Source organism: Pseudomonas sp. 43mfcvi1.1, assembly GCF_900115935.1.
GTDB classification, from domain to species: domain Bacteria; phylum Pseudomonadota; class Gammaproteobacteria; order Pseudomonadales; family Pseudomonadaceae; genus Aquipseudomonas; species Aquipseudomonas bijieensis.
Genome location: NZ_UETT01000009.1, coordinates 57,672 through 279,511, shown reverse-complemented (window position 1 = coordinate 279,511; position 221,840 = coordinate 57,672). Strand labels below are relative to the sequence as shown.

Below are 221,840 nucleotides of genomic sequence, written 5' to 3'. Positions count from 1 at the left end.
TGGAGCGCCTGCGTTCCTACTACCTGGACCGTGGCTACATCAACATGGACATCGCTTCGACCCAGGTGTCCATCACCCCGGACAAGAAGCACGTCTACATCACCGTCAACGTCAACGAAGGCGAGAAATACACCGTTCGTGACGTCAAACTCAGCGGTGACCTGAAGGTCCCCGAAGACCAGGTCAAGTCGCTGTTGCTGGTGCAGAAGGGCCAGGTGTTCTCGCGCAAGCTGATGACCACCACGTCCGAGCTGATCACCCGCCGCCTGGGCAACGAGGGCTACACCTTCGCCAACGTCAACGGCGTGCCACAGCCCCACGATGAAGACCATACCGTCGACATCACCTTCGCCGTGGACCCGGGCAAGCGTGCCTACGTCAACCGCATCAACTTCCGTGGCAACACCAAGTCCGAGGACGAAGTGCTGCGCCGTGAAATGCGCCAGATGGAAGGTGGCTGGGCTTCGACCTACCTGATCGACCAGTCCAAGACCCGCCTCGAGCGCCTGGGCTTCTTCAAGGAAGTCAACGTCGAGACCCCGGCCGTACCGGGCGTCGATGACCAGGTCGATGTGAACTACAGCGTCGAAGAGCAGGCTTCCGGCTCGATCAGCGCCAGTGTCGGCTTCTCGCAAAGTGCCGGCCTGATCCTCGGTGGCTCGATCACCCAGAACAATTTTCTCGGCACCGGCAACTACGCCAGCCTGGGCTTGACCCGCTCCTCCTACCAAAGCAAGTACAACATCGGTTTTACCGACCCCTACTTCACGCCGGACGGAGTGAGCCTGGGCTACAACGTGTTCTACAACGCCACCGACTACAACGAATACTACGATGACGACTATTCGTACTATTCCATCAATAGCTACGGCGCCGGCACCACCCTCGGCTATCCGATCAATGAAACCTCACGGCTGAATTTCGGCTTGACGGTGCAACATGACAGCATCGAACCAGGCACCTACAGCGCCGATGAGATCTACGACTTCATCGAGCGTGAAGGCAAGGACTTCACCAACTTCAAGGCCAACCTCGGCTGGTCGGAGTCGACACTGAACAAAGGCGTGCTGGCCACCCGCGGACATTCGCAAAACCTGAACCTGATGGTGACCGTGCCCGGTAGCGACCTGAGCTTCTACAAGATCGACTACACCGGGCAGGCCTTCCTGCCGGTCAGCGACGCTACTTCGCTGCGCTTGCACACCAAACTCGGCTACGGCAACAGCTACGGCTCGACAGACGGCCTGCCGTTCTATGAAAACTACACCGCCGGTGGCGAAGGCTCGGTGCGCGGCTTTGAGAGCGGCACCCTCGGCCCGCGCAACACTCCGGCCACCGGCACCTATGCCAGCGCCGGCCAAGCGTACTACTCCGACCGGGACACCGAGTCGCTGGGCGGCAACATACTCATCACCGGCGGCGTGGAATACCTGTTCCCGCTGCCTTTTATCAAAGACAACAAATCCCTGCGCACCTCAGTGTTCTGGGACGTCGGCAGCGTCTACTCCGACAAGTGCTACCTGAGCACCACCCAGGGATGCGACGGGCTCGACCTCAGCCAGATGGCCAGTTCGGTAGGCGTCGGGGTGACCTGGTATAGCCCGCTGGGTCCATTGAGTGCCAACGTGGCCTTTCCGGTCCGAACCCCGGATAACGCCGATACGCAGGTGTTTCAATTTTCCTTGGGGCAGACATTCTGACCATGCTGGTCGGAACTGGTCGAAGGCCGTGGACCTGCTATCTTGAATACCAACCTGAGTAGTTGCGATCCCATGCGTATCCAGGTTTGAGCAATGGAGTGATTAAGTTGGAAGCAATGGAACTGCCCGCTATTGATGAATGGAGCACATCATCTCTACGTGGCGAGTGTGATGTGATCATTGTCAATTACAACGCTGGTGAGCTTTTGGTGGCGTGTGTAGGGTCGGTGTTTACCGCCGGCGCTTCCCGGGTGATCGTGGTGGATAACGACTCTCACGACGATAGCCTGATGCTGTTGGAACGAACCCACGCTGCCGGCGACTCGCTTCAAATCGTACGCAACACCGCCAACCTCGGCTTCGCCGTGGCGTGCAACCAAGGTGCCCGCCTGTCCACGGCCGCCAATTTATTTTTCTTGAACCCGGACAGCGTGCTGGCCGTCGATGCCATGGACCGCTTGCTGCTGGCGCTACGCAGTTCACCAGAGATCGGCATGGTCGGAGGGTTCCTGTGCAATCCGGACGGTAGCGAGCAAGCCGGGGGACGCCGGGTGTTTCCGACGCCCAGACGCGCCTTCATGCGGGCTTTCGGACTTTCACGGCTCTCAGTATTTTTTCCATCGGTGTTTTCCGACTTTTTACTGCACAAGGAACCGCTCCCCAGCGCCCCCATTGTCGTTGAAGCCATCTCCGGGGCTTGCACGCTGGTCAAGCGCGAAGCGATCGAGAGCGTCGGGTTGTGGGACGAAGACTATTTCCTTCATTGCGAGGACCTGGACTGGTGCATGCGCTTCCATCAGGCCGGCTGGAGCGTTCTGTTCGTGCCGGATGCCCAGGTGACGCATGTATTCGGTGGCTGCAGCCGTCATCGTCCCTATTTCGTCGAATGGCACAAACACTTGGGGATCCTGCGTTTCTATCGCAAGTTTTTCCGCCGCAAATACCCTGCGGCCCTATGGGTCAGCGTGGTGATCGCGGTCTGGTTTCGGTTCAGTCTGATGATCCTTCGCCACGCGACTACCCGGCTTAAAAATGCATGGAACCCCTGATAAGAGGCCTCAGTTGCGAATAGGAATATTGGGCGGCTCCAGCCTCCTGGGCGAGCGCGCCCTGCCATTGCTGGCACAAACCGGTCACCCAACGAGTGCTTTCACTCGAAGTCTGCCGCCCAAGGTGTCCTGCCCCGATGTGACGTGGAGAAACGCTGACAACTGGCACGGACTGACGCTGGATACCTTCCTGTCATTTGCCCCCATCTGGGTATTACCCGATTATCTGGAGCGCCTTGCCAGCGCCCACGTCAAACGCGTTGTCGCGCTGTCCTCCACAAGCCGCTTTGCCAAACAAGCATCGCCCGACGCTCGGGAAAGGGCGTTGGCGCAACGCTTGGTACGCGCAGAAGAACAGCTCGAGCAGTGGGCGATCGAACGGCAAATCGAATGGGTGATCCTGCGACCGACCATGATCTATGGCTTTGGCCGCGACAAGAACATCTCGCAAATTGCCCGTTTCATCCAACGCTTCGGTTTTTTTCCGCTCATCGACGGCGCAACCGGACTGCGCCAGCCGGTGCATGCTGACGACGTGATCCAGGCGTGCCTGTCGGCCCTGAGTACGCCTGGCCTGCCCAGTGGCGGCTATAACCTCTCGGGAGGGGAAGTGTTGCCTTATCACACCATGGTGAGACGAATATTCCAGGCCCTGGGATGCCCCGAACGAACACTGCCCCTCCCCGCCAAGGCGTTAACCCAGGTCGTTTCGATCATGCGCTGCCTGCCACGCTACCGACATCTTTCTGGCGCGTTGGTGGCGCGCATGAACCAGGACCTGGTATTCGACCATTCCGACGCCAGTGACCGGCTTGGCTTTGCGCCCAGGGCGTTTCACCTGATGGGCGAAGACTTGCCCGGGCGCTGAAATAGCCTCAGGCGAATTTTGGGTCTACTGAAGATTGAGTGTGGGAGCTTGCTCGCGATAGCGGTGGTTCAGTTTGCGGTGATGTTGCCTGTGCCGACGTCATCGCGAGCAAGCTCGCTCCCACTCATGTCGACTGTGCGACCTAGCCCTTCTCCTGCGTCTCGATACCAGGCTCGGCGCGATGAACATGGGCTTGCCAAGCCCCCCATTTGCTTTCGAAGTACGCCTGGTTCTTGTCCCAGAGGGCCTGGTACTCACCGCTGGCGATCAGCTTCCTGAACGATGCCTGCCCGTAATGATGGATAAACGCATCTTCGGCGCAGACCGTCCGGTAACCGGCCGCCTGCACGCGACGGCTGTAGTCGTCGTCTTCGAACATCCCGATACCGAATGCTTCATCCAGATACCCCACCTCTTCGAGGATCCCACGGCGGAAGGCGACGCAAAACATGGCGAGCATCGAGATATCGAACGACCGTCCCTTGTGGGCTTCGGTGTAGCGGTCTGCAAAATCTTGCATCTGTTGAATGTCGGTGTAGGAAACTTCGACTTTCGCTTCATTTCCTACCGCATTCGTGACCGGTCCGACCAAGCCGACACTCGGGTCCCTCAAATGCCTGACCAGCGGCTCCAGCCAGCCGTCAGGCACTACCGTGTCGTTATTGAGCAACAGCAGGATGTCACCGTCGGCTTCTCGCAAGCCCTGATTATTGGCCGCAGCGAAGCCTCGGTTGTCCGGGTTGAGAATGACCTTCGCGGTCGGTACCTCTTGGCGCAGGCGCTCAAGATAATCACCCGTACCATCCTGCGAACCATTGTCGACGACAATGAGCTGGTAATTGGGCCAGGCGGTATTGCGCAGAATGCTGTTTACACATTGAACGGTCAGATTGAGATTGTTGTACGTCACAAGCACGATGGAGACTTTTTCGTACAGCCCGACGATCGCCAGTTGCATGCTATTGAATCGATCTTTCCAGTCATTGGCCCGGGCCAGTTCTACGCGTCGTTTGTACAGGGCCAGGTCGCTCTCGGCCAAGGCATGCTCGATCTGTTCGATGAACTCATCGACCCCGGTTGCGAAGTACAGCAAGTCTTTATAGATGCTCATCTCCGTCAGTGGGGTAGAGATCACCGGCTTGCCTGCACTGATGTACTCGTAGAACTTCACCGGATCGACCGCATGAGTCACGTTGTAGAGCCTGAAGGGAATCAGGCAGGCATCGAAATGCTCCAGGTAAAGCGGCATTTGCGAATAAGGCTTCCTGCCCAGCAACTGCACATTGGGCTTGTGCTCAAGGCCCGCCAGATCGTCGACGAAAATATCCCCCACCAGGATGAAGTTCCACTCCGGCCGCCTGTCCGCCAGCGCTGCCAGTAACGGATAGTCGAGCCATTGCGCCAGGGCGCCGTAGTAACCAATCACCGGGCCGACAAGCCCGCTGAGCACATCATTGGTGAAACAGTGCTGCCGGAAAAAGGCGAAATCCACTGCGTTTCGGACCAGTACACAGCGCGGGTTGTGGGCGCTCCACTTCTGGTAAAGCAACGCGGCGGAAACGGTTACCAGATCCGCCTGGGCAATCAGGCTCTGTTCCTCGCTCAGCAGTTGCTCACCGATGTTCGGAAAACCATCCCAGTCATCCATGCAGTCATACTGAATGCGCCAGCCATGCATGGCTCGCAGGCTGCGGGCCACGGGGCTCCAATAGGCGATATGTACCACCGAGAGGGCGGTTCTTATCTGCATATCGGCGACCAGCGCAGTCATGGCGAGCAGCAAAGCCTGATGGTTCTCGGGCGTCACTGTTTTTTCGTAATACGCCTCTTGCACATCACGTTGCAGCGCCACTTCAAAAATGTTGGGCGCCACCGACGTCAATCGATAGGGCTGTCCCTGCTCCGGCACACTGGAGGGGACGATGTAAAACACCCGATAACCATTGCTCGCGAACTGGCTCATCAACTGCTGCGGTCGCTGGAATCGTGCAGCCCACTCAATGTTGGCAAAGCAGAGGATATCCAGGTGCCCTTTGGTGGTGAAGTCCGGTTCCACCTCAGGGTTCGGCAACGGCTCCGGTGCGGTCGGGTAGACGATCGCAGCGGCTGTCTCGGGAAATTCCTGCGTTGCGCTAAAACCATAACGCATCCACCGAAAAAGCGAGCGCAAGGGTCGGGTAAAACGCCACGAACGGGTATTTTGCAGGAAGTCGACTTTTGCCAAGGCGATATCGCGCTCATGGATGGCTGCGTCTCTTTGAGCCAGGGCGGCGTCGCGGTCGATCAAGGTGCTGTCGAGCTTAAGCACGTGGGTATCCATGCAGTGGGGTGCGGTCGCCCGGCGGCCACATGGAACTCTGGGAGCCCGGTCGGTAGAACGTTGCCGTCAGGCTGCGGCGGGAAGAATGGCAGCCGCTCACCACCGGGGTGACGGCATGCCAGGAATGATCCGAGCGCACCAGGATCGCCGAGTTGCCCACCAGGGGCTCGATCTCGGCCGCCACGGCGTTGGGGTCATTGCTGTGCAGGATATTCAGGCACCCGCCGTCATTGCGGTCCCAGGACTCATTGAAATACAGGATATGGGTGACCAGTTTATCGGGCAGGTCCGGATGGGCCCCCAGGCTGGCGCCGGGACCGTAATGAAAGACGTTGACCTCCATCGGTACGGCCCGCAGGTCGATCCCGGTCAGCTCCGACATGGCCTCTCGATAGCCCGCCGAGCCAAGATCCCGGGCCAGCCGCAACCACGCCTCGCTCAGTTCTTCAGGGAAAGCGATGGTGTTGGAGCCCATGCCCACCAGGGCACGGGCCTCATAGTCATAGTTCTTCTCACCGCCATAACCACTCACCGTCTTGAAGTGGTCATGAGGAAAGGAGGCCGCCAACGCGGCGGCGTCCTCGACCGAATACAGGCTGCCGATTTCAGCCCATGAGAACGGGTGAGCCCTTAGAGCCGCTGGCGTGAGACGAGAGAGATCTAGCATTGTCTGTTCTTGTTCGCTGTCAGGTTTCTGATACCACGGGCAATGGAGCGCAGTGGTGCGGTCATTCGGAAGGAATTGGAGTTCTGCAACTCAAGCATCCTGGCGTCACTGAGCGCCAGTTGCTGACTGAGCTGAACGATCTGTTGCTGCTGGGCAAGCGCTTGTACTGCCGGGTCGTGCAGCGGCTCGATGAGCTCAGGCTCGGGCACGACAGGGCTTGCCGGACATTCAGCCGGCAAGGGGTCGCGGCCCTCGGCGGCGGCTTCGAGCAGGTTGGGCAGATGCTGTAGAAAGGCCCCCAACACCGGCTGGGCAGACGTTTTACCCTGGCGAATGATCGCCGCGACCCGATCCCAATGCTCGACCAACCGATCCGCCGCCGCACGCGCCGCGGGCGATGGGTGGGTCTTGCCGACACGGGCGATAAACCATTGCGGATCGACCGTGGCCACGTCCGGCAACGCGTGGAGTGAGTCGAACTGCGCCAGTGCCGTGTACTTGCCCGTCGTCAGATCCGCCGAGCAAAACACCGGGACACCAAACGCCAGGGCGGTGATTGCCAGGTGGTAGCTGTGGCCGATCACCGCTTGGGCCTGGCTGATAATTTCCGCCATCAGCAACGGTTCCGGCCAGAACGACAAGGTGATGGCCTGGGGCAGGCGCGCCGCAATGGCCGACGGATCGTCCCCCAGGACGGGGCCAATCGGCACCACCAAAAACTGATAGCCCTGGAACGCCTCGGCGTGGTCTTCGAACAGTTTTACAAAGGACTCCACCACGTGAATGGCATGGATCACGATGTAGGGCCCGATCAACCCGGCGCGCTCGCGCAGGCGAATGAACTCGGCGCAGGGCTGCTGCTCGTCGATCAGGTGGGGCAAGCCAAATGCGGTATCGGGCAACACTTCGATCTCGGCCTGTTGGGTGAGCGCGCCGAGAGTATCGCGTGACAGTGCATCGCGTACTCCCACGTACTGGCTTTGCTCAAGAGCCATCGTCAATAACGGCCTGGCCCAGTCGGGGATACTGTTGCAATGCATCCCGGGGGCATTCCACATGACCGGGACCCCGTGCTGCTGCGCGATGAGCGCAGGGGTCAGCCAATAACCGGTAGGGTGATGGATACTGGCGGTCGTCGGACCATAGCCGTGGGCAACGACTTTATCGAAGCGGATCAGGAAGCCACCGCCGATCAAAACACCATCCAGGCTGGACGCCACATGAGGCAGCTCGGTCAGCGACGTCACCGCATAGGGCCATTGCGGTGTTTTTTTGGCGTGATAGGAAAATCGATGCAGGTTGACTGAACCCAAGCGCCGGGCCAACTCCGCCTCGGCAATGAGCGGAAACAGCAGATCGCCGTAGTTTTCTACGTCAAAGGTACCGAATATAGCGACCTGCCAAATGCGCTCGTCCAACTGTTCCGTCAAAACCTTCTCTCCTTGGGTCCCACAGGCCTTGGCAAGCGACTCGGCTGGACGAGGGTCGATCCTCTGCAACCCCAGGTCGACCATGCCCAGGAAACGCTTGTGGTTCGGCAGCATGTCGAACGCCAATGGCGCGACCTGCTTCTCGATCAGTTGTGAGGTGTCTTCCGTCGCACCGTGCAACAGTTTGAGCGTGACATGATAGCGGCCCTCGGCGAGGTTGGCCGGGAAGCGCACTGTAATCGCCGTACGCCGCCAACCGTTTTCGACGGGCCCCGGTTGCAGTGCGAAGTTACCGCCACCAATCACCAGCAGCCTGGCTTCCTGAATGGTGAAGCTGATGTTGGGTTGAGTGATCGACTCATGCAGCATGGCCTCGACGCGAATCTCGATGTCGTCGCCATACAGGTAACTGGAGCAAAGCTGCTGGGTGTTGGTAAAGCAGGCGGCACTGATATGCCCCTCTTCGGTCCCAAAGGCCATCCCCTCCTGCTCGCCCATGAATGGCTTGCGCGTTACCGGCATGACCCCGCCACTGGCCCAGCGACGTTGCTCGTCACGCATGTCGAGCAAGTGCAGTTCGGCCATTTCGTCGGGTGAGCCACTGGCAACGACCCGGCCCGCGCGCAGGTAGATGACCCGGTGGCAAAAGCGCTTGACCATGCTCATGTCATGGGAGACGAACAGCAGCGTCGTGCCCTTGGCCGCCAGTTCCTCCAGCCGATTCAGGCATTTGAACTGAAAGGATGCATCGCCGACGGAGAGGGCCTCGTCGACGATCAGGATCTCGGGCTCGACACAGACCGAAACGGCGAAGGCCAGCCGTACCAGCATGCCGCTGGAATAGATTTTGGTGGGCTGATCGATAAAATCGCCGATATTGGCAAAGGCGACGATGTCATCGAAGCGAGCGTCGATTTCCAAGCGACTCAAGCCCAGCACCGCCGCATTCACATAGACGTTTTCTCGGCCGGTGAATTCCGGATTGAAACCTGACCCCAGCTCCAGCAACGCTGCAATCCGGCCATGCCCCTGGACGCTGCCCCGGGTCGGCATCAACGTTCCGCAGATCAGCTGCAACAGGGTGGATTTGCCACTGCCATTACGGCCGATGATACCGACGGTCTCCCCCCTTGCGATGGTCAGGGAAACATCGTCCAGGGCCCAGAACTCGCGATAGAAACGCTTCCTGCCGCGCACCAGCATCTGCAACAGGCGGTCCTTGGGCGCATCATAAATCTGATAACACTTGCTCAGGTTTTCGGCGCTGATGGCCACTTCAAACGACATCGGTAAAACCCTTCCATGAATCGCGGCCATTATTGCGGCGTTACTGGATCAGTCCTTCGTTGGGCACTGCGGATGAGTTAAGCACAGATGGGATAAAAAACTGCGAATGAATCTACACTTGGCCTACCCTCATGAGGATGCCACTCAAGAAGCATCCGATATTGTCTTAAGGATCAAGCACCGATGCAGTCGTTCAGCATGTCCCCTGTCGCCATGATCAAGAGTGTCCTGGTCAATCGAATCTTGATCTACGTGTTGATCCGCAGGGAAGTCATCGGTCGCTATAAAGGCTCCATGCTCGGCATTTTATGGTCGTTCTTCACCCCGGCCTTCATGCTGGTGGTCTACACGTTCGTGTTCAGTGTCGTCTTCAAGGCCCGCTGGTCTGGCGGCGGTGAGTCCAAGAGCGAATTCGCCCTGGTGCTGTTCGCTGGCCTGCTGGTATTCAACCTGTTTTCCGAATGCATCAACCGTGCGCCTGGCCTGGTGCTGGCTAACACCAACTACGTCAAGAAGATTGTATTCCCATTGGAAACCCTGCCCCTGGTGTCCCTCGGCGCAGCGCTGTTCCACATGGCTGTCAGCCTCCTGGCCTGGCTGGTCTTCTACATCGTCCTGTTCGGTACCCCACCGGTCACCGCTCTTCTGCTGCCACTGGTGCTGTTACCGTTGGTGTTGCTGACGCTGGGTATTTCCTGGTTTCTCGCCTCGATAAGTGTGTACCTGCGCGATATCGGCCAGTTCATCGGCATTATCATCACCGCGATGCTGTTCCTTTCTCCGATTTTCTATCCCCTCTCGACGCTTCCACAGAGCTATCAGGCCGTCTTGCAGGCAAACCCGCTGACGCTGCCGGTGGAAATGGTTCGCGATGTAATGTTCTGGGGCAGGCCGCCGCAATGGGAGCACCTGGCGGTTTACTCGGCAATCGCCGTGCTGATTGCCTGTTGCGGGTTTGCCTGGTTCCAGAGGACACGCAAGGGCTTCGCCGACGTCATATGACGTTTGTCGCGTGGCACCCCGTCCAGCAACCGCTATGCTGATTCATTGCACGGCTGGAGGCCTGGCTGGTGATTGAAGCCAGTCATCGATCCTGAAAGACCGAGTGTGCGTTGCCGTATTGACCAAAGGACCAGAAAACCGCATGGACCAGATCAACCGTCTTGTTGATTGCATTGACCAACTGAATCGCTCAACACAATCCAGATCCATTGAGGCCTTACAGCTGGTCAAGGAAATCGAGAATCGAGATCGGCTTATCAAACAATTGAACCTGGGTTCACAAGCGCTTCGCACTCGCCTGTCACTTCAAGAAGGCAAGGCCGGGCGGCTGCGCGAGCAACTGCGGTTGGCCGAACAGCGCCTGAAAGACGCCGAGACATTGCTCCAGACAAAAGAAAGCGAGGCGGTCGCGCTTTCCGATTGGGCGGTGGATTTGCGCGCCCAACTGGCGGCGAAGCAGGCTGAGCTGTTCAAGCTTTCGGACTGGGGCAACGCCATTGAACGCGCACCGCTGCGTTATTCGATACGCAAGCAGCTGTATAAGTTGTCGCGCCGGGTCTACGCCTGGCTGCCCCTCTCCGCACACCGTAAAAGCAAACTGGCGAGTCGGCTTCGAAGCTGGTTGAAACCCGGCAAGGCAACGCCAGGCGAATCAGCGGCACCCGCTGGCCTCATCCCGCTGCAACCTCTGCCACCGCCCGTAAACCTTGCCGTGCCGTCTAGTCACGGGCGGCCCATGATCCTGATGTTCGGCGTGATTGACTGGCACTTCCGCATCCAGCGCCCACAGAACCTGGCCAAGGAGTTGGCCCGGGCCGGACAAACGACCTTTTATGTCTCGAACCACTTTATCGACGATGATGCCCCCGGTTTCGAAGCAGAGCTTTTGGAAGGCTCCAAACGGCTGTTCCAGATCCGTTTCAAGGTACGTGGCGCACCGGCCATTTATCATGCCCCGCCGTCAGCGGCCGCGATCCGCCAGTTGTGCCAAGGGCTGGCCATGCTCCTGCAATCGGCGAACGTCGGTGCCGTGGATTGCATCGTCCAGCACGCCTATTGGTTCCCGTTGGCGAGGCGTGTCCCCAACGCCACGCTAGTCTATGACTGCATGGACCATCACGAAGGCTTCGGCAACGTTGCCCAGGAAATGCTCGACCTTGAGATCGCCCTGATGCGCAGGGCGGATCTGTTGGTGGCCACCTCCGACTGGATCGAACGGCACGGCAAGCGGGAAAACCGCAACGTAGAGGTGATCCGCAACGCCTGCGAGTTCAGTTTCTTCAGCCAACGTCCCGACAAGGTCTACCGGGATCCTTCCAACAGAAAGATCATCGGCTACTACGGCGTCATTGCCGAATGGTTCGATCTGGACCTGGTCAAGCGTGTCGCCCAGTCCTTCCCGCAGCACCTGATCCTGTTGATCGGCAGCGATACCGTCCAGGCGAAAAAATACTTCAAGGCCTGCCCGAATGTGGTCCTGGAAGGCGAAGTCCCCTATGCCTCCCTGCCCTACTACCTCCACGCCATGGACGTTTGCCTCCTTCCGTTCAAGGTCATGCCGCTGACCCTCGCCACCAATCCGGTCAAGGTCTATGAATACCTGAGCGCGGGAAAACCGGTGGTGTCGGTGAAACTGCCGGAATTGAGCCAGTTCGGCGAACTGGTCTGGGCGATTGAACAGCCGACTGAGTTCATCTCGACCCTGCGCGATGTATTGGAGGCACTCCCAGAGGCCAGCGCCACGCTAAAGGCGCGGCAATCGTTCGCCCGGAGCCAGACCTGGCGGCATCGGGCCGCCAGCCTGCGCGAGGCCATCGCGACGTTACCTCTGCCTAAAGTCAGCGTCGTGGTGTTGACCTATAACAACCTCGAACTGACCAAGGCCTGCCTCGATAGCCTGTTGACCCAAAGCCAATACCCGAACCTTGAAATCATCGTCGTCGATAACCATTCCAGCGACCAGACCCCGGCCTACCTCACCGCCTGGGCCAAGGGACATCCAGACCGGATCGTCATCCTCAACCCGGACAACAAGGGCTTCGCCGCCGGCAACAACCTGGGCCTCGCAGCGGCCAGTGGCGACTATCTGGTTATCCTGAACAACGACACGGTCGTCACCGCCGGCTGGATCAAAGGCCTGATCCGCCACCTGCAGGACAACACGGAAATCGGCATCATCGGCCCGATCACCAACAACATCGGCAATGAGGCCAAAGTCAGCACCCGCTATGACCGGCTAGAAGACATGCCCGCCGAAGCCGCACAAATGACCCGCGCCCGCATGGGCGATTGGTTCGAAATCAACACCCTGGCGTTTTTCTGCGTGATGTTGCCGCGCTCGACCTACGAGCAAGTCGGTGGCCTGTGCGAAGAGTACGGCCTGGGGTTCTTCGAGGACGACGATTACTGCCGCCGCGTGCAGCGTCGTGGCATGCGCGCAGCCTGCGCCGAAGATGTTTTCGTCCACCACCATCTGTCCGCCTCGTTCAATACTTTGGGTGCCAGGAAAAAACAGGCACTTTTCGAAAAGAACCGGGCGATCTACGAGAGCAAATGGGGTTCCTGGGTCCCGCACACGTACCGAGACGTATAAGCACCCCCTTTGCATGGCACTGAGGTGCTGAACAGCCGAGACGATATTTTGCCCAGATACAGCCTGAAATACGCAGTGGTGTTGGTGGTTTTACTGGCGAGTGCGGTGGTCGGCGTGTACGGTTTTTCGACGCTCGAACTGGCGTCCATGAACAGCGCCACCCGGACGATACTGCTGTCAGTGGCAGGCATGGCCGCCCTCACCGTCTTCACTGGCAAACCACCGATCATCCTTTGCCTGGGTTTACTGGCATGCCTGTCCGTTGCCTGCGCCCAGATCTGGCCGGTCATTGTCGTCGCGCTGTTCGCGCTGTCTTGCATCGTGCTCGGCAGGTGGATGCTCAGGCAAGAAGCCTCGATCGACTGGAGCGTCCACCTGCTGGTGGGAGCGGGCACGTTCGGCACGCTGACAGGCCTGGCGGCCTACTTGCCGATCAACTACCCCTGGCTGTATGGCGCGCTGCTGTTAACGCCGCTCATATTGGGCCACCGGCATGTCACGTCGATAGGGGGTGAACTGCTGAGGCAGATCCAGGCCAGTCGTTCAGTGCAAACACCCCTCCAGACGGGTCTCGACGTACTGATCTGCAGCTTCGCCTGCCTTTACGTGCTGGTCGCCTTCATGCCGGAGGTCGGGCATGACGCGTTGGCCATGCACCTTTTCGTCCCGTCACACCTGGCTCAGCGGCATCAATGGTCGTTCGACGCAGGCACTTATGTATGGGCGGTCATGCCCATGCTGGCCGACTGGATCTATAGCATTGTCTATATGCTGGCCGGCGAAACGGCCTCGCGCCTGAGCAACAGCGCATTCACTTTGCTGCTGGCTTGGCAAATCCGCAACATGACCCTCTGGGCCGGCGGCTCTGCCACCAGCGCCCGCTGGGCAAGCCTGATCTTTCTGTCGACACCCCTCGCCTTCGCTGAGAGCAGCAGCCTGCATATAGAGTCGGCCTGGACCGCCTTCATGATGGCCGGGACGCTCGCGATCCTGAAAGTCTCAAGCTTCACGCCCGATCCCAGGGAGCGCTTGTCGCAACTGCTCCTGGCCGGCCTCCTGCTGGGTTTCGCCCTGGCGACCAAAGCCGTGACCCTGAGCGTCCTGCCGGTCCTGCTGGTGATCCTCTTGCTGCACTGCAAGGCCTGGGCCGTCCAAGGGATCGTCAAGACGCTCCTGCTGGGCAGTGTCGGCCTGATACTGGCGGGCGCGACCCCTTACCTCTCAGCCGGGTACTTGACCGGCAACCCCGTGTTCCCGTTTTTCAATGCCATTTTCCATTCGCCGCTCTGGCCGAACATCAACTTCGAACCACCGGCCACTTTCGGTACCGGTGTGACCTGGGACACCCTCTATCGAATGGTCTTCAAGTCGCCTCAGTTCATCGAGGGGCGAGTTGGCGCGGCAGGCTTTCAATGGCTGCTGCTACCCACCGCTGCCGTCGCCGTGCTGTTGAGCGGCAACAAAAAAGCCTTGTGCATTCTCCTGGTCGGCGCCGGCGCGATGTTCATGACGTTCCAGTCAACCGCCTACCTGCGTTATGTATTCCCCTCCTTCGCGCTGTTCTCAGTCATCCTGGCCCTGCCCTTTTCCGACGCGAAGATTTTCCCGCGCAGCCTCGCCATCCTGGCCGGTGCCATGTTGATCCTGACCAATACCCGTTTCATCCAGGCCGCGACTTATTATGGCGAAATCAACCCATCCGCACTGTTGAGCAAGACCGGTCGGGATGCCTATCTATTGGAACGGCTGCCCATCCGAAACATGGTCGACACTGTCAACGCCTTGAATACCGGGCATCAGCCCGTGGCGGTCTTTGCGTCACCCTTGATGGCGGGTTTGCATGGCGATGCCCTTTACGCGTCGTGGTACAACCTGAAGTGGAAAAACGAATTCGATGCGGCGGCCTCGCCATCGGAGCTTGCCCAACGCTTGCGCCAGCGCCAGGTGAACTGGCTGGTGATCGACCTCAAGTCTCTTCCCCAGGCGCGCCTGGACCTGCTGCTCAATGTGTCCACGTCGTATGCCAGGCTGGGTGACGTGGAACTGCGCAAGCTCAATGACACACACTACGAACACCTGCTCAATCCAGAGCTGTCCAGCCTCGAGGGCTGGAGCCTGACATCACCCTCGACCTATGACCCGTCGCGCAAGATCCTGACCGTCAACGTCCAGACACCGGCGATACAGCGTGTCGAAGTGACGCCAGGGCTGACGTACATCAACAGCGTGTCCGCCCGCTGCGCAACGACAGCCACTGCCGGAAGAATCCAGGCCAATTGGATGGATGAGCAAGGCAACTTCATTACCACCAGCATCGAGACGTTTGACTGCACCACGCAATGGGAGACCCATGAAATGAACGTGGTTGCCCCTGCGAACGCGACGTCCGTGATCATTTATGCGTCCGGCCATACCGACACTCCCCTGGAGTTCAAGTCCCTTTCATTCAGGCAATAGTGGGCGATATCGATGAACTCAAAAACAGCGCTTTTCACGGACGAACAACGCGTCGCCGTCGTCATCCCCAGCTATCGGGTCACCGCTCATATAGTGGACGTCATAGAGGCCATAGGGCCGGAGGTCTGGCGCATCTATGTCATTGACGACGCCTGTCCGGACGGCTCGGGCGGGCATGTCCTGACGTCCTGTAACGACCCCCGGGTCAAAGTATTGCCCCATGACGTCAACAAAGGCGTCGGCGGCGCGGTCATGACCGGCTATCGAGCAGCCCTCGCCGAGGGGGCGAGCATCATCGTCAAAGTCGACGGGGACGGTCAGATGGACCCAACCCTGATCCCGCTGTTCATCGAACCGATCCTGGCGGGAGAAGCCGACTACACCAAGGGCAATCGGTTTTTCGATCTGGAGGAAGTCCAATCGATGCCGCGTATTCGCCTGTTCGGCAACGCTGTGCTGTCGCTGATGGCCAAACTGTCGACGGGTTACTGGGACCTGTTCGATCCCACCAACGGCTACACGGCGATTCACCGTGACGTCGCCCGGCTGCTGCCCCTGGACAAAGTCAGCCAACGCTACTTTTTCGAGACCGACATTCTGTTTCGCCTGAACACCGTGCGTGCCGTGGTGGTGGATATTCCGATGGAAGCCCGATACGGCGACGAAGTCAGTCATCTCAAGATCTCGAAAATCGTGGGTGAATTCCTGTTCAAACACTTGCGAAACTTCACCAAGCGCGTGCTCTACAACTATTATCTGCGCGACATGTCCCTGGCTTCGATCGAACTGCCGATCGGGATTCTCATGTTCTTGTTCGGCATCCTCTTCGGCAGTTACCACTGGTTCGAATCGGCGCAAAATGGCATCGCGACACCAGCCGGAACCGTGATGCTCAGCGCGCTGCCCATGCTCATGGGCTTGCAGTTGATCATGGCGTTCCTCGGTTATGACATCGCCTCCGTACCCAGCCGACCACGGCAATCCAGGCGTGGTAAAGCAACGTCATTGCGGGAAGAAAACTCATTAAAGCGCTGAGAGATTTTTTATCGGACCCCTCGCTCAAGACGTTGGACGTCGATGGCAGCGAACGCCTCGAGCTTCACGGCAAAGTGCTTGAGCGCAAGCGAATGCTTCGAGAAGTCTTCGTGGAGTTCCACCACACGTTTCATCGCCTGGCAGACCGCTACTTCAAGGTCGAGGGTCTTGAGGTGGAGTTGGGGGCGGGCATCGCGCCCATGCGTAATTCGTACCCTGAAGTACTGGCTACGGACATTGTCGCTACCGAGCGACTGGACATGGCGCTCAATGCCGAGGCAATGAGCCTGGACGATCACTCGGTCCGGGCCTTTTATGGCCAGAACTGTTTTCACCACTTTCCTCATCCCGATCGGTTCTTCACAGAGCTGGAAAGAACACTCAAGAGCGGCGGCGGCGCCATTCTGATCGAGCCCTTCCACGGCCCTTTTGCCGCCTTTCTCTATAAGCGCCTGTTCAAGTCCGAAGGCTTCGACATGCACTTCCCGTCTTGGGAAACCCCGTCGACCGGGCCCATGAACGGTGCCAACCAGGCCCTCAGCTACATCATCTTCGTTCGCGACAGGCAGGCGTTCGAGCGCAAGCACCCAGGCTTGGAAATCGTTCACCAGGAGATCTGCGGCAATTATCTGCGCTACCTGATTTCCGGCGGCTTGAACTTTCGCCAGTTGTTGCCTGACGCGCTGATTCCTGTGCTCAAGGTCGTTGAAAAGCTGCTGTATCCGTTGAAACGAGTCTTGGCGCTGCATCACATCGTGGTCATCAGGAGGAAGCCTTGACCTTTATCAGGTACGGCGCCATCCAGCTCATGGCCTATGGGTTGGACATGGGGACTTTTTTGCTGTTGATGGCGCTGTTCAAGGATCAACCCGTCCTGGCCAACATCGCCGGCAAAGGCGTCGCGGGTGTGTTCGCGTTCTTCTTGCATCGGCACTTCACATTTCAATCGAGCCACGCCAGCAGCAAGGCTCAAGCGGTGCGCTACTTCTCATTGCTTGCAATCAATATTCCTCTCGCTTCGGCGCTGTTCAGCGTGGGGCTGTATTTCGTCAACAGCCCTGCCGCGGTGAAGTTTGTCTGCGATGTGGCCTGCGTGGTGCTGACTTACTGGATCAGCAAACTGTTCGTGTTTCATGCCGATACGCGCCCGCCTGTTTCCGCTGACCGCACCGAAGGCGCATGACGATGAAGCTACTGATTACCGGGGCGACAGGCTATATCGGACAACGTTTGTCAGCCCTCGCGGCGGCAAGCGGACACGAGGTCATTTGCGCCACGCGCCAACCGTGCCCGGCCCCCTACACCTGGCTTCCTTACGACCTGCGAGGCCCGGCCCCCGAGTGCCCGGCCGGCACTCAGGCGCTGATCCATCTGGCTGCCGATACCTCGACAGGTGTTCACTCCGACGCAGACGGCGAAGTCCAGGCGGCCCAGGCGCTGATCCGTTGCGCCAAACAAGGCTCGGCCAGGTTTGTCTTCATCTCCAGCCAAACCGCCGAAGCCACGGCCCCTGGCGTTTACGGCCGGACAAAATGGCGTATCGAGCAAGAAGTACTGGCCGCCGGGGGCATCGTGATCCGTCCCGGCCAAGTGTATGGCGGCCCCGAACGCGGGCTCTTTGGTGTGCTATCAAGGCTGGTTCGCCGAAGCCCGTTTGTGCCGATCCTCATGCCGGCGCCTTGCGTACAACCCATTCATGTCGACGACCTCGCGGCTTCGATACTAGCGGTCCTGGCGCGCGACGACATCCGCGCCGAGATCCTCAACCTGGGCGCCGTGCAGCCGATTGCCTTTGACCGCTTCCTGATGTCGATTGCGACGCACCGGGTGCGTGCCGCTCGCCTGCCAGTCCCTCTGCCGGTGGCCTTGCTCAGGCTACTGCGCCTGTCACTCGGGCAATCCTTGGGCGCGAAACTGGGGCTGGAACGGATTTTTTCCCTCATCCACCTGCCGCCCATGGACAGCGAGCGTTCCCTGCGAAAACTCGGCATCCAATTGCGCCCCCTTGCCCAGGGCATGCATCGCTCCGGCCATGGGCAACGCCGAAAACTTCTGCAAGAAGCCGCGATCCTCTTGAACTACCTGCTCAAACGCCCGCCGCAAAGAAGCCTGGTCAGTCGCTACGCCCGGGCATTGGAGCGTGCGGGTAAAACCCATCCCATCCTCCATTCACGCTTGATGATGCGCTGGCCGATACTCCTGACACTCCTGGACGATGCGGGTGTCCTGCTCCAGCCCGAGGGCCGGGAACTGTCCTGGCGCCTTCATGTTGCACTCGGTATCGCCGAAGCCAGCACCCAGGGCGCGCAGGTATTTCTCGGTGCCCAGCAACCGCGCAGCCTTGTCGCCACGCTGGTTGCGCTGGGACTCACCTCGGTCAAGGCGCTGGCGGGGAAGACAGCGGCGCTGTTAGGCCGCCCCTTTGCCCGCCGGCTGTTGCTTGGAAGTGAAGCCCACCGTGAAACCTGAATTTGATGTGATCATTGTCGGCAGTGGCCCGGCCGGGACTTCGGCGGCCTATCCGCTGGTCAAGGCGGGCCTGAAAGTCCTCATGGTCGATGCCCAGGCCAATACAGGCTCGGCGACGCCGCCGACGCGTCCATTTCTCAGCGCCAGGGCAAACGACGAGCACCAGTGGAAATGGATGATCGGTGAAAACTTCCACGCCCTGAACCAACTGGATGCGGTATCGCCCAAGCTGAAGACGCCGACCCATGCCCATGTCTTCGAGGGGTTCAGCGCCCGCAATCGCATCGAGACCGACAACTTTATCGGCATAGGCTCTCTGGCAACCGGCGGCCTCTCCAATGCCTGGGGTTGCGGCGTAGCGACGCTGGGCGCCAGTGACTTTGCCGGGCTGCCCATCGATTATTCCGAAATGCTGGCGTCCTACGAAACGGTCGCTCGCCGGATCGGTATCAGTGGCGGGATCGACGACGACCTTTCCAGCTATTTCGGCCTCGACGAGTGGTCGCAACCGCCCTTGCCACTGGACACACTGCATCAACGCTTGCTCGATCAGTACACCCGGCGCCGCCCGGGGTTTCCCGACCTGGGGTTTCGCCTTGGCCGCTCCAGGGTCGCCGTCTTGAGCCAGCCCCTGGACGAGCGCAAGGCCTGCGATCTGTCCGGGAACTGCTTGTGGGGCTGTCAGAACCAGGCGTTGTATAGCGCGTCGCAAGAGTTGCAGAAACTCAAGCAATACCCAGGGTTCCAGCACGTCCAGGACTTTTTGGTGGACGATCTGCAGCAACAGGACGGTGCCTGGGCGATTACCGATCATCGCTGCGCCCGACGCTTGCGTGCCAGGCGCCTGCTACTGGCGGCGGGCACCCTGGCCTCCACCAGGCTCGCCCTCAACTGCCTGAACCACCGGGCCCCGGTGCCGCTGCTGTCATCGCCGACGGCAGCCTTCCTGTTATGGCTGCCGAAAATGCTCGGGACTCCAAGGGTGCCGACATTTGGCCTTGGCCAGCTATCGTTCGCCCTGGCGTTGTCGTCCAACGCAACGGCTTTCGGTTCGACGTTCAGCACCACAGGCTTGCCGATGACCGAGTTCGTCAGCCGGATCCCCGTGGGCAAACGCTACAGCATCGAACTGCTGAAAAACCTGCTCAGCGCTTGTCTCGTGGGAAATATCTTCCTTCCCGGGCACCTGTCCAACAACACAGCGGTCTTGCGCCCCGACGGATCGTTGCGCATCAGCGGCCACGTGCATCCCGAGCTTCCCGACCTCATGAAGGCTGCCGAGGCAAAGCTGCGCCGGATCTATTGGAAAATGGGCGCGCTGCTGATGCCCATGAGCTTCACCGTCGGCAGGCCGGGGGCGGATATCCATTACGCGGCCACCCTGCCCATGCACTCGACGCCCAGGATCGGCCAGACCGACCGCCTTGGCGAAGTCGCCGGCCTTTGCGGCGTGCATATTGTCGACGGTGCCTGCCTGCCCAGCCTTACCGAAAAATCCCATACGCTGACCCTCATGGCCAACGCGGACCGGATAGCACGCTCACTCGTCACAATGATAGGAAATCACAAGGCATGACCCGCAAGGTACTCTGCATCGTCGGTACGCGTCCGGAGGCCATCAAGATGGCGCCCGTGATCAAGGCACTCCAGGCCGAGGAACATATCGTTTGTCGGGTGCTCTCCACCGCCCAGCACCGAGGCCTGCTGGACCAGGTGCTTGAGGGTTTCGCAATCACCGCCGACCTGGACCTGGACATCATGCGCCCCCACCAGTCCTTGACAGCGCTGACCTCACGCTTGCTGGTTGAACTCGAGGGTGTGCTGCAAGCCGAGCAACCGGATGTCGTACTGGCTCAAGGCGACACGACCACGGTCATGAGTGCTGCTCTGGCGTGTTTCTACCTGCAGATTCCCTTTGGCCATGTCGAAGCGGGCCTGCGTACCGGGGACCTCTGCAATCCGTTCCCCGAAGAAGCCAACCGGGTGATCGCCGGCAAACTGACCCGCTGGCATTTCGCGCCCACCCAGCACGCCGTGGACAACCTGCTGCGCGAAGGTGTCGCCGCCAGCGATATCACCCTGACCGGCAATACCGTGATCGATGCCTTGCTGATGACTGCCGCACAAGATTCTGCCTTGGGCATCCAGCTGGCCCCTGGCAAACGCCTGGTGCTGGTGACCTCCCATCGCCGGGAAAACTTCGGCGAACCGTTCCAGAATATCTGCCAGGCACTCAAGCGCTTGGCCGAGTGCAACCCGGACATCCAGATCCTCTATCCCGTCCATCCCAATCCGAACGTCAAGGATGTCGCGCACCAGTTGCTCGGCCTGACCCCGAACATCATCCTTTGTGCGCCGCTGGATTACGCACCGTTCATTACGGCAATGAAGCGCTCGTACCTGATCATCAGTGACTCCGGGGGCGTACAGGAAGAAGCCCCGGCCCTGGGCAAACCGGTGCTGGTACTGCGGGAGGAAACCGAACGCCCGGAGGCGGTCGACCTCGGCGTGGTCAAGCTGGTCGGCGCCAACCCAGACACCATTGTCGAACAGGCACAGCGTCTGCTCGATGACCCGCGGGCTTATCAGGACATGGCACGGGGGGTTTCCCCCTATGGCGACGGCAAGGCCGCAGCGCGCATCGTCGACGTTTTACGGCAGTACCTCCAGCCATGCGCATGATCTACCTGTCCCCGGTGCCATGGGCCAGCTTCAGCCAGCGCCCTCATCACTTCGTCAACTGGTATCACAACCAGACCGGGGCGCCGGTACTCTGGATCGATCCGTACCCGACGCGCTTACCGACGCTGAACGATTTCAGGCGCAATCCGCCTGTTGCCGACCCGCAAAGCGTCAGCGTTCCCCCCTGGTTGCAGGTCTGTAAACCCAGGAGCCTACCCATCGAGCCCATTCCAGGCTCGGCAATGCTCCTCAAGCGGCTGTGGCACAACCTGTTCAAAGAGGCCGCGGCATTTTCCGCCGACGGCCCGTGCATGATGTGCATCGGCAAACCTTCCGAACTGGCCTTGCAGTTGCTGGCGCTGGTCCCGGCAAGCCATGCCGTCTACGATGCCATGGACGATTTCCCGGCGTTTTATCAGGGCCTGTCACGCGCCTCCATGGAACGTCGACAGGCGCAGCTCATTCGCCGGGTCTCCTCAGTACTGGCGTCCTCCAGCGCCCTTCGCGACAGACTGCTGGGCATGACCGACCAGGTAGAACTGGCCCTCAATGCCTGTGACATGCACGGACTGGCGCCGGTCGAGAACCTGGACCTGGGTGCCAAACAACAGGTGCTGGGTTATGTCGGCACGCTGGGACGCTGGTTCGATTGGGACCTGGTCGTCGCACTGGCGCAGGCCAATCCCGGAAACCGGATCCGGCTGATCGGCCCCCTCTTCACACCGCCGCCTTGCGTATTGCCTGCCAATATCGAGCTGCTCCCCGAGCGCTCCCACGCCAGTGCAGTCGAGGCCATGGCAACGTTTTCGGTGGGTTTGATCCCGTTCAAGCTCAACCGCCTGACCGCCTCGGTGGACCCGATCAAGTACTACGAGTACCGCGCCTTAGGCCTTCCCGTGATTTCCACCCGCTTCGGTGAAATGGCCCTGCGCGACCAGGAACCGGGCGTCTGGATCGTGGATGAAGGCGCCGATTTGCGCAAAACCGCCGTTGAAGCGCTCGCCAGTCGAAGTGATTGCGCGACCGTGCATCGATTTCGTGAGACGCACCTTTGGGCGCAGCGTTTTTCTGCGTTAAATCTCAAAAACATCAAGTAACGGCCGATACCCAGGATAAGACCCCGCGACTGGGGCGCAGGACAGAACGGTAGGTCAGTCATGACAGAGATTTATTTGCTGATAGCGCACGGCACGGACCAGGGCGAAGCCTACGTTCTGGGCTGGTTCGATGACCGGAGCAAAGCCAGGGAAGTGGCCGAGCAAAAAGAATGGGAGGCGTACCGCGCCAGCCTGAAGGCGAAGCACCCATGGTCGAGCCACAAACCGCTGGCACCGGACCAGACGGACTATCGCCGCTACTGGATCAAGACCATTTCAAAATTCGAGCATGTGCCGGTGCCAAGGTCCTTTGCGGTTCATTGATCACCACGAATGAATATTCAACGAAACGAGCGTTATCGGTAGCGGTCTAGACGATTAAGCCCATCCGATGAGAGCGTTCTTATGTTGAAATTCCTTGGCGGTACCGTAGGTATCATTTTCCTGATTGGCCTGATCGTGGTGATCGCGCTGTTCAAGTTCATTTTCTGAGCGCGGCAGCGGCGATCGTTGGCTTGGTGATCCATATTTTCAGGCGTGAAAAAGCCCAATCTTTGCAGATTGGGCTACGTCGTTGTAGCCAACTGGTTTGCTTGATTCATGATGACATCCATTCAGGGATGTCCCGCATGGCGTGTAAAACGCGCCATACGTCAATGTGTTCATTGCACTCTACGTAGAACACCAAATAGGGATAACGTTTCAGCGGCCAGCAGAGTAATCCGGGGAGATCCAGCTCATGGGCGTACCTGAACATACCCGATGCCGGATGGCGGCTGATATGCGTATAGGCGTTTTCCAAGGCGTCGATGAAATTGAGTGCCGCCTGCTCGGCCTGCTCACCTAGGTAATAGTTGATGGCGTCCTCTACATCCTGGCTGGCAAGAGCTCGCGGAATGACGGGTTTCGCCTTCATCCTCACCCCTTGCGCACCTTGGCCCTTAGGGATTCGAAGTAGTCGCCATTCACAGGAACAGTGGGAGCAGACTCCGCCCCGGCCAGTACCAGGCTACGCAGCTGCTGCCGATCCTGATCCTTGCGAATCAGCTCCCGCACATATTCGCTACTGGTGCTGTAGCCTCTCTGGCTAACCTGATCATCTATGAAAGATTTGAGAGCGTCCGGCAGGGAGATGTTCATGGTACTCATGACTTTGCCTGTTTTTTGACAAAATTTGCCAAAGTATACACCCTTGGGCCAGCCTCGCCAGGGGTCGAAGTCGTGGTAAAACGTGTAGTCCTTGGCCAACCATCAAACGTTCAGGTCGCAATGACATGACAGACATAGACACGGCTATTGCTGACTGGGAACCACTGCAGCTTGAATGGCATCAAGGCTTCGCGTTCATGGAAGGTATTCTGCTGGGCGACGGGCAAGTGCCTGATGTGTACATCATGCTCAACCCCGAAGGCGTACGACCCGGCGAGTTAGCTCAAGCTGCCAGCGCTGGGCATTATCCTCCCTCGCCCTTGCTGGCCGGCCAGCCGGTGTGGCGGCATCGACGCAATCCGTGGATCTTGCGCGATGCGCTGCGCGACTACTACCTGCTTCCGGCCTACCGGGAGCGCCACGGCTACTACGCGCTTCAGGCCCTGCCGTTTCGATTCGACAAAGGCCTGGAAAGCCTCGGCCACCAGTACTGGCGCGACGCAATCGGCGCCTATTGGTTCGGCGAGTACGCGATCACCCAAATTTCCGAAGCACGACCTGACAGCCTGGCCCTGTTGGCAGCGTCGCCAACCTCGGTGACTTCAGCCTCCGCCCTGTTCTGTGATGGGGTGAATATCTTTTTGCAGGGGCAATTGCTCGCCAGCGCCACGGCGCGGGTGCGTTATTGCAATCACCCGTCCTATCGAGTGATCGACGATCAGGTCTACAAGGGCTCCAAGCCCCTGCACCAGAAGGACGGCACGCCGCTGCCGGTCGCAAACCCGGACGACTTCCAGATGCTCGCCCAACGCTGGGGAACCGATGGGCAGTCGATCATCGTGCAAGCGCAGCAAGGCTCGAGCATTTCCTACGAGTACTTCTACTGCATCGACAATGCCGACCTGGCAACCTTCACCGTGCTGAACGAACGCTACGCCAAGGACAAGCAACGGGCCTATTACCTGACTGGCAAGACCATCCGCTACGTGGGCGATTTCCAGCTACTCAAGTGCTGGCAGCCAGCGTTCGACGCGTGCGGTCGCGTGGTCAGTGGCAGCGAGTATGAGGATGATTATTTTGCCGTGGACGACACGTTCGTCTACGCCGCCGGGACCCGCTTGCGCGACGCCCATGGCCCGAGTTTTCGCCACTTGGGGTTCGACTATTACCGTGATCAACAGCACATCTACCGGCGCCAGAAACGCCTCGATGTCGACGTAGAAAGCTTCGTGGTGACCCAGCTCTATCACAATGACCAGAATTACTCGCCCGTGCTGGCAGGTGACAAGCACGGCCCACTGGGCTCTGGCGGGATCATCGATGCGGCCATGCAAGAGGCGTGGGCTCCTTTCTTCGAAGCCCATCCGCAGTTGGAAGGTTATTGGTGGCATCGCTTGCAGGTACAGCCTGAAGCCACGCAAACGCAAACGCAGCCGCGACAGGCCATCGGTCTCGGTTTCGAACTAGGCGACCAGGTGTATTTCCATGGACGCGTGATCAATGGACTGGACGCAGCGAGTTTCAAATTGCTCGACACGCACCTGTGCGGCGATGCCCAAGGCTTGTATCTGATCCCGTTTCATAACGCGCAAACGGAAGTGCCCGAACGGTTTTCCCAGGAACCCGCAGAGCACTTCCGCTCACTCGGTTCGCCCTACCTGACGGACGGTAAAACGGTGTTCTGTCATCGGGTTTTCTATCATCCCCCCGAACCGATTCGTAAGGCACACGCGGCTACTTTTGAGTCCTGTGGGCATGGTTGGGCCAAGGACCGGGACGCGGTGTTTTACTACGGCGCAGCGAAAAAACGGCTACACCCTTCCGATACTCGCATTCTCGGCACCTATGCCGTCAGCCCCACCTTGATCCTCTCGGAAGGCAAGCCGCTGGACGTGGCATTCGATCCTGATGAAGTCCGCGTGACGCATCCCGATTTCCTGCAACTGGGCACGCGCAAGTTGTTCTGCCACCGACGGCCATTGAGCGCCAAGCGGATCGATCTGAGCACGTTGGAATTCCTGACGGACCGCTATGCCCGAGACAAGCATCGAATCTACCACTACGACGGTTATGCAACCCTGACCGAAGTTGATGAAGCGCATTATCGGGAATCGCTTGAAACCGCGTCACAGCCATAATCCCCCGCCGTGTCCTGTATGAATCGCTGTCCTTAGAAGTTGCAGCTGTATTGATACTCGAAGGGGAAGAACACTGTATCGACCACCAATGAGAACGGTGCGTCGATAAGCAAAAAAGGGATCAGCTTTCCTTTGGACGTGCCCACCAGCCACCAGTCAAAGCGCAGGCCGATGTAGGGGCATCGGTGCTTGTCGTAATCCATCCGCATGGCGGTGGCCATGCAGCCGCTTAAGCTGGTGATCAAAATCAGCAGAATCAGTTTTTGTAGCACGTAATGTCCTTATTACTTCTTTGCGAAGAGCGGCCCGGAGCATGACGGGCAGCGGATCAGCAATCTGGCAATGTCACCGCAGATCAACTGGAATGCCAGTGAGCCCTTTCAGCGGACAAACAGTCCTTTCCCGCAAGCGCTGGTTTGGCTTGAGAATGATGGCGTTCAAAGACAGGGTAGTTTTGCGCAGGCACAAAAAAGCCGATCTATCTGATCGGCTTAACTGCCTGATTTTACTCAGTGAATATGGTCGGGACGGAGTGATTCGAACACTCGACCCCTAGCACCCCATGCTGGGGACGGTAGCGACCCAAGCATTTGTTTTACAAGGATAACAGCCCTTTTCGAGGGTGACAAAACATCCGCTTTTTTGTGCTTATGCAAACGGTAAACCGTGGCCTCCAGGGGAGGTTTTGCGCAAACTCGAGGGCGCATCGTAGGTGGACACCACCAAGGCAACTGGCTAGCATCACCAAAAAAAGGAGTTGCACAATGTCTTGGCATCACCCACAACAGCTGAGATCAAGAAGCTTCACTTGTGGCCACTGTGATCACAAGGTCGGTAGCGTCGTCGGCTTTCTTTCAAATCAGAATCAGTTCATTTACATCTGCCCTCATTGTGAAAGTCCTAATTACTGGGGTAACGGAATGAGTCAGATACCCGGTACTTCACCTGGGCAGCCAGTCGCACACCTTCCGGACGATATAAATGGTTTGTACGAAGAAGCTAGAAAGTGTGCCGGTGCCGGCTCATTCACAGGTTCCGTACTTCTATGCCGCAAGCTACTGATGAACATAGGTGTGCAGGAAGGAGCAGAAGAGGGGAAGTCGTTCGTTCATTACATCGATTACTTGGCGGGAAAAGGTTTCATCCCGCCGAATGGCCGAGCGTGGGTCGATCACATACGTCAGAAAGGCAACGAGGCCACGCATGAGATTGCGCTCATGACAAGTGTCGACGCATCGGAGCTGATCACATTCACCGAAATGCTTTTAAAATTTATCTATGAGTTCCCCGCAGCAATCGCACCACGTAGCGAGTAGATGCCAGTCAAACAACCCCCTGTCGCATGCTGGAGAGCGAGGTGCAGGAACTGACCACCCAGTTACGCAAAGCGCGCCAGGACATTTTTGGCTTGGTGGAAATGCACGGGGCCGCGGCCAAGGAGTGTGCCAGGCTTCGGGCCGAACTGGAGAAAGCGAAATGGGCGTGGAATTCTGAGCACCTTCGATATGTCGAACTGATGAACAAGTCGAATGGTGAGCGCGTGGCGAATACCACGCTTATCGCCGAGCTGCACCGTCGGCTCAAGGCTTATGAAGGGGATAGACTTCCCAAGGACATAATCCCGAGCCCCCAGCCAAGGTGACTAGAGGAACAGGCGTCATGTGCGGGCGACTCTCCCAGTACACCGGCACCCAAGACTTTGTGGCTGCGCTGAGAATTGCGCGAGGTTATTGAACAGAAAATAGGCCCTTTCGGGCCCGTTCTCAAATAATACTCAGAAGATACTCTAATTCCTTACGGTACTTTGTTTGCGATTGGTTCACCTGCAGGCGACTCCCGTTAACAGTATGGAACTGACCAACCTTTAGCTTTGGAATTGGGATTCCTTCAGCCCCACTGATACGGCCAGCAGACATAAAGTCATCTGTAATTGCAAACGCGTCCGCCGGATCATCGACATCAAAAAGGTCCGGATACTTGGCAGCAACTTGATAGGCTTTTTCGACATACATTTGGGAAGCTCTATCTTTGACACCTTTCTTCGGGCTTCGGGCTCCGACCATTGTCATTACGATGGCCGCCACTCTTGGTGGCTTCATTCCGCCGGCTCGTTCAGCCCATACGTTATAGTCACTGTTAGGGTTGGCGAGCATGTCCAACGTGATATCCAGCGACTCAATAGAGTGCTCATCAACCCGAACCGGGATTATTAAAGCATCGGCCGCGCACCAAGCCAAATGAGTGCCGCCTCCGTAAAAAGGGCTGCAATCCATGAGAATTTTTTCACATTTTTTCTCTTTAGCTTCTGCTTCTAAAATAGTTTTTAAGCTAAAAAGAATATTGTGGACAGCTTTTTGATTGCTTGCCGCCATTGCTTGTTGGAGCTGCTGATACAGGGCAGAGGGGAATGCGAAAAGCTGACCATCCCCAGGAACAAAGAACCCTGGCTTGCCACCCTTGAAATGGTCGTTATAGGTGCTTACTCGATAAGAAATATCGTCGGGAACATCCCCAAATGCCGGACCAAGGACTTTTGGACGAAGTGCGTCACCTATAGTAATTTCGGGTTTCGCCCCCCTCATCAGCGACTCTGTGAAATTTCGCTGCGGACAAAGGTCGGCCATTAACGTTGAATGATGTCGAGTGAACATCCAGGCCAAGTTAAAAGAGAGGGTCGATTTCCCAATCCCTCCCCGAAGATTTGAAACCGCATAGGATTTTCTCTTAAACGACGTGGTGGCTGTGTAGCTCTCCTGCACCGAACGATCATGATTGTCAATGATTCTGGAAAGCCCTGTGCTCATGGTCCTGCTCCTCGTCTGTGTTGAGTGCAGGCTATACAAAAAAGTGCAGGTCGTCAAAAAATATGCAGGACGATAGATTTTGAGCAGGCCAACCGAAAAAGTGCAGGCCGAATAAAAGATGCTCGACGCATCCGCCAAGCCAATAAAACTCGGACCCGCGCCGGGCTTCTTACTGTACGTAATCCGTCCCGACCTAATCAGGCCTATCGCTGATTCAATCCCCTGACATACGCCTGGCATGCCTTCAGAGCGATCAACCCCCGGTCTCCGGCGTCGGTGATGGCGATAATTCGTTGAGCATGCGCTGGGTCAAGTTGGGCTCGACGGCCTCCATGAACCACGCCGACAGCGCCGGGGGTGGTAGGCACTCCGTTGCAACTGGCTGGATCCTCGGTAAGGAGGACTGACAGCCGGAGATCAGAAGTGGAAAGGCGATCGCGCAGGCGATCTTGATTACGTTGGGCATCGGTAAGTGCTCGGTGGTGGGTTTGGTCATCTGCGGCGAGCTGCTGCTCCAGGGCCAGACGCTTGCCCTGCTCTGCCTGAACTTGGTCTGCGGCAGCGCTGCCGATCTTGGCTAAGTCCGATAGGTGCGCATTGGCCTGCTCGGCCAGCCGGCTGCCGTATCGCCAGTCCTGGACCTTCCACGTAGCGCTCATGGTCAGGATCAGTGCCACAGTAATACCGGTGATCAGCAGCTTCAGCGATGCGGGACTCATGGCACATCCTTGAAGAAGACGTGATTGCCCAGGCGCAGGGTCTGGGTGGCATCCTTGGCCCAGTTCGGGGCCTTGGGCATGGTCGTGGCGTAGTAGTGAGTCGCGCCGTTGGTGATGTCAGGCTCCTGGCCGGAGATCACCAGGTCGGCCGCCCGCTGCGCCTGGGCGAACTGCTTCGGCGGGATCGACTTGGCGCCGCTCAGGTAGGGATAGTTCGGGTCGTTCTTGTTCCAGCAGCTGAACTGGTACGGCTTCAGGCAAACGCCGGCATAGTCCTCACCCCACCACGAGCGGTCCTTGCCGTCGAACACACGATTGCGAATGGTCCAGGCCACGGCGATCTGTCCGGCCAGCCCTTCACCGCGGGCTTCACCCCACAGCGTGCGGGCAAGGATGTCGCGGTCCTTCTCGGTTGCGGTCATAACTTTTCTCCAGGCAAAAAAATCCCGCTCGATGGCGGGTTGCGATGGTCGGCTCGTGTCAGATGGTTTCGGATCTGAGGAGCATCGGTGACGCGATGATTTGAGGAATTGGCGGCTCGGCCGGCCAGACCGGCGACTCGAACCACCCAGGCTGCGTCGTCACCTTGCCTAGGGCGTACTTGTAAACCTTCCAGGCTTTCAGCGGTGCGGCCAGGGCGGCCTGCTCTGCCTCCTCCTCAGGAGTCGCCTCGCCAATCTCGATGCCGTAGCCCAGGGTGTCGATGCGGTCCTGAATGCGGGAGATTTGCGTGGCGGCACGAGCATTTCGCTCGGCGAGCTCGGACTTCATCGTGGCCAACTGAGCAGCAAGGATTGCAGCAGCTTTCATTTCCTTAGTGATCAGCCTGGTCCAATCGATGACGCCATCGGTGATCGGAGTGGCTGGATCAGGTTGAGGCGGAACGTAGTCCGCCTGTTCTGGCCCAGGGAAAACCACCACGCCGTCGGGCACATTCAGCAGTGGCGATGGAAAGGCCTGCGCCTGGCTGTAGTTGCTGGGGTTGGGAAACAGCAGCGTGAGGGTCAGCTCACCGTTCACCCGTTCGATGTTGCCGGGCAACCACTGGGAATGAATCGCATCGTAGGGCAGGGTATCGCCCTCCCCAATCAGCGAAAGGTCGAACCGCACGGAGTTCAGCGTCAGAACGTCGCCCGACTTAACCGCAATCAGGGTGTCATCACGGCGTTGAGGGCTGAGAATAATTTTCATGCAAACCACCTCCCTACCGCTATGGCAGAAATGTAAGTTGAGGTTCCGCTCGCCCTGGTGAAGTAATCCCAGCCTCGCAGCGAACAACCGGAAGTTGAAGCAGCAGCACTCACCCCGCCCCAGCTGGCAGCACTACCCCACTTGAAGGCTCCGCATGTAACGACCGGTGCCGCGATAAAAGCCATGGGAAACACCCAGGAGCGCGATCCCTGGAAGACTGGACCATACGCGTCGCTGATGCTCTGGTCGGTCACAGTGATAGACAGCGTGCAAATCATCGTCCCGTCGGCGAACTTCACATAGGAGCCGTTTGGATTGCTCCCCGCCTCAATGACGGCCCCCGTCGGCACGCCGCCCACCTGAGAGACCGGGCCGAGGAGGTTCCCTGTGTCGTAGACCTTTCGCCATGGCGCCCAAGTGCTGATATCGGTTTTCAGCCGAAAGCCCAAGGCGGCTTGCGCCCCCCACCCCATGACTAGCTGAGATTCAACGTTGCTCGATCTGCGCAGATGGAAGCCCATCGGATAGGAGCCCAACAGCGGCTGGTTATGCCCCGGCGGGGCTGCGAGGGTCGAAGTAAACATCTGGTTGGCTGTGAAGAACGAGTCCATGCTGGTTGCGCCATCGTAACCTGAGCCGGTTGAACCGAGCCCAAAGTCCGCCACCTTCAGCAATCGGCCGGCCGTGGTGTCATATGCAGTGGTCGTCTTGACCAGGCCCAACGCAGCTTGGGCTTCCCCCTGAGTAGTGCCACCGGTGCCGCCCTTTGTGATCGGCAAAACTTCGTAGTTGCCTGTCGTGCCCAGTGCGGCCAGCTTGGCGCCGTAGGTGTTGACTATGGCCCGCAGTGCATCAGCCGAATCCTTCACGTAGCCCTGCATTGGCGCCAGCGCGTAGCTGCCACCAGATGCAGTCGGGCCGATGTACGGGGGGTCGATGGAAATCGCGGTGTTGCTCGCCACGTTGGTGACTTCATACCATCGTCCATCTGGCCCACGAAAGCCGAAACGGTCTTGAACACAGATCCCGTAAGTAACCCAGGCTGGATTGTTGGTCCAGGCCTCTTTCATGGTGCCGTCCCACACACCGGTATAGGTCCTGGTGAACGAGTCGTAGTTGCTTGGCACAGGCCATCTGCGCGCTTTGCACTTCGTAGTGACGGCCGGGATGTTGGTGAACTGCTCGGCGTCGAACTCGATGTACAGCAGCGCGGTGTTCGGGTAGCGCAGCTTTGCGTCGATCACCTCAGTGAAGCCGGCGATCAGCATCGTGTCGGCGATCTTGTTGCTGTTCTGGTTCGGCGTGATGCGGCGGACGCGGATCTGCCAGCCGGTGGTTGCCTCGGGCAGATCGACGCGCTTGGAGCGCTCGTAACGGGTGGTAGTCTTCCCATCCACGGCATCTGTCAGCACCTGCTGATACGCGCCACCGTCGGTAGCCACGTCGATGGCGTACTCTATCCGGTAGCCGCCAATGTTGCCTTGGTCGTCCTGGCGCTGGAGCGCGGGCCAGGCGAAGCGCAGACGCACGGCAGACAGCTGAATGTTCGTGACGGACCGGACCCAGGCTGCATCGCTGCGCAACTCAATATTCAGCGAGGTCTCGTTCTCTACCGACGGAATGCCTGGGATGTAGGTCTGGTCGACCGACCCGGAGCGCCACTCCCACTTCACGTTAGGGAAGTTGACGTTTCCGCTGGCGTCGTTGATTGGCGTGTTGTCGAGAAAGATGTTCGCTGCAGTTGGAGCCTCCTCAAACTCGCCCTCGCCCACGGCGATCAGCAGCTTGGCAATGTTCGTGGAGCGCAGGTTGTCGCTGGCCTCGGTCGGGGACTTAGGCTTTTTGTCTTCGCCCTTCGCGCCGTGAATATCGATCTTGCGTGCTGCGCCCATGCTTTCCTCCAGGCGAAAAAAAACCGCCTCGTGGGCGGTCTGCTTGCTGCGATCTCGTTACTGTTTGTCTTCGGCGTAGATCGAGGCTGAAATGATCATCCCACCCCACCGGCGCTCGCCGATGCAGATCGGGACGGGGTTGCCGCTGGCCGTGGTGTTCTTGGCGCTGCCGAAGGCGTAGGACGGGGCGTTCTCCGGTCCGGCGCTCTGCTTCAGGCCGGAGGCCTGGGGGCTGAGCATCTGGATGACGCCGCCGGCGATCAGCCCAATACCCGCAGGGGTTAAATATGGTGCAGTGACTGGAAATACATAGGAAATCGCCAGCAGAACCACGCCCACCACGGTTTGCAGTACGCCACCACGCTTACTCCCCTCGACCACCGGGACGATTCGAATCTCGCGAGTGCCGCCAAGTTCGAACTCTGCTTCACCTACGTTCCTGCGATTGCGGAACACCGCGAAGCGCATGCCCAGGGAAGCAAGCCGTTTGATTTCCTTCTCGAAGCCATCGATCGTGCAATTCAATGCCTTGAACACTTCACGAGCCGTCCCTGAATCAATCTGTCGCGGGTGGTTTCTCCCAAATTTTCGGGCGAGAGAGCCTGAAAGCTTGACCGTAGTCATGCCTCTGGCAAACGAAGCAGCAGCCATGATTTTCTCCAACCATAAAAAAACCGCCTTTCGGCGGTTTCGTATTTATCGACATTTCTGAAGCGAGTCTCGAAGCCCGCCCCGCCCCAGCTGAGACCACGCCACACGCTGGTATAGCTTTGCGACGCTGCCAGACTTGGCCTGGCTAATATCCAGCACATCGTCCGTTTGCTGTGCGAAACCGCTAACGAGTCGGTACCCGGTCGCCGTTTCGCTCATGCTCGCATTCGAGTTGTGTTCCTGCCATTCAGGAAATACACAAAGAGCAAAGGCTTTCGGCGTTTTGGCAGACGCAACAGTTACTGCCGGAGCAGAGGACATCAGATCGGATGGCGATGAGCACCCCGCCAGCAAAGCAACAGCTACCGCGCCTACGAACAATCTCATGGGGTCACTCCTGTGGAAGATGGCCACAAGATATCAGAAATGAAAAAGCCCAGCGGAGGGGCTGGGCTTTTGGGGTGATTGCTACTGACGAGCGTAACAGCTCATGCTAGCAGGGCAATAAATCTTTGCCACCATGAAACTGGCTGCTTGTGGGAGCCTAGCCCTCGCTCCTCGACTGAATCGTTATACGCCGGCACACGCAACGCCTCTATAGACGGAGCGTCGGTCTCCCTTATCCTCCAAATTTCCTCTTCCAGATCTTCAAACGATAGTCTTTTGCTCCTACGTTCAAGCTCTGTATACCGCTTGGACAGCTCAGAGCAAATCAGTCGCTTCGCGCCTGGTGACCATACAATATCCAATGCCGTGACAACCGCTGTAATCAGAGCTGCCACGCCCGCCAACTTAGGGCTGCCGGTCATAAACCCCGCAAAAGAAGAACTACCGGCCACTACATACGTAAGCTTGAATAGCCCGTCTATTTTACCGAAAAGACGAGCCTCCAATTGGAAGTACCTTGAGGCATAACGAATGTCTCCAACTGCCTCAAAATGAGATCGTTCATCAAGCCTATCCATATATCTCAGCTCTTTTGTTGCGCCGGTGGTGCACTCGGTGGAGTTGCCGGTGCCTGCGGCGCTGGCGGAGTGCGAACAGGTGGTACGTGGCTTTTGAATAGGTCTTCCTTCGACATAGCGAGCCCCCCGTGCTTTATAGTTAGGCAGAATCTACCACCGTGCGTATGGAACTGCCCAGCTCTACAATTTGCCCTACTGCAAAGCATGAATGAGCTGTCTGGGCATCCAGCATGGACGAAAGCTCAGTAACTGGATTGGATCCCATCGTAGTAGCGTTGTGCCTCCCCTCAGCCACGGCAGGAATCAACATGGCGCTCTACACACAAGAAACCGAGAAGTACCTCAAGAAAACGTCAACGACCATTCTGAGCGGAGTCAATTGGGACACCGTCCATCCAATCGGCAGCATCGTTCCAGTATCCGGAATCTATCGGTGCGAGGGCTGCGGCGATGAAATCACTTCCAACAAAGGCACGGAGTTTCCACCTCAGAATACGCACCAGCACCCAGGGTCGGCAAAGACCATCGGATGGCGCCTGATCGTCGAGACCCAAACAAAAGGCTGAAGGATTCCCCTAGTCCTTTGCCTGCAAGCCCAAGGACTGGGATTGCGCCAATTTCGGCGTGTTTATGACCTGGAGGTCAATGTGAGTGATGAATTTCAACCAAGAGAGCCCTTCTCTATAGATTGGCCTCGTCAGTACAACGTCGGTCCGTCCGATGAGCATCTACATGCAATGGGGCAGTTCATCGCAAACTATTCAGCAGTTGAGTGGCAGCTATCTGAACTTTTTGCATTTTTTATGAAGATGTCGGTTGCTGAAGCCCAAAGACTTGTTGTGGAAACCAATATTTCCATGGCGGGTATGATCAGGTACGTGCACGGTCAGGTTTCCGATGCGGGAGCGGTCGACAAGCAAGCATCAGATGACCTGCTCGCGACACTGAAGTCCTTCGATACGGTGGCGAAACTGAGACATAAAATAGTGCATTGGCAATGGGGCTTAAACGAAGGGGAAACGGCATCGTTAACGGACCTTATAAAACCGCGAAACAAAAATCCCTCCAACACATCGCTCAAACTCAAAGACCTTAGAGAGCAGTGCCATAAGCTGATGAGAATCCTCCAAGCCATCGCATTGAACGGAGCGATTATCAAAGGTCAGATGACACGGAAGCAGATTCTCGAAATCCGCAAAGATACATCTCCTGAAAAGCTCTTTCGACCGTAGCTCTTGATATTGGCCAGTCTCCAGTCTCTTCCAAAATAGCTAATCCGGCTTCCACCATCTTTTCAGAGACTGGGATGTCATCAGCGCCCAGCATCTTCCGGCGCCCGAGCAGAAAAAGTTCGTTCATGAACACCTCTGCGCTTGGTTGCATCATGTTTTTTGTGCCTGAGGATTAGGCGCGTTCGGTCCAGCCAAGGCCCGCCGAAGACGATAATTTCGCTCGGCCTGCCGTACAGGTGATGCAGCAGGAAAGGCCCTGGGCCGAAGGTCGCAGCATCTTCGCCAGGAAGCGACGGATCACCACCGAGGAAAATCCCGGCGTGGTTCGGGTGAACCGTCCGGCCCACCTCCATCACGATCATGTCGCCGCGCTGTGGCTGATCCACCCGGTAGAACCCGGCGGCCTCGTAGTTCGCCTCGTACAGGCTGGTGTTGTCCTTGTTTTCCCACCAGCCGTCGGCGCGCTTGAAGGCTTCGAACTCAAGCCCCCACTCGCGCTTGTACCAGTCGGCGCAGACCTGCCAGCAGTCCCAGGCGCCGTGGACGAACGGGCGCTTCAACAACGGCGTCTCGCCCGTGGGCACCACCGTCCGCAGGTCGCCCTCCGGCCAGCTCAGGATGTGCCAGGGCATGGTCGTGGCTTCGCACATCGCCAGGTCGCGCGGCGACGGCCGGCTGGTGGCGTCCGGGTGCGAATGAACGATGCCGATGATCTCGCCCAGGTCTTCAGCCGCGGCGTATTCCTCCGGATCGATGCTGAACTCCTCGTTCGGCTCAGTCGCGATGTTCTTGCATGGGAAGTACTGCTGCTTCCGGCCAAGGACCAGCAGCAGCCCGCAGCACTCTTTCGGGTACGGCACCAGGCAGATGCTCGACGAGCTGATGCTCTGGCATGAGATCGAGGAAGTCAGCGAGGCGGTGCAACTGCTGGTGCTGAATGGACGCGCCGAGGATCTGCCGCCGGCGCCGCTGAAGGTCAAAGGTCCGTCCGATATCATCCGTCACTACTTCCGGCAGGGAATGCGTGACCGACTGGCAGCGCTCACCGCCGAACTGGGCGAGACGAAGGATCGGACGACCATCTGGCGATTGATCGCACATGCCCACGCACTGGGCACCGAGAAGTCCGCACCGCTATTCACAATTAAGCGCCACTTTATTGAGATATCCGAAAACGTGGCGCGCAAATTACGGCAAGCAGGATTCGCCGAATCGCTTCAGATGAACGCCCAAGACGACAGCGAAAATTAGATAGCGTCATCCAAAAAGCCAAAGTAATCCTGATCACCGCAAGAGATTTTTCATTATGCCGCCCCCGATCTGAGCTTCGAAATCGTATACCAGGTTTCATCCTCATGCCCAACTTTAGTAAGCTGGAATTTCTGGACTCCAGCATTCCCACTTACGCGTACGTATGTGATTACAACATTTACTTTATCGCTCCATCCATCAGCAACTGAAAACGTTGTATATGCATCATCATAAAGCGGCTCCGCCTTCAGGCTAAAGCTAAACTCATCTGACGAGATACTTATCGTCACATCCTCGCAATAGGCACCCTTATTGATTACCTTGAACTGAAAATGAAAATCACCCTCTTCATCATGCGTCCCCGGTATAGCTTGCAGAACTAGCAATGGGTCAAGTGAGCGCTCGTGGTTATCTAAGGTTATTTTCTGAGACTCAACCATCTTCGTCTGTTGTTCTACGGAAGCCCTGAGTTCCTCTGCTTGCAGCCTCAATGCATCAGTACTTAATTTCAGCTCTCTGCCTTGTTGCAAGAAGCCAAGAACCAACCATAGAAATGCAACGGGCCCAAAGGCTCCTGCGAGAAAGTCTCCCAGCTCATTAAGCTTGAGGCATAAGAAATCATCGAATTTGTAAGCGACAATGATGGCAATAATCACCAGGTACAAAGTGGTGACCAATGCCCCCCAAAACTCTAGCTTCTTTGCCAAACCAATCTCCTTAATCCGGCTCCATGCCGGTCACCCGTAATACCCCAACCCAAACCAAATTGCCACCACCGGTCACGGAGGGCGGCGCCTGACCGGAAATCAACTATGACCCCTTCCCACCAGATACTGGTCGGCGACTGCATCGACATGATGCGGACCTTGCCAGATCAGTCAGCGCAGTGCTGCGTAACCAGCCCGCCCTACTTTGGGCTGAGGGACTACGGCATGCCCGACCAGATCGGCCTGGAGGAAACGCCTGCCGAATTCGTTTCTCGCCTGGTGCAGGTTTTTCGGGAAGTGCGCCGGGTACTGCGTGACGATGGCACTCTCTGGGTAAACATGGGTGATACGTATGCTTCAATCGCCGGCGGATATGCGCCGGGCGGATCAGCAGGCAAGCACGATATGGCCTCCCAATCCACCCGTGGAGCCGTCCTGCGCGGTAAACGGCGCTCGCCGCCGACGGGCTTGAATCAGAAGGACCTCATGGGAATCCCGTGGCGACTGGCCTTTGCTCTGCAGGATGACGGCTGGTATCTGCGCCAAGACATCATCTGGCATAAGCCGAATCCGATGCCGGAGTCCACCAGGGATCGCTGCACTAAATCCCATGAGTACCTGTTTCTGTTGAGTAAGTGCCCCCGTTACTTCTACGACCAGGACGCGATAAGGGAGCCGGTAGCCCTGAGCTCGGTTGTCAGACTGGCTCAGGATCTCGAGCAACAACACGGCAGCGACCGCGTACCTGGTAAGGCAAACGGCCCCATGAAAGCAGTGCGGAGTCAGCGAGATAGTTTCAAGCGTGAGGGTTCAAAGCGGGAGCAGGCGATACCAGGCCATGCACTTGGAACGCATCGCCCGAACCGCGAAGAAAGCGCATATCCCCTCGATACCCGGAACAAGCGCAGCGTGTGGACGGTGCCAACCCAAGGATTCAAGGGGGCGCACTTCGCTACGTTTCCTCCCGAGCTGATCCGGCCTTGCATTCTGGCCGGCGCGCCGCGCGGCGGGATAGTGCTTGATCCATTCGGCGGGGCCGGCACCACGGCGGTGGTCGCCATGCAGGAAGGTCGCAAGTCAATTCTTTGCGAGCTGAACCCGGAGTACGCAGCCATGGCGGAACGCCGGATAGCGGCGGCCTGGCTCGACGGAGCGGCGCAGATGGACGTGTTTCACGACTCTGCGCCGGCGGCCTGATGTGCTGCTATGCCTCGACTGCTTCGAGACGGAATTTTTGAAGGTCCCTGATTTGATGGAACCAATAAAAAACCGCTTCAGCTTTTTCTTTGGTCTCGAACAGTTCAGCTCCCTCGGGCTTGTAAGAAGCGTACCGAAGACCCTCGTGATCCGGCGCTGAGCCATAAAACACAGCGCCTTCTTTGTCGGTCATTTTCACTATCCAAGCCATTGCCTATCCCCTTGATCCGGCCCCATGCCGGGCCATCAACCAATAGCCCACAAACTCGAATCACGCCAACCGGCAGGTGCCCATGAAACTCGATGCAAACGTTGAGGCCCTGGTGGCCTCCGGCGCGCTTTTTGTCGCCAACCATTCTGGCGGAAAGGATTCCCAGGCCCAATTAATCAAGCTACTGGAGGTGATCCCGCCCAGCCAGATGATCGTTGCCCACGCCTGCCTGGGTGAGATGGAATGGCCGGGCGCAATGGAGCTGGCTCGGGATCAGGCTGTAGCAGCCGGCCTGCCGTTCATCTTAGCCAGGGCCAACAAGACGTTGCTGGAGATGGTCGAACGCCGATTCGAGAGTCGCCCCGAGGTTCCGAGCTGGCCCTCGGCGAGCACACGCCAGTGCACCAGCGACCTTAAGCGCGGGCCAATCCAGCGTGAAGTACGACGATACGCCAAAGCCAACGGCTTCAAGGTCATCGTCAACTGCTTGGGCCTGCGTGCGGCAGAGTCGCCTGGCCGTGCGAAGCGCAAGACCTTTAGCCTGATGACGATAAGCAACTCTGTGAACACCTGGTATGAATGGCTGCCAGTGCATGACCTGAGCACCAAGGAAGTGTTCGGCGTCATCGCTGACGCTGGCCAGGAGCCGCACTATGCATACGCCGAGGGTAACGACCGCCTCAGCTGCATCTTCTGCCTATTCGGCAGTAGGGGTGATCTGCGCAACGGGCGTCGGCATCACCCAGGGCTGTTGACTCAGTATGCTGCCCTGGAGAAGCACACCGGCTATACGATGCACATGAGCCGCATCCCTCTGGTCGAGCTTTCGGCCTAATACCCCCCTTATTCTTTAGTCACGACAGCCGGAAAAGCGGGTCTCCATTACGCTTTCATATCCCGGACCCTTAGCCATTCTTTTTTAATTATTCTTTGAGCAACCGCTACAACAGCGTTCCCTAGATCTGCACTAGGCTTACGCTCCGAGCAAGCTACAACATATGCGTTCATTGCTGAGACAAGTTCTTCTGTCTCTTTCTCGGCTGGATTCGTATATAGCTGAACCTTCGCATAGTGCAACTTCGCCGTCGATAAACTCTGTGCAAACTCAGAATAAAGCATGTCATAACGATCTTGTGATCGGTGAATTTCTTCTTGCGTCTCGGGCACTGCAAACGGTCTATTGTGGAGCTTGTTTGATGAGGCGGAAAGAGCATCGCCTGTAGCGATAAATGAAGCCACCGCATCCCTTAAGCTATTTATCCAGTCCTGCCTGCTTCGTGCTACAGCTTCAGCTTTTGAGTGCGCTATACGGCTGCGCTCCTGCGCATCGGCTAGTTCCTTTTGCGCCTTAATTGTTTTACGAAAAGAGTACGCCGTATATATGGTAGTAATTAAGACCACTGCAATCGTTGCCAGGGAAGTTCCGACGGCAGTCCAAACGGCCGTCCAGTCTGTTCCAGTATCCAGCTCTATTCTAGGAACTCTGTTAAGTGTCATAACCAGATTCTCTATGCTCACTAGCGGCCTCATCTAACTAGAAGAATTTGGAGCAATAAAACACAAACCAACCTGAAATTGCCACTCCACCGCCCGGGCATGCCCCGGCATAGGACATAGCCATGCCCGCAGAAAAGATAACCCTGGGCCAGCGGCGCCAGGAACGACTCACTGCCGCCAACGAGTTCTTGCAGGTCATAGCCGGCTGCGGCCTGCACTTTTTCCGCAACAAAGGCTCGGGCCATGACGCCTACCTATCGATGAATGCCCGCGGGAGAGTCGTCTGGCTTCACGACGACTACACAGGCGCGCGCATCAACGTCGGCAAAGAAGGTGCATGGGACGGCTTTTCACACGGCGGCACGCTGAAGAGCCTGGTCGGGTCTCTCGGCAGGTTTGTCCTCCATGGCTCCACGAAGTGCGAGCATTGTCGCTGCACCTGTATCAGAAAGCCGGAAAGGACGGGCAGACTATCGCCGGCCATGCAAGCGAGAGCATGACCAGAAACTACCAAAAGGATCACGCGGATATCGTGTGGTCGGAGGCAATCCCCGACCTAAATATCAGCGAAATCACAGGTTAGTTTTGCGCGAGTTTTGCGCGAGTTTTGCGCGAGTTTTGCGCGGGTTTTGCGCAGGCACAAAAAAGCCGATTCATATGATCGGCTTAACTGTCTGATTTTACTCAGTAAATATGGTCGGGACGGAGTGATTCGAACACTCGACCCCTAGCACCCCATGCTAGTGCGCTACCGGACTGCGCTACGCCCCGACTAGGCGTGAATCTTGTTCCGCTTCTCAGCGGAACGCTCAGGAATATATCGCAAGCTTTTGAAAACTGGAAGATTTAAAAGCAGAAATTTATTTCTTGAGCACCACCAGTACATCTTCGAGCTCGGCGATCATCTGGCGGATCATCTGTTTGTACTGGGTCGTGTCGTCCTTGGCCTCATCACCGGAGAGGCGCAAGCGCGCGCCGCCGATGGTGAACCCCTGGTCATAGAGCAGCGCGCGGATCTGCCGGATCATCAGCACGTCTTGGCGCTGATAATACCGGCGGTTTCCGCGGCGCTTGACCGGGTTGAGTTGAGGAAACTCCTGCTCCCAATAGCGCAGCACGTGCGGTTTTACCGCACACAGCTCGCTGACTTCACCAATGGTGAAGTAGCGTTTGCCCGGGATGACGGGTAGTTCGTCGTTATGACTTGGTTCCAGCATAAGCCTCAACTCGGGCCTTCAACTTCTGCCCTGGACGAAAGGTGACCACACGGCGAGCCGTGATCGGGATTTCTTCTCCCGTTTTCGGATTGCGGCCAGGCCGCTGGCGTTTGTCCCGAAGGTCGAAATTGCCGAAACCGGACAATTTGACCTGCTCGTTGTCTTCCAGAGCGTGCCTGATCTCTTCGAAAAACAGTTCGACCAATTCTTTGGCCTCCCGTTTATTCAGGCCCAACTCCTCATACAGACGTTCCGCCATCTCAGCTTTCGTCAGAGCCCCCATACGTCACTTCCTTAACGTGGCGTTCAACCTGGTTTCGAGCGAGGTGAGGATGTTCTGCGTTGCGGTATTCACCTCATCGTCATTAAGAGTGCGCGATGGATGCTGCCAGGTCAAGCCGACTGCAAGGCTTTTTCTATGCGGATCAATGCCTTTACCCTGATACACGTCAAATAGCCTGAGGTCCGTGAGCCATTCGCCTGCATTTTCACGGATTACGTCCAGTACGGCGCTGGAGGCAACGTCGCGATCAGCCAGCAACGCCAGGTCACGCCGCACTTCAGGAAAGCGCGATAACTCCTGGAATTTCGGCATTTTCCCCTGCGCCACCTCGGCCAGGACCAGCTCGAAGACGAATACCGGACGATCAAGCCCCAGGTTTTTCGACAGCTCAGGGTGAATCGCCCCCACATAGCCGACTTCGCGCCCGTCTCGCTCGATACGTGCGGTCTGCCCCGGGTGCAGCGCCGGATGCTTGCCCGGTACGAACGTGAACGCGTCGAGTGCGCCGGCGAAGCCCAGCACCGCTTCGACGTCAGCCTTGACGTCGAAGAAATCGACGACATCGCGACCTTGCGCCCAGCCTTCCGGCAAACGACTACCGCAAACGACACCGGCCAGCATCGGCTCTTGTTTCAAACCTTCCAACTGACCAACGAAGCGCAGGCCGCTTTCGAACAGACGCACGCGATCCTGCTGGCGGTTCAGGTTGTGCTGGAGCGACTTGACCAGGCCCGGCCACAGGGACGAGCGCATGGCCGCCATGTCGTTGGAGATCGGGTTGGCCAGCAACAGCGGCTCGACACCGGGGTTGAACAGTTCGAACTGGCGCGGATCGATGAAGCTGTAAGTAATCGCTTCCTGATACCCACGGGCCACCAGCAGGCGGCGCAGCTCCGGCAGGTTGCTACGGGCCTCAGCCTTGGCCTGTGGGGCCAGGCGCGCTTGCGGGTAGCGGACCGGCAGGCGGTTGTAGCCGTACAGGCGAGCCAGTTCTTCGATCAGGTCGACTTCCAGGCTGATATCGAAGCGATGGCTTGGTACGTCGACACGCCACTGCCCTGCCCCATCAGCGCTGATGTTCAGGCCGAGAGCACTGAGCAGGCGCTCGACTTCGGCGGCGTCCATTTCCATGCCCAGCATCTGGGAAATGCGCTGGGCACGCAGGGTGATCGGTGCAATCTTGGGCAGGTGCTGTTCGCTGACGGTCTCGATGATGGGACCGGCTTCACCGCCAGTGATTTCCAGCAGCAGGCCGGTGGCGCGCTCCATGGCTTCACGGGCCAGCTGCCAGTCCACGCCACGCTCGTAGCGGTGCGAGGCGTCGGTGTGCAGGCCATAGGAACGCGCCTTGCCAGCGACGGCGATCTGGTCGAAGAATGCACTTTCCAGGAATACATCGCGAGTCGTGGCGGATACGCCACTGTGCTCACCGCCCATTACGCCAGCAATCGCCAAGGCGCGGACGTGGTCGGCAATCACCAGGGTGTCGCTGCGCAGGGTCACTTCCTGACCGTCGAGCAGGACCAGCTTCTCGCCTTCTTCGGCCATGCGTACGCGGATGCCGCCGTTGATTTCGGCGAGATCGAACGCATGCAGCGGTTGACCCAGCTCCAGCATCACATAGTTGGTGATGTCGACAGCAGCGTCGATGCTGCGCACGTCGGCGCGACGCAGGCGCTCGACCATCCACAGCGGCGTCGGCTTGGACAGGTCGACGTTACGGATCACACGACCCAGGTAACGCGGGCACGCCGCTGGCGCCAGTACTTCAACCGAACGCACTTCATCGTGCACAGCCGGCACACTCGCCACCACAGGACGCGTCACCGGAGCGGCATACAACGCGCCAACTTCACGGGCCAGGCCAGCCAGGGACAGGCAATCGCCGCGGTTCGGGGTCAGGTCGACCTCGATGCTCGCATCGTCCAGGCCCAGGTATTCACGAATGTCCTGGCCCACCGGCGCGTCAGCCGGAAGTTCCATGAGACCATCGTTGCCTTCACCAATCTGCAGTTCAGCCTGGGAGCACAACATGCCATTGGACTCGACGCCACGCAGCTTGGCTTTCTTGATCTTGAAGTCGCCCGGCAGTTCGGCGCCGATCATGGCGAATGGGATCTTCAGGCCCGGGCGCACATTGGGCGCACCGCAGACGACCTGGAAGGTTTCCGCGCCATTGCTGACCTGGCAAACCCGCAGTTTGTCAGCGTCCGGGTGCTGCTCTGTGCCCAGCACCTCGCCCACGACCACACCGCTGAACTCACCGGCGGCGGGGGTCACGCTATCGACCTCGAGGCCGGCCATCGACAGGCGAGCAACCAGCTCGTCCCGGCTTACCTGCGGGCTTACCCAGCCGCGCAGCCATTGTTCACTGAATTTCATCCTGCTCTCCTAATAGATTCGTTACCGGCTGCGGCCTAGCGAAATTGCGCAAGGAATCGCAAGTCGTTGTCGAAGAACAGGCGCAAGTCATTCACACCGTAACGCAGCATGGCCAGGCGCTCGACGCCCATGCCGAAAGCAAAGCCCGAGAACTCTTCCGGATCGATCCCGGACATGCGCAGCACGTTCGGGTGAACCATGCCGCAGCCCATGACTTCCAGCCAGCCCGTCTGTTTGCAGACGCGGCAGCCTTTACCGCTGCACATCACGCATTCCATGTCGACTTCAGCCGATGGCTCGGTGAACGGGAAGTACGAAGGGCGGAACCGCACCGCCAGTTCTTTTTCGAAGAACACCCGCAGGAACTCTTCGATAGTGCCTTTCAGGTCGGCGAAATTGATGTCGCGATCGACCAGCAGGCCTTCGACCTGGTGGAACATCGGCGAGTGGGTGATATCGGAGTCGCTGCGGTACACACGGCCTGGGCAGACGATGCGGATCGGCGGCTGCTGCGATTCCATGGTGCGGACCTGTACCGGCGAGGTATGGGTGCGCAACAGCATGTTCGCATTGAAATAGAAGGTGTCATGCATCGACCGGGCCGGGTGATGGCCTGGGATGTTGAGCGCTTCGAAGTTGTGGTAGTCGTCTTCGACCTCAGGGCCTTCGGCAATGCCGTAGCCGATGTGGGTGAAGAACTGCTCGATGCGCTCCAGGGTCCGGGTCACCGGATGCAGGCCACCGGAAGTCTGGCCACGGCCAGGCAGGGTCACGTCGATGGACTCGGCGGCGAGCTTGGCAGCCAGGTCCGCCTCCTCGAACAACGCCTTGCGCGCATTGAGGACCTCTGTGACACGCTCCTTGGCAACGTTGATCAGCGCACCGACCTGCGGACGCTCTTCGGCCGGCAGGTTCCCCAGGGTCTTCATCACCTGGGTCAACTCGCCCTTCTTGCCAAGGTACAGAACCCGGATTTGCTCCAGGGCATTGATATCTTCAGCGCTTTGCACAGCCTCTAGTGCTTGAGCGACCAGCGCGTCCAGGTTTTCCATGTACAGACTCCAGATACGAAATAGGGGAAGAGCTTTAAGGCTCTTCCCCTATTTATGACGTTTGACACCAAGGCCCACAGATGCGGACCCCGGTGACTGCCGGGGGTACTTAAGCCAAGGTGGCTTTAGCTTTCTCGACAATCGCAGCAAACGCCGCTTTTTCGTTCACTGCCAGATCAGCCAGAACCTTACGGTCGATCTCGATGGACGCTTTTTTCAGGCCAGCGATGAAACGGCTGTAGGACAGACCGTTAACACGAGCACCAGCATTGATACGAGCGATCCACAGAGCGCGGAACTGACGTTTTTTCTGACGACGGTCACGGTAGGCGTATTGGCCTGCCTTGATTACCGCTTGCTTGGCAACACGGAATACGCGGGAACGCGCGCCGTAGTAGCCTTTAGCAAGTTTCAGAATTTTTTTGTGACGCTTACGGGCAATGACGCCACGCTTTACACGAGCCATGAGTTACTTCCTCTATTCTTGATCCAAAAATTAACGAAGGCGCAGCATGCGCTCGACTTTTGCCACGTCAGACGGATGCAGCAAGCTGCTACCGCGCAGTTGACGCTTACGCTTGGTCGACATTTTGGTCAGGATGTGGCTCTTGAAAGCGTGCTTGTGCTTGATACCGTTAGCAGTTTTCAGAAACCGCTTAGCAGCACCACTTTTGGTCTTCATCTTTGGCATGTTCGGATACTCCGCATTCAGTTGATAAACATAATCGCAAGGCCTGCCGTGCCCTGGTGATTACTTCTTCTTTTTCGGGGCGATGACCATGATCAGCTGGCGTCCTTCCATCTTAGGATGCTGTTCGACCGAACCGTACTCGAGCAGGTCTTGTTCAACCCGCTTGAGGAGTTCCATCCCCAGCTCCTGGTGGGCCATCTCACGGCCGCGGAATCGCAAGGATACCTTGGCCCTGTCCCCGTCACTCAGGAAACGTACCAGGTTGCGCAGTTTTACCTGGTAATCCCCTTCCTCCGTCCCTGGACGAAACTTGATTTCTTTTACCTGAATCTGCTTCTGGTTTTTCTTCGCCGCGGCAATCTGCTTCTTCTTTTCGAAGATAGACTTGCCGTAGTCCATCACCCGGCAAACCGGCGGGACTGCGTCTGCGGAAATTTCTACCAGATCAAGCTTGGCTTCTTCAGCAATACGAAGCGCTTCATCAATCGAGACGATGCCAATCTGCTCGCCGTCAGCGCCAATTAACCGAACCTCGCGTGCCGAGATATTCTCGTTGATCGGGGCTTTCGGTGCAGCTCGTTTATCTTGTCTCATTTCACGCTTAATAATAATTACTCCAAATCTGGGCGACCACGCCGGGAAACCGCTTGCGCGAGAAACTCAGCGAATTCGGCGACGGGCATCGAGCCCAGGTCAGCACCTTCACGAGTACGCACAGCGACAGTCTGCATCTCGACCTCCCGATCTCCAATAACCAAGAGAAAGGGAACCTTGAGCAAAGTATGCTCGCGGATTTTAAAGCCGATCTTTTCATTTCTCAAGTCGGACTTGGCACGAAATCCGCTTTGGTTGAGAGTTTTTTCGACCTCGGCGGCAAAATCTGCCTGTTTATCAGTGATATTCATGATCACTGCCTGGGTCGGCGCCAACCACGCGGGGAACGCGCCCTCGTAGTGTTCGATCAGAATCCCGACGAAGCGCTCGAACGAACCGAGGATCGCGCGGTGAAGCATGACCGGGTGCTTGCGGCTGTTGTCTTCGGACACGTATTCGGCGCCCAGACGGATCGGCAGGTTAAAATCGAGCTGCAGGGTACCACACTGCCACACGCGACCAAGGCAATCTTTCAGCGAGAACTCGATCTTGGGGCCGTAGAAAGCCCCCTCACCCGGTTGCAGGTCATACGCAAGGCCCGCGCTATCGAGGGCGGCGGCCAGGGCCGCTTCGGCGCGATCCCACAATTCGTCGGAGCCAACGCGTTTTTCCGGACGAGTGGACAGCTTCATCTCGACTTCGGTGAAGCCGAAGTCCCGGTAGACGTCCATGGTCAGCTTGATGAAGGCGGCGGATTCGGCCTGCATCTGCTCTTCAGTACAGAAGATGTGCGCATCGTCCTGGGTGAACGCACGCACGCGCATGATGCCGTGCAGCGCACCGGACGGCTCGTTACGGTGGCAGGCACCGAACTCGGCCAGGCGCATCGGCAGCTCGCGGTAGCTCTTCAAGCCCTGGTTGAACACCTGCACGTGGCATGGGCAGTTCATCGGCTTGATGGCGTAGTCGCGGTTTTCCGACTGGGTGGTGAACATGTTGTCGGCGTAGTTGGCCCAGTGCCCGGATTTCTCCCACAGGCTACGGTCAACCACTTGCGGCGTCTTGATCTCCAGGTAGCCGTTTTCACGCTGGACCTGGCGCATGTACTGCTCGAGCACCTGGTACATCGTCCAGCCGTTCGGGTGCCAGAACACCATGCCTGGGGACTCTTCCTGGGTATGGAACAGGCCCAGGCGCTTGCCGATCTTGCGGTGATCGCGCTTCTCGGCTTCTTCAATACGCTGGATGTAAGCCGCCAGTTGCTTCTTGTCCGCCCAGGCGGTGCCATAGACGCGCTGCAACTGTTCGTTCTTCGCATCGCCACGCCAGTAGGCGCCGGACAGCTTGGTCAGCTTGAAGGATTTCAGGAAACGCGTATTCGGCACGTGCGGGCCACGGCACATGTCGACGTATTCTTCGTGGTAGTACAGGCCCATGGCCTGCTCGTCCGGCATGTCCTCCACCAGACGCAGCTTGTAATCCTCGCCACGGGCCTTGAACACTTCGATGACTTCGGCGCGCGGGGTGACTTTCTTGATGACGTCGTAATCTTTCTCGATCAGCTGCTGCATGCGCTGTTCGATGGCGGCCATGTCGTCCGGCGTGAAAGGCCGCTCGAAGGCGATGTCGTAATAGAAACCTTCGTCGATGACTGGCCCGATGACCATCTTCGCGCTCGGGTACAGCTGCTTGACCGCATGGCCGACCAGGTGCGCGCAAGAGTGGCGAATGATCTCCAGCCCCTCTTCATCCTTTGGCGTGATGATTTGCAGCGTGGCGTCGCTGTCGATGACGTCACTGGCGTCGACCAGCTTGCCGTTGACCTTGCCGGCCAGGGTGGCCTTGGCCAGGCCCGCGCCGATGGATGCGGCGACCTCGGCTACGGAAACCGGGTGGTCGAATGAACGTTGACTGCCGTCGGGAAGAGTAATAGTTGGCATGGCGCCTCCTCTCCTAGTGGTGACCCCTACCAAAGGTCACGTGGGTTGGGATGAGCCAGTACAAGATCCAGTCCAGGCCATTCAATGACGAACGCCTGCCTTACAGCGGCAGGAGCCTTGCGGCCAACCGGGAAAACCGAACCAGAGTGACTGGGATTCAAATCAGGGTTATTTCGAACATTTGCCACTGGGACGAGTCGTCCACAGCCTGGAAATACCCGAGCCCGGCATGCTAGCACAGATGAACGGTCATCGCCGTGCTGGAATTGAAACAGGCGTAAATCCGGGTTTTTATGCCAGAGTGCTGAACTGAACCGAGCGCAACGCCTCAGATATCAAGACATCGACCCGAAAGGAGCATCTTCGCATGCGTCTCAATACATTGTTTGCAGTAGTCGCCCCCCTTGCCCTGCTGCTTCCACTGACCGCCCATGCCGACTGGCCCAAAGGCGAGCGCGAAAAATACATGGCCCAATGCACCGAGGCCGCAACACCCCAGATCGGCGCGGCTGCAGCCAAGGCTCATTGCGCCTGTGGCGCCGACGCGATCAAGTCCTACCCGGCCTCGGACATCCAGGCCTTGATGGATAACAAGGCCGCACCGGAACTGCAGCAAAAGGCCCTGGGGCAGATCGCAAAATGCAAGGCCGATAACAAGGCGAAAAAATGAGGAAGCAGCCTTCCTGAACAGGCCCGGCAGGGTTGAAAAACCCTGATTCAAGGCTTTTTCGAACGATTTATTCAGGTTTTACAGCTTTTTTTATCGTCTTTACTTTCGGCTGAAAGCCTTTAAAACCGGGCCTTTCAGCGGGTATAGGCGGTAAAGTAAACACGACTGATTGGCAAACAGCGCGTCCGGGGGGCTCCCAAATCGAACATTTCGACTATGATACCCGGGTGTGCCCAGTTGGCCTGAGCAGCACAGTACACTGAAAATATATGTTTCTTGGAGATACACCATGTCTAATCGCCAAACCGGCACCGTTAAATGGTTCAACGATGAAAAAGGCTTCGGCTTCATCACTCCTCAAGGTGGCGGTGACGACCTGTTCGTACACTTCAAAGCTATCGAAAGCGACGGTTTCAAAAGCCTGAAAGAAGGCCAGACCGTTTCCTTCGTGGCTGAGAAAGGCCAAAAGGGTATGCAAGCTGCACAGGTTCGCCCAGAGTAATTTCTCGGCGCACTAAAAAAACCCCGTCCATGTGACGGGGTTTTTTATGGGCGATTGAAAGCCGCCAATCAGCCGCAGTTCACCCGGTTGACCACCAGGTTGGCGTCGGTATTGAGGTTCAGGCGATCGGAGCGGTACTCAAGCGTGACCATGTCGTTGGGCTTGAGAATACGCGCGTTCTGCGCGCCGGCGCGGGCACGGGCCTGCTCCAGCAATTGCGGCGAGGCCTGCTTGCCAATGGCGAACTCGGCAGCCTTTGCTTCGCAGCGGCTGTGACCGGTCTCGGCCGCCACGGGATCGGGGGTCGACTCAGAGGTGCTGCTGCAACCACTCAAAACCACGGCGGTCAGCAAAGTACTCAATGACGCGAGCTTCCAAGGCATGAAGCCTCCTTTTTTCAATAAATAAACAGAGAGCGTGCGACAGCCCAAACGGTACTTGGTTTCAAGACCATGGCCATCAGCCTCCCCTCATCCGGAAAACCGGCAGTTTGCCTGACCCCAGTCGCCCTGGTCAGACATGAATCGTGACTGAATATGAACAACGTTCAGTAAACGTCAATGTAATCGAAGGGTGGGTTTGGCCAGTTGTCTTTCAGTGCGTTATAGATCTGCATAACCCAGACCTCGTCGCTGGCAGCGACCCGTCCGACATAGCCGGAACCTTTGGCCCACGTCTCAAGCCGAAACAGCAAGCCATCGATGTCGACGCCCCCCACAACGCCCGAAGACAGATAAGCGATCCCCCCCTTGGTCACGCGCAATTGGGTGTGCTCGTCATCACTGGCAGAAGCCAGCAACTGACGAACCGACTCAAGGGTCAACCCGTCAGGCGCGTTCAAATCGATCTGCACGGCAGGGCTCCTTCAGAAGTCAAAAAACAAGTGTCGCACAGCCCTCACCCGATGCCTAAGTCGCAGTGCCAAACCCGCTGCAAAAATGGTTAACTCAGCCTACAGACCTCCCAACTCGCGAGCCCCACCATGAGCACCGTCAGCATCGAAGTCACCATCAATGCCAAATGGTCAGAGGGACACAGCTCCTACAGCCCCAGTACCGCGGAAGAGCTGGCAATTATTGGTATCGACCTGTTGGTCAAGGAGCTGGGAACGGCGGCCGCGCAGAAATTCATCCAGCAGGCGTTCGAGCGATACCCGAACATTACCGAAACGGTTGAGTGAAGCTCGGGCACCCGCAGGCCATGGCCTGCGGGCCCGCCGCGAGACAGGTTACTTGAGGCGCGCCAGGCGCTCGGTCAGCAGATCGAAGAAGCCCTGGGCATCACCGTTCTCCACCCAGAAGGCATTCTTGGGCGCCTTCAAGCCGTCGTACCAGTCGACGATGGTCTGCCCGAAAGTCGGGCCTTCACGACTGTCCACCACGAGGTTGACCGAACGGCCGGTAAACAATTGCGGCTTGAGCAGGTAGGCAATCACCGTCGCGTCGTGCACCGGCCCACCGGTCATGCCGTAGTGCTCCATGTCGCCCTTGACGTACTCGTTGAGGATGTCGCCCACCAGTTTGCTGGCGTTGTTGTTCACTGCGGCGATCTGCTTCAGGCGCGCTTCGCTAGTGAGGACCTTGTGGGTCACGTCCAGGGGCAGATAGGTCAGCTTCAAGCCGCTTTTCGCGACGATCTCGGCCGCCTGTGGGTCGGCGAACAGATTGAATTCAGCCACCGGCGTGATATTGCCGCCGTTGAAGTGCGCGCCGCCCATGATCACCACTTCCTTGATGCCCTGGACAATGTCCGGCTCCTGGACCAGCGCCAAGGCCAGGTTGGTCTGCGGGCCGAGCATGGCAATGGTGATGCTGTGGGGCTTGGCGGCCTTGAGCGTGTCGATCAGGTAGTTGACGGCATTGCCCTCGGCCAGGCCTTTCTTCGGCTCGTGGACGGTGACACCCGACAGGCCTTCCTTGCCATGGATGTTTTCCGCGTAGATCGGCGTGCGCATCAGCGGTTTCGGCGCCCCGGCATACACCGGCACGTCTTCGCGCCCCGCCCACTCTCGCGCCAGGCGAGCATTGCGGGAGGTCTTGTCCAGGCGAACATTGCCGGCGACGGTGGTCAGCGCGCGGATATGGAGCTCTTCAGGGGACGCCAGGGCGAACAGCAGCGCTACCACGTCATCGGCCCCCGGGTCGGTGTCGATGATCAGGTCGATCTTTTCCGCCGCCTGGGCGCTTGTAGCGGTGATCAATGACAAAAGCAGCAGACTCCGGAACAGTTGATGCATTTTCTGAGCATAGCGGTGCATGGCGCACTCCTTGTGCAGGGTTGACAGGTTAGAACGTGACTCCAGCGATCAGCACGATGTTGCAGTATGGAGAACACTCGCCTGTGCGAATGATCGCCCGAGCTTGTCGGCTGATGACCTTGAACTGTTCATGACTGACCAGCTCCCGCTCGCCCAACGCGCCTTCGGCATGCAGCGCTTCCAGGGTCGTCAAGGCCGACGGTTGCTTATCGATGATTTCCTCGGCCAGGACATGGCTTTCTACCTGCATTTCGCTGAGCACCACTTTCAAGGTGCTGACAAAATCCGGGATGCCATGGGTCAGGGCCAGGTCGATCAATTCGACCTGGGGCGGTACCGGTAGCCCGGCATCACCGATGACCACTTTGTCGCCATGGCCGAGGGAGGCGATCAGTCGCGACAGTGCCACATTCAACAACGGCGTCTTTTTCATGATTTGAAGGCCTGTACTTCCAGCAACGTGGGGATTGAAGGCTGCGCGCCGGCGCGGGTGACCGACAGCGCCGCGGCGACCTGGCCGAAACGAATCGCATCGACCTCGCTTTTGCCACTGGCCAAGGCTGCCGCGAAGCCGCCGACAAAAGTGTCGCCGGCCGCCGTGGTGTCCACCGCCTTGACCCGCGGGGCCGGGAAGTGTTCGAAACTTGTGCCGTTGGCGAACATCAGACCCTGGGCGCCCAGCGTCACGATCACCTTGCCAGCCCCGGCGGCGATCAGATGCGCTGCGGCGGCTTCGGCGGTTTCCAGGGAATCCACCGCAAGTCCGCTCAAGACTGCGGCTTCGCTTTCATTGGGAATCAGGTAATCGACGCAGGCGTACCAATCGACCGGCAATGTGTGGGAGGCCGGCGCCGGGTTGAGGATGACGATCTTGCCCAGCTCACGACCGCGCTTGAGGGCATGGCCAACGGTGGCATCCGGCACTTCGAGCTGGCAGATGATGACATCGGCGCTTTGCAGTACTTCGTCGACACCGCCCAGGACTTCAGGGGTGAGCGCACCGTTGGCACCGGCGACGATAACGATCGCGTTCTGGCTGTTGTCGTCGACGATGATCAGCGCCACGCCGCTGGCACCCTCCTCCACACTGACCGCCTGGCAGTCGATACCCTCGGCCAACAGCCCGCCACGCAATTGCTCGCCGTAGGCATCGCTGCCCACACAACCGACCATCGACACCTTCGCGCCCAAGCGCGCGGCGGCCACCGCCTGGTTGGCGCCCTTGCCGCCCGGGATGGTGGAGAACGACTCGCCAATCAGTGTTTCACCACCGCGCGGCAGACGCGGCGCCCGGGTCACCAGGTCCATGTTCAGGCTGCCTATTACCACTACTTTTGCTGGCATACATCACTACTCATCAATTCGGTTCAGCGGTATTGGGCGAATGTGCCGGACAGCGGCGCAGTCGACTCTCGCAAGACAATACTCGGCGTCACGATCCGCTGGTCGGTGGCAAGGCCTGGCGTCGCAATTCGTCGCAGCAGCACTTCGGCCGCCATCTCGCCAAGTTGCAGGATCGACTGCCCTACCGTGGTCAACGCCGGGTAGACATATCGGCTCATCTGAATGTCATCGAAACCGATGACCGACAGCTCGCTGGGCACGCGCACGTTGCGTTCAGCGGCGGCGCGCAGCACACCGATCCCGATCATGTCGTTGGCCGCAAAAATCGCGCTCGGCGGCTGCTGCTCCAGCAGTTGCGCGGCGGCTCGGTAGCCGCCGGTACTGGTGAAATCGCTCTCGAGCATACGCTCGACGGGCAGTTCGATTCCGGCCTCTTTCAGCGCCCGGCAGTAACCGGCCAGGCGCATTTGCGCCACGCTGGTATCGGCCGGGCCACCGATGAAGGCGATGTCGCGGTGCCCCAGCTCCAACAAGTGCCGGGTCGCCAGGTAAGCGCCGTATTCATGGTCGATGCGCACCAGGTCGGCGTCGACGCCATCGAGCCCGCGGTCGACAATCACCATGGGCGTGCGCACGTTGGCCAGGCCCTCGGCCAGGCCAACATCGCCGCCGGCGGACGCGAAGATCAACCCGTCGATGCGCTTTTCCAGCAGCACCCGCAGGTAGCTGCGTTGCTTGTCCGCGTTATCGTCGGAGTTACACAGGATCACGCAATAGCCGTTGCGCTCACAGTAATCCTCGATACCCCGGGCCAACTCGGCAAAGTATGGGTTGAGGGCGTTGGGCACCAACAGGCCGATGGTCGCCGTGGTCTTGGCCTTGAGCGACCGGGCCACGGCGCTGGGCACGTAGTCCAGGCGCTCGATGGCCGCCTCGACCTTGAGCCGCACCTCTTCGCTGACCGGCCGCGTCTTGTTCACCACGTGGGACACGGTGGTGTAGGAAATCCCCGCGAGCGCTGCTACATCCTTGATCGTCGCCATGGTTCAGCCCCGCCGACTGGCGCGCTGGCTGCGATAGGTATCGAGCACGACCGCCACCACGATCACCGCGCCGGTAATGATGCGCTTGGTCGGTTCAGTGGCGCCGATCTGCGCCAGCCCCGCCGCCAGCACGGAGATGATCAGCACGCCAAAGAAGGTGCTGATGACCGAACCACGCCCACCCATCAGGCTGGTGCCGCCGATGACCACCGCAGCGATCACTTGCAGCTCCAGCCCTGAGCCGGCGTTCGGGTCAGCGGCCTCCAGGCGGGAAATCTGGAACAGCGCCGCCACACCGGCCAGCAAGCCCATCAGGCTGAACACCAGGATCTTGTAGGGCTTTGGATTGATACCGGCCAGACGCACGGCCTCTTCATTGGTGCCGATGCCGATCAGGTAGCGACCGAACACCGTCCGGGTCAGCACCGCCTGGGCAATGAAGATCACCAGCAAGGCGATGATGAACGAAGGTGAAATGCCAAAGGCGATGGGGTTGGACAGCCAGGCGAACGAGTCGCCGATGTAGGCGGTACGCGAGCCAGTCATCTGGTACGCCAGGCCCCGAGCCATCTCCAGCACGCCGAGAGAGACGATGAACGATGGAATCCGCCACGCCACGGTAATCGAACCGGTGACTGTCCCCGCCAGTGCCGCCACGGCCATGCCGAGCAACGCCGATGGCCAGACGCTCCAGCCCCAGCCGAGCACGGCCACGCTGACCGTCGATGCCGCCAGCGCCAGCACCGAGCCCACCGACAGATCGATGCCGCCGATGATCAGGATGAAGGTCATGCCGACCGCCAACACCATCAGGTCCGGAATCTGGTTGGCCAAGGTGCTGAAGGTGTCATAGGACAAAAAATGGCTGCTCAGGGCCGAGAACAGCGCGACCATGGCCAGCAGCGCGCCAGCCAGGCCCAGGTACGTCCCCAGGCCATAGAAATTGCCACTCGATTTGCCGACGGCAGATGCGGTTTTCATGAAAGATCCCTAGGCGCTGCTTCGTTGAGCAACGCATCACGTTTCTGGTAGCCGGCGAATGCGGCGGCAAGCAAGTCATCCTGGGTCCAGCTGTCGCGCTCGAAGGTGTCGATCAGGCGCCCGGCGGACAACACGCCGATCCGGTCACAGATCAACATCAGCTCGCGCAGGTCGCTGGACACCACGACCAACGCCTTGCCCTGGCGAGTCAACTCGCCGAGCAACGCATAAATGTCGAATTTGGCGCCGACGTCGATGCCCCGGGTCGGCTCGTCGAACAGCATGACCGCGCAGTCGCGCTCGAGCCAGCGACCGATCACGACTTTCTGCTGGTTGCCGCCCGACAGCTCGGACACCAACTGGGTCGGGCTGGAACTGCGGATGCGCATGGCATTGACCTGCCGCAGCGCCAAGGCCAGTTCGGCGCTGCCATTGACCAGGCCGGCGCTGGAAATCTCCGGCATGTTGCCCAGGGCAATGTTGGCGGCGATGGATTGGGTCAACAGCAGGCCTTCCCCCTTGCGGTCTTCGGTGATCAGCGCAATGCCATGGGCCACCGCATCGGACGGGGAGCGAATGCTCACCACCTGGGCCGGCGAGCCCAGCGCCACCGTGCCGCTGTCGGCGGTATCGGCACCGAAGATCAGCCGCAACAGTTCGGTCCGCCCTGCCCCGATCAGGCCGGAGATGCCGAAGATCTCGCCACTGCGCACTTCGAAGGACACGTCGCGGACTTTGTCGGCACGGGTCAGGCCTTTGACGGTCAGCGCTGGCGCGCCGATCTGGCGCGGGCCAAGGTCGATATGCTCACCCAGCTCCCGGCCAACCATCAGGGTCACCAGTTGCTCGCTGTCGTAGTTGGCCATCGGCTCGACGCAGACCAGGTTGCCATCACGCAATACAGCAATGCGCTGGGCGACCCGCGCCAGTTCTTCGAGGCGATGGGAAATGTAGATGATCGACACGCCGCGAGCCTGCAAGCGAGTGATCTGTTCGAAGAGCATCTCGACTTCCCGGGCCGTCAACATGGCGGTCGGCTCATCGAGAATCAGCACATGGCAATCGCCGATCAGATTGCGGGCGATCTCGACCATCTGCTGATGGCCGATCCCCAGCTCGCCGACCAACGTGTCGGGATCGATTGCATCGAGCCCGACCTGGGCCATGGCCTCGATGGCCGCCTTGCGCAATTGCTTGCGGCTGATCCAGCCACCGACGCTGGGCAAGTTGTCGAGAAACAGGTTCTCGGCCACGGAAAGGGTCGGCAACAGGTTGAGTTCCTGCATCACCATGCGCACGCCCAGCTCTTCAGCCTGGGTACGGCTGCCGGGACGATAATCCTGACCTTGAAATTGCATGTGTCCGGTCGTCGGCGTCACCAGCCCGCCGATGATCTTGGACAAGGTGCTTTTACCGGCACCATTTTCGCCGGTCAGTGCCAGCACTTCACCACGCATCAACGTCAGGTCGATGCCAGTCAGTACCGGTTGGGCATAGGTCTTGCCGATGCCGCTGACAGAAAGGACAGCGTTCGGGTCGCTAACGGACATAACAAAACTCTCCATGCGCTCGCCCGGATGGGCGAGCACCGTTGTGTCGCCAGGATAACTACTTGGTCACCAGCTCGACCGGAGTTTCGATAACGCCGTTGGTACCGCTGTCGACTTTTTCACCCTTGAGGATCTTCAGCGCCGTCTCGATACCGAACACAGCCTGCTTGGCGGCGAACTGGTCGGCAGTCGCCAGGACACGACCGTCCTTGAGCATTGGCTTGATGGCATTGATGTTGTCGTAACCGACCACTTGCACCTTGCCCGCCTTGCCCGCCGCGCGCACGGCCGATACCGCGCCGACCGCCATGCTGTCGTTACCAGCCAGCAGTGCCTTGATGTTCGGGTATTCGCTGAGCATCGACGCGGCAACCTGGTTGCCTTTGTTGATTTCCCAGTCGCCGGATTGCAGGGAGACGACCTTGATCTGCGCCGCCTCCATCGCATCCTTGAAGCCCGCGGTACGCGCCTGGGCGTTGGTAGTGGTGGACACACCTTCGATGATGCCGACCTCGTCACCGGCCTTGAGCTCCTTGGCCAGGTACTCACCGACCAGACGTGCGCCCTTGCGGTTGTCCGGGCCTACGAACGGCACGTTGATGTTCTTGCTCTTGACCACGGCCGGATCGAGCTGGTTATCGATGTTGATCACCGTGATGCCTGCGTCGACGGCTTTCTTGATCACCGGCACCATGGCCTTGGAGTCCGCAGGCGCGATGATCAGGGCATCGACCTTGGACACGATCATTTGCTCGACGATACGGATCTGGTTGGCGGTGTCGGTTTCGTCCTTGATCCCATTGGAGATCAGGTCGAAATCGGCGGAGTGTTCCTTCTGATAAGCCTTGGCGCCGTCTTCCATGGTCAGGAAGAATTCGTTGGCCAGGGACTTCATGACCAGGGCGACCTTGGGTTTTTCAGCGGTCTGGGCGAATGCCGAGGAGAGAGGCAGAGCAGCGGATGCGGCCGCGAGCATGGCAACAGCGAGAAGGCGTCCAGCGAATGGCAACTTCATGGGTTCACTCCGATCTTATGATTATTGTGAGCAAATCAATGCACGGAACGCCGCGCAAACGTTTGCGTGAAGTGAACTATGGTAAGGCTTCGTGGATTTGTCAACGCTGCGGTTGCATCCGCAATGGCGAAGCGTCAGGCCGTCGTATTGACCATTGCTCCCGAACTGCCGCCCTTCGCCAGCTCCGTGACCAGGCGACCGGTGACCTCCAACAATGCGCCACTGGTGTCGGCAATCTGCCCTTGAACCGCCATGACCGCCGCGGTCTTGTCTTCCGGTTTCGGATAATTCCGTGTCTGCGCAGCGGCCAATTGCTGTTGCTGCTCCCTGAGCTGCTCCTGAAGCTCTTGCATCCGCTTGAGCAATATCTGAACGGCAATGCTCTGGGTACTGCCGCTCTCCTGCGTCTGATCGGTTGCCTCAGCGCCCGCCCCCATGTCCACGCGGACCTTGCCCGACGCGCGCGTTGTACCAAGGGCCTCATCGGCAGCCTCGGTCTCGGCCTCGCTCAGGGCCTTCAGGGTAGCAGCGGATTGGCCACCGATAGTCACGGCCGCCGCATTGGGAAAGCCGACAGAAAACGCCATATCAAAACTCCATAAGATGAGATTCCTACGAAAGACATCGCCCGCCAAAGCACTTTCTTTAGCGCCCACGCAAATCTGTCACAAGCCAGAGCGTTTGGCCCAGCTGTTTACGCCAGCCAATAAAAAATTTCCTCCTCTTACACCAAAACGAAAAAAGCGCTGTCAGACGATCTTCTTGAATTTTAAGCAGTTGCGTAAATACCTACAGTTAAATACTGTATGCACGTACAGCTTAATAAGGATAATCCTGTGGTCACGCCCTCCGCTGCAACTACCCCCTTAGATTCCTATACGCGACTCGGCCTGCGGGTCTCGAAAATCATCAATTCCCCCACCGCGCAAAAAGCCAAGGCCGCGCTGATCTTCCGGCTTCCCGACGAGCCGGTGGATGAATGGGAGCGCCTCCTGGAAGAAATCGACGAGAACGACAACGTGACCCTCGCCTATCGCGACGACGGTGGCGTGCAGGTTTTCTGGGTCGTGCCGAAGGAAGATTGAGCCTGATGAGTGTTCGCTGTTTAGCTTTTTTGCTTGTGTTCATCACCATGGGCGCCCAGGCCGGTGCGCCGCGCACCTTCAACGAAGCCAAGAAGGTCGCCTGGAAACTCTACGCGCCGCAATCCACCGAGTTCTACTGTGGCTGCAAATACACCGGCAATCGCGTGAACCTGGCCGCCTGCGGTTACGTGCCGCGCAAGAACGCCAGCCGCGCCGCCCGCATCGAGTGGGAACATATTGTCCCGGCGTGGCAGATCGGCCATCAGCGCCAATGCTGGCAACAAGGCGGGCGTAAAAACTGCACCCGTTACGACCCGGTCTATCAACGGGCCGAGGCCGACCTGCACAACCTGGTGCCGAGCATCGGGGAAGTGAATGGCGATCGCAGCAATTTCAGTTTCGGCTGGTTGCCGGTGCAGAAGGGGCAATACGGTTCATGCCTGACCCAGGTGGATTTCAAGGCCAAGAAGGTCATGCCCCGCCCTTCTATCCGGGGAATGATCGCCCGGACCTATTTCTACATGAGCAAGCAATATGGCCTGCGCCTCTCGAAACAGGATCGGCGCCTGTACGAAGCCTGGGACAAGACCTACCCGGTCGAAAGCTGGGAGCGTCAGCGCAACCAGAGCGTGGCGTGCGTCATGGGCCGTGGAAACGAATTCGTGGGACCAGTGGACATGAAGGCCTGCGGTTGACCTCGCATTCGTGAACAGCACAAACCGACTGTGGGAGCGAGCTTGCTCGCGATAGCGGAGTGACAGACAACAGTTTGTCGACTGATACACCGCTATCGCGAGCAGGCTCGCTCCCACAGGTTTTGTTCTGTCCGGTTATTGAGTGGCCGGATAATCCACTACCAACGTCTCGATGTTGCGCTTTTTCGCCCGGACCAGGGCGGCAGTCACTTGCTCCTGCTTGGCTTCGGCCTCGGCCTTGGAGCTGAAAGGACCGACCAGGACCCGCTCCTTGCCGCCCTCGCGCACTACGTTCGACATGAAGCTGTGTTCGATGAGCCAACCGGTCAGGTCGCTGACTGCCTGAGGCGTCTCGCCACGAACCTCGACGGCCCACTGCGGCGCGGCAGCGGCGGCCGATGCAGAGGTCGCGGCGGGTTTCGGCTTCGCTGCTTCGATGTCACGCCCTTCACCGCACCCTGCCAGCACCAACACCGCGATTACCCAAGCCAATTTGCGCACAACGTTTCCCCCGGAAGACATGAGGCACGGATTTTAGCACCCGTGCCCATCAAGATCGCCGCAAACAGTGCTCAAAACACGAGAATCCTGCCCGGCGTCTCTGTATAGTCGCACCCTGGGAATTAATGCTGCATCTGCACGTCAGAAAGAGGCACCCACATTGTGACACTTAGCACTAATCTATAAGCAGTACCGACATCTGCACTGTCTGAATCAGGTGCCCTATAAAGCAATCAAGGAGAACACCATGCTGATACTCACCCGCAAAGTCGGTGAAAGCATAAACATTGGTGACGACATTACGATCACCATTCTGGGCGTTAGCGGCCAACAAGTCCGGATCGGCATCAACGCCCCGAAAAACGTTGCGGTGCATCGCGAAGAGATTTATCAGCGCATTCAGGCCGGCCTCACCGCCCCCGACAAGCCGCAAACCCCCTGAACATTGCAGCAGTCCGCAGCCAGCCCGTTTGCATCGTCGCAATGGCTGGCTAAAGATTCCGATCGACCGCGCCTTACCCTCGCCTCCTTTCATCCCGCCCGTGAATCGATACTAATGGCATGGCTCTTGGCATGACTGTCAGACGTTTCGTTTTAATGATGACGAAGCGGGCGTTCGCGGTCCGTCAGCCCAGGCTCACGCCGCGCGCGATTCCAGTGGCGGCAACCACCATCAAGATCAGCAGCAAGGCTTCGATATGGCTGATCCGTGCCAACCGACCGGCTTTCGAAGAGTCAATCGCCGCCCCTTTGCCCCGTGCCATCCGCCATTTGATCAGGGCGATCATCGGCGCGATCTCAAGCAACAGGATCAGCAGGAGCAAGGTCATCTTCAGGTGGAACAGCGGCTGGTGCAGGTAATAATCCGTACCTTTTTCGTACCCACCGAACGCCCGCATCCCACCGGTCACCAACAATACCAGCGCCGACACACCCCATACGTTATCCGCAATCAACACATTGCGAACCGCATCCACACCGCCCGCCAGGCGTCGCAGCGCCGTGCCGCGCGTCAGCACTGCCCAGAGCCCGAGGGCGAACGCCAGAAGATGAATGGCCGCCAAAGACCAATGAGTCAACATGGAAGAGCCCTGTCAGAGAACGTCGAATCGACCTGACAGTACTAGCTCATAAAACCATGATTGCCAGGGTAGGCATGCAAAAAACTGTGGGGGCGAGCCTGCTCGCGATAGCGGTGTATCCGTTTGCAATGATGCTGAATGTACCGCCGTCATCGCGAGCAAGCACGGCTCCCACAGGGATTGGCGGCGGGCAAAAAATTGGAAACTGCAACAGATCCAATGTGGGAGCGAGCTTGCTCGCGATGGCGGTGTATCAGTCGACAAAAATGTTGCCTGACACTCCGCTATCGCGAGCAGGCTCGCTCCCACAGTGGTATTGCGTAAGACTTCAGTCCGCCAATCGCCAGGTCGTCCCGCCCTTGCCATCTTCCAGCACCACGCCCATGGCGGTGAGCTGGTCGCGGATGCGGTCGGATTCGGCCCAGTCCTTGTTGGCCCGGGCGGTCAGGCGCGCCTGGATCAATGCCTCGACCTCGACGGCGTCCACGCGACCTTCGGCACCAGCCTGCAGGAAATCATCGGCTTCGAGTTGCAACACACCCAGCACGCTGGCCAGTTCTTTCAGGCGTGCCGCCAGACCGGCCGCTGCATTGAGATCGCTCTCACGCAGGCGGTTGATCTCACGCACCATCTCGAACAGCACCGCGCAGGCTTCCGGCGTGCCGAAGTCGTCGTTCATCACCTCGGTAAAGCGTGCAACGAACGCTTCGCCGCCGGCCGCCGGCACATTCGGCATACCCTTCAACGCGTGGTAGAAACGCTCCAGGGCGCCCTTGGCGTCCTTGAGGTTGTCTTCCGAGTAGTTGATGGCGCTGCGATAGTGGCTCGACACCAGCAGGTAACGAATGACTTCCGGGTGGTACTTTTCCAGCACGTCACGGATGGTGAAGAAGTTGTTCAAGGACTTGGACATCTTCTCGCCGTTGATCCGGATCATGCCGCAATGCATCCACGCGTTGGCGTAGGTCTTGCCGGTGGCCGCTTCGCTTTGGGCGATTTCGTTTTCGTGGTGCGGGAATTCCAGGTCGCTGCCGCCGCCATGAATGTCGAAAGTCTCACCCAGGCAGCAGGTGGACATCACCGAGCATTCGATGTGCCAGCCCGGACGCCCGGCGCCCCACGGCGACTCCCAGCTCGGCTCACCCGGCTTGGCAGCCTTCCACAGCACGAAGTCCAGCGGATCCTGTTTCGATTCGTCGACTTCGATGCGCGCACCGATGCGCAGGTCTTCGATCTTCTTGCGCGACAGCTTGCCGTAGCCCATGAACTTGGCGACGCGGTAGTACACGTCGCCATTGCCCGGTGCGTAGGCATAGCCCTTGTCGATCAAGGTCTGGATCATGCTCAGCATGCCAGGAATGTGATCAGTTGCCCGTGGTTCCAGATCCGGCTTGAGGATATTGAGGCGCGCCTCATCCTCGTGCATGGCCTTGATCATGCGCTCGGTCAACGCATCGTAAGGCTCGCCGTTTTCGCGAGCACGGTTGATGATCTTGTCTTCGATGTCGGTGATGTTGCGCACGTAGGTCAGGTCATAACCGCTGAAACGCAACCAGCGGGTCACCAGGTCGAAAGCGACCATGCTGCGACCATGGCCAATGTGGCAGTAGTCGTACACGGTCATGCCGCAGACGTACATGCGGACCTTGTTGCCATCCAGCGGCTTGAAGACTTCTTTGCTCTTGGTGAGCGTGTTGTAGATCGTAAGCACAGGGTTTCCCTTAAGACTTGATCACTGACCCCAGGAATCGCGCAAGGTCACGGTACGGTTGAATACCGGAGCACCGGGTTTCGAGTCCTTGATATCCGCGCAGAAGTAACCTTCGCGCTCGAACTGGAAACGGTCTTCCGGCTGTGCGTTGCCCAACGAAGGTTCGGCACGACAACCAGTGAGTACTTGCAGGGAGTCAGGGTTGATGTTGTCCAGGAAGCTGGCGCTGTCTTCGGCCTTCTCCGGGTTTGGCGAACGGAACAGGCGATCGTACAGGCGCACTTCGCACTCGACGCTGGCAGCGGCCGGCACCCAGTGGATCACGCCCTTGACCTTGCGACCTTCCGGGTTCTTGCCCAGGGTGTCGGGGTCGTACGAGCAGCGCAGCTCGACGATGTTGCCGTCGGCATCCTTGATCGCTTCGTCGGCGCGGATCACGTAGCTGCCGCGCAGGCGCACTTCGCCGGCCGGCTCCAGGCGCTTGTAGCCTTTTGGCGGCTCTTCCATGAAGTCTTCACGGTCGATGTAGATCTCCCGGGCGAACGGCAGGACGCGCACGCCCATGTCTTCTTTCGGGTGACGCGCCAGCTCGAGGTTCTCGATCTGGCCTTCCGGGTAATTGGTGATGACCACTTTCAGCGGACGCAGTACGCACATGGCGCGCGGGGCGCTGTGGTCCAGGTCGTCACGGATGCTGAATTCCAGCATGCCGAAGTCCACCACGCCGTCGGAACGGTTGGTGCCGACCATTTCGCAGAAGTTGCGGATCGATTTTGGCGTGTAGCCCCGACGACGGAAGCCCGACAGCGTCGACATGCGCGGGTCGTCCCAGCCGTTGACGTGCTTCTCGTCCACCAGTTGCTTGAGCTTGCGCTTGCTGGTGATGGTGTAGTTCAGGTTCAGGCGGCTGAATTCGTACTGGCGCGGATGGGCCGGCACCGGCAGGTGCTCGAGGAACCATTCGTACAACGGCCGGTGGCTTTCGAACTCCAGGGTGCAGATCGAGTGGGTGATGCCTTCGATAGCGTCCGACTGACCATGGGTGAAGTCATAGTTGGGGTAGATGCACCACTTGTCACCGGTCTGGTGGTGATGGGCATGACGGATGCGGTACATGATCGGGTCGCGCAGGTTCATGTTCGGCGAGGCCATGTCGATCTTGGCGCGCAGCACCCGTGCACCGTCCGGGAACTCACCGGCGCGCATGCGGGCGAACAGGTCCAGGTTCTCTTCCACGCTGCGGTCACGGAACGGGCTGTTCTTGCCCGGCTCGGTCAGGCTGCCGCGGTATTCCTTGGCCTGCTCGGGGGTCAGGTCGCACACGTAGGCGTTGCCGGCCTTGATCAGTTCCACCGCCCAATCGTGCAGTTGGTCGAAATATTGCGAGGCATAGCGCACCTCACCGGACCATTCGAAACCCAGCCACTTGACGTCGCTTTCGATCGCGTCGATGTATTCCTGGTCTTCCTTGGCCGGGTTGGTGTCGTCGAAACGCAAGTGCGTGACGCCGCCGAACTCCTGGGCCAGGCCGAAATTCACGCAAATCGACTTGGCGTGGCCGATGTGCAGGTAGCCGTTGGGCTCCGGAGGGAAGCGAGTGACGATCTGTGTGTGCTTACCCGAGTCCAGGTCCGCCTGGATGATCGGGCGCAGGAAGTTGACCGGCACGGCCGGGCCGGTCTTGGAATTCGAGGTAGGGTCGACAGTGGGCTTGCTCATAGGATCCTTGAACGTACAAGTGCGCGGCCGGGTGCGGCCTGATAAATCAAAGCCCGTATCATAGCCGATGCTGTCAAGCACCTGACAGGCCAGGTCGGTAAACGATTGAATTTAATCGACGACCAGATGAAAAACAGCCTCGAAATTCGTGCCTGGCACGCTAAACTGCCCAACCTGGCCGATTGCAGCCAGACCGGTTGCGGGCAGTGAAGCCCCGAAACCCACGAATTCCTTGAAAGAGTAGCGATCATGACCCAAGTCAAACTGACCACCAACCACGGCGACATCGTCCTGCAACTGAACGCCGAAAAGGCACCGCTGACCGTTGCCAACTTCGTTGAGTACGTCAAGGCCGGCCACTACGAAAACACCGTTTTCCACCGTGTCATCGGCAACTTCATGATCCAGGGCGGCGGTTTCGAACCTGGCATGAAGGAAAAGAAAGACAAGCGCCCAAGCATTCAGAACGAAGCCGACAACGGCCTGCCGAACAAAAAGTACAGCGTTGCCATGGCCCGTACCATGGAGCCGCATTCGGCCTCCGCGCAGTTCTTCATCAACGTGGCCGACAACAGCTTCCTGAACCACAGCGCCAAGACCGTACAAGGTTGGGGCTATGCGGTGTTCGGTGAAGTGATCGAAGGCACCGACGTGGTCGACAAGATCAAGGGCGTCGCCACCACGTCCAAGGCCGGCCACCAGGACGTCCCGGCAGAAGACGTGATCATCGAGAAAGCCGAGATCATTGAGTGATACTGCTGATTTCAGATTTGCATCTGGAAGAGGAGCGCCCGGACATCACCCGGGCGTTTCTGGATCTACTCGCCACACGCGCCCGCTCGGCGCAAGCGTTGTACATCCTGGGCGACTTTTTCGAAGCCTGGATCGGCGACGATGCCATGACGCCGTTCCAGCGTTCCATCTGCCAGGCCCTGCGCGAATTGAGCGACAGCGGCACGGCCATCTTCCTGATGCACGGCAATCGCGACTTCATGCTGGGGCAGGCCTTTTGCAAAGCGGCCGGCTGCACCCTGCTCAAGGACCCGAGTGTCGTGCAGTTCAACGGCGAGCCGGTGCTGCTGATGCACGGCGACAGCCTCTGCACCCGCGACGAAGGCTACATGAAGCTGCGGCGCTGGCTGCGCAATCCGGTCACGCTGTTCATCCTGCGTCACCTGCCGCTGGGCAGTCGCCAGAAACTGGCGCGCAAACTGCGTAGCGAAAGCCGCACGCAGACACGCATGAAAGCCAATGACATCGTCGACGTCACGCCCGAAGAGATCCCGCGGATCATGCAGCAATACGGCGTGAGAACCTTGATCCACGGCCACACCCATCGCCCCGCCATCCACAAGCTGCAACTGGGCGAACACGCCGCCCGGCGCATCGTGCTGGGAGATTGGGACAAGCAAGGCTGGGCGTTGCAGGTGGATGAACAAGGGTTTGCGTTGGCGCCGTTTGGTTTTGGTAATGCGCAGTTGGCGTTGCCAGGCAACTGAAGCGCGCAGATGTCCCCTGTGGGAGTAGGCCTGTGGGAGCAAAGCTTGCTCGCGATGAACGATGACACGGTCTTGCAGTTGAACCGTGTCGCCCGCATCGCGGGCAAGCCTTGCTCCCACAGCCCCGCTCCCACATTGGATTGCATTTCACTTCTGAATCAATGCCCCGCCGACGCAGGCCCCGCCTTCGCCACGAACGGCGGCTTGGCCAGCCACACCAGCAAGATCAACCCCATGAACCCCCATCCCAGCAACGTGAAGTAATCCACGGTGGAGAGCATGTATGCCTGGCTGGTGAGGATCTGGTCGAGCTGGGCATAGGCCGGGGCACTCGCGCCGCCGAGCTGGTTGAGTGCTTCACGGGTGGCCGGCTCGTAGGTGCTGATGTGTTCGCTCAGGTAGGCATGGTGCTGGTCGGCCCGGCGGATCCAGATCCAGGTGGTCAGGGACGCGGCGAAGCTGCCGCCCAGGGTCCGCAGGAACGTCGCCAGCCCGGCGCCGTCGGCAATCTGGTGCGGTGGCAGGTCCGACATCAGGATGCTCAGGGTCGGCATGAAGAACAGCGCCACACCGATGCCCATGAACAACTGCACCATCGCGATGTGCTGGAAATCCACTTCATTGGTAAACCCGGCGCGCATGAAGCAGCTCAGGCCGATGGCCAGGAACGCCAACCCGGCCAACACACGCAGGTCGAACCGGTGGGCGTACTTGCCGACGAAGGGCGACATCAGCACCGGCAGGATACCGATGGGCGCCACTGCCAGCCCGGCCCAGGTCGCGGTGTAGCCCATCTGGGTCTGCAACCACTGCGGCAGGATCAGGTTGATGCCGAAGAACCCGGCGTAGCCCCCCACCAGCACAATGGTGCCGATGCGAAAGTTGCGATAGGCGAACAGCCGCAGATTGACCACCGGATGGCGGTCGGTCATTTCCCAGATCACGAACACCGCCAGGGCAATGAGCGAAATCAGTGCTCCGATGATGATGAAGTTCGATTCGAACCAGTCCAGGTCGTTGCCTTTGTCGAGGATCACCTGGAGCGCGCCGACCCCGATGATCAGCGTGATCAGCCCTACGTAGTCCATCGGTTGATGGCTGGTGACCACCGGCCGCGCCTTGAGCTGTTGTTGCACCACCATCGCCGCGAAGACCCCGATGGGCACGTTGATGAAAAAGATCCACGGCCAGCTGTAGCTGTCGGTGATCCAACCACCGAGGATCGGCCCGGCAATCGGCGCCACCACCGTGACCATCGCCAGCAAGGCCAGGGCCATGCCGCGCCTGGCCGGCGGGTACACCGCGATCAGCAAGGTCTGGGTCATCGGGTACAACGGCCCGGCGACCAGCCCCTGGAGTACGCGAAAACCAATCAGTTCTGGCATCGAAGTGGAAATGCCACACAAGAACGAAGCGAGCACGAACAGCATCGTCGCCCACAAAAACAGCTTCACCTCGCCAAACCGTCGGCTCAACCAGCCAGTGAGCGGCAAGGCGATGGCGTTGCTCACCGCGAACGAGGTAATGACCCAGGTGCCCTGCTCCGAACTGACGCCCAGGTTGCCGGAAATGGTCGGCAAGGCGACGTTGGCAATGGTGGTGTCGAGCACTTGCATGAACGTCGCCAGCGACAGCCCGATGGTGCTGAGCAACAGGCTGGGCGGCGTGAAAGACGCGTTATTGCTCATTGCGAAATCCTATGAAGCGACGGTGGTGAATCGCGGGCAAGCCTTGCTCCCACAGGTTCCAGGACTACCTGAACCATTGAACAAAACACAAAACCTGTGGGAGCCGAGCTTGCTCGCGATGGGGCCCTTACAGCCAATATCTTTGTTGCCTGCCATGCCGCTATCGCGAGCAAGCTCGGCTCCCACAGGGTGATCAGCGCTGGGCAGTCTTGCTCGCAACCGCGCTGTTTTCGTGAATCAACCGCGAGATCATCGCGTCGGCATCGGCCAGTTGCCGGTCATAGACCTGGGTGCTGAACGAGGCTTTCTGCGGTGGCTGCTGGGCCAGTACCGGGCCGCTCTGGTCGCGCAGATTGACGCTGACCAGGGTCGACAGGCCGATCCGCAGCGGATGCTCGGCCAGCTCCTGGGCATTGACATGAATGCGCACCGGCACCCGCTGGACGATCTTGATCCAGTTACCCGTGGCGTTCTGTGCCGGCAGCAAGGCAAACGCGCTGCCGGTGCCGGCGCCGAGGCTGTCGATGGTGCCGCTGTACTTCACATCGCTGCCGTACAGGTCGGCCTCGATGTCCACCGGCTGGCCGATGCGCATGTCGCGCAGTTGGGTTTCCTTGAAGTTGGCATCGATCCACAGCTGATCCAGCGGGATCACCGCCATCAACGCCGTGCCTGGCTGCACCCGTTGGCCCAGTTGCACGGTGCGTTTGGCGACATAACCGGTGACAGGTGCAATCAAGGTGCTGCGGGCGTTGGCCAGGAAGGCCTGGCGCAATTGCGCGGCGGCGGATTGCACGTCGGGATGGGACGACACCACGGTATCGTCCACCAGGGCGCTGGTGGTCTTGAGTTGTTGCCGGGCATTGGCCAAGGCGTTCTGCGCCGAGGTCAAGTCATCCCGGGCGTGAGACAGTTCTTCCTGGGAAATCGCCCCGCCGGCCGCCAGGTTCTTGCGTCGACTGTAGTTTTCCTGGGCCTTCTGCACTTCGGCCTCTTGCGCATTGACCTGCGCCCGCATGCCATCGACGTTGCTGTACAAGCCACGCACCTGGCGCACGGTCCGGGCCAGGTTGGCCTGGGCACTTTGCAGCCCGACTTCGGCATCGTTCGGGTCGAACTGCACCAGCACCTGGCCTTCACGCACCAGGTCGCCGTCGTCGGCACCGATGCTCACCACGGTGCCGGTGACTTGCGGTGTGATTTCCACTACGTTGCCGTTCACATAGGCATCGTCGGTGCTTTCGCTCCAGCGACCATACAGTTCGTGCCAGGCCCAGACACCCAGGCCCGAGAGAATGACCAGCAGCGTCAGCGTCACCAGCATGACCTTGCGCTTGCGTGGGTTGCTGTCTTGCGCATGTTCGGATTGAGTCGTTTCGGCAGTAGCCATGACAAGTACCTCGAATCAGTTATTCGGCGTAGCAGAGGCCGGGGTGGCCGCCGCCAGGGTCTGGGCCTCGAAACCACCGCCCAGGGCCTGCATCAGTTGAATCGACAAATCGATCTGCTCGGCATTCAGGTTCGCCAGTTGGCGCTGGGCCTGGAGCAATTGCTGCTCGATGCTCAGCACGTCCAGGTAATTACCGATACCCGAGCCGTAGCGCTGGACCACCGTGTCGTAGGAGCTCTGGGCGATATCGGTGGCATGCTGCTGGGCGCCGATCTGGCGGGCGATGTCACGCAACTGGTTGATGGTGTCGCTGACATCGCCAAGGGCCGTGACCAGGCTTTTGTTGTATTGCGCCACCGCCAGGTCGTAATCGGCGTCCCGGGCATCCAGGTCCGCTCGCAAGCGGCCGCCATCGAAGATCGGCAACGACACCGTCGGCGCCACATTGAAGAAGCGGCTGGCCGAGCCGAACATCGCATCGCCCAGCAGCGAGCGTGTCCCGGCCGCCGCACTCAGGTTGAGATTGGGATAGAAGTTGGTCTTGCCGGCCTCGATGTCCTTGCTCGCCGCCTCGACCCGCCAACGCGCCGCGACCAAGTCCGGACGCCGCCCCAGCAACTCGGCAGGCAGATTCGACGGCAAGGCGACCGCGCTGGCTTGCAGCACATTGGGCCGGGCGATTTCATTGCCGCGGTCCGGGCCCTTGCCGAGCAAGACCGCCAGGGCGATCTTGGCGCTTTGCAGGCGTTTCTCCGCATCGATCCGGGAGGCATCGGCGCTGGCTTCCAGGCTTTCGGTCTGCTGGAACTGATATTCGCTGTCGATCCCGGCAGTGAGGCGACGCTTGCTCAGGTCGAGCATCTGTCGGGTGCGCTTGAGGTCCTCGGTGGCCAGGTCATAAATGATGTGGGCCTGGCCCAGGTCGCTGTAGGCCCGGGCCACGTCGGCGGCCAAGGTCAGTTGCGCGGCCTGGCGATCGATCTCGGCGGCGCGGGCCTGGCCCAGGGCGGCTTCCCAGGCAGCACGCTGGCCGCCCCAGAGGTCGAAGGTGTAATTGAAATCCACACCCAGCGTGCGCAGGGTGCTATACGCCTCACCCAGCCCTTGCGGGTCCTGGTCACGGGACAGGCGCGAACGGCTGACGCCGCCGCTGGCATCCAGGGTCGGCATGCGCGCCGCGTTGGCGGCATAGGCGGCAGCACTGGCCTGATGCACTCGGGCGCTGGCGATCTGCATGTCCGGGCTATCGCGCAAGGCTTCCCGGATCAGGCCATCGAGTTGCGGGTCGCCAAGGCTTTTCCACCAATCGCTTTTCGGCCACGCGGCCGGTGACAGCGTGACACCGTTCAGGGATTGCCCGGCCTTGAGGCTCTGGGCCTCGAGGCTGACGCCTTCGGTCTTCAAGCCGCTGTAGCTGGCACAACCGGCCAGGCTCATGGCCAAGACCACCAGGCTTAATCGGGTACGCAAGGTTTTACGCTTCATTTTTCCCCCAGTCGCGACACGGTAATGGGGTCACCGGCGGCGAGCAGAATTTTCTTGAGGATCTGTTCGAGGGTTTGCAACTCCTCGGGGCTGATGGCGCTGGCCAACTGGTTCATGGCCTCGGCACCGATAAACGGCAGGCGATCGGCGAGGGCCTGGCCGGCTTCAGTCAGCACCAGGCGCACTTGCCGGCGATCCTGGGCGGAACGTTCGCGGGCCAGGAAACCTTTCTGCTCCAGGCGATCGAGCATCCGCGTCATCGAGCCGCTGTCCAGGGACAGGTAGCGACACAGCTCGGCCGGTGTCTCGATGCCGTACTGGGCCATGATGATCAATACCTTGAACTGCGCGGCGGTGATGCCGACAGGTTCCATGTGGGTATCGATGATTCGGTCCTTGAGCAACGCGGTGCGGCCGAGCAGCATGCCGAGATGGCAATTGTGGAAGTTGTCTGGGGTGAAGTGCTTCATCTGACCACCGTTTGCTGCCTAGGCAGTGAATGTATGTCGAGATATTACTGCTTAGGCAGCGAATGTCAATCAAATAGTTAGGTTGCTATGCACTAACAGACAAACGCAGATAAAAATGTGGGAGCGAGCCTGCTCGCGAATAGCGGTGTGTCAGTCAACGAAGATGCTGAATGTCACTGCGCTATCGCGAGCAGGCTCGCTCCCACATTGGACATGGAGGATTCAGGGAGGGTTTAGAAATCGCGCTTGTAGAAGATGTCCAGCGAGCTGGCCACGCCGCTGGCGGCTTCGAGGTAGACCTTCTTGCTGAGCTTGTAGCGCAGGGCGATGGTGTTGGCCGGTTCGAACACGCCGACGCCGTAGCGCAGGCTGAGCTTTTCCGACAGGTTGCCGCTGGCGACCACGCTGGTGGCATTGCCGCTGCCCTGGGTGTCGAGCTGGAAATCATCGATGCCCAGGTTGTTGGCCAGGCTGCTGGTCACCCCCGAACTGCCCATCAAGCCCAGGCCCAGCGCCGCCTGGGCGAGCATGTTGTTGTCCTCGCCGGTGGTGCTCAGCGGTCGGCCCAGCACCAGGTAGGACAACGCCTGCTCCTGACTCATGGCCGGCTCCGAGAAGATTTGCGTGGTCGGTTGCTCGGCACTGCCGCTCAAGCGGATGCCGGCGATCACGTCGTCGGTCTGGCGGATCGCTTCGATGTCCAGGTAGGGCTGGTCGATGGGGCCGGCGAACAGCAGTCGCGCCCGGCGCACCGTCAATCGTTGCCCGTAGGCGCGATAGCGACCGTCGTTGAGCCAGAGCTCGCCGCGGGTATCCATGTTGTCGCCGATGTGAACCTGGCCTTGCACATTGGCCGTCAGGCCGAACCCCGAGAACGCGAGTTTGTCCTGGCCGACGATCACATCAATGTCCATCGCCATGGCCAGCGGCGCCTTGCCCTCCTCGGTCTGGTGGCCGACGATCACGGTGTCATCGGAAACCTTGACGGTGGACGGCGGCAGTTCACGGATGGTGATCTCACCTTTGGGCACCAGCACCTTGCCGGCAATGGAAAGCTGCTCGCCGTGCATCGTGATATTGAGGTCCGGCGCCACGTCGAGCACCGCATAGGGCTCGACGGTGACCGGCAGTTGCGAGCCCCTGAGGGCCAGGTTCATGGTCAGGGCGTCGCCCCAACCGACAGTGCCACTCAAGCGGCCCTGCCCGCTCTTGCCACTTTTCCAGTCGCCGTCGAGCCGTATCGTTTCGCCGGCAATCATCGCCCGCACCTGCAAGGCCTCAAGGCTGACCGGCAGTTCCGGGCCAGACACCTCGCCGTCGCTGAGCAGCAGGTTGCCGTTGACCTGGGGCGCGAGCAAACCACCGGCCAGGGTCCCGCTGCCGCTCAGATGCCCGGTGAGGGTTTCCACCATCGGCACGAACGGCCGGGCCACCGACAGGTCCAGGCCGCTCAGGCGGAACGAACCGCTCAGGGGCTTGCTGGCCGGTAGCGGGTTGATCTGCGCCTGGAGCATCAGTTCGCCGAGCCTGGTGCCGACAAAATTCAGGTCGGTGTCGATGCGCCTGGGGGTCAGGCGACTGTTGAGCGTCAGGGTCTGGTATGGAAAGTCCAGCCATTGCTCCTTGTCGCGGATCCTTAAAGTACCGCCGCTGGCGTCCACCAGGATCCGGCCATTCGGGCCGCTGGCCGGCAAGTCCAGTTGCAGGTCCGCGTTGAGCCGGCCCTGCCAGGCAAAATCCTTGGGCATCCACTGGGCCAGGCTTTCGATGGGGAATTGCTTGAGGTGATAACGCAGCTTCGGTTCCGGCATCAGCCGCTGATCTTCACCGCACAGGCTGGCCTCGCCAGAACGCCAGCAATGAGCACCGACGTTGAGGGTGCCATCGGCCAGGCGCTCCAGTTTCGCCGGGGCTTGCAGGCGCCAGGCTTGACCGCCAGCCTCCACGTCGCCGCTGGCCAGGCGTCCGCGCCAATTGCCCTGGTCGAGCGTGCCATCGAGCGCCAGGGTGGTGTCGAGCTGTGGCCCTTGCAGGTCCAGGTTGAGCTTTTGTTGCTTGATGTCGCCCTGCCCGCTGACGGTCAGCACGCCCAGCGAAGTCTCGCCGACGCGGATGCCGCTGGCCTTGAGATCGAGCTTGCCGCGCTGGGCGCTGTCGAGCGTCGCATCGAGGTTCAGGCTTTGCAGGCGATTGTCCTGCAACGCCAGTTGCGTGCCTTGCAGGCCGAGCTTGCCTTGGGGCGCCTTGAGCGTGCCGGCCACATCGACACGGCCGACGACTTGGCCGCGCAATTGCGGCCACAGTTGGGCCAGGCGCGAGAGTTTGATATCGATCTGGCCAGTGAGTTTTTCTTGCAGGCTGCCGGTGCCGTTGATGCGGTTGTCCCCCAGGCGGATGTCCAGGGCGCTGAGGTTCCACTGCTCGCCGGCGCCGCTGGCCTTGGCCTGGAACAGCGCCGGTTGGCCACGCAACTTGCCCTTGAGATCCAGGTCCGCATCGAGCTCGAGATGGTCGTTCTTCATCGCCCCTTTGCTGCGCAACGGCCCGGCCAGGGTCCCAGGCAATTCGCCCAGCCAGTACGCCGGGTTGATGGCCGACAGTTGCAGCGCCGTGTCCCAGGCAATGCCATCGGCAAATTGCAGGCTCAGGTGCCCTTCGGCCTTGCCCTGCCCCGCCGCGAGCTTGAGTTGCGGCAAATGGATTTGCCTCAGATCGCCGCTGAACGGGCTGTCCAGGCTGAAGGCCCCGGCAGGGCCGTCCAGTGCGGCCTGGAAGTTGCCCAGGTATTTGCCATCGGTGTAGGAGACTTCGCCGTCGAAGCTGCGCAATGTCACCTGCGGCTCGTCGATCAGCGGATAGAGGCGATGCCAGGGGAAATCCAGCCAGGCGACTTTCGCCTCGGCGCGCAGGCCTTCGCGCCAGTCCAATTGCCCGCTGAGTTTCAGGCTTCGCTGATCGCCGGCATCAAGATCCAGGCCGGCGATCTGTGCGCCATTGGCGTCCACGCTGCCTTGCAGCAACAACGCCACCGGCCCTTTCTCGGCGGGCAATGTCGCCTTGCCGAGCAGTCGATAGCCATTTTTCAGGTCGCCTTCGCCGGTCAATTCCAGTTGGTTGAGCAACAAAGTGTCTGGCAGATCGGCACTCGCCCTGAAGCCGTCGGCGGTGATACGCACCTTGGCCGGCAGGTTGTCCGCCAGCGGTTGCAGTTCACCGGTCAACTGGCCTTGCAGGTAACCGCTGCTGCCGGCCTTGAGGTTGAGGGTCTTGAGCAGGTTGCCGTCGACTTTCAGGTCCAGGGCCCAGGGCGTGGCGCCCGGCGCTGGCAAGGTCAACCGGCCCTCGGCGCTCAACGGCCAGTCGCCGCCCGGCTTCAGCAAGCCGGACAGTTTCAGGCTCAACTCGTCGCGCTGCAATTGCACCGAATCGATCTGCAGGCCCTCGGCGGTCCAATGGGCAACCAATTGCAGGCCCTTGAGCTGCTCGCTGCCGTTGAACGACAGGCTGCCGACCTGCACATCGCCAAGTTCGATAGCGAACGGCAAGTCCAGGTCCGGCAAGCTGATCGGGCCGCTGCTCGGTTCATCGGCAGAGGCTGGCAATTGCAAGGCGACCTGGTCAGCCTTGAGCTGTTCGATGCAGAGGGTCATGCGTGCCAGGCACAGCGGCGACCAGGCGAATATCAGCCGATCCACCTCCACGCGACTGGCGTCCTGCTGCCACAACAGGTGATCGGCGCTCCACTGCCCGCCCAGGCGGCCCTGGAAATTCTCCACGCTCAGCCCCGGCACGAGGCCGAGGGCCCAACGGCTGCCGAATGCCGTGCCCAACACAACGCTCAAGGCCAGCACCAGTGCCAGCAACACCCCGGCAACCGCCAGCAGCGTTATTTTCACACCACGCTTCACAGCTCAGGCCCCATGGAAAAGTGCAATCGGATACCGCCGTCGTCGTCCATCGCATGGGCCAGGTCGAGGCGGATCGGGCCCACCGGCGATACCCAGCGCACGCCAACACCCACGCCGGTCTTGAGGCTCGGCAGTTCAAGGCTGTTAAACGAGTTGCCCTGGTCGACGAACGTCGCCAGCCGCCATTTTTCCGCGATTGAATACTGGTATTCGAGGCTACCAGCGACCATGTAGCGACCGCCAATACGGTCGCCCTCGGAGTTTTCCGGCGACAGGCTCTGGTAGTCATAACCGCGCACGCTCTGGTCGCCACCGGCGAAAAAGCGCAGGGACGGCGGGATGGATCTGTAGCCATTGGTGGCGCTGCCGCCGATCTGCGCCCGAGCCAGCAGCCGATGCTTGTCGAACACTGTGGTCAGGCCCTTGACCATGGCGGTGCCATATAAAAGGTTGTTGTCCGAACCAAGGCCCTCCTTGGCGACCTTGGTGTCGAACTGCAAGCGGTAACCGTTGTGCGGATCGATGCGGTTGTCGCTGCGCAGGTAGGAATAGCTCACGCCCGGCATCAGCAGCGTGCTCAGGCCCGCATCGTCACCGAGGCGGTACTCCTCGCGCTGCCATTTGAGCGACACCACCCGCTGCCAGCCACTGGGCAACTTGCTGTGCCATTCCGGGCCCACGGTCAGCAGTTTGCTGAGGCTGTCGGTGCCGGCCAGTTCTTCATATTGATAACCGCCGGCGTAGCGCATCTTGTCGGTCAGCGGCGGGTCCAGCGGCACGTCGTACCACAGGCCGACGTTCTGCCGGGGCGCCGACACTTCCGCTTCCCAGCCATAGCTATGGCCCTGGGGGTTGACCCAGTGGCGCGTCCAGTTGGCTTTCGCCCGCGGGCCGACGTCGGTGGAAAAACCCAGGCCCAGGCCCATGGTCCGCGGCTTGCGCGTGTCGAGCTTGACCGCCACCGGGATCACGTTATCGGTGGCGGCGGTGGGCGCGGCATCCACGCGCACGCCTTCGAAATAGCCGCTCGATTGCAGGGCCTGGTTGAGCTCTGCGATGAGTTCGGAGTCGTACGCCGTGCCGGCCTTGAACGGCACCATGCGCTGTAGCAGCTCTTCGTCGAATGGCGTGTCGCCCTCGAAGCGCACCGGGCCCAAGGCATAGCGCGGGCCGCTGTCGTAGACCAGTTCAATGTCGGCGATGCCTGCCTGGGGGTCCACCAAGAGTTTCTGCCGGGTAAAGCGTCCGCTGAAAAAACCATAGCGCGAGGCCTGGTTCTGGATCACTCGCTTGGCATCTTCATAGCGACCATGGTTGAGCACCGCGCCAGGCTTGAGGGCGGCGTTGCTGGGCACGCGAAAGGCTTTGAGCGACGCCGCCGGGCCATCGATGCGCACGGTGACATTGCGCAAGTGCACAGGCTCGCCCGGGTCGATGGTCAGCACCAGGCGTGGGTCCTTGCCGCCCTTGACCTCACTGTCGATCTGCGGCTGGTAGTAGCCCAGCGCCTGGGCGGCCTTGCGCGCCTGCTCCTCGGCGCCGCGACTGAAGCGCAGCAAGGCCTCCTCGTCACGATCCCCCAAGCCACCGATGTAACCTTCTACGTTGGCCTTGAGTTCATCGTTGGACGGCTGGACTCGTACTTCCAACTCACTGTTTGCCAGTGCCGCGCAGCTGAGGGACAGCAAAAGCGCGCCACCGGTCATTCTTCCTGGGAGGTTCATGGCGCGGATGCTATCACGAGCGTAGGTGCCTGATAGAGCCGGACATTTCGCAAAAGTTCGGCCGACTATGCCGTTGCGCTTTGCAGAACCTGCGGGTTGGCGTGGAAGAACACATGCTCGCGGATCGGTCCTACAGCAACTTCACCAATTTCCTCGTAACCCTGGCGCTTATAGAACTCAAGGTAACGCGGGTTGCCGGTGTCCAGCACCACGCCTTGGGAATGCTCGTCCACCGCACACCAGTTATGGACCGCCTCAAGCAACTGTTCACCGAAATGTTTGCCCTGGAACTGTGGGTGCACCCCCAGTAGCGGCAGTACATGCACTGCATCCGAAGGCAGGCAGGCCAACACCGCCGCGTGGTATTCCAAGTAGCGTCGGGTGCAGCGAAAACCGGTGCTCAAGACCATGCGCAGACGCCAGGCCCAACTTTCGGTGATACCCAGGCGTCGCTGCGGCGGGGCGATCAGGGCGATGCCGATCAGGCGGTCGTTGACCAGCAGGCCAATGGCCGGCAGGTCCTGGAGAAAATGCTGCTTGACCAACTCACGCACCGTGGCCCGGACCCGCTGTTCATAACCTGGACGCTCGGATTCGAACAGGTAGCTGAAGGTAGGCTCATGGCGATAGGCCTGGTACAACAACGAACGGGCTTCACGGGAATAACCACTGTCGAGCATATGGACGTCGGCGATGGCGGTTTCAGGCATGGCGTTGGATCTCCTGGGGCGAGGCTCGGTGAGGCCCAGCTCTTATTGAGTACGAACCCGATTGGGTTGCGATCGTTCCTACACCCACAGGACATTAGCAGCGCATTTGTCCTACTGCCACGCTGGCTCCCTTCCCACATGTCAGCTAGCATCGCAGTTTTGCCAGGACAGCCGACCATGAAGATCGTCTCCTTCAACATCAACGGGCTGCGCGCCCGTCCCCATCAGCTGGCGGCGCTGATCGAGAAGCACCAGCCGGATGTGATCGGGCTGCAGGAAACCAAGGTCCACGACGAACAGTTCCCCCTGGCCGAAATCCAGGCCCTGGGTTACCACGTGCATTACCACGGACAAAAAGGCCACTACGGCGTCGCCCTGCTCTCCCGCCAGGCGCCGCTGAGCCTGTACAAAGGCTTCGAGGGCGACGACGAGGACGCCCAGCGGCGCTTCATCTGGGGCACCTTCGCCGATGCCAACGGCGTACCGGTGACCATCATGAACGGCTATTTCCCACAAGGTGAAAGCCGCGACCACCCGACCAAATTCCCGGCCAAGGAGCGTTTCTACAGCGATTTGCAGCAACTGCTGGAAAGCCGCTTCAGCAACGATCAGCCGCTGGTGGTGATGGGTGACGTGAACATTTCCCCGGAAGACTGCGACATCGGCATCGGCCCGGACAACATGAAGCGCTGGCTGAAGACCGGCAAATGCAGCTTCCTGCCGGAAGAACGCGAGTGGATGGCCCGCCTGAAAAACTGGGGCCTGGTGGACAGCTTCCGCCACCTGAACCCGGACGTCACCGACCGCTTCAGCTGGTTCGACTACCGCAGCCGCGGGTTCGAAGACGAGCCCAAGCGCGGCCTGCGCATCGACCTGATCCTCACCTCCCACGGCCTGCTGCCACGGGTCAAGGACGCCGGGGTGGACTATGAGCTGCGGGGCATGGAAAAACCGTCGGACCACGCGCCGATCTGGCTGCAGTTGAGCTGACCGCGTCACACCAAACCGCTGTGGGAGCAAAGCTTGCTCGCGATGAACGATGACACGGTCCTGCAGTTGAACCGTGCCGCCTGAATCGCGAGCAAGCTTTGCTCCCACAGAAACTTTCTGATTCTGCGACCCCATTGCCCTGCCGCGCCTGACAAGTCGCAACCCTGTCACCTTTCAGTAACCTGACTGACTTAATCTTCCGGCACTTCCTCGGGTTCAGAAGGTGTCGGCATGCGGCTGCGCGTTGTCTGTTTCATCGGCCTCTGGTTACCGTCCATGGCATCGGCCGGCAGTTTGCCCATTCCCGAACAGGGCCCGGCCCTGCGCCTCCAAGGTTCCAACACCATCGGCGCGGCGCTCGAGCCGGCCCTGGTCAGGGGCTTGATGGAAGATCAGGGGCTGCTCAGGGTCAGCAGCGAAATCACCGGTCGCGACAACGAGCAGCGCATCGTCGGCCAGACCGTCGACGGCCGGCGGGTAGAAGTGGACATCGCGGCTCACGGCTCCAGCACCGGTTTCGCCGCCCTCAAGCAGGGCAACGCCGACCTGGCCGCCTCTTCGCGACCGATCAAGGACGGTGAGCTGAAGGAACTGTCGTCCCTGGGCGACCTGAAAAGTCCCACCGCCGAGCAGGTCATCGCCATTGATGGCCTGGCGATTATTCTTCATCCGCAGAACCCGCTACGTCAGCTCGATACCCTGCAACTGGCACGGATATTCAGTGGCGAGGCGAAAACCTGGGAGGCAGTGGGCGTTACTGGCGGGGCGATTCATCTGTATGCCCGCGATGAACAATCCGGCACCTACGATACCTTCAAGGAGCTGGTGCTCAGCCGCCAGGGAAAACGGCTGGATCCTTCAGCGCGGCGCTTCGAATCCAGCGAACAGTTGTCCGACGCGGTCAGCCAGGACCCGCAAGGCATCGGTTTCATCGGTTTGCCCTACATACGCCAGGCCAAGGCGCTGGCGATTGTCGACGGCGACTCGCAACCCATGTTGCCGTTGAACCACCTGATCGCCACCGAAGACTATCCCTTGTCCCGCCGGCTGTTCTTCTACCTGCCGCCCCGGGAAACCAACCCGTGGGCCACGGCGCTGGTCGAGTTCACCCAAAGCGACCAGGGCCAGGCCATCGTCGCGGCCAATGGGTTCATCGCCCAGACCGTCCAGGCCATGGCCGTCACCCCCAATGCACTGATGCCCGAGGGTTACCAGGCCCTGAGTCGTCATGCCCAACGCCTGAGCGTGAATTTTCGCTTCGAAGAAGGCAGTGCCAACCTCGACAACAAGGCTCATCAGGATCTGGGCCGGGTGCTCGACTATATCCAGAAGCACGGCAAGACCGAGCGGCGCGTGACGCTGGTGGGTTTCGGTGACGCCAAGGACGACCCGGCGCGGGCGGATCTCTTGTCCAAACTGCGGGCCATGGCGGTGCGACGTGAACTGGTCAAGTACGGGGTGACCCTGCGCGAAGTGCGCGGCTTCGGTGCGCTGATGCCGGTGGCGGCCAATAATGAAGATGGAGGGCGGATCAGGAATCGGCGGGTGGAAGTTTGGGTTTACTAGCAACGCCGCCATCAAAAGACGAACCCGCTTTTTGTGGCGAGGGGATTTATCCCCGTTGGGCTGCGAAGCAGCCCCCAAAGGCGCTACGCAATCTATCTGAGATACCTCACTGTCAGGTTTTAGGGCTGCTTCGCAGCCCAACGGGGATAAATCCCCTCGCCACAATAGCTTGTTGTTTATCCCGCTAACTTCGATGTAGGAACAAGCCAAGTCGCCTTGCGCCATTGCCTACAACTACGCCAGAATCCGCCGGCTTGTGCGCCTGGAGGCCCGGCTCTATCGTTTTCCGGTCGCTGACAGATCAGCGATCGGGTTTGGTAGCCCGGGTAAAACTAAGGCGCACAGCTCCGGCATATTTATTATGGCGGCTGTGCGCGGGGCGCCCTTGTGGCGCGCTGGGTTTGCCTTGGTACCCGGTCTACCAACCTGCGTATAGCCGCCACCTAATGTTTGGTAGCAAAAGGTTGCGGCTCCAATAACCAAGGAGTTTCATCCATGTTCAAAGCAACACCCAACCCGCCGGATTCCGATCCAACGACCCACAACTCAAAAGAATTCGACGAAGCCGCTGACCGCGCCCTCGACTACTACCTCAAACCCAAACCCGACAAACCCGAGCCTGATCCAAGCCAACTCTTCACGGTCGTCAACGGCGTCGACACCGAATCCCTGCTCGCCAATCTCAGTGAAAACCTGGCCTCGGCCAATGCCATGGTCAGCAATCTGGCCTTCGACCTGGAAGGCCCGAGGCGACACATTGCCCTGGGCATCCAGCAGTTGATCGAACTGAGCGGATTGCTGGCGAACCGGGCGCTGGATAACATCGACCCGCGCTAACCGACTCACCGCCTCTGGAGCACACCAGAGGCCTGTGGGAGCAAAGCTTGCTCCCACAACAGGTTTGCCTTTGCCCCGACGGTTTGTGCCTGGTTGACTATTAGCGCCCCGCCAACTCCATGATCATCCGCGACAACAGATAAATCCTTGGCACTACGCTCTCAACCTCCGCGTATTCCTCCGGCGTATGGATGTTGCCACCGACAATGCCAAAACCATCCAGCGTCGGCGTACCCACCCCGGCCGACAAGCTGGCATCCGCCGCGCCGCCGCTGCCTTCTTCGGTGAGTTTGCGCCCCAGTTCGCCATAGATCCCTTGGGCCATGGCCATCAATCGATCCGACTCCGCCGTCTGCGGCATCGGTGGCAGGCCGCGCTTGAGGCTGGTGGTGACTTCGGTGTCGGCGATCAATTTGTCCTGCGACACCCGCGCCAGGTCTTTTTCGATGCGGTCGAACTCCTCCGGCACCGCCGCCCGCACGTCAGCCTTGGCGCTAGCCCGGTCGGGGATCACGTTGGTCCGGTCGCCAGCCTGGAGCACGGTGAAGTTGATGGTGGTTTTCTTTTCCGCGTCGCCGAGCTTGCCCAGCTGCAGGATCTGGTGCGCGGCTTCCATCGCCGCATTACGCCCCAGTTCCGGCGCGACACCGGCGTGGGACGCCTTGCCCTTGACCTCCACCAGCGCGGTGGCACTGCCCTTGCGCCAAACCACCAAGCCATCAGCCGGGCGACCCGGTTCCAGGTTGAGGGTCACGTCATGGGCCTTGGCGGTTTTCTTGATCAGGTCGGTGGCCACGTCCGAGCCGGTTTCTTCGCTGGCATCCAGCAGGAAGGTGATCTGCGCGTAATTCTTGAAGTCGAGGTTCTTGAGGATCTTCAACGCGTAGATACCGGCTACGATGCCGCCCTTGTCGTCCATCACCCCCGGCCCATAGGCGCGACCGTCCTTGATGTGGAACGGACGCTCGGCGGCCGAGCCTTCCTTGAACACCGTGTCCATGTGGGCCATCAGCAGGATCTTCGCCTTGCCGGTGCCCTTGAGGGTCGCCAGGATGTGCTGGGTACCGTCCGAATTCGGCACCTTCTCGATGGTGGCGCCCAGCTTCTTCAATTCGTCGATGGCAATGTCACCGACCTGGCTCAGCCCCGGTACATACCCGGAGCCGGAGTCGATATTCACCAGCCGTTCCAACAGCTTCAGGGCTTCGCCCTTGTATTGCTCGGCATCGACCAGGACTTGCTGGTGGGGCTGCGCAAAGGCCATGGGGGCGAAGGCGCCAAGGGCCAGGCTCAGGCCGAGACTGACGGCCAGGCGAGTGCGAAGAGCGGTCATCGTCATGATTTCATCCTTGTTCCGTATCGAAAGAGTGCCACAGGCACCCTACCCGACAATGACCCAAGGCTCTAGACAGCAGGTGGCCATCTCAGCCCCGTGGCCGCAAGTGGCTTTGCCTGGAAACCTCTGCATCGCGAGCTTCCCAGGTCAGCGGGGTTGCCTGGCGTCTATCAGGGCAGCACCCAATAGACATCCGTGAATGAAGGGGTATTTATTCTTCTTCAAATGCCCCGCCCTGCCACAGATCTTGGCTATACATGACTCATCAGGCGGCTGTCATGGTTGGTATCAAAGCAAAAGCGGCCCTGTCATCGCGATATGCCCGGGTTTCAGCTTCACTTAACTCATTCTGTCCTGACCCATGGAGGGCAAAACATGCTGGTGTTGTGGGTAGTCCTTGCCGTGTTTATCGCCTGGAGCTGGTTGACGTATCCAGGCATCGGTCATGTGCTGTACGACATGGGCACGGCGCTGGAAGCACGGCTCTACCGGTTGCACAAGATCACCGTCCCCATCAGTGAGATGACCGTGTCGACCTGGCAAGGCGGGCCATATGAAGCGTCCGGCAGCATCCTGATGCTGCATGGCTACAGCGCCGACAAGAATCTGTGGCTGCGTTTTGCCCGGCATTTTGTCGGCGACTACAGGGTGGTGGTGCCCGACCTGGCCGGCCATGGCGAAACCGGCTTCAAGGCCGGCGGCGGCTATGACATCCCGACCCAGGCCCGACGGGTGATCGAGTTGCTCGACGCCTGTGGCCTGGACAAGGTCCATGTGGTCGGCAATTCCATGGGCGGTTACCTCGCCGCCTGGCTGGCGGCCACTTCGCCCGAGCGCGTACTGACCTTGGCGCTGATCGATCCGGCCGGCGTCACCGCTCCCCAGGCAAGCGACATGGAGCGCCACCTGGCCGCCGGGCATAACCCGTTCCTCGTCGACTCACGGGATGATTTCGCGCCATTCTACGCCATGACCATGGCCTCCCCGCCCTGGGTACCCAGCGTGGTGCTGGCGGCGTTGGCCGAACGTTACGAACAGCGCCGCGATGAACTGGCGGAGATCTTCGTCGACTTTCGCGCCAGCCCGCCGATGGAGCCGCGCCTGGCCGACATCCGCGCCCCATCCTTGCTGCTCTGGGGCCGCAAGGACCGGCTGATCGACGTGAGCAGCGTGCCGGTGTGGAGCAAGGGCATCGCCGACCTGCGGGTGGAGATCTGGGACGGCATCGGCCATATGCCCATGGTCGAACGACCGGGGAAAACCGCGGCGCTGTACCGGGACTTTCTCAAGGGCTTGGGGCAATGACGGCAATGTAAATCATGTGGGAGCGAGCTTGCTCGCGATAGCGGCGATACATCCAACACTGATTCAAGCTGACACACCGCCATCGCGAGCAAGCTCGCTCCCACCGGGATTCGTGGCAACTGAGGGGTATCGATTTTCATGAACATCCTCTACGACGAACACCTCGACGGTCCCTTGCCGAAGGTGGACAAGCAAGCCCTGCTTCAAGCCTTGCAGGCACAGATTCCAGACCTGGACATCCTGCATCGAGAGGAAGACCTCAAGCCCTACGAATGCGACGGCTTGTCAGCCTATCGCACCACGCCGATGCTGGTGGTGCTGCCCAGGCGTGTCGAGCAGGTGCAAGCGCTGCTCAAGCTCTGCCATGGGCAGAACGTCCCGGTGGTCGCCCGGGGCGCCGGAACTGGTCTATCCGGCGGCGCCTTGCCCCTGGCGAGCGGCGTGTTGCTGGTGATGGCGCGGTTCAACCAGATCCTGCACATTGACCCCGACGCCCGCACCGCGAGGCTTCAGCCGGGTGTACGCAACCTGGCGATCTCCCAGGCGGCGGCGCCGTTCGGGCTGTATTACGCACCAGATCCTTCGTCGCAGATCGCCTGTTCCATCGGCGGCAATGTCGCGGAAAACGCCGGAGGCGTGCACTGCCTCAAATACGGTCTGACGGTGCACAACCTGTTGCAGCTGGAGATCCTCACCATCGAAGGCGAACGCCTGACCCTGGGCAGCGAAGCCCTGGATTCACCGGGCCTGGACCTGCTGGCGCTGTTCACCGGCTCCGAAGGCTTGCTCGGGGTGATCACCGAAGTGACGGTCAAGCTGTTGCCCCGGCCCCAGGTCGCCAAGGTGCTGCTGGCCAGTTTCGATTCGGTGGACAAGGCCGGCCGTGCAGTGGCCGACATCATCGCCGCCGGCATTATTCCCGGCGGCCTGGAAATGATGGACAACCTGGCGATCCGCGCCGCCGAGGACTTCATCCATGCCGGTTACCCGGTGGACGCCGAAGCGATCCTGCTGTGCGAATTGGACGGCGTCGAGGCCGACGTCCATGACGACTGCGAACGGGTCCGCCAGGTGTTGGAGCAGGCCGGCGCCACCGAGGTCCGCCAGGCGCGGGACGAGGCCGAGCGGTTGCGGTTCTGGGCCGGGCGCAAGAACGCCTTCCCGGCGGTCGGTCGCCTGGCGCCGGACTATTACTGCATGGACGGCACCATCCCGCGCCGGGCCTTGCCCGAGGTACTGCAGCGCATCGCCAGCCTCGGTGCCGAGCATGGCCTGCGGGTGGCCAATGTCTTTCATGCCGGTGACGGCAACATGCACCCACTGATCCTGTTCGATGCCAACCAGCCCGGCGAACTGGAGCGCGCCGAAACCCTGGGCGGGAAAATCCTCGAATTGTGTGTCCAGGTGGGCGGCAGCATCACCGGCGAGCACGGTGTCGGCCGGGAAAAAATCAATCAGATGTGCACGCAATTCAACAGCGACGAACTGAACCTGTTCCACGCGGTAAAAGCGGCGTTCGACCCCCAAGGCCTGCTCAACCCCGGCAAGAACATTCCCACCCTGCACCGCTGCGCCGAGTTCGGTGCCATGCACATCCATGGCGGGCAGTTGCCATTTCCTGAACTGGAGCGTTTCTGATGAGCCGCGAAGCCGACCAGGACGCCAGCGACCTGCTACTCGAACAGGTCAATCGCGCACGGGCCAATACCACGCCACTGCGCATCCAGGGTTCGAACAGCAAGGCCTTCCTGGGGCGCGAAGTGGCCGGCGAAGTGCTGGATACCCGCGTGCATCGTGGCATCGTCCACTACGACCCGACCGAGTTGGTGGTCACGGCCCGTGCCGGTACCCCATTGCGGGAACTGCTCGCCGCCCTCGACGCCGCCGGACAGCGGCTGCCCTGCGAACCGCCGGCGTTCGGCGACGACGCCACGGTCGGCGGCATGGTCGCTGCCGGACTATCGGGGCCACGTCGCCCGTGGGCCGGTTCGGTGCGCGACTTCGTCCTCGGCACGCGCCTGATCAGTGGTCACGGCACGTTGCTGCGTTTCGGCGGCGAGGTGATGAAAAATGTCGCCGGCTATGATCTCTCGCGCCTGCTGGCCGGCAGTTTCGGTTGCCTGGGGGTGATCACCGAAGTGTCCTTGAAGGTCCTGCCCAAGCCACGTCACAGCCTGAGCATCCGCCTGGAACTGGACAGCACCGAAGCGCTGCAGAAACTCGCCGAATGGGGTCGACAACCGTTGCCCATCAGCGCCGCCAGCCATGACGGCAGCTGTTTGCACATGCGCCTGGAGGGGGGCGAAGGCTCGGTCAGCGCCGCTCATCAACGTTTCGGGGGCGAGGTGATCGACGATCGATACTGGACGGCACTCAATGAGCATCGGCTGGCATTCTTCGATGAGGGCTTGCCACTGTGGCGCCTGTCGTTGCCCAACCATACCGGCCCGCTCGCCCTGCCCGGCGCGCAATTGATCGATTGGGGTGGCGCGCAGCGCTGGTTGAAAACCGAGGCCGACACGGTGCAAGCCCTGGCCCATGAAGTGGGCGGCCATGCCACCTGCTATCGTCAGGGTGCCAGCGATACACCGTTCCAGCCACTGGCTCCGGCGCTGCTGCGCTATCACCGGCAGTTGAAGGCCCAGCTCGACCCGCTCGGGCTGTTCAACCCTGGCCGGATGTACCCGGAGATCTAGCATGCAGACTCGGTTCAGTGAGGAAAGCAAAAATCTGCCCCGCGCCGAAGAAGCCGAACGGATCCTGCGCAGTTGCGTGCATTGCGGTTTCTGCAATGCCACCTGCCCCACCTACCAATTGCTCGGCGATGAATTGGACGGCCCGCGAGGGCGCATCTACCTGATCAAGCAAGTGCTCGAAGGCCAGCCGGCGACAGCCAGCACCCAACTGCACCTGGATCGCTGCCTGTCGTGTCGCAACTGCGAGACCACCTGCCCGTCCGGCGTGGATTACCACAACCTGCTGGACATCGGCCGGGCAGTGGTCGATCAGGCCATACCGCGCCCCGCTGGCCAACGCGCACTGCGCCTGGGCCTGCGAAGCCTGGCGGCCAGCCCCGAGCGGTTCAAGGCCCTGCTGCGTCTTGGGGCGATCTTCCGTCCATTACTGCCGACGAACCTGAGCGCCAAGTTGCCCCGCCCTTCCCCTGCCCGTAGCGAGCGCCCACCGCTTCGACATGGGCGTACGGTGTTGATGCTCGAAGGGTGCGTGCAACCAGGCCTCTCGCCCAACACCAACACCTCGGCAGCGCGGGTACTGGATCGGCTTGGCATCAGCGTAATCCCCTGTGCAGAGGCCGGCTGCTGCGGTGCGCTGGATTATCACCTCGATGCCCAAGCCACCGGACTGGACCGTGCCCGACGTAACATCGACGCCTGGTGGCCGCACCTGGAGAACGGCGCTGAAGCCATCGTCCAGACGGCCAGCGGCTGCGGCGCATTCATCAAGGACTACGGGCATCTGCTGGAACATGACCCCGCCTACGCCGCCAAGGCCAGACAGGTGAGTGAACGAGCACTGGACCTGGTGCAGGTACTCGGCAAGGAACCGCTGGAACAGATCTGCGCGGCCAGGAACCAGCGCATTGCCGTGCATTGCCCCTGCACCTTGCAACACGCACAGAAACTCGGCGGCAGCATCGAAGCGCTATTGACGCGGTTGGGTTTCAACCTCACCGAGGTGCCCGACGGCCATTTGTGTTGCGGCTCGGCCGGCACCTATTCGCTGACCCAGCCGGCCCTGGCGCGGCAGTTGCGCGACAACCGCCTCAACGCGCTGGAAAGCGGCCAGCCGGAGCTGATTGTCACGGCCAACGTCGGCTGCCAGAACCACCTCGACGGCGCCGGTCGCACGCCCGTACGACACTGGATCGAGCTGGTGGATCAGTCCCTGGCAGAATGAAGTCCTGAAGATTCTTCGTTTGCCGGGGCCGGCGAAGGCTGCGATCTTTCGTCCAACTTTCCCACAGCCCTCGCCAGGAATTCTCACGATGAGCTTCGTCAGCCCCGACCTGATCCGCCAACGCTTCTCCAGGGCGATGTCCGACATGTACCGCGACGAGGTGCCACTGTATGGCGCCCTGATGAAGCTGGTGGAGCACACCAACGCCCAGGTGCTGGCCGAAGACCCGGCCCTGGCCGCACACCTGCGCAGCACCGGCGAACTCGAACGCCTGGACCTGGAACGCCACGGCGCGATTCGCGTTGGCACCGCCGCCGAGCTGGCGACCCTGGGGCGTCTGTTCGCGGTCATGGGCATGCAGCCGGTGGGCTACTACGACCTCACGCCGGCCGGGGTGCCGGTGCATTCCACGGCCTTCCGCGCCGTGCACGAAAGCGCGTTGCAGGTCAGCCCGTTCCGGGTGTTTACCTCGCTGCTGCGCCTGGAACTGATCGAGAATGCCGAGCTTCGGGCCTTTGCCGAGTCGGTGCTGGCCAAACGGCAGATCTTCACCCCCAGCGCCCTTGAGCTCATTGACCTGGCCGAACGCCAGGGTGGCCTGACCGAAGCCCAGGCCGAGGACTTCGTCCTACAGGCCCTGGAAACCTTTCGCTGGCACCACAGCGCCACGGTCACCGCCGAACAGTACCGGCAATTGAGCGCCCAACATCGTTTGATCGCCGACGTGGTGGCGTTCAAGGGCCCGCACATCAACCACCTGACGCCGCGCACCCTGGACATCGACATCGTTCAGGCGCGGATGCCCGTGCACGGCATTACCCCCAAGGCCGTGATCGAAGGTCCACCCCGTCGGCAGTGCCCGATCCTGCTGCGCCAGACCAGTTTCAAGGCACTGGACGAACCCGTCGCCTTTACCGACCAGGCACAAGCCCAGGGCAGCCACAGCGCCCGCTTCGGCGAAATCGAACAACGGGGCGCCGCGCTCACGCCCAAGGGCCGCGCGCTCTACGACCGATTGCTGAACGCCGCGCGGGATGCGCTGGGGGAGTTTCCCAACGAAGCCAACGCCGAACGCTACAACCGGCTGATGAGCGAACACTTTGTCGAATTCCCTGACAACCACGATGAGCTGCGCCGACAAGCATTGGCCTACTTTCGCTATTTCGTGACGCCCAAGGGCCTCGCCGCCAAGGGCACCCTCGGGCAAGCGGCGTCCCTGGAGCACTTGCTCGCGCAGCAATACCTGCGCGCCGAACCTTTGGTGTACGAGGATTTCCTGCCAGTCAGCGCTGCCGGTATCTTCCAGTCGAACCTCGGCGATGCCGCCCAGAGCCATTACGCCGGGCAGTCCAACCGCCAGGCCTTTGAAGAGGCGTTGGGGGGAGCGACCATTGATGAGCTGGGGTTGTATGCCCAGACTCAACAGCGCTCTATCGATGAGTGCAGGGCCACATTGGGCTTGTAGGAACAGGCCGAAGGATAAAACGGCAAAAAGCTGCATGACCAGGCGTGTTGCGTAGCACGCCTACATCGGCCACTTTGCCTGGCTTTCGCGGTGTTTGCTCAGGCCACAAAGAGCTGCAACGCGCCGGGCAAACCTTTGTGCGCTTTCTTGCTTGGCTGAGGGAAATAATCGCCAATAATCTGTTCAACTATTTGATATTTATCGTTTTTTTAAAAATGGCATAGCTCTTGATAATCGTCAGGCCACCTCGGGGCGATTCCCGTCCCAGGCCCATAGTTATCCAGGAAGGAGAGCATCCATTGGCTACCCCCGCGTACATATCCGTTACAGGCACCAAACAAGGTCTGATCACTGCCGGTGCGTTTACCGCCGATTCAGTGGGCAACACCTATCAAGAAGGTCATGAAGACCAAGTCATGGTGCAGGCCTTCGAACACCAAGTGACAATCCCTCTCGACCCTCAGTCCGGTCAGCCAACTGGTCAGCGCATACACAAACCCCTGATCATCACCAAGGTATTCGACAAGGCCTCGCCACTGCTGCTGGCCGCCCTGACGAGCGGCGAACGCCTGACCGAAGTCAAGATCCAGTGGTACCGCACCTCGGCCGCCGGCACCCAGGAGCACTACTACACCACTACATTGGAAGACGCGCTCATCGTCGATATCAAGGACTACATGCTCAACTGCCAGGACCCTGCGAACACACACTTCACCCATCTCGAAGACGTGCACTTCACCTATCGCAAGATCACCTGGACTCACGAAGTCAGCGGCACCTCGGGCTCCGATGACTGGCGTTCGCCCGTGGTCGGTTAAATCGGGAGCAGCCGTCCATGCATCGGCCAACTCCGCTGACTAATGTGCAGTTGAAAACAATCGATGGGGGTTGATTCAGGATGGTGTTCGCCCAGTGCGATGGCCTCGGCAATCCATGCACTGGTAAAGAGCCTGACACTGGGCGAACGGGCACAATAATAATCGAACTTTTAGAATATGTCCGTGAGCCTGTTTAAATAATTATTCATCGTTACAACTGTTCACAACTGAGCCCCCCCAGCCGCTTGTACAATTACAGTGCGCCGTGACGAGAGCACTTCCCACTCGGCTGGGTGGGCATCCCGCGCGCAACGGCCACTCGCCATAGAGCCCGACGGGAGCATGCATCCTCGCCAGGGGTTTGTGTTTGAATGGGCATTATGTATTAGCTGTACAAACAGTTATACAAAACGATGAATAAGTACAAACGTTATTCGCAACACGTCGTTGCAAGTTTAAACAGTCATTAAAAAAATCTTTTAATACCCCGTGTGACTCACTTCAGCCACGCCGACCGGTTTTCTGCGCATCGGTATCCCCTGCCTCAGGATCGCCGTGCTGTTGCTTGCGCTTGGCCGGGTCATTGGGCCGCAAGGCATCGTTATCGCGTTCCACTTCACCGGGCAACGCCGGCTCGTCGGGGTTCTGCGGCGTTTGGTCGGGGCTGTGCTTCATGGCGAACTCCTTGAATCCTTCAGGTTTGGATCACGCGTCGGGGTCGGCGACTTCTTCAGCGACGTTGGCGTCCGGGGAGCGTTGGTGCAGTTGCTCGGCCTTGGTCTTCAGGGCCTGCCACTGCGCCAGGTCGATGGCGCCCAGGCCGAACAGATCATTGGCCAGCCGCATCAGTTCGGTGAAGTGAGCGTCGGGGGACTGCTGCCAGTAGGCCTTGTCGTCGAACAATCGCTGCCAATCGGCCAGCGACGCAAGTTTGAGGTCATCGCTCATGACGGGCTCCTGCGAGACATTCATAAGTTATGAGGGGCGACGTTCGCGGGGAGTTCCAATGATTCTCAGTAGCCGGTCATTTCCAGGTAACCCGTGCCGCCCTGGTTGCCATGCAGTTGCACCGGTCCTTCCCAGTAGGGGATGCGCAAGTTCATCCAGGCATTGGGATTCAGCGCGTGGACAGTAATGTCGAGTTGCTTGCCGGGGATCTTGATGGCCCAGCCTACCGGCATCGAGCGCCCGGCGACCTTGGCGGTGTCCAGGGGTTGCAGGCTGATTTCCCCGGCGCGCAGGGTTTGCGCTTGGCCCTGGGCGTCGATCCAGGTGCCCGTGAGGTACGGCGCACCGTCCTTGTGGCGCATGCGGTAGAGCATCAGGTGCTCGCCGTTGTCCAGGTGCAAGGAGAACCAGTCCCAACCGGTCTGGTTGGCGGTCAGGGGCTGGCTGCTCCATTCGCGGTCGAGCCAGGCCGGGCCGCTGACCGCGTAACGCCGGCCGTCGATCTCCAATTCACCGCTGGCCTGGAAGAACGGCTGGCTGTAGTAGTACGACGCTTGCCCCTGTTCGGATTTCTGGCTGAAACCTTGATCGCCCTGCAACACCAGCGGCCGGCTCGATGTGAGCCGCAACGCATAGCTGAAGCGCGGGTCGCGAGCCTTCAACTGCATGTCCGCCAACGGCTCGGCCCCTGAAACCCGGGTGCCGAATTGCCAGTCGTCGATCCAGGCATTGAAGGGCACCGCCTGCACCCCGGCCTGCCCTACCCCACCTCGGGCATAACGCTCGGCGGCATGGTGCACGGTGGCGGATGTGACCGCAGCGTGACCGAGCCAGATCGTCTGGTTGCGCCAGCCGCTGGCCTGGGGCGCGGCATCCAAGGCACTGCGAAACAGCGTCCACTGCACACCGAAATCACGGCCTTGGGCATCCTTGAGATTAGCGGTGACGTACCACCACTCGATGCGAAAACCTTCATGAAGACCATGGTCGGCCGGGAAACTGAACAGCCGCCCCGGCACAACCGGCGTGAACGCGACAGCCTGGTCGCCGAGACCGGCAAAGCCCTTTTGCGCAGGGGCCGAGTCATCACAACCACTGAGCAACGCCAGCAACAACACGCAGACACTAATCCTCATGGGCAAAGGTCCTCAGCAAATCCGCCGGCTGCGTTCGGTACAACGCGTACAGCGGCCAGGCCGATGCCAATAGCGTGGCGAGCATCGCCAAGGCCAGCAACTGCACCAATTGCAACGGGAACACCCGCAGCGGCAGGCGCCAACCGAAGGCCTGCACGTTGATCACCGCGTCCAGGCACCAGGCCAGGGCGATGCCCAGCGGCAACGCCAGGACCAGGGTCAGCAGTGCCAGCAACCAGGTCTGGCCGAGATTGAGCAACATCAACTGCCGGCGCGTCACGCCCAGCGCCCATAGCGGCGCCAACTGACCGAGGCGACTCTGGCTCTGGGTCAGCAGGCTGATGAACAACGCCACCCCGGCCACCGCCAGGGTCAGGCTGTTGAGGGCGGCGGTGGCGGCGAAGGTGCGTTCGAACACCTGGGTCGACCAACCCTTGAGCCGGGCTTGATCGACGATGCGGCTGTCATCCAGGCTGAAGCGGCCTTGCAACGCTGTCAGTAGCGCCGGGATCGCGGGCGGATCGATACGCAGGTTGAAACGGTTCGGTGTCAGGTTCGGCCAGTGCGCCAGCAAGTGATCGGCATTGACCAGCACATGCCCCTTGGGATTGCCGTAGTCGGCGTAGATCCCGACGATGCGCAGCAACCATGGCCCCTGCGGCGTCGGCAGGGTCAACTGATCGCCGATGCTCACCTTGAGGCGTCGGGCCAGTTGCTCGCTGAGCATGAGGGTATCGGCGGCCGCCAGTTGCTCCCACGGTTTGTCGCCGGCCGATTCCAGCAGCGGCCAGTGCTGGCGATAGTGGGGATGATCGATGATGCCGTGGATATCCGTCGGCCAGCCCTGCAACGGGACCGAGATTTGCCAGAGGGGAACGACGGCAGTGATCGCCGGTTGCTGCTTGAGCCAGGCGTGCAGTTCGTTCGCCTGGGCCGGGGTTTGCGGATTGATGTACAACTCGGCGGTCAGCCGTTGTTCGAGCCAGTTACTGAAGGTCTGGCGGAAACCGGCGGTCATGCTGCCGGCACCGATGTTCGCCGCCAGCGCCAGCAACAACGCCATCAACGCCAGGCTCAACGTCGGTAATTGCTGGCGGCAATCGGCGAGAAACCATTGTCCGAGTACCGAGCGGCTGCGACACGACAACAGGTTCAGAGCGCTGTTGAGCAACACCGGCAAGGCCAGCGCCGCCCCCAATAGCAAGGCCGTCATCAAGACAAAACCGCTGGCCAGATTATCGCCCCAGATCAACGCCGACGCAGCGATCACCCCGGCCAGTGTCGCCACCCAACCCTGGCGTCGCAACCAGCGCGCATGAGCCTGATGCCAGGCCTGGGGATTGGCCAGCGCCAGCAAGGGCAGACGCGCGGCCCGCAGCAAACTGTCGGCCCCGGCTAGCAGCGCACCGAGCAGGCTCAGGCCGACGCCGCTGAGCCACCACCACGGGCTGAGGTTCAACTGCCCGGGCACTTCAGCACCGTACAAGCCCCGCAGACTTGCCGCGACATCGGGCAACAAGAGGCTCGCCAGCCAATAGCCGCTGAGCACCCCGGTGATGCCCCCCAGCAACGCCAGCGCCCCCAGCTCGAAGACCAGGCTGGTGATCAGCACCCGCGCACTGACGCCACAGGCCCGCAGGGTTCGCAGTAAGCCACGACGCTGTTCCAGGGCCAGGCCAATGGCAGCGTGGACAATGAACAGCCCCACCACAAAGGATAAAAATCCCAGGGCGTCGAGGTTCAAGTGAAAGCTTTCGGTCAGACGCGACAGATTGTTTTCTTCATCGGCGCGCTTGAGTTGCAACCGACCGTTGAATGCCTCCGGCAACGCCGCACTGAACGTGGCGGGCAACAGCAATCGCGACAGCTGCTCCGGCAACCCGAGCACCTGCTGGGCAAAACCAATGTCCATCAACAGCACGCCCGGCGCCATGTCCACTTGGGCGTGCAGCGGCGGCAGGGATCGCCCATCGACCGTCCGGGGCCGATCACCCTCGCCCATGCCCAAGGCTTGCAACGTCTGCGGGGCGATCCAGGTGCGGCCGGGATCGCTGAAAAACGCCACCACCTCGGTCATCTCCCGCGCCTGCCCCACCAGCGCCGCACCAGGGGGCAGCGACACCGGATCGATCCCCATCAATTGCAGGCGCTGCTCCTCGTGGCCCTCGAGCATCACTCGCGCCTGCAACACCGGCGACACCGGCCAGCCCTGGCGCCGCAGATCGACAAACCATTGCTGAGCAAACGTGCCGCCGCCGGGTGCACTGAGGCTGGCCTGGGGTTCGCCGCCAATCAGTTGGCTGGCCCGGGCGTAGCTGTCCCGGGCCTGACTGTTCAGCGCTTGCACGCCGGTTAGCAGACTGGTGGCGAGCCAGAGCCCGGTCAATACGCTGAAAAACTGCACCGGGTGCTGGCGCCAGTGACTGAGCAACGCCTTGAGGGTCTGCCGAAAGATCATCAACCCTGGGCCACTTCAGCCAGGCGACCGCGCTGCAACACCACCCGATGGGCCAGGCGCGCCGCCACCCGGGGGCTGTGGGTCACCATCAGCAGGCTGGTGGAGCTGCCATCCAGCAGTTCCAGCAGCAGTTGCAGCACTTCGTCGCTGGTGGTTTCGTCGAGGCTGCCGGTAGGTTCGTCGGCCAGTAACAGGGGCGGTCGCGAGGCCAACGCCCGCCCCAGCGCGACCCGTTGCTGCTGCCCGCCGGAAAGCTGTTCCGGATAACGCCGCAGCAAGTCTGCAAGCCCTAGCCGCTGCACCAGATGGGCCTGCCAGACAGGATCATAGCGCCCGCACAGACGCGCCTGGAACGCCAGATTGTCCTCCACCGACAGGCTGCTGATGAGGTTGAACTGCTGAAACACCAGACCGATTTCCGTACGCCGCCAGTTCGCCAGCTGGCTTTCGCTCATGCCGTCGAGTCGGTATTGGCCACTGCGGATACTGCCGCCATCGACCTTGTCCAGCCCGGCGACCAGATGCAACAAGGTGCTTTTGCCGCTGCCGGACTCTCCCATCAGCGCCAGACTGCTGCCGGGCGGCAATGTCAGGTCGATGCCTTGCAACACCGGCAACGGGCCCTGGGGAGTGACGTAGCTTTTGAAGACTTCGCGCACTTCAAGCATGGAAAGGCTCGATGGATAAACATGAGGCTCAGGATAGCGGAGCTTGCCCGCGAGGGCATCGGCACATCCAATATCGATGCACTATCGCGAGCAAGCTCAGCTCCCACAGGGATCACTGCCCCGCCGCCATCTGCGCTTGCGTCGGCCCCGGTGTGACGATGTGGTTCAGGTCGATGTGTTTCCATTCAGGCACAGCCCCCAACCGTGCATTGAAGCGGTAGTTGAAGGTGAAGGCGTCGTCGGTCGGCTGGCTCAGGGACTTGCCATAGATTGCTTCAATCCCGGCCGGCTCGTACCCCATCAACTGCAACAGCGTCGGGAAGATGTTGTAGTGGCTGGAACGGTCTTTGTTCTGCGCCCAAGCTTGCTGCCAATCCAGGGTGTGCGACTGCGCGCCCTCTATCACCACCAGCGGCACCAGCCCCTCTTCCGCCACCGGGTCGCCGTCGCAATGGGTGTTGAGCCCCGGGTTGCCGCGCTCGTGCAGGTCCTGGCCGTGATCGGAGGTGTAGATCAATACGGCACGACTCAAATCAGCCTGCTGGAAGATTCGTTTGAAGAACTCACCGACATTCCACAGCAACGTGTTCTGGTAGGCGTTGCGGTACAACACCCAGTCGTCCTTCTGGCCATTGAAGCCGTCACGCAGGCCGGTGTCGGACACTTCCTGGAACAGCCCTCGCGGCAAGGCCGGGCGGTAGTTCATGAAGTCGTCAGGGTATTTGTCGTGCACAGGGAAATGCGCGCCCACCTTATTGATCAGCACCAGCTCGGCGTGGTCATCGCCCAGCAACTCGATCAACTTCGCTGCCGCCGCCATGTCACGGTCGCGCACGCTGACCTGGTCGAATTGGATGAATTCGTCGATGTCCTGTTTCTCAAGGTCGGTCATCAGGTTCTGCAGGTTGCCTCCGGTGCGTTGGGCATCGATGTAGACGGTGCGCAACCCAGCCTTTTTAGCGTACTGCCAGATCGACGGCAGGGTGCTGTTGATACGTATGTAGTCGGCGCGAGTACCACCGTAACGCAGGGTGATATTCGTGTCGGCGCTGCAATTGGCGATGGAGGCCGCGTAACCGAAATTGATGACCTCCACGCCCGAAGGTGGCATTTTCAGGCTGGTGTACACACCGAACGGCGCGTTGATGTCCAGGTAGTTTCCGGCGACGCTTTCATCGATGATCAGCACAATGTCATGCTCGATGACCGAAGTTAGCTGCGCAATGCGCACCGGTTCCCGAGGACCCACGATGTTGTGCAGGGCCTCATAGATGAACAGGTTCAAATAGGCCAACGGCGTGTACATCACCGGCAGCCCGCGCGCGCCCTCGCCCGCCCGCATGAACAACACAGCACTGAGCAACAGCACGCCAAGCAATGGCGCAGCAACTGGCAGAAAGCCTGGCAACGGTAGCCGTCGGCGAGGCTTGAGTCCGATCCCCAACAACAGCAACACACCAGCGGCCGCCGCCCTGATGATCACTTCGCGGTACTGATAGGCCGCCTCCTGGATGAACCCACCGGAGTACACCAGCGACACGAACTGGCTGTAGGTCAGGTAGCTGTCGGTGACCCGGGTGTACACCTCGAAGAACACCGCCGAGACAAACATCACCAGCGCGAACAGATGCCGCACCGGGGCCGGGCGGATGTACGCGCTCATCCACAACGCCACCACCAACACCACGAACATCGCGCTGTACAACAGCGTAGGGAAACCAAAACCCAGCGCCTGCAGACGATCAAGGTAATAGTCGTACCCCCGCACCAGATACAGCACCAACAGCAGTTCCTTGAGGTATCGGGCCATGTCGATTTCGACTCTATCGCGACGTTGGAAAGGGGTTCGTTTTCTGCACACTAGCAGGGGGTTTCCAAAGTGCAAGAAAGGGATGAACGTCGCACGCGTCAAAAAAAAGTTACCCCAAAAATGACACGAAAACACGTCACAAAATGTAAAAACCTATGGATTACTACCGTTTATCGCTTTGTCAAATTCCCGTGAAGCCCAATAAAACAGCCACTTTTCTAAGACACTCAATAACTTGATATCAAAAGGCCCGACTCCACTTGAATTGCCAACAGTGACAACTGTCATTTTGCTGACACGCTTTCCTGAAGCTGCGCTATACCCCTCTAAACAGTTTCATCCGAGTTACATCATTCGGTCTGCGAGGCGCGCCAAAAATGGACGTGAGCGTATTTGGTACGGGGTATGTCGGGCTGATCCAGGCGGCCGCAATGGCCGACGTCGGACACCGCGTTTTGTGCATCGATATCGACCTGAACAAGATCCGGCAACTGCAACAAGCCGTACCGACCATCAGCGAACCGGGGCTGTCCAGTTTGCTCGAAGACAACATCAAGTCCGGACACTTGTCGTTCAGTTCTCAGGCCAGCGACGCGGTTAACCATGGCGAGCTGATTTTCATCGCCGTCGGCACCCCCGCCGATGAAGACGGCTCCGCCGATCTCAGCCATGTATTGAGCGTCACCCGGCAAATCGCCGACTTCATGGACAGTGACCGCACCCTGATCATCAAGTCCACGGTACCGGTGGGCACGGCCGACAAAGTGGCCGAATGCGCGCGCCAGGTCCTGGAGCGCCGGGGCCTGAAAAAACTTGCCGTGCGCGTGGTCTCCAACCCCGAATTTCTCAAGGAAGGCAGCGCCCTGGCCGATTGCATGCGCCCGGACCGGATCATCGTCGGCACCGCCGACCCGCTGGCCCGCGACCAGATGACCGAGCTCTACGCGCCCTTTTGCCGCAACCACGAAAAACTGATGTTCATGGACAACCGCAGCGCCGAACTGACCAAGTACGCCGCCAATGCGATGCTCGCCACCCGCATCAGCTTCATGAACGAACTGGCCAACCTCACCGAACGGCTCGGCGCCGACATCGAGGCGGTGCGCAAGGGCATCGGTTCGGACCCGCGCATCGGCTACCACTTCATCTACCCCGGCTGCGGCTTTGGCGGCTCGTGCTTTCCCAAGGACCTGCGGGCCTTGCTGCACACTGCCGAACAAAGCGGCATGCCACTGCGCTTGCTGCGCAGCGTCACCGACGTCAACGACAGCCAACGGCACATCCTCTTCGAGAAACTGGCGAAGCAATTCCAGGATGGCCTGGCGGGCAAGTCGATTGCCATCTGGGGCTTGGCGTTCAAACCCAACACCGATGACATGCGCGAAGCCCCCAGCCGCTACCTGATGGAAGCGCTGTGGCGCGAAGGCGCCCGGGTCCAGGCCTATGACCCGGAAGCCATGTCCGAATGCCGCCGCCTCTACGGCTATCGCAAAGACCTGAACCTCTGCGCCACCCGCGACGACACCCTGGAAGACGCCGATGCACTGGTGATTTGCACCGAGTGGAAGAATTTTCGCGTAGTGGACTTCGACCTGCTGGCCAGCAAGTTGCGCGCCCGGGTGATCATCGATGGTCGCAACCTGTACAACCCCGAACACCTGGCCGCCGCCGGGCTGTTGTATCGCGGCATCGGTCTGCGGCACACCGTGCCGGGCACCCCGGCGTCAGGGCCACAAGCGTGAACATCCTGGTCACCGGCGCAGCCGGCTTCATCGGCGCCCACGTAGTGCTGCGACTGCTGCGCGACGGCCATCGAGTATGCGGGCTGGACAATTTCAACGACTACTACGACCCGCAGCTCAAGCACGACCGCGTGACCTGGGTGAACGATCAGGCCGGCGAATTCCCCCTGGCGCGGATCGACCTGGCCGACGCGCCGGCCATCGACGAGCTGTTCCAGGCCCGACGCCCCGACGCAGTGATTCATCTCGCGGCCCAGGCGGGTGTGCGCTACTCCCTGGAAAACCCGCAGGCCTATGTCGACAGCAACATCACCGGATTCCTGAACATCCTGGAAAGCTGCCGCCGCTATCCGGTCAGGCACCTGATCTACGCCTCCTCAAGTTCCGTGTACGGCGCCAACCCGCGCACGCCTTATTCGGTGCAGGACAACGTCGATCATCCGCTGTCGCTGTACGCGGCCAGCAAAAAAGCCAACGAGCTCATGGCCCACAGCTACAGCCACCTGTTCGGTATTCCTTGCACCGGCCTGCGGTTCTTCACAGTGTACGGCCCTTGGGGTCGGCCGGACATGTCACCGATCCAGTTTGCCCGCGCCATCATCGAAGACCGTGTGCTGCAACTGTTCAATCACGGCGAACACCAACGCGACTTCACCTACATCGACGACATCGTCGAAAGCATCGCCCGCCTGATCGAACATGCGCCCCAGGTCACGCCCTTGCTGGATCACGAACAACCGGGCCCGGCCACCAGCCGCGCGCCCTGGCGGATCTACAACATCGGCGGACAGCACCCGGTGGCGCTGCGCACCTATGTCGCGCTGCTGGAAAAACACCTGGGACGCACCGCACGCGTCGAGCTGCTGCCCCTGCAAGCAGGCGATGTGCTCAACACCTGCGCCGATGCCAGCGACCTGGCAAAGACCACCGGTTTCAAACCGTGCATCGAACTGGACGACGGCCTGGGCCGTTTCATCCAGTGGTTTCTCGATTACTACGCACGGCCTGCCCACGCGCCGCTCGCGGCTGAACACTTGCGGCCCAACCTCAGCGGAGGAATCCATGACCCGACATGAGCAAGTCATCGAGATCAACGCCCCTGGACGCGACAAGCGTGTCGACCCCGACCACCGCAGGCGCCTGGACGCGGCCATCCACCGCCAGGGCCGTGGTTGGTTGACCGGTCGCGACGGCGGCCGGCCCTGGACGGTCTCACGTACCAACCGCGTAGTGGCCAGCCTCGGCGCCCTGGCGATCCTGCTGGTGTTCTGTCCACTGCTGCTGGGCCTGGCTCTGCTGGTCAAGTTCTCCAGCCCCGGCCCCGTGCTGTTCGTGCAGAAGCGCACCGGTTATCGCGGCCGGGTCTTCGGCATGTACAAGTTCCGCACCATGGTCGCCGATGCCGAGGCCCTCAAGGAGTCGCTGCGCCACCTCAACAAACACGGCGCCGATGCCATCGACTTCAAGATCGACAACGATCCGCGCATCACGCCTATCGGTCGGTTCCTGCGCCGCAGCAGCCTCGACGAACTGCCGAACCTGATCAATGTAGTGACCGGCGACATGCGCCTGGTGGGCCCGCGGCCGACCTCGTTCAACGCCTATCGCTACAAGGACAATCACCTTGTGCGCCTGAGCATCTACCCCGGCATGACCGGTCTGTGGCAGATCTCCGGGCGCAGCAATATCGACTTCGACCAGCGCGTGGAATTGGACCTCAGCTATATCGCTGAACAAAGCCTGTGGCTGGACTTGAAGATCCTGATGCTTACCCCCTTCAAAGTTTTCAGCGGCCACGGAGCGAGTTAAATGGACGGTTCAACGAATATCCTGACCATAGCCAGCCCGAGCGAGACCAACCTGACCTCGACCGTGCTCGACCCTTCCCTGCGGATCCTGCTTCTGACGGCCGCCAACACCGGCACCGGAACCAGCACCAGCGCCATGGCGCTGGCCGCTCAACTGGCGCAGATGAGCAACGGCCGCGTACTGCTGGTGGATGCCAGCCAGTCACCGCGCAACCTCAGCCAGCAACTGTCGTTGCACAAGGAGCGCGGTTTTACCGACCTGCTGTTCAACAGCCTCGCCCCGCCCTTGTTGCAAGACTGCGTGGTGCAGACGTCCAGCCTGCCCTTCGATGTGCTGCCCCACGGTCGCCTGGGCCGCAATGCCGAACACCTGAGCCCCGAGCGACTGCGCCCGCTGTTCAGGCAACTGGCGGCGCAATACCGCTTCGTGGTGATCGACGCCGACGCGGTGTATTCGGCCAGCGACACGCTGGTGCTCAGCACCCAGGTGGACGGTGTGGTGCTGGTGGTGCGCGGTGAAGACACGCGCTGGGAAGTGGCCCAGGCCACCCGCCAGCGCCTGTCCCAAGCGGGCGCGAAAGTGGTCGGCAGCGTGTTCAACCGCCGCAAGTACTACATGCCCAAGTGGCTCTACAACAACCTGTAAGCCTGCAAAAGGATGACGAGATGAACGCCAGAATACTTGTCCTGCTGTTGCTGCCGCTTGCCGGTTGCTCCAGCAATACCGATACCCGCTCGATGCCGGTGCAGATCCTCACAGCCCCGCCGGCCAACGCCCAGGCCACCGACATGCCCAAGGTCGAACAGACCCTGCGGCCCCAGGACGTGCTGGATGTGATTTTTCACATCGACACCACCTCTTCCCAGGCTTACCGCGTGCAGCCGGGCGACCAGGTTGCCCTGAACTTCACCGCTGCCAGCCAACTCAACGGCACGCAACAGGTGATGCCCGACGGCAGTATCGAACTGCCGGGCGCCAACACCTCGGTGAAAGTCTCCGGCCTGACCACCGAAGAGGCCCGCCTGGCGGTGCAGCGGGCCTACAACCAGAAGATGCTGTTCCAGCCCAATCGCAACCAATTGACCGTAATGGTGACCAGCCCGCTGTCCGGCGAGACGAACCTGCGTAACACCTTGACCCACCCTGCCACCGGCATGAGCCGGGAAATCATCGTGGGCCGAGATGGCTACGCCAGCTTCCCGGAAATCGGTGCCGTACCGTTGCAAGGCATGACCGTCACCCAGTTGGAGACCTTCCTCAACGAGCGCTATGCCCAGTTGCCCGGCCACATGACCGTGGATGTGCTGCTCAAGTCCACCGGTGGTAACGAGATCTATGTCCTCGGTGAAGTGGCCCAACCCGGTTCCTACCCTATCCGCCGGCCGATCTCCGTTCTCGAGGCGCTGACCCTGGCCCGGGGCACGAACGTCAAGGCAAGGCTCGACTCGGTGGTCATCATGCGCCGCAACGGCAATATGGTCGAAGCTCGCCACTACGACGTGGAGAAGGCCTTGAGCGGCGACGCGTCGCAGATCGCCTACCTGCAACCGGAAGACATGCTGTTCGTGCCCAAGACCAAGCTAGCCAGCGCCGGCGAACTGGCCAGGCAACTGGCCGACGTGGTGCTGTTCCAGGGCGTTGGCGTCAGCTTCGGCTACGACCTCGACAACAAAAGCGGCAGCAACTGACCCCAGGTGACCGATCATGAACCCCAAGGAAAACTATCTGCACGAGTTCTTCAGGATCTTCTTCGCCAACAAGCAGTGGGTGAAGCGCGTCTTCCTGATTTTCGCCGTGATCGCCCTGGTGCTGCCGTTGATGCTCAAGCAGAGCTTCGACATCACCGCCCAAGTGATCGTCCAGTCGAAAAAACTCTCCCAAGGCGACGCCACGACTTCGCTGAACCAGGAAAGCGCAACGTTCGTTCCACCGTCCCTGGCGGACATGGAAACCGAGAGCAACATCCTGCGCTCGCCGGCGTTGATTCGCGAAACCATCAAGACCCTGCGCGACCAGGGTGAATACACCCCAAGCCCAGGCGTCCTCAACAAGTGGGTGAGCGAACCGCTCAAGCGCTACATCACCCAGCCGTTGCGCGAATACGTCATCAATCCGCTGCGCGACGGCCTGGGGCTGGAGGTGGATCCGGTACGCGACACCGTACTCGATACGCTTACCGATGAGGCCATCGAAAACCTGAAGATCGAAACACTGCCCGGCTCCAACGTCATTTCGATCGTCTACAGCTTCGGCGACCCAGCCCAGGGCACCCGGTTCGTGGCGCAATTGCTGCAGAACTACCTCACTGGCCGCCAGGACCTGCAATCGATCGAGTTGCCCCAGACGTTCTACGAGCAGAAAAAAGTCCAGTACCAGACGCGCCTTGACGGCTTGGAAAGCAACCGCCTGACGCTGCTTGAAGGCATCGGCTCTTCCGATCCCAAGGAAGAAATCACTTTCCGCTTGAATGCGATCAACACCGAGGAACAGGCACTGAACCTGTTCCAGGATCGCCTGCTGCAAAGCCAACGCTGGCTCGATTACCTCAAGACCAGCCTGGCGGCAGCGAACAGCTCGCGGTTCAACGACTACACCTTCCCGTTCACCTTCACCACCACCGTGGACAACATTGCCTTTGAAGACCGGGAAATCCGGCAGCTGGGCGAACAACTGACCAGCCAGGTCAGCCGCTACATGAACGACCTGGCGATCTTCCAGCCAGGCAGCGAACCGATGTTGCTGGCCCGGGAGCAGATCGTCCGCACACGCCAGCAGTTCCTCAAGGTAGTGAACAATCGGATCCAGGAGCGCACCACCGACCTGGCGGTGGTCAGTTCGGTGATCAATCAGAAAGTCGAACGTATCGCCGCCTTCAAGGAGCGTATCCACCAATTGCAGGAAACCCAGAGCAAGCTGCGGCAGATGGACACCGAGATCAACGCGCTGCATGCGGCCTTCTCGACTTATGCCCAGCGCTTCGCCGAGGCCAGCACCGCGCGTTCGCTGGACAACGACCTGTCCAACGCCCGGGTCCTGAGCCCGCCGTTCGAACCAACCACCCCGGCCTTTCCCAAGCCGATGCTGATTATTGTCTTCGGCATGTTCTGTGGCCTGCTGCTGGCGATCGCCCTGGTCTATGTGCGTGAGTTCTTCGACCATCGCTTCAAGCACCCAGCACAAATCAGCCAGCAACTGGATCTGCCGGTGTTGCTGGTGATCAACGAGCAATCACCCGATCAGGTCAATCCGCACCGCAACTGGACCCTGCCCAGCCTTGTCCATTGGGTGAAAAATTGAACGCGCCGTTCGGCCCGACCCACCACAGCAGCCCCCTGTCGATCATTCATCTGCTCGACAGCGGCGGCTTCTATGGGGCCGAGCGGATGCTGCTCGATCATTGCCTGGCGACGCCCGGGCAGCACCAGGTGCTGTTCCTGGCGGCGCCGCCGACCTTGATCACGCGGTTCCGCCAGGCTGGGGTCGATTGCCGTCATTGCACCAGTTGGGCCGAGCTGTTGCAGCACTTGCGCCAGCGCCGGGACGAACGCCCGCTGATCAACACCCATAACTTCAAGGGGCTGCTGTTCGGCTGGTCCGCCGCCACGCTGCTGCGCTTGCCGCTGGTGATCACCCAGCATGGCTTCACGCCGCGCAGCCCCAAGCAGCGGTTCTATACCTGGCTGAGCCTGCAACTGTGCCGCACCGCCTCGGTCAAGCGAGTGGTCTGCGTGGCCGAAAGCATCGCCACGCTGCACCGCCAGGCCAGCGTGCGGGCGGAAAAACTCGATGTGATCCCCAATGGCCTGCCAGCGCCCAGCGCGCCATTGACCCATCGTGCCGACAAGCAACGCTGGCGGGTTGGCTACGTCGGTCGCTTGAGCAGCGAGAAAGGCCCGGACCTATTCCTCGACGCCATGATCCCCCTGTGCCAGCGGCATTCGTCGCTGCACGCGGTGATGCTCGGCGACGGCCCGGAACGCCAGGCGCTGCTCAAGCGCATCACCGACGCCGGACTGCCCACGCGTATCGAACTGCCCGGCTACCAGACCGATATGAACGCCTGGTGGAGTCGCCTCGACGCGCTGGTGATCAGCTCGCGCACCGAAGGCACCCCAATGATTCTGCTCGAAGCCATGCAGGCCGGCGTGCCGGTGGTGGCGTTCGGCGTCGGCGGCATTCCCGACGTGTTGCAGGACCGCCATAACGGCCTGCTCGCGGCACCGACCGACAGTACGGACCTGGCGGCGCAGATCGAGACGCTGTTCAGCGAACCGCCACTGGCGCGGATCCTGGCCGACAACGCGCGGTGCACCCAACGCGAGCGCTACGACCTGCGCACGCTGACCGAACGCTGGTCGCAGCTTTATATCCGTACGGCACGGGAGGCTCGCTCATGATTGTCCCGCTCTCGATCGTCAGCCTGCTGGGCCTGGTGTGCCTGGCGTTGCTGGCCAGCCCTTATCCGTTCCTCGCCCCAGGCGCGGTGCTCGGCCTGGTGGGCGTTGCCATGCTGTACCGCAAACCCGCCTGGGGTTTGCTGGGCATCGCCGCGCTACTGCCGTTCGAAGGCCTGTTCAAGGACAACGTGTTTTCCGGCAGCAAATTCCTCGGCGTGGCGCTGATCCTGATCCTGATGCTGCAGTTGGCCTTGCACCAGATCCCTGCGACGCGCTTGCGTAGCAACATCTGGAAGCCGTTGCTCGTCTTCATGGCGCTGTATGGCCTGAGCCTGTTGATCTCGGAAAACATGGACCTGTCCTTGACACATCTGCGTGAACTGGCAGTAGGGCTGATTCTGTTCGTGATCACGTTGCTAATCGGTCGCGAGCTGAACCTGGATGTGTTCGCCCGGCTGATGACAGTGAGCGTCGCCACGACCTGCGTACTCGCGATGTTTTCAGCCAAATACCAGGATCAGGGTCGCGCCTCGGGTTTGCTGGAAGACCCGAACGCCTTTGCGCTGTTGATTGCGTTTACTGTACCGCTGGCATTGTTGTTGACAATACGCAGCCAGAACCTGTTGTACCGGTTGTTCTGGGGCGGCGGTTTCATCCTGTTGTTGGGCGGAATGACCAAGACCGAATCGCGTTCAGGGCTGGTTGTGCTGTTGCTCAGTCTGATGATCGGGCTGTATCACTATCGGGCGCAGTTGCCACGTGTGCGTCCTCGACACCTGGGGTTCGCAATGCTCGGCCTGGCACTGATGGTTCCGGCGACAGTCGCCTTGATGCCTGCTGGCTACGTGGCACGCATCGAGTCATTGAGCATCCTCAGTTCCGGCACCAACGCCCACAAGGACGGATCCTTGGGTCGCCGCGCCTCGTACATTGTGGTGGGCAGCCAGATGATCCGAGAGAAACCGATACTCGGCTCAGGCCCCGGGACGTTCCCGGAGCACTACGCCCCCACCGGTTACGCGAAAGCGTTCTCGGCCAATCGCAAACGGGGGGATCTGTACCGCCAGGCCCATAACACTTACCTGGAAATTTTCAGCGAAATCGGCGTGCCAGGTGGCTTGATGTTTATCGGTACGATTGGGCTGGGCCTCTACAACCTAGTGCGCGCGCGCCAACTCTGGCTCCTGCGCCGGGACTGGGCTCAGGCGGATCTGTTGACCCACCTGAGCATGAGTTTCCTGTCGCTGGCGTTGTTCCTGATGTTCCTCAGCGCACCGAACCACAAGTTGCTGTGGATCATGCTTGCCTTGACCAGCCTGTTGCGCTACGACGCCGAACAGGCCGAGCCGCGGGAGGCCCGTTCATGAGCCGCGTAAGCGTCATCATACCGATGTACAACGAGGCCCGGCACATCGGCCGCACGCTGCTGGCGGCGCAGGAAGCGGTTCGCCAGGCGCAGCTGGAGTGCGAGTTGATCGTGGTGGACAACGGCTCGGACGACCACGGCCCGCGCATCGCCAACGAGCTGGGCGCGCGGGTGCTGATCGTATCAGGGGTGCACATCGGTGCCCTGCGCAACCGTGGCGCGGCGGCAGCCAGTGGTGAATGGCTGGCGTTCATCGACGCCGACATGCAAATGCCGACCGACTGGCTCAAGTCGCTGGTCGAAATGGAAGGCCGTCAGGGCGATGTGCTGGCGCTTGACCTGGACACGCCTGGCCAAGCGCCGTGGTTCGCACAGGCTTGGCAACGCCGCAGTCAGCGTCCGGGCTCGCGCCCCTTGCATCGCGTCCAATGGTTACCCAGCGCCAATCTATTGATGCGGCGCGCCTGGTTCGAACGGGTTGACGGTTTCGACGAGACCCTGCGCACCGGCGAGGACAAGGATTTCTCCCTGCGCCTGCGCCAGGCCGGTGCGCAATTGTTGCTGGTCAACGAAAGCGTGGCCCTGCACTGGGGCTATGAAGGCAGCTGGCGCGAATGGATGCGCAAGGAACTGTGGCGCCAGGGCAGCCACTGGCAGTTGTTGCGCAGCCACGGGCCGAGCCTGCGCCTGCTGCGCTTCCCCGCCCTTTCCATTGGCACCTGGGGCATGGATTCGCTGGCCTTGGTGGCCCTGCTCCAGGGGCAGGCGCGCCTGGGCCTGATGCTGTTATTCATCAGCCTATTGCCGGCCTTGGTTCTGAGCCTGCGCCAGAGCCAGCGCGACCCGCGCCTGACCCTGCAACTGTGGACCTTGCACGGAGTGCGCCTGCACCTGACCGGCGCCGCGCTGCTGCTCAATCTTTTTCAACGCAATGTCAGGAGACCTGCCCGTGGCTGAATTCATTTACTGGTCGTGCCTGTTGCTGCCGGTTTACGCCTACCTCGGTTATCCCTTGATGTTGAGCCTGCTGGTGCCGCTGTTTCCGCTGCGGCGCTATGGCAAGGCGTTGCCGATGGACGTCAGCATTGTCATAGCCGCCCACAACGAGGCCAGGCACATCGAAGAGAAGTTGCGCACCTTGCTGGCCCAGGACTATCAGGCCCATTCGCTGCAAATCATCCTCGCTAGCGACGGCTCCACCGACGACACGGTGGCCTGCGCACGCAAGGTGATCGACCCGCGCATCACCGTGCTCGACCTGCCACGCCAGGGCAAGGCCGCCGCCCTCAATACCGGCGTGGCCCACAGCAACGGCGAGATCCTGGTGTTCACCGATGCCGACAATCAATGGTTCCCCGACACCCTCGGCCATCTGCTGGCACCGCTGGGGGATCCTGAGGTTGGCGCCTGTGCCGGCCATATGGAGATTCCGGTGCCGGGCAAGGGCCTGAGCCTGGGGGACAGTCTGTATCGGCACTACGAAGGTTGGTTGCGGCGGGTGGAGAGCCGCACCGATTGCATGGTCTCGGCCGACGGCGCCCTGTTGGCGCTGCGCCGGGCTTTGTTCCAACCGATACCGGCGCAAGTCAACGATGACTTTTTCCTCAGCACCTGCGCGCCGGCCGCCGGTAAGTCCATCGTCTACGTGCCACGGGCTCGTGTGACCGACCAGGGCGTGGACGAAGCCGACAAGCAGTTTCGCCGGCGCCAGCGGGTCACCGTCGGCGGGTTGCAGAGCCTCGCGCACCGTCGTGAGCTGCTCAATCCGCTGCGTCATGGGCTCTACGCCATCGGGCTGATCAGCCACAAATTGATCCGCCGCCTGGCGCCGGTGTTGTTGTTGCCATTACTGCTGAGCAATGTCTGGTTGTGGGAGCAGCACATGTTTTATCGCCTGAGCCTGGTGGCGCAGTTGCTCGGCTACGCCATGGCACTGATCGGGTTGATGGACGCAGGCCACCGTTTGCCCCGGCCCTTTCGCCTGGCCGCGTTCGTGCTGGTGACGCTGGCGGGCATGAGTATCGGGCTCTGGCAATTCCTGCGGGGGCATCGCTACAGCCAATGGAACCCTGAGCAGAATCGCTAAGGAGAAGGGCCGATGTCGATCAAACACGTTTTCAAACGCACCGGCGGCTGGCTGTACCTGAATACGTCCCTGGGCCGCCACCCGCTGCGTGGCGCCGGCGTGATCCTGATGCTGCATCGTGTGTTGAACAACGATCGCGCCGCCGAGCTGCCCCATCGCAACGAGCTGTGCGTGGGGCCCGAAGCGTTTGAACATCTGCTGATCTGGCTACTGCGGCATTTCGAGTGTGTGCCGTTGATGAGCTTGCTGCTGGCCGACCCTGAGAGCGTCCCGAACCGCCCACGGGTGGCCCTGACCTTCGACGACGGCTGGCGCGACAACGCCATGAATGCCTTCCCGTTGCTGCGTCAATATCAGGTGCCGGCGAGCATTTTCCTCTCCACCGACTTCATCGGCAGCCGCCAGCACTTCTGGTGGGAAAGCATCGGCGAGACCCTGTGGGGCAGCCATGGCCAGGTGGCGCGGCATTCGTTGATCGAGCACTTGCAACACGTCGGTCGACCGTTGCCGGTGCTGCTCGATGACATTGACGACGAGCGCCGCAGCCTGGCACTGCTGCACTACCTGCAAAGCCTCAAGAGCCTGGATCCACGTACATTGAACGACCTCACCGAAACCTGCCCGCACGGTTCCCAACCCCAAGCGCTGGACTGGTCCCAGGTGCGCATGCTCGAGGATTCCGGCCTGGTCCGCTTCGGCCCCCATGGCGCCAGCCACGCGATCCTGACCGGGCTGGACGACCAGCGCCTGCATGAAGAACTGTCCCGCAGTTGGACGGCCCTGGAAAATGGCTGCGCCCAACCCTTGCCGGTGTATTGCTACCCCAACGGGGACAATGACGCCCGTGTGCGCGAGCAGGTGGCGGCCCACGGTTTTCCGTTCGCGCTGGGCACCGAGGCCGGACTGTATCGCCATGACGGCGACCCGCTGAACCTGCCACGTTTCGGCGTCAGCCAACGCAACGCCTGTCACCCCGAGTTATTGGCCTGGCGTATTCGCCGAGGAGTCCGCTCATGAACCGTGCACGTTACCTCAGGCTCTTGGTGATGAGCATGGGCACGAGCCTGGCGATGATCGGCCTGCGCCTGTTGCGCAACGTGTTGCTGGCACGGATCCTGGGGCCCAGCGAACGCGGGCTGTTGGCGCTGCTCAGCACCCTGCCGGACTTGATCAGTGCCACCACCAGCGGGGGCCTGAATTCCGCCGTGGGTTATCAGGCGGCGCAGCATCGCTCGATGAGCCTGTTGCTCAGCCATGTGCTGGTCTTCGGTTGTCTGCTGGCGGGGTTGCTGACGCTGCTGGTGGTGGCGCTGGTGCGTGAGTTCGGCGCCGAACTGGACGTCACCACGCAACTGGGACTGCTGGCCTGGCTGCTGTTGCTGGCCGTGCCGCTGGCGGCGCTCAAGACCGGCCTGCTGACGCTGCACAACGCCTCCGGCGGCGTCGGCGTGTTCAACGCCTTGCGGCTGATGGAATCTTTGGTCCCGCTGTTGCTGTTCGTGGCGCTGTTCTGGATGTGGAAAGACACGGCGCTGGAAGCGGCGCTGATCAGTTGGCTGGCGGGCCTGAGCCTGGTGGTGCTGGTGGGTTGGATGTGGTTGCGTCGCGATCACGCGGTCACCCTGCGCTGGGATCGCGCCGGCCAGACCGAACTGTTGCGTTACGGTGTCCGCAGTCATCCGGACCTTTTGTTCCAGCAACTGATGACGCGTTCGGATTACCTGTTCATCGGCGCGCTGTTGGGCAGCACGGCGCTAGGGCACTACGCCATGGCCAGCGCGGCGGCCGAACTGCTGCATATCGTGCCGGAAGCGGTCACCACGCCACTGATGAAACGCCTGCTGCAGCAGGACAGCGACATGAAGCGCCTGACCCCGCTGGCCTTGCGCCTGACAGCCACGGCCATGCTGGGCGCCTGCCTGGGGATGGTCCTGGTCGGCGAATGGCTGATCGTCACCCTGTTCGGCATCGCCTATCAGCCGGCGTACCCGGCCCTGCTGGCGCTGCTGCCAGGGGTGTTCGGGTTGTGCTATGCGAGCATCCTGCGCCTGGACCTGCTGGGCAAGAACCGCCCCGGCACCGTTTCGCTGCTGATGGGCGGGGGGGCGCTGTTGAACCTGGCGTTGAACCTGATTTTGATCCCGCGCTACGGCATCGTCGGCGCTGCCGCCGCGTCCTCGACCGCCTACCTGGGTGTCACCCTGGCAATGCTTGTCATGTATTGCCGCCTCAGCGGCGTGGCGCTGTGGCAGACGCTGATCATCCTGCCCAGCGATTTGCTGCCAATGCGTCAGATGCTACTGGGGAAATCCGCGTGAATACCGTTGTCAGCAAAACCGCCATCGCGAGCAGGCTCGCTCCCACAGGGTCCGGTGCCGGACAGAATACCTGTGTCCACCACCCCCCCCTTGTGGGAGCGAGCCTGCTCGCGAAAGCGGTGGGTCGGTTAGCGGCGATGTTGAGGCTGAAGGCCTCTTCGCGAGCAGGCTCGCTCCCACAGTGGAAGATCGGCGCGTGCCTATGTCTTCTCGCGCTGGCAACTTCGGTCCACGGCGCGTCCATGCAATGGACCGGCATCCGTGACGGCAGCCTGTACCTGCAAACCGACCGCCAGGACGCTGTCACCGTGCGCTGGGTGCCCGCCTGGCAAGCCGAAGCCAATACCGAACACCTGTATCTGCTCGACGGCCAGGGACGATTGGCGGGTGAGCGCCTGATCAAGGCCGACCAGGTGCGTGGAGAGCAACAATGGCCCCTGCTGCCCGGCACCGCCAGTTATCGACTGGAAATTCCCGGCTACAGTTTCCGGCGCTATAGCGTTGAGCACGATGTGCGCACCCGCGCCCTGTTTGCCCCGGCCAAGGTGCATTTCAGTGCTGAAACCCACGATGGCGATGAGCTGTATTTCAAAGTGGCAGCCGGCGAACAGGCGGTGCTGGCAGGCAAGTTCCACGGCGGCGTACGTGCGCTGCAAGCCCGGCGGGTCGCGGACGGCAAGCAGCTGCAACTCAATCTCAAGCCACAGCGGGCCTATTGGCAATTCGATCAGGTGGCCCTCCCGGTGGCGGACGTGGACCAAATCTGGCGCCTGCATCTGCAAGGCAACGGCAAGGCCGCGTTCTGGTTGGACGGTACCGCCAACCTGTTCGCCCAAGACCCGGCGCACCTGCAACCGGTGCGCCAGGATCCGGGGCAGACCCACCTGACGTTGTACAACGAGGCGCTCGGCACGACCCCCAGGCTGGGCATATACCTGCCCTATGAGTTACTGCCGCCATCCAGCTACCCTGTGCTCGATGCGCTCAAACCCCAGGCGGCAACCCTCTACAGCTTCGTCGACGTCATGGCGGCCAAGGTCAATCATGAAGATGCCTTCCGACGCTTGTACCGGGGCCGCTTCGGTATCAGCCAAGACATCACCCTGCTGGCCGCCAGCCAGCGCCGGGCGGATCTGCAGGCCGACCGGACCAGTCTCGGCGGTTTGCAAGCCTGGCTCATGTCGACCCGGGCGTCGGGCGACAACGGCATCCATTACCTCAGTTTTGCCGATGAGCCAAACCTGAACTACCCAGACTTCGCCAGTTTCCAGCAACTGTTCCAGAGCATGGCTGCCCAGGTCCGCGCCGATCCTGCCAACGCACGCGCCGGTGTCCGCATCGCCATACCGGCCAGCTCGCGGTTCACCAACGGCCCCTTCGCCGAAAATGCGGCTGACAGGCGCGGGATCGACTGGGCACGGCGCCTGCTCGCGACGTCCGACGACCAGATCGACGCCCTGGCCTGGCACGAATGGATGATCCGCGACCTGCTGGCGACCCGGGTCTACCGCGACAGTGTCCGTCAGGCCGCCAACCTGGTGGGACTGGACAACCAGGGCCGGCCCCGCAAGGCTTTGCTGTTGGACCAGACCAACATATCCAGCGGCTCGAGCCTGAGCCCTTACGACCAGGAAACCCACTATGCCGCTTTGTGGTGGACCTCGGTGGCGATCAACGCCTCCGCGGATGGTTGGCTCGATATGCTCAACTGGTTCATGCTCGCCGACGAACCCGAATACCCCAAAGGCATGGTGCGGGTGCTGGACGCTCAGCGCTTCGAGCTCAAGCCCGTGGGCCTGGCCCAGCAGTTCATTCAACAGCACTGGCTCAACCAGGTGCTGCGCCTGGACAACGACGCTTTTGAAGTCGACGTACTGGCCATGGCCACCGGCAAGCAACGCAAACTGCTGGGCGTGAACAAAAGCACACGAGCCCATCAGGTCAGCCTCGACGGCGCGACCTGCCCTCAACCTGGCATGACCCTGCTGTATTTCGGCCCGGACAACCGCAGCCACAGCGTTGCGTTTGATTGCAAGGCCGGCCAGATCGGATTTCTCCTACCAGGGGAAACCGTGTTCGCCCTCAGTTGGACAGCCCCCGTTCTCCCCAACCCTGCCACCCGTCAGGAGGCACCATGAACGCTCTGCAAACATTGCGTGATCGCATTCAGGAAAAAGGTCTGCGCGCCGTTCTAAAGCAGCTATGCAGACACTACGTATTTTCCCACACCCGACTGGTGTGGCTGGAGCACGATATACGGACTCCGCTCCCCCCACACAACCTCAAGCCCTACCCACCGATGCGCCTGGAGTTCATCACCGTCGCCAATGCCGATGCTTTTGCCCGGCACTTCGGCGACCGCGTCAAAACCATGCGCGAGCTGGCGGCCGAAGGCTACACAGGCTTGATGTATCTGGATGATCAGGGCGACACCGTGGGGTTCGCCTGGGCCAGCACACGGGACTATTTCGACCGCCATTTCTATCACTGCAACTTTCCGATCAAGCCTGGCGAGTACTTTCAGTTCGGTGGCGAGGCGATCCGTGAATACTGGGGTTCCAGAATATCGGCGGACATGCAGTTGGAGGTATGGAAAGTCATGGCGGACCATGGTTGCAACACCATGGTCGATGTTTGCGATTTGCAAAACATCCAGGCGATCAAGATGCATATTCGCATGGGCTTCGAGGAGCGCGGGCAGATCACCCACCTGTACCACTTGCTCGGTCGCTGGCGGTTTCTGCGAAATACGTCTTACACCGGCACGGTACTGGACGCTTTTCGTAAACAGGCCCGGCCGGCGGCCTCGACTTCGGCGGCCTGATCCCCATGACGATCCGGTTCCAATGGTGTCGCTCCCTGGGCGCGGCGGACTTTCCTGTATCAGCTTATGAACAGCTGCGAACCCAGGTGGCCGACGCAACACCGTTCAACACCCTGGCCTGGCTGCAAGCGGCGGAATTAGCCCTGTTGCCCGAGCAGCAATTGCATGTGCTGCTGGGCTGGCAGGACCAGAGTTTGTGCCTTTGCCTGCCCCTGATATCAGGACTTGAACGCATCGGCGGGCTGCGGTTCCGGGTGTTGCGTCACTTGGGTTTTCCAATGACCGACCGCATCGCCCTGATGGCGCGCCTGGACGCCGAAGACATGGTCCAGGCGCTGATGCAGATCCGTCAGCACTTGCCTCACGCGTTGCTGCAATTGAATGAAGTGATCGAGCCGGTCTGTGAGCAAAGCGCCCTCAGCGCCTGGATGGCGCTGAGCTCAACCGGGGAACGGCGGCTCAGTTGCCGGGTTCCGGTGCACTTGATTGACAACAGTGACCGCCAAGAAATATCCGGCGATCCACGCTACAAATTGCGCCGGGCGCGCAAGCGGATTGCCGCTTGCGGTGCCGAAATCCGTCGAGTGACGCCGGACGCCATCGGCATGGGGCAGCTGTTGCGGGCCCTTGCCGATGTCGAGGCGGTCAGTTGGAAAGGTGAGGAAGGCGTCGGCATCTTCGCCGACCCCAGGCGCCGGCAATGGATGAATCACGCCTTCACCGCCCTCGCCGCCCAAGGCCTGGTGCGGGTGGTGCTGCTGGAGCTGAACGGCGAATGCATCAGCTATCGCCTCGGCCTGCTGGACCAGGGGCGGCTGTACGACTACAACCTGGCGTTCCTGCCGCAGCACGCCGATCTGGGCAGCGGTCGGGTATTGCTCGAAGAGTGGATTCGCTGGGGGCTGGACGACAACTGGCACTGGATCGATGCATCGCGGGTCAGCCTGGAGAACTCCAACCATCAGTTACACGAACGCATGACCGGCCAACTGGAACACTGGCGCTGGAGTTTTTATTCATGGCAGCCCGGTGGCTTGCTCCTGGGATTTGCCTTGCGACTATGGAAAAGCTTGAAGCCATGGTTTGGCAAACGCCGAAGCAAACCAACCGCGACGACGGCATCGTCCTCCCCCAAGAACCAGGAGAACACGAATGCCTCGTCAAGTGATCGTCAACGCTGACGATTTCGGACTCAGCCTCAGCGAAAACGCGCTGATCCTGCAAGCCTTCGAGAGCGGCGTGATCAGCTCGGCCACGGCCATGGCCAACATGCCAGGGTTCGAGCAAGCGTGTGAACTGGCCCGGCAACCGCTGCTCGACGGCCACATCGGCCTGCATTTCAATCTCAGCTACGGCCCGCCGCTGGGCCAGGCGATCATATCGCGACCGCTCTTTTGCGATGCCTATGGGCAGTTCGACCTGAACCTGTCGCGTTATTGCCTGCGCCTGGGTTCAAAGGACCTGGCGGCAGTGGAGGATGAACTGCAGGCGCAATGGCAACATTGCCTGGACCACGGCCTGCGTCCCAGCCACCTTGACTCCCACCAACATGTGCACAACATCTGGCCCATCGGCGAACTGGTGGCCCGCTTCGCCGCCAGGCAAGGCGTGCCCATGCGCCTGGCGCGCAACCTGGGAGCGAACTTGACCATGCCCAAGCGCATCTTCAAGACCCTGCTCAACCGGCGCATGCGCAGCTTGTGCGGTGCGACGGCGGACTACGTCTGCACCCCAGCCGACCTGAACCACGCCGCGCCACCGAAACATGGCTCACTTGAGGTCATCGTGCATCCGCTGCAATTGGACGGGGATTTTGGCGATGCCAGCCTGATACCGGGAGACTCGTTGACCCAGATACTGCACAAGCGCCTGGCGGGCGTGCCCAAGGTCGCCTACGGCCAGACCGCGCGGGTGTTGACGCTGATTGAATATGGGGATGTGCAATGACAGGGACGCCGCGTCCGACAGAAATCCCTGCGCCACTTCCGGAGAATCTGCTACAAGGCATATTCCGTTTGCAGTAGCGAATTGCACCGATGTCTTCACTCTTACTTTCTCGCCTGAAACGACGCTGGTTGGCCTGGCTGTGCATGAGCGCATTGGTGATCGGCCTGCCGGTGGGCTGTGCAGTGTTGCAGCATAAGGAACGCGAGCTGGTCTTTCGTATCGAGCCGGGAACAGCGAGCTGGTTCAGTGGGCTCCCCAGCAGCGTGCAGGAATTCGATCTCAAGCCCAAGAGCTTCAAGGCCGGGGAAAATATCCACGGCTGGTGGTGGCCGGCCGAACGCAAGAACGCGCCGGCCATCCTGTACTTGCATGGCGTGCGTTGGAATCTGACCGGCCAGTTGTTTCGTATCCAGCAACTGAGGGCACTGGGCTATTCGGTGCTGGCGATCGATTACCGTGGTTTTGGCAAAAGCCATGGGGATCTGCCGTCGGAAGCCAGCGTCTATGAAGATGCACGCATCGCCTGGGAACGTCTCAAGGTACTGCAACCGGACCCGGCCCTGCGGCTGATCTATGGTCATTCCCTGGGTGGGGCCGTCGCGGTAGACCTTGCTGCGCAGCTGGGCCAGGAGGCGGCGAAGAATGGCGGTGCCCAGGTCCGAGGCCTGGTCATCGAATCCACTTTCACTTCCTTGGGCGATGTTGCAACCGCCATGGCGAACACGTCCCTGCCGGTGCGCTGGCTGCTGTCGCAGAAGTTCGACTCCATCGACAAAATCGGCGAGATCAACATGCCGCTGCTGATTGTCCATGGTGCCGCCGACCGCTACGTACCGCCCCGGTTCAGCGAGCAGCTGTTCAACGCCGCCCGGGAGCCCAAGCGTCTGTTGCTGGTGCCCGGCGCGACGCACAACAACAGCATGAGTCTGGCGGGGAAAAGCTACCGGCAGGCATTGGATGCCCTGATGAAAAGCTCACCCGCGCCCGTGGCTGGAAACGCCCTGGCCAGCCCGGCCAAGGCGGGCTGATCACTCTCCCTTCAGATCACCACCCCCCTTGTGGGAGCGGGCTTGCTCGCGAAAGCGTCAGCCCAGTCAACATCGCTGCAACTGACCCGCCGCTATCGCGAGCAGGCTCGCTCCCACAGGGGTTGGCGGTGTGCATGGAGCTTTGGTCACCCCAAGACAGACCATGTGGGAGCGAGCCTGCTCACGATAGCAGTGCAAGCGCACGCAAAAAAAACGGCACCTTTCGGTGCCGTTCGTTTTCAAGCGTGGGGCTTTACTTGCGTGCCGCCTCCCATGATTTCAACAGCTCGGTGTAGCTCACCGTTTCACCTTTAGGCTTCTCGTTCGCCAGTTTCGGCTTCGGTGCGCCCGGTTGGTCGAACCAGTATTGCGCGTCGCGCTCGGGGTTCATTTTCGGGGCGCAGGTGGCTTGGGCCTTGGAGCGTTCCAGGCGCGTCATGATCGCGTCCTGGTCCTTGGCCAAACCGTCGAGGGCCTGTTGCGGGGTCTTCTCGCCGCTTGCTGCTTCGGCGATGTGGCTCCACCACAGTTGCGCCAGGCGTGGATAGTCCGGCACGTTGGTCCCGGTCGGGGTCCATTGCACACGGGCCGGGCTGCGGTAGAACTCCACCAGGCCACCGAGTTTCGGCGCCAGGTCGGTCAAGGCCTGAGAGTTGATGTCCGACTCACGAATCGGTGTCAGACCGACGATGGTCTTTTTCAGCGACACGGTCTTGGACGTCACGAACTGCGCGTAGAGCCAGGCGGCGAGTTTCTGTTTCTCCGGCGTGGACTTCATGAATGTCCAGGAACCCACGTCCTGATACCCCAGCTTCATGCCCTCTTCCCAGTACGGACCACGCGGCGACGGCGCCATGCGCCATTTCGGCGTGCCATCGGCGTTCATCACCGGCAGGCCCGGCTTGGTCATGTCGGCGGTGAAAGCGGTATACCAGAAGATCTGCTGGGCAATGTTGCCCTGGGACGGTACCGGGCCGGATTCGGAGAAGGTCATGCCCGCCGCTTCCGGTGGTGCGTACTTCTTCATCCAATCCACGTATTTGGTGGTGGCGAACACCGCCGCCGGTCCGTTGGTATCGCCGCCGCGGGTCACACTGGAACCGACCGGATGGCAGTCTTCGACACGAATGCCCCACTCATCCACCGGCAAACCGTTGGGCAGGCCCTTGTCGCCACCGCCGGCCATGGAGAACCAGGCATCGGTGAAGCGCCAGCCCAGGGACGGGTCTTTCTTGCCGTAGTCCATGTGGCCGTAGACACGCTTGCCGTCAATTTCCTTGACGTCTTCGGAGAAGAACTTGGCGATGTCCTCATAGGCCGACCAGTTCACCGGTACGCCCAGCTCGTAGCCGTATTTCTCCTTGAACTTGGCCTTCAGCTCGGGGCGCTCGAACCAGTCGGCGCGGAACCAATACAAGTTGGCGAATTGCTGGTCGGGCAGTTGATAGATCTTGCCGTCCGGCGCGGTGGTGAAGGAAATGCCGATGAAGTCCTTGATGTCCAGGGTCGGCGAGGTGAAATCCTTGCCTTCGTTGGCCATCAGGTCAGTGATCGATTCAGTCTTGCCGTAGCGGAAGTGCGTGCCGATCAAGTCCGAGTCGTTGACCCAGCCGTCATAGATATTCTTGTCCGATTGCATCTGGGTCTGCAGCTTCTCCACCACGTCGCCTTCCTGGAGCAGGTCGTGGGTCAGCTGGATCCCGGTGATTTCGCTGAAGGCCTTGGCCAGCACCTTGGATTCATATTCGTGGGTGGCGATGGTTTCCGACACCACGTTGATTTTCATCCCGCGAAACGGCTGGGCGGCCTTGATGAACCACTTGAGTTCTTCGAGCTGCTGCTCGGCGGTCAGGGTCGACGGCTTGAATTCACTGCCGATCCATTTTTTAGCGGCGTCTTCATAGGCGTCGGCCCAGGCCGCAGCACTCAGCCCGCTGAGTGCCAGCATGGCTGCCAATGAAACGCTATGTCGCAGCTTATTGTTTTTATTGAACATAGAGACCTCCTGTTTGGGTTTGAGAGCCTGATCGGCGAACCTTCGCGACTAGCCCCACCGCATCACTGCCAACAGCCACACCAGAGACAACGCGAACGCTATCCAGATGCTCCAGTCGGTGGCGCCGATCACCAGCATATGCAGGTAGGCGCTACCGAGAAGACCGATAAACAACCGATCGCCCCGGGTGGTGGCAATCGGCAGGAAACCGCGCCGAGGGATACTCGGCGAACGCAGTTCCCACGTAGTCATGCCTGCCAGCAGCAAGGCGATGACCCCAAAGAATGCCGCCGTGGGGGCGGTCCAGTTCATCCATTCCATCATCGACTCCTCAGACCCGGCCCAGGGCGAAGCCCTTGGCCACGTGGTTGCGAACGAACCAGATCACCAGCATGCCCGGCAGGATGGTCAACACCCCCGCCGCCGCCAGCACACCCCAATCGATCCCGGAGGCCGACACGGTGCGGGTCATCACCGCGGCGATCGGCTTGGCATTGACCGAGGTAAGCGTGCGCGCCAGCAGCAGTTCGACCCAGGAAAACATGAAGCAGAAGAATGCCGTGACACCGATGCCGGAGCCGATCAACGGGATGAAAATCTTGGCGAAGAACTTGGGGAAACTGTAGCCGTCAATGTAGGCGGTCTCGTCAATTTCTTTTGGCACCCCGGACATGAAGCCTTCGAGGATCCACACCGCCAGCGGCACGTTGAACAGGCAATGGGCCAAGGCCACGGCGATATGGGTATCGAACAGGCCGATGGACGAATACAGCTGGAAGAACGGCAACAGGAACACCGCCGGTGGTGCCATGCGGTTGGTCAGCAGCCAGAAGAACAGATGCTTGTCCCCGAGGAAGCGGTAGCGGGAAAACGCATAGGCCGCCGGCAGCGCGACGGTCAGGGAAATCACCGTGTTCAGGCTGACGTAGTACAGCGAGTTGAGGTAACCGGTGTACCAGCTCGGGTCGGTGAAGATCACCTTGTAGTTGTGGAACGTGAAATCCTGGGGCCACAGGGTCAGGCTGCCGAGGATCTCGGTGTTGCTCTTGAACGACATGTTCAGCAGCCAGTAGATGGGCACCAGCAGGAACAGGATGTAGATCAAAAGCGGAATCAGCTTTCTCTTGCTCATCGTGCGGGCCTCAACGGTTGGCGTCGGAGTGCGTCATGGCGGTATAGAACAACCACGACACCAACAGAATGATCAGGAAGTACACCAGGGAAAACGCCGCCGCCGGCCCCAGGTCGAATTGACCGATAGCCATCTGCGTCAGGGTCTGGCTGAGGAACGTGGTGGCGTTACCCGGCCCGCCGCCGGTGAGTACGAACGGCTCGGTGTAGATCATGAAGCTGTCCATGAAACGCAGCATCACGGCGATCAGCAGCACACTCTTCATCTTCGGCAACTGGATGTGGCGGAACACGGCCCAGTTCGATGCGCGGTCGATCCGCGCGGCCTGGTAGTACACGTCGGGAATCGCCCGCAGCCCCGAATAGCACAGCAGCGCGACCAACGAAGTCCAGTGCCAGACGTCCATCACCAATACCGTGACCCAGGCGTCCATGGTGTTGGCCGCATAGTTGTAGTTGATGCCCAGGCCGTTGAGGGTCGAACCCAGCAAGCCGATGTCGGCGCGGCCGAAAATCTGCCAGATGGTGCCCACCACGTTCCAGGGAATCAGCAGCGGGATCGCCAGGATGATCAACACCAGTGACGACCATTTGCCCTTGGTCGGCATGGTCAGGGCGATGGCGATGCCCAGGGGGATTTCGATCAGCAACACGCACGCCGAATAGATGAACTGACGCAGCAATGAATCGTGCAGCCGTGGATCGAGCAGCACCTGCTTGTACCAGTCGGCGCCGACGAAGTAGCGGCTGGACTGGTCGAAGATGTCCTGCACCGAATAGTTGACCACGGTCATCATCGGGATCACGGCGCTGAAGGCCACCAGCAGGAACACCGGCAACACCAGCCACCAGGCCTTGTTGTTCTGCACCTTGTTCATGGCTGCACCTCGCTCAGTGGTTCCAGCAGGTATTCATCGGCATAGACCATCAACCATTGCGCCGGAAAACTGATGTACGCCGTGCCTTCCGGCACCGGCTTGTCTTCGGCCAGGCGTACTTTCAACGGCGCGCCATCAAGGTTGAGGGTCAGGATCTTGTAGGTGCCCAGGTCTTCGACGTGGACCACGTCGGCCCGCATCGCGTCGTCGTATGGGCCGTCCCAGACATGCACGAATTCCGGACGAATACCGACCTTCAGGGTTTTGCCCTGGGCCTGGGCAACGCGTTGTTGCAGGGTTTCGGACAGGGGCAAGTGGGTCGAGCCGAAGCCGACGCCGCCGGGCTGCGCCGTGACTTCGATCAGGTTCATCCCCGGGCTGCCGATGAAGTAGCCGACAAAGGTGTGGCTCGGGCGCTCGAACAAGTCCCGGGGCGTGCCGAACTGCACGATCTGGCCGCCATACATCACAGCGATCTTGTCGGCGAAAGTCGAGGCTTCCAACTGGTCGTGGGTGACGTAGACCATGGTGATGTTGAACTGCTCGTGGATCTGCTTGAGCTTGCGCCGCAGCTTCCATTTCAGGTGCGGGTCGATCACCGTCAGTGGCTCGTCGAACAGGATCGCCGACACATCGTCGCGCACCAGCCCGCGGCCCATGGAGACTTTCTGTTTTTCGTCGGCGGTCAGGTTGCGGGCCTTTTTGTCCAGCAGGTTCTGCAGGTCCAGGACCTCGGCGATTTCCTGCACCTTGGTGTGGATCCTGGCTTCGGCCATGCCCTGGTTACGCAGCGGGAACGCCAGGTTGTCGAACACGGTCATGGTGTCGTACACCACCGGGAACTGAAACACCTGGGCGATGTTGCGCCGCTCCGGAGTCAGGTCGTTGACGACCTTGCTGTCGAACATCACCTGGCCTTCGGAGGGGCTGAGCAGTCCGGAGATGATATTGAGCAAGGTGGATTTGCCGCAGCCCGAGGGCCCGAGCAGCGCATAGGCGCCGCCCTGCTCCCAGATGTGGTTCATCTCGCGGATCGCGTAGTCCTCAGGGCCCGCCGGGGTGCTGGTGTAGCTGTGGGCGAGGTTCTGCAAACGAATTTCAGCCATCAGGCAACCCTCGCAATACGCAGGCCCGGGGCCTGGACCAGCTTGCCTTGGGCATCGAAGACAAACAGTTTATGGGTCGGAATGTAGATGCGGATCGGCGCATCCACGTCGTACTCATGTACCCCTGGCAAGTGCAGCACCAGCAGGAAATGTTCGTTGCGCACATGCAGGAACGTCTCCGAGCCGCTGATCTCGGCCACTTCGACGGTCACCGCCAGTTCGAGGTCGTCGTCGTTGCTCGGCACCAGGGAGATATGGCTGGGGCGCACGCCGAAGCGGAACTCGCCCTCGCCCACCGGGCGCAGGTCGACGTTCAGCGGGAAGTGCACGAAATTGGCGAAGCTCACTTCATTGCCGGCGATGCGTCCGGGCATGAGGTTGATGGGCGGTTCGGAAAACAGCTCGGCGGCCAGCACGGTCTGCGGCTGGTGATACACCGAGGACGATTTGCCGCTCTGGATGACCCGGCCTTCATGCAGGATGGTGGTGGTGCCGCCCAAGGCCAATGCTTCATTGGGCTCGGTGGTGGCGTAGACCGCGATGGTGTGGCGGGCCTGGAACAGTTCGCGCATTTCCTGGCGCAGTTCTTCACGCAGCTTGTAGTCCAGGTTCACCAGCGGCTCGTCGAACAGGATCAGCTCGGCGTCCTTGACCAGCGCCCGGGCCATGGCGGTGCGCTGCTGCTGGCCGCCGGACAACTCCAGCGGATGACGCTTGAGGAATTTCTCGATCCGCAGCATTTTTGCGGTTTCCAGGACCTTGCCCTGGATAACCTCCTCGGACACCCCGGCCTGGCGCAACGGCGAAGCGATGTTTTCGAAAACGGTCATGGTCGGGTAGTTGATGAACTGCTGGTAAACCATCGACACGTTGCGCAGCCGCACCGGGCGGTTGGTGACGTCGACGCCGTTCATCAGGATGCGGCCGCTGTCGGGCTTGTCCAGACCGGCCATCAGGCGCATGAGACTGGTCTTGCCGGACAGCGTGCGGCCCAGCAGGACGTTGAAGGATCCGGGTTCGAAACTCAGATTGGCATCGTCGATCCAGGTCTGGCCTTCGACGGTGCGACAGATGTGCTCAAGCTTTAATGACATGGCTCGGCCTTTTTATTATTTGGAGTCAAGCGACCCGAGCTAGAAAGCGAAAGCCGTGCCAGAAATTACAAGCCTTTGATCAGATTGGCATTTCCCTTGATCTGTAGGAAAAAGGCGTTCATTGATGAACACAAATGAACAATCATGAGTGAACAACTGAACAACGCCCGGGTTGACAATGAACAATTTTGAACAACACTGAATAACACCTGTGGGAGCGAGCCTGCTCGCGATAGCGGTGGATCAACTGCATTGATGTGACTGACCCACCGCTATCGCGAGCAAGCTCGCTCCTACAAGGGGCTGTGTATGAAGTGATATTCAGGCTGCCCCTGCACAAGGAGTCTGTGCGAGACTTGCCACAACAATAAAAACAGCACCTGCGAGAGTGCCCCATGGCCGCACCTGCTCCAGCCTTGTCCCACGAGGCCATCATCCAGGCATCCTGGTCCCGTTGCCGCGCCTTCGGCCTGAACCATCAAAGCGTGCCGGCCTTCGACCAATTGCCCGCCCAAGGCATCGCCCAGTTGCTGGAGAGCCAGCATTCGCTGGTGCAGACCACCCACCAGGAAGTCTTGCCGTATTACGAAAACATCCTGAGCAACTCCAACTGCCTGATCATGCTGGCCGACAACCAGGGCCAAGTGCTGACCTCCTGGGGCACCCAGCGTTTCATCGAGCCGAAACTGGCCCATGGCTTCAGCGCCGGGGCGAGCTGGATGGAGCGCTGCACCGGCACCAATGCCATCGGTACCGCGCTGGCCTGCGAACAGGCGGTGCACATCGAACACGATGAACACTTCCTCAAGGCCAACCGCTTCATGACCGGCTCCGCCGCGCCGATCTTCGATGCCGAGCGCAAGGTCATCGCCGTGCTGGACGTATCCAGCGACAGCTACCTGCCGCCGTCCCACACCCTGGGCATGGTCAAGATGATGAGCCAGACCGTGGAGAACCGGCTGATCCTCAACCTGTTTCGCGGTGAACACTTCCAACTGACCTTCAACACCGGCTTGAACAACCTCGACAGCCAATGGGCCGGGCTGCTGATCTTCGATGAGAGCGGCCAGGTACTGTCCGCCAACCGCCGGGCCGACAACCTGCTGGGCTTGAGCCTGTCGCGGGTCAGCATCGAAAGCCTGTTCAAGGTCTCGTTACTGGAACTGCTGAACCAACCCGACGGCCTGCCGTTCGCCCTGCAAGCATCCGGCAGCAATCGCTTCCAGTGCTTGCTCAGGCGCCCGAGCCAAGTGTCGATCAAGGCCCGGGTTTTCACCGAAGCAGCGCCTGCACCAACGCCCGTCAGCAACGCTATCAGCCTCAACACCCTGCACTTCGGCGACAGCCGCGTGGAAAAAGCCGTGCGCCAGGCCGAGCGCCTGCTGGAGAAGGACATTCCGCTGCTGATCCATGGCGAGACCGGCGTCGGCAAGGAAGTCTTCGTCAAAGCCCTGCACCAGGCCAGTTCCCGCTGCAAGCAGCCATTCATTGCCGTCAACTGCGCGGCGATCCCCGCTGAGCTGGTGGAGTCGGAACTGTTCGGTTATGAAAAAGGCGCGTTCACTGGCGCCAACCAGAAAGGCAGCATCGGCCTGATCCGCAAGGCCGACCGGGGCACGCTGTTCCTCGACGAGATCGGCGACATGCCCCTGCCAACCCAGGCCCGGCTGCTGCGGGTCTTGCAGGAGCGTTGCGTGCAACCGGTGGGTAGCGCCGAGCTGTTCCCGGTGGACATCCGCATCATCTCCGCCACCAACCGCTCACTGCGTGAACAGGTACAACTGGGGCGGTTTCGCGAAGACCTGTACTATCGCATCGGCGGCCTGACCCTGGAACTGCCACCGCTGCGCGAACGCAGTGACAAGCAGGCGCTATTCAAGCGCCTCTGGGAACACCACCGCGAACCGACCCAATGGGCCGGTTTGAGCCGCGAAGTATTGGATCTGTTCGAACGCCATCCATGGCCGGGCAACCTGCGCCAGGTCAGCAGCGTGCTACAAGTGGCCCTGGCGATGGCCGAGGAACAGCCGATCCGCCCGGAGCACCTGCCCGACGATTTCTTTGTCGACCTTGAAATGGAACCGGTGGAAACGCCTGAGCCGCTGACGGTGGACCTTAACGATGCCGAGGACCTGAACCGCCAGTTGCAGGCGGTGGGCGGGAATATCTCGCACTTGGCGCGACGGCTGGGGGTCAGCCGCAATACCTTGTACAAACGCCTGCGGCAACTGGAAAACTGATACGAAACCTGTGGTGAATGCGATACCTGAGACAACTCGGAAAAACTGTGGGAGCGGGCTTGCTCGCGAAGGCGGTGTGTCATTCAACATTGATGTTGACTGACCCGACGCTTTCGCGAGCAAGCCCGCTCCCACAAGTTCCGTTTCTCAACTGACTGGCATTATTCCGAAGAGGCTGCCATTTCGTTGAAACACCGGGTCAATCAAACGCACCGTTGAGCACTTCATAGATGATGCCAGTGGCGATCGCTACCAGGATCAGGTCAGTGCCGACCTGTTGCCACTCATAACCGTCATAGTGCGGCAACCGCCCCAGCAGTCGACCGTCGAGTTTCTTGGCGATACCGGGTGGCAACGGCTTGCCCCGGGCAAGATTTTTCTGGATGCCCGGCGGCAATGCCGGGCCAGGGCTCCAGTAATCGCGATAGCCGCCAATCACACCCAGGATGCCGCCGCGATCGATGCTCGGGCCGTTATGCCAATCGCCGCCGCCACCACCCTGGTTGCCCTTATTGCCCTTGTTGCCAGAATTTCCTTGACCGCCCTTATTGCCCTGCCCGCCTTTGCCTCCCTGGCCGTGACCGGGGCCTTGATCGAATTGAGCGCTTCCCTTGCCGTTGCCCGGGTCTGCGACAACAATGCCAGGGCCCGCTGCCAGGGCGAAACAAGTAACTGCAGCAATCAACGAGCGCGATTTGAACATGGCAGTTCTCTCGAAAAAGGGATGTCCCCTGTAAAGATATAGAGACTAACGGTGATATTAGTTCCATATCACGCTACCGTCGTCGCCAGGACAGAATGACGCGTTCAACCCGCAATCAAGGAGCTCCATGCGCAAGGATTACCTGGCTTTTTTCGCCTCGATGTTCCTCTCCCGGCTGGCCGATCAGATTTTGCTGTTCATCGTCCCGCTGATTGTTTTCCAGACCACCAACAGCGTCTCCTGGGCGGGCCTGGCTTTCTTCGTCGAATCCTTGCCACGCTACCTGTCGTTCCCGATCTGCGGCGCGCTGTGCGACAAGTTTCCGCCAATTCGCATCCTGCACATCAGCCAGGTTTATCGCGCCGTAGCTTGCGGGGTGGCGGTCGCGCTCTATGGCGTCTTCGGCGGTATCTATTGGATCGTCGCCCTTTCGGCCCTGTGTGGCGTACTGACCACTCAAGGCATCATGGCCCGCGAAGTGGTGATGCCTTACATCTTCAAGCACTACACCTACACCAAGACCCTGTCCTACTCGCAAATCGCCGATCAGACCGGCTTGGTACTGGGCCCGCTGGTCGCTGCGCTGCTGCTTGAGGTGTGGGCGTGGCACTGGGTGGTACTGGCGATTGCCGGGCTGTTCCTGCTGGCGGACCTGGCCATGCTGTACTGGCAGCGCACCAGTTCGGTCATCCTGGAAACCTTCGAGCAGCATCACGACCTCTGGCTGAACCCGCTGCGCATCGCCTTCGGCCATATCCGTCGCCTGGCGGAGCTGAAAAAAATCATCGGCCTGGCGGTGGGCGTCAACCTGATCATCGGCGTCACCCTCGCCACCTCGGCTGCCATGGTCATCGGCCATTACGGCGCCGGCAAGGATGACTATGCAGGTTTACAGGCAGCCGGTGCCGTGACCACCATCCTCATCCTGTTCCTCCTGGCCCGGCTGACCTTGCCCTTGAAACTACTGGGCGCCCTCTCCTACACGCTGATTGCCGTCGGCGCCTTCATCACCGCGCTCAGCCCGAACACAGGGGGCTACGTCGTCGGTTTCTTGCTGATTGTCGGTTTCGACAAAATGTTCAACGTCTACTTCCGCACCCTGCGCCAGCAAGTCATTCCGCCCCAGGACTTCGGCAAGACCGTCGGCGTCATCACGCTGCTCAACAACCTGTCGCAACCGCTCGCGGGGCTGTTGGTCGCGGTGCTCGCGGCGCCGGTTGGAACGCAACAGGTGATTCTGCTGTTGGCGGTTGCCTGCAGCCTGATCGGAGCCGGGGTGGTTGTGGTGCACAGGTATTCGACACACCGGTCAAGCGTCTACAGCGCCGAGACCGACTGACCCTTCCGGAGAGCGGTTTGTATTATCAGTGACTTATTGTTGAGGCATGGTTGCAACGTTGTTGGCGTCAATGCACGTCTGCCCCGCCATTCGTCACCTGTCGAGTGTCGGGGCCAACAAGCGGCCACGTCTGGCTCAGGGTTTGCACTGGCCTGTCTCAGCAGCCAAGAACGACGTAATTCTGACGCGGCGGCAAATTAATCAATGCTTGGTCAGCAAACGGAGATGTACCGTGTCAACTCTCAACGAAATCGCAGCGAACCACGCGAGAATGGCAAAGTTAAAGGAAGAAGAGTCGATGCGGCTGAGTGCGCTTCAGGGTCAGGTAGTGGGGAGTTTTGAAATTCCGCCCATCGAGGCGCCACAGGAGATGTCGCTGCACTTTATGGCGGGGGTACAGGATCACTCGTTTGGGGAAGCGGCGGCGCTGAGTTTTTGACCTGGGTGTTGATGGGGTTTCGTCGCTCGCTTGTTCGCGGGCGACTCGACCTTTCAGAACTGCCTGGCTAAAGCCGCTGCAAGTATGCCGGCCGCAATTGCCGGCAACGGTTTCTTCAGTGTCAACATGACGATTGCCGTGGTCAGCAAAGCCAGGCGTGCGCCGTTATCACCTTTAACCGCCAGCGGAGCCAACACCGCCACCAACACCGAACCGGACATGGCCGTGATGAACTGCTGCACCCGATAGTTGATCGGCACGAACGACATCACGAAAACACCGCCCCAGCGAGTCGCCAATGTCACCGCGGCCATTATCAATATGACAACCAAGGTGCCATAACCCGCCGTTTCAATACTCATTGTTTTTTCTCCATCCACAGCGCGCCCAGAATGCCCCCCGCCAAAGCGCCGACCACGACATGACTGTTCGCCGGCAAGTACCAGTAAGCCAACAGCGATGAACAGGCCGCCACGGTCCAGATGATGAACATGCGCAGGTTTTTCTTCCCGCCCACGACCATCGCCAACAAGAAACAGCCCATCACCATATCGAGCCCGAAACTGACCGGGTTCTCAATGGCGCTGCCAAAATGAAGCCCCAGCCAACTGCCCAGGATCCACGCGACCCAGAGTGCAATGCCGCCGCCGAATAAAAGCCCGAGCCCCGGCTTGCCACGACTGAGCGCCTGCATCGCCATAGCCCAGTTGGCGTCCGAAACAACCAGCATGACACCGTAGCGTTTGGCGACGGGCAGCTCCCGCAGCCACGGGTAAAGCGTCGCGCCCATCAACAAGTGCCGGGCGTTGATGGCGAAGACGGTGATCATCAGCGGAACGACCGGCACTTGCTGTCCCCACAGATCCAGTGCGGCAAATTGAGAAGCGCCGGCAAAAACCAGCGTGCTCATGAGCACCGCTGACGTATCACTCAAGCCCGTTTGCGCAGCCGCCAGGCCGAAAGCAACGCCGAACACGACGACGAAAAGAGAGATGGGGATCAGTTGTTTGAAACCGTCGTAGATGTGATTTAACGTCAGCGCGTGCAGGTGGGGTTCAACATTGGACAAAACAGGGCCTCTTCTGAATATCTGAGGTGCAAAAACCGAGAGTATGGGGCTGAATCTGCTTGCCGGACACTTTTTGGCGGGGCAATGGGCAACTCAACCGGCCGAGCCTTAGAGATTGCGCGTGGCAAAACCGCCAAAACAGGAAAACGTCAAATCCTTGCACAACCCTTCCAGGTCGCCATAAACGAGTTTTGAACCGACGTTCATCAGCAACAGCTCGGAAAACAGCGTTGCCACACTCTGTTTCTTTATGATGATTTTGTGCGCCTCAGACGCTGGAAAACTGTCCTCCACCTCATAGCCGATGCTAAACAACCCGCTTTGAGACCTGAGCCGGTCATTCATATAGTTCGGTGTGTAAAAACAGAACCCGTCTTCACGAGCATCGGGGACGTTCGAAAAAACGTCTTCCGGCAAGGCGTTGGTTTCCACCCAAGTATGGTCACCTCCTTGTCCGCGAGGTGTCACCACATACACCGCCGCGTCATTTTCAACGACCCCAACCCTGTTATCCGTATCGACAGGAATCGTATCGTTTTCATTGTAGTCAGCCATCAAGCCAACACTTTCAATCAGAGGAATCCGTTTGTACCTCACGCCGTCCAGGGCGAAAAAAAGCGCAACCAAGGGCGACAACGACCAATCCAGTAAGCGAGTGGGCATGCCGTAGTGCTGCGCAAGCGCGAGCACATCCCAATCATTGTGGGAGGACAGTTGATGATAGGCGTGACGTTCGGCGTTGAATTTTCTGAAGGCCTTGGTGGCCCTGGAGATCAAATCCCCTGACCTGGTTTTGGGGCTGCGGGCCAGAGAAGTCATTAATCCCCAGTTCGCATTGCCTTGGCCTCGATAAACCGAGCCGTGGACCGTACCGGATTCTTTATTGAGTTTCTTAACTGCGTCGATGTACTCAGTCAGACTCGACACAACAACCGTGGTTTTATACACAACACTTCACTCCCTGAATAAAAGTCCACCACTCACCTGCCAAAGGTAAACAGTCGTAAAGCTCGCGCCAAACGCGTACCTTGCCCCCTTTCCCTATTCAAAACGGCGTCATTCAACCCGAAACAGCATCAAATTGCCACCGCACCATAAGTGGAATGTCGTGAGCGCTCTTGAAAGACAAATAGAGTGAAACGCGTCACAGACCAGGCGACCGCTCAAGTGGCCAGTGCGGAATGTTCCACACCAATGGCCATAAAACGGCAAAATAGACACCCCAGGCGACTCACTCGAGCCCTTCGTCAAAGATCAAAGCAATCAATGCTCTAGAAACAGAGCACAGGATTTCTTGGAAGAAAGAAAAATTACTCATGGAAAGCAGGAGCCTTGAAAAATGAGCACAACTGAACAAGTACAAAGCACGGGTAAATACAGCGCCAAGTGGCAGGAACGCTTTGACTTCTTTGACACTTACGGCGCTCCAAACGACCCGCGCTACAAGGAAGCCGTCAAGACGCTGCCAGGCGTCAAGAAGAAAATCCTGATCAACGCCAACGTGATTGCGTTTTTCTTCGGCCCTATCTACCTGTTCGTCTTGGGTCTCTGGAAGAAAAACCTCGCCCTGCTGGGTATTTTCCTGGCGATCAACATCGCATTGAGCGTGATTTTCGCAATCCTCGGCATGGAGTTTCCCCGGCCGTTGAGTACAGGCCTGAGCATCGCCCTGTCGATGATGTACGCACTCATGGCCAACTACGCCTACTACCTCAAAGAAGTGAAAGGCGAGCAAGGCTGGAACCCGTTCAAAGGCATGCGTCTCTGATTGCAGGCTTGGGTCATCAAGAGCCCGCACCTCATCATGAGTGTGCGGGCTTGTTGTTTCTGAGGGCTAAATTCTTGGGGGGGCAGCATCAGCCGATGCTCAACTGCCCGGATGACCGGAATGTTGTTTTTTTACATCACTTTTGGCCTTCCGCTCAAAATAGGCATGAACAAACCACAGTGCCAGGGCAAACCCAGCAAAGCCAAAAATGAAGAGCAGCACCTCTATTGCAGTACCTTCATGAGAAAACATTGTGTTCACCTCATCCTTAAGTGAATTGATCAAAAATCGCCACGCTTAAAATTTCTCGTAACAATCCAAACATTTTCAGGGTAGTCGCCAGCAATCTGCGTGGCAACCCTGTTCATCAAGACGGAACCTGCCAGAGCGCTAAGCAAGGGCAAGGCTGCGTTGGCTGGCCTCTACCGGCCCCCCCTTGTACCCATGTCCTTGATGAAGCCTACGAAACAGATCGGGACTGGCTGTTGTTAAGCGCAATGCCGGGGGTTGACCTGCTATCGGCTCCCATCGACGAGGCGGCCAAGGTCAACGTCATGGCCGACGCCCTGCGCCAACTCCATCAACTCGACCCGGCCGATTGCCCCTTCGACCATAGCGCCAGCCATCGCATTGCCAAGGCCCGAGCCCGATTGGAAGCCGGGCTTGTCGATCAGGAGGAATTGGACGAAGAGCACCGGGGACTCGCCCTCGCCCTACTCTTTGAAAGGTTGCTAAACCGCCAACCAGCCGAACACGATCTCGTCGTGACCCACGGCGACGCGTGCCGGCCCAATATCATCGTCGATAACGATCGTTTTACGGGTTTCATTGATTGCGGTCGGCGGGGCGTCGCGGATCGATATCAGGACCTGGCGCTGGCAACTCGGGACATTGCCGAGGAGTTCGGAGAACAATGGGTAGCGCCGTTTCTGCGGCGATACGCAGTGCTCGAAGCCGATCAGGATCGAATTTATTTTTATCGGCTTCTGGATGAGTTCTTCTAGCACCGGCACCTGGTTATGACTGACGATCAGCAACAACCAGGCGCAATATCACATCGATCACAAAGGGCGGGCAGCGGCACTACTGTCCTCAGAAACAACGACTCGAACGTCAGTCACAGCCCGATGGCGCCAGACCTTTATCAAGGCGCTGCCTCCAGGCGTCATGCGGCCGATGATGGCCGTGACCTCGGAAGGACTGTTCACAGCCGCGCCAGCGATCTCCAAAATGACATCCCCCGCCAAGAGCCCCATTTTCTCTGTATCGGCGCTTGCCTCCGGCCCAAACACCAGACCCCCTTTCTCGGACGGTAAACCAAAGCTCTTCACAACAGCAGGCGTAACCGAGCCGATGTGGGCCCCGAGATGCCCAGCAGCAACAGGCATGGGAGCCGCAATACTTTTGGCAGATATCGGCGCTGGAGCGGACGTTGTGGGAAAACAGGACTTGGAGCAATGTGTCTGTCCAATCCTTCATCGTGCTCTTAGGCAAGAGGATCAGACCACCGATAAATTCCGGGGCGACTTGCGCGTCGACACCTTCCCAATCCGAGCAAAGTGTTAAGTAGGCGATACATATCTGTCAGCATTTTAAACACTCGCACCAATAACTCCTTAAACCCCTTGAAAAGAATGGCAGCACACAGAAGCCCGACTACTCTGAGCCTTAGCGACACCCCCCCAAAAAAAACAATGCAAAGGAGCAGCAGATGAAAACACTACCGTTGATAATGGCTGTATTACTCTTAAGTGGCTGCAATGCAAACTGGAACAGCATCTATAGAACTCATGACTTCCAGCTCCCTCAAATAGCCAAAGAAAGGCAGAAATCCGTATTTATAGATATTAACCAAAGAGCAATTATAAGCGGTAACGACACCATTTGTGCGGAACCGAGCCCTGATGCAATGCAAGCCTATGCGGCTCAACTCGCTGCGTCCGGCACTCTGAGTGATAGAGCCCAGGCGGAATTGGCAGCCGCGGTACAAACTTCGGCAGCCTACATTGGCGTCAGGTCAAAGAATATTCAACTCTTCAGAGATGAGTTCTATAGACTCTGCGAAGCTCGCATGAACGACACGCTCGATGATGCACAATATAATTTTTTCCTGGCAAGACTCCAGCGTTACTCGGTGGCATTGGCAGCCGTGGAAGAACTGAACCAGGGTGCAATTGCTCCGGCTGTGTATCTATCGTCCTCCGGCAGCGCGTCAGTCGCAGGATTAGCAGCCCAGCGGCAGGAGTTGACCGCCGTTCAGAGTGAGCTGGCGACTGCAAAAAAAGCGGTGACCGATACATCTTCTGACGCAGCCAAAGCGAAGGTAGCTGAATTAACCGGAAAAGAAGCAGAGCTCAAGAAGGCCATCGATGAGAACAAAAACAATTCAGTCAGTGGTAAAACTTCAGGGCAAATTGGAACACCCGTAAATGGTACGTCTCAGATAACGGCTGACGCCACTCAAAAAATCATCACAGCGGTCCTGACGACCAACGACCTCCCCTATATGTGCCTGGAGCGCTTGAACGAATATGCCAAACGAAACATGAGCCTGGATGAAAGTGACTCATGGTCTCAACTTCCCGACGGACGTATTATTTCCAAAGGCGGACGCCCGCTGAATGACGCCGACAGAGTCATCGTTTCATATTGCAAATCCATACTTCAAACAGCCGGAGCTAATGCACAATTCTGAGAGTTTGAGAGAAAGGGATATACACACAAGAACTTCGGGGGCTCCAGTGTGCCCCCGCATTCCTTAAGTTAGCGTTTAATCGCCCAAGACAACAAATCAGTGTTGCCCCAGCCATTGCATTGGCCGCCCTCTGAAATGAAAGTAAAGGAATGACACCCTCCTCAAAAAAGTAAAGGAACAGCCCATAGCGGATCCTGGTGCACTCAAGCTTTTGAGCAACTAATTCAAGAGGCTTTGGCGTTAGACACCGAACCCTGATCGGCCTGCGCCGAAAGCGGAATATCAAACACTCGATCAAACACCCATTGAAAAACCAGCGAGTAAAAAAAGAAAAACACGAACAACCCCAGGTTGGTCACCAGCGCCAGCCACAGGCTGATACCCAACCACGCGCCAATCACCGGAGTCAGGATCAGCGTCAAGCCGCCTTCAAATCCCAGGGAATGGAGCAGTCGTCGCAGCCAGTTGCGATGGCGGCTGCGCTGGCGACGCTCCCACCACTCGAACAGGCCATTGAAAAGCATGTTCCAGGCCAGCGCGACTGCGGAAATCACCAGCGACAGCAGGGTTGAATAACCCATGCCCTGACTGTAGGTCAGCGCCAGCGCCGGTGCCACGAACAGCACACCGCCGGCTTCGTAAAGGATGGCCTGAAGGATTTTACGGGGCGTGCCTTGCATCGCTGGGCTCCTGGGTGGGGATGGGAGACCACAGCCTGGCCAATTGAACGCGCGCGCACAATTGAGCTAAATTGAGCCACGCTCAGCCTGAGTAACCTACCCGCCCATGTTCGCCAAACTGCCCCTCACCGCCTTGCGCGGCTTCGAGTCCGCCGCACGGCTGGGCAGCTTCAAGGCAGCGGCCCAGGAACTGAATGTCAGCCCGGCGGCAATCTCCCATCAGGTCAAAAACCTTGAAGCCTTCCTTGGCGTGCGACTGTTCGAACGCTCCAGCCAAAGCGTACGCCTGAGCGCCGACGGCGAGCGCCTTCAGCCTTTCATGCACCGTGCCCTGCTTGATATCCAACATGGCCTGCAGGTGCTGTCGCCGCCTTGTGCTGCCCAGTCCTTGGTGGTGAGCACAACGCCGGCATTCGCCAGCCTTTGGCTGATACCGCGGCTCGGGGATTTTCATCGGTTATATCCGGAGATCGACGTCAGGCTGCATACCAGCAACGACGTGGTCGACCTGCAGCGTGACGCCAGCATCGACCTGGCGATCCGCGCCCTGTTCATGCCTGACCCACAGCTGTTCGAACAGCCTTTGCTGGACGAGTACTTTGGCGTTTATTGCCGCCCCGGCTGGCAACCACCCGTAGCAGGCTCGCCCATCGAGCTGATCGACGTGCCGTGGCTGAGTAGCGCGAGCGTAGCCGTCGACTGGCCTGCCTGGTGCGCCAAGGCTGGCACTCTGGGTTGGCTCGATAACGCACGATTCCGGCGTTATGACGAGGAACAACATGCGCTGCAGGCGGCGATTGCCGGGCACGGGCTGGTGCTTGCCAGCAATGTGTTGGTTGCTGAGGCTGTTGCGCGTGGGGAACTGGTTGATCATCGCCCTGAGGTTCGTTTGGCGGGTGCGCGGTATACGGTGGTGTGTGTGCCGGGGCGGGAGCGGCAGGCGGCGGTGCGGGGGTTTAGTGAGTGGTTGTTGGGGCGGAGTATTGGTTGAATTAGTTCTGCCTACGTCCCGACGAATCGGGACGCTTGCAGCGTCGGGTGCGTTGTTAGCCAGTGGTTTAGACTCTGCGAGTTTAGGCATTATGACTTCCTAATCATCGTGTCTGCCCACGCTTCCCAGACCCCAAAACCACTACGGCTGTAGAAAAAAATACTTGTAAGGTGGCACAACGATAAAGCCTTTTCTTTTGTTAGCTCTCAAATTACTCCCGATCATATCATGCATATCCACTAGCACACGCGCCGAACTACCATAGTTTGAATGCCCAAGAAGATCATCAACACCTCCCGCACGAGTTATATCAACGGAGTCAATTCCGGGAAAGAAAAAGCCTTCAGAGCCACTAAAGCCAAGCATTCCTCGATCAGCAAGATAGGTACTAGAAGAAACTTTGAGCGCCTTATCCTCTGACGACATATAGATTGTCGCGCGGCCAAACCTACTAAACGCGGCCTTATATTTTAGAATAAACGTCTCCCTGGGAAAGTCGGGTGCAGCCAGTATGATATTACCCAGTTTCTTATCAAATAGTTTTGGATGAGTAGAGTAGAGTCTAGCCAGTGCAGGAATAACTACTTTTGACCCCATGCTATGAGCCAGGACATGAACTCTCTTTCCCTGCGTAGAAGCCACCAGCTTTAACATGAATTTTTCGAAGTCATCAACAGAGTCCAACGCCCTACCAAAATCACGATTGTATTTTAACGGATCCCCAATAGAAGGCCAACTGAACACCACCGGTTGCAAATCAGGATTAATATCATAAGAAACTTGAGCTGCACGCTTCACAGCGTCTTCAAATTTCACATTAAAGCCATGTACGAAAAGCAATACATCACCGTTTTCAAAACCTTTCGCTGACTTGAACTGCTTAAAAAAGTCAGCCTCAGTCAACGTTAGCGACCTGTCACTAAGCAAGGTGATAATTGGATCATCCTGCTCATCCACGACTCCAAACCTCATTAACATCTTAAATGCAGGGCTATGTGAATCTTTAAAGCTTCCTACATCCCGTTTAAAAGGAATCAGAACGGTCTCCTGACCATAAGACAGGGGGTCACCGGACACATTCAACTCAGGTAATAGACTGCCATCCGGCGCTTTTCTTCTATTTGTCGCATAGCTGACCTTCACTGGCGCAAAAACTTCAGCCCTGTATTCCGGCGTGGGATAAGGTAACTGCTCAGAACTGGAAGTTGGAGCCGGATACGAAACTGAAGATGTACACCCGGCAAAAAATACGCTGAATGATAGAAGCCAGATACCACCCAACAAAGAAAATTTCATTATTTTTCCATCCTTTGATTTTATTTAACGCGAGCACCAAAACAGAAAGCAATCCACATTTTTTCAGTAAAAAGACCGTCTACCTGAAACCTCACAAAAACAAATAGCATCAATCTGCCATTAGTCAAGGAATTTAGCGACTAATATTTTCCAAGACTTGGGTCACGGTGCGGATGCGGTAATCGGCGGTTTCAAAAAGGAGTCTAAAGCAGAAACCGCAAGAACGATCAAATCCTGTCCCCATCCATTTGATAACGTTGCTTCAGCACTCATGGAGATTCGTCATGCTGAGTATTGAGAGGGCCCTGTGGTACATCGAGCTGGAGCTGGAATCCCAACTCGATCTAGGATGTGTCGCGCGCCATTGCAACATGTCTCCTTTTGCCTTGGCCCGTTTGTTTGCGTTGTCGACGGGCTGGTCGGTGATGCGTTACGTCCGCGCACGGCGTTTGAGCCAAGCGGCATTGACCTTGCGTCGAGGTGCGCCGGATATCCTGCAAGTAGCGCTGGATGCTGGCTACGGCTCCCATGAAGCCTTTACACGCGCCTTCTGCGATCTGTTTGGGTTCACTCCAAAGCAAGTGCGTGGGCACGAGGATGAACATCTCTCGCTGGTGGAGCCTTTACGTATGAAAGAAAGGAAGCTCATAACACTCTCTGAACCTCGCTTTGAAACTAGAGCAGAGTTTTTCATCGCGGGTCTGGGGGATCGTTTTACCTTCGATAAGAACGAAGGCATCGTCGGCTTGTGGCAAGCGTTCTCCCCCTACCTGGGACAGGTACCCAATCAGGTAAACAACGGGAGCTATGGCCTGTGCTGTAACCCTGAACTGGATGGTAGTTTTGAGTACATTGCCAGCACCGAGGTGTCCTGCGTCGAAGGTCTTCCTCCGGCTTTTCGGTATTTCAGGGTGCCGCAGCAAAACTATGTCGTGTTTCGGCACCAAGGCCATATCTCGACGATCCATCAGACGTTCTTCACCATTTTCAATCACTGGTTGCCTGAATCCGAATATGAGCTTGCCGACGCGCCTGAGTTCGAACAGTACAGTCCTGATTTCGAACCCTCCCGAGGGAAGGGTTACGTGGACGTGTGGATACCGCTTGCAAGACGCCAAACATCCCATGCAATAAATGTATAAGTCAGACCACTAAGCATGGAGCCCGCCCCATGAGTTTTAATTGGCACAGTGATCAGCTCACAAGAAATACGACAATCTGCAAGAATTATCGAAACACCCAAAACGTCCGCAGATTCATGGTGGAGCACTGCGGCGCGGACTTTAAATTTGATCGAGGCTTTATGGCCTGGATACGTAATGGCGTACCTAAAACGCTCGGCGAAGCCGTCGATGAGTGGCAGCAGCGCAATCGCGATACCCACTGAACGTCCCACGGGCATCAGGCCAAACACTCTGGATGTCCAAATGGGCGCCCATGTGTGCGGCAGGATTAGAATCGGGCGACTATAAGTTAAGTCGCCCGTCTTCATTTCCGCCGCCTGCGCCCGCAGTCGTCTTCCAATCACATCCATGACATCACAACCATCGCGTAACGATGTGGCCAGCAATTTACAAAAATCAGTCAGCACCACAGTGTCTTAGCCGATGTCCGAGCGAAACGCGATATTTTTCAAGACTTGGGTCACAGTGCGAATGTGGTAATCAGCGGTTTCGAAAAGGACGTCTAGAGGTGCTTCGGTGTCGATGAGCAGGGTTGCGGGGATGCAGTCGATTGCGTAGGAGTTTTCGCCGATGGCCCTGGCGCGCCGACGTTACTCACTGGACAGAAATCGGTCGATGATCATCGCGACCGCTTGCACTGGAGAGACCAGGGCTGTGTCTACGCAAAACGTAGCTTCATCCCACGGCTCATATTCGTGATCCAGTACTGACTGCCAGGTGGGTGGCGTCAGCCCGGGAATATCAACCATCCTTGTTTCGACCCGGCGCCGATGCTCATCTTTATCGGAGCAAATCACTTGGATGTTTGCCAATCGACTACTCGCCTGCGAGGCGATTTCGCTCCACGCGATTCGGCTTTCAAGAACGGGATTGACACAATCAACGATGACTGTGCGGCCCAAACGAAGATTACTCCGCGCAAGCTCATTGGCGACCATGTAACCACTGCGCCCCACATCTTGTGCAAGAGCGCCCGAGTTTCGAATCGCCTGCTCAATCGTATCGATCCGCAGGTACACGGCGCCTGTTGTAGCGGCGAGATCATTGGCGATAGTCGTTTTTCCGGTGCCGGGAAGGCCGCTGAAGACGATGAGCATTCCATGTCCTTCGATTAGTGGGCTAATCCAGTGTAGGCAGCAGCCGGTTATGCGGCAGCGATTGCTCGATCTCACCCGTTCGTCACGTCGACAGCGGGATCAACATTTTCGTTAATGAAACCAGGGACACCACGATTTTAAACCCGTACTGAACGCAATCTTTCACATCCCTTTCACAGCCAAGCGCCTATGGTCATCTCAGCTCCTAGTGAAACTCTTTTAGCCCGGCCTCCCCAGTCGGGCTTTTCTTTGCGCGCCAAAGGTACGCCGACGCTTAGAAACCGGCGACAATCCGCGATTTTGAGTTTATCTGTAATCCGCCCGTCCCATAATCGTGGTTTGTCCCCGTTTTCCCCGTCCCGTTCCCCCTGGGCTAGAGCACTGCCACTTCCAGCTTTGGCCAGTTAAATTTGTAGTTAAGAGGAGGCAGCTCGAAATGCTGGGCCAAATAGAGGGCTAACATTTCCCCTTCTTTTGCATAGGCGGCTGTCTTATCGAGAGTCGGACACCAGCTAACCCAGAGTGTGTCCAAAGGGAAAACGGTTTCGAAGGAGGCGTAATTAAACCGCCAGCCCGCCATATGCCCTGAGACTCCGGGATTCCTTGCGCAGCGCACAAACGCAGCAAGACGCCGCCGTAAATTGTCCGATTCGCCAATAGTCAAGATGCCGTGCTCGTCGGAACCGACAGCTCGGCCAATCTCGTGGTCTGCACAGATTATGTAGGCGCCGGGTGCCTCCGGTGCATTGAGGAAATGCTCAGTCAGCCTAAGCCACTCTGGTTCCCAGCCTTGCCAATTATCGATTTTCATCGCCTACCTCCATTGCTAAGTGGCAGAACGATATCGCGGCTTCCATGGGCTTGATGAAACGCCAACAGACTGGCCAGGCATCCACCAGGACAAAAGCCCAGTGGCCGGAGGGGATGAAACTGGGGACAGCCTACGATTCAAGTCCCTTGCAATCGCCCGTTTCATATCGTGTCTGTCCCATTTTCCTTCGCGCCTCAATGAAGAACCCTGCGGCTCTCCCCAATTCTGATCCTATCGAGCGCCCTGTTTAAAGCATCCAAGGCATCGAGCAGGGCTTTAGCCTCAGCCTCTCGACCATCGCCCCAGAGGCGTTCAGCCATCTTGTTCAGTGCCTGGATAGAGCGCTCAATGTCAGCAGCCGTCGCTGCTTTGTTTTCCTGATGTTTCTTTGGCATTGATTCACCCTTCCTCAGGGCGTGCTTCATCAGCTTCAAGAAAAAACTGGGATCACCACCCGCCCCGCTCAACCAACACTAGTTAGCCAGGATCGATTACTTAGCTTTTGCGCTCTTGATATCACTGATGATTTTCTGAGAAATAGCCTGGACCTGCTCTTGAGTCATAGCCGACATGACACCTTCCCAAGCCGACGAGGACGTGTCATAGGTGCGAGTTCCAATCAGGTGACCCGATTTCAAGTCCGAGTAGTCTGCACTGGAATTGACCCACGCGTTTCCCACCATGACCCCGGCTCCGTAGCGCGCGCCAGGGGTCAGGTAACGGAAATTGGTCACGTTGATCTTGATACCGACCCCGTCCTTGCCGTCGTGGCTTGATGCCTGAGCCTCTGTAAGGCTGTAGCCGGCGCGAGTCGCTTCGACCTGTAGAGCGTCATTCCATTCCTGCTTTAAACGGGGCCAGTCCTCGTTTTGTTGAACCTTGCCATTGCCTTGAAAGCTTACAACCAGATTCTGTTTGGCTGACTCCTGGATGATGAGCGTTTCAGTCCCGCCGCTTTTTACAGAGGCAGCGCATCCGCTCAGCATCAAAACAGCAACAGCGCAGGACAGCGCAATCGAAAGCTTGGATGTGTTCATTGAATTTCCATATCCACAAAATCGGTTGAGAAAGGCGTTGAATATCCCCGCCGAGCCAAATGGGCCCACACGCTGGACGCGCAGAATTTAGCACCATTACTTCGCTACTACGAGCCGGGGTGGAAGTCAGAACGACTGGGACAGGCCACGATATTGCGTACATTAATTTAGCGGTCTCAAAAATCGCGGTTTGTCCCTTCTCCCCGCTGCGAATCAGCCCTTAGACAGATGCCTATGGGCAGGTAATAGCTTTTCGAGACTGCTTCTTGGTCCACAAAAGACGACCGTTGATTCTTCCATCAGTCCATGACTCGGTAACCAGAGCGCAATGGCCGCTCTGGTTCTCAACAAACGTCCTTGGATAACCTTCAGGCTCTTCTCCACCCAGACGCATCCAATTTGGATCTGGCGAGCTCACTGATTGATAAGGCATGCAGGCTACCAGTGCGGCCAGCGAGAGAGCCAAAACTACCTTTTTCATTTAAGTCCCAATCAATTGACGAGTGTCCGGGCAAAACGCGGAGTATAGATTGACTGGATGCTTTCCCAGCGCGAGCTACGACGGGGACTTGCTGCAAGTGCCGCTATGGAACCCACCTCAATCGGCGGAAACCAGAAAGCTGGGGACAGACCGAGATTTGAGTTCACGTGTAATCGGACCGCCTCATAATCGTGGTCTGCCTGTGTTTTCCTCGCATCCGTAGCCCGCAAGACCATTGTCGCGAGCGACGATGAGGAAATCGGGACAGACTTCGATTTGAACTCATGATCACTTTCTAACCCACTGTAAGGCCGCCCTGGCGATGCTCGCTCCCGGCGGGCTCGGCTCGTGAAGAAGGCACGGAAACGGCGCCAAGGGTTTAAATTGGACCAAGCCATATCCAAGCGTGCCTGCACCATCTCATTCTTCGCCTGAACGATCTGCCCTGCCAAACTTAGCGCCCTCCTTTTGAACTCCCTGTGAAGCGCCTGCTCCTCGGTCTCGTTTCCCAGTGGCTTAACCTTCATCTCGGAAAATGTGAAAAGCGTTTTATCGCTGAGCACACAAAACGTGCCGCGACATTTTTGTATTTCACCCTGAAAGACAAAATCGACCGAAATGAACGCACGTTCGTCCATGTCTATGTAGTACAGCGACTCACCCAGGAGATTTCGAACTTTTCCGTCCTGATAAATCCGGCCCAAGGGCGCCCCGTCGCTGCCATTGCCTTTGAAGACCAGGTAACGGCCGTTCGTGTAGTTGTACGGCATTAACGGTCCTCATTTCGAATAGACATCGGCGCACATGCTGCTCGTCGAGCTGCTGACGCGAGCTCTAAAGATAATTATCTTCTGGTATGACGCGTCGTGTTTAGTCCTTGAAAAGTACATTGCACCGGGCGCACCACCCTTCAGCTGCGCTCCGGTTCATTGGAAAACGGAGGAGAGGATGGCTTGTATCGGCAACCGTCAAAACCAGTGAGAATCCTATGAATCTACGCCGAATCTCGTCGGCTGGAACGCTCATGCCCGCCCCATCGACTATTTGAAGAACCCCGCCCGACACCCTGCTGTCAATCCGTTGCCACTCACACTGCCATCCTGTTACCCACGTGAAGTCTCGAATTTGATAGTCGCCGGTGGTGCTTTGGCATTGAGCGAGCTTCTTGTTGGAGAGGTCAAAGACAAGAAAATGGGGGCTGGGATAGCCGAGCAGTTGAGTATCGTCAAGGCTCAGACCTTCCTTTAGGTTGATGGATGCTACAAGTGCTTTTGCTCGTCTCTTGCGCCGTATCAAATGCCATATGGCGAGGCAAAAAATAGAAACAGAAGCCAGGAAGAGCTGACGTCCTTCGACTGTAAGCTTACCGGACGAAAACTCTATCATGCCCCACAAGAGTCCTATCGTCGCAAGCCCCGACAACCATGCGGCGGGGATCACTATACTGTTGGCGAGGCTAGCTCCGAGCGTCCTCACACAGCTTTTCATAATTGGTCCAATATCATTTATGGAAGAACTCGTAGGTTATCACTCACAGAGCGCTAACTTATAGGACTTGGCCCGCAATGCGGGGAAAAGGGAAAAGGGGCGGTTTTATTTTCTAACCGACGCTAATCGATCCAATCGAACTCACTCGATGGAAGCTCTCAGCGCAGCGCAGCAAAAAAATAAATCTGTCCCCTTTTCCCTAATACGTGATATCTGAAAATGTGTCGCGGAAACTGAAACTGGCGCATCAGCGCGAGGCGCTTAAAGTATTGGCGGACTGATCAATCTTCCGGCTTAAGAAACACAACCAGAATGCCAGGATACTCTGCACGAAACTCATCATCGAGATCGGCCTGAACCTCCGCAAACTCGATGTTAACCAGGTCAGGTCCACGGCTCTTTACCCGGCCTAGCGTGAGTCCGCCACTGAATCCAATCTCATGGTCATCCGGGTACGACTCAAGCTGACGACGAAGCTCGCCGACGGTGACGATGTGTTTTTCCATGTGTACCTCCTTGGCATACCGACGTCTTGCCGGTATCCCGTAATACCCCAAAACCAAAACCAAAACCAAATTGCCACCGCGCCGGTAGCGATGGGAGCCCAGGCCGACACACACCACTTATTGACATTCGGACATCACGCTGGACAGCGCGCGGGTTGCTACGGCGCTCGCCGTGAGAGGTTAGCGCCAATTAAATCAATTGACTCATTCTTCTTTTCCGGATGGCTTGCGCGACCTTTGTTTGGAAAACATGATCATCCTATACTTAGAAAGAATATCCTCAACCACACTTCGCTCCACCCCTAAATCTTCTGCCTTCCGCAAAACTTCTTGGATGGTTACAGTGTCGTTATTCGCGAGCTCAACTATGAACTCCTCCGCAGTTTTAAAACTACTTGTAAAACTAGGCCACTTATCTGCAACGACCGACTGCCGGCTCTCAAGCTCCCTGACTCGACTTGATAACGACCGCGTATTGGATAATATTTCTGCAAGTATACTTTGTTCTGACCTTGGTTCCACATTCTCCGCTTGAGGAGTATTTTTAATGGCCTCTTTGAATTTTTGATCAAACTGAGGCCAGTATGTATCAAACACTTGACGTAGAATTCTTTCATCAAGCCGATTTTGGTCAAGACATGCATTTAGGGAGCAAGTCAGCCCCCACATAGAGGTTCGCTCTGGAAATGTGTGATTGAACTGCGCTAAAGGATCCTCAATTTCACTGCTCTGCAAATCTATCAAGAAAGTGCAGACTCGATTTGTGCTTAGCCCTTTAGCAAGCGCCCCAGTTTCAAACAATATCCAAGGCTTATTTTTGTTCTCTTGTGTTAAGCAAACTATCCCGGCTGCGGTATCCTTCAACTGATCTGAGATTTCAGAAAACCAAATAGCGCCTTTGTCAATATCACGTGTAGATATCCAAGGCTGTGAAGCCTGCAACACGCACTTTATCCAATCGCTGATCAGCTCTGCGACTACCTTGCTACGCTGACCAGACCAGCTTACGAAGACCTTCATTTTCAGCTCCATGCGACATGATCCAAGCTGATTAATGTCGCATAGCCACCATGCAAAAATCTACCACTCACATGCGCATCCGGAAACGGAAGGCGTCGCCTAACTGGAGAAATCCATGACCCACAACTGCGAGTACGTCCGGCAGCACTATCAGGTGCCCGCCGAAATCGGCTGCCGGGTCATCGCCTATGGGCAGCCTGGTGTCATCCTGGCAGATCGCGGCCACTACATCGGCGTCGTGTTGGACGAAGATCCGAAGAAGCGGATCAGCAACTACCACCCAACCCATGAAATGCAGTACGGCGAAATGGCCGAGACACTGCCCCTCAAGGAATGGCTTGTCCTGCCTTTCAATCACGACTGGGACGATCTCAGCTGGAGGAGCCGAGAAAGCCTGATCAGGGTTTGGGCCGCTACCCGAGGCCAAGCCAAGTACAAGGCCTATGAGCAACTTAAGGATTACTGCCACAGCATCAGGGCGATGCTCCATTTCAAAGTCCGACGCGCCTGAACAATCCTCGCGGTTTTAAAGGTTAGGCAGTAGGAGGTCCGAGTTTTTCTTTCAAGAACACAATCGCGTATCTGTACCCTCTGCTGTTCTTTGCGCTCCGCAACGGCACGCGCCCTTCACTGTGATCATCACCAAGACCAAAGCGCTCCGTATGCAGAAATAACTCTCCGGCTTCCTCGTCGAACTCCAGCGAGTAAGTCCAGTCTTCAACGCCTTTTGTTCTTGTTCCAACCGTAAATCTCATACCGACCTCCTACTCTCGGCACATACCGGGCCAAACACAAATACCCCACTTCTACGAATCACGCCAGCCGGCGAGGATCACCTATGTCCGCACAACAGATTGACGCAAAGAAACTTGAGCGAGCTATCTGCAAGATCAAGCACTGCCTGGCACTGGCGCAAAGCGCCAACGAGAACGAAGCCGCCACGGCGCTGCGGCAGGCACAGGCACTGATGCGCGAATACCGCCTCACCAAGATGGATGTGAAGTTGAGCGACGTCGGCGAAGTCGAGTCGGCGCTCTTCCGCGCCAAGCGGCGGCCGGCTTGAAGGAAAAAGGGGACGGATTTATTTTCTAGTCGGCTGTTGATCCAAGCGAATCCATTCGATGGAAGCTCTCAGCGCAGCGAAGCAAAAATAAATCTGTCGCCTTTTTTCAGTTCCTAAACGATCAGATTAACGATCGTTTGAAGTCTGCTATCAGCTGCGTTCCGCTACCCACTCCGGCTGAACTGGTTGTATCCGAAAGCCAACCAGGAACAAGTGACACGCCCGAGGATAGAGTCCTCACTACGATGGAAGAGTTAGAGGGCTTCCACATCATAAAGGCGATAGTGCGTACAGTAATAGACGCAAAGCGGATCGCACACCGAGACACTCAGAGTTATTTTGGAATTTTATTAGACGACAACAATCGAAAACCAATAGCAAGACTCCATTTCAACAGAACTCAAAAGTATCTAGGTGTTTTTGATAAAGACAAGAATGAAACTCGACATTCGATCAATTCGCTCGATGAAATCTATGAGTTCTCAGACTCTTTAAAAGAGACAATCACCTTTTATCAAGGGCAGGCTTAAAAAACTCTAGCCCGACGGAGCGGGCCTAGGTCACGCTAATGAGTTCATTACTTGACCGCTTCATAATCGTGGCCTGTCCCGTTTTTCCCTTTTATTCGCCACAACGAGAAAGCCCCAACCTAAGTCGGGGCTTTCTCGTTTCTGCTAGACGCAAAAACCGCTCGATGGCAGGCGGTGCTTGTTAGTTTTTACAGGCCACCTGCGGAGGCGCAGCATGCGTCAGCTTTTGGGGAATCACAATCGAAGTGCCAGGCAAAGTGGTAAGTTCGAGAACCGCCAACATGCAAATTAGCGCTGGATCGCCATCTTTGCTTGGTCTGCCATCCACCCCTACCACCGCTTCGTAGTCTTTCCCTGGTTCCAGCTTGTAAACGAGCGCCTGGCCACCACAGGTCCGGTAAGAGCTGCCGTTGCCCGCAATGGTCGCGCCCCGGGTTGCAATTTGGAATGGCAGATCCGTCCTGACGCGATACTCGGTTACGACCTCTTTGTAAGCCCCTTCCCCCATCCGAATTGCAGGGATGTACTGGATAAGACTGGGCCAAACTCTTTTCGGTACGCCAACGCTCGCCGACTTCAGGGGATACTGCGGATAGTTGATGTTCGCTGTCTCGTCCCCCCCGAAACGTCCGGCTTCAGCCATCTTATGCCGGGTAGCAGGAGCACAACTGCCGACGATGCTATCTCCGTACACATCAGAGTTCGTGATAACGCGAACACGCGCCACTCCCTCTGATTGAGCAGGCTCTTCGTATGGAACTGAAGGTATTCCAGAGCAACCAGCAAGCGCTATAGAAAGAAAAGTTACGGAAGTGACAACCCGCATGACCATGTCCTTATGTACGCCAACAAAAAAGGGCCCACCTTTCGGTGAGCCCTTCTAGACCGCCCAGCAGAGCGGATTTTGTTTGGTAGGCGCGATTGGACTCGAACCAACGACCCCCACCATGTCAAGGTGGTGCTCTAACCAACTGAGCTACGTGCCTGCTGTGAGGCGGCATTCTACGGAATTCCGGAGGGGTGTCAACACCTTTTTTTCACCTAACCCTATGAATATGCAAAATATTTAATTTCACCGATGCGACGAAGATTTGGCGGTGGCTGGCGGCCGATTTTTAACTCGGGTAGGATCGGCGCATTCGTAAAAAATATAAAACAGAGGTTGCAGAATGGCGAACACATCCTATCCAGCGTCCTATTACGCCGCGTCAGCCAACCCGGTTCCTCCGCGCCCTGCCCTGCAGGATGACGTCGAGACGGACGTTTGCGTGATCGGCGCTGGATACACCGGCCTCTCCTCTGCGCTGTTTTTGCTGGAGAACGGTTTCAAGGTGACGGTGCTTGAGGCGGCGAAGGTCGGCTTTGGGGCTTCGGGTCGCAACGGCGGGCAGATCGTTAACAGTTATAGCCGCGACATCGATGTGATTGAGCGTAGCGTCGGCACTCAGCAGGCGCAGTTGCTGGGCAATATGGCGTTCGAGGGTGGGCGGATCATCCGCGAGCGGGTGGCGAAGTATCAGATTCAGTGCGATTTGAAGGACGGCGGTGTATTCGCTGCCCTCACCGCTAAACAGATGGGCCACCTGGAGTCGCAGAAGCGTTTATGGGAGCGTTTCGGGCATACCCAGTTGGAGTTGCTGGATCAGCGGCGTATTCGCGAGGTGGTGGCTTGCGAAGAGTATGTGGGCGGCATGCTGGATATGAGCGGCGGGCATATTCATCCGCTCAACCTGGCCTTGGGTGAAGCGGCGGCGGTGGAGTCGCTGGGCGGGGTGATTTATGAGCAATCGCCAGCGGTGCGCATCGAGCGTGGCGCCAGTCCGGTTGTGCATACACCGCAGGGCAAGGTCAGGGCCAAGTTCATTATTGTGGCGGGCAATGCCTACCTGGGTAATCTGGTTCCGGAGTTGGCGGCCAAGTCCATGCCTTGCGGCACCCAGGTGATCGCCACTGAGCCGCTGGGAGATGAATTGGCTCGCAACCTTCTGCCTCAGGACTATTGCGTCGAGGACTGCAACTACTTGCTCGATTATTACCGGCTGACGGGTGACAAGCGTCTGATCTTCGGCGGCGGCGTGGTGTATGGCGCGCGGGATCCGGCGAATATTGAAGCGATCATTCGGCCGAAGATGCTCAAGGCATTTCCGCAGCTCAAGGATGTGAAGATCGATTACGCCTGGACCGGAAATTTCCTGCTGACGCTGTCCCGCCTTCCTCAGGTCGGGCGCCTGGGGGATAACATTTATTATTCCCAGGGCTGCAGCGGTCATGGTGTGACGTATACGCACCTGGCGGGCAAGGTCCTGGCTGAAGCGCTACGTGGGCAGGCGGAGCGTTTTGATGCGTTTGCGGACCTGCCCCACTACCCCTTCCCCGGCGGTCAGTTGTTGCGTACGCCGTTTGCGGCGTTAGGGGCTTGGTATTACGGGTTGCGGGATAAATTGGGGTTCTGAAGCGCCCAACAACAAGGGCTGCTTCGCAGCCCAGCGGGATAAATCCCCTCGCCACAGCAACCCCCTCGCCACAGGCTTGTTCCAATCTTTCAAATCCCGAAAACAAAAAACCCCGGTCTTTCGACCAGGGTTTTTGCTATCGACTAGAAGTAGCTTTTCAGCTTTCTTCTTAGCTTCAAGGCGTTCAGTGGGCCTCGAAGCAGATATGGCGCAGCGGACGGGACTCGAACCCGCGACCCCCGGCGTGACAGGCCGGTATTCTAACCGACTGAACTACCGCTGCGTATCGCTATGGACTTGCGTCCAGTTAACTCGTCTGATCCAACCCCTTGGGCTCGGATCTCGAACCAGGCGAACCTGCTTCGGAAAATATGGCGCAGCGGACGGGACTCGAACCCGCGACCCCCGGCGTGACAGGCCGGTATTCTAACCGACTGAACTACCGCTGCGCGTCGGTGGAGGCTTTTGACAGCTTCCGTCTCGCTTTCGCAAGACTCTCGTAAAACATGGTGGGTGATGACGGGATCGAACCGCCGACATTCTGCTTGTAAGGCAGACGCTCTCCCAGCTGAGCTAATCACCCTTTGCTTCGTTGAGGCCGCGAAATTTACGCAGGTACCGAAGCTAAGTCAATAGCAGGGTTGAAGTTTTTTCAAAACAGTTTCAAACGGCACCCGCAACCGCCCTCACTTATAAATCATTTTCTTGGTCATGCCGCCGTCCACCACGAACTCCTGCCCCGTGACAAAACCGGCATTGCGCGACAACAGCCACGCCACCATCGCCGCCACGTCCTCTACCGTGCCTACCCTGCCCGCTGGATGCTGGGCGTGGTCGGCATCAGTCAACGGCTGTGCGCGACGCTGGGAGGGGTCCCGCGCGTCGATCCAACCGGGGCTGACGGCGTTGACCCGGATCTCCGGCCCCAGGCTGATCGCCAGGGCATGGGTCAGGGCCAGCAAGCCGCCCTTGCTCGCGGCATAGGCCTCGGTGTCGGGTTCCGATTGCGCGGCGCGGGTCGAGGCCAGGTTGACGATGGCGCCGTTGTGGGCGCGCAGGTACGGCGCGCAGTGCTTGGCCAACAGCATCGGCCCACCCAGGTTCACCGCCAGGACCCGATTCCAATAAGCCAGGTCCAGGCTTTCCAGGGTGATGTTGTGCGGGTCGGCGATGGCCGCGTTGCACACCAGCGCGTCGAGCCGCCCAAACTGCCCGAGCACCTCGGCGATACCGGTGGCGACCTGCGCCTCGTCCGCCACGTCCATGGCGATGAACCAGGCATTGTCGCCCAGGGTCTTCGCCACCTTGGAACCGCGTTCGCGATCCAGGTCGGTCAGCACCACCTGCCAGCCTTCACAGATCAGCCAGGCGGCGATGCCCAGGCCGATACCCCGCGCGGCGCCCGTAACCAGTGCAACCCGGCCATGAGTGCCGCTCGGCGGCGTAGCCAGCTCGATCACAAGGCCGCCAACCCGCGGGCCAGGTCGGCTTGCAGGTCCGCCACGTCTTCCAGGCCGACCGCAACGCGGATCAGGCTGTCACGAATACCCGCCGACTCACGCTCCTGGGGCGACAAGCGACCGTGGGACGTGGTGCTCGGGTGGGTAATGGTGGTCTTGCTGTCACCCAGGTTGGCAGTGATGGAGATCAGCCGGGTGGCGTCGATGAAGCGCCAGGCGCCCTCCTTGCCCCCTTTGACCTCGAAGCTCACCACCGCACCGAAACCGCGCTGCTGACGCAAGGCCAGGTCATGTTGCGGATGGCTCTTGAGGCCGGCGTAATGCACTTTCTCGATGCCGTCCTGCTGCTCCAGCCACTCGGCCAAGGCCTGGGCGTTGGCGCAATGGGCTTTCATGCGCAGGCCCAAGGTTTCCAGGCCCTTGAGGAAGATCCAGGCGTTGAACGGACTAAGAGTAGGACCTGCGGTACGCAAGAAGCCCACCACTTCTTTCATCTGTTCGCCACGACCGGCCACCACGCCGCCCATGCAACGGCCCTGGCCGTCGATGAACTTGGTCGCCGAATGCACCACCACGTCCGCGCCCAGCTTCAGCGGCTGTTGCAGCGCCGGAGTGCAGAAGCAGTTGTCGACCACCAGCATGGCACCCTTGGCGTGGGCGATTTCCGCCAGCGCGGCGATGTCCACCAGCTCGGCGAGCGGGTTAGAGGGAGATTCAACAAAGAGCAGCTTGGTGTTGGCCTTGATTGCGGCATCCCAACCGGACAGGTCCGCCAGGGGCACGTAATCGACTTCCACGCCAAAGCGCTTGAAGTACTTCTCGAACAGGCTGATGGTCGAGCCGAAGACGCTGCGCGATACCAGCACATGGTCACCGGCGCTGCACAGACTCATCACCACGGCCATGATCGCCGCCATGCCAGTGGCAGTGGCCACGGCTTGCTCGGCGCCTTCCAGGGCGGCAATACGCTCCTCGAAAGCCCGCACGGTCGGGTTGGTGTAGCGCGAGTAGACGTTGCCCGGCACTTCGCCAGCAAAGCGTGCCGCCGCATCAGCTGCGGTACGGAACACGTAGCTGGAGGTAAAGAACATCGGATCGCCATGTTCGGCTTCCGGCGTGCGGTGCTGACCCGCGCGAACCGCCAGGGTATCGAACGCTACACCTTCAAGGTCGCTGTCCAGCCGACCGGCATCCCAATCCTGACTCATGCTGTCACTCCTGAATTCGGTTTAAACGCAAACCGGCCCCTCAGGGCCGGTTCGTCAATCAGTTGTTGTACAGATCGATGATCGCACTGACCGCCTGAGTCTTGGCCTTGGACGCATCGTTACGCGCGTTCTCGATCTTGTTCAGGTAGGCCTCGTCGATGTCGCCGGTGACGTACTTGCCGTCGAATACCGCGCAATCGAACTGCTCGATCTTGATCTTGCCACCGCCGACCGCTTCGATCAGATCCGGCAGGTCCTGGTAGATCAACCAGTCGGCGCCGATCAGGTCGGCGACGTCCTGGGTGGTGCGATTATGAGCGATCAGCTCATGGGCACTCGGCATGTCGATGCCGTAGACGTTGGGGTAACGCACGGCCGGGGCCGCGGAGCAGAAATAAACGTTCTTGGCGCCGGCTTCCCGGGCCATCTGGATGATCTGCTTGCACGTGGTGCCGCGCACGATGGAGTCGTCCACCAGCATCACGTTCTTGCCGCGGAATTCCAGCTCGATGGCGTTGAGCTTCTGGCGTACGGATTTCTTCCGTGCGGCCTGGCCCGGCATGATGAAGGTCCGGCCGATGTAGCGGTTCTTCACGAAGCCTTCGCGGAACTTGACGCCCAAGTGGTTCGCCAGCTCCAGGGCCGCGGTGCGGCTGGTGTCCGGGATCGGGATGACCACGTCGATGTCGTGTTCCGGACGCTCGCGCAGGATCTTGTCGGCCAGCTTCTCGCCCATGCGCAGACGGGCCTTGTAGACCGAGACACCGTCGATGATCGAGTCCGGACGCGCCAGGTAGACGTGTTCGAAGATACACGGGGTCAGGGTCGGATTGGTCGCGCACTGACGGGTGTGCAGCTTGCCATCTTCCGTGATGTAGACCGCTTCGCCTGGGGCCAGGTCGCGAATCAGAGTGAAGCCCAGCACGTCCAGGGACACGCTTTCGGAGGCGATCATGTACTCGACGCCTTCATCAGTGTGACGCTGGCCGAACACGATCGGACGGATCCCGTGGGGATCGCGGAAACCGACGATGCCGTAGCCGGTGATCATCGCCACCACCGCGTAGCCACCCACGCAACGGTTGTGCACGTCGGTCACGGCGGCGAACACGTCTTCTTCGGTAGGCTGCAGCTTGCCGCGCTGGGCCAGCTCATGGGCGAACACGTTGAGCATCACTTCCGAGTCGGAACTGGTGTTGACGTGGCGCAAGTCAGATTCGTAGATCTCCTTGGCCAATTGCTCGACGTTGGTCAGGTTGCCGTTGTGGGCCAGGGTGATGCCGTAAGGCGAGTTGACGTAGAACGGCTGGGCTTCAGCCGACGTCGAACTGCCCGCGGTCGGGTAGCGCACGTGGCCGATACCCATGTGACCGACCAGGCGCTGCATGTGACGCTGGTGGAACACGTCACGCACCAGGCCGTTGTCCTTGCGCAGGAATAACCGGCCGTCATGGCTGGTCACGATACCGGCAGCGTCCTGGCCGCGGTGCTGGAGCACGGTTAGCGCGTCATACAGCGCCTGATTGACGTTCGACTTACCGACGATACCGACGATGCCACACATGCGACGCAACCCCTACTTAATGGATCTGAACTGAACAACACTCACTGCGGCGTTTTGGCCATCGGCAAGAGGTGTTCCTTGAACGGTATTTCAGCGGGTACGCTGATACCGCTGGCAAGCCACTGACTGCTCCAACCCAGGATCAGGTTCTTGGACCAGTCTGCGACCAATAGAAATTGTGGCACGAGCCGGGACTCCTGCCACCACGTATCCTGCTGCACCGGCCCCAGGCTCAAGAGCCCGACGGCCACGACCACCAGCAACGCGCCACGCGCCGCGCCGAAGGCCATGCCCAGGAACCGGTCCGTCCCGGAAAGCCCGGTGACGCGAATCAGTTCGCCGATCAGATAATTGATCATTGCGCCAACCAGCAAGGTGGCGATAAACAAGATGGCACAGCCCGCGATCACGCGCGCCGACGGAGTTTCGATGTATCCGGCGAGGTACTGGGACAGCGAACCACCAAACATCCAGGCTACGACTCCCGCGATGATCCAGGTCAGCAGCGAGAGGGCTTCCTTGACGAAGCCGCGGCTCAGACTGATCAATGCGGAGATGGCGACGATCGCAACGATCGCCCAGTCAACCCAGGTAAATGGCACGGTGCAGCCTACAGACGGATAAGGCGGCGCATTTTAGCAGAGCGCAGGGCTGTCGGTAAGCTGCACGATTCAAATCCACTAAATCGCTGTTAGCCGCGTTCTGGCTGGAAGCGCACGACGAACCCCTTGAGGTTCTGCTGGCGACTGAGCAGATCACGCAGGCGGTCGGCCTCGGCACGCTCGATCAGCGGACCGACAAACACCCGGTTCTTGCCATCGGCGGAACGGATGTAGGCGTTGTAGCCCTGGCTGCGCAGGGTTTTCTGCAAGTTCTCGGCACTTTCGCGACTGGTCAGGCTGGCCAGTTGCACCGACCAACTGACCGACAGGCCATTGGCATCCACACGACTCTGGGTCGTGTCCGGCTTGGCGGGTGCCGCGGTGATCGGCTGGCTCGGGGCCGGCTTGACCGCTGGCGCTGCTGGAACAGGCACTGGCGCGACAGTCGGCTTGCTTGGCGCGGCCGGGGCAGGAGCGGGCGCAATAGGCGTGGAAGGCGCAGCAGGTTGCTCAGCCAGCTCCTCGTCGCTTGGCACCGGTTCCTGAGGCAACGTCTGAGGCTCGGGCACAACCACTGGCTCAACCTGCACCGGCGGCACTGAAGGCGCCTGGGGCGCGGCCGGCGCGTCGACTGTGACCTGGCGCTGCTCATCCTGGCGGGAAAACAGCATCGGCAGGAAAATCACCGCCAGGGCCACCAACACCAGGGCCCCGACCATGCGCTGCTTGTACGCCTTATCCAGCAATGCCATCTGCAGTCTCCTCCGTGGAGCGCCGGGCCAACCATTGAAGGGCCTCGGCAACACAAAAAAATGATCCGAACAGCAGAATTTCATCATCGGCCGTCGCCAGGGCGCACTGCCCTTCCAGGGCGTCGGCCACACTGGCGTAGGCTTGCACTGAAGCACCGCGACGCTGCAAGGCTTCCTGCAACTGCTCCGCCGTACGTGAGCGCGGCGAATCCAGTGGCGTCACCGCCCAGTGCTGGACACTAGCACCCAACGCCTCGACAACGCCATCCAGATCCTTGTCGGACAGCAACCCGAACACCGCCAGGCGTTGCCCCACCACCGGCCGCCGCGCCAGGCGCTCGGCCAGGTACTGCGCTGCGTGGGGGTTATGGCCGACATCCAGCAACAGGTTCAGGCGCTTGCCTTGCCAATCGAACTGACGACGATCGAGGCGCCCGACCACACGAGTCGCCTGCAACGCCTGGACGATTTGCCCGGCATCCCAGGGCAAGCCCAGCAGCAGATAGGCCTGGAGCGCCAACGCGGCGTTTTCCATCGGCAGGTCCAACAGCGGCAGATCGCGCAACTCCACCGGATTGCCCCGCAGGTCGCTGCCGCGCCATTGCCAATGCTGCTCGGTCATCGCCAGGTCGAAATCCCGCCCGCGCAGAAAAAACGGGCAACTCAGTTCGCGAACCTTATCCAGCAACGGTTGGGGCGGATTGAGATCGCCGCAGAGTGCAGGCGCGCCCTGGCGAAAGATGCCGGCCTTTTCGAAGGCCACGGATTCGCGGGTATCACCCAGGTAATCGGCATGGTCCACGCCAATACTGGTGACCAGTGCAATGTCTGCGTCCACCAGGTTGACCGTATCCAGCCGCCCGCCCAGGCCGACTTCCAGCACCACCGCATCGAGACCGGCACGGGCAAACAACCAGAACGCCGCCAGGGTGCCCATCTCGAAATATGTGAGGGTTGTATCGCCACGCCCGGCTTCCACCGCGGCGAAGGCTTCGCACAGCTGGGCGTCTGTGGCTTCGACGCCGTTCACTTGCACCCGCTCGTTATAGCGCAGCAGGTGCGGCGAACTGTAGACACCGACGCTCAGCCCCTGGGCCCGCAGCAGCGAGGCCATGAAGGCGCAGGTCGAACCCTTGCCGTTGGTGCCGGTGACGGTGATGACCCGGGGCGCGGGCTTGGCGAGTCCCATGCGGGACGCTACCGCTTGCGAGCGCTCCAACCCCATGTCGATGGCCGATGGATGCAACTGCTCGAGGTAGGCAAGCCAGTCGCCCAGGGTACGTTGGATCATAGGCCTGCAGGCACCGGCGGAACCACGACCGGCTCGATCGGTGCGGCGACGAATTTCGGCGTCGGCAGCCCCATCAGTTGAGCCAGCAGGTTGCCCAGGCGCGGACGCAGCTCCTGGCGATGGATGATCATGTCGATGGCGCCGTGCTCCAGCAGGAACTCACTGCGCTGGAAGCCTTCCGGCAGCTTTTCACGCACGGTCTGCTCGATCACGCGTGGGCCGGCGAAGCCGATCAGGGCTTTCGGCTCGCCGACGATCACGTCGCCGAGCATGGCCAGGCTGGCGGAAACACCGCCGTAGACCGGGTCGGTCAGTACCGAGATGAACGGAATGCCTTCTTCACGCAGACGCGCCAGCACCGCGGAGGTCTTGGCCATTTGCATCAGGGAGATCAGCGCTTCCTGCATCCGCGCACCGCCGGAAGCGGAGAAGCAGATCATCGGGCAACGGTTTTCCAGGGCATGGTTGGCTGCGCGAACGAAACGCTCGCCAACGATGGCGCCCATGGAACCGCCCATGAAGGAGAACTCGAAGGCCGAAACCACCACTGGCATGCCCAGCAAAGTGCCGCTCATGGACACCAGGGCGTCTTTTTCGCCGGTCTGCTTCTGGGCCGCGGTCAGGCGGTCCTTGTACTTCTTGCCGTCGCGGAATTTCAGGCGGTCCACAGGCTCCAGGTCGGCGCCCAATTCCACACGACCTTCAGCGTCCAGGAAAATGTCGATACGGGCACGCGCACTGATGCGCATGTGGTGGTTGCACTTGGGGCAAACGTCCAGGGTCTTTTCCAGCTCGGGACGGTACAGCACCGCCTCGCAGGATGGACATTTGTGCCACAGACCTTCAGGCACCGAGCTTTTCTTCACCTCGGAACGCATGATCGAAGGGATCAGTTTGTCTACTAACCAGTTGCTCATGCTTCTTTCTCCAGTACCGGCGGCCCGAACGCTCTGGTTCGCGGCCCCGCGTATGCCCTTGAGCTAAATTCATTGTGCGGCGAGGATCGAAGGCCACCACGGTCAGCGCGAAACATGACCTGCATGCAGCCCAACCTCCTCAGCCATCCCGGCAACCGCTGCACCGCGGTTACCCCTACGTTATCGGCCCACCCGGAGGCGGCGCCTGCCTGCTTTGTACAGTGCTGGTATGGACGGCGGCAGTCTGCCAGCCGTCACATTGACGACTGGCTACTGCGTACAGCGGCCATGAATGCACGAATCTTTGCCGGGTCCTTGATGCCCTTGCCCTGTTCCACCCCACCGCTCACATCCACTGCGTAAGGGCGAACCTGACGAATGGCCGCGGCGACGTTTTCCGCCGTCAGGCCACCGGCCAGGATGATCGGTTTGCCCAGGCCTTGTGGCACCAGCGACCAGTCGAAGGCTTCGCCGGTACCGCCAGGAACACCTTCCACATAAGTGTCCAGCAAAATGCCGCTGGCACTGGCGAAGGCCTCGCAACGGGCGGCAATGTCGTCGCCGGCCTTGACCCGCAACGCCTTGATGTACGGACGATGCCAGCCTTCGCAATCGGCCGGGGTTTCGTCGCCATGGAACTGCAACAAACCCAGCGGCACCGCATCGAGAATCTCGCCTAGCTCGCAACGACTGGCGTTGACGAACAGGCCCACGGGAGTCACGAATGGCGGCAAGGCCTGGACGATCGCCCTCGCCTGCTGCACCGTCACCGCCCGCGGACTCTTGGCGTAAAACACCAGCCCGATGGCATCGGCCCCGGCCTCGACCGCCGCCAACGCGTCCTCGACGCGGGTGATCCCGCAAATCTTGCTGCGAACGACCGGCATGGTGGCTAAAACCTCAGGCAAATCCGTGAAAGTCCCGGATGGTAGCAAATGCTGCGCGGGGCGTCAGCCGTCGAGTTCCGAGAAGCCCGTGAGGAAATGTGGCCCTATGTAACGCTGTGGCAACTCGAATTCATCGTGATATTCGACCTGCACCAGGTACAAGCCAAACGGGTGCGCCGTGACGCCACCGGAACGGCGGATACGGCTGTCGAGCACTTCCTTGACCCATTCCACCGGGCGCTCGCCGGCCCCAATAGTCATCAATACGCCGGCGATGTTGCGCACCATGTGATGCAGAAAGGCACTGGCGCGGATGTCGAGCACGATCATCTTGCCGTGACGGGTCACGCGTAAGTGATGCAGTTCCTTGATCGGCGACTTGGCCTGGCACTGGCCGGCTCGGAACGCGCTGAAATCATGGACGCCGACCAGGTATTGCGCGGCCTCGGCCATGCGCTCGACATCCAGCGGGCGGTGATTCCAGGTAATTTCTTCGTTCAGGTGCGCCGGACGGATCTGATCATTGTAGATCACGTAGCGATAACGCCGGGCGATGGCCTTGAAGCGCGCATGGAAATGCGCCGGCATCTCCTTGGCCCAACTGACGCTGACGTCGTGCGGCAAGTTGATGTTGGCGCCCATCACCCAGGCCTTCATCGAACGCTCGACCTGGGTATCGAAATGCACCACCTGGCCGCAGGCATGCACGCCAGCGTCCGTACGGCCGGCGCAATGCAGCGACACGGGCGAGTCGGCGACTTTGGACAGCGCGTTTTCGAGGGTTTCCTGCACGGTCAGTACACCGGAAGCCTGGCGCTGCCAGCCACGGTAGCGCGAGCCTTTGTATTCAACGCCCAAGGCGATCCGGAAAAAGCCGTCGGCCGCCATTTCGGCGGCCGGGTTGTCTATGTTTGCCAAGGAATTACAGCCTGCTGAGGTACGCAAAGGCGGGCATTATAAGGCGGTCGGGACGGGATGCCAGTGCAACCGTTAGTCCTGTGCTGGACGGGCCGACGCCATCGCGAGCGGGCTCGCTCCCACAGGGGGCTGGCGATGGACTCAGAATTTACGCAACACACAAATACCATGTGCGAGCGGGCTTGCTCGCGAATACGGTGTGCCAGCTAAAAATTCATGACTGACACCCTGCTTTCGCGAGCAAGCCCGCTCCCACAAAGAGCTCTGTTGGATTCAGATTTTGCGCTACACACAAAAACCTGTGGGAGCGAGCCCGCTCGCGATGGGGCTAGCCCAACACCATCACCTCCCAACCCCAAACAAAAACGGCAGCCTCATTGGCTGCCGCTCTTGTTGAACCGACCCTCTCAGACCAGGCGCGACAACATTTCCTGTGCTTCGCTCTTCTGGGTCGCGTCGCCTTCGCTGAGGACTTCGCCGAGGATATCGCGAGCGCCGTCGTTGTCACCCATGTCGATGTAGGCCTGGGCCAGATCGAGCTTGGTGGCTACCTCGTCGGTACCGCTGAGGAAGTCGAAGTCCGGTTCGTCTTCAGCGCCTACCAAGGCATCTTCGGCAGTGAAGGTCGGTTGACCCAGGCTGTCGGACAAACGATCCAGCTCGGCGTTTACATCATCCAGCTCGGACTCGAAGGCGTCCTTGGGCGCATCGTGGGCATCCATTTCATCGGACAGGGACAGATCGAAATCCGCTGGCAGCTCCAGGTCGTCAGCCGGTGTATCGGCCAAGGCTGGCGTTTCAGTCGCAGGCAAGTCCAAGCCCTTGAGGTCATCGTCCAGGTCCAGCAGGAAGTCTTCGTCATCGAGCGCCGGAATCGGCGTCGGCGCGTCGGCGCCCAGGTCCAGGTCGAACTCCGACAGGTCGTCCAGGCTTTCGTTGGCCTCGGTCTGCTGCTTGAGCACCGACTCGAAACTCAGGTCGTCGTCCTCCGGAAACGCGTCCAACTCCGCGACAGGCTCAGGGGCCGGTGCGACCGGGGTTTCCAGGTCATCCAGGCTCAGGTCGAAGGCGCTGTCGAGTTCCTCGTCGGTTGGCGACTTGTCTTCCAGCAGATCCTTGACGTACTGCGCATCCAGCTCCGCGGCCACGGTCGCTGCGGCCAGGCCTGCTGTAGCGGCGACCACCATGGCCGGGAAACGGCTCTTCAGTTGTTCGACCTGGGCGAAGTTTTCGCCATTGGCCACCAGCTGGCGCTCCTGGGCGACAAAAGCATCGCGGTCACCCTGCTGACCGTAGACTTCCATCAGCTTCAGACGCAAGTCGCTGCGCTGAGGCTCGGCCTTGATGCCCTGCTCGAGCAGGTCGGCTGCCTGGTTCAAGCGGCCGCGGTCGATATGGGACTGGGCCTGGGGCAGCACGTCGTCGGAACGCTCGGCGGCCGGAGCCACCAATGGCGCGGCGATAGGCGGCGTGACCACCACAGGCGCGACCACCGGGGCTGGTTTGGGGGCCGGCGCAGGCGCGGGTGCGGGTTTCGGCTCGAGTTTTACGCTAGGTGGCGGAACCTCAATGCCCTCGAAGCTGCTCGGGGGCAGATCGAGCTCCGGGGAGAAGTCAGCCTCCTCCTCGAGGGCCCGGGCCATGCGCAAGTGTTTTTCCGCTTCTTGCTGGGCCTTGCGGCGTCGAGCGAGCAACAACAGCAGCAACAGCAGGAGCAGTGCACCGCCGCCAATCAACCCCAGCAGGATCGGGTTGGTCAGCAGGTCGTTGTATTTTTGCTCGTTGGACGCGGCAGGCGTCGGTTCGACCGGCGCGGCAGGCGGTGTCGCTTCCGGGGTCGCTTCTGGCGCAGGTGCCGGTGCAGCCGCCGGGGCTTGTGCCGCTGGCGCAGGCGTCAGCTGTGCGGACATCGCCCCAGGTGCCTCGCCAGCTGGCGGAACGGCGGCGCCTTCGGCCTGCATCTTGGCCAGCTGGTTGTTCTTCAGCTCGATCAGGCGCTGCAGCTTGTCCAGTTGGCTCTGCAGATCCGCCATGCGGCTTTTCAGCTCTTCGTTATCCCGGCGCGCCGAATCGAGGCTTTCCTGGGTGACAGCAAGCTTGTTGGAGAGCGCCTGGGCATCGCCGGCAGCACCCTTGCCCTTGCCGCCCGCCTTCGCCGAGTCGGCCGAGACCAGGCTCAAGTTGTCGCGACCGGCCGCCTGTGCCGGCGCGCCTTCGCCACGACCACGCTTGGTGGCATCCAACTGCTGCTTGCCGGCACCCGCCACGCCCCGACGTCCCGAACGCCAGGCGGCGTTCTGCGCAGCCACTTCAGCGATGGCCTGGGGTTGCGGCAACGCCGTGCTTTGCACCGGATCCGGCAGGCGCAACACCTGCCCGGTCTTGAGCAGGTTGATGTTGCCGTTGATGAACGCGTTCGGGTTCAACGCCTGGATCGCCAGCATGGTTTGCTGGACCGACCCGCCGTTGCGCACCTTGGCGGCGATTTCCCACAGGGTATCGCGCGGCGTGGTGGTGTACTGGGAAGGCTTGGTGGCGCCGGTAACCGGTGTGGACACAACCTGGGGTGGCTTCGCCCGGGCGGCGTCGGCGGCCTGTGGCGAGAATTTGGAGGGGTCGAGCAATACGCTGTAGTCGCGCAGCAGACGGCCATTGGGCCACATCACCTGCACCAGGAACTTGACCATGGGTTCGGACAGCGGACGGCTGGAGGTTACCCGCAGGACGCTCTTGCCGTTGGCGTTGATCACCGGGGTGAAGGTCAGGTCATTGAGAAAGGCCTGGCGGTCGACCCCAGCCTTGGCGAAGTCTTCGGGGGAGGCCAGGCTCGGCACGACTTCGGCGGCGGTCAGTTGCTGGACGTCGAGCAACTCGATCTCGGCGACCAAGGGCTGGTTCGGCGTCGACTTCAGGGTCAATTCCCCGAGCCCGAGCGCTTGCGCCATACCGGAGGACAGCGCCGAGGCGGCCGCTATTGCTAACACCAGTTTGCGAACTTGAACCATAGCCTCTTCCTTTGTTTGAACATTCCTCGGCCAGCGAGAAGGTATTGATGCCGCTGCCGTAAGGCATTGCGCGCAGCCCCGATGCGACGGTGCGCGCGATCATTTCACTCATGCCCCGGGAAAGTCCCCCAGAGGGATGTTCGCCTTCAGCACTCCGGCCAAGCATAGCGCCCAGCTAGAATCATTCGACAAATTGATGCCAAGTATCTTTTACAGCAAGTCTTTTATCAACAACTCAGCCACCTGCACGGCATTGAGCGCCGCGCCCTTGCGCACGTTATCTGACGTCAGCCACATATTTAGCTCCGCCGGATCGTCGATCCCGCCGCGCACACGACCAACGTAGACCACATCCTGCCCCACCGCATCGCCCACCGCCGTCGGGTAATCGCCCGCCTCCACCAGCTCGATACCGGGCGCCGCTTCCAAAGCCGCGTTGACCTTGGCCAGGTCGACGGCCTTGGCAGACTGCACAGTCACGCTAAAGCTATCGCCAAAAAACACCGGGGCTTGAATGCAAGTGACGGAAATCTTTAACAAAGGCTGATTCAGCACTTGGCGCAACTCGCGGACCAGGCGTTTTTCCAGCTGCGTATGCCCCTGCTCGTCCGGCGCGCCAACCTGGGCCAGCAGGTTGAACGCCATCTGCCGGTCAAAGAACTTCGGCTCCAGCGGACGGGCGTTGAGCAGCTCGGCAGTCTGACGCGCCAACTCGCTCACGGCCACGCGGCCCTGGGCCGACACCGCGAGGCTGGCGGTCAGGCTGATGCGCTGCAAATCCAGGCATTCACGCAGCGGCGCCAGCACCACCGCCAAGGCCGTGGCCGACGCGCTGGGACTGCTGACCTGCAACGGTTTGTTCAAGCCAGCCAATACTTGGGCGTTGGCTTCCGGCACGATCTGCGGCGCCTGTTCGGGCGGCAAGGCACCGGACAGGTCGATCAGCGCACAACCGGCTGCCGTGGCCCGCGGGGCGAAACTCAGGGTCACCGCTGGGCCCGCCGCGAAGAACACCAGTTGGACTTTGCTGAAATCGAACTCGTCGACCTCGCGCACCCGCACGTTTTTGCCGCGGAACATCACCGAGCTGCCTGCCGATTCGCTGCTGGCCAGCAGGTGCAGGTTACCGACCGGGAAGTCCCGCTCTTCGAGAATCTGGACGAGGGTTTCGCCAACAGTACCGGTGGCGCCGATCACGGCAATATCAAAGGACTGGCTCATGGGTCTACCTCAGGTAAAACGTGGGGAGCGGCACTTTACCGGGTGGTCGGTATGCAGGCAATTGGCAGGGGGATTTGCGGTGCCTGGGCTGGTCCCATCGCGAGCAGGCTCGCTCCCACAGGTTTTGCGACCACCAAGGATCCCATGTGGGAGCGAGCCTGCTCGCGATGGCGCCGCCTCAGGCGCATAAAATCCCAAAACCGCCCCCCCAAATAAAAAACCCGCACCTCTCACAAGGCGCGGGTTCTTTCACAGCGACAATCGATCAACGCTCGAGCAGGATCCGCAGCATGCGACGCAGCGGTTCGGCCGCACCCCACAGCAGTTGGTCGCCGACGGTGAAGGCACCGACGAATTGCGAACCCATGTTCAGTTTGCGCAAACGGCCCACCGGGACATTCAGGGTGCCGGTGACCTTGGTCGGGCTCAGCTCCTGCATGCTGATTTCGCGGTTGTTCGGCACCAGCTTGACCCAAGGGTTGTGCTGGCTGATCAGCCCTTCGATGTCGGCTATCGGCACGTCTTTGTTCAGCTTGATGGTCAGCGCCTGGCTGTGGCAACGCATGGCGCCGATGCGCACGCAGATGCCGTCCACCGGGATCGGGCTCTTGAAGCGACCGAGGATCTTGTTGGTTTCGGCCTGGGCCTTCCACTCTTCGCGGCTCTGGCCGTTAGGCAGTTCCTTGTCGATCCACGGGATCAGGCTGCCGGCCAGCGGCACGCCGAAGTTCTCGGTCGGGTAGGCATCGCTGCGCATCGCCTCGGCGACCTTGCGGTCGATGTCGAGGATGGCGCTGGCCGGGTTGGCCAGGTCATCGGCGACGGCGGCGTGGGTCGCGCCCATCTGCTTGATCAGTTCACGCATGTTCTGCGCACCGGCACCGGATGCCGCCTGATAAGTCATGGCGCTCATCCACTCCACCAGCCCGGCTTCGAACAAGCCACCCAGGCCCATCAGCATCAGGCTGACGGTGCAGTTGCCGCCGATGTAGTTCTTGGTGCCCGCATCCAGCTGCTGGTCGATGACCTTGCGGTTGACCGGGTCGAGGATGATCACCGCATCGTCCTGCATGCGCAGGCTGGAGGCGGCGTCGATCCAGTAACCCTGCCAGCCGGCTTCACGCAGCTTGGGGAATACTTCGCTGGTGTAGTCGCCGCCCTGGCAGGTCAGGATCACGTCGAGGGTCTTGAGCTCGTCAATGCTGTAGGCATCCTTGAGCACACCGGTGTCCTTGCCCACGGATGGGCCCTGGCCACCGACATTGGAAGTGGTGAAAAACACCGGCTCAATGAGATCGAAATCCTGCTCTTCCAGCATTCGCTGCATGAGCACGGAACCGACCATGCCGCGCCAACCGATCAGACCTACACGTTTCATCGCAACTACACCTATACAAAAGTGGGCCACCGTCGAAGCAGTGGGCCCGAAAGATTACAGATTCCGCAGCGCGGCGACTACTGCATCGCCCATTTGCTGCGTACCGACTTTGGTACAACCTTGCGACCAGATATCGCCGGTACGCAAGCCTTGGTCCAAGACCACGCTGACGGCTTTTTCGATCGCGTCGGCGGCATCGTTCAAGTTGAAGCTGTAACGCAGCATCATCGACACCGACAGGATGGTCGCCAACGGGTTGGCAATGCCCTGCCCGGCGATGTCCGGCGCCGAACCGTGGCATGGCTCGTACATGCCCTTGTTGTTGGCGTCCAGGGAAGCCGACGGCAGCATGCCAATGGAACCGGTGAGCATCGACGCTTCGTCGGACAGGATGTCGCCGAACATGTTGTCGGTGACGATCACGTCGAACTGCTTCGGCGCGCGCACCAGTTGCATGGCGGCGTTGTCGACGTACATGTGGCTCAGTTCGATGTCCGGGTAATCCTTGGCCACCTGCTCGACCACTTCGCGCCACAATTGGCTGGAGGCCAGCACGTTGGCCTTGTCCACCGAGCACAGCTTCTTGCCACGCACGCGGGCCATGTCGAAGCCGACCCGGGCGATACGGCGGATTTCGCTTTCGCTGTACGGCAGGGTGTCGTAGGCCTGGCGCTCGCCATTATCCAGCTCGCGGGTGCCACGCGGGGCGCCGAAATAGATGCCGCCGGTCAGCTCGCGAACGATGAGGATGTCCAGGCCCGAGACGATTTCCGGCTTCAGGCTCGATGCATCGGCCAGTTGCGGGTAAAGAATCGCCGGACGCAGGTTGCCGAACAAGCCCAGTTGCGCGCGAATTTTCAGCAGGCCGCGCTCGGGGCGGATGTCGCGTTCGATCTTGTCCCATTTCGGGCCGCCCACGGCACCCAGCAGCACGGCATCGGCGGCACGGGCACGGTCCAGGGTCTCGTCGGCCAGGGGCACGCCATGCTTGTCGATGGCCGCGCCGCCGATCACGTCGTGGCTGAGTTCGAAGCCCAGGCTGTACTTGTCGTTCGCCAGCTCCAGGACCTTGACCGCTTCGGCCATGATTTCCGGGCCAATGCCATCACCTGGGAGAATCAGAATCTGCTTGCTCATGCTTTCCTCGTTTGCTCTGTCGACACAGGCCTCTGGCGCTGGCCGGGAAAAATGCTACCGCTCGGCCCACAGCACCAGTACATCTGTACTGAACGAACCATCGGCCTCAATCTCAAAATATTCACGCACTTCATCACCCATCGAACGCTGCAGCTGGAGAATCGCCGCACGCATCACCTCGGGGGTACGCATGCGCTCGACCCAGGAGTGGTACTCCAGGCGCAGGCGCTGGCGTGAGGTGCTGCGGGTGTGCAACCCCGCTTCGCTGACCTGGCGCAACCACTCGCCGGCCGAATAATCGCGCACATGGCTGGTGTCGCGCAGCACTTCGATGCTTTGCAAGTAGGTGTCCAGCAACGGCGTGCCCGGCGACAGGATGTCAATGAACGCCATCATCCCGCCCGGCTTGAGCACCCGACGCACCTCCCGCAACGCCAGGCCCAGGTCACTCCAATGATGCGCCGAATAGCGGCTGAACACGAAGTCGAACTCACCGTCGGCGAAGGGCAAACGCTCGGCGGCACCGCGCACCGTGCTGATATTGCCCAGGCCCCGCTCCGCGGCCGCCGCAGTCACCACATCGAGCATCTGCTGGGACAAATCATAGGCCACCACTTCACCGGCCAGCGGCGCCACGTGGAAACTCACATGGCCGGCGCCACAGCCCAGGTCCAACACACGGGCATCGCCACGGCCAGCCAGCGCAGCCTGTAGCAGCGCGAACTCAGCGCCCTGGGCGTGCACGGCACTGCTCAGATAGGCCGAGGCCTGTTCACCGAATTGCTTTTGTACAACCTGACTGTGGGCGGTGCTGGTCATGGAACTTCCTTTTGGCTGTGTCTGTTCTGGCCTCATCGCGAGCAGGCTCGCTCCCACATTGGATTTGCGGCGTAAAGAAAATCCCTGTGGGAGCGAGCCTGCTCGCGATGGCGTCGTTACGCCTTACGCAAAATCAAGCATCGCGAAACAACCAAGGCTGGCTCGCCCGATGCTTGGCCTCGAACGCGGCAATCGCCTCGCCGTCCTGCAAGGTCAGGCCAATGTCATCCAGGCCGTTGAGCAGGCAATGTTTGCGAAACGCATCGATCTCGAACCCCAACACCTTGCCGTCGGGGCGAGTCACGGTCTGGGCCGCGAGGTCGATTTTCAGCTGGTAGCCGGGGTTGGCTTCGACCTGCTGGAACAACTCATCCACCTCAGCATCGCTGAGGATGATCGGCAACAAGCCGTTCTTGAAGCTGTTGTTGAAGAAGATGTCGGCGTAGCTCGGCGCGATGATGCTGCGGAAACCGTATTCTTCCAGGGCCCACGGCGCGTGCTCGCGACTGGAACCACAGCCGAAGTTCTCCCGGGCCAGCAACACGCTGGCGCCTTGGTAACGCTCGGCGTTGAGCACGAAATCCTTGTTCAACGGCCGCTTGGAGTTGTCCTGGTACGGCTGGCCGACATCCAGGTAACGCCATTCGTCGAACAGGTTCGGGCCGAAGCCGGTGCGCTTGATGGACTTCAAGAACTGCTTGGGAATGATCTGGTCGGTGTCGACGTTGGCACGATCCAAAGGCGCGACAAGACCGGTGTGCTGGGTAAAAGCTTTCATGCTGCGCTCCTTCAGATCAATTCGCGGACGTCGACGAAACGGCCGTTGACAGCCGCCGCCGCGGCCATCGCCGGGCTCACCAGGTGCGTACGGCCACCGGCGCCCTGACGGCCTTCGAAGTTACGGTTGGAGGTGGAGGCGCAATGCTCGCCCGACTCCAAACGGTCCGGGTTCATCGCCAGGCACATCGAGCACCCTGGCTCGCGCCACTCGAAACCGGCCTCGAGGAAAATCTTGTCCAGCCCTTCCGCTTCGGCCTGGGCCTTCACCAGGCCCGAGCCCGGCACCACAATGGCCTGCTTGATCGTCGAGGCAACTTTGCGGCCCTTGGCGATCACCGCCGCGGCGCGCAGGTCTTCGATCCGCGAGTTGGTGCAGGAACCGATGAACACGCGATCGAGTTGAATATCGGTGATCGCCTGGTTGGCGCTCAAGCCCATGTATTTCAAGGCGCGGACGATGGAGTCACGCTTGACCAGGTCCATTTCCTTGGCCGGATCCGGTACGTTCTGGTCCACCGCCAGCACCATTTCCGGCGAAGTGCCCCAGCTAACTTGCGGTTTGATCTGGCTCGCGTCGAGCTCGACTACGGTGTCGAATTTCGCATCGGCATCGGAGACCAAGTCTTTCCAGGCTTCGACCGCCATGTCCCATTCAGCACCTTTCGGGGAGAACGGACGGCCCTTGACGTATTCCACGGTTTTTTCATCGGCGGCCACCAGCCCGACACGGGCACCGGCCTCGATGGACATGTTGCAGATGGTCATGCGGCCTTCGACGGACAAGTCGCGGATCGCGCTGCCGGCGAACTCGATGGCGTGGCCGTTACCACCCGCGGTACCGATCTTGCCGATCACCGCCAGGACGATGTCCTTGGCAGTCACGCCGAACGGTAACTTGCCCTCGACGCGCACCAGCATGTTCTTCATTTTCTTGGCAACCAGGCACTGGGTGGCGAGCACATGCTCCACCTCGGAGGTGCCGATGCCATGGGCCAGGGCGCCGAAGGCACCGTGGGTCGAGGTGTGCGAGTCGCCGCAGACCACGGTCATGCCCGGCAAGGTCGCGCCCTGCTCCGGGCCGATGACGTGGACGATGCCTTGGCGCACGTCATTCATCTTGAATTCGACGATGCCGTATTCGTCACAGTTATCGTCGAGGGTCTGGACCTGCAGGCGCGAGACCTGGTCGGCAATGGCTTCAATGCCGCCCTTGCGCTCCGGCGTAGTCGGTACGTTGTGGTCCGGGGTCGCGATGTTGGCATCGATGCGCCACGGCTTGCGCCCGGCCAGGCGCAAACCTTCGAAGGCTTGCGGCGAAGTCACTTCGTGGATGATGTGACGATCGATGTAGATCAGCGCCGAGCCATCGTCGCGCTGCTTGACCAAATGCGAATCCCAGAGCTTGTCGTAGAGCGTTTTGCCGGCCATCAGACGGTTCCTCATCAGCTTGTTTCTATGCCCCGGGCCTGAACGAATCAATAACCCCTTGGCTTGTGAGGCTGATCCTATGGGGTTACATTAAATAACTCAAATTCATATTTTTTATACTTTGCATAACCAACTGGAATTCGACCGGAACCGCCATGGACCTCGCCAATCTCAATGCCTTTATTGCCATCGCCGAGACGGGCAGTTTCTCCGGCGCCGGCGAACGCCTGCACCTGACCCAGCCGGCCATCAGCAAGCGCATTGCCGGCCTCGAACAACAACTCAAGGTGCGCCTGTTCGACCGCCTGGGTCGTGAAGTGGGCCTGACCGAGGCCGGCCGGGCCCTGTTGCCACGGGCCTATCAAATCCTCAATGTGCTGGACGACACCCGCCGCGCCCTGACCAACCTGACTGGCGAAGTGACCGGGCGCCTGACGCTCGCCACCAGCCACCACATCGGCCTGCACCGCCTGCCGCCTCTACTCAGGGAGTTCACCCGCCGCTACCCCCAGGTGGCACTGGACATTCAGTTTCTGGATTCGGAAGTGGCCTACGAAGAAATCCTCCATGGCCGGGCCGAACTGGCCGTCATCACCCTCGCCCCCGAACCCCACACGCTGGTAAGGGCCACGCCGGTGTGGGACGACCCCCTGGATTTCGTGGTCGCCCCCGAGCATGCATTACTGGAAAACGGCGCGGTCAGCCTGGCGGACATTGCCTTGCATCCGGCGGTTTTCCCGGGGGGCAACACCTTTACCCATCACATCGTGCGACGGCTGTTCGAGGCCCAGGGCCTGACACCGAACATCGCCATGAGCACGAATTACCTGGAAACGATAAAAATGATGGTCTCCATCGGCCTGGCCTGGAGCGTTTTGCCGCGCACCATGCTCGACGAACAGGTGGCGCGCATTCCTTTGCCGGGCATACAACTCAGTCGCCAGCTAGGCTATATCTTGCACACCGAACGGACGCTGTCGAACGCCGCACGGGCTTTCATGGCCTTACTGGACGCACAAATCGATTTGCCAGGGACAAAGGCATAGGTTGTGCCGCGCCTGTAGGGCCTTGGATGCTTGTGCTTAATGCCCAAACCCGCTCAAGGCTCGCCAGAAATGCCCAAACCCGCTGACCATCTCCCGCCCTTGCCACGCATCCAGGCGCTAGACCCGAAACGGTCCGAGCAAAGCTGGGACAGCGCGCCGCAGTTGCTGGCCGCCCTGAACGGCGCTCGGCTGGGGGCCTGGTCGTGGGACATCGACAGCGGGCAGATCAGTTGGTCCCGCGGCACCCAGGCGCTGTTCGGCTTCGATCCGCGCCAGCCATTGCCGGCGGATGTGGATTATCTGGACCTGTTGCTGCCCGAAGACCGGGCCCGGGCCGTGCGCGCCTTTCACGCGGCAGTGGCCGGGGCGCCGCTGGAACAGGCGATGCACCACCGCATCGTCTGGCCCGATGGCAGCCTGCACTGGCTGGAGATCAGCGGCAGCGTGCTGCCCGACAAGCATGGCCGTCCGCGCATGATCGGGGTGATCCGCGAAATCACCCATCAGCGCGAGCGCGAACAAGCCCTGCGCAGTTCGGAAAAACGCTTCGCCACGCTCTTTCATCTGTGCCCGAACATGGTCTTGCTGACCCGCCAGGAGGACGGGCTGATCAGCGAAGCCAACCAGTATTTCGAAAGCCTGTTCGGCTGGCCGGTGCATGACGTAATCGGCCGCACCACCCTGGAGCTGGGCTTGTGGGTTGACCCCAGCCAACGGGCGAAACTGGTGGAAGCGACCAAAGCCAAGGGCGAGCTGGTGAGCACGGAGGTGGAGTTCCGGGCCAGCAACGGCCAGATTCATAACGGCATTCTCAGTGCGCAAAAAGTCGAACTCGAAGGCCAGCCCTACCTGTTGAGCACCTTTCTCGACACCACCGAGCGCAAACTCGCCGAACAGGCCCTCAAGGACAGCCAGGAACGCCTGGACCTGGCCCTCGACTCGGCGCAACTGGGCACCTGGGACTGGCACATTCCCAGCGGCATGCTCTACGGCTCGGCCCGCGCCGCGCAGCTCCATGGCCTGGAACCCAAGCCCTTCCACGAATCGTTCGACGCGTTTTTCGAGGGCGTCCCCACGGAAGAACGCAACAACATGCGCAACGCCTATCGCAGCCTGCGCGAAGGCCCGGCGGGCAACTACCAATTGACCTACCGGGTGCAACTGCCGGACGGCAGCTCGCGCTACCTGGAAAGCCGCGCCCGCCTCTACCGCAACGACGACGGCAGCCCTTTGCGCATGGCCGGCACCTTGCTGGATATCACCGACCAGGTGGAGCGCGAACAGAGCCTGGCCGCCTCGGAAGAAAAATTCGCCACGCTGTTCCAGGTCAGCCCCGACCCGATCTGCGTCACCCACCAGGACAGTGGCCGGTTTCTCGAGATCAACTCAAGCTTCACCCAGACCTTCGGCTGGACCGCCAACGACGTGATCGGCCTCGGCGCCGACGAAATCGGCCTCTGGGACGCCTCGGGCAGTAGCCTGCAACGCATCGAACGGGTGATCCGCGAACAATCGCTGAACAATGTCGCCATCGTCGTTCATCATAAGAACGGCCAGCCGCTGACCTGTGTGATTTCCAGCCGGCAGATCAACGTCGGCAACCAGCCCTGCATCGTCACGACCTTGCGGGACATCACACAGCAACAACGCTCCGAAGCTGCCCTCAAGGCCAGCGAAGAGAAATTCGCCAAGGCGTTTCATTCCAGCCCCGACGCCATCACCATCACCGAGCACAAAAGCGGTCGCTACCTGGAGGTCAACGACGGCTTCTGTCGGTTGACCGGCTACCGCGCCGACGAGGTGATCGGGCGCACGGTCTACGAAGTGGGGATCTGGGCCGAAGAAAAACAACGCGCCGCCCTGCTGGCCGAATTGCAACTCAAGGGCCGCGTCGTTCACCAGGAAATGCTCGGGCGCAATAAACGGGGGGAAATCCTCACGGTGGAGGTCTCGGTCGAGCCCATCACGCTCAATGAAACGGCGTGTCTGCTGCTGACCGCCCGGGACGTGAGCCTGCTACGCAATGCCGAAGCCCAGATCCGCCACCTGGCCTATCACGACCCACTGACCAACCTGCCCAACCGGGCCTTGCTGATGGACCGGCTGAGCCAGCAGATCGCCCTGCTCAAGCGCCATAATTTGCGTGGCGCCCTGCTGTTTCTCGATCTGGACCACTTCAAGCACATCAACGATTCCCTCGGTCACCCGGTGGGCGACACCGTTTTGAAAATCATCACCGCGCGCCTGGAGGCCAGCGTGCGCCTGGAAGACACCGTCGCGCGACTGGGCGGCGACGAATTCGTGGTGCTGCTCAGCGGCCTGGAAGGCTCGCGCAACGAAGTCAGCAAGCAAGTGCAAACCCTGGCCGACACCCTGCGCGAACTGCTTTCGGAGCCGATGTTTCTCGATGGCCAGCGACTGCAGGTCACGCCGAGCATCGGTATAGCGCTGATTCCCGACCACGGCTCCACGCCCACCGATTTGCTCAAGCGCGCCGACATTGCGTTGTATCGCGCCAAGGATTCGGGGCGCAACACCTCGCAGATGTTTCACACCACCATGCAAAAAGCCGCCAGCGAACGGCTGCGCATGGAGACCGACCTGCGCCAGGCCCTGGCCCGTGGCGAGTTCAGCGTGCATTTCCAGCCCCAGGTCGATGCCCGGGACAACCGCATTGTCGGTGCCGAAGCCCTGGTGCGCTGGCATCACCCGGATCTGGGCGCCCAATCGCCGAACGAATTCATCAAGGTGCTGGAAGACAGCGGCCTGATCCTGGAAGTCGGGACCTGGATCCTCGACGAAGCCTGCGATGGCTTCAAGCAACTGATCGCCAAGGGCAAGATCGATCCGGAGCAATTCAGCCTGTGTGTAAACATCAGCCCGCGGCAATTCCGCCAAAGCGACTTCGTCGAACGCATCGAAAGCAGCCTGGCCACCCACGGCCTGCCCTGCTCCTTGCTGAAGCTGGAAATCACCGAAGGCATCGTGATCCAGAACCTGGATGACACCATCGCCAAGATGCGCCGGCTCAAGAAACTCGGGGTGAGCTTTGCCATGGACGATTTTGGCACCGGCTATTCGTCGCTGACCTACCTCAAGCGCCTGCCAGTGGATACGCTGAAGATCGATCAGTCATTCGTGCGCGACGCCACCAGCGACCCCAACGACGCGGAGATCATCCGCGCCATCGTCGCCATGGCCCGCAGCCTCAACCTGGTGATGATTGCCGAAGGCGTGGAGACCCTGGAGCAATTGCAATTCCTGCAGGGGCTGGGTTGCCACCTGTACCAAGGCTACCTGCACAGCCGGCCGTTGCCGCTGGAGGCGTTTGAGCGGTTGTTGCCGTGACATGGAGGCGCTACGGGGAGCGCTTGTGGCAAGGGGGGGTCTATGTGGGAGCAAAGCTTGCTCGCGACTGCAGCCTGACTCGGTATTTGAAGGACCGCATCGCTTTTATCGCGGGCAAGCCTTGCTCCCACATGAAGTCCCTTCGCCACAATTAATCTTCCACCGTTCTCCAAAATGAAGAAGGGCGCCATCTGGCGCCCTTCTTCAGTTGCGATGCATCAGTTTTGCAACGCGGGTTGCTGCTGCGCCCCGTTGATCGGGATGCGCTTGGCCTTGGCCTCTTCCGGAATCACCCGCAACAGGTCGATGCTCAACAGACCGTTGCTCAGGCCGGCGGACTTGATCTCGATATGATCGGCCAACCGGAAGGACAGCTTGAACGCACGCTGGGCGATACCTTGATGCAGGTAAGTCACGCTGTCGTTGCTCGCTTCGCGCTTGCCGCCACTGATGGTCAGCACACCTTTTTCCACTTGCAGGTCCAGGTCTTCTTCCTGGAACCCGGCGGCGGCGACCACGATGCGGTATTCGTCATCGCCATGTTTTTCCACATTGTAGGGTGGATAGCTGCTGCCCGGTTCGTTGCGCAGAGCGGTTTCGAACAGATCGTTGAAACGATCGAAACCCACCGAGGAACGGAACAGCGGGGCCAGCGAAAATGCAGTACTCATGATTCAAATCTCCTGAAAAATTCAGCAAGTTTTTTTGTCTCCGCGACCCGAATTCGGCATCGCGTAACCCTTATCTAGGGTTCGCCAAAAACTTTTCAAGAGCTTTTTTTGAATTTTTTTCAGGCCGCTTCGGTGTGCTGCACACCCAGCAGATGCCCCACCGCGTCCAGGTCGGTTTCCCGCCGCAGAGCGCTGAACAGCGCCACCGCTTCGGGATAATTGCGCGTCAGCATGGCCAGCCACTGTTTCAATCTGCCCGGGGCCTGGCGGGGTGTCAGTTGCTCGACCACTTGCACCCAGAAGTCCTGGAGCATCGGCTGCAAATCGGCCCAGGACATCTCGATCACTTCCTCACCAGCCCGGGCCGCGGCGATCTGCCGAGCCAGATCAGGGCGAGAAACGAGGCCGCGACCGAGCATGATGTCTTCGACGCCGCTGATTTCACGGCATCGACGCCAATCTTCCACGCTCCAGATATCGCCATTGGCAAACACAGGCACCTTGACCACTTCCTGCACCCTGGGGATCCACTCCCAGTGGGCGGGAGGCTTATAGCCGTCCACCTTGGTCCGCGCATGCACCACAATGTGCGCCGCGCCGCCTTCGGCCAACGCCGTGGCACAGACCAACGCGCCATCCGGGCTATCGAAACCCAGGCGCATCTTGGCGGTGACCGGGATGTGTTCTGGCACCGCACGACGCACGTGTTCGACGATTTCGTTGAGCAATTCCGGTTCTTTGAGCAACACCGCCCCACCCCGGGATTTGTTCACGGTCTTGGCCGGGCAGCCGAAGTTCAGGTCGATCACCTCTGAGCCCAACTCGCAGGCCAACGCCGCGTTTTCCGCCAGGCACACCGGATCGGAACCAAGCAGCTGCACCCGCAGCGGTACACCGGCAGCAGTTCGGGCGCCAGTCAACAGTTCAGGGGCGAGCTTATGGAAATAGGCCGGCGTGAGCAGACGGTCGTTGACGCGGATGAACTCGGTGACACACCAGTCGATACCGCCAACATGGGTCAGGACATCCCGCAGGATGTTGTCGACCAACCCCTCCATGGGTGCCAGGGCAATTTGCATGGAAACACACACTCAAACGAAAAAACGTGCGGCAGTTTACCGGATTTTGCCCACATAGCCGGCATTCACCACAAATCCCCTGTGGGAGCGAGCTTGCTCGCGATAGCGATGGGTCAGCTTGCATTGATGTTGGATGTGCTGCCGTCATCGCGAGCAGGCTCGCTCCCACAATGGTTCCAACGTGTTTACAGAATTGGAGCCTGCCACAAATCCCTGTGGGAGCGAGCCTGCTCGCGATAGCAGCAGTTCAGTCTATGAAGATGCCAGATAGATTCAACGCCACGCCATAACCCTCGATGAATTCCTGCGGCATGCGCTTTGGCCGACCGGTGGACAGTTCAATGCAGACAAATGTGGTCTGGGCCCGCAGTAAGGTAGTGTTGTCGCTGGGGCGGACCAGCTGGAAATGCCGGGTCATTTTCAGGCGCTGGTCCCAGTCGACGATCCAGGTCGCCAATTGAAGCTCGTCGCCTTCATAAGCCGCCGCCAGGTAATCGATTTCATGCCGCACCACCGCCATGGCTCGGTCCAGGCGCCGGTACTCCACCAGATCCAGGCCCAGGCGCTGGGAATGGCGCCAGGCACAACGCTCGAGCCAGGTGACGTACACCGCGTTGTTGGCATGGCCCAGCCCGTCGATATCTTCGGCATTTACTTGAAGATCAATGATGAACGGCGTTGCCCGATCCCAGCCCATGCCCCTCTCCCGGTCGAATTTGGTTGGGGCAGTGTAACGGATCCGAGCTTGACCGCCATCGCGGGCAGGCCTTGCTCCCACAGATCAAGCCGATTGCCGCGCTTGCAGGCTGCGCCCGGCCAACAGCGATAACACACCATCAACGACCCGCGAATCGGCCAACACCCGCTGATGCCCACCCTGTGGCAGTCGCAGCAAACGACTGTCGAACCAGGCCTCGTGAATCAGTTGCGATTCCTTGACCGAGACGAAAGTGTCGTCGTCGGCATGGACGATCAACCCGGGCACGTCCAGTTGGTAATGGGCGACGTCCATTTTCTCGGCCCGCATGCCCACATCGCTTTCCACCAGACGAATGAAAGCTGAACGGGCCTTGGGCGGCAGCCCCATCATCCGCGCGAATCCGCGTAACACACCAAGAATGCGCGCAGGCGCAGCGATGCTGACCAAGGTCTCGGTCCGCAACCCCAACTGAACCGCGAGCATGGCACTGGCTCCACCCATGGAATGCCCGATCACGGCCTGCAACGGTGGCAGCTCAGCGGCGGCCTCAAGCATGGCCCTGGCGAACAACAGGACATTCGCCTCGCGGCCCGGCGAACGACCATGGGCCGGACCGTCCAGGGCCACCACCATGTAACCGGCGTCCACCAGGGCCGTGATCAGCGCCCCGAATTGAGTCGGCCGCCCTTCCCAGCCGTGCATCAGCAAGACTACCGGGCCTTTGCCCCAGCGCAACGCCGAAAGACCGAAGCGCAAGGTGATACGCTCGGACGAGGCCAGCAATGGTAACTCCCAATCCCGCGGCGGCAGGTCTCGAGGGCGCATGAACAGCAGACGCATCTGCTTGGCCACCAGGCGCGGAGCCACCCAGCCAAGCGTGCCATTGACACTACGAATCCAGCTCAACCTGTCCATCGCTCATCTCCAGGGCTTGCGCCTCAGCTCATTGCACTGCCGACTTGGCGGCGCGCAGCAAACGATCGGATAACTCTCCAGGGCCCAGGGCCCTTGCCAGGGCCAGGCCACCCACCATCAAGGCAATGTCGGCCAGGGCCTTGTCGGCGTCCTCCGGGCTGGCCGCCAATTGCGCGACCATCAATTCAACATGCTCGTTGAGCACCTCACGAAACGCATCTGGCAGCCGACCCAGTTCGCCGACCGACGCAGGAATCGGGCAGGCATTCTCGGTGGAATCACGGTGCTTTCGTGACAGATAGAACGCCGCCACCAACGCGCGCCGCTCTTCGCCTGTCAGCTCGCCGTCCATATCGGCAATCAAGCCGCGGCGCCGATTGAGCAATTGCTTGAATGCCTCCAGCATCAAGGCATCCTTGCTTTCGAAATGAGCATAAAAACCGCCCACCGTCAGCCCCGCCGCCCCCATCACCTCGCCCACGCTCGGTTCAGCCGGCCCACGCTGGATCAGCGCATCGCTGGCGGCCTTGAGAATTCGTTCACGGGTTTGTGCCTTCTTATCGCTCATCGTCGCCTCCGAATATTACGATTGAAATATTATTCCCATAATAATTTTCCGCAAGCAGAAATTTTGACCGCTGGTCAGAAGTCGCTTTCAAGGATAAGGGAATTGGCCGAACGCCAGACAAACAAAAGGGCCATTCAAGAATTGAATGACCCTTATAAAATCCCGCAGAGCGGGTAATCGTGGCGTCCCCTAGGGGACTCGAACCCCTGTTACCGCCGTGAAAGGGCGGTGTCCTAGGCCACTAGACGAAGGGGACACAAACCTTCTAGCTTGATCAGCGCTGAGAACTGATCGACTCAAGACCGGTGTGGCCAGATCTTGAACCTGTAAATTGGTGGAGCTAGACGGGATCGAACCGTCGACCTCTTGCATGCCATGCAAGCGCTCTCCCAGCTGAGCTATAGCCCCGGATTTTTCGCCTCGCGGCGGAGCGACATCTTGCAACATCGCTTCTGTAAAACTGGCGTCCCCTAGGGGACTCGAACCCCTGTTACCGCCGTGAAAGGGCGGTGTCCTAGGCCACTAGACGAAGGGGACGCAAACCCTTCTATACAACTGATCAACGCTGAGTGTTGATCGCTTCAAGACCGGTGTGGCCAGGCCTTGAAGTGTAAATTGGTGGAGCTAGACGGGATCGAACCGTCGACCTCTTGCATGCCATGCAAGCGCTCTCCCAGCTGAGCTATAGCCCCTCATCGCTGAGGACGGGGCGAATCTTAAGGGCGTATCGGAGGGCTGTCAAATTTATTTTCAACAAATTTGAAAGTTTTTTGCCGGGATAACAATCACTTACCGACAAACCCCGGAAAACCGGGGTATGTCCTGCCTCATCGAGCGCTTACGCGATCGCGCCCAGCAGTTTTTCCCACTCCTTGTTTTCCTTCTTCGACACGCCACCGAGCAGATCGATAGCCTGGCGCAAGCGGAAACGGGTCAGGTCAGGTCCGAGGATTTCCATCGCATCGAGCACCGACACCGAGCTGGCCTGACCGGTAATGGCGGCGAACATCAGCGGCATGGCATCGCGTAATTTCAACTCCAACGACTCGACCACGGCCTGGATGGTCGCGGTGATGCTGTCCTTCTCCCACTGACGCAGGCTTTCCAATTTCCACAGGATCAACTGCATCAACTGGCGCACCTGATCACCCGACAGCTTCTTGGATTCGAACAACTTCGCATCCGGCGTCACGCCACCGGCAAAGAAGAAGCCGGCCAGCGGGGCGATCTGGCTGAACGTCTCTACCCTGCCCTGCACATGGGGCGCGATTTTCATCATGTACTCAGGGTTCAACGCCCACTTCTGCACACGCGCGGCGAACTCTTCTACCGGCAGGTCCCGCAACCACTGGCCGTTGAGCCACGACAGCTTCTCGATATCGAAGATCGGCCCGCCCAGGGACACGCGCGACAGATCGAAATGCTCGACCATTTCCTGCAACGAGAACTTCTCGCGCTCGTCCGGCATCGACCAACCCATGCGCCCCAGGTAGTTGAGCATCGCCTCGGGCATGAAGCCCATGCGCTCGTAGAACGTCACCGAAGTCGGGTTCTTGCGCTTGGACAACTTGCTCTTGTCCGGGTTACGCAGCAGCGGCATGTAGCACAGTTGCGGCTGTTCCCAGCCGAAGTATTCGTAGAGCAGGATCAGTTTCGGCGCCGACGGCAGCCATTCTTCGCCACGCAGGACGTGGGTGATGCCCATCAGGTGATCGTCGACCACGTTCGCCAGGAAGTACGTCGGCAAGCCGTCGGTCTTCATCAGCACTTGCATGTCCATGCGATCCCAGGGGATCTCGACATCGCCCCGCAGCATGTCCGGCACCACGCAGACACCTTCGCTCGGCACCTTCATGCGGATCACATGGGGCTCACCGGCCGCCAGGCGACGGGCGACTTCTTCCTTGGAAAGCAGCAGCGCCCGGCCGTCGTAGCGCGGGGTTTCACCCCGGGCCATTTGCTCGGCGCGCATCTGGTCCAGCTCTTCGGCAGTGCAGAAGCACGGGAACGCGTGCCCCATATCCACCAACTGCTGGCAATACTGCTTGTAGATATCACCCCGTTCGCTCTGGCGGTACGGACCGTGCGGGCCGCCAACGTCCGGGCCTTCGCTCCAGTCGATGCCCAGCCAGCGCAGGGCGTCGAAGATCTGCTGTTCGGACTCGCGGGTCGAACGCAACTGGTCGGTGTCCTCGATCCGCAGGATGAACTCGCCGCCATGCTGCTTGGCAAAGCAATAGTTGAACAAAGCGATGTAGGCGGTGCCGACATGGGGATCGCCAGTGGGCGAAGGCGCGATGCGGGTGCGGACGGTGGTCATGGCATGTCTCGGAAAGAATATAAAAGCGAAGATGAAACAGGGGGCGAATGGTAACAGGCGATGGCGGGCGGGCTCCAGTGAGAGCGGGATTTGTGTGGTCAGCCGTTGGACCGAGTCGCGCCCATCGCGAGCAGGCTCGCTCCCACAGGGACCGCGACTCGGTCAAAATGTGGGAGCGAGCCTGCTCGCGATGAGGCCATTACAACCACTACAAACCTCAGACAGTCAGCAACCGCTCGCGCAACTTGCCAATCTCGTCGCGCAACTGCGCCGCGGCTTCGAACTCCAGGTCCCGGGCCAGTTGGTACATCTTCTCTTCCAACTGCCGGATCCGCTTGGTGATTTCGCTCGGTGAGCGCAGTTCGGCCTCGTAGCGGGCGCTCTCTTCGGCCGCCTTGGCCATGCCCTTGCGCTTCTTGCTGCGCGAGCCGGGCACGGTGGCGCCTTCCATGATGTCGGCGACGTCCTTGAACACGCCCTTGGGGGTGATGCCATTGGCCAGGTTGAAGGCGATCTGCTTGTCGCGCCGGCGCTCGGTCTCGCCGATGGCCCGTTCCATGGAGCCGGTGATGCGGTCGGCATACAGAATCGCCCGGCCGTTGAGGTTACGCGCCGCGCGACCGATGGTCTGGATCAACGAACGTTCCGAACGCAGGAAGCCTTCCTTGTCAGCGTCGAGAATCGCCACCAACGACACTTCCGGCATGTCCAGGCCTTCGCGCAGCAGGTTGATGCCCACCAGCACGTCGAAAGTGCCCAGGCGCAGGTCGCGGATGATCTCGACCCGCTCCACCGTATCGATGTCCGAGTGCAGGTAGCGCACCCGCACGCCATGGTCGGCCAGGTAATCGGTCAGGTCTTCGGCCATGCGCTTGGTCAGCGTGGTGACCAGCACCCGCTCCTCCACCGCCACACGCTTGGTGATTTCCGAGAGCAGGTCGTCGACCTGGGTCAACGCCGGACGCACCTCGACTTGCGGGTCCACCAACCCGGTCGGTCGTACCACTTGCTCGACCACACGACCGGCGTGCTCGGCCTCGTAGTTGCCGGGGGTGGCCGAGACAAAAATCGTCTGCGGGCTCACGCCTTCCCATTCGTCAAAGCGCATCGGCCGGTTGTCCAGGGCCGAGGGCAGGCGGAAACCGTATTCCACCAGGGTTTCCTTGCGCGAACGGTCGCCTTTGTACATGGCGCCGACCTGGGGCACGCTGACGTGGGATTCGTCGATCACCAGCAAGGCATCGGCCGGCAGGTAGTCATACAAGGTCGGCGGTGGCGCGCCCGCCGGACGACCCGACAGGTAGCGCGAGTAGTTTTCGATACCGTTGCAGTAGCCCAGCTCCAGGATCATCTCCAGGTCAAAGCGGGTCCGCTGCTCAAGACGCTGGGCTTCTACCAGCTTGTTGTTCGACCGCAGGTATTCCAGGCGCTCCTGCAGCTCGACCTTGATCCCCTCGATGGCGTCCAGCAGGGTTTCCCGCGGCGTTACATAGTGGCTCTTGGGGTAGAAGGTGAAACGCGGCAGCTTGCGGATGACTTCGCCGGTCAGCGGGTCGAACGCGGAAATGCTCTCCACTTCATCGTCGAACAGCTCGATGCGGATCGCTTCGAGGTCCGATTCCGCCGGGTAGATGTCGATCACATCGCCGCGCACCCGGAACGTCGCCCGGGCAAAATCCATGTCGTTGCGGGTGTATTGCAAGTCCGCCAGGCGCCTGAGCAAGGCGCGCTGGTCGAGTTTGTCGCCGCGGTCCACGTGCAGCACCATCTTCAGGTAGGTTTCCGGGCTGCCCAGACCGTAGATGCACGACACCGTGGTGACGATGATCGCGTCCTTGCGCTCGAGCAAGGCCTTGGTCGCCGACAGGCGCATCTGTTCGATGTGGTCGTTGATCGAGGCATCCTTCTCGATGAAGGTGTCCGACGACGGCACGTAGGCCTCGGGCTGGTAGTAGTCGTAGTAGGAAACGAAGTACTCCACGGCGTTATTCGGGAAAAACGCCTTGAATTCACCGTATAGCTGCGCGGCCAGGGTCTTGTTCGGTGCCAGTACCAGGGTCGGGCGCTGCACCTGGGCGATCACGTTGGCAATGCTGAAGGTCTTGCCCGAGCCGGTCACACCGAGCAGCGTCTGGTGCGCCAGCCCGGCCTCGATGCCTTCGACCATCAGGCGAATGGCTTCCGGCTGGTCGCCGGCGGGCTGGAATCGGGTGACTAGCTGGAATTCAGACATGACATAACCTCTGGGTTCATTCCTGTCGGCCAGCCGACAGGAATGAGAAAGACCGAAACGACTGATGCCGTCCGAGGAAAAAGCTGGGATGCACACAATGTGGAGGTGAATGCCTTCGCTTTCAAGACGAACGTCCTACACGCCTTGCAGACTTTGACGCGGAGAAGGGACTAACGGTCAAAAAAAATCGAAAATACTTACCGCAAAAGCCGAATCGCCTGTCGCCGTACCGGTTGATGGCCTCTATACTAGCTCCCCGTTTGTGCACCGCTCTAGTGCATCCGGCTGGAGCGCGACACGTCCCCCTCACTCCATTCAGAGCCGCGCAATAATGAGCCTGTTTTCCGCTGTCGAATTGGCACCCCGCGACCCCATCCTGGGCCTCAACGAAGCTTTCAACGCCGACACCCGTACCAATAAGGTCAACCTGGGCGTGGGTGTTTACTGCAACGAGGAGGGGCGCATTCCACTCCTGCGCGCGGTTGTCGAAGCCGAGACGGCTCGCGTGGCTCAGCACGTTTCCCGTGGTTACCTGCCGATCGACGGTATCGCCGCCTACGACCAGGCGGTCCAGACTTTGCTGTTCGGCAAGGATTCGCCACTGATCGCCTCCGGCCGCGTCATCACCACCCAGGCCGTGGGCGGAACCGGCGCCCTGAAGATCGGTGCCGACTTCCTCAAACAACTGCTGCCTGACGCCGTCGTCGCCATCAGCGACCCAAGCTGGGAAAACCACCGCGCGCTGTTCGAAACCGCCGGCTTCCCGGTGCAGAACTATCGCTACTACGACGCCGCCACCCACGACGTGAACCGCAGCGGTCTGCTGGAAGACCTCAACGCCCTGCCCGACCGCTCGATCATTGTGCTGCACGCCTGCTGCCACAACCCGACTGGCGTGGACCTGAGCCCGCAAGACTGGAAAGACGTACTGGCCGTGGTCAAGGCCAAGAATCACGTACCGTTCCTGGACATGGCCTACCAGGGCTTTGGCGACGGCATCGACGAAGACGCAGCGGCCGTGCGCCTGTTCGCCGAATCGGGCCTGACCTTCTTCGCCTCCAGCTCGTTCTCCAAGTCGTTCTCGCTGTACGGCGAGCGCGTCGGCGCATTGTCGATCGTCAGCGAATCAAAAGAAGAAAGTGCTCGCGTGCTGTCCCAGGTCAAGCGCGTGATCCGCACCAACTACTCCAACCCGCCAACCCACGGCGCCAGCATCGTCGCCGCCGTACTCAACAGCCCGGAGCTGCGCGCGCAGTGGGAAGCCGAACTGGCCGAAATGCGCCTGCGGATTCGCGGCATGCGCAACCAGATGGTCGACATGCTGGCCAAGGCCGCCCCGCAGCACGACTTCAGTTTCGTCGCACGCCAGAGCGGGATGTTCTCCTACTCCGGCCTGACCGTTGAACAAGTGACGCGCCTGCGCAACGAGTTCGGCATCTATGCTCTGGACACCGGGCGCATCTGCGTGGCTGCGTTGAACCAGAACAACATCGATGCGGTGACCAAGGCCATCGTTCAGGTGATCTGAAGCTTTCGGCACTAGATGAAAAACGGGAAGCCCTTGGGCTTCCCGTTTTTTTTGTGTGTTTACCAGGACAGGCGCACCTGTGGCGAGGGGATTTATCCCCGCTGGGGCGCGAAGCGGCCCTAACTCAGGCAACTCGGTGTGTCAGGTTCCCCCGGTTTGACTGTCTTGGGTCTGCTTCGCAGCCCAGCGGGGATAAATCCCCTCGCCACAAAGGCGTCTGGCCTGACACTCCTATTCAAACCAGGCTACAGCTCCGTCGCCCGCTGGCTCGCCGCATCGTCATAGATCACATACAACGACTCGGCAATCTGGCTCTTGATCGCCTTGGTGCTTTCCAGCCCCAGGACAAACCCTTCGGCCTTGCCACCGGCGCGGTTCAGCTCTTCGACGGTGCTGGCCTGGGTGATAGCGTCGTACAGTTTCTCGGCATGGGGCCCCACGCCCTTGGGCAAGCTGATCTGGGCGGTGCTCACAGGCACACCTCGGCGCAGCTGGCTGTGTGGAGCGGTAACAGATGGTTCATGGCGCGTACCTCAATGTCGGCGAATGGCCGGCAGCGCGTCCTGCCACTTCCGGGCAAGCATGGTAGCCCTCTCCCGCCAGTGCGGTAACCGCAATTGTTGATTGACCGCCAATGGGCCCCAGGAATGCACCGCCCGGCAATAGACGCTTGACTTCTCTTTTCCAATCAGTAACATACGCGCCATTCCGCGATAGCTCAGTTGGTAGAGCAAGTGACTGTTAATCACTGGGTCCCTGGTTCGAGTCCAGGTCGTGGAGCCAGACAGCAACAGAAAAAGCCCCTGGATCGAAAGATCCAGGGGCTTTTTTGTGGGTGAAAAATAGTCCAGATGGCCGTATGAGCCTGCCCGAGGTCGCTGCCGGAACAATAATCCGGCGCCAAAAAGGCATTATGGTCCGGATCCTGCTTCTTTTTCCAACAACTCAAGCTGTCACGTGAGCGTCATGACAGGGCCGCAAACTGGCATTGTCCGCCAACAACAGCTTCATAAAAACAAGGACGAAGGTATGCCCACGCAAAATCCCCATCGCATTGTCGGCTTGTGCACCTCCAGCAAGGTGTACAACGTGCTGACCGAACTCAAGCAACTGGAAGGCCACCGCAGCGCCAAGTTCCTTTCGCTGCTGGCGGAAAACCTGGTGCGCAAGGGCCTGCTCAACGAGCAGGAAGTGGTGCACATGCTCGATCTGGTCGTCGATTGAGCGGCATCGATTCCTACTATTGAGCCGGTTGATTTTTCGTCCTTCCTTCTGAGTCGTAAGGTAACCCCATCGTTTGATGGAGGTTTCCCATGCCCAAGGTTCAAATCATGTCTGTCATTGGCAGCGCCGTTCCCGCCCCACTCCGGGAGCTCGGGTTGCTGGCCTGCTGGTATCTGGTGCAAGACGGCGTGACCATCAGCGGCCCGCTGACTTCACTGCCCGCCGCCCAGGCATTGTCGCAACGCATCGGTCCCTACCTGTTGAGCGCCTAGGGCAGCTGTACACGCGGCGTGCTTTCGACGAACAACGCCCAGCACGACATGAACAGCGCGGCGATCAGTGGTCCGATCACGAAACCGTTCAGCCCGAACACCGCCAGCCCGCCCAGTGTCGAGACCAGCACCATGTAGTCGGGCATCTTGGTGTCCTTGCCCACCAGGATCGGACGCAGGAAGTTGTCCACCAGACCGATCACGAATACCCCGAACAGCGTCAGCACCACACCCTGCCAGATCGCCCCGGAAAGCAGGAAATACACCGCAACCGGCGCCCAGACAATGCCCGCCCCCACGGCTGGCAACAGTGACAGGAACGCCATCAGTACCGCCCACGGCAATACCGTCGGGATTCCCAGGATCCAGAAGATCAGCCCACCCAGCGCACCTTGGCTGATGGCGACCAGCAGGTTGCCTTTCACCGTGGCCCGCACCACCCGATTGAATTTCAACTGCAGGCGGCGTTTTTGATGTTCCCCCAATGGAACAGCCGTGCGCACTTTGCGCACCAATTCCGGACCGTCGCGCAGAAAGAAGAACAGCAGATAGATCATCACGAAAAAGCTGACCAGGAACTGAAAGGTACCCTGGCCGAAACTGAAGGCCTGGGTGGCGAAGAACTCGCTGCCCTGCATCGCACTCTTGACGATCTTGTCGCGCAAGCCATTCAGGTTGCCCAGGCCGAAGCGGTCCAGCAGGTGCTGGAAGTACGGCGGCAAGGCATCCTTGAAGCGGGCCAGGTAATCGGCAATGTCCAGCTCTCCGCTCTCCAGGCTCTTGTACAGCGCCGCGCCCTCCTGGACCAATAACGTACTGATGATGATCACCGGCAGGATCGCGCTGACCACACAGATGCTCAACGTGAACAACGAGGTGACATTGCGGTGCCAGCCGAACCTCAACTGCAGGCGGCGCTGCATCGGGGCAAAGACGATGCCCAGGATCACCGCCCAGAACACCGCGCCGTAAAATGGCAGCAGGATCCAGATGAAGGCGACCGTGACCAGCACCAGGAGCAGCATCTGGGCTTTGTTTTGCAGCATCTTTCGATTCATCAGCTTTCCATGTCCAAAGGCGGGATAAACATTAGTCATCCAGGACTCGCCGGAGTGCCTTCGCGTTTGCACCCGGCATTGATCCAAATCAATACCGCCGGGCCGACCGTGGCGTACCCTCGCCGCTTTTTGCGACCTGACGCCACCATGACCCTCGCCGCCCCCGAACTGCTCGCTCCCGCCGGCACCCTGAAAAACATGCGCTACGCCTTCGCCTACGGTGCCGATGCGGTGTACGCCGGTCAGCCGCGCTATAGCCTGCGGGTGCGCAACAACGAATTCGACCACGCGAACCTGGCCTTGGGTATTGCCGAGGCCCAAGCCATGGGCAAGCGCTTCTACGTGGTGGTGAACATTGCCCCGCACAACGCCAAGCTGCGGACCTTCCTCAAGGATCTGGAGCCGGTGATCGCCATGGCGCCGGACGCGCTGATCATGTCCGACCCGGGGCTGATCATGCTGGTGCGCCGACACTTCCCGCAGATGCCGATCCACCTGTCGGTGCAGGCCAATACCGTGAACTGGGCGAGCGTCGAGTTCTGGCAGCAACAGGGCTTGAGCCGGATCATCCTGTCCCGGGAGCTGTCCCTGGAGGAAATCGCCGAGATCCGCGAGCAGGTGCCGGCCATGGAACTGGAAGTGTTCGTCCATGGCGCGTTGTGCATGGCTTATTCCGGGCGCTGCCTGCTGTCCGGCTACTTGAACAAGCGCGATGCCAACCAGGGCAGTTGCACCAATGCCTGTCGCTGGAAATATTCGGCGCAGCCGGCGGTGGAAAACGTCGTGGGCGACATTGTGCAAACCTGTCAGCCGGAACCGACCCTGGGCCTCGGCGCGCCCACCGACCAGGTGTTTTTGCTCCATGAAGCCAACCGCCCGGAAGACGCCATGCCGGCCTTCGAGGACGAGCATGGCACCTACATCATGAATGCCAAGGATCTGCGAGCGGTGCAGCACGTGGAGCGGCTGGCGCGCATGGGCGTGCATTCGTTGAAGATCGAAGGCCGGACCAAATCGCACTTTTATTGCGCGCGCACCACCCAGGTCTATCGCCGGGCCATCGATGACGCGGTGGCTGGCCGGGAGTTCGATCGCAGCCTGATGACCGACCTGGAGTCCCTGGCCCAGCGTGGTTACACCGAAGGTTTTCTACGGCGCCACGTGCACGACGAGTACCAGAACTACCAGAACGGCAGCTCGGTGTCGGAGCGCCAGCAGTTCGTCGGCGAACTGACCGGCGAACGCCGCGAACGCCTGGCCGAAGTACGGGTGAAAAACCGTTTTGGCCTGGGCGACCACATGGAACTGATGACCCCCAAGGGCAACTTCCACTTCGACCTGCATCAGTTGCAGGACGTCAAAGGCCAAAGCATCGAGGTGGCGCCGGGGGATGGGCATGTGGTGTACGTGCCGATTCCGGATGCGGTGGATTTGCGGTTTGGGTTGTTGATGCGCGATGTGCGCGAGTTGCCTGCCGGATCATGAAACGGTGGCGAGGGGATTTATCCCCGCTGGGCTGCGAAGCGGCCCCAAAAAACCAAATACGACTTTCCTGATGTTCCGCGCAATCTATCCGGGGGCTGCTTCGCAGCCCAGCGGGGATAAATCCCCTCGCCACAACAGTACTCGGCTTGAGTTGGCGAAACGACTTGCCCGGCAGGAACTGCCGAAGGCTGCGATCCTCCGCTTCCGATAAGGCCTGGTAGCCCAGGCGAAAACATCTGGATCGAGAGCGAAAGATCGCAGCCTTCGGCAGCTCCTGCTGCGACGGGATCAGATCCGGAACTGCCCCACCAGTTGGCCCAGGCGCTGGCCCAGGTCGGCCAGGCTGCGGGAAGTCTGGGCGCCGAGTTGGGTTTCGTCGGCGACACTGTCCACCGCCACAGCGATCTGATGCACGCTGCGGTTGATTTCTTCGGCCACTGCGGTCTGTTCCTCGGCAGCGCTGGCGATCTGGGCGTTCATCGAATTGATGGTGCCGATCAACTGCGCCATGGTGTCCAGGGAAGCACCCGCCTCGTTGGCCCGTTCCGAGGTGCCATCGCCGGCCTCACTGGAACGGCGCATCGCTTCCACCGCCGCATGGGTGCCTGATTGCAGGCGGTCGATCATGCCCTGGATTTCCTGAGTGCTCTGCTGGGTCCGGCTGGCCAGGGCCCGTACTTCATCGGCCACCACGGCGAAGCCACGCCCCGCTTCCCCGGCACGCGCGGCCTCGATAGCGGCGTTGAGGGCCAGCAGGTTGGTCTGCTCGGCGATCGAACGAATCACCCCGAGCACACTGACAATCGAGGCCACGTCCTGCTGCAAGCTGTCCAGGGACACGCCACTGCTGCGGATATCGTTCACCAACGCATGAATCTGCTGGATGCTGCCAGCCACCACGCGTTTGGCCGACTGCCCTTCCTCGTCGGTCTGCTGGGCCGCGACAGCGGCGCCCTGGGCACTGCGGGCGACTTCCTGGGCAGCCGAGGACATCTCGTTGATCGCCGTGGCGACCTGATCGGTTTCGTGGCGCTGGCGCTCCATGGCCTGCTCGGAGCGCTGGGCCTGTTCGGAGACTTGCGTCACCAGGCCGGTCAGTTGCGAGGTCATGTCGGTGATCTGCCGCACCAGGCCGTGGATCTTGTCGACGAAGCGGTTGAACGAACCGGCCAACTGACCGAGTTCGTCCTGGCTGGTGATGGCCAGGCGACGGGTCAGGTCGCCCTCACCCGCGGCGATGTCGTCGAGGTTGTCTTTCATCAGGTGCAGAGGACGCAGGATCGTATTGGCGAGCACCAGGCCCACCACCGCAATCACCAGCAACACCACCGCGGCGATCCCGACGATGCTCAAGATCACGCCTTGCAGGCGATCGTGGACCTTGGCTTCCACCAGCGCCACCTGGGCTTCGATGCCGTCCAGGTTGACCGAGCTACCGACCGCCAGGTCCCACTTGGGCAGGTACTCGGTGTAGCCGAGCTTGGGCACCAGGTCCTTGCTGCCGGGCAGCGGCGAACTGTATTCCAGGTAATGCGTGCCATCCTTGGCGACTTTCACCAGGTCACGGTTGACGTAGACACCGTTCGGGTCGCGGTTGTCCTTGAAACTCTTGCCCACGCCATCGGGGCTGTTGGCCTTGAACAGACGAATGGTCTCGGAGTCGTAGCCGAAGAAATAGCCGTCCTTGCCGTAACTGATATTCGACAGCAGCTTGATCGCCTGGGCGCGTGTCTCGTTATCGCCCGCAGCTGCGGCATCGTACAGCGGCTTGATGGCGGTAAGGCCCACCGCCACGTAGTTCTGCAACGTGGCCTTGGCCTCGCTGAGCAGGCGTTCGCGAGTCTGCTGGACTTCTTTGCCAGCTTGTTCCTTCAAGATGAAAGCCGTGGTCAGGCTGATGATCACGGCGGACAGCAATACCGGCAGTATCGCAAGGGACAGGACTTTAGCCTTCAGGCTCAGGCGCATGCTGTTCACTCTTGTTGGTGTTATTGGCGTGGTTAGCTGTATTAACGGCAAGGCACGGCAAAACTGTAGGACAAAGTGAACAAGGCTTGAGGGAGGTATTGAATCTGGAGGGCCCCATCGCGAGCAGGCTCGCTCCCACATTGGATTGAGGTGTTCACAGATGTTGTGTCCACTGCAAGTCCCCTGTGGGAGCGAGCCTGCTCGCGATGCAGGCAACGCCGTCTCGGATTACAACACCATCGCCGCCACCCAGCCAAACGCCAGCAACGGCAGGTTGTAGTGAATGAAGGTCGGGACCACGGTGTCCCAGATGTGATGGTGCTGGCCGTCGATGTTCAGGCCGGAGGTCGGGCCCAGGGTCGAGTCCGAGGCGGGCGAACCGGCATCGCCCAGGGCGCCGGCGGTGCCGACAATGCAGACGATCGCCAGCGGGCTGAAGCCCAGTTGCAGGCACAGCGGCACGAAAATCGTCGCCAGGATCGGCACCGTGGAAAACGACGAGCCGATGCCCATGGTCACCAGCAGCCCCACCAACAACATCATCAGCGCACCGATGCCCTTGTTGTGGCCGATCCAGGCCGCCGAGGTTTCCACCAGGCTCTGGACTTCACCGGTGGCCTTCATCACTTCGGCGAACCCCGAGGCGGCGATCATGATGAAGCCGATCATCGCCATCATTTTCATGCCTTCGGTGAACAGGTCGTCGGTTTCGCGCCAGCGCACCACTCCCGAGAGCGAGAAAATCAGGAACCCGACCAGGGCGCCGATGATCATCGAGTCCACCAGTAGCTGCACCGCGAACGCCGCCGCCACCGCAAACCCGGCCACCATCAGGCTCAGCGGGTTGTAGCGCACGGCCACTTGCTCGACCCGGGCAATTTTTTTCAGGTCGTAGACGCGTTTCTTGCGGTAGGAGAACAACGACAACAGCAAGCCGAACACCATGCCCAGCGCCGGAATGCCCATGGCGTGAGTAACGTTGATGCCGCTGACGTCCACACCGCTGCGGGCGATGTTGGCCAGCAGGATTTCGTTGAGGAAGATATTGCCGAACCCCACCGGCAGGAACATGTAGGGCGTGATCAGGCCGAAGGTCATGACGCAGGCGATCAACCGGCGGTCCAGTTGCAACTTGGTCAGCACATAGAGAAGTGGCGGCACCAGCAGCGGGATGAAGGCAATATGGATCGGCAAAATGTTCTGGGAGGCGACCGCGACCGTTCCCAGCAGACCGATCAGGACCCACTTGACGCCCGAGCCGCCGGCGGCATCCTGGCGATCCACCAGGGCCAAGGCTTTGTCGGCCAGGGCATGGGCCATGCCGGACTTGGCAATCGCCACGGCGAAGGCTCCGAGCAAGGCATAGGACAACGCCACCGTCGCACCGCCACCCAGGCCGGCATTGAACGCCTTGAGCGTCGCCTCGATCCCCAGGCCGCCTGTCAGGCCACCCACCAACGCGCCGATAATCAGCGCGATCACCACATGCACGCGGGACAGGCTGAGTACCAGCATGACGCCTACCGCAGCAATTACTGCATTTATCATCGTTACCTCAAAGCACAGCGATGGAAAGCCACCGGACAAAAAGGTCGCGACTGTGCAGCAAGCGGCGGCAAGCTGCAAGGGCCGTGGGGCGGGTTTTCAAGTCTCGCCCCCCTGTATGAGGGGGATCTGTGGGAGCAAAGCTTGCTCGCGATGACGTCGTCACCTACAACATCTGTGTTGGCCAAAAAAATGCTATCGCGAGCAAGCTTTGCTCCCACAGGCTCACTCCACAGGGAGGCCATGAAATAGCTGTCAGCGCTTGGGCAATTCGATCACCACCTTCAACCCACCCCATTCACTGTCGTCCAACGCCAGCAGGCCGCCCCAGGTGTCGACGATGTCCCGCACGATGCCCAGGCCCAGGCCGTGTCCATCGGTCTGTTCGTCCAGCCGCGTGCCCCGGCTGAACACCTGGTCGCGGCGGTCCTTGGGGATGCCCGGGCCATCGTCCTCCACGGCCAGGCTGAAGCCCTCGGCTGTTTCGGTCATGGTCAGGCGTACCTCGGCGTCGGCCCATTTGCAGGCGTTGTCCAGCAGGTTGCCGAGCAATTCCAGCAGGTCCTCACGGTCCCAGGGCAAGTGCAGGCCTGGCGGGGCGACATAGCTCAAGTGCAGGTGTTCGCCGTGGATCATGTTCAACGTGGCCAGCAATCCTGGTAGTTCGGCGTCGCAGTCCAGATGCGCGCCGGGCAAGGCATCGCCGGACAGGCGGGCACGGTTGAGTTCGCGGTTCAAGCGCTGCCGGACCTGTTCCAACTGCTCGAGCAACAGCTTGCGCAGCTCAGGATAGGGGTCGAGCTTTTCGTTCGAAGCCAGGCTTTGCAGCACTGCCAGCGGGGTTTTCAAGGCATGGCCGAGGTTGCCCAGGGCGTTGCGTGAACGCTTGAGGCTGTCTTCGGTGTGGGCCAGCAGATGGTTGATTTGTGTCACCAGCGGCTCCAGCTCCCGCGGCACCTGTTCGTCGAGTTGCGAACGCTGCCCGCGCTGCAACTGGGCAATCTGCTCCCGGGCCCGGTCCAGCGGACGCAAGGCGCGGCGCACGGTGATGCGTTGCAGCAACAGGATCAGCAGCAGCCCCGCCAACCCGAGCCCGAGGCCAACCTGCTGCATCCTTCGGAAACTGTCACGCACCGGCGTGTAGTCCTGGGCCACGCTGATGGAAATCGCCTGGCCGAGCCGCCGATAGTCGGTACGCAGCACCAGCAGCTTCTGGCCCTCGGGGCCCAGTTGCAGGTTGCTGTGCAGGCCCGGGTGGTCGAGCCGGGGCAATTCCTGGTCCCACAGGGAACGGGAGCGCCAGTGCACATCGGCAAAATCGATGCGGAAATAATGTCCGGAAAAAGGTCGCTGATAGGCCGGCGACAAACGTCGCTCATCCAATTGCAAACCCTGCGGGCCGCGCACCAGGGCCACCAGCAGGTTCTCGCTGTCGTTGCGCAGGCCCGCTTCCAGATAACGCTGCAAGCCCAGTTCGAACAGCCACAGGCTGGTCTGCGCCAGCACCAGGCCGACCACCACCATCACACCGATCAGGCCCAGGCTCAGGCGTCGCTGGATGGATCTCACTGCGCCTGCCCGCCGAACAGGTAGCCCTGGCCGCGACGGGTTTCGATGACGCTGCGTCCCAGCTTGCGTCGCAGGTGATTGACGTGGACTTCCAGCACGTTGGAGTCGCGCTCGGTCTCACCGTCGTACAGGTGTTCGGCAAGATGACTTTTGGAAAGGATCTGCTCGGGATGCAGCATGAAATAGCGCAACAGGCGAAACTCGGCGGCCGTGAGCTGGATGTCGGTGCCGTCGCGGACCACGCATTGTCGCCCTTCATCCAGGTGCAGCCCGGCCGACTTCAGCGTCGGCTGGTTGACCTGACCATGGGAACGGCGCAGCAACGCCTGGATCCGCAAGTGCAGTTCTTCGGGGTGAAAAGGTTTGGTCAAGTAATCGTCGGCACCGGCCTTGAGGCCTTCGATGCGCTCGGCCCAGGACCCGCGGGCAGTGAGGATCAGCACCGGTGTGGCTAGGCCGCCGGCGCGCCACTGGGCCAGTACCTCCAGCCCCGGCACACCCGGCAGGCCAAGGTCGAGGATAATCAGGTCGTAGGGCTCACTGCTGCCCTGGTACACCGCATCGCGACCATCGGCGAGCCAATCGACGGCATAGCCCTGTCGTGTCAGCCCCGCCATCAATTCGTCCGCCAGGGGCACGTGATCTTCCACCAGAAGCAGGCGCATCAGTCTTCCTTATCTTTGAGTAAGCGGCCGGTCGCGGCCTCCAGGTCCAACTCGCGCACGACGCCGTCGGTGTCCAGCAACTCGACCTCATAAATATAGACGCCGTGTTTCTCCTCCAACTCGGCTTCCAGAAGTTTGGCGCCGGGATGCAGGTCCAGCGCCTGTTGCAGCAATTGCTCCAGCGGCAGGATCACGCCTTGCTGGCGCAGTTGCAGGGCCTCGTCCTGGTCCAGGTCCCGGGCTACGGCCAGCGAACAAAACGCCAACAGCGCCAGCGCCCATCGACTATGGGCGCGCAGATTAAGCTTCATTACGTATCCTGATGATTCTTGAGTACCTCGCCGTTGGTGGCGTCCAATTCCAGGTCCCACTCAATGCCCTTCGTATCGCGCAGATCCACCTGGTAAATGTACCTGCCGTACTCCTCTTCCAGTTCGGTATCGGTCAAGGTGGCGCCAGGGTGTTTGGCCAGGGCAATGGCGTCGAGTTTTTCAGTGGACAGAATGGTACCAGCGTCTCGCAGTTTGCGGGCTTCGTCGTTGTTGAGGTCTCGTGCGTGAGCCAGGCCAGCGCCGAGGGCCATGAGGGTCGCGATGAAAAAGGCAGTCAGGCGGTTCATGGGTTGTCTCCTTTTTATAATCTTTGCGGGGGGACTGTATCGGGGCGAACTTAACTGAAACTGAATTGCCATCATTGAACACAGATCAATGTGGGAGCTTGCTCGCTCCCACAGGGTTTTGTGTCGCTATAATTGTTCGCTTGTTTGCCTTCGAGACCGGTATGACCGCCATCCACATCAAGTTCCCCGCCCTCACCCTCAAGGCCGGCCCCCGTGCCTTCGGGCGGATTCGCCAGGCCGGCCTGAACGCCGCCGATGTCGGCATCCTGCCGGGCGCCGCCGGTGGTCCCAAGGCCTTGGGTATCCAGGGACTGGACCTGGCGCTGTTCGGCCAATGGCTGCCCGCCGCGCCGCGGGAACGCTCGCTGATCGGCGCCTCGGTGGGCGCCTGGCGCTTCGCCAGTGCCTGCCTGCCAGACGCCGCCGAAGGAATCCGGCGCCTGGGCACCCTGTACAACGAACAAAGCTTCGCCAAAGGCGTGACCATGGCCGGGGTCAGCCAGAGCTCGCAGCGCATGCTCGATGACTTGCTCGAAGGGCGCGACACTTCGATCCTCGATAACCCGCGATACCGGCTCAATATCATGGTGGTCAAGAGCCACGGCCTGCTCGCCCAGGATCATCGCGGCCGGCTGGGCCTGGGGTTGTCATCGGTGATCGCCGACAACCTGCGAGGCCGTGCGCGGCTGTCGCGGCATTTCGAACGGTTGATCATCCATGACCCGCGCCTGGCCCCGCCCCTGCATCCGTTGAATGACTTTCCGTCGCGCTTCGTGCCCCTGGCCGCTGGCAACCTGCGCCAGGCCCTGCTGGCCTCGGGCTCGATCCCGATGATCATGGAGGGCGTGCGCGACCTGCCGGGCGCCGGTGCCGGCACCTACCGCGATGGCGGCTTGCTGGACTACCACCTCGACCTGCCGTACAGCGGCGAGGACATCGTGCTGTATCCGCACTTCACCGACCGGGTCATCCCCGGCTGGTTCGACAAGGGCCTGCCGTGGCGCCGGGGCAACGTCGACCGCCTGCAGGACGTGCTGTTGCTGGCACCGTCCCGGGAATACCTGGCGCGCCTGCCCTACGGCAAACTGCCGGACCGCAACGACTTCAAGCGCTTCATGGGCGATGACCCGAGCCGCCGCAAATATTGGCGCACGGCAATGGACGAGAGCCGCCGGCTCGGTGACGAGTTTCTTGAACTGGCAGCCAACGGTGGCCTGGGCGAGCGTTTGCTGACCCTTTAGTCAGCACGCTCGCGCAACACCGTTATCAAACTGATAAACTCCGCCGCCTGCCTCGCGACCGCTATCTAAAGAGCCCGAACCTGTGGAAATTTTCAAAGAGTTTACTTTCGAATCCGCCCACCGCCTGCCCCACGTACCAGAGGGCCACAAGTGCGGCCGCCTTCACGGTCACTCGTTCAAGGTGGCGATCCACCTGAGCGGCGACATTGACCCGCATACCGGCTGGATTCGCGATTTCTCGGAGATCAAGGCGATCTTCAAGCCGCTCTACGAGCGCCTGGACCACAACTACCTCAACGACATCCCTGGCCTGGAAAACCCCACCAGCGAAGTCCTGGCCAAGTGGATCTGGAATGAATTGAAGCCGTTGCTGCCGGAACTCAGCGCCATCCGCATCCATGAGACCTGCACCAGCGGTTGCATCTATCACGGCGAATAATCACTCCCCTGTGGCAAGTGAGCTTCCTGTGGCGAGGGGATTTATCCCCGTTGGGCTGCGCAGCGGCCCCCAAACCAGGCAACTCGGTGTGCCAGGAAGATTGAGTTCATTGCTTTAGGGCTGCTACGCAACCCAGCGGGGATAAATCCCCTCGCCACAAGGATGTCTCTCCTACTGAATGGCATTGGCCTATGCTTGATCCCCTGAGCCATTTTCAGGGGAGTATCGATCATGACCCACTGGCCGCTGGATCAGACCTACGACTTCAACGGACACCCCATCCGCTACGCCATCCACGGCGACGGCCCGCCGCTGGTGTTTGTCCACGGCACGCCCTTCTCTTCCTACGTGTGGCACCGGATCGCTCCGCTGTTCTTCACCACCCACAGGGTGCATTACTTCGACCTGCTGGGTTATGGCCAGTCAGCGCAACCCGATGCCGATGTGTCCCTCGGCGTGCAAAATCAACTGCTCGCGCAATTGCTGGAGCACTGGGGCCTGCATTGCCCGGACGTGGTGGCCCATGACTTTGGCGGTGCCACGGCCCTGCGCACGCACCTGCTCAATGGCAAGGACTACCGCAGCCTGACCCTGATCGATCCGGTGGCGCTGTCGCCCTGGGGTTCGCCTTTTGTTCAACACGTACGCCAGCATGAAACAGCCTTCAACGGCCTGCCCGACTACATTCAGCGGGCCATCGTGCCGGCCTATATCCGCGGCGCGATCAAGCGCGCTATTCCGGACGCAGAACTGGCGCCTTATGTACAGCCGTGGCTTGGCGAGCCGGGCCAGGCGGCGTTCTACCGGCAGATTGCGCAGATGGACGAGCGTTATACCCGCGAGGTCGAGGGCCTGTACCCAAACGTGCGCTGCCCGACCCAGATACTGTGGGGCGAGGATGACCAGTGGATCCCCATCGAGCGTGGCCGGGCCTTGCACAAACTAATTCCGGGCGCGCAGTTGCACCCGGTTCCGAACGCCGGGCACCTGGTCCAGGAAGACGCGCCGCAGGACATCGTCGCGGCGGTGTTGCGCTTTTTGACCTGAACCTGTGGGAGCGAGCCTGCTCGCGATAGCGATGTACCAGTTGACTTCGATGTGGCTGATCCGACGCTATCGCGAGCAGGCTCGCTCCCACAGGGGACTTTCATGAACAATGAGATCTGTGTTCCAACTTGAATCACCACCGCACCGCTTTCGCCCTCCTTCGCCCACCCAATCTCCAGGATTGTCTATAAATAACCTCGCGATCATTCGTTTGGCACGGCCGCTGCACGCTTGCGATATTCCCCTCATCCGCAAGGACCGCCCCCATGACTCAGAACGATCCAGGCAACGACTACCCCTTGAGCGAAGTTCCGATGCATGCCCGCAAGGGCCTGGCCTCCACGGCCATGGTGCTGCTGGGCTTCACCTTTTTCACCGCGACGATGTTTGCCGGTGGCAAGCTGGGCGTGGCGTTCGGTTTTGCCGAGATGCTCACGGTGATTGTGATTGGCAACCTGCTGCTGGGCCTGTATGCGGCAGGCCTGGGCTACATTGCCTTCAAGAGCGGGCTCAATTCGGTGTTGATGGGGCGTTTCTGTTTCGGCGAGGTGGGCAGCAAGCTCAGTGACCTGATCCTGGGCTTCACCCAGATCGGCTGGTACGCCTGGGGCACGGCGACTGCCGCCGTGGTGCTGGGCAAGTACTTCGAGTTGAGCGAGGGCACCGTGCTGGGGTTGATGGTGCTGTTCGGCTTGGGGTTCTGTGCCACGGCCTACATCGGTTATCGCGGCCTGGAAATCCTCTCCTACATTGCCGTGCCAGCCATGATGTTGCTGCTGATGCTGTCGATGTGGGTCGCGACGGTGAAGGTCGGCGGCTTCGAGGGTTTGCTGGCGGTGGTGCCGACGGGCAGCCTCGACTGGTCCACCGCCATCACACTGGTGTTCGGCACCTTCGTCAGCGGCGCGACCCAGGCGACCAACTGGACGCGGTTCTCCCGCTCGGCGAAGGTCGCGGTACTGGCGAGCCTGATCGGCTTCTTCCTCGGCAATGGCCTGATGGTGCTGATCGGCGCCTACGGGGCCATCGTCTATCAGCAACCGGACGTGGTCGAAGTGCTGCTGTTGCAGGGCTTCGCCATGGCGGCGATGGCCATGCTGCTGCTCAACATCTGGAGCACCCAGGACAACACCATCTACAACTTCGCCGTGGCCGGTTGCAACCTGCTGCGCACCCGCCGGCGCAAAACCGTGACCCTCGGCGGCGCGGTGATCGGCACGCTGCTGGCGCTGCTGGGCATGTACGATTTGCTGGTGCCGTACCTGATTCTGCTGGGCACGGTGATCCCGCCCATTGGCGGGGTGATCATGGCCGATTTCTTCTTCCGCTGGCGCGGTCGTTATCCACGCCTGGCCGAAGCGCAGTTGCCGGCGTTCAATTGGCCCGGGCTGTTGGCCTATGGGGTCGGCACCGTCGCCGCGTTCAATTCGCCATGGGTCGCGCCGCTGGTAGGAATCGCTGCCGGCGCGCTAACGTATGTGCTATTGATCGGCGCAATGGGTACTCGCACCGCTGACGCACCACTACAAGACTTATAAAGGACTCGCCTGATGCACATCATCAACGCCCGCCTGCGCAACCGCGAAGGCTTGCATGAACTGCACCTGGAAAACGGCCTGATTGCCAACATCGCCCGCCAGACCGAGGCCCCCAGCCTCGGCCCGGACGACCTCGACGCCGGCGGCAACCTGGTGGTCCCGCCTTTCGTCGAACCGCACATTCACCTGGACGCGACCCTCACCGCCGGCGAGCCGCGCTGGAACATGAGCGGCACGCTGTTCGAAGGCATCGAGTGCTGGGGCGAACGCAAGGCCACCATCACCCAGGAAGACACCAGCACCCGCGCCAAGAAAACCATCCAGGCCCTGGCCGCCCATGGCATCCAGCATGTACGCACCCACGTCGACGTGACCGATCCCGAGCTCACGGCCCTCAAGGCGATGCTGCAAGTGCGCGAGGAAAGTCGCCACCTGATCGACATGCAGATCGTCGCGTTTCCCCAGGAAGGCATCGAGTCCTACCGCAACGGCCGCGAGCTGATGGAAGAAGCGATCCGCATGGGCGCCGACGTGGTGGGCGGCATTCCGCATTTCGAGTACACCCGCGACCAGGGCGTCAGCTCGGTGAAGTTCCTGATGGACCTGGCCGAACGCACCGGCTGCCTGGTGGATGTGCATTGCGACGAAACCGACGACCCACACTCGCGCTTTCTCGAAGTGCTCGCCGAAGAAGCCCGCAGTCGCGACATGGGTGCGCGGGTCACGGCCAGCCACACCACGGCCATGGGCTCCTACGACAATGCCTACTGCGCCAAGCTGTTCCGCCTGCTCGGGCATTCGGGCATCAGCTTCGTCTCTTGCCCCACCGAGAGCATTCACCTGCAAGGGCGCTTCGATACCTTCCCCAAACGCCGCGGCGTCACCCGAGTCAATGAACTGCTCGAAGCCGGGATGAACGTGTGCTTCGGCCAGGACTCCATCGTCGACCCGTGGTACCCGCTGGGCAACGGCAACATCCTGCGGGTGCTCGAAGCCGGGTTGCACATCTGCCACATGCTCGGTTACCGCAACCTGCAAAGCGCCCTCGACCTGGTCACCGACAACAGCGCCAAGGCCATGAACCTGGGCGAGCGCTACGGGCTGGAACCGGGGCGGCCGGCGAACCTGCTGATCCTGTCGGCGGACAGCGACTACGAAGTAATCCGCAGTCAGGGCTTGCCGCTGTACTCGATCCGCAACGGTGAAGTGCTGATGAAGCGGCAGATGCCGGTGGTGGAGTTCGCGCAGCCGTTGGGCTGATGCACCCCGTTGTGAGAGTGAGCTTGGTGTCCATCAGTTGATATTGAGGTCACTGACCTGCCGCTATCGCGAGCAGGCTCGCTCCCACAGAGGGTTTGTGTCGTACACAAATTCGTGCCCGCTGAAGCTCAAAATTGTGGGAGCGAGCCTGCTCGCGATGGCGTCATTAGCCGCACTGCGGAACTCCAGATTTTCTAGGACACAAGCTGCGCCGTACCAAACAACCTGACCCGAACCAGCTCACCAGCCTCTTCTTCCAACAAAATCGGCGCTGTCCCACCGGGCATCACCACCCTCACCGGCCCCGCCTGCACCCAACCCACCCGCCACGCAGCACTGGCCACCGCGCTGGCGCTGGTGCCCGAGGACGCAGTGGGGCCTTCGCCCCGCTCGAATACCCGGGCAACGATCCGCCCTTCGGCCTCGCGCCAGGCCCATTGCAGATTCACCCCCGCCGGGCACGGAACCCCTGCGCCAGCGGGCGGCGCATAAGCGATGCGGGTCAGGCTTTGCGACAACTGCGATGCACGCATTTGCGCGTTGCTCGGCAGCGCCTCGACCCCTTCCACCAGGGTCACGCAATGCGGATTGCCAATGTTCACGAATTGACTGTTGCCCCATGCCGGGTTCAACCCATGGAGCACCGCCACCCGACTGACCTCACGCTGATTGAACACCACGCGCTCCACGCTTTGGGCAGCGACGGCCTGAGGTCCAAACAGGGGTTTTCCCAAGTCCAGCCAGAAGCCCTGCACACCCTCGAACTCAGCTGACCGCACCGACGTGTGCAGCGGCGACAAGCCCTGGTGTTTGTCATGGTGCACCTGCAACAAGCAATCCCCCTCGCCCGGCATCAAGCCTTGCTCTTTCAGCGCCTGGGAGAAAATCGTCAAGCCGTTGCCGCTGCGCTCGGCCAGGGTACCGTCAGTGTTGACGATCAAAACGTCAAAGGGTGGTTCGCTCTGGAACGGGCCGATCAACAGCCCATCGCTGCGGTGGTCCTTGGCATCCGGCGGTGCTTCACCCGGCGACCAACTGCAGAAGGCATGCACGGCAGCCAAGGCCCAGGACTCGCGCCGCTGTGCAGCGAGGGCGACCGACGGCGGCAGGTCGATACCGTGGTCACGCACCTGTCGCGGGGAAACGACGCCATAAATATTGCCGCGTGCATCATAAAACTGCGTCATAGACCAGACCCGAAATCAGCCAGCAAGGGCCGGTACTTTATGCTGGCACAGGCTGTGGGAGCAAAGCCTGCGCTTTGATCGGCACCTTGGGGTCGCGGTGCGGTCAGTGGATATGCAAGCATAGGCTCCCTGCCCGCACCAGCGCACCACACGCAAGCCAAGGACGATTCATGACTGCCATCACCCCTCCGCCAACCTTTGTTCCCGGACGCCTGGAACAGATGTCCACCCGCATCGCCTATCTCATCGCCGGCATCGGCATCGCCGCCTGGGCACCACTGGTGCCATACGCCAAGGTGCGGGCAAACCTGGACGAAGGCACCCTCGGTTTGCTGTTGCTGTGCCTCGGGGTGGGATCGATCCTGGCGATGCCGATTGCCGGTGCGCTGGCCGCGCGGTTCGGCTGCCGGCGAGTGCTCAGCGGGGGCACGCTCCTGATCTGCCTGGCGTTGCCGTTGCTGGCGACGATGACCTCCCTGCCCTGGTTGGTGGCGGCATTGTTCCTGTTTGGCGCCGGCCTCGGCACCGTGGACTCGACCGTGAACCTGCAAGCGGTAATCGTCGAGCGGGCCAGTGGCAAGACCATGATGTCGGGCTTCCACGGCATGTTCAGCCTCGGCGGGATCATTGGCGCGGCCGGTGTGAGCGCCCTGCTCGGCCTGGGGCTTTCGCCGCTGGGGGCGACGCTGGTGGTCAACGCGGTGCTGCTGGTGGCATTGTTCAAGGCTGCGCCGCACCTGTTGCCTTATGGCAGTGAAAGCTCGGGCCCGGCGTTTGCCATTCCCCACGGAGTGGTGCTGTTCATTGGCATCCTGTGCTTCATCGTATTCCTCGCCGAAGGCGCGGTGCTGGATTGGAGCGCCGTGTTCCTGACCAGCGAACGCGCGGTGGATACCGCCTATGCCGGGCTGGGTTATGCCGCCTTCGCGCTGACCATGACCGTCGGCCGACTGACCGGCGACTCGGTGGTGCATCGCCTGGGCGCCAAACGCGTGATCATCTATGGCGGATCGATCGCGGCAGCCGGGTTCCTGCTGGCAACCCTCGCACCGATGTGGCAAGCCGCGCTACTGGGCTATGCGTTGGTGGGTGCCGGGTGCTCGAACATCGTGCCGGTGCTGTACACCGCCGTCGGCAAACAGACCCTGATGCCGGAAGCCATCGCCGTACCGGCCATCACCACCATCGGCTATGCCGGCATCCTCGCCGGCCCGGCGCTGATCGGCTTCGTCGCCCATGGCAGCAGCTTGAGCTTTGCCTTTGGGCTGATTGCGCTGTCGCTGGTGGCGGTGGCGGCCAGTGGGAAAGTGTTGAAGGTTTAAAGACTCATACCATTGTTTGCGGTAAGGATCTTCTCTGTGGCGAGGGGATTTATCCCCGCTGGGCTGCGAAGCAGACCCAAAGCAGCAGACTCAATCTGCCTGACACACCGAGTAGGTGATCTTAGGGCTGCTGCGCAGCCCAGCGGGGATAAATCCCCTCGCCACAAATGTACGCGTCAACCCTGGGTTTTCATCAAAACCCCACGCTCGCCTGCACGAAGAACGTACGCGGCGCACCCACATACATGCCCGAGTTGTTGTCACTGGAACGGGTGTAGTACTGGTGATCGAACAGGTTCTTCACCCCGGCGCCGACTTTCAGGTTCGACAGTTGCTCGCCGAAGTCGTAGCCCGCGCGCACGTTCCAGAGCACATAGCCCGGCATGTCGCCGTACTGCCCGTCAGCGGTGCCGTCGGTGATGTAGTCACCGCTGAAACTGCCATCGGCGTTCACGCCGGTACCCGGCGAGCGCTGTTTCGACTGGGCGAAGGCATCGAGGTTGTAGGTCCAGCGGTTGACGTCATAGCGCAGGCCCAGGTTCACCACCTGACGGGAATAGAACGGCAGGTCGCGGCCCTTGAAGCTTGGAATCTCGCCTTCGTAAGTCGCCCGGGTGTAGGTGAAACCGGCGTTGGCGGTGAGGCCTTCGAGACGTGGGTCGAGCGCGGCCATGTCGTAATGCACCGAAGCTTCCAGGCCCTGGTGCTTGGTCGCGCCCAGGTTGGTCCAGCCCACGTCGTTGCTGATGTACTGCAACTCGTCGTCGAAGTCGATGTAGAACAGCGTCACTTCCCCGCCCCACACGTCATCGTTGTAGCGCGTACCGATCTCGTAGGTCTTGGCCTTTTCCGGGCTCAGACCGCTGGCGGTGCTGTTGCCGTCGCCGCCCTGGCCGAGCTGGAAGTATTGCAGGCTACCGAACGACGTCTCGTAGTTGGCGAACAGCTTCCACGCATCGGACAGGTGATACATCACGCTCAGGGCCGGCAGCGGTTCGTTGCTGTCGATACTGCGGCGTTTTTCCTGCACGGGGCGACCGGCGGTGTCGAGCACGGGGCGATCGTGCCACTCGGTGCTGATGCTTTCGAAGCGGATACCCGGGGTGATGGTCCATTTGCCGATATCGATCTTGTCATCGATGTAGACCGCGTGAGCTTCAGTGCCGCCAGTGCGGTCCTGGTAAACGTGACCGTCGGAGCCCGGACGCACCACCGGTTCGTTGTTACGCAACGCCAGGCGGCTGGCTTCTTCGTGCATGCCTTCCTTGAGGTAGCGATAACCGACGCTGGCTTCCTGGGTGGTTGGCCCCAGGTCGAACACGTGGGACACCCGAGGCTCAATGCCGAAGGTGTAATAGGTGCGCGGGTAGGAGGCCAGGTTGCGCTGGTCCCGGGAGGCGATGGTGCTGCCACGGTAGCTGTCGGAGTAGTAGGTCAGCACTTCGGCCTGGGTGCGGTCGTCGATCTGGCGCAACCATTTGAACGACACATCCTTGCGGCGTCCGCTGAAGTTGTCCCAGTCGCGGTCGGACTGGTACGGGTCGGCGTCATACTGCTCCTGGGTCAGGCCGCCGGGCATGTCGGCCTTGGCGTCGTAGTAATGGAAGTTCAGCGAGAAATCGTCCACATCGGTGGGCGCCCAATGGGTCTTGAGGATGACATCGTCGATGTCGTTGTCGTTGTTGCTTCGGCGATAACCATTGCCGTTGACGCCCGAATACAACAGCGCCACGCCCAGGCCGTTGTCGGCGGTGCCGCCGAGGAACGCCGTGTCGATGTGCTTCCAGCCACCGCGTTGGGAAGTTTCCAGGGTGGTGCCGATTTCGCCGGTGGCTTTTTCCGGAATCGCCCGGGTCACGAAGTTGATCACCCCGCCGACGTTCTGTGGCCCGTAGCGCACGGATCCGGCGCCGCGCACCACGTCGATGCTGTCCAGGTTGCCCGAGGAGATCGGCGCCATGGACAACTGTGGCTGGCCGTAGGGCGCAAACGCTGCCGGCACGCCGTCGATCAACACTGTGGAGCGCGGCGACAAGCGCGAAGTGAGGCCACGCACGCCGACGTTCAGGGAAATGTCGCTGCCGCCGGTGCCGTTGGCGTCTTGCACCTGCACACCCGGCATGCGCCGCAGCACATCACCAACGTTCATGGCGCCCTGCTCCACCATCGCTTCGCGGCGGATCACCGTGCGCGCGCCGGGATGGTTCTGCACCACTTCGGCGTTGGCATCGCCGAGCCAATCGCCGACCACCTGGATTTCAGTGGCGCCCAGCTCCAGCGGGCCCGCATTGGATGCCGAGGGTGCCGGCAACACGGTTACCGAACCGTTATCGATCTGGTATTGCAGGCCGCTGCCCTGGAGCAATTGGCGCAAGGCCGCTTCCGGGGACAGGTTGCCGTCCACCGCCGGGGCTTGCTTGCCGGCCACCAGTTCGGGGCTGAAGAACACTTGCAACGCGGTTTGCTGGCCGAGCTGGCTCAAGGCTTGGCCCAACGGCTGCGCCTGGATGTGAATGGCGATGGCGGACTGATCGGCGAACGCCTGGGGCAGCGCGGCGCTGACCGCCAGGGTCAGGGCCAGTGGCAGCCAGCGTGCGGGGCTACGATTGTTGTTTTTGGCGGTTTTTTTCACGTCGAACCTTGTCCTGTTGATCGCAAGAATACGCGTCTGTTAATGCAAACCAGTTGCAGTTGGACAAGAAGACGAAGAACTCGAAAAAAACCTGAATCTATCGCGCAATTATTTCTTGGCTGCCGTCATCCAGGGTGCGCACGGCCACCGGCAGAATGTTCGGCAGGGCCTTGAGCAGAGCCTCGGGATCGTCGGAACGGAACACGCTGGTCAGGCGCAAGTTACCCACCGCCGCACTGCCGACCCGCAGGGGGTTGGCGCGATAACGGGAGACTTCTTCAGCCACTTCCTTCAGCGGCGCGTTATTGAACACCAGTTTGCCGTTGCGCCAGGCGGTGAGCGCCTCGGCGTTGACCGCGTAAGGTGTGGCGACTTTGCCCTGGGCATCGATCTGGGTGCCAAGGCCCGGCGTAAGACTGACGTACTGGGTTCGCGGTGCATCGCGTCCCAGGACCTTGACGCTGCCCTGCTCCACCGCCACCCGGGTCTTGTCGGCATCGCGGCGCACGTCAAAGCGCGTCCCGGTTACCGTTACCTGACCGTTGCCCGCATCGACCGTGAATGGCCGGCCGGCGTCATGCTCGACCGTGAACAACGCCTCGCCTTCGGCCAACTCCACTCGGCGTTGACGGTGTGCGAATTGAATACGCACCCGGCTGCGGCTGTTGAGGTCGATCACCGAGCCGTCGGGCAAGGCGATATGCCGACGCTCACCGAAGGCGGTGGCATATTCGCCGCTGTAGTCGGTGGAAGAACTCAAGCCGCTGAACAACCCCAAACCAAGCGCCGCCGCGAACAACCCGGCGGCGGCCGCATAACGCAACAGAGGCCGACGCGGGGAACGTTTGGCAGGAGCTTCGCACAACGCTCGCAGGCGTTCCTTGGGCAACAGGTCCGTGGCGCTCCAGATCCCCTGCAGCAATTGGATTTCGTCGCGGTGGTTGGGATGCTCGTCCAGCCAGGCTTCGAAGCGCTGGCGCTCCTCGACACTCATGGCGGGTGCTTGCAAACGTACGAACCATTGCGCCGCCGCGTCGCGAACCCTGTCCTGCCCGCACGGGCATTCACGGCTATCCATCATGGAAGGTCCTGTGGCTCGGGTGGAAGATGGCGACGGATCATTGGCCAGGCCCGTCCAGACGATCGCGCAGATGCCGCAGGGTGCGGATCATATACTTTTCCACCATGTTCTTGGACAGGCCCAGGCGCTCGGCGATTTCCGCCTGGGTCAGGCCCTCGATCTTCTGCCAGACGAACACCGTGCGGCAGTTGGCCGGCAGCTCGGCAAGCGCCCGCTCGATGGAGTCCGCCAGTTGGATCGCGTGCATGAAATGCTCCGGGTCGCCCGAAAACGACTGACCAGGGTCGATGACAGCCTCTTCCATGGCCCCCCGTCGATCTTCGCGCCGATAGCCATCCACTGCAATGTTGCGCGCCGTCTGATGCAAATAGGCCCGTGGCTGCTCGACCCCGCTCGAATCGGACTCAAGCACCCGCACGAAGGTGTCATGGGCCAGGTCCTCGGCCTGCTGGCGATTGCGCAGGCGACGGGTCCAGGTGCCGATCAACTCTTCGTAATGCTCGAAAAAGCCGGGTCTGCGGGGCAGCTTGGGGGTCATCACGGCGCGCTGTGGGAACGGGGCCTGAATAGTAATGGTTACTATTAAGGAGAAGCAAACGGATTGCGGTGCCTGTCGTCCGAAGCTTTAAAGTCTGGAATTGATCCTTGTGGGAGCGAGCCTGCTCGCGATGGCGGTGTGTCAGTCAGTGATGCATGAACTGTCAGACCGCTATCGCGAGCAGGCTCGCTCCCACAGGTTTTCTGGTGCAAGAGGTCTCAGGCCTCCGGCATCTTGCGAAACCCCACCGCCAGACGGTTCCAGCCGTTGATGGCGTTGATCGCCACCGTCAGGTCGACCATTTCCTTGGGGCTGAAATGCTCACTCAGCAGGGCATAGTCGGCGTCCGGCGCGTGGGTGTCGCTCAGGCGGGTCAGGGCTTCGGTCCAGGCCAGGGCGGCGCGTTCACGGCCCGTGAAGAACGGCGCTTCGCGCCATGCGGTCACGGCGTACAAGCGGCGTTCGGTCTCGCCGTCCTTGCGGGCGTCGGCGGTGTGCATGTCGATGCAGAAGGCGCAGCCGTTGATCTGCGAGGAACGCAGCTTGACCAGCTCCAGCAGGGACTTCTCCAGGCCCAGTTTCGAGACGGCGGTTTCCAGGGCCAGCATGGCTTTGAAAGCGTCAGGGGAAGCGGTGTAGAAATCGATACGCGGTTGCATGGTGAACTCCAGGACAATTGGGTGTAGCGCTAAGTTAGCCGTGCAGTGGCGCGGTACAAATAGCCAATTGTTGGGAAGTTCGGGTGGCCAATGAAGACCCAGGGGATTGTGGGAGCAAGGCTTGCCCGCGATGAAGATGACGCGATCTTCCGGAGAACCGAGGCGCCTACATCGCGGGCAAGCCTTGCTCCCACACAGCGCGGATAAATCCCCTCGCCACAGGGGGACGTGGGGACTTCAAGATAGGCTTCAGGCCCGGCTTCGCAGCCATTGCAGGAAGCGCTTCTTGGCCACGGGCTTGGGCAGCTCGCGGGTGAGGTTCTGTGCCAGGTGGATGCGTACGTCCAATAGGTTCTTCATGGCGTCGTTGATGTCGCGGCGGGCCTCCAGGCAAGGCTTGAGGTAGCTGTTCTCGATGCGGTACAGGGTGCAGAAGGTCTTGGCGGTAAAATTCGCCAGCGCAGCCTGCTCGGCGACGATCCCGGCTTCGCCGATCACCTCTCCCGGCCCCATGCGCCCGCCCTCGAGTGGCTGGCCGTTGCGCATGAGGGTCACGCTGACCACCCCGGATTCGATGATGAACAGATGATCGCTGACCTCCCCGGCCGCCAGGATCACGTCGCCCGCGCGGAAGGTCTGCAGGGTCATGTTCTGAGCGAAGGTGTCTTTCTCATCCTGGCGCAGGGTGGAGAAAATGTTCGAGCTTTCCAGCAAGGCCCGGGGGCGCGACACCGCCTGGGGAGTCGTGCTTTCGCTGGTAGACAACAGGCTCACGCCCGACGCCTGCAAATGCCGGAACGCCAGGTCGAACAGCTGGTTGCGCACCGTGCGTTTCTGGGCCATGGAGGCAACGAAACCGCTGATCTCGTACTCCGCACCAGCACTGCCGCTGCTTTTAAGCGTGACGCAGGGTGCGGGGGTGGTGAGCAAGGAACGACAGCCGATCATCGCCCGCTCCAACGCGTCGATCACGGTTTGGGGCCGCGCGTGAGGGCTGACCTGGACGCTGATGGACAAGCCATGGACATCGCTGGGTCGACTGAAGTTGATGACCTTGGCCTTGGCCGCCAGCGAGTTGGGGATCACCGCCATGCTGCCCTGGGCGGTCTGCAAGCGCGTGGCTCGCCAGTCGATGTCGGTGACCCGGCCTTCGGTGCCGTCGATGGAAATCCAGTCGTCGAGCTGATAGGGCTTGGTGGTATTGAGCACGATGCCGGAGAACACATCGCTGAGGGTGCTCTGCAAGGCCAGGCCGACGATGATCGCCATCGCGCCGGACGTCGCCAGTACACCCTTGACCGGCAAATCCAGCACATAGGCCAATGCCGCGATAACGGCGATCAGGAAAATCACCGCGCCCAGCAAGTCCTGCAACAACCGCCCGGTATGGCCGACCCGTTGCATCATCGCCGCGCCAATCAGCACCGTCAGGGTTCGCGCGGCAAACAGCCACCAGGCGATCTGCAAGCCAGTAGCGGCCAGGTGCCGCGGCACATCGTCGACCCACTGCGCCGGCTGCATGGGGTTGAGGCCTTCGTTGAACAGCAGCACGCTGAACAGCGAAAAAATCACCACCCTTGCGCCGATTTTCCAATAGGTCCGATCCGCACTGACCAGGCGCCACATCAATAGGTCGAGCACAAGCAGCACCAGGGCACAGAGCAGCGGGTGATCGGAGATCAGAGACAGCATCGGGACAGCTCCAGAAAGGCCATTGGCGAAGATTGGCACAGTTTTGACGAGAGTGTACCGACCACGCAAACCCTGTGGGAGCGAGCCTGCTCGCGATAGCGGTGTGTCAGCCACATTAATGTTGACTGATCCGCCGCTATCGCGAGCAGGCTCGCTCCCACAGGGGGTTCAGGGTGGTGGTTGTTTTCGCGTTCAGTCGTCCATCCGGCCAAAACGCCCGGAATGGAAATCACTGAAGGCCTGGTGGATTTCCTGCTCGCTGTTCATCACGAATGGACCATGGCCGACGATGGGTTCGTCGATCGGCTCGCCGCTGAGCAGCAGTACCACGGCATCGTTATTGGCTTGCAGGCTCAATTGATCACCAGCCCGGTCGAACAGGGCCATCTGCCCGGCCTCGACCCGTTCGCGGCCATTGGCCTGGACCGAGCCTCGCAATACCACCAGGGCGGTGTTGTGGCCTTCGTGCAGGTCAAGGGTGAGGCTTTTTCCGGCATTCAAGCGGATGTCCCAGACGTCGATGGGCGTGAAGGTCTTCGCGGGGCCTTGATGCCCTTCGAAACGCCCGGCGATCAGGCGCAGGCTGCCGGCGTCGTCCTTCAGGGCAATGTTCGGGATGTCACCCTTGAGGATCGTCTGGTAGCCGGCCGGGGCCATCTTGTCCTTGGCGGGCAGGTTGACCCACAGCTGGACCATTTCCATGAACCCACCCTGCCGGGCGAAGGCTTCGGAGTGGAACTCTTCGTGGATGATGCCGGAAGCAGCGGTCATCCATTGCACATCGCCAGGGCCGATCTTGCCACCGCTGCCGGTGGAGTCGCGGTGCTCCAGTTCGCCCTGGTAGACGATGGTCACGGTTTCAAAACCGCGATGGGGGTGCTGGCCGACGCCACGACGCTCGGTGGTGGGCGTAAATTCCGTGGGGGCGGCATGATCCAGCAGCAGGAACGGGCTGATGTGCTTGCCCAGGTTGTCGTAGGAAAACAGCGTGCGAACCTGGAAACCGTCGCCGACCCAATGGGGTCGCGGGCTGGTGTAGAGGCCGATGATGTTTTTCATGCCGTGTCTCCAAAAATCAGGTACTGCGATTCGATGAACGCAGCTTAAAACCGACACCCTTCAAGCACTAGATGGCAAAAACCGGCCTTAGCGTTCTATCTGGAGAACAGCGATCAAAAAACTGTGGGAGCGAGCCTGCTCGCGATGGCGGTGCCTCTGCCGATGATGCATCGACTGTCAGACTGCTATCGCGAGCAGGCTCGCTCCCACCTTATTTGGTGTAACTCATTCAAAGATGATTACGCTTGGCAAACTCCGACAACCCCACCAAGGATTGCAAGCCGAGTTTTTCCAACAGGCGAGTCTTGTAGGTGCTGACGGTTTTAGGACTCAGGAACAGGCTTTCGGCGATGTCCTTGCCGCGCATGCCCATGGCCAGCATGCGCAGGATGGACAGCTCGCGGGTGGAGAGGCTTTCCAGGGCCTGCTGTTCGCTGCGTTGCTGGAAATCCAGCCTGACGGGCATCTGGGGGAAATAGGCATAGCCGGACTTCAACGCCTGGATGGCCTTGGTCAGTTCCTTGAGGTCGCTTTTCTTGGTCACAAAGCCCCGGGCCCCGGCCGAGATGCAGCGGTTGCAGAAGTGCTGCGCATCCTGGGAGGTGAACACCAGCACACTGCATTCAGGAAACTGGGCCATGATCCAGACCAGCAGGTCCAGGCCATCGAAACCGTTCATCACCAGGTCCAGGATCACCAGGTCTGGCACGCGCTCCTTGATGATGGCCCTGGCATCGGCCACGCCGCTGGCATCCCTGATGTGGGTGAACGCCTCATTCTGGCAAATGAGCCGCAACGCCCCTCGTATGACAGGGTGGTCATCCACGATCAACACGTCTTTCAAAGGTAACTCCCCAGGTCATTACAAACGGCACCGGTGCCATGACTGCACCGGACTCTTGCACAAGCGCCAGGCCATGCCACCTGTCAGATCCGACAGTGCGGACCGACGGTCTTTCTCAGCGTCCATGGCCCTGTCTGAGGGCGCGCGTCCACGGTTGCAGCGACTCACTGACGTGAGGGTCGACCCGCTCCATCAGGCGCCGCAGGGAAGCGAGGTCAGGCAGTGGCGCCTGACTCAAGTGCATGCTCGATCGGCGCGCCACAGGCACCGACGACAGACTGGCCAGCTGCGCGTTGTAAATCATCCCGTGACGAACCTGTGGGTTATAGATAACAAAATCGTGCAGGTCCAGCGCCCCGCTCGCCAGCCCGGCATTGACGACAATCAGGTCAAACGGCTCGCTGCCGTACTCCACCAGCGTCAGCAACTCCTGCACATGGCTCACGGGGACAATCCGGAAATAGCCCTGTTGATTGAACAGGCGCTCCAGCACTACTCGATGAGCATGTTGTGGGTCGGCAATCAGGATACGGAGGGCTTTGTTCGGCATGGCAGGCATTCCAGTAGCAACACTGACGGGTATGAAGCAGGGCCGTCAGGCTAGAGGAAGCTTTTGTGAGGCGCTGTAGGACTAATCCGAAAAAGATGAGGGAAAAGCGTCAACCCGATCAACCGGGGAAACCGGAGCCGAACGCAACCCCGTGGCGAAGGGACTTATGTGGGAGCAAAGCTTGCTCGCGAAACAGGCACCGCGGTTCCTGAAAGAGCGCCTCGCTTCCACAAGATGGGATTTATCCCCTTGCCACATGGGTTTTCAGGTATTCGGCCAGATGTTCCATGGCTTGGTGAAGATCTGCCGCGGCATCGGCGAGCAGCGGCGTATCGCCTCCCCGACAAGCGCTTTCCAACGCCTCGCAGGCGGCGATCAGGCGTTGTGCCTGGATGATCCGCGCCCCGCCCTTGATCCGATGCGCCAGGTCCGCCAGGCCCGGCAAATCTTGTCGGGTGGACAGCTGCAACAGTCGCGCTGCGTCTTCGGCATTGCTGCTGAGCAGTTCCTCCAGCAGAGCGCTGATGGCGGCCGTGTCGCCGCCGGTCAGTTGTTCCAGGCTGGTCAAGTCGATGCTATCGCTGGGCTCATGCGCCGGCGCATCCGGCGTGACCGAAGCCAGGCACGCGTTGAGTTCCCGAAGGCTGATGGGCTTGAACAGGCAATCGTTCATCCCGGCCTCGGTGCAACGCTCCTTCTCCTCTGGCTGGGCGTTGGCCGTGAACCCCACGATCACGCCGGGCGACAGGTTTTGCACACGCTCTTCGTCGCGAATGGCGCGGGCCAGTTCGTAGCCACTCATCAAGGGCATGTTGCAGTCAGTGATGACCACATCAAAGTGTTCGCTGCGCCAGGCGTGCAGGCCTTCGACACCGTCCTGCGCCTCCCGGACCCGATGGCCCAGGTAGCCCAGTTGCTGGGACAGCAGCAAGCGGTTGGCCGGATAGTCGTCGACCACCAGGATACTCAGCGCCCGGGCCGGCAGCAGCGTCTCGTCCTCGACAAGTGGCGCTGGCGGCAAGGCGTCGAGCACGGGCAGGTCCAGCAGGATCTCGACCTGCGTGCCCTCTCCCACCACGCTGCGCAACGTCAGGGTGCCGCCCATCATTTCGCACAGCGTGCGGCTGATGACCAGCCCCAGCCCGGAACCGCTGCGGGCCGACTGGGTGCTATGGCCGGCCTGGGTAAAGGGGCTGAACAGGCGGCGCTGGTCATCGGGCGAAATACCGCAGCCGGTGTCCTCGACTCGCAGGCAAATGCCCAGAAGCCCGAACTCAGCGTCCGGCTCTGCGCGCACACTCAGGCGCACCTCGCCCTGGTCGGTGAATTTGATCGCGTTGCTCAGCAGGTTCGAGACGATCTGCTTGAAGCGCAAGGGGTCAATCAACACATCACGGTTGACCGCAGCGTCCAGTACCCGTTGCAGGCGCAGGTGTTTCTGCCGGGCCAGGCCTTCGAAAATCCGTGCCACCGACTCGATCAACTCGTGCAGATTGGCCCGTTGCGGCGTCAGCGACAGCCGGCCCGACTCGATGCGGGCAATATCGAGGATGTCGCCGATCAAATCCAGCAGGCCATGGGCAGCCCCCGACGCGACCTCGATGGCGTGCCGGTCGACGATACCCTGGTCGGCTTTTTTCAGGGCCAGTTCCAGCAGGCCGATCACCGCATTCATCGGTGTGCGGATCTCATGGCTCATGGTCGCCACGAAGGTGGTCTTGGCCCGATTGGCGTCGTCGGCGCTTTCCTTGGCGACGCGCAATTGCTCCAGCAGCCGCCGCAGATAAATCACCCACCCCAAGGTCACCAGCAACAGCAGCGCAGCGACGGTGAACCCCTGGAGGATCGTGGTGCGGTTGCGCAGCCAGTAGCTGTCGTCGATCACCACCTCACTGCGCCAGCGGTTGGTCAGCTCATCCATCTCTTCGGGAGAAATGCTCAACAGCGCCTTGTCGAGAATCGAGTAAAGCTCCAACGCCCCCCGGCTCGTCGCCAACGCAACGCGCGCAGGCACAGTACCGACGGTACTGGTGACCTGCAGCTTGTCACGGTACTGGCGAGAGATCATGTAACGGGCGCTGATCAGCGGGTTGATCGCTGCGTCCGCCGTGCCGGCGGCGACCATGGCCATGGCGTCGGCGGCATTTTGCGCCGTCACCAACTGCACGCGGGGAAACTGCTCCAGCAGAAACTCGCGCAACACATTGCCACGCACCAACGCCAGGCGCTTTCCGGCCATCTGGTCCAGGGTCAGTGGACCCTTGGCCCGGACAGGCACCACCAGCACGAACGGGTTCGTCAGGTACGGTCGGGTAAAGCGCAACTCGTCTTCGAGTTCGGTGCTGGGTATGGCGGTGGCCAGGATGTCGGCCTTGCCGCTCTTGATCTGCCCAATCAAATCGTCAACCGAGCCGCCGCGCTGCACATCGAATTTCAGACCGGTGCGTAAGCTGATCCGGGCCAGCACGTCGGCACCGATGCCGCGCAAATGGTCCTGTTCATCGAAGAACGTCAGCGGCAGGAAGTTCTCGTTGACGGCCACTTTGATTCGCGGATGGGCATCCAGCCAACGCTGCTCATTGACGCTGAAATGCAGCGCCTGCTGACCCGGCATGCTCGCACCGCCGGCACTCCAGCGGCGCAGGATGCTCATACGTTCGCTGGCGGGAATGGCTTGCAGCGCGGCATTGACGATGCGCAACAAGCGCGCGTTGTCACGACTGACGGCAAAGGCGAAGGGCTGCACTTCCATGCGCGAAAAATCGGCCAGTTGAACATTGTTCAGGTAATTCTTGCTGATCAGGTAATTGGAACTGATCGAATCCCCCAGATAAACGTCAGCCTGACCGAACGCCACGGCACCGATGGCGCTCAAGGTCGAGGGGAACAGCTGCAACGAAGCATCGGGATAAAACGCCTCGACCGTCTCCGGCGGCAAGTAGTGATACAGCATCGCCACCCGCTTGCCCGCCAGGTCCGTGGGCAAGTCCTGGCTGTCATCGATGCGCGCCACCAGGGTGGGCAGATCATCGGCGTAGGCCTGGGACATCGCCAGGTCTGGCTCGGCCGCTTCGAAGCCGTTGGCGGTGCCGAGCATGTCGATCTCACCGCCACGCAAGGCCTGGAGCGATTCGGCACGGGATGGATAGCGTTGAACCTGCACCTTGACGTGCAACAACTGCCCGAGCAACTGGGCGTAGTCGGCCGTCAGGCCTTCATAGTCCGTGCCATTGCCGGTGATGCCGAATGGTGGGTCGTCTGGCGCCGAGGCGCCCAGCAGCAACGTGCCCTTTTGCCGCAGCCAGGTCCAGTCGGCCTCGTCCAGGGACAGCGAATAGTCGCTCACATGGGAACGCCCGAGCACATCCAGCACCTCGGGGGCCGCGCCAACGGTTGGCGCCACACTCAATGAGCCCAGCAACAGCGCCGCCAGGCCTGTGCGCAAAAGCATCATCTGGATCAGTTGTTTCGCTTGGCGTAGTCGGCCCGGCGCACCTCCGACTTCACCAAAAGTCAGGGCGACCGGCTGATTGGGTTCAGACTGCCAATACGAGGGAACAGCGAACCGAGCCTTTCAAACTGCGGGAGGCGTGCAGTGAGTGTAGGAAGTTTCTGAGGAATTTCCTGCGAGTTACCCGAAGCCGGCTTGCCCAGGGACCAGAACTGTGGGAGCGAGCTTGCTCGCGATGGCGTCAGTTCAGCCAATATTGAAGTTGACTGACACTACGCCATCGCGAGCAAGCTCGCTCTCACAGGGTTTTGCTTTGCATTGACTGACGCGTAGCGCAGGTCTGGCCTATACAGCAGCCAACAACACATCTCGCGCCGCACGCGCCTGCCCGCGATTGTTCCCATGCTCATACAACGAACCGGCGATTTCATCGGCACGCACCGGCAGGATCGACAGCAAAGTGTCGCTCAGGCCATGGCTGGCCTGGCAGAAGCCCTGCATGTAGATCGCCGCCTTGCAGCGCTCGTCGGTGATCAGCTTGTAGTTGCGATCCACCTCGAAATCCCCCAAGTACTGCGCCAGCGGTTCCAGCAGGGTGCGGTGCATCTGCCGCTCGTAACCGGTGGCCAGCACTACGGCGTCATAACGGCGCACCGTCAGCTCACCGGTGGCGTTGTTGCGCACCGCCAGTTCCACGCCGGCATCGGTGGCCGTGGCCTTCTCCACCGTGGTGAGGGTGCGGAACGCATGACGGGCGATGCCGGAGACTTTCTGGCGATAGAAAATCCCGTAGATGCGCTCGATCAGGTCGATGTCCACCACCGAATAGTTGGTGTTGTGGTACTCGTTGACCAGGCGCTCGCGCTCGCTGTGGGGCTGCTGGAACACCAGGTCGGTGAATTCCGGCGAGAACACTTCGTTGACGAACGGGCTGTCGTCCGCCGGCTTGAGGGCCGAGCCGCGCAGGATCATGTCGACCTGTGCCGAAGGGAAGCTGTCGTTGAGGTCGATGAAGGCCTCCGCCGCGCTCTGCCCGCCGCCGATGATGGCGATCTTCATCGGTTGACCCTTCACGCACGGTTGGCCCGCCATGCGCTCCAGGTACTGGGAATGGTGGAACACCCGCGCGTCGTCCTTGAACGCCTTGAACGCCTCGGGAATGCGCGCCGTACCGCCGGCACTGACCACCAGCGAACGGGTGGTACGCACCAGCTCTGCGCCCTGGGCGTCGCGGGAGATCACCCGCAGCGCTTCGACCTGCTGGTTGTGCAGCACCGGTTCGATGCGCAGCACTTCCTCGCCATAGCGGCTCTGCTCGGTGAAGTGCCCGGCCACCCAGCGCAGGTAGTCATTGAACTCCATGCGGCACGGGTAGAAGGTGCCGAGGTTGATGAAGTCCACCAGGCGGCCATGGTGCTTGAGGTAATTGACGAACGAATACGGGCTGGTGGGGTTGCGCAGGGTCACCAGGTCCTTGAGGAAGGAAATCTGCAACTCGCTCTGGGTCACCAGGGTGTTGCCGTGCCAGCGGTAGTCGGCCTGCTTGTCGAGGAACAGCACGTCCAGTTCACCCTGGACCGGCCCCCGCTCCTGCAGCGCGATGGCCAGCGCCAGGTTCGAAGGACCGAAGCCAATGCCGATCAAGTCGTGAACGATGGGCGATGCAATTGCCTGTGTCATGTCCAGTGTCCTCTGGAAAAGCCCCTCAACAGGGCACGAAAAGCCTGGGGAACCTGACCGGCATTCGAGGCGCCGGCAAGTCGTCTGTTGAGAGGAACGAGGACAATGAAAAAAAATTTACCGCCGGGTGACCGGCGACGATCGAATCAGGGCGCGTCCCACTGTCGCACGCGAACGCGGCAGTGCTTCATGGCGTTGACGATGTGCTTTTCCACCAGCGCTCGGGAAATGCCCAGGCGCTCGGCGATTTGCGGGTGGGACAGGCCTTCGAGCTTGCGCAGCAGGAAACTCTCGCGGCACAGCGGTGGCAGCTCGGCCAGGGCGCGCCGCAGCATGTCCAGACGCTGGCCATGGTCGAGGCTGGTGTGGGGCGACGGAGTGAAGAAGCGTTCTTCGCTGTCCAGCACATCCAGGGATTCGACCTGGCGCAGCGTATTGCGCCGATGCCCGTCGATCACCAGGTTCAGCGCCGTGCGGTAGAGGAATGCCCGAGGCTGTTCGATGGGCGTGTCGCTGGCACGCTCCAGCACCCGCACATAGGCGTCATGCACCACATCCTCGGCCGCCTGGCGGTTGCCAAGCCTGGCGTTCAGGAAACACACCAGCTCGCGATAGTAGTTTTCCACCATGACTCCCGCGCGCAATGACTGCGACAGCTATCCCTGTGCCACCCGGCATGCCGGAAAAGGGCATGGCACGATAGTGGCAGATTCAGTCGCGTAATTTATAGTAATTCTCATATAGATTTAAAGCGTTGGTTTGTATCAAAGCGGATTCGTTCCTTTCTATTGGCGGCTTTTGTGGCGAGGGAGCTTGCTCCCGCTGGCTTGCGCAGCAGGCCCAAGGCAGGCAACACCATCGAATCTGACATAAACGGGATTCAGGTTTCAGGGCCGCTTCGCGCCCCAGCGGGAGCAAGCTCCCTCGCCACAGGGGTCTGTGGCGCTTCAACTGTTTTCCCCAACCTGCTACCAAGTGTTTCACCCGCTAAATTCCCGCCCGGAACGCTCGTCTACCAGAACAGCCCCCCGTCCCTGCCCTTCCTGGGACGGGCCCGATATCACCGGCCGGAACCCTGCATGAAACGTCCCCGCCCTACCCGACGCGCCTGGCTTCTCACCTTCGCCCTGCTTCCGGCCGTGGCCTTCGCCGCGTGGCAAGCGGTCGTGCCCAGCCGGGCGCCCCTGGTCACCGCGCCCGTCACCCGTGGCGATATCGAAAACAGCGTCACCGCCCTGGGCACTTTGCAACCGCGGCGTTATGTCGATGTGGGCGCCCAGGCGTCCGGGCAGATCCAGAAGATTCACGTGGAAGCCGGCGACGAAGTGCGTGAGGGCCAATTGCTGGTGGAAATCGACCCGTCCACGCAAAAGGCCCGGCTCGACGCCGGGCGTTTTTCGATCGAGAACCTCAAGGCCCAGCTTCAGGAACAGCGCGCCCAGCACGACCTGGCGCAGCAGAAATTCCGCCGCCAGCAGCAACTCAAGGCCGGCGGCGCCACCCGCGAGGAAGACGTGCAGACCGCCCAGGCCGAAGTGCGCGCGACCCAGGCGCGCATCGACATGTTCCAGGCCCAGATCCGCCAGGCCCAGGCCAGCCTGCGCAGCGACGAGGCCGAGCTGGGCTACACGCGCATCTATGCGCCGATGAGCGGCACCGTGGTCGCCGTCGGTGCCCGGGAAGGCCAGACCCTCAACGCCCAGCAGCAAACCCCGCTGATCCTGCGCATCGCAAGGCTGTCGCCGATGACGGTCTGGGCCGAAGTCTCGGAAGCCGACATCGGCCACGTCAAACCGGGCATGACCGCCTATTTCACCACCCTGGCCGGCGGCGGCCGGCGCTGGAGCAGCACCGTTCGCCAGATCCTCCCGGTGCCGCCACGCCCGCTGGAGGCCAGCCAGGGCGGCAGCCCCACGAGCGGGCGCAGCGGCAGCGAGCGGGTGGTGCTCTACACCGTGTTGCTCGACGTCGACAACGCCGACCGCGCGCTGATGACCGACATGACCGCCCAGGTATTTTTCGTCGCCGCCCAGGCCAAGGACGTGCTGACCGTGCCCATCGCTGCCCTGCGGGACGCCGGCCAGGTACGGGTGCTGGCCGACAATGGCGACGTCCAGCCGCGCACCGTTCGCACCGGCGTCAGCGATCGGCTGCGCACCCAGATCGTCGACGGCCTGAATGAGGGCGAGCGGGTGCTGATCGGCCCGGCCGTCGGCAGCGGAGGCTGAATGAACACGCCCCTGATCGAACTGCGGGACATTCGCAAGGCCTACGGCGGTGGCGACAGCCCTCGGGTGGAGGTGCTGCGCGGCATCGATCTGTCCATTCACGCCGGGGAATTCCTGGCGATTGTCGGGGCGTCCGGCTCCGGTAAATCGACCCTGATGAACGTCCTCGGCTGCCTCGACCGCCCCACCCGCGGCGAGTACCGTTTCGCCGGGGAAGACGTCGCAGGCCTGGGCAGCGACGAACTGGCCTGGCTGCGGCGCGAGGCCTTCGGCTTCGTGTTCCAGGGCTATCACCTGATCCCCTCCGGCACGGCCCAGGAGAACGTCGAGATGCCGGCCATCTACGCCGGCACTTCCGCCGCCGAACGCCACGCCCGGGCCAGCGCCCTGCTCGACCGTCTTGGCCTGGCCAGCCGCACCGGCAATCGTCCGCACCAGTTGTCCGGCGGCCAGCAGCAACGGGTGTCGATTGCCCGGGCCTTGATGAACGGCGGCCACATCATCCTCGCCGACGAACCCACCGGTGCCCTCGACAGCCAGAGTGGCACCGAGGTCATGGCGTTGCTCGACGAATTGGCGAGCCAGGGCCACGTAGTCATCCTGATCACCCACGACCGCGAAGTGGCGGCCCGGGCCAAGCGCATCATCGAGATCCGCGACGGACTGATCATCAGCGACAGCGCCAGCGCTTTGCCCCACGACGGGCGAGCCAACCCAAAGGCACTGCAAGCGGTGGATCTGCGCCAACGCCTGAGCGCCGGCAGCGAACACAACGGCGCCTGGAAAGGTGAGCTGGTGGACGCGGTGCAGGCGGCATGGCGGGTGATGTGGATCAATCGTTTTCGCACCGCCCTGACCTTGCTCGGCATTGTCATCGGCGTGGCCTCGGTGGTGGTGATGCTGGCCGTGGGCGAAGGCAGCAAGCGCCAGGTCATGGCCCAGATGGGCGCGTTCGGCTCGAACATCATCTACCTCAATGGCAGCGCACCCGCACCGCGCGCCGCCAAGGGCATCATCAGCGAATACGACCTGGCCGCCCTCGCCGACCTGCCCGAGGTACAGCGCATCATGCCGGTCAACGGCGCCGAAGCCAGCGTGCGTTTCGGCAACCTCGATCACACCAGCTACGTCGGCGGCAATGACACCAATTTTCCGACCATTTTCAATTGGCCGGTGGCCGAGGGCAGTTACTTTACCGACGCCGATGAACGCGGCGCCGCGGCGGTGGCGGTGATCGGCCACAAGGTCCGGCAGAAACTGCTCAAGGATGTTTCCGACCCCATCGGCCGCTACATCCTGATCGAGAACATGCCGTTCCAGGTGGTCGGCGTACTGGCGGAAAAAGGCGCCAGCTCCGGGGATTCGGACGCCGACAATCGCGTCGCCATCCCTTATTCCGCCGCCAGTGTGCGGCTGTTCGGCACCCGTCACCCCGAGTACGTGGTGATCGCCGCCCGGGATGCGGGCAAGGTCAAGGAGGCCGAACAGGCGGTCTCCCGCACCCTGTTGCGTCTGCACAACGGCAAGCAGGACTTCGAACTGACCAACAACGCCGCGATGATCCAGGCCGAGGCCCGCACCCAGGGCACACTGTCGCTGATGCTCGGGGCCATTGCGGCGATTTCGCTGTTGGTGGGCGGCATCGGCGTGATGAACATCATGCTCATGACCGTGCGCGAACGGACCCGCGAGATCGGCATTCGCATGGCCACCGGCGCTCGCCAGCGCGACATCCTGCGCCAATTCCTCACCGAAGCGGTGATGCTCTCGGTGGTCGGCGGGCTCGCCGGTATCGGCCTGGCCCTGCTGGTGGGCGGCGCCTTGCTGCTGGGCAAGATCGCCGTGGCCTTCGAATGGCTGGCGGTGTTCGGCGCCTTCGGCTGCGCCCTGGTCACCGGCGTCGTCTTCGGCTTCATGCCCGCCCGCAAGGCCGCCCGCCTCGACCCGGTCGCGGCCCTCACCAGTGAATGAACCCCACCCTATGAAAGCGCACCTGACCCTCCTGGCTGCCAGCCTGTTGCTGGCCGCCTGCGCCACCCCTGCGTCGCCGCCGGACAGCGGCATCCAGCCGCCAGCGGCCTGGCAGTCCCTCGACACACCCAGCGCCCGAGCGGATAACCAGCAATGGTGGACACACTTCGGCAGCCCGCCATTGACCCGCTTGATCGAACAGGCGCGCCGGGACAGCCACGACCTGGCCGCCGCCATGGCCCGGGTGCGCCAGGCCCAGGCCAGCGCGGTGATCGCCGGCGCGCCGTTGCTGCCAGCGGTCACGGCCGGGCTCAACGGCAATCGCCAGGAGCTGTTGCGCGGCAAAGGCTATAGCCAACTGGACGTCGACCGGGACAACCGCACCATCGATTACTACGACGCCAACCTCAGCGCCACCTATGAGCTGGATTTCTGGGGCGGCAAGCGGGCGGCTCGGGACAGTGCGCTAAGCACGCTGGCAGCCAGTCAGCTCGACCGGGCGACCGTGGAATTGACCCTGCTCAGCGGCGTCGCCAACAGCTACACCCAGGCGCTATCCCTGCGCGAGCAACAGCGCATTGCCGAACAGAACCTGGACAACGCCCAACGCGTACTCGACCTGGTGCAGACCCGCTACGACGCCGGCAGCGCCACGGCCCTGGAACTGTCCCAGCAAAAAAGCCTGGTGGCGGCCCAGCAGCGCCGCGTGCCCCAAGTGCAGCAACAGGCCCGGGAAGCGGTGATCACCCTGGCGACGCTGCTGGGGCAACCGGTGCAGTCGGTCAAGCTCGACGACGACAGTTTCGACCGCTTGCACTGGCCCGCCATCGACGCCGGTGTGCCCAGCGAACTGCTGCGCCGTCGCCCGGACATCGCCGCCGCCGAAGCCCGCCTCGCCGCCGCCCAGGCCGACATCACCGTGGCCCGCGCCGCCATGTTGCCCACCGTGACCCTGGGCCTGAGCCTCGCCACCGGCGCCGACATCGCCGACCAGTTGCTGCGCAACAACGTCTACAACCTCACGGCCGGCCTGGCCGCGCCGATCTTCAACAACGGCCGCCTGAGGGCCGAACGAGACAGGGCCACCGCCCGCCAAGAGGAACTGCTGGAACTCTACCGCGCCGCCATCATCAACGGCTTCGCCGACGTCGAAAAAGCCCTGAACGGCATCAACGGCCTGGACCGCCAACGGCAATGGCAAAGCGAAGAACTGCACCAGGCCCAGACCGCCTTCGACATCGCCCAACGCCGCTACCAGGCCGGCGCCGAAGACCTGCTCACCGTGCTGGAAACCCAACGCACCCTATACGCCGCCCAGGATATGAACGTGCAACTGAGATTGGCGCGGGTGCAGGCGAGCGTGGCGTTGTACAGGGCGTTGGGTGGGGGTTGGCGGGTGATGTAAGCCCCAAACCCACCTTCAAGCCAAGTAATACATTGTGGCTAGGGTTATCTCCTGTGGGAGCAAGGCTTGCCCGCGATGCAGACGACACGGTTTCCGAGGACCGAGGTGCCTGCATCGCGGGCAAGCCTTGCTCCCACAGATAAATCTCCTAGCCACAAATAGTGTTCGGCTTTGGTTCTGTTTATCGGGCCATGTAGGACCCCCGAGTGAGGCTACGTTGCCTTGCGTCATTGCCTACAACTACGCCAGAATCCGCCGGCTTGTGCGCCTGGCACCCCATCGATAACTTGTTCCCCGTCACTGCTCATCAGTGATCGGGTCTGCAAGCCCGACGAATACCAGGCGCATAGCCGAAGCCAATCGACACGTTCGTGTTCGTTTTATGGCGGCTGTGTGCGGGAGACCTTCGGGTCTGCCGGGTTCCTGGTTTCCCGGTCTTGCAGACCCGCGCATAGCTGCCACCCCATCATCTGCAAGTGATGTCTGGCAGCGCCCTTTGAATAATCAGGAGCTGCACCATGTTCAAGATCACCCCCAACCCCCCCGAAGACGATTCCAAAAAACTCGACGAAGCCGCCGACCGCGCCCTCTCCTACTACCTCGACCTCAAGCCTGAAAAACCTACTCCACCACCGGGCCAGTTGTTCACCGTTGCAGAGAGTGCGGACTTGGAATGCTTGCTGGCCAACCTCAGCGAAACCCTTGCGTCAGTCAATGTCATGGCCAACGAACTGGCCTTTGATCTGGAAGGCGCACGACGGAGTTTCGCCTTGGGGATCCAGCAGATGGTCGAGCTGAGTGAACTGCTGGCAAACCGCGCCCTGGACATCGCTGCGCCGCGCTGACGCCTCACACTAACCTCAAGCCAAGTGACACCTGTGGCGAGGGAGCTTGCTCCCGCTGGGCTGCGCAGCAGCCCCCAATGGCTGGCTCCTCGGTGGGTCAGGTGTTTGGAGGGGGCTGGTTTTGGGGCCGCTTCGCAGCCCAGCGGGAGCAAGCTCCCTCGCCACAAAAGCAGTCATTCACACAGCCCAGGTTCGGTCAGTTCGGGCCAGAGCTCACACCGGCTTGGACTTGAGATTGCGCGCATACCACGGCCGTTGCGGCACACGGCGAAACAGTTCGGCGAGCTTCTTGTCATCGCTGCCGAAGGTGATGCGCAGGGCCAGTTTCATGGTTTCCGGGTCCATCTCCACCGAGCGTCCGAGCTGCAGCCCCGGCGTGGTGCTGCACCCGTGGGTGTCCGGGCCCAGCCAGGGGTCGGCGATTTCGACCCAGCGGCCCGGGGCGAACCAGGGCACGCCGTTGACCTCGAGCCGGCTCACTTCCCCCGGATGGAAGCGTTCATGGGCGCGGAACCAGTCTTCGAGGCGGTCGTCGATCCAGCCGTGGAAGGCCCAGAACACCGGGTTCACGTGGGAAGAAAACGGATCGCCGAGAAAGTCATTCTCCGGGGCGTACCAACGCTGGGCGAAGTCCGCCGGGTCGCGGGCGAACGGCACCGGGTGGCCGTTGGACGGATCACGCGGCACCGAGGCCCAGCGCATGTGCAGCCAGTCGTGCAGGCCCAATTCCACTTCCGAGCCAAACTGGCCCAGGGTCAGTTTCGCCAGGTAGCGCGGGTCGCGGTAGCGCGATTCCCAGACCTGGAAATTGCTGTGGTAGGTCTCGGCGGTCTTGATGTCGCTGACCCACTGAGCGTACTGCTCGTCGCCATCGGCCAGCCAGGTCGGCGGCAAGGCCGTGCCATCGTGGTTATCGAGGTAACGGGCGAAGCCAAGGCGATCGCGCTCCAGCTCCGGTTGCGGCAAGGGGAAGCGTGGCCACGACGGCAGCGGCTGGAACGAACGGGCCGTGCCGAGCATGTGCCGGTGCATGAAAAAGAAGTCCACGCCCGAGCCATTGCGATCCTTGCGCGGCCCGCGGGCATCGCGCTCCTGGTTCCGTGGGCCGGGCTGCCAGCCGATGCCACGCAGGGCATTGCGCTTGTCCTCGTCCAGGGTGTGCCATTTGTCCCGCGAGGCGTGCCAGAGCTGGTGGAACAGCCGATGCTCGGGCGACACCAGCCAGGCCAGCAGTGCCGGGCTCAACGGCGTGCGCTCCCGGGCCTCGGGGAAGCGCTGCTTGACGGCGATGAAATGATTGTCCAGTTCAGGCGACGCCAAGGGACGGTCCAGGCGCAATACCCGACCGCTGAGGGTGGCGCTGCCGGCATTGCCAAAACCGGCCCAGACTTCGTCCAGGGTCATGATGCATTCATAGTCCGGCGCGTCGTGCTGCGCCCCCATCAGCCGCCAGCTCAGTTGCTTCGGATCGGTTCCGGCCAGGTCGCCCAACACCCGGTAACGCGGCTCCTCGGCAGCGCGCAAACGTTCGGCGCTGTCGAGGTAACCCACCAGGCCACGGCCCCTTTGGCCAATATCGAGGAAAAGCTGCAGATCGTCCTGGGGCAAGCCGTCGAGACCAGCGTCGCGGCCGGTGAAACGGATCGTCCAGATGCCCCGCAACGTATCGGCCCGGC

The 221,840-nt window shown here is 60.4% G+C and carries 200 protein-coding genes, 10 tRNA genes and 9 pseudogenes (1 of these 219 only partly in view); 87 read left to right on the top strand and 132 right to left on the bottom strand.

Translation table 11 applies throughout. From position 1 onward, the window contains the following. The 3 genes from bamA to DTP52_RS19035 all read left to right on the top strand — a co-directional run. The coding region (gene bamA / locus DTP52_RS19045; RefSeq protein ID WP_109754732.1) for an outer membrane protein assembly factor BamA at positions 1-1,700 on the top strand (1,700 nt) is incomplete at its 5' end. A 116-nt stretch (positions 1,701-1,816) separates the two neighbouring features. After that, the gene (locus tag DTP52_RS19040) at positions 1,817-2,749 is read left to right on the top strand and encodes a glycosyltransferase family 2 protein (RefSeq protein WP_249411869.1); all 933 of its coding nucleotides are present in this window, start codon (positions 1,817-1,819) and stop codon (positions 2,747-2,749) included. 139 nt (positions 2,750-2,888) lie between these two features. Next, positions 2,889-3,617, top strand: coding sequence for an NAD(P)-dependent oxidoreductase (locus DTP52_RS19035; protein WP_212801168.1), 729 nt, complete (start codon positions 2,889-2,891; stop codon positions 3,615-3,617). Between the two features lie 142 nt (positions 3,618-3,759). Here DTP52_RS19035 and DTP52_RS19030 read toward each other — a convergent pair whose 3' ends face one another. The 4 genes and pseudogenes from DTP52_RS19030 to DTP52_RS31375 all read right to left on the bottom strand — a co-directional run. Then, complete coding sequence (locus DTP52_RS19030) at positions 3,760-5,925, bottom strand: glycosyltransferase (RefSeq protein WP_109754729.1); 2,166 nt, start codon at positions 5,923-5,925, stop codon at positions 3,760-3,762. Continuing rightward, positions 5,918-6,604 (bottom strand): 2OG-Fe(II) oxygenase, encoded by a 687-nt coding sequence (locus DTP52_RS19025; RefSeq protein ID WP_178082493.1) that lies wholly within the window; start codon positions 6,602-6,604, stop codon positions 5,918-5,920. Before DTP52_RS19025 ends, DTP52_RS19030 begins: the two co-directional genes overlap by 8 nt. Beyond that, positions 6,598-7,959, bottom strand: a pseudogene (locus DTP52_RS31380) (polysaccharide pyruvyl transferase family protein); the annotation flags it as partial. The pseudogene DTP52_RS31380 and the gene DTP52_RS19025, both read right to left, overlap by 7 nt. A 138-nt stretch (positions 7,960-8,097) precedes the next feature. After that, a pseudogene (locus DTP52_RS31375) lies at positions 8,098-9,321 on the bottom strand (ABC transporter ATP-binding protein); the annotation flags it as partial. Between the two features lie 183 nt (positions 9,322-9,504). On the opposite strand from DTP52_RS31375, the gene DTP52_RS19015 reads away from it, so the two are divergent. From DTP52_RS19015 to DTP52_RS18965, 11 genes are all read left to right on the top strand, one after another. Continuing rightward, positions 9,505-10,323, top strand: a complete 819-nt coding sequence (locus DTP52_RS19015) for an ABC transporter permease (RefSeq protein ID WP_109754726.1) — start codon at positions 9,505-9,507, stop codon at positions 10,321-10,323. A gap of 142 nt (positions 10,324-10,465) precedes the next feature. Beyond that, the gene (locus tag DTP52_RS19010) at positions 10,466-12,916 is read left to right on the top strand and encodes a glycosyltransferase (protein WP_109754725.1); all 2,451 of its coding nucleotides are present in this window, start codon (positions 10,466-10,468) and stop codon (positions 12,914-12,916) included. Between the two features lie 48 nt (positions 12,917-12,964). After that, positions 12,965-15,373 (top strand): phospholipid carrier-dependent glycosyltransferase, encoded by a 2,409-nt coding sequence (locus DTP52_RS19005; RefSeq protein ID WP_256594266.1) that lies wholly within the window; start codon positions 12,965-12,967, stop codon positions 15,371-15,373. Between the two features lie 12 nt (positions 15,374-15,385). Continuing rightward, on the top strand, positions 15,386-16,408 hold the full coding sequence (locus DTP52_RS19000) for a glycosyltransferase family 2 protein (RefSeq protein WP_109754723.1): 1,023 nt from the start codon (positions 15,386-15,388) through the stop codon (positions 16,406-16,408). 92 nt (positions 16,409-16,500) lie between these two features. After that, positions 16,501-17,187 carry a class I SAM-dependent methyltransferase gene (locus DTP52_RS18995; RefSeq protein WP_233459493.1) on the top strand — a complete coding sequence of 229 codons (687 nt, stop codon included), beginning with the start codon at positions 16,501-16,503 and terminating at the stop codon, positions 17,185-17,187. Next, positions 17,184-17,591, top strand: coding sequence for a GtrA family protein (locus DTP52_RS18990; RefSeq protein ID WP_109754721.1), 408 nt, complete (start codon positions 17,184-17,186; stop codon positions 17,589-17,591). Before DTP52_RS18995 ends, DTP52_RS18990 begins: the two co-directional genes overlap by 4 nt. Positions 17,592-17,593: 2 nt before the next feature. After that, positions 17,594-18,877: an NAD(P)-dependent oxidoreductase gene (locus DTP52_RS18985; protein ID WP_109754720.1), complete on the top strand. Its 1,284-nt coding sequence runs from the start codon at positions 17,594-17,596 to the stop codon at positions 18,875-18,877. Continuing rightward, positions 18,867-20,453, top strand: coding sequence for an FAD-dependent oxidoreductase (locus tag DTP52_RS18980; protein WP_109754719.1), 1,587 nt, complete (start codon positions 18,867-18,869; stop codon positions 20,451-20,453). The genes DTP52_RS18985 and DTP52_RS18980 overlap by 11 nt, the downstream gene beginning before the upstream one ends. After that, positions 20,450-21,559 (top strand): non-hydrolyzing UDP-N-acetylglucosamine 2-epimerase, encoded by a 1,110-nt coding sequence (wecB, locus tag DTP52_RS18975; protein ID WP_109754718.1) that lies wholly within the window; start codon positions 20,450-20,452, stop codon positions 21,557-21,559. The genes DTP52_RS18980 and wecB overlap by 4 nt, the downstream gene beginning before the upstream one ends. Continuing rightward, complete coding sequence (locus DTP52_RS18970) at positions 21,550-22,656, top strand: glycosyl transferase (RefSeq protein WP_109754717.1); 1,107 nt, start codon at positions 21,550-21,552, stop codon at positions 22,654-22,656. Before wecB ends, DTP52_RS18970 begins: the two co-directional genes overlap by 10 nt. A gap of 60 nt (positions 22,657-22,716) precedes the next feature. Next, a complete protein-coding gene (locus DTP52_RS18965) occupies positions 22,717-22,980 on the top strand; it encodes a hypothetical protein (RefSeq protein WP_109754716.1) in 264 nt (87 codons plus the stop codon). 274 nt (positions 22,981-23,254) lie between these two features. On the opposite strand, the gene DTP52_RS18960 is transcribed toward DTP52_RS18965, so the two are convergent. Then, positions 23,255-23,572 carry a type II toxin-antitoxin system RelE/ParE family toxin gene (locus DTP52_RS18960; protein WP_109754715.1) on the bottom strand — a complete coding sequence of 106 codons (318 nt, stop codon included), beginning with the start codon at positions 23,570-23,572 and terminating at the stop codon, positions 23,255-23,257. A gap of 2 nt (positions 23,573-23,574) precedes the next feature. Beyond that, on the bottom strand, positions 23,575-23,805 hold the full coding sequence (locus DTP52_RS18955; RefSeq protein WP_109754714.1) for a type II toxin-antitoxin system ParD family antitoxin: 231 nt from the start codon (positions 23,803-23,805) through the stop codon (positions 23,575-23,577). A gap of 125 nt (positions 23,806-23,930) precedes the next feature. Here DTP52_RS18955 and DTP52_RS18950 point away from each other — a divergent pair, with 125 nt between their 5' ends. Beyond that, positions 23,931-25,943, top strand: a complete 2,013-nt coding sequence (locus DTP52_RS18950; RefSeq protein ID WP_109754713.1) for a DKNYY domain-containing protein — start codon at positions 23,931-23,933, stop codon at positions 25,941-25,943. A gap of 32 nt (positions 25,944-25,975) precedes the next feature. Here the strand turns inward: DTP52_RS18950 and DTP52_RS18945 are convergent, their stop codons facing one another. Beyond that, complete coding sequence (locus DTP52_RS18945) at positions 25,976-26,215, bottom strand: YceK/YidQ family lipoprotein (protein ID WP_109754712.1); 240 nt, start codon at positions 26,213-26,215, stop codon at positions 25,976-25,978. A gap of 648 nt (positions 26,216-26,863) precedes the next feature. On the opposite strand from DTP52_RS18945, the gene DTP52_RS31135 reads away from it, so the two are divergent. Then, positions 26,864-27,259, top strand: a complete 396-nt coding sequence (locus DTP52_RS31135; RefSeq protein WP_158285172.1) for a DUF4145 domain-containing protein — start codon at positions 26,864-26,866, stop codon at positions 27,257-27,259. 41 nt (positions 27,260-27,300) lie between these two features. Continuing rightward, positions 27,301-27,585 carry a hypothetical protein gene (locus tag DTP52_RS18935; RefSeq protein WP_256594265.1) on the top strand — a complete coding sequence of 95 codons (285 nt, stop codon included), beginning with the start codon at positions 27,301-27,303 and terminating at the stop codon, positions 27,583-27,585. A gap of 121 nt (positions 27,586-27,706) precedes the next feature. Here DTP52_RS18935 and DTP52_RS18930 read toward each other — a convergent pair whose 3' ends face one another. The 8 genes and pseudogenes from DTP52_RS18930 to DTP52_RS18895 all read right to left on the bottom strand — a co-directional run bounded on the left by DTP52_RS18930 (position 27,707) and on the right by DTP52_RS18895 (position 34,165). After that, positions 27,707-28,747: a ParA family protein gene (locus DTP52_RS18930; RefSeq protein ID WP_109754710.1), complete on the bottom strand. Its 1,041-nt coding sequence runs from the start codon at positions 28,745-28,747 to the stop codon at positions 27,707-27,709. 203 nt (positions 28,748-28,950) lie between these two features. Next, a complete protein-coding gene (locus tag DTP52_RS18925; RefSeq protein ID WP_109754709.1) occupies positions 28,951-29,466 on the bottom strand; it encodes a lysis system i-spanin subunit Rz in 516 nt (171 codons plus the stop codon). Beyond that, positions 29,463-29,888 carry a cell wall hydrolase gene (locus tag DTP52_RS18920; protein WP_109754708.1) on the bottom strand — a complete coding sequence of 142 codons (426 nt, stop codon included), beginning with the start codon at positions 29,886-29,888 and terminating at the stop codon, positions 29,463-29,465. The genes DTP52_RS18925 and DTP52_RS18920 overlap by 4 nt, the downstream gene beginning before the upstream one ends. Positions 29,889-29,946: 58 nt before the next feature. Continuing rightward, positions 29,947-30,276: a phage tail protein gene (locus DTP52_RS18915; RefSeq protein ID WP_109754738.1), complete on the bottom strand. Its 330-nt coding sequence runs from the start codon at positions 30,274-30,276 to the stop codon at positions 29,947-29,949. Between the two features lie 1,382 nt (positions 30,277-31,658). Next, positions 31,659-32,549: pseudogene (locus DTP52_RS18910) on the bottom strand (host specificity protein); the annotation flags it as partial. A 57-nt stretch (positions 32,550-32,606) separates the two neighbouring features. Then, complete coding sequence (locus tag DTP52_RS18905; RefSeq protein WP_109754707.1) at positions 32,607-33,200, bottom strand: tail assembly protein; 594 nt, start codon at positions 33,198-33,200, stop codon at positions 32,607-32,609. Between the two features lie 45 nt (positions 33,201-33,245). Further along, on the bottom strand, positions 33,246-33,587 hold the full coding sequence (locus tag DTP52_RS18900; RefSeq protein WP_109754706.1) for a hypothetical protein: 342 nt from the start codon (positions 33,585-33,587) through the stop codon (positions 33,246-33,248). A gap of 101 nt (positions 33,588-33,688) precedes the next feature. Further along, positions 33,689-34,165 carry a hypothetical protein gene (locus tag DTP52_RS18895; protein ID WP_109754705.1) on the bottom strand — a complete coding sequence of 159 codons (477 nt, stop codon included), beginning with the start codon at positions 34,163-34,165 and terminating at the stop codon, positions 33,689-33,691. A gap of 308 nt (positions 34,166-34,473) precedes the next feature. On the opposite strand from DTP52_RS18895, the gene DTP52_RS18890 reads away from it, so the two are divergent. Both DTP52_RS18890 and DTP52_RS18885 read left to right on the top strand, forming a co-directional pair. Further along, positions 34,474-34,731, top strand: coding sequence for a protein L (locus DTP52_RS18890; protein ID WP_109754704.1), 258 nt, complete (start codon positions 34,474-34,476; stop codon positions 34,729-34,731). An 81-nt stretch (positions 34,732-34,812) separates the two neighbouring features. Further along, on the top strand, positions 34,813-35,397 hold the full coding sequence (locus tag DTP52_RS18885) for a hypothetical protein (RefSeq protein ID WP_146206870.1): 585 nt from the start codon (positions 34,813-34,815) through the stop codon (positions 35,395-35,397). Between the two features lie 80 nt (positions 35,398-35,477). On the opposite strand, the gene DTP52_RS18880 is transcribed toward DTP52_RS18885, so the two are convergent. Beyond that, the gene (locus tag DTP52_RS18880; protein ID WP_256594264.1) at positions 35,478-36,257 is read right to left on the bottom strand and encodes a C40 family peptidase; all 780 of its coding nucleotides are present in this window, start codon (positions 36,255-36,257) and stop codon (positions 35,478-35,480) included. Between the two features lie 7 nt (positions 36,258-36,264). On the opposite strand from DTP52_RS18880, the gene DTP52_RS18875 reads away from it, so the two are divergent. After that, positions 36,265-36,648 (top strand): hypothetical protein, encoded by a 384-nt coding sequence (locus DTP52_RS18875; RefSeq protein WP_256594263.1) that lies wholly within the window; start codon positions 36,265-36,267, stop codon positions 36,646-36,648. 53 nt (positions 36,649-36,701) lie between these two features. Here DTP52_RS18875 and DTP52_RS18870 read toward each other — a convergent pair whose 3' ends face one another. After that, positions 36,702-37,355 carry a hypothetical protein gene (locus tag DTP52_RS18870; protein ID WP_109754702.1) on the bottom strand — a complete coding sequence of 218 codons (654 nt, stop codon included), beginning with the start codon at positions 37,353-37,355 and terminating at the stop codon, positions 36,702-36,704. A 105-nt stretch (positions 37,356-37,460) separates the two neighbouring features. Here DTP52_RS18870 and DTP52_RS18865 point away from each other — a divergent pair, with 105 nt between their 5' ends. After that, on the top strand, positions 37,461-38,552 hold the full coding sequence (locus DTP52_RS18865; RefSeq protein ID WP_109754701.1) for a site-specific DNA-methyltransferase: 1,092 nt from the start codon (positions 37,461-37,463) through the stop codon (positions 38,550-38,552). Positions 38,553-38,559: 7 nt separating this feature from the next. Here DTP52_RS18865 and DTP52_RS18860 read toward each other — a convergent pair whose 3' ends face one another. Beyond that, positions 38,560-38,745: a hypothetical protein gene (locus tag DTP52_RS18860; protein WP_146206869.1), complete on the bottom strand. Its 186-nt coding sequence runs from the start codon at positions 38,743-38,745 to the stop codon at positions 38,560-38,562. Positions 38,746-38,845: 100 nt separating this feature from the next. On the opposite strand from DTP52_RS18860, the gene DTP52_RS18855 reads away from it, so the two are divergent. After that, a complete protein-coding gene (locus tag DTP52_RS18855; RefSeq protein WP_109754699.1) occupies positions 38,846-39,598 on the top strand; it encodes a phosphoadenosine phosphosulfate reductase family protein in 753 nt (250 codons plus the stop codon). Between the two features lie 47 nt (positions 39,599-39,645). Here DTP52_RS18855 and DTP52_RS31065 read toward each other — a convergent pair whose 3' ends face one another. Further along, a complete protein-coding gene (locus DTP52_RS31065) occupies positions 39,646-40,260 on the bottom strand; it encodes a hypothetical protein (protein ID WP_146206868.1) in 615 nt (204 codons plus the stop codon). A 403-nt stretch (positions 40,261-40,663) separates the two neighbouring features. On the opposite strand from DTP52_RS31065, the pseudogene DTP52_RS31370 reads away from it, so the two are divergent. Then, positions 40,664-40,843 (top strand): annotated as a pseudogene (locus DTP52_RS31370) (integrase); the annotation flags it as partial. 111 nt (positions 40,844-40,954) lie between these two features. Here the strand turns inward: DTP52_RS31370 and DTP52_RS18840 are convergent. From DTP52_RS18840 to thrS, 9 genes are all read right to left on the bottom strand, one after another. Continuing rightward, a tRNA-Pro gene (locus tag DTP52_RS18840) sits at positions 40,955-41,031 on the bottom strand. Between the two features lie 89 nt (positions 41,032-41,120). After that, entirely contained in the window at positions 41,121-41,477 is a 357-nt protein-coding gene (locus DTP52_RS18835; protein WP_003179985.1) for a MerR family transcriptional regulator, read from the bottom strand. Continuing rightward, a complete protein-coding gene (ihfA, locus tag DTP52_RS18830) occupies positions 41,458-41,760 on the bottom strand; it encodes an integration host factor subunit alpha (protein ID WP_002553164.1) in 303 nt (100 codons plus the stop codon). Before ihfA ends, DTP52_RS18835 begins: the two co-directional genes overlap by 20 nt. 3 nt (positions 41,761-41,763) lie before the next feature. After that, the gene (gene pheT / locus DTP52_RS18825; RefSeq protein WP_109754697.1) at positions 41,764-44,142 is read right to left on the bottom strand and encodes a phenylalanine--tRNA ligase subunit beta; all 2,379 of its coding nucleotides are present in this window, start codon (positions 44,140-44,142) and stop codon (positions 41,764-41,766) included. A gap of 35 nt (positions 44,143-44,177) precedes the next feature. Next, entirely contained in the window at positions 44,178-45,194 is a 1,017-nt protein-coding gene (pheS, locus tag DTP52_RS18820) for a phenylalanine--tRNA ligase subunit alpha (RefSeq protein WP_025212923.1), read from the bottom strand. 109 nt (positions 45,195-45,303) lie between these two features. Next, entirely contained in the window at positions 45,304-45,660 is a 357-nt protein-coding gene (gene rplT, locus DTP52_RS18815; RefSeq protein WP_002553161.1) for a 50S ribosomal protein L20, read from the bottom strand. A gap of 30 nt (positions 45,661-45,690) precedes the next feature. Further along, positions 45,691-45,885 carry a 50S ribosomal protein L35 gene (rpmI, locus tag DTP52_RS18810; protein ID WP_002553160.1) on the bottom strand — a complete coding sequence of 65 codons (195 nt, stop codon included), beginning with the start codon at positions 45,883-45,885 and terminating at the stop codon, positions 45,691-45,693. A 60-nt stretch (positions 45,886-45,945) separates the two neighbouring features. Next, entirely contained in the window at positions 45,946-46,497 is a 552-nt protein-coding gene (gene infC, locus DTP52_RS18805) for a translation initiation factor IF-3 (protein ID WP_169432615.1), read from the bottom strand. Beyond that, complete coding sequence (thrS, locus tag DTP52_RS18800) at positions 46,497-48,419, bottom strand: threonine--tRNA ligase (protein WP_109754696.1); 1,923 nt, start codon at positions 48,417-48,419, stop codon at positions 46,497-46,499. Before thrS ends, infC begins: the two co-directional genes overlap by 1 nt. A gap of 367 nt (positions 48,420-48,786) precedes the next feature. Here thrS and DTP52_RS18795 point away from each other — a divergent pair, with 367 nt between their 5' ends. After that, positions 48,787-49,089 (top strand): hypothetical protein, encoded by a 303-nt coding sequence (locus tag DTP52_RS18795; RefSeq protein ID WP_109754695.1) that lies wholly within the window; start codon positions 48,787-48,789, stop codon positions 49,087-49,089. Positions 49,090-49,378: 289 nt separating this feature from the next. After that, complete coding sequence (locus DTP52_RS18790; protein ID WP_003179963.1) at positions 49,379-49,591, top strand: cold-shock protein; 213 nt, start codon at positions 49,379-49,381, stop codon at positions 49,589-49,591. A gap of 68 nt (positions 49,592-49,659) precedes the next feature. Here DTP52_RS18790 and DTP52_RS18785 read toward each other — a convergent pair whose 3' ends face one another. Then, a complete protein-coding gene (locus DTP52_RS18785) occupies positions 49,660-49,974 on the bottom strand; it encodes an I78 family peptidase inhibitor (RefSeq protein WP_109754694.1) in 315 nt (104 codons plus the stop codon). A 164-nt stretch (positions 49,975-50,138) separates the two neighbouring features. Next, positions 50,139-50,444 carry a hypothetical protein gene (locus DTP52_RS18780; RefSeq protein WP_109754693.1) on the bottom strand — a complete coding sequence of 102 codons (306 nt, stop codon included), beginning with the start codon at positions 50,442-50,444 and terminating at the stop codon, positions 50,139-50,141. 129 nt (positions 50,445-50,573) lie between these two features. Here DTP52_RS18780 and DTP52_RS18775 point away from each other — a divergent pair, with 129 nt between their 5' ends. Continuing rightward, positions 50,574-50,771, top strand: a complete 198-nt coding sequence (locus DTP52_RS18775; protein WP_109754692.1) for a hypothetical protein — start codon at positions 50,574-50,576, stop codon at positions 50,769-50,771. A gap of 48 nt (positions 50,772-50,819) precedes the next feature. On the opposite strand, the gene DTP52_RS18770 is transcribed toward DTP52_RS18775, so the two are convergent. The 8 genes from DTP52_RS18770 to DTP52_RS18735 all read right to left on the bottom strand — a co-directional run bounded on the left by DTP52_RS18770 (position 50,820) and on the right by DTP52_RS18735 (position 58,368). Further along, positions 50,820-51,848 carry a nucleoside hydrolase gene (locus DTP52_RS18770; protein WP_109754691.1) on the bottom strand — a complete coding sequence of 343 codons (1,029 nt, stop codon included), beginning with the start codon at positions 51,846-51,848 and terminating at the stop codon, positions 50,820-50,822. Positions 51,849-51,876: 28 nt separating this feature from the next. Beyond that, complete coding sequence (gene rbsD / locus DTP52_RS18765; protein WP_109754690.1) at positions 51,877-52,281, bottom strand: D-ribose pyranase; 405 nt, start codon at positions 52,279-52,281, stop codon at positions 51,877-51,879. Further along, positions 52,278-53,192 carry a ribokinase gene (gene rbsK, locus DTP52_RS18760; RefSeq protein WP_109754689.1) on the bottom strand — a complete coding sequence of 305 codons (915 nt, stop codon included), beginning with the start codon at positions 53,190-53,192 and terminating at the stop codon, positions 52,278-52,280. Before rbsK ends, rbsD begins: the two co-directional genes overlap by 4 nt. A 23-nt stretch (positions 53,193-53,215) precedes the next feature. Further along, positions 53,216-54,235, bottom strand: a complete 1,020-nt coding sequence (locus DTP52_RS18755) for a LacI family DNA-binding transcriptional regulator (RefSeq protein ID WP_109754688.1) — start codon at positions 54,233-54,235, stop codon at positions 53,216-53,218. Between the two features lie 3 nt (positions 54,236-54,238). Next, the gene (locus DTP52_RS18750) at positions 54,239-55,216 is read right to left on the bottom strand and encodes an ABC transporter permease (protein WP_013693780.1); all 978 of its coding nucleotides are present in this window, start codon (positions 55,214-55,216) and stop codon (positions 54,239-54,241) included. Next, complete coding sequence (locus tag DTP52_RS18745) at positions 55,213-56,766, bottom strand: sugar ABC transporter ATP-binding protein (RefSeq protein ID WP_109754687.1); 1,554 nt, start codon at positions 56,764-56,766, stop codon at positions 55,213-55,215. The genes DTP52_RS18750 and DTP52_RS18745 overlap by 4 nt, the downstream gene beginning before the upstream one ends. A gap of 58 nt (positions 56,767-56,824) precedes the next feature. Further along, complete coding sequence (locus DTP52_RS18740; RefSeq protein ID WP_109754686.1) at positions 56,825-57,781, bottom strand: sugar ABC transporter substrate-binding protein; 957 nt, start codon at positions 57,779-57,781, stop codon at positions 56,825-56,827. Between the two features lie 134 nt (positions 57,782-57,915). Beyond that, positions 57,916-58,368: a hypothetical protein gene (locus tag DTP52_RS18735; RefSeq protein ID WP_109754685.1), complete on the bottom strand. Its 453-nt coding sequence runs from the start codon at positions 58,366-58,368 to the stop codon at positions 57,916-57,918. 198 nt (positions 58,369-58,566) lie between these two features. On the opposite strand from DTP52_RS18735, the gene DTP52_RS18730 reads away from it, so the two are divergent. Beyond that, the gene (locus DTP52_RS18730) at positions 58,567-58,866 is read left to right on the top strand and encodes a DUF1654 domain-containing protein (protein ID WP_371925605.1); all 300 of its coding nucleotides are present in this window, start codon (positions 58,567-58,569) and stop codon (positions 58,864-58,866) included. Positions 58,867-58,871: 5 nt separating this feature from the next. Next, a complete protein-coding gene (locus tag DTP52_RS18725) occupies positions 58,872-59,561 on the top strand; it encodes an endonuclease (protein WP_109754683.1) in 690 nt (229 codons plus the stop codon). Positions 59,562-59,696: 135 nt separating this feature from the next. On the opposite strand, the gene DTP52_RS18720 is transcribed toward DTP52_RS18725, so the two are convergent. Continuing rightward, positions 59,697-60,062, bottom strand: coding sequence for a penicillin-binding protein activator LpoB (locus tag DTP52_RS18720; RefSeq protein WP_109754682.1), 366 nt, complete (start codon positions 60,060-60,062; stop codon positions 59,697-59,699). 247 nt (positions 60,063-60,309) lie between these two features. Between DTP52_RS18720 and csrA the strand changes: the two genes are divergently transcribed. After that, entirely contained in the window at positions 60,310-60,504 is a 195-nt protein-coding gene (csrA, locus tag DTP52_RS18715) for a carbon storage regulator CsrA (protein WP_003179932.1), read from the top strand. Between the two features lie 184 nt (positions 60,505-60,688). Here the strand turns inward: csrA and DTP52_RS18710 are convergent, their stop codons facing one another. The 3 genes from DTP52_RS18710 to DTP52_RS18695 all read right to left on the bottom strand — a co-directional run bounded on the left by DTP52_RS18710 (position 60,689) and on the right by DTP52_RS18695 (position 64,574). Next, complete coding sequence (locus tag DTP52_RS18710; protein ID WP_109754681.1) at positions 60,689-61,144, bottom strand: DUF2214 family protein; 456 nt, start codon at positions 61,142-61,144, stop codon at positions 60,689-60,691. Positions 61,145-61,472: 328 nt separating this feature from the next. Further along, positions 61,473-62,855, bottom strand: coding sequence for a cysteine--tRNA ligase (gene cysS, locus DTP52_RS18700; RefSeq protein WP_109754679.1), 1,383 nt, complete (start codon positions 62,853-62,855; stop codon positions 61,473-61,475). Between the two features lie 21 nt (positions 62,856-62,876). Then, positions 62,877-64,574, bottom strand: coding sequence for a glutamine--tRNA ligase/YqeY domain fusion protein (locus tag DTP52_RS18695; protein ID WP_109754678.1), 1,698 nt, complete (start codon positions 64,572-64,574; stop codon positions 62,877-62,879). Positions 64,575-64,823: 249 nt separating this feature from the next. Between DTP52_RS18695 and DTP52_RS18690 the strand changes: the two genes are divergently transcribed. Together DTP52_RS18690 and DTP52_RS18685 are read left to right on the top strand one after the other, a co-directional pair. Continuing rightward, positions 64,824-65,327 (top strand): peptidylprolyl isomerase, encoded by a 504-nt coding sequence (locus DTP52_RS18690; protein WP_109754677.1) that lies wholly within the window; start codon positions 64,824-64,826, stop codon positions 65,325-65,327. After that, positions 65,324-66,073, top strand: coding sequence for a UDP-2,3-diacylglucosamine diphosphatase (locus DTP52_RS18685; RefSeq protein WP_109754676.1), 750 nt, complete (start codon positions 65,324-65,326; stop codon positions 66,071-66,073). Before DTP52_RS18690 ends, DTP52_RS18685 begins: the two co-directional genes overlap by 4 nt. Positions 66,074-66,231: 158 nt before the next feature. Here DTP52_RS18685 and DTP52_RS18675 read toward each other — a convergent pair whose 3' ends face one another. The 7 genes from DTP52_RS18675 to DTP52_RS18645 form a co-directional block, all read right to left on the bottom strand. After that, on the bottom strand, positions 66,232-67,761 hold the full coding sequence (locus DTP52_RS18675) for a DHA2 family efflux MFS transporter permease subunit (RefSeq protein ID WP_109754674.1): 1,530 nt from the start codon (positions 67,759-67,761) through the stop codon (positions 66,232-66,234). Positions 67,762-67,954: 193 nt separating this feature from the next. Next, the gene (locus tag DTP52_RS18670) at positions 67,955-69,151 is read right to left on the bottom strand and encodes an HlyD family efflux transporter periplasmic adaptor subunit (protein WP_109754673.1); all 1,197 of its coding nucleotides are present in this window, start codon (positions 69,149-69,151) and stop codon (positions 67,955-67,957) included. 15 nt (positions 69,152-69,166) lie between these two features. Next, complete coding sequence (locus DTP52_RS18665; protein ID WP_109754672.1) at positions 69,167-70,636, bottom strand: efflux transporter outer membrane subunit; 1,470 nt, start codon at positions 70,634-70,636, stop codon at positions 69,167-69,169. Then, positions 70,633-71,106, bottom strand: coding sequence for a MarR family winged helix-turn-helix transcriptional regulator (locus tag DTP52_RS18660; RefSeq protein WP_109754671.1), 474 nt, complete (start codon positions 71,104-71,106; stop codon positions 70,633-70,635). Before DTP52_RS18660 ends, DTP52_RS18665 begins: the two co-directional genes overlap by 4 nt. Before the next feature lie 233 nt (positions 71,107-71,339). Continuing rightward, positions 71,340-75,014 (bottom strand): translocation/assembly module TamB domain-containing protein, encoded by a 3,675-nt coding sequence (locus DTP52_RS18655; protein ID WP_109754670.1) that lies wholly within the window; start codon positions 75,012-75,014, stop codon positions 71,340-71,342. After that, entirely contained in the window at positions 75,011-76,738 is a 1,728-nt protein-coding gene (locus tag DTP52_RS18650) for an autotransporter assembly complex family protein (protein WP_218278358.1), read from the bottom strand. Before DTP52_RS18650 ends, DTP52_RS18655 begins: the two co-directional genes overlap by 4 nt. Positions 76,739-76,803: 65 nt before the next feature. After that, positions 76,804-77,448, bottom strand: a complete 645-nt coding sequence (locus tag DTP52_RS18645; RefSeq protein WP_109754668.1) for an N-acetyltransferase — start codon at positions 77,446-77,448, stop codon at positions 76,804-76,806. Between the two features lie 177 nt (positions 77,449-77,625). Between DTP52_RS18645 and xthA the strand changes: the two genes are divergently transcribed. From xthA to DTP52_RS18630, 3 genes are all read left to right on the top strand, one after another. Then, positions 77,626-78,438, top strand: a complete 813-nt coding sequence (xthA, locus tag DTP52_RS18640; RefSeq protein WP_109754667.1) for an exodeoxyribonuclease III — start codon at positions 77,626-77,628, stop codon at positions 78,436-78,438. Between the two features lie 231 nt (positions 78,439-78,669). Then, positions 78,670-80,004 carry a substrate-binding domain-containing protein gene (locus tag DTP52_RS18635; protein ID WP_109754666.1) on the top strand — a complete coding sequence of 445 codons (1,335 nt, stop codon included), beginning with the start codon at positions 78,670-78,672 and terminating at the stop codon, positions 80,002-80,004. A 495-nt stretch (positions 80,005-80,499) separates the two neighbouring features. Further along, positions 80,500-80,841 (top strand): DUF6124 family protein, encoded by a 342-nt coding sequence (locus DTP52_RS18630; protein WP_109754665.1) that lies wholly within the window; start codon positions 80,500-80,502, stop codon positions 80,839-80,841. Between the two features lie 100 nt (positions 80,842-80,941). Here DTP52_RS18630 and DTP52_RS18625 read toward each other — a convergent pair whose 3' ends face one another. Continuing rightward, a complete protein-coding gene (locus DTP52_RS18625) occupies positions 80,942-82,180 on the bottom strand; it encodes a M20/M25/M40 family metallo-hydrolase (protein ID WP_109754664.1) in 1,239 nt (412 codons plus the stop codon). Between the two features lie 372 nt (positions 82,181-82,552). On the opposite strand from DTP52_RS18625, the gene DTP52_RS18620 reads away from it, so the two are divergent. The 6 genes from DTP52_RS18620 to DTP52_RS18595 all read left to right on the top strand — a co-directional run bounded on the left by DTP52_RS18620 (position 82,553) and on the right by DTP52_RS18595 (position 89,683). Continuing rightward, a complete protein-coding gene (locus DTP52_RS18620) occupies positions 82,553-83,482 on the top strand; it encodes an alpha/beta fold hydrolase (protein ID WP_109754663.1) in 930 nt (309 codons plus the stop codon). A gap of 138 nt (positions 83,483-83,620) precedes the next feature. After that, positions 83,621-85,120, top strand: a complete 1,500-nt coding sequence (gene glcD, locus DTP52_RS18615) for a glycolate oxidase subunit GlcD (protein ID WP_109754662.1) — start codon at positions 83,621-83,623, stop codon at positions 85,118-85,120. Further along, positions 85,120-86,178, top strand: a complete 1,059-nt coding sequence (gene glcE / locus DTP52_RS18610; protein ID WP_109754661.1) for a glycolate oxidase subunit GlcE — start codon at positions 85,120-85,122, stop codon at positions 86,176-86,178. The genes glcD and glcE overlap by 1 nt, the downstream gene beginning before the upstream one ends. 1 nt (position 86,179) lies before the next feature. Continuing rightward, entirely contained in the window at positions 86,180-87,400 is a 1,221-nt protein-coding gene (gene glcF / locus DTP52_RS18605; RefSeq protein WP_109754660.1) for a glycolate oxidase subunit GlcF, read from the top strand. A gap of 88 nt (positions 87,401-87,488) precedes the next feature. Beyond that, a complete protein-coding gene (locus tag DTP52_RS18600) occupies positions 87,489-88,865 on the top strand; it encodes a VOC family protein (RefSeq protein ID WP_109754659.1) in 1,377 nt (458 codons plus the stop codon). A gap of 299 nt (positions 88,866-89,164) precedes the next feature. Next, on the top strand, positions 89,165-89,683 hold the full coding sequence (locus DTP52_RS18595) for an Hcp family type VI secretion system effector (RefSeq protein ID WP_109754658.1): 519 nt from the start codon (positions 89,165-89,167) through the stop codon (positions 89,681-89,683). Positions 89,684-90,184: 501 nt separating this feature from the next. Here DTP52_RS18595 and DTP52_RS31215 read toward each other — a convergent pair. From DTP52_RS31215 to DTP52_RS18570, 6 genes are all read right to left on the bottom strand, one after another. Then, positions 90,185-90,358: a hypothetical protein gene (locus tag DTP52_RS31215; protein WP_162893849.1), complete on the bottom strand. Its 174-nt coding sequence runs from the start codon at positions 90,356-90,358 to the stop codon at positions 90,185-90,187. A 30-nt stretch (positions 90,359-90,388) separates the two neighbouring features. After that, positions 90,389-90,631, bottom strand: a complete 243-nt coding sequence (locus DTP52_RS18590; protein WP_109754657.1) for a hypothetical protein — start codon at positions 90,629-90,631, stop codon at positions 90,389-90,391. 65 nt (positions 90,632-90,696) lie between these two features. After that, positions 90,697-91,767, bottom strand: a complete 1,071-nt coding sequence (locus DTP52_RS18585; RefSeq protein WP_109754656.1) for a lipocalin-like domain-containing protein — start codon at positions 91,765-91,767, stop codon at positions 90,697-90,699. Beyond that, positions 91,757-94,225: an FtsX-like permease family protein gene (locus DTP52_RS18580; RefSeq protein ID WP_109754655.1), complete on the bottom strand. Its 2,469-nt coding sequence runs from the start codon at positions 94,223-94,225 to the stop codon at positions 91,757-91,759. Before DTP52_RS18580 ends, DTP52_RS18585 begins: the two co-directional genes overlap by 11 nt. Then, a complete protein-coding gene (locus DTP52_RS18575) occupies positions 94,225-94,893 on the bottom strand; it encodes an ABC transporter ATP-binding protein (RefSeq protein WP_109754654.1) in 669 nt (222 codons plus the stop codon). Before DTP52_RS18575 ends, DTP52_RS18580 begins: the two co-directional genes overlap by 1 nt. A gap of 112 nt (positions 94,894-95,005) precedes the next feature. Beyond that, entirely contained in the window at positions 95,006-96,703 is a 1,698-nt protein-coding gene (locus DTP52_RS18570) for a sulfatase-like hydrolase/transferase (protein ID WP_109754653.1), read from the bottom strand. A 377-nt stretch (positions 96,704-97,080) separates the two neighbouring features. Here DTP52_RS18570 and DTP52_RS18565 point away from each other — a divergent pair, with 377 nt between their 5' ends. The 17 genes from DTP52_RS18565 to DTP52_RS18480 all read left to right on the top strand — a co-directional run bounded on the left by DTP52_RS18565 (position 97,081) and on the right by DTP52_RS18480 (position 116,220). Continuing rightward, complete coding sequence (locus DTP52_RS18565; RefSeq protein WP_109754652.1) at positions 97,081-98,445, top strand: UDP-glucose/GDP-mannose dehydrogenase family protein; 1,365 nt, start codon at positions 97,081-97,083, stop codon at positions 98,443-98,445. Continuing rightward, positions 98,442-99,521 (top strand): NAD-dependent epimerase, encoded by a 1,080-nt coding sequence (locus tag DTP52_RS18560; protein ID WP_109754651.1) that lies wholly within the window; start codon positions 98,442-98,444, stop codon positions 99,519-99,521. The genes DTP52_RS18565 and DTP52_RS18560 overlap by 4 nt, the downstream gene beginning before the upstream one ends. After that, positions 99,508-100,254 (top strand): sugar transferase, encoded by a 747-nt coding sequence (locus DTP52_RS18555; protein ID WP_109754650.1) that lies wholly within the window; start codon positions 99,508-99,510, stop codon positions 100,252-100,254. The genes DTP52_RS18560 and DTP52_RS18555 overlap by 14 nt, the downstream gene beginning before the upstream one ends. Continuing rightward, positions 100,255-100,899: a CpsD/CapB family tyrosine-protein kinase gene (locus DTP52_RS18550; protein ID WP_109754649.1), complete on the top strand. Its 645-nt coding sequence runs from the start codon at positions 100,255-100,257 to the stop codon at positions 100,897-100,899. Positions 100,900-100,919: 20 nt separating this feature from the next. After that, on the top strand, positions 100,920-101,942 hold the full coding sequence (locus tag DTP52_RS18545; protein ID WP_109754648.1) for a polysaccharide biosynthesis/export family protein: 1,023 nt from the start codon (positions 100,920-100,922) through the stop codon (positions 101,940-101,942). A gap of 16 nt (positions 101,943-101,958) precedes the next feature. Beyond that, positions 101,959-103,551, top strand: coding sequence for a Wzz/FepE/Etk N-terminal domain-containing protein (locus tag DTP52_RS18540; protein ID WP_109754647.1), 1,593 nt, complete (start codon positions 101,959-101,961; stop codon positions 103,549-103,551). Beyond that, positions 103,548-104,651, top strand: coding sequence for a glycosyltransferase family 4 protein (locus DTP52_RS18535; protein ID WP_109754646.1), 1,104 nt, complete (start codon positions 103,548-103,550; stop codon positions 104,649-104,651). Before DTP52_RS18540 ends, DTP52_RS18535 begins: the two co-directional genes overlap by 4 nt. Continuing rightward, complete coding sequence (locus tag DTP52_RS18530) at positions 104,648-106,018, top strand: O-antigen ligase (RefSeq protein WP_109754645.1); 1,371 nt, start codon at positions 104,648-104,650, stop codon at positions 106,016-106,018. The genes DTP52_RS18535 and DTP52_RS18530 overlap by 4 nt, the downstream gene beginning before the upstream one ends. Next, the gene (locus DTP52_RS18525) at positions 106,015-106,974 is read left to right on the top strand and encodes a glycosyltransferase (protein WP_109754644.1); all 960 of its coding nucleotides are present in this window, start codon (positions 106,015-106,017) and stop codon (positions 106,972-106,974) included. The genes DTP52_RS18530 and DTP52_RS18525 overlap by 4 nt, the downstream gene beginning before the upstream one ends. Next, positions 106,967-108,103, top strand: coding sequence for a glycosyltransferase family 2 protein (locus DTP52_RS18520; RefSeq protein ID WP_109754643.1), 1,137 nt, complete (start codon positions 106,967-106,969; stop codon positions 108,101-108,103). The genes DTP52_RS18525 and DTP52_RS18520 overlap by 8 nt, the downstream gene beginning before the upstream one ends. 12 nt (positions 108,104-108,115) lie before the next feature. Next, entirely contained in the window at positions 108,116-109,120 is a 1,005-nt protein-coding gene (locus DTP52_RS18515; RefSeq protein ID WP_109754642.1) for a polysaccharide deacetylase family protein, read from the top strand. After that, positions 109,117-110,421: an oligosaccharide flippase family protein gene (locus tag DTP52_RS18510; protein ID WP_109754641.1), complete on the top strand. Its 1,305-nt coding sequence runs from the start codon at positions 109,117-109,119 to the stop codon at positions 110,419-110,421. Before DTP52_RS18515 ends, DTP52_RS18510 begins: the two co-directional genes overlap by 4 nt. Before the next feature lie 242 nt (positions 110,422-110,663). Then, positions 110,664-112,559: a hypothetical protein gene (locus tag DTP52_RS18500; RefSeq protein ID WP_109754640.1), complete on the top strand. Its 1,896-nt coding sequence runs from the start codon at positions 110,664-110,666 to the stop codon at positions 112,557-112,559. Next, positions 112,556-113,245, top strand: a complete 690-nt coding sequence (locus DTP52_RS18495) for an N-acetyltransferase (RefSeq protein WP_109754639.1) — start codon at positions 112,556-112,558, stop codon at positions 113,243-113,245. The genes DTP52_RS18500 and DTP52_RS18495 overlap by 4 nt, the downstream gene beginning before the upstream one ends. 5 nt (positions 113,246-113,250) lie before the next feature. Further along, positions 113,251-114,426, top strand: coding sequence for a GNAT family N-acetyltransferase (locus DTP52_RS18490; RefSeq protein ID WP_109754638.1), 1,176 nt, complete (start codon positions 113,251-113,253; stop codon positions 114,424-114,426). Then, entirely contained in the window at positions 114,398-115,192 is a 795-nt protein-coding gene (locus DTP52_RS18485) for a carbohydrate deacetylase (RefSeq protein WP_109754637.1), read from the top strand. The genes DTP52_RS18490 and DTP52_RS18485 overlap by 29 nt, the downstream gene beginning before the upstream one ends. Before the next feature lie 89 nt (positions 115,193-115,281). Next, on the top strand, positions 115,282-116,220 hold the full coding sequence (locus DTP52_RS18480; RefSeq protein ID WP_109754636.1) for an alpha/beta hydrolase: 939 nt from the start codon (positions 115,282-115,284) through the stop codon (positions 116,218-116,220). 253 nt (positions 116,221-116,473) lie between these two features. On the opposite strand, the gene DTP52_RS18475 is transcribed toward DTP52_RS18480, so the two are convergent. The 6 genes from DTP52_RS18475 to DTP52_RS18450 are packed head-to-tail and all read right to left on the bottom strand — an operon-like array spanning position 116,474 to position 122,425. Continuing rightward, positions 116,474-118,216: an ABC transporter substrate-binding protein gene (locus DTP52_RS18475; RefSeq protein ID WP_109754635.1), complete on the bottom strand. Its 1,743-nt coding sequence runs from the start codon at positions 118,214-118,216 to the stop codon at positions 116,474-116,476. Positions 118,217-118,264: 48 nt separating this feature from the next. Continuing rightward, positions 118,265-118,537, bottom strand: coding sequence for a DUF2160 domain-containing protein (locus tag DTP52_RS18470; protein WP_057451631.1), 273 nt, complete (start codon positions 118,535-118,537; stop codon positions 118,265-118,267). A gap of 10 nt (positions 118,538-118,547) precedes the next feature. Beyond that, positions 118,548-119,348 carry a carbohydrate ABC transporter permease gene (locus DTP52_RS18465; protein WP_109754634.1) on the bottom strand — a complete coding sequence of 267 codons (801 nt, stop codon included), beginning with the start codon at positions 119,346-119,348 and terminating at the stop codon, positions 118,548-118,550. Positions 119,349-119,358: 10 nt separating this feature from the next. Then, positions 119,359-120,225, bottom strand: coding sequence for a carbohydrate ABC transporter permease (locus DTP52_RS18460; RefSeq protein ID WP_030142069.1), 867 nt, complete (start codon positions 120,223-120,225; stop codon positions 119,359-119,361). Then, a complete protein-coding gene (locus DTP52_RS18455; RefSeq protein ID WP_109754633.1) occupies positions 120,222-121,331 on the bottom strand; it encodes an ABC transporter ATP-binding protein in 1,110 nt (369 codons plus the stop codon). The genes DTP52_RS18460 and DTP52_RS18455 overlap by 4 nt, the downstream gene beginning before the upstream one ends. After that, the gene (locus tag DTP52_RS18450) at positions 121,331-122,425 is read right to left on the bottom strand and encodes an ABC transporter ATP-binding protein (protein WP_053123386.1); all 1,095 of its coding nucleotides are present in this window, start codon (positions 122,423-122,425) and stop codon (positions 121,331-121,333) included. The genes DTP52_RS18455 and DTP52_RS18450 overlap by 1 nt, the downstream gene beginning before the upstream one ends. Before the next feature lie 395 nt (positions 122,426-122,820). Between DTP52_RS18450 and DTP52_RS18445 the strand changes: the two genes are divergently transcribed. After that, positions 122,821-124,665 (top strand): sigma-54-dependent Fis family transcriptional regulator, encoded by a 1,845-nt coding sequence (locus DTP52_RS18445; RefSeq protein WP_109754632.1) that lies wholly within the window; start codon positions 122,821-122,823, stop codon positions 124,663-124,665. Between the two features lie 199 nt (positions 124,666-124,864). Here the strand turns inward: DTP52_RS18445 and DTP52_RS18435 are convergent, their stop codons facing one another. After that, positions 124,865-125,368 (bottom strand): anti-virulence regulator CigR family protein, encoded by a 504-nt coding sequence (locus DTP52_RS18435; RefSeq protein ID WP_109754631.1) that lies wholly within the window; start codon positions 125,366-125,368, stop codon positions 124,865-124,867. Between the two features lie 127 nt (positions 125,369-125,495). Here DTP52_RS18435 and DTP52_RS18430 point away from each other — a divergent pair, with 127 nt between their 5' ends. Further along, positions 125,496-126,707 (top strand): MFS transporter, encoded by a 1,212-nt coding sequence (locus DTP52_RS18430; protein ID WP_109754630.1) that lies wholly within the window; start codon positions 125,496-125,498, stop codon positions 126,705-126,707. Between the two features lie 232 nt (positions 126,708-126,939). Then, a complete protein-coding gene (locus DTP52_RS18425) occupies positions 126,940-127,146 on the top strand; it encodes a hypothetical protein (protein ID WP_018610898.1) in 207 nt (68 codons plus the stop codon). Between the two features lie 53 nt (positions 127,147-127,199). Here the strand turns inward: DTP52_RS18425 and DTP52_RS18420 are convergent, their stop codons facing one another. The 3 genes from DTP52_RS18420 to DTP52_RS18410 form a co-directional block, all read right to left on the bottom strand. After that, a complete protein-coding gene (locus tag DTP52_RS18420) occupies positions 127,200-127,508 on the bottom strand; it encodes an AzlD family protein (RefSeq protein WP_003203770.1) in 309 nt (102 codons plus the stop codon). Beyond that, the gene (locus tag DTP52_RS18415) at positions 127,505-128,215 is read right to left on the bottom strand and encodes an AzlC family ABC transporter permease (RefSeq protein ID WP_109754629.1); all 711 of its coding nucleotides are present in this window, start codon (positions 128,213-128,215) and stop codon (positions 127,505-127,507) included. The genes DTP52_RS18420 and DTP52_RS18415 overlap by 4 nt, the downstream gene beginning before the upstream one ends. 108 nt (positions 128,216-128,323) lie before the next feature. Continuing rightward, the gene (locus DTP52_RS18410; RefSeq protein WP_109754628.1) at positions 128,324-129,163 is read right to left on the bottom strand and encodes an FRG domain-containing protein; all 840 of its coding nucleotides are present in this window, start codon (positions 129,161-129,163) and stop codon (positions 128,324-128,326) included. 391 nt (positions 129,164-129,554) lie between these two features. On the opposite strand from DTP52_RS18410, the gene DTP52_RS18405 reads away from it, so the two are divergent. Then, entirely contained in the window at positions 129,555-129,983 is a 429-nt protein-coding gene (locus tag DTP52_RS18405) for a DUF2628 domain-containing protein (protein WP_109754627.1), read from the top strand. A 99-nt stretch (positions 129,984-130,082) separates the two neighbouring features. Here DTP52_RS18405 and DTP52_RS31210 read toward each other — a convergent pair whose 3' ends face one another. Next, positions 130,083-130,235: a hypothetical protein gene (locus tag DTP52_RS31210; protein ID WP_162893850.1), complete on the bottom strand. Its 153-nt coding sequence runs from the start codon at positions 130,233-130,235 to the stop codon at positions 130,083-130,085. 148 nt (positions 130,236-130,383) lie between these two features. On the opposite strand from DTP52_RS31210, the pseudogene DTP52_RS18400 reads away from it, so the two are divergent. Then, a pseudogene (locus tag DTP52_RS18400) lies at positions 130,384-130,987 on the top strand (APH(3') family aminoglycoside O-phosphotransferase); the annotation flags it as partial. 707 nt (positions 130,988-131,694) lie between these two features. Continuing rightward, positions 131,695-132,678 carry a hypothetical protein gene (locus DTP52_RS18390; protein ID WP_109754626.1) on the top strand — a complete coding sequence of 328 codons (984 nt, stop codon included), beginning with the start codon at positions 131,695-131,697 and terminating at the stop codon, positions 132,676-132,678. A gap of 224 nt (positions 132,679-132,902) precedes the next feature. Here DTP52_RS18390 and DTP52_RS18385 read toward each other — a convergent pair whose 3' ends face one another. Next, a complete protein-coding gene (locus DTP52_RS18385; protein WP_109754625.1) occupies positions 132,903-133,358 on the bottom strand; it encodes a PACE efflux transporter in 456 nt (151 codons plus the stop codon). A gap of 106 nt (positions 133,359-133,464) precedes the next feature. On the opposite strand from DTP52_RS18385, the gene DTP52_RS18380 reads away from it, so the two are divergent. Beyond that, complete coding sequence (locus DTP52_RS18380) at positions 133,465-134,349, top strand: LysR substrate-binding domain-containing protein (RefSeq protein WP_109754624.1); 885 nt, start codon at positions 133,465-133,467, stop codon at positions 134,347-134,349. 141 nt (positions 134,350-134,490) lie between these two features. On the opposite strand, the gene DTP52_RS18375 is transcribed toward DTP52_RS18380, so the two are convergent. Then, a complete protein-coding gene (locus DTP52_RS18375) occupies positions 134,491-135,645 on the bottom strand; it encodes an alpha/beta hydrolase (RefSeq protein ID WP_109754623.1) in 1,155 nt (384 codons plus the stop codon). 284 nt (positions 135,646-135,929) lie between these two features. Between DTP52_RS18375 and DTP52_RS18370 the strand changes: the two genes are divergently transcribed. Both DTP52_RS18370 and DTP52_RS18365 read left to right on the top strand, forming a co-directional pair. Further along, positions 135,930-136,787 (top strand): AraC family transcriptional regulator, encoded by an 858-nt coding sequence (locus DTP52_RS18370; protein ID WP_109754622.1) that lies wholly within the window; start codon positions 135,930-135,932, stop codon positions 136,785-136,787. A 29-nt stretch (positions 136,788-136,816) separates the two neighbouring features. Beyond that, a complete protein-coding gene (locus DTP52_RS18365; protein ID WP_109754621.1) occupies positions 136,817-137,032 on the top strand; it encodes a DUF6434 domain-containing protein in 216 nt (71 codons plus the stop codon). A gap of 105 nt (positions 137,033-137,137) precedes the next feature. Here the strand turns inward: DTP52_RS18365 and DTP52_RS31365 are convergent. From DTP52_RS31365 to DTP52_RS18315, 8 genes and pseudogenes are all read right to left on the bottom strand, one after another. Further along, positions 137,138-137,401: pseudogene (locus DTP52_RS31365) on the bottom strand (hypothetical protein); the annotation flags it as partial. A gap of 18 nt (positions 137,402-137,419) precedes the next feature. Continuing rightward, positions 137,420-137,926 carry an AAA family ATPase gene (locus DTP52_RS18355; protein ID WP_109754620.1) on the bottom strand — a complete coding sequence of 169 codons (507 nt, stop codon included), beginning with the start codon at positions 137,924-137,926 and terminating at the stop codon, positions 137,420-137,422. A gap of 373 nt (positions 137,927-138,299) precedes the next feature. Continuing rightward, positions 138,300-138,737 carry a hypothetical protein gene (locus DTP52_RS18350; protein ID WP_109754619.1) on the bottom strand — a complete coding sequence of 146 codons (438 nt, stop codon included), beginning with the start codon at positions 138,735-138,737 and terminating at the stop codon, positions 138,300-138,302. A gap of 194 nt (positions 138,738-138,931) precedes the next feature. Beyond that, positions 138,932-139,132 (bottom strand): hypothetical protein, encoded by a 201-nt coding sequence (locus DTP52_RS18345; protein WP_109754737.1) that lies wholly within the window; start codon positions 139,130-139,132, stop codon positions 138,932-138,934. 96 nt (positions 139,133-139,228) lie between these two features. Next, positions 139,229-139,774 carry a DUF4410 domain-containing protein gene (locus DTP52_RS18340; RefSeq protein WP_109754618.1) on the bottom strand — a complete coding sequence of 182 codons (546 nt, stop codon included), beginning with the start codon at positions 139,772-139,774 and terminating at the stop codon, positions 139,229-139,231. 492 nt (positions 139,775-140,266) lie between these two features. Continuing rightward, a complete protein-coding gene (locus tag DTP52_RS18330) occupies positions 140,267-141,025 on the bottom strand; it encodes a hypothetical protein (protein ID WP_109754616.1) in 759 nt (252 codons plus the stop codon). A gap of 999 nt (positions 141,026-142,024) precedes the next feature. Further along, positions 142,025-142,249: a hypothetical protein gene (locus tag DTP52_RS18320; protein WP_109754614.1), complete on the bottom strand. Its 225-nt coding sequence runs from the start codon at positions 142,247-142,249 to the stop codon at positions 142,025-142,027. A 204-nt stretch (positions 142,250-142,453) separates the two neighbouring features. Continuing rightward, positions 142,454-143,269, bottom strand: a complete 816-nt coding sequence (locus tag DTP52_RS18315; RefSeq protein WP_109754736.1) for a TIR domain-containing protein — start codon at positions 143,267-143,269, stop codon at positions 142,454-142,456. Between the two features lie 115 nt (positions 143,270-143,384). Here DTP52_RS18315 and DTP52_RS18310 point away from each other — a divergent pair, with 115 nt between their 5' ends. Continuing rightward, positions 143,385-143,780: a hypothetical protein gene (locus DTP52_RS18310; protein WP_109754613.1), complete on the top strand. Its 396-nt coding sequence runs from the start codon at positions 143,385-143,387 to the stop codon at positions 143,778-143,780. A 22-nt stretch (positions 143,781-143,802) separates the two neighbouring features. Here the strand turns inward: DTP52_RS18310 and DTP52_RS18305 are convergent, their stop codons facing one another. Beyond that, positions 143,803-144,024 (bottom strand): hypothetical protein, encoded by a 222-nt coding sequence (locus DTP52_RS18305; RefSeq protein ID WP_109754612.1) that lies wholly within the window; start codon positions 144,022-144,024, stop codon positions 143,803-143,805. Between the two features lie 83 nt (positions 144,025-144,107). Here DTP52_RS18305 and DTP52_RS18300 point away from each other — a divergent pair. Then, positions 144,108-144,326, top strand: a pseudogene (locus DTP52_RS18300) (DUF2786 domain-containing protein); the annotation flags it as partial. Positions 144,327-144,439: 113 nt separating this feature from the next. Next, positions 144,440-144,862 (top strand): annotated as a pseudogene (locus tag DTP52_RS31670) (restriction endonuclease); the annotation flags it as partial. Positions 144,863-145,043: 181 nt separating this feature from the next. Here DTP52_RS31670 and DTP52_RS18290 read toward each other — a convergent pair. After that, the gene (locus DTP52_RS18290; protein ID WP_109754611.1) at positions 145,044-145,688 is read right to left on the bottom strand and encodes a hypothetical protein; all 645 of its coding nucleotides are present in this window, start codon (positions 145,686-145,688) and stop codon (positions 145,044-145,046) included. A gap of 83 nt (positions 145,689-145,771) precedes the next feature. After that, positions 145,772-145,848: transfer RNA gene (locus DTP52_RS18285), tRNA-Val, on the bottom strand. 183 nt (positions 145,849-146,031) lie between these two features. Between DTP52_RS18285 and DTP52_RS18280 the strand changes: the two genes are divergently transcribed. Beyond that, positions 146,032-147,315: an FAD-binding oxidoreductase gene (locus DTP52_RS18280; protein WP_109754610.1), complete on the top strand. Its 1,284-nt coding sequence runs from the start codon at positions 146,032-146,034 to the stop codon at positions 147,313-147,315. A 206-nt stretch (positions 147,316-147,521) separates the two neighbouring features. On the opposite strand, the gene DTP52_RS18275 is transcribed toward DTP52_RS18280, so the two are convergent. From DTP52_RS18275 to leuC, 19 genes are all read right to left on the bottom strand, one after another. Next, positions 147,522-147,598, bottom strand: a tRNA-Asp gene (locus DTP52_RS18275). A gap of 89 nt (positions 147,599-147,687) precedes the next feature. After that, positions 147,688-147,764 (bottom strand) — tRNA-Asp (locus DTP52_RS18270). Between the two features lie 58 nt (positions 147,765-147,822). Beyond that, positions 147,823-147,898, bottom strand: a tRNA-Val gene (locus DTP52_RS18265). 103 nt (positions 147,899-148,001) lie between these two features. Further along, positions 148,002-148,775, bottom strand: a complete 774-nt coding sequence (locus DTP52_RS18260; RefSeq protein ID WP_109754609.1) for an SDR family oxidoreductase — start codon at positions 148,773-148,775, stop codon at positions 148,002-148,004. After that, positions 148,772-149,983: an O-succinylhomoserine sulfhydrylase gene (locus DTP52_RS18255; protein WP_109754608.1), complete on the bottom strand. Its 1,212-nt coding sequence runs from the start codon at positions 149,981-149,983 to the stop codon at positions 148,772-148,774. Before DTP52_RS18255 ends, DTP52_RS18260 begins: the two co-directional genes overlap by 4 nt. Before the next feature lie 58 nt (positions 149,984-150,041). Beyond that, positions 150,042-151,547, bottom strand: coding sequence for an amidophosphoribosyltransferase (gene purF / locus DTP52_RS18250; RefSeq protein ID WP_109754607.1), 1,506 nt, complete (start codon positions 151,545-151,547; stop codon positions 150,042-150,044). 41 nt (positions 151,548-151,588) lie between these two features. Then, on the bottom strand, positions 151,589-152,149 hold the full coding sequence (locus tag DTP52_RS18245) for a CvpA family protein (protein WP_003179770.1): 561 nt from the start codon (positions 152,147-152,149) through the stop codon (positions 151,589-151,591). 89 nt (positions 152,150-152,238) lie between these two features. Beyond that, entirely contained in the window at positions 152,239-152,901 is a 663-nt protein-coding gene (locus tag DTP52_RS18240; protein WP_109754606.1) for an SPOR domain-containing protein, read from the bottom strand. After that, complete coding sequence (gene folC / locus DTP52_RS18235; protein WP_109754605.1) at positions 152,885-154,192, bottom strand: bifunctional tetrahydrofolate synthase/dihydrofolate synthase; 1,308 nt, start codon at positions 154,190-154,192, stop codon at positions 152,885-152,887. Before folC ends, DTP52_RS18240 begins: the two co-directional genes overlap by 17 nt. Continuing rightward, positions 154,189-155,109 carry an acetyl-CoA carboxylase, carboxyltransferase subunit beta gene (gene accD / locus DTP52_RS18230; protein ID WP_109754604.1) on the bottom strand — a complete coding sequence of 307 codons (921 nt, stop codon included), beginning with the start codon at positions 155,107-155,109 and terminating at the stop codon, positions 154,189-154,191. Before accD ends, folC begins: the two co-directional genes overlap by 4 nt. Before the next feature lie 254 nt (positions 155,110-155,363). Further along, complete coding sequence (locus tag DTP52_RS18225) at positions 155,364-155,996, bottom strand: phosphoribosylanthranilate isomerase (RefSeq protein ID WP_109754603.1); 633 nt, start codon at positions 155,994-155,996, stop codon at positions 155,364-155,366. A gap of 63 nt (positions 155,997-156,059) precedes the next feature. Continuing rightward, positions 156,060-156,884: a tRNA pseudouridine(38-40) synthase TruA gene (gene truA / locus DTP52_RS18220; protein WP_109754735.1), complete on the bottom strand. Its 825-nt coding sequence runs from the start codon at positions 156,882-156,884 to the stop codon at positions 156,060-156,062. Positions 156,885-157,321: 437 nt separating this feature from the next. Continuing rightward, positions 157,322-159,919: a FimV/HubP family polar landmark protein gene (locus DTP52_RS18215; protein WP_109754602.1), complete on the bottom strand. Its 2,598-nt coding sequence runs from the start codon at positions 159,917-159,919 to the stop codon at positions 157,322-157,324. 210 nt (positions 159,920-160,129) lie between these two features. Then, complete coding sequence (locus tag DTP52_RS18210) at positions 160,130-161,140, bottom strand: aspartate-semialdehyde dehydrogenase (RefSeq protein ID WP_109754601.1); 1,011 nt, start codon at positions 161,138-161,140, stop codon at positions 160,130-160,132. A 265-nt stretch (positions 161,141-161,405) separates the two neighbouring features. Continuing rightward, entirely contained in the window at positions 161,406-162,518 is a 1,113-nt protein-coding gene (asd, locus tag DTP52_RS18205) for an aspartate-semialdehyde dehydrogenase (RefSeq protein WP_109754600.1), read from the bottom strand. A 54-nt stretch (positions 162,519-162,572) separates the two neighbouring features. Continuing rightward, a complete protein-coding gene (gene leuB / locus DTP52_RS18200) occupies positions 162,573-163,655 on the bottom strand; it encodes a 3-isopropylmalate dehydrogenase (protein WP_109754599.1) in 1,083 nt (360 codons plus the stop codon). Between the two features lie 54 nt (positions 163,656-163,709). Next, on the bottom strand, positions 163,710-164,474 hold the full coding sequence (locus DTP52_RS18195) for a class I SAM-dependent methyltransferase (RefSeq protein ID WP_109754598.1): 765 nt from the start codon (positions 164,472-164,474) through the stop codon (positions 163,710-163,712). 133 nt (positions 164,475-164,607) lie between these two features. Further along, entirely contained in the window at positions 164,608-165,252 is a 645-nt protein-coding gene (gene leuD / locus DTP52_RS18190; protein ID WP_109754597.1) for a 3-isopropylmalate dehydratase small subunit, read from the bottom strand. Between the two features lie 11 nt (positions 165,253-165,263). Further along, the gene (gene leuC, locus DTP52_RS18185; protein WP_109754596.1) at positions 165,264-166,682 is read right to left on the bottom strand and encodes a 3-isopropylmalate dehydratase large subunit; all 1,419 of its coding nucleotides are present in this window, start codon (positions 166,680-166,682) and stop codon (positions 165,264-165,266) included. Positions 166,683-166,837: 155 nt separating this feature from the next. Between leuC and DTP52_RS18180 the strand changes: the two genes are divergently transcribed. After that, positions 166,838-167,728 (top strand): LysR family transcriptional regulator, encoded by an 891-nt coding sequence (locus DTP52_RS18180; protein ID WP_109754595.1) that lies wholly within the window; start codon positions 166,838-166,840, stop codon positions 167,726-167,728. A 69-nt stretch (positions 167,729-167,797) separates the two neighbouring features. Continuing rightward, on the top strand, positions 167,798-171,076 hold the full coding sequence (locus DTP52_RS18175) for an EAL domain-containing protein (protein WP_109754594.1): 3,279 nt from the start codon (positions 167,798-167,800) through the stop codon (positions 171,074-171,076). Positions 171,077-171,294: 218 nt separating this feature from the next. Here DTP52_RS18175 and DTP52_RS18170 read toward each other — a convergent pair whose 3' ends face one another. The 11 genes from DTP52_RS18170 to uvrB form a co-directional block, all read right to left on the bottom strand. Beyond that, positions 171,295-171,747 (bottom strand): Hsp20 family protein, encoded by a 453-nt coding sequence (locus DTP52_RS18170; RefSeq protein WP_003203872.1) that lies wholly within the window; start codon positions 171,745-171,747, stop codon positions 171,295-171,297. A gap of 119 nt (positions 171,748-171,866) precedes the next feature. Continuing rightward, the gene (locus tag DTP52_RS18165) at positions 171,867-172,826 is read right to left on the bottom strand and encodes a tRNA-dihydrouridine synthase (RefSeq protein ID WP_109754593.1); all 960 of its coding nucleotides are present in this window, start codon (positions 172,824-172,826) and stop codon (positions 171,867-171,869) included. A 247-nt stretch (positions 172,827-173,073) separates the two neighbouring features. After that, entirely contained in the window at positions 173,074-173,523 is a 450-nt protein-coding gene (locus DTP52_RS18155; protein ID WP_109754591.1) for a thioesterase family protein, read from the bottom strand. A gap of 84 nt (positions 173,524-173,607) precedes the next feature. Continuing rightward, positions 173,608-174,441 carry an alpha/beta fold hydrolase gene (locus tag DTP52_RS18150; RefSeq protein ID WP_109754590.1) on the bottom strand — a complete coding sequence of 278 codons (834 nt, stop codon included), beginning with the start codon at positions 174,439-174,441 and terminating at the stop codon, positions 173,608-173,610. A 28-nt stretch (positions 174,442-174,469) separates the two neighbouring features. Beyond that, positions 174,470-175,009: a TetR/AcrR family transcriptional regulator gene (locus tag DTP52_RS18145; RefSeq protein WP_109754589.1), complete on the bottom strand. Its 540-nt coding sequence runs from the start codon at positions 175,007-175,009 to the stop codon at positions 174,470-174,472. Between the two features lie 180 nt (positions 175,010-175,189). Further along, a tRNA-Glu gene (locus DTP52_RS18140) sits at positions 175,190-175,265 on the bottom strand. A 76-nt stretch (positions 175,266-175,341) separates the two neighbouring features. Further along, positions 175,342-175,417 (bottom strand) — tRNA-Ala (locus tag DTP52_RS18135). A 53-nt stretch (positions 175,418-175,470) separates the two neighbouring features. Beyond that, positions 175,471-175,546 (bottom strand) — tRNA-Glu (locus DTP52_RS18130). 79 nt (positions 175,547-175,625) lie between these two features. After that, positions 175,626-175,701, bottom strand: a tRNA-Ala gene (locus tag DTP52_RS18125). A 146-nt stretch (positions 175,702-175,847) separates the two neighbouring features. Beyond that, entirely contained in the window at positions 175,848-177,329 is a 1,482-nt protein-coding gene (gene gltX / locus DTP52_RS18120) for a glutamate--tRNA ligase (RefSeq protein ID WP_041023763.1), read from the bottom strand. A 217-nt stretch (positions 177,330-177,546) separates the two neighbouring features. Continuing rightward, the gene (gene uvrB, locus DTP52_RS18115) at positions 177,547-179,562 is read right to left on the bottom strand and encodes an excinuclease ABC subunit UvrB (protein ID WP_109754588.1); all 2,016 of its coding nucleotides are present in this window, start codon (positions 179,560-179,562) and stop codon (positions 177,547-177,549) included. A gap of 331 nt (positions 179,563-179,893) precedes the next feature. On the opposite strand from uvrB, the gene DTP52_RS18110 reads away from it, so the two are divergent. Further along, a complete protein-coding gene (locus DTP52_RS18110; protein WP_109754587.1) occupies positions 179,894-181,090 on the top strand; it encodes an amino acid aminotransferase in 1,197 nt (398 codons plus the stop codon). A gap of 245 nt (positions 181,091-181,335) precedes the next feature. Here DTP52_RS18110 and DTP52_RS18105 read toward each other — a convergent pair whose 3' ends face one another. Further along, positions 181,336-181,563 (bottom strand): hypothetical protein, encoded by a 228-nt coding sequence (locus DTP52_RS18105; RefSeq protein WP_109754586.1) that lies wholly within the window; start codon positions 181,561-181,563, stop codon positions 181,336-181,338. A gap of 234 nt (positions 181,564-181,797) precedes the next feature. Here DTP52_RS18105 and DTP52_RS18100 point away from each other — a divergent pair. The 3 genes from DTP52_RS18100 to DTP52_RS18090 all read left to right on the top strand — a co-directional run bounded on the left by DTP52_RS18100 (position 181,798) and on the right by DTP52_RS18090 (position 182,586). Next, positions 181,798-181,873 (top strand) — tRNA-Asn (locus DTP52_RS18100). A gap of 246 nt (positions 181,874-182,119) precedes the next feature. After that, positions 182,120-182,314: a hypothetical protein gene (locus DTP52_RS18095; RefSeq protein ID WP_003203896.1), complete on the top strand. Its 195-nt coding sequence runs from the start codon at positions 182,120-182,122 to the stop codon at positions 182,312-182,314. Positions 182,315-182,403: 89 nt separating this feature from the next. Then, on the top strand, positions 182,404-182,586 hold the full coding sequence (locus DTP52_RS18090) for a hypothetical protein (RefSeq protein WP_003203898.1): 183 nt from the start codon (positions 182,404-182,406) through the stop codon (positions 182,584-182,586). Here the strand turns inward: DTP52_RS18090 and DTP52_RS18085 are convergent. Then, positions 182,583-183,644, bottom strand: coding sequence for an AI-2E family transporter (locus DTP52_RS18085; RefSeq protein ID WP_109754585.1), 1,062 nt, complete (start codon positions 183,642-183,644; stop codon positions 182,583-182,585). The genes DTP52_RS18090 and DTP52_RS18085 overlap by 4 nt on opposite strands. A 147-nt stretch (positions 183,645-183,791) precedes the next feature. Here DTP52_RS18085 and yegQ point away from each other — a divergent pair, with 147 nt between their 5' ends. Further along, complete coding sequence (gene yegQ, locus DTP52_RS18080) at positions 183,792-185,129, top strand: tRNA 5-hydroxyuridine modification protein YegQ (RefSeq protein WP_109754734.1); 1,338 nt, start codon at positions 183,792-183,794, stop codon at positions 185,127-185,129. A gap of 288 nt (positions 185,130-185,417) precedes the next feature. Here the strand turns inward: yegQ and DTP52_RS31665 are convergent, their stop codons facing one another. The 7 genes and pseudogenes from DTP52_RS31665 to DTP52_RS18050 form a co-directional block, all read right to left on the bottom strand. Then, a complete protein-coding gene (locus DTP52_RS31665) occupies positions 185,418-186,173 on the bottom strand; it encodes a methyl-accepting chemotaxis protein (RefSeq protein WP_371925604.1) in 756 nt (251 codons plus the stop codon). Between the two features lie 102 nt (positions 186,174-186,275). Next, positions 186,276-187,097, bottom strand: a pseudogene (locus DTP52_RS31660) (cache domain-containing protein); the annotation flags it as partial. 228 nt (positions 187,098-187,325) lie between these two features. Beyond that, complete coding sequence (locus tag DTP52_RS18070) at positions 187,326-188,642, bottom strand: Na+/H+ antiporter family protein (RefSeq protein WP_162893913.1); 1,317 nt, start codon at positions 188,640-188,642, stop codon at positions 187,326-187,328. 255 nt (positions 188,643-188,897) lie between these two features. Continuing rightward, positions 188,898-190,211 (bottom strand): sensor histidine kinase, encoded by a 1,314-nt coding sequence (locus DTP52_RS18065; protein ID WP_109754582.1) that lies wholly within the window; start codon positions 190,209-190,211, stop codon positions 188,898-188,900. Next, entirely contained in the window at positions 190,208-190,876 is a 669-nt protein-coding gene (locus DTP52_RS18060) for a response regulator transcription factor (protein ID WP_109754581.1), read from the bottom strand. Before DTP52_RS18060 ends, DTP52_RS18065 begins: the two co-directional genes overlap by 4 nt. Continuing rightward, a complete protein-coding gene (locus DTP52_RS18055; RefSeq protein WP_109754580.1) occupies positions 190,876-191,187 on the bottom strand; it encodes a PepSY domain-containing protein in 312 nt (103 codons plus the stop codon). The genes DTP52_RS18060 and DTP52_RS18055 overlap by 1 nt, the downstream gene beginning before the upstream one ends. Continuing rightward, the gene (locus DTP52_RS18050; RefSeq protein WP_109754579.1) at positions 191,187-191,495 is read right to left on the bottom strand and encodes a PepSY domain-containing protein; all 309 of its coding nucleotides are present in this window, start codon (positions 191,493-191,495) and stop codon (positions 191,187-191,189) included. The genes DTP52_RS18055 and DTP52_RS18050 overlap by 1 nt, the downstream gene beginning before the upstream one ends. 161 nt (positions 191,496-191,656) lie before the next feature. Here DTP52_RS18050 and DTP52_RS18045 point away from each other — a divergent pair, with 161 nt between their 5' ends. From DTP52_RS18045 to codA, 5 genes are all read left to right on the top strand, one after another. Further along, entirely contained in the window at positions 191,657-192,736 is a 1,080-nt protein-coding gene (locus DTP52_RS18045; RefSeq protein ID WP_109754578.1) for a hypothetical protein, read from the top strand. Positions 192,737-192,818: 82 nt separating this feature from the next. Then, a complete protein-coding gene (queD, locus tag DTP52_RS18040) occupies positions 192,819-193,175 on the top strand; it encodes a 6-carboxytetrahydropterin synthase QueD (RefSeq protein ID WP_025212792.1) in 357 nt (118 codons plus the stop codon). Positions 193,176-193,406: 231 nt separating this feature from the next. Next, on the top strand, positions 193,407-194,222 hold the full coding sequence (locus DTP52_RS18035) for an alpha/beta fold hydrolase (protein WP_109754577.1): 816 nt from the start codon (positions 193,407-193,409) through the stop codon (positions 194,220-194,222). Between the two features lie 266 nt (positions 194,223-194,488). Then, a complete protein-coding gene (gene codB / locus DTP52_RS18030) occupies positions 194,489-195,760 on the top strand; it encodes a cytosine permease (RefSeq protein ID WP_109754576.1) in 1,272 nt (423 codons plus the stop codon). Positions 195,761-195,772: 12 nt separating this feature from the next. Continuing rightward, the gene (gene codA, locus DTP52_RS18025; RefSeq protein WP_109754575.1) at positions 195,773-197,020 is read left to right on the top strand and encodes a cytosine deaminase; all 1,248 of its coding nucleotides are present in this window, start codon (positions 195,773-195,775) and stop codon (positions 197,018-197,020) included. Between the two features lie 194 nt (positions 197,021-197,214). On the opposite strand, the gene DTP52_RS18020 is transcribed toward codA, so the two are convergent. After that, a complete protein-coding gene (locus DTP52_RS18020) occupies positions 197,215-198,207 on the bottom strand; it encodes a diaminopimelate epimerase (RefSeq protein WP_109754574.1) in 993 nt (330 codons plus the stop codon). A 170-nt stretch (positions 198,208-198,377) separates the two neighbouring features. Here DTP52_RS18020 and DTP52_RS18015 point away from each other — a divergent pair, with 170 nt between their 5' ends. Continuing rightward, positions 198,378-199,529: an MFS transporter gene (locus DTP52_RS18015; protein ID WP_109754573.1), complete on the top strand. Its 1,152-nt coding sequence runs from the start codon at positions 198,378-198,380 to the stop codon at positions 199,527-199,529. A gap of 193 nt (positions 199,530-199,722) precedes the next feature. On the opposite strand, the gene DTP52_RS18010 is transcribed toward DTP52_RS18015, so the two are convergent. The 11 genes from DTP52_RS18010 to DTP52_RS17955 form a co-directional block, all read right to left on the bottom strand. Next, positions 199,723-202,161 carry a TonB-dependent receptor gene (locus tag DTP52_RS18010; protein ID WP_109754572.1) on the bottom strand — a complete coding sequence of 813 codons (2,439 nt, stop codon included), beginning with the start codon at positions 202,159-202,161 and terminating at the stop codon, positions 199,723-199,725. A 97-nt stretch (positions 202,162-202,258) separates the two neighbouring features. Then, positions 202,259-203,242, bottom strand: a complete 984-nt coding sequence (locus DTP52_RS18005) for a FecR family protein (RefSeq protein ID WP_109754571.1) — start codon at positions 203,240-203,242, stop codon at positions 202,259-202,261. Between the two features lie 37 nt (positions 203,243-203,279). After that, the gene (locus DTP52_RS18000) at positions 203,280-203,780 is read right to left on the bottom strand and encodes a sigma-70 family RNA polymerase sigma factor (RefSeq protein WP_060741413.1); all 501 of its coding nucleotides are present in this window, start codon (positions 203,778-203,780) and stop codon (positions 203,280-203,282) included. Between the two features lie 218 nt (positions 203,781-203,998). Beyond that, positions 203,999-204,439 (bottom strand): carboxymuconolactone decarboxylase family protein, encoded by a 441-nt coding sequence (locus DTP52_RS17995; RefSeq protein ID WP_003203930.1) that lies wholly within the window; start codon positions 204,437-204,439, stop codon positions 203,999-204,001. Between the two features lie 249 nt (positions 204,440-204,688). After that, positions 204,689-206,131, bottom strand: coding sequence for a mechanosensitive ion channel family protein (locus DTP52_RS17990; RefSeq protein ID WP_109754570.1), 1,443 nt, complete (start codon positions 206,129-206,131; stop codon positions 204,689-204,691). Positions 206,132-206,323: 192 nt separating this feature from the next. After that, positions 206,324-207,190: a pirin family protein gene (locus DTP52_RS17980; RefSeq protein WP_109754569.1), complete on the bottom strand. Its 867-nt coding sequence runs from the start codon at positions 207,188-207,190 to the stop codon at positions 206,324-206,326. A 229-nt stretch (positions 207,191-207,419) separates the two neighbouring features. Next, the gene (locus DTP52_RS17975; protein ID WP_109754568.1) at positions 207,420-208,034 is read right to left on the bottom strand and encodes a response regulator transcription factor; all 615 of its coding nucleotides are present in this window, start codon (positions 208,032-208,034) and stop codon (positions 207,420-207,422) included. 115 nt (positions 208,035-208,149) lie between these two features. After that, entirely contained in the window at positions 208,150-208,584 is a 435-nt protein-coding gene (locus DTP52_RS17970) for a chemotaxis protein CheY (protein WP_109754567.1), read from the bottom strand. A gap of 241 nt (positions 208,585-208,825) precedes the next feature. Beyond that, positions 208,826-212,038: an ATP-binding protein gene (locus tag DTP52_RS17965; RefSeq protein ID WP_109754566.1), complete on the bottom strand. Its 3,213-nt coding sequence runs from the start codon at positions 212,036-212,038 to the stop codon at positions 208,826-208,828. Between the two features lie 342 nt (positions 212,039-212,380). Then, positions 212,381-213,715: a lysine N(6)-hydroxylase/L-ornithine N(5)-oxygenase family protein gene (locus DTP52_RS17960; RefSeq protein WP_109754565.1), complete on the bottom strand. Its 1,335-nt coding sequence runs from the start codon at positions 213,713-213,715 to the stop codon at positions 212,381-212,383. Between the two features lie 146 nt (positions 213,716-213,861). Then, positions 213,862-214,344, bottom strand: a complete 483-nt coding sequence (locus DTP52_RS17955; RefSeq protein ID WP_109754564.1) for a sigma-70 family RNA polymerase sigma factor — start codon at positions 214,342-214,344, stop codon at positions 213,862-213,864. A gap of 450 nt (positions 214,345-214,794) precedes the next feature. On the opposite strand from DTP52_RS17955, the gene DTP52_RS17950 reads away from it, so the two are divergent. The 4 genes from DTP52_RS17950 to DTP52_RS17935 all read left to right on the top strand — a co-directional run bounded on the left by DTP52_RS17950 (position 214,795) and on the right by DTP52_RS17935 (position 220,164). Next, entirely contained in the window at positions 214,795-215,943 is a 1,149-nt protein-coding gene (locus DTP52_RS17950; RefSeq protein WP_109754563.1) for an efflux RND transporter periplasmic adaptor subunit, read from the top strand. Further along, complete coding sequence (locus DTP52_RS17945; RefSeq protein ID WP_109754562.1) at positions 215,944-217,914, top strand: MacB family efflux pump subunit; 1,971 nt, start codon at positions 215,944-215,946, stop codon at positions 217,912-217,914. Positions 217,915-217,924: 10 nt separating this feature from the next. After that, positions 217,925-219,319, top strand: coding sequence for an efflux transporter outer membrane subunit (locus tag DTP52_RS17940; protein WP_109754561.1), 1,395 nt, complete (start codon positions 217,925-217,927; stop codon positions 219,317-219,319). A gap of 518 nt (positions 219,320-219,837) precedes the next feature. Beyond that, positions 219,838-220,164: a DUF6124 family protein gene (locus DTP52_RS17935; RefSeq protein WP_109754560.1), complete on the top strand. Its 327-nt coding sequence runs from the start codon at positions 219,838-219,840 to the stop codon at positions 220,162-220,164. A gap of 213 nt (positions 220,165-220,377) precedes the next feature. Here the strand turns inward: DTP52_RS17935 and DTP52_RS17930 are convergent, their stop codons facing one another. After that, positions 220,378-221,840: the 3' portion of a PvdJ/PvdD/PvdP-like protein gene (locus tag DTP52_RS17930; protein ID WP_109754559.1), read on the bottom strand. Its footprint extends 154 nt past the window's final position; 1,463 of the gene's 1,617 nt are visible here — the last part of the coding sequence; the start codon falls outside the window, past its right edge — the gene reads right to left on this strand; the stop codon is at positions 220,378-220,380.

Excerpts from the sequence above, each read along its gene's own strand:
- DTP52_RS19040 (WP_249411869.1), top strand. The coding sequence starts at position 1,817 with ATGGAACTGCCCGCTATTGATGAATGGAGCACATCATCTCTACGTGGC.
- DTP52_RS19025 (WP_178082493.1), bottom strand. The coding sequence starts at position 6,604 with ATGCTAGATCTCTCTCGTCTCACGCCAGCGGCTCTAAGGGCTCACCCG.
- DTP52_RS19015 (WP_109754726.1), top strand. The coding sequence starts at position 9,505 with ATGCAGTCGTTCAGCATGTCCCCTGTCGCCATGATCAAGAGTGTCCTG.
- DTP52_RS19010 (WP_109754725.1), top strand. The coding sequence starts at position 10,466 with ATGGACCAGATCAACCGTCTTGTTGATTGCATTGACCAACTGAATCGC.
- DTP52_RS19000 (WP_109754723.1), top strand. The coding sequence starts at position 15,386 with ATGAACTCAAAAACAGCGCTTTTCACGGACGAACAACGCGTCGCCGTC.
- DTP52_RS18995 (WP_233459493.1), top strand. The coding sequence starts at position 16,501 with ATGCTTCGAGAAGTCTTCGTGGAGTTCCACCACACGTTTCATCGCCTG.
- DTP52_RS18985 (WP_109754720.1), top strand. The coding sequence starts at position 17,594 with ATGAAGCTACTGATTACCGGGGCGACAGGCTATATCGGACAACGTTTG.
- wecB (WP_109754718.1), top strand. The coding sequence starts at position 20,450 with ATGACCCGCAAGGTACTCTGCATCGTCGGTACGCGTCCGGAGGCCATC.
- DTP52_RS18970 (WP_109754717.1), top strand. The coding sequence starts at position 21,550 with ATGCGCATGATCTACCTGTCCCCGGTGCCATGGGCCAGCTTCAGCCAG.
- DTP52_RS18965 (WP_109754716.1), top strand. The coding sequence starts at position 22,717 with ATGACAGAGATTTATTTGCTGATAGCGCACGGCACGGACCAGGGCGAA.
- DTP52_RS18960 (WP_109754715.1), bottom strand. The coding sequence starts at position 23,572 with ATGAAGGCGAAACCCGTCATTCCGCGAGCTCTTGCCAGCCAGGATGTA.
- DTP52_RS18955 (WP_109754714.1), bottom strand. The coding sequence starts at position 23,805 with ATGAGTACCATGAACATCTCCCTGCCGGACGCTCTCAAATCTTTCATA.
- DTP52_RS18950 (WP_109754713.1), top strand. The coding sequence starts at position 23,931 with ATGACAGACATAGACACGGCTATTGCTGACTGGGAACCACTGCAGCTT.
- DTP52_RS31135 (WP_158285172.1), top strand. The coding sequence starts at position 26,864 with ATGAGTCAGATACCCGGTACTTCACCTGGGCAGCCAGTCGCACACCTT.
- DTP52_RS18930 (WP_109754710.1), bottom strand. The coding sequence starts at position 28,747 with ATGAGCACAGGGCTTTCCAGAATCATTGACAATCATGATCGTTCGGTG.
- DTP52_RS18925 (WP_109754709.1), bottom strand. The coding sequence starts at position 29,466 with ATGAGTCCCGCATCGCTGAAGCTGCTGATCACCGGTATTACTGTGGCA.
- DTP52_RS18920 (WP_109754708.1), bottom strand. The coding sequence starts at position 29,888 with ATGACCGCAACCGAGAAGGACCGCGACATCCTTGCCCGCACGCTGTGG.
- DTP52_RS18915 (WP_109754738.1), bottom strand. The coding sequence starts at position 30,276 with ATGAAAGCTGCTGCAATCCTTGCTGCTCAGTTGGCCACGATGAAGTCC.
- DTP52_RS18905 (WP_109754707.1), bottom strand. The coding sequence starts at position 33,200 with ATGGCTGCTGCTTCGTTTGCCAGAGGCATGACTACGGTCAAGCTTTCA.
- DTP52_RS18900 (WP_109754706.1), bottom strand. The coding sequence starts at position 33,587 with ATGAGATTGTTCGTAGGCGCGGTAGCTGTTGCTTTGCTGGCGGGGTGC.
- DTP52_RS18895 (WP_109754705.1), bottom strand. The coding sequence starts at position 34,165 with ATGGATAGGCTTGATGAACGATCTCATTTTGAGGCAGTTGGAGACATT.
- DTP52_RS18890 (WP_109754704.1), top strand. The coding sequence starts at position 34,474 with ATGGCGCTCTACACACAAGAAACCGAGAAGTACCTCAAGAAAACGTCA.
- DTP52_RS18875 (WP_256594263.1), top strand. The coding sequence starts at position 36,265 with ATGCTCGACGAGCTGATGCTCTGGCATGAGATCGAGGAAGTCAGCGAG.
- DTP52_RS18865 (WP_109754701.1), top strand. The coding sequence starts at position 37,461 with ATGACCCCTTCCCACCAGATACTGGTCGGCGACTGCATCGACATGATG.
- DTP52_RS18860 (WP_146206869.1), bottom strand. The coding sequence starts at position 38,745 with ATGACCGACAAAGAAGGCGCTGTGTTTTATGGCTCAGCGCCGGATCAC.
- DTP52_RS18855 (WP_109754699.1), top strand. The coding sequence starts at position 38,846 with ATGAAACTCGATGCAAACGTTGAGGCCCTGGTGGCCTCCGGCGCGCTT.
- DTP52_RS31065 (WP_146206868.1), bottom strand. The coding sequence starts at position 40,260 with ATGACACTTAACAGAGTTCCTAGAATAGAGCTGGATACTGGAACAGAC.
- DTP52_RS18835 (WP_003179985.1), bottom strand. The coding sequence starts at position 41,477 with ATGCTGGAACCAAGTCATAACGACGAACTACCCGTCATCCCGGGCAAA.
- ihfA (WP_002553164.1), bottom strand. The coding sequence starts at position 41,760 with ATGGGGGCTCTGACGAAAGCTGAGATGGCGGAACGTCTGTATGAGGAG.
- pheT (WP_109754697.1), bottom strand. The coding sequence starts at position 44,142 with ATGAAATTCAGTGAACAATGGCTGCGCGGCTGGGTAAGCCCGCAGGTA.
- pheS (WP_025212923.1), bottom strand. The coding sequence starts at position 45,194 with ATGGAAAACCTGGACGCGCTGGTCGCTCAAGCACTAGAGGCTGTGCAA.
- rplT (WP_002553161.1), bottom strand. The coding sequence starts at position 45,660 with ATGGCTCGTGTAAAGCGTGGCGTCATTGCCCGTAAGCGTCACAAAAAA.
- rpmI (WP_002553160.1), bottom strand. The coding sequence starts at position 45,885 with ATGCCAAAGATGAAGACCAAAAGTGGTGCTGCTAAGCGGTTTCTGAAA.
- thrS (WP_109754696.1), bottom strand. The coding sequence starts at position 48,419 with ATGCCAACTATTACTCTTCCCGACGGCAGTCAACGTTCATTCGACCAC.
- DTP52_RS18795 (WP_109754695.1), top strand. The coding sequence starts at position 48,787 with ATGCGTCTCAATACATTGTTTGCAGTAGTCGCCCCCCTTGCCCTGCTG.
- DTP52_RS18790 (WP_003179963.1), top strand. The coding sequence starts at position 49,379 with ATGTCTAATCGCCAAACCGGCACCGTTAAATGGTTCAACGATGAAAAA.
- DTP52_RS18785 (WP_109754694.1), bottom strand. The coding sequence starts at position 49,974 with ATGCCTTGGAAGCTCGCGTCATTGAGTACTTTGCTGACCGCCGTGGTT.
- DTP52_RS18775 (WP_109754692.1), top strand. The coding sequence starts at position 50,574 with ATGAGCACCGTCAGCATCGAAGTCACCATCAATGCCAAATGGTCAGAG.
- DTP52_RS18770 (WP_109754691.1), bottom strand. The coding sequence starts at position 51,848 with ATGCACCGCTATGCTCAGAAAATGCATCAACTGTTCCGGAGTCTGCTG.
- rbsD (WP_109754690.1), bottom strand. The coding sequence starts at position 52,281 with ATGAAAAAGACGCCGTTGTTGAATGTGGCACTGTCGCGACTGATCGCC.
- rbsK (WP_109754689.1), bottom strand. The coding sequence starts at position 53,192 with ATGCCAGCAAAAGTAGTGGTAATAGGCAGCCTGAACATGGACCTGGTG.
- DTP52_RS18755 (WP_109754688.1), bottom strand. The coding sequence starts at position 54,235 with ATGGCGACGATCAAGGATGTAGCAGCGCTCGCGGGGATTTCCTACACC.
- DTP52_RS18750 (WP_013693780.1), bottom strand. The coding sequence starts at position 55,216 with ATGAAAACCGCATCTGCCGTCGGCAAATCGAGTGGCAATTTCTATGGC.
- DTP52_RS18745 (WP_109754687.1), bottom strand. The coding sequence starts at position 56,766 with ATGTCCGTTAGCGACCCGAACGCTGTCCTTTCTGTCAGCGGCATCGGC.
- DTP52_RS18740 (WP_109754686.1), bottom strand. The coding sequence starts at position 57,781 with ATGAAGTTGCCATTCGCTGGACGCCTTCTCGCTGTTGCCATGCTCGCG.
- DTP52_RS18735 (WP_109754685.1), bottom strand. The coding sequence starts at position 58,368 with ATGGCGTTTTCTGTCGGCTTTCCCAATGCGGCGGCCGTGACTATCGGT.
- DTP52_RS18725 (WP_109754683.1), top strand. The coding sequence starts at position 58,872 with ATGAGTGTTCGCTGTTTAGCTTTTTTGCTTGTGTTCATCACCATGGGC.
- csrA (WP_003179932.1), top strand. The coding sequence starts at position 60,310 with ATGCTGATACTCACCCGCAAAGTCGGTGAAAGCATAAACATTGGTGAC.
- DTP52_RS18710 (WP_109754681.1), bottom strand. The coding sequence starts at position 61,144 with ATGTTGACTCATTGGTCTTTGGCGGCCATTCATCTTCTGGCGTTCGCC.
- DTP52_RS18695 (WP_109754678.1), bottom strand. The coding sequence starts at position 64,574 with ATGAGCAAGCCCACTGTCGACCCTACCTCGAATTCCAAGACCGGCCCG.
- DTP52_RS18690 (WP_109754677.1), top strand. The coding sequence starts at position 64,824 with ATGACCCAAGTCAAACTGACCACCAACCACGGCGACATCGTCCTGCAA.
- DTP52_RS18675 (WP_109754674.1), bottom strand. The coding sequence starts at position 67,761 with ATGAGCAATAACGCGTCTTTCACGCCGCCCAGCCTGTTGCTCAGCACC.
- DTP52_RS18670 (WP_109754673.1), bottom strand. The coding sequence starts at position 69,151 with ATGGCTACTGCCGAAACGACTCAATCCGAACATGCGCAAGACAGCAAC.
- DTP52_RS18665 (WP_109754672.1), bottom strand. The coding sequence starts at position 70,636 with ATGAAGCGTAAAACCTTGCGTACCCGATTAAGCCTGGTGGTCTTGGCC.
- DTP52_RS18660 (WP_109754671.1), bottom strand. The coding sequence starts at position 71,106 with ATGAAGCACTTCACCCCAGACAACTTCCACAATTGCCATCTCGGCATG.
- DTP52_RS18650 (WP_218278358.1), bottom strand. The coding sequence starts at position 76,738 with ATGAACCTCCCAGGAAGAATGACCGGTGGCGCGCTTTTGCTGTCCCTC.
- DTP52_RS18645 (WP_109754668.1), bottom strand. The coding sequence starts at position 77,448 with ATGCCTGAAACCGCCATCGCCGACGTCCATATGCTCGACAGTGGTTAT.
- xthA (WP_109754667.1), top strand. The coding sequence starts at position 77,626 with ATGAAGATCGTCTCCTTCAACATCAACGGGCTGCGCGCCCGTCCCCAT.
- DTP52_RS18635 (WP_109754666.1), top strand. The coding sequence starts at position 78,670 with ATGCGGCTGCGCGTTGTCTGTTTCATCGGCCTCTGGTTACCGTCCATG.
- DTP52_RS18630 (WP_109754665.1), top strand. The coding sequence starts at position 80,500 with ATGTTCAAAGCAACACCCAACCCGCCGGATTCCGATCCAACGACCCAC.
- DTP52_RS18625 (WP_109754664.1), bottom strand. The coding sequence starts at position 82,180 with ATGACGATGACCGCTCTTCGCACTCGCCTGGCCGTCAGTCTCGGCCTG.
- DTP52_RS18620 (WP_109754663.1), top strand. The coding sequence starts at position 82,553 with ATGCTGGTGTTGTGGGTAGTCCTTGCCGTGTTTATCGCCTGGAGCTGG.
- glcD (WP_109754662.1), top strand. The coding sequence starts at position 83,621 with ATGAACATCCTCTACGACGAACACCTCGACGGTCCCTTGCCGAAGGTG.
- glcE (WP_109754661.1), top strand. The coding sequence starts at position 85,120 with ATGAGCCGCGAAGCCGACCAGGACGCCAGCGACCTGCTACTCGAACAG.
- glcF (WP_109754660.1), top strand. The coding sequence starts at position 86,180 with ATGCAGACTCGGTTCAGTGAGGAAAGCAAAAATCTGCCCCGCGCCGAA.
- DTP52_RS18600 (WP_109754659.1), top strand. The coding sequence starts at position 87,489 with ATGAGCTTCGTCAGCCCCGACCTGATCCGCCAACGCTTCTCCAGGGCG.
- DTP52_RS31215 (WP_162893849.1), bottom strand. The coding sequence starts at position 90,358 with ATGAAGCACAGCCCCGACCAAACGCCGCAGAACCCCGACGAGCCGGCG.
- DTP52_RS18590 (WP_109754657.1), bottom strand. The coding sequence starts at position 90,631 with ATGAGCGATGACCTCAAACTTGCGTCGCTGGCCGATTGGCAGCGATTG.
- DTP52_RS18585 (WP_109754656.1), bottom strand. The coding sequence starts at position 91,767 with ATGAGGATTAGTGTCTGCGTGTTGTTGCTGGCGTTGCTCAGTGGTTGT.
- DTP52_RS18580 (WP_109754655.1), bottom strand. The coding sequence starts at position 94,225 with ATGATCTTTCGGCAGACCCTCAAGGCGTTGCTCAGTCACTGGCGCCAG.
- DTP52_RS18575 (WP_109754654.1), bottom strand. The coding sequence starts at position 94,893 with ATGCTTGAAGTGCGCGAAGTCTTCAAAAGCTACGTCACTCCCCAGGGC.
- DTP52_RS18570 (WP_109754653.1), bottom strand. The coding sequence starts at position 96,703 with ATGGCCCGATACCTCAAGGAACTGCTGTTGGTGCTGTATCTGGTGCGG.
- DTP52_RS18565 (WP_109754652.1), top strand. The coding sequence starts at position 97,081 with ATGGACGTGAGCGTATTTGGTACGGGGTATGTCGGGCTGATCCAGGCG.
- DTP52_RS18555 (WP_109754650.1), top strand. The coding sequence starts at position 99,508 with ATGACCCGACATGAGCAAGTCATCGAGATCAACGCCCCTGGACGCGAC.
- DTP52_RS18550 (WP_109754649.1), top strand. The coding sequence starts at position 100,255 with ATGGACGGTTCAACGAATATCCTGACCATAGCCAGCCCGAGCGAGACC.
- DTP52_RS18545 (WP_109754648.1), top strand. The coding sequence starts at position 100,920 with ATGAACGCCAGAATACTTGTCCTGCTGTTGCTGCCGCTTGCCGGTTGC.
- DTP52_RS18540 (WP_109754647.1), top strand. The coding sequence starts at position 101,959 with ATGAACCCCAAGGAAAACTATCTGCACGAGTTCTTCAGGATCTTCTTC.
- DTP52_RS18530 (WP_109754645.1), top strand. The coding sequence starts at position 104,648 with ATGATTGTCCCGCTCTCGATCGTCAGCCTGCTGGGCCTGGTGTGCCTG.
- DTP52_RS18525 (WP_109754644.1), top strand. The coding sequence starts at position 106,015 with ATGAGCCGCGTAAGCGTCATCATACCGATGTACAACGAGGCCCGGCAC.
- DTP52_RS18515 (WP_109754642.1), top strand. The coding sequence starts at position 108,116 with ATGTCGATCAAACACGTTTTCAAACGCACCGGCGGCTGGCTGTACCTG.
- DTP52_RS18510 (WP_109754641.1), top strand. The coding sequence starts at position 109,117 with ATGAACCGTGCACGTTACCTCAGGCTCTTGGTGATGAGCATGGGCACG.
- DTP52_RS18500 (WP_109754640.1), top strand. The coding sequence starts at position 110,664 with ATGCAATGGACCGGCATCCGTGACGGCAGCCTGTACCTGCAAACCGAC.
- DTP52_RS18495 (WP_109754639.1), top strand. The coding sequence starts at position 112,556 with ATGAACGCTCTGCAAACATTGCGTGATCGCATTCAGGAAAAAGGTCTG.
- DTP52_RS18490 (WP_109754638.1), top strand. The coding sequence starts at position 113,251 with ATGACGATCCGGTTCCAATGGTGTCGCTCCCTGGGCGCGGCGGACTTT.
- DTP52_RS18485 (WP_109754637.1), top strand. The coding sequence starts at position 114,398 with ATGCCTCGTCAAGTGATCGTCAACGCTGACGATTTCGGACTCAGCCTC.
- DTP52_RS18480 (WP_109754636.1), top strand. The coding sequence starts at position 115,282 with ATGTCTTCACTCTTACTTTCTCGCCTGAAACGACGCTGGTTGGCCTGG.
- DTP52_RS18475 (WP_109754635.1), bottom strand. The coding sequence starts at position 118,216 with ATGTTCAATAAAAACAATAAGCTGCGACATAGCGTTTCATTGGCAGCC.
- DTP52_RS18470 (WP_057451631.1), bottom strand. The coding sequence starts at position 118,537 with ATGGAATGGATGAACTGGACCGCCCCCACGGCGGCATTCTTTGGGGTC.
- DTP52_RS18465 (WP_109754634.1), bottom strand. The coding sequence starts at position 119,348 with ATGAGCAAGAGAAAGCTGATTCCGCTTTTGATCTACATCCTGTTCCTG.
- DTP52_RS18460 (WP_030142069.1), bottom strand. The coding sequence starts at position 120,225 with ATGAACAAGGTGCAGAACAACAAGGCCTGGTGGCTGGTGTTGCCGGTG.
- DTP52_RS18455 (WP_109754633.1), bottom strand. The coding sequence starts at position 121,331 with ATGGCTGAAATTCGTTTGCAGAACCTCGCCCACAGCTACACCAGCACC.
- DTP52_RS18450 (WP_053123386.1), bottom strand. The coding sequence starts at position 122,425 with ATGTCATTAAAGCTTGAGCACATCTGTCGCACCGTCGAAGGCCAGACC.
- DTP52_RS18445 (WP_109754632.1), top strand. The coding sequence starts at position 122,821 with ATGGCCGCACCTGCTCCAGCCTTGTCCCACGAGGCCATCATCCAGGCA.
- DTP52_RS18435 (WP_109754631.1), bottom strand. The coding sequence starts at position 125,368 with ATGTTCAAATCGCGCTCGTTGATTGCTGCAGTTACTTGTTTCGCCCTG.
- DTP52_RS18430 (WP_109754630.1), top strand. The coding sequence starts at position 125,496 with ATGCGCAAGGATTACCTGGCTTTTTTCGCCTCGATGTTCCTCTCCCGG.
- DTP52_RS18420 (WP_003203770.1), bottom strand. The coding sequence starts at position 127,508 with ATGAGTATTGAAACGGCGGGTTATGGCACCTTGGTTGTCATATTGATA.
- DTP52_RS18405 (WP_109754627.1), top strand. The coding sequence starts at position 129,555 with ATGAGCACAACTGAACAAGTACAAAGCACGGGTAAATACAGCGCCAAG.
- DTP52_RS31210 (WP_162893850.1), bottom strand. The coding sequence starts at position 130,235 with ATGTTTTCTCATGAAGGTACTGCAATAGAGGTGCTGCTCTTCATTTTT.
- DTP52_RS18390 (WP_109754626.1), top strand. The coding sequence starts at position 131,695 with ATGAAAACACTACCGTTGATAATGGCTGTATTACTCTTAAGTGGCTGC.
- DTP52_RS18385 (WP_109754625.1), bottom strand. The coding sequence starts at position 133,358 with ATGCAAGGCACGCCCCGTAAAATCCTTCAGGCCATCCTTTACGAAGCC.
- DTP52_RS18380 (WP_109754624.1), top strand. The coding sequence starts at position 133,465 with ATGTTCGCCAAACTGCCCCTCACCGCCTTGCGCGGCTTCGAGTCCGCC.
- DTP52_RS18375 (WP_109754623.1), bottom strand. The coding sequence starts at position 135,645 with ATGAAATTTTCTTTGTTGGGTGGTATCTGGCTTCTATCATTCAGCGTA.
- DTP52_RS18370 (WP_109754622.1), top strand. The coding sequence starts at position 135,930 with ATGCTGAGTATTGAGAGGGCCCTGTGGTACATCGAGCTGGAGCTGGAA.
- DTP52_RS18365 (WP_109754621.1), top strand. The coding sequence starts at position 136,817 with ATGAGTTTTAATTGGCACAGTGATCAGCTCACAAGAAATACGACAATC.
- DTP52_RS18355 (WP_109754620.1), bottom strand. The coding sequence starts at position 137,926 with ATGCTCATCGTCTTCAGCGGCCTTCCCGGCACCGGAAAAACGACTATC.
- DTP52_RS18350 (WP_109754619.1), bottom strand. The coding sequence starts at position 138,737 with ATGAAAATCGATAATTGGCAAGGCTGGGAACCAGAGTGGCTTAGGCTG.
- DTP52_RS18345 (WP_109754737.1), bottom strand. The coding sequence starts at position 139,132 with ATGCCAAAGAAACATCAGGAAAACAAAGCAGCGACGGCTGCTGACATT.
- DTP52_RS18340 (WP_109754618.1), bottom strand. The coding sequence starts at position 139,774 with ATGAACACATCCAAGCTTTCGATTGCGCTGTCCTGCGCTGTTGCTGTT.
- DTP52_RS18330 (WP_109754616.1), bottom strand. The coding sequence starts at position 141,025 with ATGCCGTACAACTACACGAACGGCCGTTACCTGGTCTTCAAAGGCAAT.
- DTP52_RS18320 (WP_109754614.1), bottom strand. The coding sequence starts at position 142,249 with ATGGAAAAACACATCGTCACCGTCGGCGAGCTTCGTCGTCAGCTTGAG.
- DTP52_RS18315 (WP_109754736.1), bottom strand. The coding sequence starts at position 143,269 with ATGAAGGTCTTCGTAAGCTGGTCTGGTCAGCGTAGCAAGGTAGTCGCA.
- DTP52_RS18310 (WP_109754613.1), top strand. The coding sequence starts at position 143,385 with ATGACCCACAACTGCGAGTACGTCCGGCAGCACTATCAGGTGCCCGCC.
- DTP52_RS18305 (WP_109754612.1), bottom strand. The coding sequence starts at position 144,024 with ATGAGATTTACGGTTGGAACAAGAACAAAAGGCGTTGAAGACTGGACT.
- DTP52_RS18290 (WP_109754611.1), bottom strand. The coding sequence starts at position 145,688 with ATGCGGGTTGTCACTTCCGTAACTTTTCTTTCTATAGCGCTTGCTGGT.
- DTP52_RS18280 (WP_109754610.1), top strand. The coding sequence starts at position 146,032 with ATGGCGAACACATCCTATCCAGCGTCCTATTACGCCGCGTCAGCCAAC.
- DTP52_RS18255 (WP_109754608.1), bottom strand. The coding sequence starts at position 149,983 with ATGAGTCAGGATTGGGATGCCGGTCGGCTGGACAGCGACCTTGAAGGT.
- purF (WP_109754607.1), bottom strand. The coding sequence starts at position 151,547 with ATGTGTGGCATCGTCGGTATCGTCGGTAAGTCGAACGTCAATCAGGCG.
- DTP52_RS18240 (WP_109754606.1), bottom strand. The coding sequence starts at position 152,901 with ATGGCATTGCTGGATAAGGCGTACAAGCAGCGCATGGTCGGGGCCCTG.
- folC (WP_109754605.1), bottom strand. The coding sequence starts at position 154,192 with ATGATCCAACGTACCCTGGGCGACTGGCTTGCCTACCTCGAGCAGTTG.
- accD (WP_109754604.1), bottom strand. The coding sequence starts at position 155,109 with ATGAGCAACTGGTTAGTAGACAAACTGATCCCTTCGATCATGCGTTCC.
- DTP52_RS18225 (WP_109754603.1), bottom strand. The coding sequence starts at position 155,996 with ATGCCGGTCGTTCGCAGCAAGATTTGCGGGATCACCCGCGTCGAGGAC.
- truA (WP_109754735.1), bottom strand. The coding sequence starts at position 156,884 with ATGGCGGCCGACGGCTTTTTCCGGATCGCCTTGGGCGTTGAATACAAA.
- DTP52_RS18215 (WP_109754602.1), bottom strand. The coding sequence starts at position 159,919 with ATGGTTCAAGTTCGCAAACTGGTGTTAGCAATAGCGGCCGCCTCGGCG.
- DTP52_RS18210 (WP_109754601.1), bottom strand. The coding sequence starts at position 161,140 with ATGAGCCAGTCCTTTGATATTGCCGTGATCGGCGCCACCGGTACTGTT.
- asd (WP_109754600.1), bottom strand. The coding sequence starts at position 162,518 with ATGAAACGTGTAGGTCTGATCGGTTGGCGCGGCATGGTCGGTTCCGTG.
- leuB (WP_109754599.1), bottom strand. The coding sequence starts at position 163,655 with ATGAGCAAGCAGATTCTGATTCTCCCAGGTGATGGCATTGGCCCGGAA.
- DTP52_RS18195 (WP_109754598.1), bottom strand. The coding sequence starts at position 164,474 with ATGACCAGCACCGCCCACAGTCAGGTTGTACAAAAGCAATTCGGTGAA.
- leuD (WP_109754597.1), bottom strand. The coding sequence starts at position 165,252 with ATGAAAGCTTTTACCCAGCACACCGGTCTTGTCGCGCCTTTGGATCGT.
- leuC (WP_109754596.1), bottom strand. The coding sequence starts at position 166,682 with ATGGCCGGCAAAACGCTCTACGACAAGCTCTGGGATTCGCATTTGGTC.
- DTP52_RS18180 (WP_109754595.1), top strand. The coding sequence starts at position 166,838 with ATGGACCTCGCCAATCTCAATGCCTTTATTGCCATCGCCGAGACGGGC.
- DTP52_RS18175 (WP_109754594.1), top strand. The coding sequence starts at position 167,798 with ATGCCCAAACCCGCTGACCATCTCCCGCCCTTGCCACGCATCCAGGCG.
- DTP52_RS18170 (WP_003203872.1), bottom strand. The coding sequence starts at position 171,747 with ATGAGTACTGCATTTTCGCTGGCCCCGCTGTTCCGTTCCTCGGTGGGT.
- DTP52_RS18165 (WP_109754593.1), bottom strand. The coding sequence starts at position 172,826 with ATGCAAATTGCCCTGGCACCCATGGAGGGGTTGGTCGACAACATCCTG.
- DTP52_RS18155 (WP_109754591.1), bottom strand. The coding sequence starts at position 173,523 with ATGGGCTGGGATCGGGCAACGCCGTTCATCATTGATCTTCAAGTAAAT.
- DTP52_RS18150 (WP_109754590.1), bottom strand. The coding sequence starts at position 174,441 with ATGGACAGGTTGAGCTGGATTCGTAGTGTCAATGGCACGCTTGGCTGG.
- DTP52_RS18145 (WP_109754589.1), bottom strand. The coding sequence starts at position 175,009 with ATGAGCGATAAGAAGGCACAAACCCGTGAACGAATTCTCAAGGCCGCC.
- gltX (WP_041023763.1), bottom strand. The coding sequence starts at position 177,329 with ATGACCACCGTCCGCACCCGCATCGCGCCTTCGCCCACTGGCGATCCC.
- uvrB (WP_109754588.1), bottom strand. The coding sequence starts at position 179,562 with ATGTCTGAATTCCAGCTAGTCACCCGATTCCAGCCCGCCGGCGACCAG.
- DTP52_RS18110 (WP_109754587.1), top strand. The coding sequence starts at position 179,894 with ATGAGCCTGTTTTCCGCTGTCGAATTGGCACCCCGCGACCCCATCCTG.
- DTP52_RS18095 (WP_003203896.1), top strand. The coding sequence starts at position 182,120 with ATGCCCACGCAAAATCCCCATCGCATTGTCGGCTTGTGCACCTCCAGC.
- DTP52_RS18090 (WP_003203898.1), top strand. The coding sequence starts at position 182,404 with ATGCCCAAGGTTCAAATCATGTCTGTCATTGGCAGCGCCGTTCCCGCC.
- DTP52_RS18085 (WP_109754585.1), bottom strand. The coding sequence starts at position 183,644 with ATGAATCGAAAGATGCTGCAAAACAAAGCCCAGATGCTGCTCCTGGTG.
- yegQ (WP_109754734.1), top strand. The coding sequence starts at position 183,792 with ATGACCCTCGCCGCCCCCGAACTGCTCGCTCCCGCCGGCACCCTGAAA.
- DTP52_RS31665 (WP_371925604.1), bottom strand. The coding sequence starts at position 186,173 with ATGGAGCGCCAGCGCCACGAAACCGATCAGGTCGCCACGGCGATCAAC.
- DTP52_RS18060 (WP_109754581.1), bottom strand. The coding sequence starts at position 190,876 with ATGCGCCTGCTTCTGGTGGAAGATCACGTGCCCCTGGCGGACGAATTG.
- DTP52_RS18055 (WP_109754580.1), bottom strand. The coding sequence starts at position 191,187 with ATGAAGCTTAATCTGCGCGCCCATAGTCGATGGGCGCTGGCGCTGTTG.
- DTP52_RS18050 (WP_109754579.1), bottom strand. The coding sequence starts at position 191,495 with ATGAACCGCCTGACTGCCTTTTTCATCGCGACCCTCATGGCCCTCGGC.
- DTP52_RS18045 (WP_109754578.1), top strand. The coding sequence starts at position 191,657 with ATGACCGCCATCCACATCAAGTTCCCCGCCCTCACCCTCAAGGCCGGC.
- DTP52_RS18035 (WP_109754577.1), top strand. The coding sequence starts at position 193,407 with ATGACCCACTGGCCGCTGGATCAGACCTACGACTTCAACGGACACCCC.
- codB (WP_109754576.1), top strand. The coding sequence starts at position 194,489 with ATGACTCAGAACGATCCAGGCAACGACTACCCCTTGAGCGAAGTTCCG.
- codA (WP_109754575.1), top strand. The coding sequence starts at position 195,773 with ATGCACATCATCAACGCCCGCCTGCGCAACCGCGAAGGCTTGCATGAA.
- DTP52_RS18020 (WP_109754574.1), bottom strand. The coding sequence starts at position 198,207 with ATGACGCAGTTTTATGATGCACGCGGCAATATTTATGGCGTCGTTTCC.
- DTP52_RS18015 (WP_109754573.1), top strand. The coding sequence starts at position 198,378 with ATGACTGCCATCACCCCTCCGCCAACCTTTGTTCCCGGACGCCTGGAA.
- DTP52_RS18005 (WP_109754571.1), bottom strand. The coding sequence starts at position 203,242 with ATGATGGATAGCCGTGAATGCCCGTGCGGGCAGGACAGGGTTCGCGAC.
- DTP52_RS18000 (WP_060741413.1), bottom strand. The coding sequence starts at position 203,780 with ATGACCCCCAAGCTGCCCCGCAGACCCGGCTTTTTCGAGCATTACGAA.
- DTP52_RS17995 (WP_003203930.1), bottom strand. The coding sequence starts at position 204,439 with ATGCAACCGCGTATCGATTTCTACACCGCTTCCCCTGACGCTTTCAAA.
- DTP52_RS17990 (WP_109754570.1), bottom strand. The coding sequence starts at position 206,131 with ATGCTGTCTCTGATCTCCGATCACCCGCTGCTCTGTGCCCTGGTGCTG.
- DTP52_RS17980 (WP_109754569.1), bottom strand. The coding sequence starts at position 207,190 with ATGAAAAACATCATCGGCCTCTACACCAGCCCGCGACCCCATTGGGTC.
- DTP52_RS17970 (WP_109754567.1), bottom strand. The coding sequence starts at position 208,584 with ATGCCGAACAAAGCCCTCCGTATCCTGATTGCCGACCCACAACATGCT.
- DTP52_RS17965 (WP_109754566.1), bottom strand. The coding sequence starts at position 212,038 with ATGATGCTTTTGCGCACAGGCCTGGCGGCGCTGTTGCTGGGCTCATTG.
- DTP52_RS17960 (WP_109754565.1), bottom strand. The coding sequence starts at position 213,715 with ATGACACAGGCAATTGCATCGCCCATCGTTCACGACTTGATCGGCATT.
- DTP52_RS17955 (WP_109754564.1), bottom strand. The coding sequence starts at position 214,344 with ATGGTGGAAAACTACTATCGCGAGCTGGTGTGTTTCCTGAACGCCAGG.
- DTP52_RS17950 (WP_109754563.1), top strand. The coding sequence starts at position 214,795 with ATGAAACGTCCCCGCCCTACCCGACGCGCCTGGCTTCTCACCTTCGCC.
- DTP52_RS17945 (WP_109754562.1), top strand. The coding sequence starts at position 215,944 with ATGAACACGCCCCTGATCGAACTGCGGGACATTCGCAAGGCCTACGGC.
- DTP52_RS17940 (WP_109754561.1), top strand. The coding sequence starts at position 217,925 with ATGAAAGCGCACCTGACCCTCCTGGCTGCCAGCCTGTTGCTGGCCGCC.
- DTP52_RS17935 (WP_109754560.1), top strand. The coding sequence starts at position 219,838 with ATGTTCAAGATCACCCCCAACCCCCCCGAAGACGATTCCAAAAAACTC.